Here is a 229,828-nt window from a genome sequence, read left to right as displayed (position 1 = left end):
TGTCACAGGGGTTCAACGTCCGATGGGTGACCAGCACAGTCGACTCCGTGGGCCCATAGAGGTTGTGAAACTGGCACTGCTTCGCCAAATGTTCGATCACATGGGGCTCGCACACATCACCGCCGGTCAATAGATGCTTCAGGCCCAGTGGTTGTCCGGGTGGCAGGATGCTCAGCAGGGCTGGCGGTAGGAAGGCATGGGTGACGCGCTGCCGGTGGAGCAGACCCAGCAGTTGCCGAGGGTCTTGTCGTTGCTCGGCGTTAGGGACGATCAGTTCGGCGCCTGCTATCAGCGCGGGGAAGATGTCGACCAGTGACGAGTCAAAGCTCAACGGCGAAAATTGCAGGACGCGGCACTGCTCATCCAGCGCCATACAGGACCTGAACCAAGCCGCAAAATGTGCCAGGTTAGCCTGGCTGAGCAACACTCCCTTGGGGTGGCCAGTGGTGCCCGAGGTGTAGAACGTCATGCAGGGTGCATCAGCTGCGGGACAGTGGCGCATCAGTGGGCGCGTCAAGTCGACGCCGCGCAAGTCGACACTGCTCACATCCACGGCAATAAACCGCCCTCGCAAGCGATGCTGGCCGGCGTCAAGCAACACCTTTGCATCCGCGCTTTCAAGCATGGCCTGATGGCGCTGAGGCGGATGATCCGGCGCTAGCGGCAGATACACCGCTCCACAGCCCAGTACCGCGAGAATACTGGCGTACAACTCGATGGACTTTTCCAGGCATACGCCGACCACTGCTGACGTCTGCACAGTCTCCAGCAACGGTTGCAGCCGCTGCTGGATCGCCAAGGCGTGACGCTGTAATTGACGGTAGAGCACCCGGTTGCCGGCGATGTTCAAAGCCGGCCGATCGGCAAAGATCCGAAGGCTGGCCTGCAAGCGTTCGATCACGGGCACCTGGGCTTCCTGCATGACAGCCGGGTCTTCAGTTCGGTTGAAGCGATGCACAAAAGCCAGCGCGTCAAGCTCGCCCAACCCCCGCTCGGGCCATTCATTGGCGGTGGCGCTCATGCAGAAATATTCAGGATCCCGCGAAAACCCACTGACGTGCAGCGCGACCCACTCCACCAACGCATGTGTGACCTGCTGGCGCAGCCGCTGGCCATTGCCGTTGCGCTCGTCGGCAACGTCCAGTACCGCTAATAGCTTCCGTCCATGCCCATACGCGCGCAGTTGCAGCGCGGGCAGCCCGCAGTCGGCTACCGGGCCGACACCCAGGCGCAGGCTTAGTCGTGGAATTGGGCCGGTGTGATCCAGCGCTCCGTGGCTGCCGTCATCGATACAAAGGTCGATGCCCTCGTCACCCGAGGCATGACCATACTGTTCCAGTTCCTGCCTGATGGCGCCCAAGGCGCTGCTGGCGCCGGCAAATCCGATGGTCAGCCGCCGCATGTCGCCCTCCGGGACACTGGCAGGTAAGCGTCCAGCGCTTGCACCACGCTCGGCGTTTGCAGCAAACCGCTGTGTTGCAGGAAGCTGAGGATATTGCCCATCAACGGGTGCTGCCGGGTGATGGGAAAGGCCAGCGCCGCGGCTTCATCGCGTAGTGCACCGCGCAGGCTGGCGCTGATGTCGAGGTGTTCGATCAAGTGCAGGTCGAAGCTTTTTTGCAGATCGTTCGTCAGGTAGTGGGCCAGGAAAATGGGCAGCACCTGGGCGATGCTATCGCGGTCGTCGTTGCTCGCGGCTTGCCAATACAAACGTACGAGCCGTGTCCAGAACCGGGCGTGGCGGCCTTCATCAAACAGGTGGTCGGCCATCAAGCCACGGATGGAGGCCTTGACGCTGGCATCCTTGGAAAACGCCGCCACATCGTGGGTCACGGTGTTTTCGGCAATGGCCACGCCAATCAGCGCTATTGCATCACGCAAGCGCGCTGGCGCCTGTGCCTGCGCCGCCGGCAGCGCGCGGCTCAATTCGATTTCCCGCGCCGGCTCCAACGGCTGTATGCCGGTTATGGCGACGGTTTGCTGCAGGAAATCCAGCGCAACCAGTGCGTGGTAGTCCTCGTCCACGACAACGGTCATCGCGTCAATGCGACAGGCAAGCGGGAAGGGTACCGAGAACTGATTCTTGGCAATACTGCGCGCGGTCTTGTCGACGATCTCGGTCTCGAATATCACGACGTCATTGATGAATTTGTAGAAGCTTTGCACCAGCACGAAATCGCGCCATTGCGGGCAGTGTTCCAGGAATGTCCCACAGAGCACCAAGGGTTGGCGGCACAACGGATAGATCAGCTTGTCATCGTCCTCCAGTAAGCGACGAGGACGTGTGCGGATGGTTGCGCGGCGCTCCCAGTCATCGGCGATGGCTTTGTAGTCGGCGGCGTTCATGGGTGCACCGCTTGCAACGAGGCCCGAACCTCATCCCAGAAAGCAATACGCCCCTCCACAGCCGCGAGGGCGGCGTCGTTGGCCTGTTGCGGGTACGCCGGGTCCGCGCTGGCGAGACGCTGCAGCAACTGTTCGGCCGCTGGCCCATGATCCTGGGCGTCCAATTCGATGTGCCGCTTGAGGTAAGCACACAAGGTAGGCGCCTGGCGACGGACGCATTCATCAGCGTTCAGGAGGCGCGTGAACATCGCCGGGATGACATGCTCGCGACTGTGCAGGAAGGTTGCCGCCACGCAATGGGTCGGCGCGTTCAGCGCAAGGTGCAAGGTGCTGCTGACGAAGCAGGCCACGCCGGGAAGCACCTCGATCTCCTGTAAGGCGGCAATTGCTCCCGCGCCTTGGCGTTGTAGCGCGACAAAGCGGTTGATAGGCAATGTGCTGGCGCCCACTTCAGTCATGGCCTCCAGGTACAGTTCGAAGTGGCTGCAATAGCCCTGCCCAAGATGCTGGTCTGACTCCTCAGCCAGCACGATCTCGTTGATCAGGCGTGCGGCTTGCGGGTCGGCAGGTGGCAGCCAGGGCAGGCGAGTGCAGGTCAAGTCCTGCTGCAGGCGTTTGGCGAGGGTCATGAAGTCCCAGACGGCAAATATGTGGCTCTCCATAAAAAGTTGTAACTTGCGCAGTGAAGTTATTTCTGAAAATAACGGATGATTGCATAACTGCAGTTTTGCTGTTTCAAGTAACGGTTGATGCATGGTTGGTGCCTTAATTGTTGCGTCTGCTGTGAACACAGCGATAAGTGTTTTGTTGGCAAGAAGTGAGTGGGTATCAACCAGCCGCCGGCGCGCAGGGTCGCTCCATGAAAGGGCTGCAACGTCGAGTGAAGTGTCTGGTTCAGGAGTAAAAGATGATAAGCGGGTTAAACAAGTTGGCGAGCATACAAATGTGTTAGAAGTTTTTCTAAATAATATGTGCTGTAAGTTAGTTTCTTGGTTGTCGGTGGGAAGTTTCTACGGGGCGTGGCGCTAATACTTAGCCAGGCGGCCCCGCAACACAGAAGTTCGAAATAGCGGAGCCGTGTGTCTTATTGTATGCGTGTATTGTCGCTGACATCCAAGCCGTTGAGGTACACCGTGATCACCTCCATGCCTCGCATCAAGTGATTACGCAGCGTCAGGATGCTTTGCGCTGTTTTCTTTTGTGCCACCAGGCTTAGCAGTTCGCGGTGATCTTCCTGGGATGTCTCACCCAGGCCCATGGCTTCAAGGTTGTAACGCAGGAAACGTTCTTCCTCGTTCAAGCCGTGTTCCACCAACTTGAGCAGCCGCTGGTTCGGGGCCCTGCCATACAGCGCCATGTGGAACAGCCGGTTGAGGCGACCGATCTCGCGATAGTCTTTTTCCTGCTCCAGAGCGTCGATGATGGCGTCCGCCTCGATGATATCTGCCTCGGTGAGCAATGGAATCGACAGGCGCAGCGCTTCAGTTTCCAGCAGCATCCGCAGTTCATAGGTTTCGGCCGAGTTATCCTCGATCAACGGTGCAACGACGGCACCCTTGTGGGTCACCACATGCAGCAGTGACTGGGCTTCCAGCTGGCGCAAAGCTTCACGCACCGGCATCCGACTGACCCCGAACAAGCTGGCCAATTCCTGTTGGCGCATGGCGGTACCGCAGGGCAAGCGACCATCCAGGATGGCGTTGCGCAAAGTTTCTTCAATCACGGAGCGAGCGAGATGCGCGGGAATAGGTCCGCTGATCTTGATGCTGTTCAAAGGGGTCGGCTTATGCGTCACGGTTACGCTACGCTCCTTATTAGAATAGGGTGGCTAATTGGATCCAATGAACACTAGAGGCTGCCCATAAGCTTGTCAAACCCGCACGGTTTCGGCTTGTAAGCGGTTCAACATGGCGTTCCAGGCACCCACGGGCGGGTTCTATCGTGTCTTACGCAACACGTTCAACTTGCCTGCTGTCGACCCGGTTATAGCGCCAACACCCGACCACTGCGACAGCGCAGTATGAGCCCTCGGCGCCCAACGGCTGGCGGGATGTCAGGACATTTCTTATATATCGTTATTCTATATTGGTATTTAAAATGAAATTCTTATATCTATAAAGTCAACCTCCTGTCTGACCGGGAGTGACCTCATGTCCGCCATCTCTACTGTTCCAACAGCGATCGCCACCACCCAAACCTTTGATATCCGTCCGTTGCCCGGCAGTGTCGGCGCCGAGATCATTGGCCTGGATTTGTCGCAACCGGTCAACGACGAGGATTTCGCACGCATTCACCGTGCGCATCTGGAGCATCATGTCGTGGTGTTCCGAGACCAACGCATCACCCCCGAGCAACAGATCGCCTTCAGCCGCCGCTTCGGCGTGCTGCAGATCCACGTGCTCAAACAGTTTCTGTTGGCCCACCACCCGGAAATCCTGATCGTTTCCAACATCATTGAAAATGGCCAATCCATTGGGCTGGGTGATGCGGGCAAGTTCTGGCATTCGGACCTGTCCTATAAAGAGCTACCAAGCCTGGGCTCGATGCTGCACGCCCAGGAGCTGCCCAGCGAAGGCGGCGACACCTTGTTTGCCGATATGCATAAAGCCTGGGACCAATTGCCCGAGCACCTGCGCAAAGCTGTTGAGGGCCGCAGCGCCGCACATTCCTACACCGCGCGTTACAGCGAAACCAAATTCGAAGGCAACTGGCGGCCCACGTTGACGCCCGAGCAGCTTGCCCAGGTCGCTGAAGTGGTGCACCCCATTGTGCGCACCCACCCGGAAAGCGGCCGCAAGGCGCTGTTCGTCAGTGAGGGCTTCACCACCCGCATCGTCGGCCTGCCGGAAGACGAAAGCCGCGATCTATTGGCTCAGCTCTACGCCCACAGCGTGTTGCCACACAACATCTACCGACACCACTGGCAGCCCCACGACCTGGTGTTCTGGGACAACCGCTCGCTGATCCACTTGGCTGCCGGTTGCCCGAGCCATCTGCGCCGCAAGCTGTACCGCACCACCATCCAGGGCGACGCACCTTTCTGATTCGGAGCATGACCATGTCCAGGAAAATTCCATTTGCACGCCTTGCCGCGACCGTCGGCCTGGGTCTGAGCCTGCTGGCCGGCAGCCTTGTTGCGCCAGCGGCCGCGCAGGCAGAAGGCGAGATTCGCATCGCCGAACAGTTCGGCATCGTCTACCTGCTGCTCAATGTCGTGCGCGACCAGCACCTGATCGAAAAGTACGGCAAGCAGGCGGGCATCGACATCAAGGTCGACTGGACCCAACTGTCTGGCGGTGCCGCGGTCAATGATGCACTGCTTTCAGGCTCCATCGACATCGCCGGTGCCGGCGTCGGCCCGCTGTTGACCATCTGGGACCGCACTTATGGCAAGCAGAACGTCAAGGCCGTGGCATCACTGGGCAACTTCCCGTACTACCTGGTGAGCAACAATCCCAAGGTCAAGACCATCGCCGATTTCACCGAGAACGATCGCATCGCGGTACCGGCGGTGGGCGTGTCTGTGCAGTCGCGCTTCCTGCAATATGCCGCGGCCAAACAGTGGGGCGACAACGCATTCAATCGCCTCGACAAACACCATTGCCGTCCCGCATCCGGATGCCACCGCCGCCCTGATTGCCGGCGGCACCGAGCTGACCGGGCACTTTTCCAACCCGCCGTTCCAGGATCAGGCCCTGGAGAATCCCAACGTGCATGTGGTGCTGAACACCTACGACCTGCTCGGTCCGAACTCACCCACGGTGCTGTTCGCCACCGAAAAATTCCGCAATGACAACCCGAAAACCTACAAGGCGTTCGTTGACGCATTGACCGAAGCGGCGCAGTTCGCCCAGAACGATAAAGGCGCCGCGGCCGACACTTACCTGCGCGTGACTAAGGCCAGGATCGACCGCGCCGCACTGTTGAAAATCATCGATAACCCGCAGTTCGAATTCAGCGTCACGCCCAAGAATACCTATCCGCTGGCGCAATTCCTCTACCGCGTCGGCGCCATCAAGCACAAGCCTGAATCCTGGAAGGACTACTTCTTCCAGGACGCCAGGCCCCTGCAAGGAAGTTGAGATGAACGCACCCTTGCAAGGCCACACGGCCAGCAACCTGCACACCGCCGCGCCGTTGCTGGCGGTGGATAACGTCAGCCTGGAATACCGCACCCCCGAGCGCGTGGTGCGGGCCACGCACCAGGTGAGTTTCGAGATCGACCCGGCCGACCGCTACGTACTGCTCGGCCCGTCGGGCTGCGGCAAGTCCACCTTGCTCAAATCCATCGCCGGGTTTATCAAACCCTGCGAAGGCGAGATCCGCTTGCTGGGGCAAAAGGTCGAACAACCGGGTCCGGACCGCATCGTGGTGTTCCAGGAATTCGACCAATTGCCGCCGTGGAAAACCGTCAAACAGAATGTGATGTTCCCGCTGCTGGCTTCGAAGACCTTAAAGCGTGTCGACGCCGAAGAACGCGCGCTGCATTACCTCGACAAAGTCGGCCTCAGCGCTTTCGCCGACGCCTACCCGCACACGCTTTCCGGCGGCATGAAAGCCCGCGTAGCGATTGCGCGGGCGTTGGCCATGCAGCCGAAAATCCTGTTGATGGACGAACCCTTCGCCGCCCTCGACGCGCTGACTCGGCGCAAGATGCAGGAAGAACTGCTGCTGCTCTGGGAAGAGGTGCGTTTTACCCTGTTGTTCGTCACCCACTCCATCGAAGAGGCGCTGGTGGTCGGCAACCGTATCCTGCTGTTGTCGCCCCATCCCGGACGGGTGCGCGCGGAAATCCACAGCCATCAATATGACCTGCACAGCCTCGGAGGCGTGGCGTTCCAGGCGTCGGCGCGGCGGATTCATCGCCTGCTGTTCGATGAAGTACCCCAGGTCGAACGTGAGTTGGGTTTTGCCGACATCCGCATCGCTTATTGAAGGGCTGACCCCATGCGCCAGGAATACGAAATCACCCTCGAGCCGCTGCTCAGCGTTCCCGTGGAGCGCGAGCTGCCCCTGCGCCAGCGCCTGTGGCAACAAGGCTGGCTGCGCAAGGGCCTGATCCTGATCGTGCTCGCGATCCTCTGGGAAGCCATCGCGCGCTACCAGAACAATGACTTGTTGCTGCCCAGTTTTCTCCAGACCGCCCACGCCCTTTACGACGGCTTGCTCAGCGGCGAACTGTTGAGCAAGGTGAGTATCTCGCTGGTCGTACTGATCAAGGGCTACCTGATCGGCATCGTGCTGGCGTTCGCCCTGACCACCTTGGCGGTCTCGACCCAACTGGGCCGCGACCTGCTGAGTACCCTGACGTCCATGTTCAACCCGCTGCCGGCCATCGCGCTGTTGCCGCTGGCGCTGTTGTGGTTTGGCCTGGGGCAGAACAGCCTGATCTTCGTGCTGGTGCATTCGGTGCTCTGGGCACTGGCACTCAACACCTACTCGGGGTTTCTGGGGGTGTCCGAAACCCTGCGCATGGCTGGCCGCAACTATGGCCTCAAGGGCATGCGTTTCGTGCTGTTCATCCTGATTCCGGCGGCGCTGCCGTCGATCCTTGCCGGCCTCAAGATCGGCTGGGCATTTGCCTGGCGTACGCTGATCGCCGCCGAGCTGGTGTTCGGCGCCACCAGCGGCAAGGGGGGCCTTGGGTGGTACATCTTCCAGAACCGCAACGAGCTGTATACCGACAAAGTGTTCGCCGGGCTGGCCGTGGTGATCCTGATCGGCCTGCTGGTGGAGAACCTGGTGTTTGACACGTTTGAGCGGCTGACAGTGAAACGCTGGGGCATGCAGCGCTGAATACGCTACGATTGCGCTGAGTTCACTCCCCACCGAACACGAGTGCCTGGCATGCAATTACCGGACATGAACCTGCTGGTCGCCCTCGACGCCTTGCTGGATGAGGGCAGCGTAGTCGGCGCGGCGCGTCGCATGAACCTCAGCCCGGCGGCCATGAGCCGCACCCTCACGCGCATCCGCGAAGCCGTGGGCGATCCGATCCTGGTGCGCGCCGGTCGCGGCCTGGTGCCAACGCCCAAGGCGCTGCAGTTGCAGGGCCAGGTGCGCAACGTGGTTGAGCAGGCAGCGTTGCTGTTTCGCTCGGCGGATCAGGTGGACCTGAGCACGTTGCGCCGCCGCTTCAGCGTGCGCGCCAATGACTTTTTCATTGGCGTTTATGGCGGTCGCCTGTTCGACACCATGGAGCGCATGGCGCCGCTGTGCGAGCTGTGCTTCGTGCCCGAAGGCGACACCGACGACGAAGCCCTGCGCGAAGGGCGGCTGGATTTGCGGGTGAGCAACACCCTGCCGGCAAGCCCTGAGGTGAAGGTGCAGAACCTGTTTTCCACTACCTTCGTCGGCCTGGCGCGGGAAGACCATCCGTTGTTCGATGAAGAAATTACCGCCGCCCGTTTTGCCAGCTATTCCCATATCAGTATCTCGCGGCGCGGCATTGCCCGTGGGCCGATCGACACCGCACTGAATGCCCAGGGCCTGGAGCGCCGCGTGGCGATGATCGCCCCAGGCTTTCACGGCGCCATGTTCATGCTGCCCGATTCCGACCTGCTCCTGCCGGTGCCCAAGGAAGCGCTCCTGAGCGCCAAACGCCTCAAACTGCCGCTGCGCGCGTTTGCCTTGCCGATCTCCCTGCCGACGCTGGTATTGGCCCAGTTCTGGCACCCGCGTTTCGACAAAGACCCCGCCCATAAATGGCTGCGTGAAACCATGCGCGAGAGCTGTCACGCCACCTGGCTGGAAGCACAACCCGCTTAAAGTGAATGCGGTCTATGTGGGAGCTGGCTTGCCTGCGATAGCGGTGGGCCAATTAACCAATCTGTATCAGACAGTCCGCCATCGCAGCATAGGTATCTACACAACTTTCAAAGGCTAAAAAATCTCCCTGTAGTGAGCGGGCTTGTCCCGCGCTGGGTGGCGAAGCCGCCCCAAACCAGACGATCTGGTTTCATCTGGAACACTACGTGTCCTTATTGGGGCCGCTTCGCAGCCCAGCGCGGGACAAGCCCGCTCACTACCATGATATGTAGATACCTATGGCCATCGCAGGCAAGCCAGCTCCCACAGGAATCAGTACTGGATTTTAGGATTGCGTCTGGCGCACTTATAACCTGCCAATAAGTAACTTTTTGTCATGGATTTACCTGATTAAACTGCTCGGGTATTGACCATTCCGAGTTACCTGTTCATGACTTCCCTCGCTGCTCCCGCCCTTGAGGCCGCAGCCAAGCCCGTCGCTATCACTCCTCCCGTCTTCGGCCCGCGCATCATCATCGGCCTGGTCGGCGTGTTGTTGGCCGTGCTGGTTTCGGGCCTCAACGAGATGGTCACCAAGGTAGCGCTCGCGGATATTCGCGGTGCGCTGTCCATCGGTTTTGATGAAGGCACCTGGCTGGTTGCGGCCTACACCGCCACCTCGGTGTCGGCCATGGCCTTTGCGCCCTGGTGCTCGGTGACCTTTTCGCTGCGCCGCTTCACCTTGTGCGCCATCGGCCTGTTCACGCTGCTCGGCATCCTGTGCCCGTTCGCGCCGAACTACGAAAGTCTGCTGGTGCTGCGCACCGTGCAAGGCCTGGCGGGTGGCGCGTTGCCGCCGATGCTGATGACCGTCGCGCTGCGCTTCTTGCCGGCCAGCGTCAAGCTCTACGGCCTGGCCGGCTATGCACTCACTGCCACCTTCGGCCCAAGCCTGGGCACACCGCTGGCGGCACTGTGGACCGAGTACGTCGGTTGGCAGTGGGCCTTCTGGCAAATCGTCGCGCCGTGCCTGCTGGCGATGGCCGCCGTAGCCTATGGACTGCCCCAGGACCCGCTGCGCCTGGAGCGCTTCAAGCAGTTCAACTGGTGTGGCCTGCTGCTGGGCTTTCCGGCGATCTGCATGCTGGTGATCGGCATCCTGCAAGGCAATCGCCTGGACTGGTTCGAGTCGGGACTGATCACCTGTCTGCTGTTGGGCGGCAGCGCGTTGCTGGTGCTGTTCATGCTCAATGAGTGGGCGCACCCCATGCCGTTTTTCAAGCTGCAGATGCTCGGCCTGCGCAACCTCTCGTTTGCCTTGATTGTCCTGGCGGGCGTGCTGATGGTGCTGACCTCGGTGATCATCATCCCGTCCAGTTTCCTGGCCCAGGTCCAGGGTTATCGTCCGCTGCAAACCGCGCCAGTGATGTTGCTGATGGCGCTGCCGCAATTGATCGCGCTGCCGCTGGTGGCGGCGCTGTGCAACCTGCGCTGGGTCGATTGCCGCTGGGTGCTGGGGATCGGGCTGGGCATGCTGGTGCTGTGTTGCGTTGGCAGTTCGCAGCTGACCTCGGCGTGGATTCGCGACGATTTCTACGGGCTGTACCTGCTGCAGATTCTGGGGCAGCCGATGGCCGTGCTGCCGCTGCTGATGCTGTCTACCGGCAGCATCCAGCCAACGGACGGCCCGTTCGCCTCGGCCTGGTTCAACACCGTCAAGGGCTTTGCCGCCGTGATCGCCACGGGCGTGCTCGATACCTTGACCACCCAGCGCCTGCACTTTCACTCGACCCGGTTGGTGGACCGCCTGGGCAACTCACCCCTGGCCGACGGCGACGCGCCGGGCTTGGCGCACCGTCTGCACGAGCAGGCGGTGGTGCTGACTTCTTCGGATCTCTACTACGTCATGGCCGCCGTCGCGGCGGCGTTGATCCTGCTGATTTTCTGGATGCCCACGCGGATCTTCCCGCCTCGCGCACCGACTTGATTGAAAGGATTGTTCATGAAACGCAAAGATAAAATTGCCGTCTCCGTTATCGCCGTATTGGCGGTTGGCGTAATCGTGTACCTGGCTGCGCCGGGTCTGCTGGGCAGCAAGCGCCAGACCACCAACGACGCGTTCGTCGCCGCTGACTTCACCCTGGTGGCGCCGCGTGTGGCGGGCTTCATCAAGGAAGTGCTGGTGGAGGACAACCAGCGCGTCAAGGCCGGCCAGTTGCTGGCGCTGATCGATGACCGCGATTTGCGTGCCGCCGCCCAGGCAGCCGACGCCGATACCCTGGTTGCCCGGGCCCAACTGAAAAACGCTGCCGCGACCCTTGAGCGGCAAAGCTCGGTGATCGCCCAGGCGCAGGCCACTGTGGCGGCGGATCGTGCCGAAGTGGCCTTCGCCGAACACGAGTTGAACCGCTACAACCACCTCGCCGGTGTGGGCGCGGGCACCGTGCAGAACGCTCAGCAAGCCAAGACCCGCATCGATCAGGCCACTGCGCGCCTGGCCAACGCCACGGCGGTGCTGGCGGCCGAACGCAAGCAAGTGGAGATCCTCACCGCCCAGCGCGATGCCGCCGAAGGTGGGCTCAAGCGTGCCCAGGCCGCGCTGGAGCTGGCCAGTTATCAGCTGTCGTACACGCGCATCGTCGCCCCGGTGGACGGCATGGTCGGCGAGCGTGCGGTGCGGGTCGGCGCCTATGTGACGCCGGGCAGCAAGATCCTCGCCGTAGTGCCACTGGAGCAGGCTTATGTGGTGGCCAACTTCCAGGAAACCCAGCTCTCCCATATGCGTGCCGGCCAGGCTGTGCAGGTGCGCGTCGATAGCCTGGACGGTGAGCTGCTCAACGGGCATCTGGAAAGCCTGGCACCCGCCACCGGGGTGACCTTCGCTTCGATCAAGCCGGATAACGCCACCGGCAACTTCACCAAGGTCGTGCAGCGCATTCCGGTGAAAATCGTCCTCGAACCCAACCAGGCGCTGACCGAACGCCTGCGGGTCGGCATGTCGGTGGAAGCCACTGTCGACACCCAGCCGACCGCGCAGCAGCATGAGGTGGCCCAGCAATGAAACACATTGCCTGGCTTACCTTGAGCCTCATCAGCCTGAGCGCCTGCACCGTTGGCCCGGACTTCCACAAACCCGACAGCCCACAACTGACGCAATGGAGCCAACCCCAGGGGCGCCAGGCGGCCAGCCGCGCCGTCAGCGACCCGTTGCAGGAGCGCTGGTGGGACGTGTTCCACGACGAGCAGCTCTCGGCGCTCACGCGTCGTGCGCTCACCGGCAACCTCGACTTGAAACTGGCCGGCAGCCGCCTGGAACAGAGCCGCGCCGTACGCCAGGTGACCACCGCCGAGCGCTACCCTGATGCCGACGCCACGGGGGCCTACCAGCGCAAGCGCAACAGCGGCAAAGGTTTGAACGATCCGTCCGGTGAAAACGGCCGTTCGGCGTTCAACCAGTGGGACACGGGCTTCTCGGCATCCTGGGAGCTGGACTTCTGGGGCCGCGTCAAACGCGAAACCGAAGCCGCCGACGCCACCCTGCACGTCGCCGAGAACGACCGCCGCGCGGTGCTGCTGTCAGTCCTGGCCGAGACCGCCCAGGACTACATCCAACTGCGCGGCGTACAGAACACTCGCGCCGTCACCGAGCAAAACCTCGACGTTGCCCGCCATAGCCTCAAGCTGTCGCAGTTGCGTTTGGCCGACGGCGTGGCGACCGACCTGGACGTCGCCGAGGCCGCCGCTCAAGTCGCCGCCATCGAGGCACGGCTACCGGATCTGCAACAACGCCAGGACCAATTGATCAACGCCCTCAGCCTGTTGATGGGCGAGCCGCCCCAGGCCTTGCACGCGCAGTTGTCCAAGGACGCCGCCGTGCCGCAAACCCAGCGCCAGGTTGCCATCGGCCTGCCGTCGGAACTGGCCGAGCGCCGCCCGGATATCCGCCAGGCCGAAGCCCGGCTGCACGCCGCCACTGCGAACATTGGCGTGGCCAAAGGTGACTTCTACCCGCGCATTACCCTGTCGGGCAATCTTGGCTCCCAGGCCATGCAACTCTCGGATTTCGGTTCCTGGGGCTCGCGCGCCTTTGCCTTCGGCCCGCAGTTCAGCGTGCCGCTGTTCAACGGCGGACGACTGCAGGGCATGTTGAATCTGCGTGAAGCCCAGCAACAGGAAGCGGCGCTGGCTTACCAGCAAACCGTGCTGCGGGCCTGGCATGAAATCGACGACCAACTGACCCGCTACAACGCCAGCCAACTGCGCCGCGACAGCCTCGCCGAAGCCGTGCGCCAGAACCGGATCGCCCTGCGCACCGCGCAGCAGCAGTACGTGGAAGGCGTGGTGGATTTCGTCAACGTACTCACCGTGCAAAGCGCGCTGCTGGCGACGCAGGAACAGTGGGTGGAAAGCTCGACGGGCGTGTCCCTGGCGATGGTTGGGTTATACAAAGCGCTGGGCGGAGGGTGGGAATCGGTGTATCCGCTGCAAACCGCCAGCGATCTGGGTGCTATTACGGCGAAGGGCGCACGGTAGTGTCGAGCCTGACCTACGACTGGTAGGCAATCGGTTGTAGGACGCGTCCTGATTGAGTCGGGGGTGAACCCTAAACGTCTCGCGAGCGCTAGCTTTCCATTGGCTAACCTCGCGAGAACTGCCTATGTCCATCGCCGAAAATCCTTACGCCACGCCGCAGTCTCGTCTGAGCTGGATGCCGGTTCGCCAACCCATGTTTTTGGTCGTGGCTCCGCGCAAATTTCTCGCCATGGTGTTGCTGACGCTGGGCGGCTACTTTGCCTACTGGCTCTACCGGCAATGGACGCTTTATCAGCAAGCTACCGGCAAGCGGCTGTGGCCCTGGGTTCGGGTGCTGTTCCCGGCGTGCTATTTCTGCTCGCTCATTCTTCGCGTGATGCAGGAACTGGAACAGGGTGAATCCGCCTATTACTGGTGGCCGCGTTGCCTGGCGGTGATGATCTTTGTGTGTGGGTGTTTGCCCCTCACGGTGTTGTGGCTGCTCTCACCGTTTGCGGCACTTGCTGTAGCGGCCTGCATTGCCGTGTTGCAAGTGGCGCTCGCGTTGCAGCTGCAGTGTGCGATCAATCACTTGGAACGCGATCCGGAGGGAGAGGGAAACGCGGGCCTGACGCGCGCCAATTGGTTTGGAATAGCGGGTGGGCTACTGGCCTGGGGGTTGCTCGTTACAGGTGGGGTCTGGGGCGCCGGATAAGAGGCCAGCGTTTCAAGGGTTCTGCAAAAACACCACATACCCTCGAAACCACTCACTCCCTTGCAGATACTTGGGTTCCTCCCACGCCCCACCCTGAATCAAGCCGATCTTGAACGCCAGCCCCAAGCGATTCATGCGTGGCAGGTACGCCGCGTAATCCGGGATGCTGTGGCGCCCCTGATAGGTCTGCACCACCACTTCATCCACCACGCCTTTGAGTTGGGCGACGGCGGCGGGGTCGGCGTTGCTGCTCCAGTCCATCAGGCCGGTGATGCTCAGGCGCAGGTCGCTGGGCAGGCGCTGGCGCAGGTCGCGCAGGAAGTGGGCGTATTCGTGCAGGTACTGGGTGCGGGCGTCGAAATCGATCTGAATGCCGACCACCGGGTTGCCTGCGTCGCGCCAGCGTTTCACCTGGCCGAACAATTGGCGGTAGACCTGCTCGGGCCAGTGCAGGGTGTGGGCGCGATAGACGATCCAGATGTCGCCCTGGGTCAGGCGCGGCACGCTGATGCCTTGGGCGATCATCCGCACGCCTTGCTGGGGCGCGCGGCGGGTGGAGTTGATCTGGCCTTGGAGGATATACAGGGTTTTGGCCTGCTTGAGCACCGGTTGTGGCGTGACGCCGCTCCACAGCCAGAAGGCATCATAGTCGCGGGCGTCGACGGCGCCAAAAGCCGGGCTTGCCAGCAACAGCAAGCCAAGCCAGAGGTGCTTCACCAGTAGTACTGCAGCGATTTGCCCCACTGGGTGTCGGCGAAGCTGCTTTTGAGCTGGCGGAACCAGGCCTTGCGCACCGCCGGCGTGACGTCCTGGCCGCCGCAGCTGTTGTAGCCGGACGGCGCATAGCAGTTGATGGCGCGAAACAGCGCATAGGCCCTGTCATTCTTCGGTGCCTTGGCGTTACCGATCACCTGTTTGTAGCCGTCCAGGCGCGAGAACGTTTCACCCTTGAAGTCCGACGCGCTGCTGCCCAGGCTGCCGGCGGCGCGTGCCTGTTCCAACGGCATGCCGTCCAGGCCGTTGCGCAGGATGAACTCACCCATGCAATTGAGGCCTTGTGGGTTTTTGGCATCGCCCTGCAAGGTTGCGGCGATTTGCGCGATGCTTGGGCAGGCATAACCGGACTCGGCCTTATCGCCGTTCCACTGGAACAGCTTTAACGTTTGGCTGGCGCTGTAGACGTAGCCCAGGCTGGTGCCCAGTTTGTCTTCCGGAGCAGCGGCCGGCAGTTGCTTGAGGTCGTCGGCGAAGGTGGCGAACTGGCCACGCAGCAGGTCTTTGTAGAGCAGCACGAACTGCGCGGTCTGGCGCTCCATGGGGTCGCTAGCCTGGGCGATCTGCTGGCGCAGCAGCTCGGGGCCCGCCACGTTGCGCAACAGGATATAGCGCACTTGCCTGGCGCTGATCGGTGAGTCGGCGGCGAAGACCTTGGCCAGCTGGCCGCTGCGCTCATAGTTCATGGCCAGGGCCAATTCCAACTGGTCGCGTTGCAACGGCAGTTTTGCCAGGGGCAGCAGTTGCAGCCAGAGCGCCTCAGCCCCTTTCCAGTCTTGCTTGGCTTCCAGGGCCAGGGCGCGCAGGGTCTGCTGGCTGAAGGCGAAGTAGTCCAGGCTCGTCGGCACGCTCTGCGGCAAGTGTTTCAACGCGGCGTCCGGCTGATGTTCGGTATACAACGCATGCGTCGCCAGCAGGTAGTCGTACAGTTGCGGCGCGCCGACGAACGCGGCTTTTTGCTTCTCCAGGTCGGCGCGGGAAAGGGCGGGTTGGTTGCCACCGCGCATCACCATCAGGTCGCTGACGAGTTGGATCATTGGCGTAGTGACGGTCTGGCTATTGACCATCAACAGCTTGAGGTCAGCTTCTTCCACCAGTTCATCCACGGACACATTGCGCTGCGCGTTCGTTGCCTCGGTCATCGCCCAGGCGTAGGCCTCGGCGAGTTTGGTGTTGTCCCCCGCCAGCCAATACACGCGGCGCAACAGGCCACGGGCAGAGGCCACGTAGTCGCCTTGTGGATACTGTTTCAGGTAATTGAGAAAGCCCTGTTCGGCATCGCTCAGCGCCGCCTTGTCCACCTGTTCCAGGCGCGGCATACCGTACTCGTCGAAGGCTTCAGCCTGGGCCTGGTTCAAGGAGGTGCGCGCGGTCATGTACAGCGCAGTCTGCTGCAGCCAAGGCAGGTTGCTCGTGCTGGCGGCGGCAAAACCGCGTACGGCGTAACCAAAGCGACCGCTGTAGAAGTCGGCGGCGGCTTGCAGGTAAGTGCGCAACCGCTGGCCTTCGCTGGACTGGATCTGCTGGGCGTCAGCCACCTGGCCGTCCCAGGAACAGGCGGTAAGCAGCTTCAGGCGTGCCTTTACCAGCAACTCGCGTTCGGCCGCCGGTATATCGGCCTTGATCACCTGGCTGATAAACGCAGTGGCGCTGTCATCGTCGTTGCTGCGACAGCGGCTGCCTTCACCGTTGAGGAACGCTTCGCCTGCGGTTTTGTAGTCGTCGCGCTTGATGCCCAGGGGTTGGAGCAACGTGTCGAGTTCAGCGGTGCGCGAATCATCCGGCGCGCTGTCGGGTTCGTCGTCAGTCGCGCGCACAGGCGCCAGGCGATAGACCGGGAAGGGCACCGGGCCAAAGCCCTGGGCCAGGTCATCTTCGCTCAAGGCGTTGGGCGTCAGGGGCGCAGCATTTTTGTCCGCCAGCAACAGGCGCAGGTTGACGCGGCTGTCGTTGCCCGGGCTGAGGAAGGGTTGGTTGCTGCATGAGTCGAGACTGTCACGCGCGACCCGCCAATCGGGGTAGCACGAGTCATCGGAACTGGCCTGGGCCTGTTGGGAAATTCCGGCGAGCAGTGCCAGTGCCAGGGGTGACAGAAAACCGATGCGCATGACGTGTCCTTGATCCTGAGTCCGTGGAGGAGGGCAATAGTAGCGTGTTCCTACTACCGCTTCGGAGAAGCCCTGCACAAATTGTCGAATTATCGGTCTATGAAGGCGAATCAAGGGCTTTTGCCCTAGAGTGGCGGTGTTTGCATTCAGGCAATCAAGGGTTGGGGAATCAAGGTGCGTCGGTTTGTGGTAGAGCGAAACGAAAAGGTCGGGACATTACCCGCACTCAACCGCCTCACTTGGGAAGGTGCCGGCTGGATCAGCCGACTCTGGTGGGTACCGATCCTGGCACTGGCTATCGCCCTGCGTTTTTACAACCTGACGGCAGCGGCCATTTGGGGCGACGAAGGCTCCAGCCTGTTGCTCAGCGAATACGCGTTGGCCGATTTGTGGTTCCACGCGGCGCACGACGTGCACCCTCCGCTGTACTTTTTCCTGCTGCGCGGCTGGATCGAGCTGTTCGGCGACAGTATCTGGTCGATTCGCGCCATGAGCGCCATTCCCGGCGTGATTGCCGTAGGGCTGGGCGTCTGGCTGACACGGCAACTGTCCACTCGGCGTGCGGCGGTGCTGGCGGGGATCCTGCTGGCGCTGCTGCCGACGGCGGTGCGCTACAGCCAGGAAGTGCGCATGTATTCGCTGCTGGCCGTGTGGTTGCTGGGCGCCACGCTGGCGCTGGTGTACTGGGTACGGCAACCCGAGCGCACACGCCATCTGGCGGCGTATGCCGTATTGATGAGCGCTGGTTTCTATACCCATTACTTCACCGCGCTGTGCGTGCTGGTGCATTGGAGCTACCTGGGTGTGCTGGGTCTTACGACGGCGCATAACAGGCGCCTGATCACGCGCCCGGCATGGTGGGTGGCCAACGCCACGATTGTGCTGTTGTTCCTGCCGTGGCTACCGAACCTGCTGGATCTGGTGCAGCACGTCGAACAACTCAAGGTGGGTGGCGACATCGGCTGGGAAGAGCCGGTCAACCTGTTCTCGCTGCCGTCGATGATCTGGCAGTTCATGCTGCAGGATGAAGGCATTGGGTTCTGGGCACCGTTGTTCTGGCTGTTCCCATTGCTGCTGGTGACGGTCGTCATGATCACCGCTTGGCGTGACCGCGAACGCTACCGTCCGGCCAGCCTGTTGGCGCTGTTTTTCCTGTTGCCGCTGTTGTCGGTGTACGGGGCGTCTTTTATTTCCCCGGTATTTATCGAGCGTTACCTGACGGTGTACGCCTTGGGTTTGCCGATCCTTTTCGCGATCGCAATTGACCGCTTGCCTTCGCGCTTTTCTCTGTTGGGGGCGGCGCTGTGTGTGCTGTTCGTTGGCGTGGAACTGGTCGGGTTGAAAAATAATTTTGCGGTGGATGAGCATGATCAATTCAACGTGCCGGTGGAGTTCGTCAACCGTAATTACCAGGAAGGCGATCGCATCGTCCTCAGCGACATGATGTGGTACTTGAGCTATGTGTATTACGACCAGACCGACGCTCAATTGCAGTTGTATACCCCGCCCAAACCCGACGGCACGCCCACCCGGCCCAACGCTTATGGTTTCGGCACCCTGGTGGACCAGGACGGCGGCCGCATCTACCTCGACCACCTGTCGGCGCTGCCCGAGGGCACCCGTCGCGTGTGGCTGATCAGCAGCGTTGAGATGCCAGATGAATTCGCCCCATTGCCCCAGGGCTGGCGCGAACTCAGTCGCCAGGAGGGCGGTGGCGCCAGGGCGCGATTGTTCGTGTTGTGCAATGTTGCGTCGGCGCAACCCGAAGGCTGCCGCTAGACTGAAAGAATTCTCTGCGCTCAGGAGTCCCATTATGGAATCAAGCATGCATAGCTTGCCGTCACTGTTCAAACAGCTTGGGCTACCGGATGACCCGGTGAGCATCGAGAAATTCGTGACGGTTCACTCGCCGCTCAAGCCTGAGCTGAAACTGGCGGATGCGTTCTTCTGGACAGACAGCCAAAGAGCGTTTTTGCGCGAGGAGATTCTGGACGATGCGGATTGGGCGGTGGTGGTGGATGAGTTGAATCTGATGCTGCGGGGCGGGCGAGGGGTTTGAAGATGAATGGCGCCCATGGTGGACCGGTTGCCGTGCTCAGTCACAATCGTGTGATGAGCTATCGGGTTCCTGCCCACGTATTTGAAGCGATGATGGAGCGTCTGGATGACTTGGAATTGGCGGAACTTGTCCGCTCTCGCAGCCATGAGACGCCTGTACCGGTAAGTCTGGATGACCTTTGAAGCACTGCTGAGCTAAATGTGGGAGAGCCCTCCGAATCTCTGATTTGGCGCTGTCGGGCAGCAAACTGAGGTCTCTGTGGCAAGCCCGCTCGCCACAGGAATGTAGCCATCTGAAATTGCTTGTGTGAGGCTCAAATTTCAAAGCGAAATGTTAACCCTTTAAAATCAGTAATTTATTTTAAGTTTGATAAGAGCGGGCTTGCTCCCACACTGGATTCTGTGGTGTTGCGGCTATCGCTGAAAATGCAACACCCGCACTCAAATGCGCTTTACTTATCACACCTTCCACCACCCATCCGCTAAATTGTTTCAAAACTTGACGCATTTGGATCACTCCATCATATTGATAGTTAGCAAACTAACTGTATGCGAACGATCCAGTGCCTCAATCCCTCGAACAACTCCAGATGAACCTCAGCAGCAGCATGGTGGTGGGCGCCCGTAACTGGCGAAAAATCTGCCAGAGCACGCTGGTGAGCTATGGCATCTCCGAAGCCTGCGCCGTGCCGTTGTTGATGATCGGCCGCTTGGGCGACGGTGTGCACCAGGTAAAAGTCGCCCAGGCCTCGGGCATGGAAAGCCCGTCGCTGGTGCGCCTGCTCGACCGGCTGTGCTCTGACGGCTACGTGTGCCGCACCGAAGACATCCATGATCGCCGCGCCAAGTCATTGAGCCTTACCGAGCGTGGCCGCGAGCTGGTACACGCGGTGGAAGCGCAACTGGTGCGCCTGCGCAAGGACGTCCTGGCGAATATCGCGCCCGACGATCTGGAGGCCGCGCTGCGTGTGTTGCGCGCCTTCGAGGCGGCGACGCCGTGAACGGTTTTTTCACTGGCATGCCGCCTGCCAAAGACTGGTTCTACGGGGTTCGTACCTTCGCCGCGTCGATGATTGCCTTGTACATCGCCATGCTCATGCAGATGCCGCGTCCGTACTGGGCGATGGCCACGGTGTATATCGTGTCGAGCCCGTTTGTCGGCCCTACCAGTTCCAAAGCGCTGTACCGCGCCATCGGCACCTTTATGGGCGCGGCGGCGGCGGTGGTTTTCGTGCCGATGTTTGTGCAGTCGCCCTACCTGTTGGTGGTGGTGATTGCGCTGTGGACGGGCACGCTGTTGTTTTTGTCGATGCACCTGCGCACCGCCAACAATTACGCGCTGATGCTCGCTGGCTATACCTTGCCGCTGATCGCCCTGCCGGTGGTGGATAACCCGCTGGCGGTGTGGGACGTGGCCGAGGCGCGTACCGAAGAGATCTTCCTCGGCATCGCCGTGGCGGCGGTGGTGGGCGCAATGTTCTGGCCGCGCCGGCTGATGCCGGTGTTCGATGGCTCGGTGGCCAAGTGGTTTGCCGACGCGCAGGTCTATAGCCAGCGCTTCCTCACGCGCACGGTTGAGCCTGAAGAAATCAGCACGCTGCGCGGCGGCATGGTCGCCACGTTCAATACCCTTGAATTGATGATCGGCCAGTTGCCCCATGAAGGCGCCCGGCCGCAGACGGTGCGTAATACCAAGGAACTGCGTGGGCGGATGATCCACCTGCTGCCGGTGGTCGACGCCCTGGACGACGCGATCTACGCCATCGAACACCGTGCACCGGAGTTTCTCGATCAGTTCACGCCGCTGCTGGAAGCCGCCAGTGCCTGGCTGGCAAGCACTACAGAAAACGCCCCCGTCGAACGCTGGCGCGTGCTGCGCGACAAGATCGACGCCGCCCAACCCCAGGGCGAAGCGCTGGATGACCGCCACACGCTGCTCTTCTCCAACGCCCTCTACCGTCTGGCCGAATGGATCGACCTGTGGCAGGACTGCCGCAGCCTGCAAGCCGCCATCCAGTGCGAAAGCCAGGACACCTGGCGCGCCGTCTATCGCCACTGGCGCCTGGGCCGGCTTACGCCGTTCCTCGACCGTGGGCTGATGTTCTACTCGGCGTTTTCCACCGTCACCGCAATCATCGTCGCCTCGGTGCTTTGGATTTTGCTCGGCTGGACCGACGGCGGCAGCGCGGTGATCCTGGCCGCTGTCGCCTGCAGTTTCTTCGCCTCGATGGACGACCCGGCGCCGCAGATCTACCGGTTCTTTTTCTGGACGGCCATGTCGGTGCTGTTCGCCAGCCTCTATCTGTTCCTGGTACTGCCCAACCTGCACGATTTCCCGATGCTGGTGCTGGCGTTTGCCGTGCCGTTTATCTGCATCGGCACGCTCACCGTGCAGCCGCGCTTTTACCTGGGCATGTTGCTGACGCTGGTGAACACCTCGTCATTTATCAGCATCCAGGGCGCCTATGACGCCGACTTCCTCAACTTCGCCAACGTCAACCTGGCCGGTCCCGTGGGCCTGCTGTTCGCCTTTGTGTGGACGCTGATCGCGCGGCCCTTCGGCGCCGAGCTGGCGGCCAAGCGCCTGACCCGTTTCAGCTGGCGCGATATCGTCAGCCTTACGGAGCCGGCGACCCTCGCCGAACACCGGCACATGGCCGCGCAAATGCTCGACCGCCTGATGCAGCACCTGCCGCGCCTGGCGCTGATCAACCAGGACACCGGCACCGCCCTGCGCGATTTGCGCGTCGCGCTGAACCTGCTCGACCTGTTGGCCTACTCGCCGCGGGTCCTCGGTGTGCCACGGGTGCTGCTCAACCAGGTGGTGGAAGGCGTGGGCGGCTATTTCAAGGCCTGCCTCAAGGCCGGTGAACGCCTGCCGGCGCCGAGCGGTCTGCTGATGACGCTGGACCGCACGCGTCGCGCCCTCAACGGGCAAGGCCTGCAAGACGAAGACGACACCCGCCTGCACTTGCTGCATGCGCTGGCCGGTTTGCGCCTGGCGCTGTTGCCGGGCGTAGAATTCATTGGCGGCGCCGAGCTGCAAGCGCCGCTGCCTGATGGAGCGCCCTTATGATTGGTGATCTGGATATCAGTGGGGTGTTCCTGCCCACGCTGCTGGTGCTGATGGGCATTACGTACGTGTTGTTTCTGGTGGTGCACGGGCTGTTGACCCGCGTCCACTTCTATCGCCTGGTCTGGCACCGGGCATTGTTCAATGTGGGGCTCTACGCGCTGTTGCTGGGCGCGGTGGACTCACTCAGTCGATACCTGATGACATGAAAAAACCTTTTTTGACCATCGGCCGTGTGGTCCTCACGCTGTTGATCGTGACGTTTGCGGTCGTCGTTGTGTGGCGCATGGTCATGTACTACATGTTTGCGCCCTGGACCCGTGACGGGCACATCCGTGCCGACATCGTGCAGATCGCCCCGGACGTGTCCGGGCTGATCCAGCGCGTCGACGTCCACGACAACCAGTTGGTGACCAAAGGCCAGGTGCTGTTCGCCGTCGACCAGGACCGCTTCAAGCTGGCCCTGCGCCAGGCCCAGGCCGCCGTGGCCGACCGCCAGGAAACCCTGGCCCAGGCCCAGCGCGAGTACAAGCGTAACCGTGGCCTGGGCAACCTGGTGCCCAGCGAGCAGTTGGAAGAAAGCCAGTCCCGCGTCGCCCGTGCCCAATCGGCCCTGGCCGAGGCCCAGGTAACGGTGGATTCGGCCCAGCTCAATCTTGACCGCTCGGTAATCCGCAGCCCCGTGGACGGCTACGTCAACGACCGGGCGCCGCGCACCCAGGAATTCGTCACCGCCGGGCGTCCGGTGTTGTCGGTGGTGGACAGTAACTCGTTCCATATCGACGGCTATTTCGAAGAGACCAAGCTCGACGGCATCCATGTCGGCATGGACGTGGACATCCGCGTGATCGGCGACAACGCCCGCCTGCGCGGCCATGTGCAGAGCATCGTCGCCGGTATCGAAGACCGCGACCGCAGCAGCGGCTCCAACCTGTTGCCCAACGTCAACCCGGCGTTCAGCTGGGTGCGCCTGGCCCAGCGGATTCCGGTGCGCATCGCGTTTGACGAGGTGCCGCCGGACTTCCGCATGATCGCCGGGCGAACCGCGACCGTCTCGATCATTGGCGATAAGGTTAAAGACGGAGGCACGCCATGAAGCAGCTGCTGGCAAGCGCCGCGCTGGGTTTGCTGCTGACGGCCTGCCAAGCGGTGGGCCCGGACTACCAATTGCCGGACAAGGCCGCCATCAACCGGAGTGACCTGCAAGGAGAGTTGGCAGGCAAGGGCGGCAATGTGGTGTCGGCGCCGGTGCCAGCGGACTGGTGGAAGCTGTACAAGGACCCGCGCCTGGATGAGCTGGTGCGCCAGGCCATGGCGTCCAACACCGACCTGCGCGTGGCCGCCGCCAACCTGCAGCGGGCGCGCTTTCAGACCCAGCAAGCGCAATCGGCGGGTGGTTGGAGCGCCGGCGCCAAGGCCGAAGCCCAGCGCCTGCAGGAGTCCGGCGAAGCGTTTTTGCTGGCTGACAAAGTCCCGGTGGATAACATCGGCAGCGTCGGGATCACCACGTCGTATCAATTCGACCTGTTCGGCACCTTGCAACGCGGCATCGAAAGCGCCCAGGCCAGCGCCGATGCCGCGCAAGCCGCCGCCGATATCGCGCGCATCACGCTGGTGGCGGACGTTGTGCGGTCCTACACCCAAGTGTGCGCGGCGAACGAAGAGCTGGCGATCGCTAACGAATCCCTTGAGCTGCAAGCCCAGAGCACGAAACTGACCCAGCGCCTGCGGGACGCCGGGCGCGGCGATGAAACCCAAGTGACGCGCTCGCAAACCCAATACAAATCCCTGCGCGCCGATATGCCGCGCTACCAGGCGTTGCGCCAGGCCGGGCTGTTTCGCCTGTCGATGCTGCTGGCCAAGCCGGTGGACCAACTGCCGGCGGGCACCAACACCTGCGCTGAACTACCCCACATCGCCCAGCTGCTGCCGGTAGGTGACGGCGCGACCCTGCTCAAGCGCCGCCCGGATGTGCGCCAGGCCGAACGCCAACTCGCCGCGGCCACCGCGCGCATCGGCGTGGCCACCGGCGCGCTTTACCCGGACATCAGCATCGGCGCCACGGTGGGCACCGTGGGTCTGCTCGACAACCTTGGCCAACCGGCGACCAACCGCTGGGGCTTTGGCCCGATGATCAGCTGGACGGTGCCGACCAATGGCGCCCGCGCGCGCATCCACGAAGCCGAGGCCGCGACCCAGGGCGCCCTGGCGCACTTTGACGGCGTGGTGCTCAACGCCATCCGTGAAACCCAGACGGGCCTTGCGCAATACACCGCGCAACTGCAACGTCGCGACGCCCTCAGCGACGCCGGCGAGTCGGCCAAGGAAGCGGCGGCCCAGACCCATCGCTTCTTCCAGGCCGGCCGCGCATCGTTCCTGGCCGACCTGCAAGCCACCCGCACCTACACCGATGTGCGCGCCCAACTGGCAGCGGCCAACACCCAGGTTGCCATGAGCCAGATCGATCTGTTCCTGGCCCTGGGCGGCGGTTGGGAAAGCGGACGAACGCAAGCCTCACCGCCCGGCAAACCCTGAGCAGGTAGCTATGCTTTGACAGGTGGAGCGCCCCCTTGTTTTCAGGGCGCTTCGCCTGATATCGCTTGCGTTGCTCATGGGGATCGCGAAATGAAAAACCCTTATGCTCCCGCGTTCTGGTGCGTGCTGTTCGCACTGGTGCTGTTATCGGCCGCTTATTTCTACGGCGTCATGCTCGCCCATCAACTCGACAAGGCCATGGTGTTTCTCGACAGCGCCTGCCTGGTCATCGGCACCCTGTCCATCGGCGTGGTGGCCTGGGCCTCCTACCAGAACCAGCGGGTCAAGAAAAAACTCCTCGAACAAGGCAAGACCCGTGTGGTGATCTGGGACACCAAGGTCGCGCTGCGCCGGGTCGAAACCGTGTTCGACCGCTATTTCTGGGGCAGCTATTGGCAGCCGGGGCGGACCTTCCAGGAAGTCATGGGTGACCTCACCGGCACGCCGCTGGAAAAAAGCCTCGAAGTCCTGAAAAAACAGTGCGTGGCCCTCGACCGGCAAGTTGCCGAAGGTAGGCACTGGCTGAATAACGCGCGGGAATTGTCCGACGTTGCAACGCAAATGGCCCGCGAGCGCTACCAGCTGGACTTCTGCGACCCCAAGTCCGACACCCCCGCAAACGCCGTGATACACCGCGAGTTTGAGGTGCTGGTATACACCTGGACGGCGCGCCTGAAGAGCTTCGACCACCAGCTCGATGAAATTGAGCTGGAGTACTCCTGAACTCCTGCTGAATCGATCCCTCTGAAAAGCTGGGCCGTTCGCGCCCGCCAGTGCTAATCTTCCCCCGTTTTCGGCGGGCTTGAGCCAACCCCCTCAGGGTTCAAGGAAGACAGCCCACTTCTCACAGGATTTGATCAGGTCACTTCATGAATAAGCCAGCCGTTGTTCTTTTGGGTTTCGTTGTCGCCGTGGGCGTCGTCAGTGCAGGCGGTGCCTGGTATACCGGCAAGCAGTTGGAGCCGGTGCTGCAGACGGCCGTGCAGGACGCCAACAAGGAACTGCAACGTTCCATGGCCGGCGTCGACGGCACCGTTGCCCTGGAGCTGGTGTCCCTGGACCGTGGCCTGTTCAGCAGCACCGCGCACTATCGCCTCACGGGCCAGGGCTCGTTTTTCGGCGAGCAGAACCCGAACCCCGAGCTGTTGATCGTCGACCATATCGAACACGGCCCACTGCCATTCTCGCGCCTGGTCTCGCTCAAATGGCTACCGGTCATGGCCACCAGTCACTATGAACTGGAAAAGAACGCCACCACCGAGAAATGGTTCGCCGCCGCCAAAGACAAGTCGCCGCTCAAAGGCGTGGCCAATATCGGCTACAGCCGTTCGGTGAGCGGTAACCTCGAATTGCTGCCCCTTGACTTCAAGGACCCGACGTCCTCGGTGAGCTTCTCCGGCCTGAACCTGGATTTCGACAGCACCGCCGAAGGCAAGAAGGTCAAGGTTGATGGCTACATCAATAGCCTCAAGCTGGCGGTGGTTGACGCCAATGGCGCGCCGTTCGACGCCGAGTTCGCCGGCCTGACCGTGGCCAGCAACCTGGAGAAATCCACCTTTGGTTTCTACACCGGCCAGAACACCATCGAACTGACCGATACCAAGCTCACCTTCGGCCCGCAGAAAGCCGTACTGACCCTCAAGGGCTTCGAGCAGAAAGACAGCAGCGAAGTCAACGACAACATCATGGCCGGCCGCGTCGACTACAAGATCGACGAGATCGGTTACCAGGGCAAACCCGTCGGCTCCGCCGCCATGGCCCTGAGCCTGAAGAACATCGATGTGCCATCGAGCCTGCTGCTGACCAAGCTGTATCAGGACAAGATGCAGCCGGTGCAAGCCGCCGCCGCCGCCGGCCAGCCAGTGCCGGAGTTGCAACTGACCGAGGCCGAGCAAGCCCTGGCCGAAGCCAACGTCAACCAGTTGCTGGCCGCCAAGCCGCACCTGGCGCTGGAAAACCTGTCGCTGAAAACCACCCACGGTGAGAGCAAATTCAACCTGGTGCTGGACCTGGCCAAGCCAGCCTCCATGGAACTGCCGCCGGTTGAACTGGGCAAGCAGATCGTTGCGCTGCTGGACGCCAACCTGACCCTGTCCAAGCCGATGATCGCCGACGTTGCCGCCCTGCAGGCGCAGGCGGGCGGTGTGACCGACCCTAAAGCCATCGAGCAGCAATCCCAGATGGCCAGCGAAATGGTCAGCGGCATGGCCGTTGGCACGCAATTGGCGACCCTGGTAGGCAGCGACGTGGTGTCCAAGCTGCATTACGCCAACAATGAAGTGACCTTCAACGGCCAGAAGATGACCGTCGAGCAGTTCATCGGCTTTGTGATGTCCAAGGTCGGCTCGGTGAGCGGCGCTCAGTAAGACTTCATAAATCGGGCCGCCCAAAGCGGTTCGATTGGAATGCAGTAAACAATGTGGGAGCGGGCTTGCTCGCGAAAGCGGTGTACCAGTCACCTGAGAGGTTGGCTGACACACCGCTTTCGCGAGCAAGCCCGCTCCCACATTTGGTTTGTGGCACTGGTCGGGCAATTCTGAACAATTGTTCTGAATCTCCCTCCCCCTTTCTCCGCTAAGGGATAGTTCCCCCAGGAAAGCTAGGTCGGGTCACGAGACGCCGACACCCTGATGCGCACCGCTCAGGCTCACCCATCGTTACAGCTTTCCTTGTAAGGAAGCCGACGATATGTTGCCAAACCCACCACTCAGTGCCTCAGGCCGGTTGCGACTGCTCATCGGAGCAGCCTTGTGCAGCCAGTTGCTGATGCCCACCTTTGCGATGGCCGACCCGGCCTATGACGCCCTGATCATCCAGGCGCGCAACGGCAACTTCACGCCCGCCCTTACTCAACTGCGCCAACTGCCCGCCGAGCGCCAGACGCCAGGCCAGATCAGCGACCACCTGGTGATCGCCGGCTGGGCCGGCCAGGATGCCGAAGTGCTGAAGGTGTACGAAGCGCAAGGCCAGAATCGCAATTTGAGCGCCCAAGCGCTGGCCACCGTCGCGCGTGCCTACCGCGACCAACAAAAGTGGACGCAGGCCGAGACGGTCTACCGCAAGGCGCTGCTGCGTGAACCGAACAATCTCGACCTGCAACTGGGCCTGGCCCTTACCCAGGCCGATTCAGGCAAAGCCACTGAAGCCGTGCAGCGCACCCGCGCGCTGGTCGCCGCCAAGCCCGATGACCCGAACCGGCGCATGGCCCTGGGCTACGCCCTGACCCGCGCGGGTTCGAACTACGACGCCCTGTTTGAATTCGACCAGGCCTTTATCCGCGCCGGCGACAAGCCCGAAGTCGCCCGCGAATACCTCGTTGCTCTGCAAAAGGCCCGCCTGCCGGAAGCCGCCTTGCGCCTGTCGGCCCAGCGCCCGGGCCTGATCGACGCCGTCACCCAGCGCCGCCTCGAAGGCGACCTGGCCGCCGAGCGCGTGCGCATGGCCGAGTTCGCCACGCGTACCGAGAAGGAACGCTTTGTGATCGCTGACCGCGCGCTTGCGGACTACGACCGACTGCTCGCCCGCTGGACCCCGGACGCCAGCGCCCAGGGCGACGTGATGATCTGGCGCATCGACCGCCTCGGCGCGTTCAAGGCGCGGGCGCGCACCGCCGAAGTGATTCGTGAGTACGAAGCCCTCAAGGCTCAAGGCGTGCAATTGCCGACCTACGCCGTACGCTGGGTCGCTGCCGCCTACCTCGACCAGCGCCTGCCGGAAAAGGCCGCCCCGCTGTACCGCCAGGCGTTGACCGCTGCGGATGCCGACCCGGGCGATCATGTCAAAGACAGCTCCGCGCTGTTCTACGCCTTGCTGGAAAGCGACCAGGTGGCCGAGGCGCGCGTGGTCGCCGATAACCTGGCGCGCAGCGAGAAGCCGCGGCTTGAACTCAAGGGCCTGCCCATGGGCGACCCTAACGACGAGTGGGCGGACGCGCAACAATTGGCGGCCCAGGCCGGTACCTATGGCGATGACCTGGAAACCAGCGAAGAACGCCTGGAAGCCTTGGGTAACAAAGCCCCAGGCAACATCGGCGTGCGTTTGGCGCAGGCCGAGATGTACCGTGCCCGCGAATGGCCAAGACGCGCCGAAGAATCACTCAAGGAAACCGAAAACCAGAGCCCGCGCGACATCGGCGTGGAAATGTCCCAAGGCTTTACGGCATTGGACCTGCAGGAGTGGCGCCAACTCCATGTGCTCACCGATGACGTAGTCGCCCGCGCCCCGGAAAACCGCCAGGTCCAGCGCCTCGATCGCCTGCGCAAAGTGCACGATATGGCTGAAGTCCGCGTCGAGGCCTACACCGGCAAAAGCTACGGTGGCAGCAATAACGCAGACGCCGGTGCGATCAGGGGCAGCCGCGACTGGGGCATCGAGACCGTGGTCTACACGCCGCCCATCGACGAAGACTGGCGCCTGTTCACCGGTGCCGGCTACGGCACCGCCGACTTTACCGAAGGCACCGGCCATCACCGTTGGCAGCGCGTGGGTGTGGAGCGGCGCACCCGTGATATGACCCTTGAAGCCGAGGTCTCCAACCACTCCTACGGCTTTGGCTCCAAACAAGGCGCGCGCGTAGCGGTTGCCCGCGACATCAATGACCACTGGCAATACGGCGGTAGCCTCGACTACCTCACGGCAACCACGCCGTTGCGGGCGCTCAATACCGACGTCACGGCCAATGGCGGCAGCGGTTTCATCCGCTGGCGCGCCAATGAAAGCCGCGAATGGAAACTGACCGTCAGCCCGTCGCATTTCAGCGATGGCAACGACCGCCTCGAAGCCTTGCTCGCCGGCCGCGAGGGCATTTACAGCTCGCCCAAGGTGCAAGTGGAATTGGGTCTGGAAGTCAGTGCCAGCCGCAACAGCAAGGAAGACACGCTGTACTTCAACCCGAAATCGGACTTCGGTGTGATGCCCACCGTCAACGTCAACCATGTGCTTTATCACCGCTACGAGACCCAGTGGAGTCAGCAGTTCCAGGTCGGCGCGGGGACTTATCGCCAGCAGGATTATTCCAGCGGCGGTGTCGGCCTGATCGGTTACGGCCAGCGTATTCGCTGGAACGACGTACTCGAAGCCGGCGCCAACCTGAGCCTGGTCAGCCGCACGTATGACGGCGATCGCGAACGCGATCTGCGCCTGCTCGTCGACCTCACTTATCGTTTTTAAAAGAGCCTGATCATGACCCTCCTCAGCCGTTGTCTGCTGGTCCTGGGCGTATTGCTGGCCAGCGCCTGCGCCCAGCAACCCGCGCCATTCACGCCACCCGCCGAGCGCCCGATCCAGGCCAACGAAGCGCCGTGGCCGAAAAATCATTTTCTGGGCATTGCCTACCACGATGTCAATGACACCGACCCCGACCAGGCGGTGGTGGCGGTGCGCACCGAGCGTTTGATCGAGCAGTTGGCCTGGCTGCGCGAGAACGGCTACCAGGCGGTCAGCGTGGACCAGATCCTCGCCGCGCGCCGGGGTGGGCCGGCCTTGCCGCCCAAGGCCGTCATGCTCAGCTTCGACGACGGTTATTCCAGCTTCTACACCCGCGTGATGCCGATTCTGCGCGCCTATAACTGGCCGGCAGTGCTCGCGCCGGTCGGTTCCTGGATCGATACGCCGCTGAACCAGCCGGTGGACTTCGCCGGTCTGCCACGGCCACGCGGCGAGTTCCTGACCTGGCAGCAGATCCGTGAAGTGTCGCGCTCCGGCCTGGTGGAAATCGCCGCCCACACCGACGCCAATCACAAGGGCATCCTGGCCAACCCCCAGGGCAACCTGGAACCGGCCGCCACCACGCGCCGCTTCGATCCGGCGACCAATCGCTATGAAACCGAGGCGCAGTTCCAGGCGCGGATGCGGGCTGACGTGGTCGCGATCTCGAACAAGATTCGCGCCGTTACCGGCAAGGCGCCTCGGGTGTGGGTATGGCCCTATGGCGCCGCCGACGGCACCTCGCTCGCGGTTGTGGACGAGCAGGGTTACAAGATGGCGTTGACGCTGGACGACGGCCTCGACGACTCGAACAAGTTGATGAACAGCCCGCGCTTTCTGGTGGCCTCCGACCCGGACGGCGAGCACTTCGCCAGCAGCATCGTCTCGGTGCAGGCCAAGGCGCCGATGCGCGTCATCCATGTGGACCTCGACCACGTCTACGACCCCGACCCGGCGCAACAGGCGCGCAACCTCGATGTGCTGGTCCAGCGTGTGGTGGACATGGGTTCCCCGACGGTATTCCTGCAAGCCTATGCCGACCCCGCAGGTGACGGCCTGGTGCGTTCGCTGTACTTCCCCAACCGGCATCTGCCGATGCGCGCCGACCTGTTCAACCGGGTCGCCTGGCAGTTGCATACCCGTGCCCGTGCCAGCGTATTTGCGTGGATGCCGGTGCTGAGTTTCGACCTCGACCGCACATTGCCGCGCGTAACACGCTGGGACCCGAAAACCGGCAAGGTGGGCACCGATCCGGATGATTACAAGCGCCTGTCGCCGTTCGATCCGAAAGTGCGGCAGATGATCGGCGAGATCTACCAGGACCTGGCGAGCTCCAGTAACAGTGGTGTCGACGCCGTGCTGTACCACGACGATGCCAAGCTGAGCGACTTTGAAGACGCCAGCCCCGCTGCACTCAAGGCCTACGCCGCCCAGGGCCTGCCGGACAACATCGCGGCCCTGCGTGCCGACCCTGCCGTGATGCAGCGCTGGACTCGCTTCAAGAGCCGCTACCTGATCGACTTCACCAACGAGTTGACCGCCAAGTTCCGCGCCATCCGTGGCCCGCAGATACTGACGGCGCGCAATATCTTCGCCGAGCCGATGCTCAACCCCGGCAGCGAAGCCTGGTTCGCGCAGAACCTCGACGATTTTCTCCAGACCTACGACTGGACCGCGCCGATGGCCATGCCGCTGATGGAAGGTCAGACATTGGCCAATTCCAACGCCTGGCTGGAAAAGCTGGTGGCCACGGTCAAGCAGCGGCCCGGTGCGCTGGAACGCACGGTGTTCGAACTGCAAGCCAAAGACTGGCGCACCCAGGCCGCGCCGGATATCAGCGGTGCGCAGTTGGCTGAGTGGATGAGCGTGCTCAAGCGCCAGGGAGTCACGAGTTTTGGTTACTACCCGGACAACTTCCTGGAAAACTCCCCGGACCTGAAGACTGTGCGTCCGGCCCTTTCCAACCAATGGAACCCTTGACCATGTTCGACAGAATCCTGGCTATATGCGTACTGGCACTGGTATTGGGCGTGCCCCTGGGCCTGATCTTCCTGGTCACCGGGCAGTTCCTGATGGACTTCGTCTTCTTCTACCCGCTGTTCATGTCGGGGTTGTGGATCGCAGGCGGCTTGTACTTCTGGCTGCACTGGGAGCGCCACTGGCCCTGGGAAGAAGACACGCCGGCGCCGACCCTGGCCGGCAACCCGCTGATCTCGATCATCATCCCTTGCTACAACGAAGGGGATAACGTCGCCGACACCATGGAGGCCGCGCTGGCCCAGGTGTACCCGAACATCGAAGTGATCGCGGTCAACGACGGTTCCTCCGATAACACGGCGGCCGTCCTCGATGCCCTGGCGTTGCAGCACCCGCGCCTGCGCGTGCTGCACCTGGCGCAGAACCAGGGCAAGGCAGTGGCCTTGCGCATGGGCGCCGTGGCCGCGCGTAGCGAATACCTGGTATGCATTGACGGTGATGCGCTGCTGGATAAAAACGCCGCGGCTTATCTGGTTGCGCCGATGCTCGACAACCCGCGCCTGGGCGCCGTCACCGGCAACCCACGCATTCGCACGCGCTCGACCCTGATCGGTCGGGTGCAGGTCGGCGAGTTCTCGTCGATCATCGGCCTGATCAAGCGCACTCAGCGGGTCGTCGGTCGGATCTTCACGGTGTCCGGTGTGGTGGTGGCGTTCCGTAAAAAGGCGCTGGACCGCATCGACTACTGGAGCACCGACATGATCACCGAGGACATCGATGTCAGTTGGAAGCTGCAACTCGATCACTGGAGCATCTTCTACGAGCCGCGCGCGCTGTGCTGGATTCTCATGCCCGAAACCGTTGCAGGCCTGTGGAAGCAGCGCTTGCGCTGGGCACAGGGCGGCGCCGAAGTGCTGTTCAAGAACATCCGCGGTATCTGGCAATGGCGTCATCGCTACCTGTGGCCGCTCTTGTTCGAATACTGCCTGTCCACCGGCTGGGCCTTCACCTTCATGTTGTCGGTGATCTTCTGGGGCCTGGGCAAATTCGTCCCGCTGCCCCAAGCGATTGCCGTCGACTCGTTGATGCCGCCGGCGTTTACCGGGCTGGTATTGGCGATGGTCTGCCTGTTGCAGTTTGCGGTGAGCATCCTGATCGACCGCCGTTACGAGAAAGACCTGTGGAAAACCCTGTTCTGGACGGTGTGGTACCCCATGGTGTTCTGGCTGGTCAGCCTGTTTACCACGCTGGTCAGTTTTCCCAAGGTGTTGTTCAACCAACACCAGAAGCGCGCACGCTGGGTCAGCCCGGATCGCGGAATCAAACCGCTCAGTGAGGAGGCGTGATCATGAAACTGGTCAGAACCCGCCAACGTTCCGTGATGTGGGTCATCGATGTGCTGTTGACCCTGATGGCCTGGGCCGGCTTGATCTGGTTGCTGGCGCGCGGGATCAATTCGATATTGCAGACCCACGGTGGCCCTCGCCTCGAGGCGCCTATTTTCGCCGCGCTCAACACCCTGCAGATCTACCTGTGGATCGCGGTGTTCAACGCCATCATCCTGATCAGTTGGGCGCGCTACCAGCAACGTCGCGGTCGCCAGTTTGCCCAGCGCCGCGCGGAGGCCAAGGCGCTCAGCGACCAGCACCTGAGCGAGAGCTTCAGCCTTGCTGAAGGCGACCTTGAGCAGTTGCGCCGGCCGGGCGTGTTGGTGATCCATAACGACGATGAGGGCGGTGTGGCGCAAGTGACGTCCCATGTCTCGCGCGATGTGGAAAAACCGGGGCTCACCCTGGTGCCGGGCAACGTCCAGAACAAAGACGCCAGCTAAGGAACAGCACTGAAAGATCGTTCCCATGCAATGTGGGAATGATCTTGTTCAATCCCGATAAATGCGACCCCATTCACAAAACCCTCGCGAACTTTTCTGCCTTTTTCGGTACTAACTTATCTCAGCAAGAACTTGATGGCCAAATAATGGCAACTTATAAGTTCTATGATGAATACCGATCAACAGTGCTGCCGCTTGTCGGAAGAATACTTCCAGTGACAGGCCGAGTATCTTCTTGGTTGTTTTTATTCATTATTAATCAATGGGTTACACGAGTATCTAGTGCGAGCACCCAACTAACTCTGTTTTTTGAGTTATCGGAAGTTCGATGCTAGTTTGCCGGCCCCTGATCTTCGATGGATCGAATATGTCTTTTTTATTGCCACGGACCCGGTATCTGCTGTGCACTTTCATGCTCGCTTATATGAGCCTGAACAGCGCCACGGCCGCCCCTACGCCAGGGGATCAGGACCTGATTCGCGACCGCCAGAACCGCCTCCTGGAAGAGCAGCGGCGGCGTCTGGACGAACTTCAGGACTTGCCCGGCAAAGGCGATCAGTCCCAGGCCCCGGCCACACCCGCCGACCCCCGTTGCTTCCCGATCAAAGACATCGAGCTCAAGGGCGCCGACAGTCTGTCCGCCGGCGACCGCACCCTTCTGCTCAAACCTTATATCGGCCAGTGTCTGGGTGTTCCACAGCTCAATGAGCTGCTCAAGGTCATCACCGACTATTACATCGCCAAGGGCCATGTCACCAGTCGTGCCTATTTGCCGCAGCAAGACCTTTCCAGCGGTCACCTGCAGGTGCTGGTGGTGGAAGGCAAGCTCGAAGGCTTGAAGGGCGCGCAAGGCAGCAACCTGACCGACCGCGAGCTGGCCATGGCGTTTCCCGGCGACGTCGGCGGCGCGCTTAACCTGCGGGAAATCGAGCAACTGGTCGACCAGCTCAGCCGTTTGCCCTCCAAGCAGGCGCAAATGGAGCTGACCCCTGGCAGCCAGATCGGCGGCAGTGAAGTATTGGTCAAGAACGTGCCGCAAAAGCCCTGGCGCGCCAGCCTGTCGCGCAACAACGACGGCCAGAAGAGCACCGGCGAACAACAATGGGGCGCGGGGCTGGAATGGGACAGCCCACTGGGCCTGGCCGATCAGCTGATTTTGCGCGGTGGCCACGACGCTATCAGCGACCATCAGAAAACCTCCAACAGCAGCATGTTCTACTACAACGTGCCGTGGGGCTGGTGGAACTTCAGTTACACCTACAGCGAGAGCGAATACCGCACCTTCCTCATGCTGGATGACCTGAAGGTCAAGCAGAACGGCGACAGCCAGAACCATCAACTGCGGGCCGAGCGGGTGATCCATCGCGACGAGGTGAGCAAGACGTCGGTCAACGTCGGCCTGACTCACCTGCGCACCAACAACTACCTGCTCGACTCGCGCCTGGCGACCAGCAGCAACCGGCTCAGTGAATTTCAGGTCGGCATCACTCACGGGCGACGTATCGGCAATGCCTTCGTCAACCTGGATGTGGGCATGCAAAACGGCATTGGCGCCTTTGACGCGCAAAGCGATCAACAGGTGCGGGATGCCAACGGCAACCTCACGGCGACCCCGCGCTATCGCAAATACACCGCGACGATGAGCTACCTGCAGCCCTTCACGTTGTGGGGCGAGTCGCTGAGTTTTTCCAGCCTCGCCACCGGGCAGCGCAGTGAAGACGTGCTGTACCCCGCGCAACGCATGAGCCTGGGGGGCTCTTACTCGGTGCGCGGCTTCAAGGACCAGCAACTGAACGGCGACAGCGGTGGTTACTGGCGCAACGAAGTGCGCTGGGCGCGCCCGGTAACCCTCGACTGGATGCGCCCTGCCTTCGCCGAATACGGCGCCAGCGTCGGTTACGACCAGGGCGTGATCAGCAACGATCGCTACAACGATGACGAGCATGGTCGCGTGTCGAGTAACTCCCTGGAGTTGTTCGCGCGCGGTAAAAACGTCAGCACCAGCGTGACCTTTGCCCATTCCCTGGAGCGACCTGGCGTGGTGACCGAGCGCGAAGCGCCGATCTATTTCCGCCTGGATTTCTTCCTGTAATCAACACCGCTGCCTTGAGATTTTGAATATGGACGCTCGCCCTGCAACCGCCCTGAAAAGCCTGACCCAACGCGGCCTCGCGCTGATCCTGGCCAACGCGCTGTTCTGGCAGCCGCTGCTGGCCCAGGCCGACGGCATCGCGGTCAGTGGCCCGGGCACCACGCTCGGCCAGGCAGGCAACGGCGTGCCGGTGGTGAACATCGCCACGCCCAATGGCAGCGGCCTGTCCCATAACCAGTTCAAGGACTACAACGTCGGCCCCAATGGCGTGATCCTCAACAACGCCACGGGCGCGGTGCAGAGCACCCAGCTGGGCGGGATCATCGTTGGCAACCCGAACCTCAAGGGCGGCGCGGCGAACGTCATCCTCAACGAAGTCAACGGCGGCAGCCCCAGCCAGTTGCGCGGCTACACCGAAGTGGCGGGGCAGTCGGCCAAAGTCATCGTGGCCAACCCCTACGGCATCAGTTGCAACGGCTGCGGGTTCATCAATACGCCTAACGTCACCCTGACTACCGGTAAACCCGTGATCGACAAAGTCGGTCGCCTCGACCACTACCAAGTCGATGGCGGCGCGGTGACCATCGACGGCCAGGGTTTGAACGCCAGCAACGTCGACCGTTTCGAAATCATCACGCGCACCGCCAAGATCAACGCCAAGATCAACGCGCGTCAACTCACCGTGATTGCCGGGCGCAACGACGTCGATGCCCAAAGCCTGAAAACCACCGTGCGCGCCGATGACGGCAGCGCCAAGCCGGAACTGGCCATCGACTCCTCGGCCCTGGGCGGCATGTACGCCGGCGCGATCAAGCTGGTGGGCACCGAGGCCGGCGTGGGCGTGAAGCTCGACGGTACGTTGGCGGCCAGTGGCGGCGATATCCAGCTCGATGCCAACGGCCACTTGAGCATGGCCCAGGCCGCCGCCAGCGGCGCGGTGGATATCAAGGCCGCGAGCCTGGAAACCAAGGGCGCGGTTTACGCCGGCACCCGCCTCAAGGCGCAGACGACCAAGGGCACGCTGAAAAACAGCAAGACCCTCGCCGCGCGCGACGGCATCACCCTGGCCAGCAACGGCCAACTGACCAACACCGGCATCATCGAAGCCGGGGTCAACGCCGACAACACCCGCAACGCGATTGGCGACGTGCAACTGGACGGCCAGAGCATCAGCAACACCGGCACGGTGATCGCCAATCGCACCCTCACCGCCACCGCCGCCCACGTGGATAACCAGGGCGGCACACTGAGCGCCAGGCAGGCGCTGAATATCACCGCCGACAACGTCGACAACCGCAACAAAGGCCAACTGCTCAGCGACGGTGCGCAAACCCTCACGGTCAGCGGCCTGCTGGACAACAGCCAGGGCGGCATTATTGACAGCACCGGCGCGTTTACCCTGCACGGCAACCGCCTCGACAACAGCGCCGGCAACCTCACCGGTGGCGGCTCGATCACCCTGGATCTGCTCGGCGACCTGATCAACCGCAATGGCAAGCTGGCGAGTGTCGGGCCGCTGCTGGTGCAACGCGCCGCCCACATCGACAACCAGGGCGGCAAGCTCGCCAGCCAGGGCCTGCTGACACTGTTCGCCAACAGCATCGATAACCAGAACAAAGGCACCCTGGCCGCCAACGGTGGGCTGGCAATCACCACGACGGGCCTGCTGCAAAACGGCGCCGACGGCTTGATCCACAGCGAGCAGGGCGGCCTGAACATCACCGCCGGTACCCTCGATAACAACGGTGGGCGCATCGCCGCCAAAACCGGTAATGCAGTGGTTGACGCGATCAACTTCAATAACGGCAACGGCGCACTGTTCGCCGGCAGCGGTGTGAGCCTTACCGGGGTCAATGTCGACAACGGCGGCGAGATCGCCGGCAACCGGATCGACGTCAACCTGCGCGGCACCCTGACCAACCGTGGCCTGATCGAAAGCGCCACGACCCTCGATGTCGAGAGCGCCGGCCTGACCAACAGCGGCCAGATGCGCGCCCTGGGCACCACAGGCAAAACCCGCTACGCCATCGGCGGCCTGCTGAACAACAGCGGCAGCCTGGACACCGCCAACGACCAACTGAGCCTCGCCGCAAACACCTTCCAGAACACCGGCGGCAAGGTGTTGCATGTGGGCACCGGCGTGCTCGACCTGAGCGGTATCAGCCTGGATGACGTGGGCGGCAGCCTGGTCACCAACGGCGACCTGACCCTCGACAAAACCGACTGGACCAACAGCACCGCGATCCAGGCCGGGCGCCTGACTGTCAACGTCGACAACCTGAAACAGACCTCCACCGGCCAATTGCTCGGCACCCGGGTGCTGGTCGGCAAAGGCCTGGACTGGAGCGTTGGCGGTGCTGTCGCCAGCCAGGGCAGCCTCGACCTGACCGTGGACAACCTGCTCAACGACCACGGCCTGATTTTCAGCGGCGGCGACATGAACCTGCGCGTCGACCGTCTGAAAAACCTCGGCGCCACGATTTATGCGATGGGCAACCTGCGCGTCGATCGCGACGGGCAGGGCACGGCGGCCACCAGCATCATCAACAGCTCGGGCACGATCGAAAGCGAGCGCAACCTGATCCTGGCCGCCAGCACGATCCAGAATATCCGCACCGTGCTCGCCACCGAGTCCGGGATCTACAGCGCCTCCATCACCCCCACGGCCTGTATCGAGGGCGTGACCGGTGGCGACTGCGAAGGCGGCAAGCAGAACCGGCCATTCCAGATCACCCAGCGCGATCACTTGATCGTCAACCAAGCGTCAGCGGCGTCCAGCATCACCTCGGGCGCCGACATGGTGCTGACGGGCGGCGATTTGCTTAACAGCAGCAGTAGCATCGCTGCGGGCGGCAACCTCACCGCCATCGTCAACCAACTGACTAACGTGGGTGTGGTGACCCACGACACCCAGTACGACCGCGTCTTCACCTCCGAGCGCGAGCGCAAACCGGGCGGCTGGTACCGCGAGGCGGCCGCGTTCACCCAGCGCTATAAAGCGGGCCAGAACATGGACGGTGTCGAAGCCGGCCTGGCCTCGTTCATCGGCAAGATGCAAGACGAGCAACTCGCCCTGCGCAAGACCACTCAATTAAGTGCACCGGACCAAAGCTACGCCGCCGTTATCCAGGCCGGCGGCGCCGTCGATGTGAGGGCCCAGGCCGGCATCGACAACAACGTCGTGCAAGGCGGCTACACCTACGTCGGCAGCGGCGCCAACACCAACGCGCCGGGCTTCTCGACCCAGATCAAACTCAACGCGCAGCTGCCGCCGGACCTCGCCCAGCAACAGGTCAACCCACTGAGCCTGCCGGGCTTCGACCTGCCCACCGGGCCAAACGGCCTGTTCCACCTCAACGATGGCAAGGGTGCCACTGGCCTGCCCACCAGCCAGTTCGCGGCCAGCCCGCACAAGTACCTGATCGAAACCAACCCGCTGTTCACCGACATGCGCCAGTTCCTCGGCTCGGACTACATGCTGACCCGGCTCGGCTACGACCCCGAGACGGCCCAACGTCGCCTCGGCGATGGCTTCTACGAACAGCGCCTGATCCAGCAAGCCGTGCTCGCGCGCACCGGCCAGCGCTTCATCGACGGACAGACCAGCGACACCGACCTGTTCAAACACCTGATGGACAACGCCATCAGCAGCAAAACCGCACTCAACCTGTCGGTGGGCGTCAGCCTCACCGCCGAACAGGTCGCGGCCCTGACCCACGACATCGTGTGGCTGGAAAACGCCACCGTCGCCGGCCAACAAGTACTGGTGCCGGTGCTGTACCTGGCCCAGGCGAACAACCGCCTGGCACCGAATGGCGCGCTGATTACCGGCAGTGACGTCAACCTGATCACCGGCAGCAACCTCAATAACGCCGGCACCTTGCGCGCCACCGGCAGCCTATTGGCCAACGTCGGCGGCAACCTGGCCAACAGCGGTTTGATGCAAGCCGGCGGCCGCCTCGATGTGCTGGCCGGCAACAACCTGAGCAACCGCGCGGGCGGTGTGATCAGCGCGGGCAACGTCAACCTCGCCGCCGGCGCCGACCTGCTCAACGAACGCAGCGTCACCACCCACGAAAGCGCCAGCAGCTACCGCACCGAACGCAGCGACTTCGTCGACAGCGCCGCGCGCATCGAATCGGCCAACGACCTGGCGCTGAAAGCCGGCGGCAACTTCAACAACGTCGGCGGCGTGCTCAAGAGCGGCGCCGACATGGCCGTCCAAGCCAAAGGCGACGTCAGCATCACCGCCTCGAAGAGCCTCGACAGCGGCGCCATCGGCAACCGCTCGAACTTCACCACCATCGCCCAGCAAGGCTCCGTGGTGGAAGCCGGCCGCGACCTGCACGTGATTGGCGGGCGCGACATCAGCGCCGTGGCCAGCCAGGTTAATGCCAAGCGCGACGTCAACCTGATTGCCACCCGCGACCTCAACGCCATCGCGGCAGCCAACGAGCAGCATTCGACGTCCAACTCGAAAAAGGTCAAGAGCATCGAAGACCACGTGCAGCAAGTTTCCAGCGTGATCAAGGCCGGCGGCGACGCCACCCTGAGCGCCGGGCAGAACCTGCAACTGGTGGCCAGCCAGGTCAACGCCGGCAACGAGGCCTACCTGGTCTCCGGCAAGAACCTCGAGCTCAAGGCCGCTGCAAACCAGGACTACAGCTTCTACAGCAAGACCAAGAAAACCTCCCAAGGCAAGAAATTCCGCCTCGACGAAACCAGCGCCGTTAACAACGTCGGCAGCCTCGTCAGCGCCGGCACAAACAGCACCGTCGTGGCCGGTGAAAACCTGCTGCTGGCCGGCAGCGCCGTTACCGCCGAAAAAGGCGCGGCTCGATTAGTCGCGGCAAACGATGTACAGGTTCTTGCCGTCAGCGATTCTGAAAAATCCCGCCACGAACGTAAGGAAAGCAAAAGTAGTTGGGGTGGCTTCAAGTCCAGCAAGGTTCAGGACAAAGTGGATGAAGCCAGTACAACCGCAGTGGGCAGTATGGTGTCTGGCGACACGGTAAGTGTTGCCAGCGGACGAGACGTGAAAGTCACCGGCTCATCTCTTGTGAGCACCGGCGACCTCGCGGTGCAAGCCGGCCGCGACCTGACCATTGACGCGGCGCAAAACACCTTCGCCCGCGCTGACATGCACAAGGAAAAAAATCGCGACCTCACCGGCGTGTTGACGGGCAACAAGCTCGGTCTGGATGACATGACCGGCAACCAGAAGCTGTACATCAACAGCTCAAAACACAACGGCACTGCAAACGAGACAACTTTGCTGGGGAGTACGGTCGGGTCCAGCGCCGGCAATGTAAATCTGATCGCCGGACGCGAACTGAAGGTAGTCGCCAGTGATTTGGTAAGTACGAAGGACATGTCGCTAAGCGGTTCGAATATCACCATTGCTGCCGGCACAGAAACGGCCAACCAAACTAGTAAGGACAGCTCCAAGAGCTTGGCAGTAGGTCGGGTTATTGGTGGCGTAGCGGTGGATACCTATAAGAGCATTCGCAATGACGTTCGGGCCGCCCAACAGGCTGACGACAGTCGTCTGAAGGCCGTCAAAGGTGCCCAGGCGCTACTGTCGACCTACGATGCGCTAGGTGGCAGCAATGCCTCGGCCAATGAGTCAGATGGCAAGCCTGCCAACAGCGCTGGCTCGGTGTTCAAGATTGGGACCGAACTCGCGTCTACGCACAAAAAAAGCACCAGCGAATACAACGCCGAGACGGTGAAGCAATCGACGCTGAACAGCGGCGGCAGCTTGGCGATCGTCGCAAATGGGAATGCGCAGGGCACCGCAGGCGACTTGCATGTCATCGGCAGCAGTATCAAGGCCAAAGACACGCTGTTGCAGGCCAAGAATAACGTCATTCTGGAAAGCGCCCAAGATCGGAGAAACTGGGATAACCAGAACAAAAATAACAAGACCAGTGTCGGCGTCAGCCTCAGCTTTGGTGAGCAGAGCGGCTTTGTGCTCGATTTGGGCGCTCAGATGGCCAAGGGCATGGGGACCGGGCATGAAGTCACTCAGGTCAACAGCACGGTGGATACCGGTCTGCTCGTCCTTAAGACTGGCCAGGACGCTACCCTGGCAGGCGCGCAGGTACACGCAGACGCGATCAAAGCGCAGATCGGCGGCAATCTGAATATTGCCTCCCGTCAGGACGAAGCTAGTCAGAAGAACAAGCAAACCAGTGGCGGCGCGGGCGTGAGCATTTGCGTGCCACCTTTCTGCCTGGGGTCCATGGTTGCGGGCAGTGCCAATATCGCTGGCAGCAAAATGAACAGCGATTACAAGGCAGTTACCCAACAGTCTGGTCTGTATGCGGGGACGGGTGGATACGACATCACTGTCGGCAAAAACACCATGCTTCAAGGCGCAGTGATCGCCAGCGAAGCCAGCAATGACAAGAACTACTTGAGTACTGACCGACTGTTGGTCAGCGACATCAAAAACAAAAGTGACATCAAAAGCCAGTCCGCTAGCTTGAGCTATTCCGGTGCAACCGCCGGTTTCCAAGATGCACGATCTGGTGTTGGTGGCACGATTCCTCTATTGCTCAAGGAATCCGACAGCAGCAAAACTCGCAGTGCAGTAAGCCCTGGAACGATCATCGTACGGAACGTGGACGGGGCTAATGATCTGGTCGGCCTCAACCGCGATACCGCCAACGCCAACAAACTGTTAGACCGGCCTGATGAAAAAGCGATGCAGGAGCGCATCGACCTGATCCAAAGCTCGGCGCAGCTGTCGAGCAGCGTGATTAACAAGGTTGCCGAAGCGAAGGCGAGCAAAGCCGCAGCGTTGAGTAAGCAGGCAGATGAACAGGCAGAGGCTGGTTCCCCTGATGCTGAGAGGACGGCGCTGGCGGCGAATGCGGCGTATCTGGATGCCAAGAGCTGGCAGGTGGGTGGTGATAAACGTCTGATGGCAGACATCACTTCCGGTTTGATTGCCGCCGGATTGGGTGGCGCGACGGGGAGCACCGCTGTCGGGATCGTTGCGAACACATCGTCCAGTGATATTTTCAACAAAATCGGCAGTTTTGCCGATGCTCAAAAAAATCGTAAAGGTATTGATGACGCGACAAGAGCTGCATGGGCAGAAGGTGGCGCTGCGCGCGTTTTACTCCACGCACTGGCCGGTGCGGCGCTTGGCTTGTCCAGTGGGAATGTACAAAGTGCCGCGTTAGGCGTCGGCGCCTCCGCTGCGCTTATGCCGTCCATTGGTGAGGCTCTGAAAGGAGGCGAGCTGAGTGAGGCAGAGCAAGGCGCACTTTCGACCTTGATCGCTACGAGTTTGGGAGCTTCGATCGGGTCAGCCAACGGAGTTAGCGGCTCGGTTGTAGCCGGTAGCGGAGCAGCGGCAGTTGACCTCAATAACCGCCAGCTACACGCCATCGAAATCAATAGAATCAAGGCGCTGGCCGGAGCGTTCGCAAAAGAAAAGGGTATATCCCTAGAGGCTGCTGAAGCCAGGCTTCTCGCCCAGGCGCAGCAGAATGTCGATAAGGATTTTGCGACCGACCATGCGATGGTCGACCTCAGTGCCATGTCTTTTCTGCGCTCCCAGGCAGCTACGTTTGTAGACGAAAGTGGGCGCACGATGTTGATGTTCGCCCCCGGCGGTAAAGACGCCTATGAAAATGCTGGGATGTATGGTCATACCTGGAATCAGTTTACGACTGAGCAACAGGCGATGCTGGGTGCAGCCTCAAACAAGAACCAGTCCCAAAAAGACAGCGAAATATGGGATGCAACACGCAGCACTGCCCTTGGAGGCTTAGGCAAAGGCGTTGTGAACTATCCCAGCGATGCCTTGAATGGGATCATCGACTTCGGGAAGCAGTTTTTACACTTGGATGAAGTAGGTAAGGAGGTTGTTCCGGTACCTTTGGATTACGACAACCCGGTCGAGCGAGAGGTTGCCAGCGGTACGCAGCACCTGATAGATAACGCGATGATGGTGTTGGGGGCGGCATGGTCGTCGGCTAGAGGTGGTAAGACAATCCCGGTAGAGGACGAAACTGTCACTTACTTTAGGGTTGAAGGTGGTGGTAGTGGTAAAAAAACAAGCCAAAATAGAATGAGCGTTAATGAGGATGGCAGTGTAACTATTAACTCCGGATGCAGCGGCCAGTTGTGTATAAGCACGAATGGCCCGCATCACGCTAGTTACTATCTAACTAACAAACGTGCTGATGGAAATGTGGTTGTTTTTGAGGTTGATGCGGCACTGCATAAACAAATTATTGATTCCGCAATTACGCAAAAACCGACTAATAGCTTACCCAGAGATCCCAATGCCCCAAAAATTGTTGATCCAAGCAAAGGAGAACCAAGTATTTCTTTGGAACTTCCAAAGGTTTGGGATAGGCTGATAGAACAGAGTTCTTCAAAGGCTCGAGTGTTAACGAGCAAGGAGTTTTTTGATGAGTTTGGAAAATGATTTCAATGATGTGCTCCATGATATTTTTGAGGGGCGAAAAGATGTGGCGGTATTTGTGGTAGGGGGCAAATATTATTATGTGGTTGATGATAAAGAAAACTATTGCATCGATGTTGAGATAGAGTACAAAGCTTATTTGGCTGCTGGCGAAATTGATGAAAATTTTTATGATGAGGCAGTGGCCAATTTTAGAGGTGGTATCCCTGTGCTGGATATTAATACCTTTTCTCGGTATTTGGATACTGCAAGCGTGGCTAAATTTTCTGTTGAAAAAATGCGTGACTTTTTCTGCTTTGGACATTCTCCGGAACAACTTTTTAATATTTATCGACATATCGAAGCTATTTTATCTAATGAAGCAGAGGGACGGTTGAATGAACTTGATCAGTTGAGGATGAGGCTTCCGAAATTCTTCATTGATCTTGATAATAAAGTGCTGCGGCATACTGATTGGGATAGAGCTCATGAAGATTATGCTCCTCTAGATTGGGACGCGAAGGCATCAAGTGATTTTGATGAGTTAATCTCTACTGAAAACCAGTACTGGGTAGTCAATGGTATGAATTTCTGGATTCTTCACGCCTGAATTATTAGTAGTCTGCTCTGTCATATAGATAGCTAGAATCAGACCGTAAAAAGTTCATGATTTCTTACAGAAAACCAAGGTAATTGGTGGCGGATAATGGTTTTTGTTTAAATATCTGTGGTGCTGGCCTAGAAATATTACGTTCTTTGGGATAAAGGGGACGGATTTATTTAGGTGTTGCGCTTTGGCGGTAATCCATTAAATAGATCTTTCCCCTTCAATGCTTGCTCGCGGCGTGCATCGACAGCAGGTATCCTGTTGGATAAACTATAAAAAGACTTGGGAAGCTAGCGGTGAAGTATAGACTGATAGATGGCCAGCTCAATCCTCCAGCTGAACCGGAGGCAATCGACAGGCTGTCGAAGTCTTTAGGTTTTTCGCTGCCTAGAAGCTATATCGAATTTCTAAAAGTCCACAATGGTGGTGAAGGCTTCATAGGCGAAAACTACATAATTCTTTGGAGGGCTGAGGAGCTGACTGATTTCAATCGAGAATATGAAGTAACAACCTACGCCCCAGGTATTTTCTTGTTCGCATCCGATGGTGGTGGTGAAGGATATGGTTTCGATAGGGAGGATGCGGCCATGCCGATAGTGCATATCCCTTTCATAGGCATGGAGTGGCAATACGCTGAAACGGTCGCGCGTGATCTGCCTGAACTTTTTGCTCGGTTGGCTGAAATTAATGAATGATCAGAAAAGGCCGATGCGCCCCAAGGACATGGAGTTGTTTGAAGTCACTCCATTCATTTTGGGGGGAGAACCAGCCAGTCCCAAGAGCAAGACTTGGCTGACCCGGCAACAGCATTTTGAAGCGGTACGCTATTGGAATCGTGTGATCAGCGAGCCACGTAAAAAGCAGTAGTAATTGAGGTGATTAATGGCGAATACCGACGAAACGACCGATATGCTTCTGGCCCGACGCGCTGCTGAATTCCCTGCATTCAGATCTGAGCGCCTGCCGGTGCTGCATAAGTTTTGTGAAAGTCTCGGATTTGATCAGCCGCATGAGGTGTTGATTGAACCAAAAAAGTTTTTATTTCAGCTGGACAGTGGTTTTCAACACGCTGACATCAATGAGGAAGATCGGGTTTGGTTGGTTACCCGTATCGGCTACTACATTGGCGAATACCTGAACTCCTTGTTCGGTGGCTATTGGCTACTTGATGAGGATCTGTCGTCACCCTCTTTTGCCAGATATGTAGTCGGCGACTTTTCAACGGCAGGTGTTAAAACTAAAACCGTCGACCCGTTTGAAATAGCACAACGCTATGCAACCACGCCGGCTCCGCGCTTTTTAAGACAAGAGATCGAAACGGCTCTGGACTAAAAAGTAGATATCCCCGAGTGGTCGACGCCTCTAGCGCCAAAATGGAGATGGCATGACCGTTAAAACGGCCTTAGAAGCACTGGGCTTACCCGGCGCGCTGGTAGCATGCGCCGATGGAAGCATTGGCACGCCCATCTGCACGCTGCGAGCCCCTGCCGAGTGGTATGGGTTTCCACCTGCGTTGATCCCGATATGGAGTGACGGATCTTGGCCTACCTATATCGGGTACTGGAAGCACTGGTTTGTTGATCGTGAACCCACCTTCGTGAAAATGTATGTTGGCAGCGACCGAATGACCGTAGAGATCGCCCGCACACCTGCGCAACTGATGGGCGTGCTCGCAATGATGTCGATGAGTCTTGAGGAGGGTGTCACGCCCGAACTTGAGCAGTTCGCCAAGGCGGTGGGGCTTGATTGCCTGGACGCATTGGATGCGCAGTCGTTGAAAAGTGGCGACGACTCCAAAGGCTTCGCCAACGTTGAACCGTTCAAGACGTTGACGCCGCTGGCCAGTATTTCTGACGGTGCAAAGCGTTATACCGGAAACTTTCCGAACCCGTTTGACCCAATCCCTAATTGGTGGGAAAGCAGTTGCTATTTTGAAGTTGTCGACCAGCACATCCCAGTGCCGAAAGGCGTGGAATTGCCCGCTTGGTTTGATCCTGAACGCGAGAAAAAGCCGTTGTTCGAGGATTTCATGCAAGCGGGACGCCTTGACTGCGCATGGCTAACCTTGAACTCCACCGGCTGGTCCATCGCCGATGCACGACAGGCACTGGTTGCGTTGCAGGAACGTGCCGATGATAAGGCGTTTGACGCGGTTGTCGCATACTGGTTGTCCATTGCGGATTCGGATGCTGGGGCATATTAAAAAATGAAGGGAAATCGGGGTTAAGGGATCGGATAAAGGTGACCGGATAAAGGGGACTGATTTATTTAGGTGTAGCGTTGGTCGGCAAGCTATTAAATAAATCTGTCCCCTTTAGTTGATGGCTTTGCCAGGTCTCGGGCCAGCGAGTGAGGCTCGCCAGTTGGCTAAAGCGGCGGATGCAGCCAAAACTGCAGAAGCGGCCAAGCTTGCTTTTGCAGATGGCAAGCTTCTCGAGGAGCTTGCGGATGTACCCGTGACGGGTAAAGGCGCACTTAGTGGGCCGGCTTTGGCGGGTGATAAAGGTTCTATTGTTGTCTCAACACCAGCAGGCGAGGTGAAATTACCTGAGTGGTACCGCGTCGATGGAGCCGCAGGCGCTGATTTTGTCTCGTTTGATAATGCGCTAGCTGACGGCGCGAAGCGTATTATCAATACGCGCACGGGTAACTTTGAAGTCTTGGGCGCAGATCGCCAAGTGTACTTCAATGGTCCGAATGGACTCGTGCCCAAGGCGGGGGGTACTCTTGCGGTACTGGCTGAGGCTGAGGGGAGGATTGCTGGGGCAAAAGGTCAAGGCTCCCAAGCTCCTTACAACTCGCAAACCAGCAGAGCGGAGCTTGAGTCCACTTATGGCCGTGACAATGTCGTTTCCACTACGGTTCCTCCCGTTGATGGTCGCAATGTACATCTTGCAGGGCAGCGGCATCCGGTGACGGGCGTCGTGTTCGATAATAAAGGCTTTCCTATATTTGATGATGTGACTGCGTTTGACACGCGTATATCGATTGGCACGTTTAAGTCAGCGAGTTACGAAGGACAGATGAAGCTCGCAAGCAAGGATTTGTCGAGTGCCATACAGCAAGGCCAGGTTAACCTTTCAACCTTTACTGCTAAGCAATTAGAGCAGATTAATGCGGGGGCAAAAAAAATTGATGGGTACACGTGGCATCACCATCAGGACAGCGGGCGAATGCAACTAGTGCCTGAATTGATTCATAAAAAAACAGGACATATTGGTGGCGAAGCTATGGGGGGTGGAATGTGAGTGCTATTGAGCTTGATAGTTTCAATGATGAACTGATGGCTTTTGTCATTACGTGTTTATTTTGCGGTGCTATCAGCAAAAATGAGCTCAGTACGTGGTGCGCTCAAGCCTTGTCACTAAATAACGCCCCAGCTTTTTTATATGATTTGATGGATTTTCAAGATGAGATTTTCAAGGTGTATAAGATAATTGGTTACGTCCCCCATTGGGAGCATGCGGAGGGCGACGAATACGCATTGTATGGTATCGCCCTCCGTAGAGGTTTTAAGCCTTATGACATGCCTGTATCCACGACCGAAGCGCTCATTCACCTTGAAGCGTCACCACATATTGAAAATTTATTCAAAGAGGTCTTTACCTTTATCAGGCTGTAAGTCGGTGCAAAAGCTACTGTTAACAGTGCTGCCGAAGGTTCTACGCCTGGGATAAAGGGGACGGATTTATTTAGGTGGTGCTCTTTGGCGGTAATCCATTAAATAGATCTTTCCCCTTCAATGCTTGCTCGCGGCGTGCATCGACAGCAGGTAAATCCTGTTGGATAAACTATAAAAAGACTTGGGAAGCTAGCGGTGAAGTATAGACTGATAGATGGCCAGCTCAATCCTCCAGCTGAACCGGAGGCAATCGACAGGCTGTCGAAGTCTTTAGGTTTTTCGCTGCCTAGAAGCTATATCGAATTTCTAAAAGTCCACAATGGTGGTGAAGGCTTCATAGGCGAAAACTACATAATTCTTTGGAGGGCTGAGGAGCTGACTGATTTCAATCGAGAATATGAAGTAACAACCTACGCCCCAGGTATTTTCTTGTTCGCCTCCGATGGTGGTGGTGAAGGATATGGTTTCGATAGGGCGCAAAAAAGGGGACAGATTTATTTTTCACCCATCTGCTAGGCTGTAAGCTCTTACGGAAGGAGATTGCTTATGCCCCGGATGGGTCGTGTTGTTCTGCCAAACTATCCCCACCATATTGTGCAACGTGGCCATAATCGTCAGGTTGTGTTTGCAGCAGCGGAAGATTATCTGCGCTATATAAAAGATCTCCGGGAATTGAAGGAGGCATTGGGTGTAAAGGTATACGCTTATTGTTTAATGACCAATCATGTTCATTTGCTAGTCGCACCAAGTGAATCGGTAGCTGGGTTGGGACAATTAATGAAGGCGCTTGCAGCGCGGGCTACGCGCTATCGGAACCGGTTAGAAGGGCGAACAGGTACGTTATGGGAAAGTCGCTACAAGTCTAGCATCGTACAGTCTGAAAGTTATCTTCTGGCGTGCTGTCGGTATATCGAGCTGAATCCTGTTCGTGCCTGTATGGTGACGAGTGCAGCCGACTATCTATGGTCAAGTTATAACGCTCGCGTGGGCGTTTCTCCTGAAAGCGATTGGTTGGATCTTGATGCGTGCTTTGAGATGCTAGGTGACACTGCGGAAAGCCGTCAGGAGAGTTACAAAAAATTTATAAGTCAGGCTGTTTCAAACGAAGAGTTGAAAACGATACGCTTAGCGCTACAGCGCGGACAACTTACTGGAACTACTCGATTCATTGATGAGGTCGAGCGTATCGCAGGCATCCGAATCGAGCATCGAGGGCAGGGTCGGCCGCGGAGTGATAGATGAAAATAAATCTGTCCCCTTTTCCACATGCGGTTTATAGCGAGTTGGGTAGCGGCACCGGAAAAAAGCGGAAAAAAGGAGGCGGATTTATTTACATAAGTTTGAGGTTAAATAAATCTGTGTCGAGTGGCATTAGATGTCGACACAAGATTAGAATCGAATGGGACGGATCTATTGCATAGAGCCGTTTCGGTGAAGAGTCGAGTGTAGGATATATTTTTGTTTTAGAGTTTATAAGGCTGGTATGAAATAGCTCTTTAAAAATTCAGTTTTATTTTCTGCTTGGTATTTGTTAGGTAGGCGGTTATCGATTAACCACCCCCGTTTTTTACAGAGTTTGCATATTCAGCTTCCGTCCGATAATATCCTCAGAGAAGTCAACTCCGTCGAGCCTGGAACCTTAATTTAAATTTGTAGAAAGCAGAGAAGAGGGGGCAAATTTATTTAAATTAGAGTTGAAAGATCTGTCCATTTTACTGAGGGGCTGAAATGAGATACTACTTGATGCGACAAGATGTAGCTGTCTGCGATAGGTGGGTGCTCGGAGATGTACATCATGTAAATAACTGGCATTTCAGTGATCCTCCAGTTAATTTTATGGAGTCAGGTACATATACTCTCGATGTAAGATTCGACGGTAAAGAAGTTGATTATTCCCTCGCTGGATACGCCAGTGTTCCTGTTTTAAGCGAGAAGGCAAAAAATTCGCTCGCCGGTTTGCCAGAGATAGACGAACCTTATCAACATGTCGTTTTTGAGCCGGTTAAGATAAACAATAAAGTGGTTTGCCAGAGCTATTTTTTGATGATTATAGAAACGCAAATCGATTGCGTGGATGAAAATCGCTCTCGGTATAAAAAGTTTGAGGTAGATGATCCTGTTAGGCCAGATATGGCCGGAAACTATCGTGCTTTCTACAATTTGGTGGTTGACCCGGGCAGGGTCGGATCAAGTCATGTATTTAGACTTAAAAAATATTTGGGTGCGGTCATAGTAAGTGAAGAAGTGAAGCGGCGATTTATGGTGGCTGGTGTTGTCGGCGTACTGTTTGATTCTGTTAATGGTGATCAAGAAACCGTTACCTAATTAGTCAGATAGTTGGGGAAGGGCGGCGAATTTATTTAATTCGTGGTGCTAGTACAAAGACTATTGATTAAATCTGCCCCCTTTTGCTGTGTTTAATTACATGGGGGGCGATTTGTGTCGGACAAAAAAATATATGAGCTAACGATTGATGATCTTGATCGCTATAGCGTTTGGTTTTTTCCGATGGACGACACCGTGGAGGATGAATTAACTGTACGCCCCCTCGCCGAACAGGAAGCGTGCTCAGACTTTCAGATTGTCGTTAGAGCTGATTTTTTTGGTGAAAGTGGCGCTGTGTATCGCGGTTATTTGTATTGGGACTCTAATGCCGCAATTGAATACTTAAAGCCTGTTGTATTGTCTGATAAGGGAGACGCCGTAAGTTTTTGGAGCGGTATAGTAACTCCAGCGTGGGAAAGTTCGGAGTTTGCCGATTCGATTAGATCCGAGCTGCCTATTTCTTATGCCTCAGAACCGGTTTTTGGTCTTCCTTCCATTTGCGGAAAGCTGGATGGACTTTATTATCTTTCTGATGATCAGGTGTGCTGCGTTAAATGACGCGAAAAAAGGGGGGTTTATTTAAATTTGCGCTGGGAGCTATTAAATAAATCTGTCCAATTTTGTTCTAATCCTGGCGGTCCAAGATCGGCTCTCTCGGCATACCCACCAAAAAAGGAGCTGAATAATGCATTCCGTACCGCTAGAACATGAGAAGCAAAAGTTGATTTTCTACGTGGCTCAAGACTTAGATCAGTCTATTAGATCTAATGTGCAGCAGCTTGTTAATGAGGTCGCTGCGTCAAGAATATGGAGTATTGCCCCGCCAATCTTTATTGACGCGATAGACGAAGGGGGCGCGGAAGTGGTGGGTGGAATGTTGGAAATTAATTCAGCGCTGCAACCGAATATACTCTCTGTTGATATGGATTCGAAAAATCTAGATGAAGTAGAAGAAATAGTCTGCGCTGTAAAAAAGTTATCTGAAAAAGAAAATATTTCTTTTGAATTTCAATTGGATACGACTTTTGTTGGCGCCATTGATGATGGTGTTATTGATCGAGTCTTGCTGGAGGGACTGCTCGTGCCGTGGCGAAATCATATCAAAGGAAAAGTTGAGTTGGTGCAAAGAGAAGAAAAAGGTGGCGGATTTATTTTAATTCGAGATGGCAGTAAAAAGCCTACTAAATAAATCTGTTCCCTTTATTCAGTTGGTGCTCAATACCGTCATTCGTCATCACGTGGAGGAGGTCGCCGAAAACCAGGCGTACAACGTGTGCCGGCCCCAATGACCGGGCGGCGCCAGGGCCGCCCGGTTTAACTCACGACGGGTTGGTATTCAGCCGGCGGCTGATGGCATCCAACAAATCGCAGCCATCACGCAATGGAATCGCCAGCAGATGGGCGAAGTCCTGCAGCACTACGGCATCGCTGCTGAGTTGTTCGCGGAAGGCCAGGTTTTCCAGGAGTTGGGTGACGGCTTGGATGCGGTGCACGGCGGCGTCGTGGAGGACGTCGAGGGGCGCCTGGGTGTCGATGAGCAGGGCGGGGATGGTGCAGTCGTGGCCGGTTAGGGGCATGTAGCGGTTCATAATCAAAAGCTCTCTATTAATGGTTGAGGGCTCGTTCTTCGGGTCGCCAAACCCGGTCGCCTGTTGGACGACGGCCGGACTATAAGCCCCCCATCCAAAACCATGCAAGGCGTCCGTCCAGGCTGTAACAATTCTGCGTGTCACCGCCGATCAATGTGGGAGCGGGCTTGCCCGCGAAAGCGGTGTGTCAGAGACAGATTGGCTGACTGACACTCCGCATTCGCGAGCAAGCCCGCTCCCACATTTTTGATCGAGGTGCATCAGCTGGATATCCGTCGGTTCTCTGATCGTTCCCACGCTCTGCGTGGTAATGCATCCCGTGACGCTCCGCGTCACCTGCACACATTGAGTTGTCTGGCGGGACGCGGAGCGTCCCAGGCGGCATTACCACGCGGAGCGTGGGAACGATCAACTTACAGGCTTCACGGGAGCAAGCTCCCTCGCCACAGAGCCGTTACAGCAACTTGCGCTGCACCGCCTCATCCAGCGTGCTGCGCGTCAGCGCCTCGACCACTTCCTTCGTATCCGCCTGGAACGGGATGCCCACGATCAGCACCAACTGCACCCAGGTGCGCACCGATTCGCTCTTTTTCACGCGGCCCAGTTCCTTGCCGTCTTTATCCTTGAACACCGTTTCCAGCGTGAAGATGTTCTTCGCGGTGGTCGGGATGATGAAGAACGTAAAGCCGGTGATGAACGCCGACACTGGGCTGTACTCTTCGTTGTTGTGCAGCGTGGCGTCCACGTAGAGGTCCGAGTCGACCTTGTCGGTGCTCACCCGCGAAAAACGGTTGGAGGCGCGATACGAGTCGGCCACGGCTTTTTCCCACAACACCACCGGGGCGCCGACTGCCGCGTTGCCCGGGCCGCCGTTGACGTGGTTCTGCGCGGTGGTGCGCACGTACACCGTGGGCTTTTGCGCGGGCGCGTTGGCGGTCGGCGGCCAGGGTTGTACGGCCGGCAGTTCGTGCTGCGAGTAAGACACGCAACCGGTCAGCAAGACGGCGGCAAGTACCAGGCTGTGTTTGATCAATCCTTTCATGCAGTGCTCCTTGAGCATTACGGTTTGGCCAGGTTGGCGGTGGCGGTGTCGAGCAGTTGCCCGACCAGTTTGGTCAGCTGTTGGCCGCCCATCGAAGGCGCCCAGTATTGGCCGCTGTACAGGCCCACGTTGTGTTCGAACGTGATCGAGTCCCTGGCCTTGGCCAGTTCCTTACCGTTACGGTCGACGATCACCAGGTCGCCGGCCACGTTGAAGCTGTCGACGTAGATCGGGCCGTTGACCCAGATCCAAATGGTCAGCGTCAGCAGCGCGCCGGGTACGTACGCCGGGTGCGGCGCGCGGTGGCCCTTAAGGGAGGTCATGTTGAATTTGAGCGTGACGTCCTGCTCGCCCAGGCGCACCGGGTATTCGGTGACTTGCTTGAAGTAGCCTGCGCTGCGCACGTATTGGTTGATCTGGGCCGTGAGCGACTGGCTGATGGCCGTCTTGTTGGCCTCGTTGACGTCGGCGGCGCTCACCGTCACATCGGCGATTTGCGCACTGCGCGGGCTGCTGACAGACACCTGGTGGAGCGGGGCGGCGATAGGGCCGGTGACGGTGTAGGACACGCAGCCGGTCATCGACAGCGCGGCGAGCAAGGCAGTAGCCCGAAGCAAAGTGTTAAACATGCAATATCCCTATTAGTGAACAAGCCAAGTTACTGTCTCGACCTGCACCAGCACAACTTGAGGGCAGATGTTTATTAGGCGTGCATGCCCTTCAGTGTTTTGGCTTACCGGGCAAGCGCTTAGAGAAAACCACCCACTCCCTGGGTGGCGTCGCCAATAAAACGACGCTGCCTCGGCGTCAAAACAGCTTGAGAACGTTTTTCAACTCCGTAAAATGCCGCGATTGTTTAAAGCTCGATACTTTTCAGGGACGAATTCACACATGCGCGTTTTTGCCGCCTTCCTTGCGGTCTGCCTACTGGCGGGCTGCGCCTCCAAGCCGGATTACTACATCTCGCCGGCACCGGTCACGATTCCAAAGACCGCTACTTACTGGCTCGACACCTTTGACGTCGAGGTGGTAGGCAAAAACGAACGTTTCTTGCCCGATGACAAGGTGCGCCAGCAATTGGGCGTCGACCTGGTCGACCGCCTGCTCAAGGCCAAGCGCTACGCCACCAGCAAGGACAAGGCCGATTACTTGCTGGATATAAGCATCGTCTACACGCGCCACATCCCGGACTCCAAAGGCGGCCTCGCCACGTTGATCGTTGATGACAACACCATCCTGGCCGCTGTCGACTTCAGCTATCAGGTCAAGGTCAAGAAGGGCGGCGCCGAGGTGCTGCATTTCGCAAAGACGCGTAACAACCTCGTACCTGGCGGTGTGATGGGTGAAGCGCAACAATGGAAAACCATGGGCGGCATCCTCACCAACTCCGGCAACTCCAGCGTCGAGCGTTTTTATACCGGTGTGTTGAGCCGCGACATCGTTGATGACCTGCGCAACATTCCGTCTCGCTAATGCTGCCTACTACCGATTTATCACCCCTGGAGCACCCTGTGAACATACTGTCCAAAATCCTGCTGTCCGGCCTCACCGCCGCAGCGCTGCTGACCGTGGCCGGTTGCGCCACCGAGAGCAACCGCGCGATGCCGGTGGAGCAAGTCGCCAGCGCCAACGTGGCCTACTCCGGTGTGCGCGTACCGATTGCCGTGGGCAAGTTCGACAACCGCTCCAGCTACATGCGCGGCATTTTCTCCGACGGCGTCGACCGCCTCGGTGGCCAGGCCAAGACCATCCTCATCACCCACCTGCAGCAGACCAACCGCTTCAGCGTGCTGGACCGCGACAACATGGGCGAAATTTCCCAGGAAGCCAAAATCAAAGGCACCGCGCAGAAGCTCAAGGGCGCTGACTACGTGGTGACCGGCGATGTGACCGAGTTCGGCCGCAAAGAAACCGGCGACCGCCAGTTGTTCGGCATCCTCGGCCGTGGCAAGACCCAAGTGGCCTACGCCAAAGTCGCGCTGAATATCGTCAACATCAACACCTCCGAAGTGGTGTATTCCACCCAGGGCGCCGGTGAATACGCGCTGTCCAACCGTGAAGTAATCGGCTTTGGCGGCACCGCCAGCTACGACTCCACCCTCAATGGCAAGGTCCTCGACCTGGCCATGCGCGAAGCCATCAACCGCCTCGTCGACGGCATCAACGCCGGCGCCTGGAACCCGCGCAACTGATCAGCAGCACCTCAAGGAGCAGTACACGGATGAGCAAGGCAGTTAAGTTGGCGCTGATGCTGACAGCAATCGCGGTAGTCACGGGGTGCCAGACGGCGCCCCAGCCCCTGTATCAATGGGAAAGCTACCAGCCGCAGGTTTACGAGTACTTCAAGGGCGAGCCCAAGGAAGCGCAGGTCGAGGCGTTGGAACGCGACCTGCAGAAGATCAACGCCAGCGGCCGCAAGGCCCCGCCGGGTTACCACGCCCACCTGGGCATGCTGTACCTGAGCATGGGCAAGGATGACCAGATGGTGCAGGAGTTCCGCACCGAGAAGGCACTGTTCCCCGAGTCCGCCGCCTACATGGACTTTCTGCTGAAAAACGCCAAGACCGGAGTCGCCACTAAATGAGCCTGTTAAAACTCACTGGCGCCCTGCTGGCCCTGGCCTTGCTCGGCGGTTGCGCGGCACCCAAGACGATTGATTACACGGCGTACAAACAGGCGCGGCCCAAGTCGATCCTGGTGCTGCCGCCGATCAATGAATCGCCGGAAGTGCAGGCGTCCTACAGCCTGGTCTCGCAAGTGACCTACCCGTTGGCCGAAGCCGGCTACTACGTGTTGCCGATTGCCCTGGTGGACGAAACCTTCCGCCAGAACGGCCTGACCACCGCCAACGATATCCAGGGCGTGGCACCGGCCAAACTGCATGACATCTTCGGCGCGGACGCGGCGTTGTACATCACGGTCACCGAGTACGGTACCAAGTACATGCTGATCTCCAGCGACACCTCGGTGACGGCCTCGGCCAAACTGGTAGACCTGCGCACCGGCACCACCCTGTGGACCGGCTCGGCGCATGCGTCCAGCGAGGAAGGCAACAACAACAGCGGCGGCCTGGTCGGCATGCTGATCACCGCGGCGGTCAAGCAAGTGATCAACAGCTCCACCGACGCGGCACACCCGATCGCAGGCATCACCAGTGCGCGGTTGTTGTCGCCGGGCCAGCGCGCGGGGATTTTGTACGGGCCGCGTAACCCCAAGTACGGCACGGACTAATCCCAGGTTCTGAACACACCACACATCCAATGTGGGCACCGGCCCATGTGGGAGCTGGCTTGCCTGCGATAGCATCACCTCGGTCTAACTGAAAAACCGAGGCGCTTGCATCGCAGGCAAGCCAGCTCCCACACAAAGCCTGCTCCCACAGTAGATGGGTGATGTTATTGCGAATCAGGTTTAACCCGAACCCTCCACACCCTGCGTCTGACCTTGTGAACGGATCATTCATTCACGAGGTTCAGCCCATGTCCCGTCCTCTGCTCTTCCTGCGTCCTGCTGCCCAGGGCTTCGCCGTTACCCTGCTGGTAACGCTGGCCGGCTGCGGGCTGTCTTCATCCCCTGAACTGGCCAAGCCGGCTGAACCCGTCGGCGAACTGCAACGCGTGCAAGTCCAAGGCGCGGCGGTCAAAAAGATGGCAATGCCTGCGCCCATGCTGATGCGTGAGACGGCCAACCTGGGTTACCTCAGCGAGCCCCGCGAGCAATACGCCAACCTGCCGGACAACCCGGTGCACCGCGTGGCTGAAACCCCGGTCTCCACCTTCAGCGTTGACGTCGACACCGGCAGCTACGCCAACGTACGACGTTTCCTCAACCAAGGCAGCCTGCCGCCCGAAGGCGCTGTGCGATTGGAGGAAATGGTCAACTACTTCCCCTACAACTACGCGCTGCCCACCGATGGCTCGACCTTCGGCGTAACCACCGAAGTCGCCGCCACGCCATGGAACCCGCACACCCGATTGCTGCGCATCGGCATCAAGGCGTCCGACCATGCCGTAGCAGAACTGGCGCCGGCCAACCTGGTGTTCCTGGTCGACGTATCCGGCTCCATGGACCGTCGCGAAGGCTTGCCGCTGGTGCAAAGCACCCTGAAATTGCTGGTGGATCAGCTACGTGACCAAGACCGTGTGTCATTGGTGGTCTACGCCGGCGAGTCCCGCGTGGTGCTCAAGCCCACCTCGGGCCGCGACAAGGTGACGATCCGCAACGCCATCGACCAACTCACCGCCGGTGGCGCCACGGCGGGCGCATCGGGCATCGAACTGGCCTACCAGATGGCCCGCGAAGGCTTTATCGACAACGGCATCAACCGCATCCTGCTGGCCACCGACGGTGACTTCAACGTCGGCATCAGCGACTTCGAAAGCCTCAAGCAAATGGCCGCCCGGCAGCGCAAAAGCGGCGTGTCGCTCACCACCTTGGGTTTCGGTGTGAATAACTACAACGAACACCTGATGGAGCAACTGGCCGACGCCGGCGATGGCAATTACGCCTACATCGACAACCTGCGCGAGGCGCGTAAGGTGCTGGTCGACCAACTCAGCTCAACCTTGGCGATAGTCGCTCGGGATGTGAAGTTGCAAGTGGAATTCAACCCGGCGCAGGTCAGCGAATATCGCCTGCTCGGCTATGAAAACCGCGCCCTCAAGCGTGAGGATTTCAACAACGACAAGGTCGACGCAGGTGAAATCGGCGCAGGGCATACGGTAACCGCGCTGTACGAAATCGTGCCGAAGGGCGAGAAGGGCTGGCTGGAGCCATTGCGCTACGCCACCGCGCCGACAACCGAGGATAAATCCGCCGAACTGGCGATACTGCGCGTGCGCTACAAGCCGGCGGCGGGCGGCAACAGCCAGTTGATCGAGCGACCCATCAGTAATGCTTCGAGCAAGCCCAGCGATGACCTGCGTTTTGCGGCTGCCGTGGCCGCCTTCGCCCAACAGCTCAAGGGCGATGGCCGCTACACTGGCAACATGAGTCTGCAGGACACCGTCACACTGGCCCGCTCCGCCCGAGGCGATGACCCCTTCGGCCTGCGCAACGAATTCGTGCAACTGGTAGAACTGGCCCAAAGCCTCAAGCACTGACCCCAAACACACCAATAATCCAATGTGGAAAGCTGGCTTATGTGGGAGCTGGCTTGCCTGCGATAGCGGTATAACAGGCACTATCCATGCCCCAGGCCCACCGCCATCCCAGGCAAGCCAGCTCCCACCCAAACAGCGTCAACCTTACGAAAGGAGTCCGCCCCCCACATGGCCGTACCCGACGACCCACCCAGCGACGAATCCCTGCTGGCCCGCTACCGCACCGGCGACGCCGCCGCGTTCGAAACCCTGTACGCGCGCCATCGCCAGGGCCTGCACCGCTTCCTCGTGTCCTTAAGCAACAAAGCCGAACTGGCCGAGGAAATCTACCAGGACACCTGGCTCAGCCTGATCCGCAGCAACACCCAGCCACAAGGCCGGGCGAGTTTTCGCACATGGCTGTTCCAGATTGCCCGCAACCGCCTCATCGACCACTGGCGCAAACACGGCGTCCACACCCCGCTGCACGACAGCTACGACGAACAACTGCACGCCCAGGCCGACGACAGCGCCGGCCCCGAACAGCAACTGAGCCTGAGCCGCGACCAGGCCCGCCTCGACGCTGCGCTGCAAGGCTTGCCCGAAGACCAGCGCGAAGTCTTCCTGCTGCGCCTGCACGGCGACCTCGAGGTGCCGCAGATCGCCGCCCTCACCAACGCCCCGCTGGAAACCGTAAAAAGCCGCCTGCGTTACGCCCAGCAGAAACTGCGCCGCCTGCTGGCCGAGGAGATACCCGCATGACCGACTCCCGACACACTCCGGACCCCGACGACCTGCTGCTCCAGCATTACCGTCAACACAGCACCGGCGAACCGTCCGCGTCCCTCGACGCCTTCATCCTCGCCACCGCCCGCCGCGAAGCGCCTACGCCGCAACCGAACCTGTGGCAACGCTGGCTGCAAGCCTGCCAACGTCCGCGCTGGCAAATGGCATTCGCCACCGTGGCCGGCCTGGCGCTGATGGTCGGCGTGGTGATGCGCGAACCCGTACCGCAAGCCGAAATCTCCACCGCAACCTTCTCCGCCTTGCACGAAGACGCCGCCCGCCCAGCCCCTCAAGCGGCTCCCGCGCCTGCGCCGATGGCACGAATCGCTGCCGCGCCCAAAGCCGAACGTGCCCCCGTCCAGGCTGAAATCGCCGGCGCGATGGCGGCTCAATCCACGGCAAAACTGAGCAAGCGCGCGCCGGTTGCATTGCCTTCGTTGGATGAAGGGTTGCAAGAGATTGTGCGGCTGCGTGAGGCGGGTCAGAGCAAGGCAGCGGATGAAAAACTACTGGCCTTGCACGAGCGCTTTCCCGACGAAGATTTACCCGCACGCCTCGAAGCGCTGCAACAGCGATAACGCCGGTCATTGCAGACCCATGTCGTGACAGGCCGTGAGACGCAACGTCTCACGGTCTCGACGCGATCTCCTCCGGCCCGGCACCGCGCGTCTCACGGGCGCGCGATACCGAGCACCTCCAGGCGTTGAGCGCAGCGCTCTAAAAAAGGCGTGTCCGGGTGTTATGGCGAACCTGGCACCGGCCTTGCTCCAGCACTGACAGCCAGCCCGACTGGCGGCCCAATAATAAAAAGTGCTGCCCGATATCCCGCCCCGCGATTGGGCCCGGACATCGCGCAACTGTACCGACGCCCCTGGCGCCCGTACCCACCGTTCAAGGAGATTTCGCCATGACCCTCCCGATCAATCCACAAGGCAGCATGCGTGCCGCCGTCTGGCACGGCCGTAACGATATCCGCGTCGAAGACGTCCCGTTGCCGGTGTCGCCACCCGCAGGTTGGGTGCAGATCCGCGTGCAGTGGTGCGGTATCTGCGGGTCCGATCTGCATGAATACGTGGCCGGCCCGGTGTTCATCCCGGTCGACGCCCCCCACCCGCTCACCGGCATCAAGGGCCAGTGCATCCTCGGTCATGAATTTTGCGGCGAGATCGTCGAACTCGGCGCCGGCGTGCAAGGCTTCAGCGTCGGCGAACCCGTGGCGGCCGATGCCTGCCAGCATTGCGGCACCTGCTACTACTGCACCCACGGCCTGTACAACATTTGCGAAAACCTGGCCTTCACCGGCCTGATGAACAACGGCGCCTTTGCCGAACTCGTCAACGTACCGGCCAACCTGCTGTACAAACTGCCGGCAAACTTCCCGGCCGAAGCCGGCGCACTCATCGAACCGCTCGCAGTGGGCATGCACGCCGTGAAAAAAGCCGGAAGCCTGCTCGGGCAAAACGTCGTGGTGGTCGGCGCCGGCACCATCGGCCTGTGCACCATCATGTGCGCCAAAGCCGCGGGCGCCGCGCAAGTCATCGCCCTCGAAATGTCCAGCGCACGCAAGGCCAAAGCGCTCGAAGTCGGCGCCACCCACGTACTCGACCCCAACCAATGCGACGCCCTCGCCGAAGTGCGCCGCCTCACCGCCGGCCTCGGCGCAGACGTCAGCTTCGAATGCATCGGCAACAAACACACCGCCAAACTCGCCATCGACCTGATCCGCAAGGCCGGCAAATGCGTATTGGTGGGCATCTTCGAAGAGCCCAGCGAATTCAACTTTTTCGAATTGGTGGCTACGGAAAAACAGGTGCTGGGTGCGCTGGCGTATAACGGTGAGTTCGCGGATGTGATCGCGTTTATAGCGGATGGACGGCTGGATATCACGCCGCTGGTGACGGGGCGGATTCAGTTGGAGCAGATCGTGGGGCAGGGGTTTGAGGAGTTGGTGAAGAACAAGGAGCATAACGTGAAGATTATTGTGTCGCCGGCTCGGGTTTGAGGTGAGGGGGTGGCCGGGTGATGTCTGTTCCATACCGCGCTTACAAAAAAGCCCTAGGTCTCTTGGCCTGGGGCTTTTTCTATCTGTATCTGGTGCCCCGGCGTCGTTTGAACTGGGCCGGAAGGGGCCTGTATTTACTGGGTCTTGTAGGTACTGGCTGGGTTAGGCATACACGTGGGCATACAAGCCAATGGTTACTGACTTTCAAAGCATCGTCAGATAACTCTTAAAGAGTGTGCCCCACTGCCTGCATCAACGAGTCGTTCAGGGCTTCTCTGTCCATCGAAAAATGCGCATCCCTGTGGCAATTAGGGCATAGCGCGATGCAGTTCCATACTCGATCACTGACCTCAACGCCCAAAATGTGGTGTACGTCTAGGAAGCCAGCGTACGAGCGGCTGGCCCCACACCCAGGACGTTCACAGTGCCCACCGCAACGATCTATGACAGCTTTTCGGACTTTTTGGTCTCGAGCAACCTTAGACACAGTCGACGAAAACGTGCGGAACTTGTTGAGAAAGACGAAAAGCACCGGATCGAACACGGCCACTTTTATATCCAGCTCGACCAACGCAGCGAGGCCGTCGATAGATTTTCGAAAGTCCACCGGCTTGGTGTAGAGGTACACTTTTTCGACTTTCGCGTCGGATCGCATCATGGCGGGGCTGGCTCCAGAAAGAGATCGGGAGCGCAGCATCGGGGATCAAATGCAGGCTTGGAATTTGGGGGTCATGGATCACTTACCAGTGTTTGGCAGGTAGATATCACCCAACGGAAGTAAGCCAACGTCACTATGCGTTTGGCCAATCAAGCGCTGGTCTCTGGCGATGTTGCCGTCCTATCCGTTTATATTCTGGGTGATTTTTTGCTTATAAACTGCCGCTCAGAGAGATGAATCCCCCGGCGGCAGGCTAAAGCAGAGTTGGGCGAAAATTATAAGTCGACTCTAGTTGTTATATTGTTTGATTTTGGACCCCACCTCGGCGATGGTGGTGTGTAATGTGGTGTTAGATATATTTGTACTTGTGGTCAGGCAGGCTTCAGCAATCACCTGCAGTCTTTTTTCTATTTGCTTCATTCGCGCAAAATGCATTTTGGCTAGTTTGTTGAATGTGGAAAGCTGAGGTGCTTGTGGGAGGAACTGCTTTAACTGCAATTCCGCATTTTCAAATACATGTTTATTGATCTGTACCTCTTGGAGAACCACATCAACAGGATCGCTGGCCGTCAGCAGTACTTTAGAAAATTCAGCAGCTTTATATCTGTGAGGATTGGCGATTTTGTCCAGATCGTAATCTCTTAAATAAGGGGTTGCTTTGATTTTTTTTAGTACGTCATGATCAATCTCTGGGAACGCAGTTACATATTCCAGGGCGCTTGCTATGGAGAATACTTTGTGGTCGTGTCGTTTGGCTTTGGCCAGTTTTTGAACTTCCTTCAGCCATGCAAAAGTATGAGCCTGATGAATCTTCGTGGTGTCTGGCTTGTTAAAAATTGCAATTTCTTCAGGCCTAGCCTCTCTGACTGCGTTGTCTACGACGAAGAACTCACTGGATCGCAGGATGTCCGCTGGTGTGCAATAGTCAGAATTGTTGACTATTTTAACGTTTTGGCTTTCATAGGACTGCGCCACGAGCCTAGAGCAATACTGATGCTGGCTCGTGGTTTTTTTCTGTGAATTCGAAAGGCTTTTAGCGAGAAGCGCTTCTGATACCGAGTACAATGATCCAGAGAGATTTAGCGCATGATTACAGATTTCCAGAAGTTGGTTTGGAGTGCCATGCTTATGTCGCAATACAATCGACTGCCCTTTACTAAACATTCTGCGTTGAGGGTTCGTAGTAAAAACTCCGCCCCCGTCTGCATGAATAATCGTATTTCTTACATAAATCATGGCGTGTGAATAGTCGCAGTGTGTGGCAAGTCGAATAGTGCGACTAACTTCGGAGTCAGTAGTGGACAGAATAATATCCCCAGCTAAAAGGGTGGGGATATCGTAGGTAAATAAAGGTTTTTGTTCTTTGGTGCTTTTCCGTTCTGCTAACATTTTTTTTCCTTTGGTAATAGGGGCTTCCTGCTTTGCCGATATCCTGTAATGGCGCAGTGCTACCACTTTATCTGTGTATGGCGCTGAGTGGAAGCAGGTAAACGGCATGACGTGGAAGGACGATGACGGAATCGAGCAGGGAGCTTCTGTATAGGTTTCGATCTTGTTTAGTAACAGGTGGTTTGAGCAGTGTTTAGCTGTTGTGGTACCTACGCACTGTATGATCAGCGATGCGTAGGGTCGGGACATGACCTCGTTTACACTGGAGCCGAAAGTGGAAATCGAAAATAAGCCGTGGCACATCGCGTTGTTCTTGACGATCACCATGTCCATAGCCACAGGCATAGGCACCGTGTGCTCGTCATATCTTCTTTTGTCCGTGAAAAACGAGGAAGAGGCTAATCGAGCGCAGACTGCCAGGAAAGCGAGGGGCGCGGAAATGCATTGCGACAAGCTGCGCGAGGCAGCTTCTTTAGCGGCTGAAATCGAGTTCAGTGCCGACAGGGGGTATCCCAACATCGTTAGGCTCGACGATCTTCTAGCTGGTGAAACCTTCGAGCAGCATCAAAAGGTTCCACGTGAAGTGATCATCGCTGAGCAATTAGGCTACGAGAAAAGGGCATCCGCGCTTGTTCCAATGCTCACCGAGGATGAGGCGAAGATCCTCAATAGGGTGACGCTGCACCATTATGTCGTTACGCGCTTGCGTACCAGTAAAGTACCGGCAGATTTGCGCGCATCTTCGCGAGAGGGGGGCTTCAATGCAAATCAGGAGCTGCAAGGTATTCGAAACGGAGGAGCCTCGCTTGCGGCAACCTATAGGCAACGCTGTGCTCAGATGTAATAAGTTTGCAGAGTTTCTCTGTTGACGCGGCGGAAAAGCGTCACGCCAGCTTCGCCGCTAACTCCTCCGCAGCAATGTTGTAATACCGCTTCAGCATGTTCACCTCTTGATGCCCTGTCACGCCAGCGAGTTTGATCAAATTCGGCAGTTTGGTCGCAAGGCGACAGGTCGCTTCATGCCGCAAATCGTGAAAGCGCAGACTGATCAGGAAGTCTTCCTGAGGTATTACCTGCGCCACTGCGCAATCTCCGTGGTATTTCAGCCTCGCACGCTCCAGGCCTCGCACGGTGGCCTTTTTGAGGGCATCGGAAAAATGGGGACAGATTTATTTATGTCAAACTAAACCCTCATCCATTGAGTGATACCCCACCTCAAGCAAGATTTCGGGAGCAGGGCCATCGTCGTCCTGAGATCACAAGAGCCCATATAAGATGCAACTATTCAGAAATTCCGGGACAGTTGAGCCCAAGGCATAAAAACCACCCACAAAAAAGCCCCAGCTCTTCCGACCTGGGGCTTTTTCATCTCTATCTGGTGCACCCGGCGGGATTCGAACCCACGACCCCTGCCTTCGGAGGGCAGTACTCTATCCAGCTGAGCTACGGATGCTTGTGCGGGCGACATCATACCCATGTCGACCTTGGGCGTCCATGCCGGTCTTCGGGCCTTTGCGCGTAGGAATCTGCCGCCCGGAGGCCCTGACCCAGGCGCCACCGATCAGTGCGCTTAAACCAAGGGCAACTACGCTGATCAGAAAGTTCAGGCAAACGCGGCGGTTTCGTTCTTTTTTTCGAACAGGCTATTGCCCTGTACCCCCATTGCTCCTAGGATTCGTTTGAGATTTCAAACGCTCTGCCTCTTGTGCGCTATCTATTCACTGTGGCGCGTTGAGGCCGATTTCCCTGACGGCAGCCCACAAGGCGCCTTTCAACAACTCTAATTCGCTCCGCGTGCGCGCGGTGCTGTTAAGGAAAGCCGACATGCAGCTCAAAGACACCCAGTTGTTCCGCCAGCAAGCGTTCATTGATGGCGCTTGGGTCGATGCGGACAACGGTCAGACGATCAAGGTCAACAACCCTGCCACGGGCGAGATTCTCGGTACCGTGCCGAAGATGGGCGCCGCGGAAACCCGCCGGGCCATCGAGGCCGCCGACAAGGCCTTGCCGGCCTGGCGTGCGCTCACCGCCAAGGAGCGCGCCAATAAGCTGCGCCGTTGGTTCGAGTTGTTGATCGAGAACCAGGATGACCTCGGTCGCCTGATGACCCTCGAGCAAGGCAAGCCGCTGGCGGAAGCCAAGGGCGAAATCGTCTATGCCGCGTCCTTTATCGAGTGGTTCGCCGAAGAAGCCAAGCGCATCTATGGCGACGTGATCCCCGGCCACCAGCCCGACAAGCGTCTGATCGTAATCAAGCAGCCCATCGGCGTGACCGCTGCGATCACGCCGTGGAACTTCCCGGCCGCGATGATCACCCGTAAAGCCGGCCCGGCTCTGGCCGCTGGTTGCACCATGGTGATCAAGCCGGCGTCGCAAACGCCGTTCTCGGCTCTGGCGCTGGTTGAGCTGGCGCACCGTGCCGGTATCCCGAAAGGTGTGCTGAGCGTGGTTACCGGCAGCGCCGGTGACATTGGCGGCGAGCTGACCAGTAACCCGATCGTGCGTAAGTTGTCCTTCACCGGCTCGACTGAAATCGGTCGCCAGTTGATGGCCGAATGCGCCAAGGACATCAAGAAGGTTTCCCTGGAGCTGGGCGGTAACGCGCCGTTCATCGTGTTCGACGACGCCGACCTGGATAAGGCCGTCGAAGGCGCGATCATTTCCAAATACCGCAACAACGGCCAGACCTGCGTCTGTGCCAACCGCCTGTATATCCAGGACTCGGTCTACGATGCATTCGCGGAAAAACTCAAGGTGGCCGTGGCCAAGCTCAAGATCGGCAACGGTCTGGAAGAAGGCACCACCACGGGTCCGCTGATTGATGAAAAAGCCGTGGCCAAGGTCCAGGAACACATTGCCGATGCCCTGAGCAAAGGCGCGACGCTGCTGGCCGGTGGCAAGGCGATGGAAGGTAACTTCTTCGAGCCGACCATCCTCACCAACGTGTCGAAAGACGCGGCCGTGGCCAAGGAAGAAACCTTCGGTCCGCTGGCGCCGCTGTTCCGCTTCAAAGACGAAGCCGAAGTGATCGCGATGGCCAACGACACCGAGTTCGGCCTGGCTTCTTACTTCTATGCGCGTGACCTGAGCCGTGTGTTCCGTGTGGCTGAAGCCCTGGAATACGGCATGGTTGGCGTCAACACCGGGTTGATCTCCAACGAAGTGGCGCCGTTTGGCGGCATCAAGGCTTCGGGCCTGGGCCGTGAGGGTTCCAAGTACGGGATCGAGGATTACCTGGAAATCAAATACCTCTGTCTGGGCATCTAAGCTCGGTAAGGGATTGCAGTAAACGCAGAGGGCACGAGAGCGCTGACCCTTTGCGTGTTTCACCCCGTTATTCGCAGTGGCCGGGAAAGCTGTGGCAGTCGATCATCGCATGCTGCCGTAGTTGCCTCCCCGCCACCTATCCTTGAGCCACGCCGCCCGATGAGCGGCGAATGAGGACTTTATGAGCAAGACCAACGCTTCCCTGATGAAACGCCGCGAAGCCGCTGTACCGCGCGGTGTTGGCCAGATTCACCCGATCTTCGCCGAATCCGCGAAGAACGCCACCGTGACCGACGTTGAAGGTCGCGAGTTCATCGACTTCGCCGGCGGTATCGCCGTGCTGAACACCGGCCACGTGCACCCGAAAATCATCGCCGCCGTGACCGAACAGCTGAACAAGCTGACTCACACCTGCTTCCAGGTCCTGGCCTACGAGCCATACGTGGAGCTGTGCGAAAAAATCAACGCCAAGGTCCCAGGTGATTTCGCCAAGAAAACCCTGCTGGTCACCACCGGTTCCGAAGCGGTGGAAAACGCCGTGAAGATCGCGCGTGCCGCCACCGGCCGTGCCGGCGTGATCGCGTTCACCGGTGCCTACCATGGCCGCACCATGATGACCCTGGGCCTCACCGGTAAAGTCGTGCCGTACTCGGCCGGCATGGGCTTGATGCCTGGCGGCGTGTTCCGTGCGCTGTTCCCGAATGAACTGCACGGTGTGAGCGACGACGACGCCATCGCCAGCATCGAGCGCATTTTCAAGAACGACGCCGAGCCGCGTGATATCGCTGCGATCATTATCGAGCCGGTGCAGGGCGAAGGCGGTTTCTACGTCGCGCCCAAGTCCTTCATGAAGCGCCTGCGCGAGCTGTGCGACAAGCACGGCATCCTGCTGATCGCCGACGAAGTGCAAACCGGTGCCGGCCGTACCGGTACCTTCTTCGCCATGGAGCAGATGGGCGTTGCCGCCGACCTGACCACCTTCGCCAAATCCATCGCCGGCGGTTTCCCGCTGGCCGGTGTGTGCGGCAAGGCCGAATACATGGACGCCATCGCCCCAGGCGGCCTGGGCGGCACCTACGCCGGTAGCCCGATCGCTTGCGCGGCCGCGCTGGCGGTGATGGAGGTGTTTGAAGAAGAGCACCTGCTGGACCGCTGCAAGGCGGTGGGCGAGCGCTTGGTCACTGGCCTCAAGGCGATCCAGGCCAAGTACCCGGTCATCGGCGAAGTGCGTGCCCTGGGCGCGATGATCGCGGTCGAGCTGTTCGAGAATGGCGACAGCCACAAGCCAAACGCGGCGGCGGTTGCCTCGGTGGTGGCCAAGGCGCGTGACAAGGGGCTGATCCTGTTGTCCTGCGGTACGTATGGCAACGTGCTGCGCGTACTGGTGCCGCTGACCTCGCCGGACGAGCAGTTGGACAAAGGCTTGGCGATCATTGAAGAGTGCTTCTCCGAGCTGTAAGCGCAGGCTTGCCTGATCGACATAAAAAACCCGCTTCGGCGGGTTTTTTATGTCTGGGAGAAATCTTGAACGCTACACAACATTCCAAAGCTCTTGTAGTGAGCGGGCTCGCCCCGCGCTGGCCTGCGAAGCGGTCCCAATTAAAGACACCGCCGAACTCCAGATAAAATTAGGTCGCCTGGTTTGGGGCCGCTTCGCAGCCCAGCGCGGGGCAAGCCCGCTCACTACAACGTCAAACAGTTGCTTAGCCCGCCACCACGCGGTTCTTGCCCAAACGCTTGGCCTCGTACATGGCGGTGTCGGCCCGGGCGAATAAATTGTCCAGCGTCGAGTCTTGTTCGGTGAGGCTGGCAAGGCCCTGGCTGATGGTCACGCTGAAGGCCTGGCCCGCATAACTGAAGCTCAGCGCCTGGATCTCCTTGCCCAGCCGCTCGGCGACTTGCAGGGCCATTTCCGGCGAGCAACCGGGTAGCACGGCTGCAAATTCTTCGCCGCCAATGCGCCCGAACAGGTCGCCACGGCGCAATACGCTGCGACCGCTCTCGGCGATACGGCGCAAGACCTGGTCGCCTTCGAGGTGGCCGTAGGTGTCGTTGACGTCCTTGAAGTCATCGATGTCCAGCAGCAGGAAGGCCAGCGGCGCGCCTTGGGCGCAGGCGCTGTCGAAGGCCTGGTTGGCGCATTCGAAGAAGTGCCGGCGGTTGCTGCTCTGGGTCAGCACGTCGGTGGTGGCCAGACGGTGCAACTCCAGCTCCATCTGCTTCTTTTCGGTGATGTCTTCGGCCATGCCCACCACCACCAGCGGTTCGTCGGGGTCGGCCTGCTGGTTGATGTAACACTTGTCGCTCAACCAGCGGATCTGCCCGTCGGCGGTGATGATGCGGTACTCGCGGTCCTCCACGGTGCCGGTTTCCAGCACGCGGGCCAGGCTGTGTTCGGCGTAGTCGAGGTCTTCGGGGTGGATGCTGTTGCGCCATTCCCGATAGTCGGCAAGCAGCAGGCCGGCGGAGCGTCCGAATATCCGCTCATAGGCGGGACTCACGTAGAGTACGCGGCGGGTCTCCCAGTCGATGGCCCACAGCACCGCATTGACGCTGACCAGCAGCGAACTCAGCAGTTGTTCGCGTTCACTCAAGCGCTCGACCTCACCCTGTGCATGCACCAGCGCCAGCAGGGTTGAAGCCGCAGCCGGACGCGGGTGTTCAGCGACGGGTGGATCAGGCAAACAAGGCTTTTCGTGAACCATCGGCACAACTCTCTCTGGGCGCGCCGCAAGGTGGAGCAGCGGTCACAACAAGGGGCCACCATGATGGCGAAGTGTTCATTGAGAGAGGCGAATTGCAGTGAAGTTCCGTCAACAGGACCGATTGCCGGTGACCGAGAAATGACGCCAAAAAGCTGCGGGGTGGGAGGGAATGCCCTCCCACCTTACCCTCATACGGTTACAGGGCGCAGCGAATAGGTTTTCAATTGATGGGCGAAGTCCCGCAGGGACTGGATGCCGCTGGCCTCGGCTTCGTGCACCCATTCCTTGATGGCGGCGAGCATATCGTGGCCATTCGAACTGGTCTTCAGCCAGATCTGCTGCAGCGCCAGGCGCTTTTCGTAGATCACCTTCAGGGCCTGGCTGTGTTCGAGCATGCCCTGGATGCGCAGGTGATGGCGGTCGTCCAGCAAGCTGGTTTCTCGCGACAGCAGGCGCTTGGCGCGGTGGAACTGGTGGCGCACCGAGTGATCGACCTTTTCCAGCTCCTGTTTGACCAGCGGGCCGATCACCAGCTTGCGGTACTGGGCCATGATCTGGAAGCGGTTGTTGAGGATCGCCATGGCGGTGTCCATGTCCAGGTGGCCCTTGCCTTCCACGCGATGGGCGATAGGGGCGACGCGTTGCACCTTGGCCAGGCGCAGGAAGCTGAATACCTTGATCCACGCCCAGCCCAGGTCGAACTCCCATTTTTTCACCGACAGCTTGGCGGAGTTGGGGTAGGTGTGATGGTTGTTATGCAGCTCTTCGCCACCCACGATAATGCCCCATGGCACCAGATTGGTCGCCGCGTCACGGCATTCGAAGTTGCGATAACCCACGGCATGGCCCAGGCCATTGATCACGCCGGCGGCCCAGAACGGAATCCACATCATCTGGATCGCCCAGATCGTGATGCCGATGGTGCCGAACAGCAGCAGGTCGATCACGCCCATGATCGCCACGCCCAGCAGTGGATAGGGGGTGTAGACCTTGCGCTCGAGCCAGTCGTCCGGGCAGTTCTTGCCGTAGATACGCAGGGTCTCGGGGTTCTCGGCCTCGCTGCGGTACAGCTCGGCGCCTTTGCGCAGTACGGTGGACAGGCCTTTGATCACCGGGCTGTGCGGGTCGTCGACGGTTTCGCACTTGGCGTGATGCTTGCGGTGGATGGCGGTCCACTCGCGGGTGTTCTGCGCCGTGGTCAACCACAGCCAGAAGCGGAAGAAGTGTTTCAGGCCGGCATTGAGCTCCAGGGAGCGATGGGCTGAATAACGATGCAGATAGACCGTGACCGCAATAATGGTCACGTGGGTCATCAACAGAGTGACCGCCACCAGTTGCCAGGCTGACAGGTCAAGAAAACCGTTGTACCACATAGGCTGTATGGCCCTCAGATAAAGAAAAAAACAGCTCACGCATTATCACTAAGCCTACACAGAAAACCAGCCGCCCTTTCAGATAGAAGTGACTGGATGTTTCTTATTCTATAATCCGCAGCCTTTGTAGGGCGATTCTGTTTTTTTGGTAAGGATTACTGACCATATGCTGTTTTCATACCGAGGTGCCCTGCGTGCGGGGCTGGTCTACCTGCTGGTTTCCGTGTTGTGGATAAGCCTCACGCCCCCGATATTGATCGAATTTCTCGATAACCCGAGTGAGCTGACCGATTGGCTGCAGGTTCGCGGCTATGTGTGGGTGGCCCTCAGTGCCGTGGCGATTTCCCTGCTTTGCGCCCGGTTTGCCCGTGCCAGCCAGTTGCTGCAACCCCTCAAGGAAAACCGCGAGCGCCTGCGCCAGGCCGCCGCGGTGTTCGACTGCACCCGCGAAGGCGTGCTGGTGACCGACGCGCAGGGGCTGATTGTCCACGTTAATCGGGCCTTTATGGCGATCACCGGCTACCAGCGCGAAGACGTCATGGGCCAGCAGCCGAGCCTGTTCAAGTCCGGGCGCCATTCGTCGAATTTTTATCAGGAGATGTTCCAGAGCCTGGCGCGCACCGGCGAATGGAGCGGGGAAATCTGGAATCGACGCAAAAGCGGGGAGATTTATCCACAGTGGCAAACCATTCGGGTGATCTTCGATGACCAAGGCCAGGTCTCGCATTACGTCGCGGTGTTTTCCGACATCAGCGCCATCAAGGACTCCGAGCACGAACTGGCCCACCTTGCGCACCACGACCCGCTGACCGACCTGCCCAACCGCCTGCTGTTCACCGACCGCGCCGAGCAGGCGCTGGCCTCGGCGCAACTGCACAAGCGCGGGTGCGCCCTGCTGTTGCTGGACCTGGACCACTTCAAGATCATCAACGACAGCCTTGGCCATAACGTCGGTGACCAGTTGCTCAAACTGGTGGGCGAACGGCTCACGGCATTGCTCGGCCCGGGTGTGACCCTGGCGCGCCTGGGCGGCGATGAGTTCGCCGTGCTGGCGGAAAGTTGTCCACAGCTGGCCCAGGCCGGCGGCCTGGCGCAACGTATTTTGGAGACGATGAAACAACCGTTCATCTTTGATGGCCACCAACTGTTTATCAGCGCCAGTATCGGTATCAGCCTCTTCCCCAACGACGCCCTGAGCGCCGAACAACTGCTGCGTAACGCCGATTCCGCGCTGTTCAAGGCCAAGAGCGCTGGTCGCGAAGGCTATGCGTTGTACACCGAAGAGCTCACCGCTCACGCGCAGAACCGTGTGGAAATCGCCAGCGAATTGCGCCGCGCCCTTGAGTGGCAGGAGCTCTGCGTCTATTACCAACCGGTGCATGAGCTGCACGGCGGTCGCTTGATCGGCGTCGAGGCGTTGGTGCGCTGGCAGCACCCGGAGCGCGGCCTGGTGCCACCGGTCGAGTTCATCCCCATTGCCGAACGCACCGGGTTGATCGCCGAGATCGATGCCTGGGTCATGCACCAAGCCTGCCGGCAAATGTGCCAATGGTTGTCCCAGGGCGCGCCCTTGAGTTTCATCGCCGTCAACGTGTCCAGCCGCCTGTTTGCGCGGCGCGAGCTGTATGCGCAGGTCGCCCAGGTGCTACATGAAACCGGCCTGGACCCGGCGTTTCTTGAACTGGAGGTCACCGAAAGCGCCGTGATGCAAGACCCGGAGGTCGCCCTGGAGCAGATGCACCGCCTGCGCGAACTGGGCCTGCGCCTGGCCATCGATGACTTTGGCACCGGCTATTCCTCATTGCTGCGCCTCAAGCGCCTGCCGGTACAGAAACTCAAGATCGACCAGGGTTTCGTCGCCGGGCTGCCGTGGGACGAAGATGACGCGGCGATTGTGCGCGTGGTGATCGCCCTGGCCAAAAGCATGGGCATGCAGGTGCATGCCGAGGGGATCGAGCAGGTAGAGCAGGCGCGGTTTCTGCTCGACCAGCAATGCGATATGGGCCAGGGATATTGGTTCGGCCGGCCGGTGCCGGCAGAAGAGATAGATTGGTCGACAACACCCGTCATTAGAACTTGAAATGCGGTCAAAAAAATGTGGGAGCGGGCTTGCTCGCGAATGCGGTAGCTCAGTCGACATCTTCAGTGACTGACACTCCGCTTTCGCGAGCAAGCCCGCTCCCACATTGGAATCTCTTCAGGTTTGACGCCTGCATCTCAAAACGAAACCTGCATCTAACCCCACGTCCAAACAAAAAATTCTTTTTTGTTATATAAACATTCTTAAATAGTATTTTTAAGAATATCCGCGCTTATCTACTATCGCCCTCACGCCGCAAGCAGTGCCACCACTGTGCAGGCATCTTCATTTCAGGAGCGAGACCATGAGCGCATCTCTACGTAGCGTTGACGGCCAGGACGAAGCAGCCATTTTGCGCGAGATCCAGAGCGCCCTGCGCGATCTGCGGTTTGGCGCGGTGGAAATCACGGTGCACAACGCGCAAGTCGTGCAGATTGAACGCAAAGAAAAATTCCGCCTGCAGAACCCGGGTAACAAGCCCGCCTAAGCAACAACTATAAGAATAAGCCCCTGTAGGAGCGAGCTTGCTCGCGAAAACCTTTAACGATGACGCAGCGCTATCAGGTAACTCGCGTTGGCCTCAGGTTTTTTCGCGAGCAAGCTCGCTCCTACAAGGGCGGCCAACACCCCAGAATTTCAGGAGCTTCTATGTCGTCGATTCGCCGTTATGCCCTGGCCGCCCTGGCCAGCGCCGTGTTTGCAGGTTCCGCGGTTGCCAAGGACTACGAGTTGCTCAACGTCTCGTACGACCCTACCCGTGAGCTGTACCAGGACTACAACGCTGAGTTCACCAGCTTCTGGAAACAGTCCCACCCCGGCGACACCGTCAAGATCCAGCAATCCCACGGTGGTTCGGGCAAGCAGGCCCGGGCTGTGATCGATGGCCTGCGCGCCGACGTGGTCACCCTGGCGCTGGCGGGTGACATCGACGAAGTTGCCAAGCTGGGCAAGACGCTCCCGGAAAATTGGCAGACTCGCCTGCCGGATGCCAGCACCCCGTACACCTCGACCATCGTGTTCCTGGTGCGCAAGGGCAACCCCAAAGGCATCAAGGATTGGGGCGACCTGATCAAGAAAGACGTGTCGGTGATCACGCCGAACCCGAAGACCTCCGGCGGCGCCCGCTGGAACTTCCTTGCCGCCTGGGCCTACGGCCTGAAAGCCGGTGGCAGCGAAGCCAAGGCCCAGGAATACGTCAAGGAGCTGTTCAAGCACGTGCCGGTGCTGGACACCGGTGCCCGCGGTTCAACCATCACCTTCGTCAACAACGGTCAGGGCGACGTGTTGCTGGCCTGGGAAAACGAAGCCTTCCTGGCCCTGAAAGAAGACGGCGGCGCCGACAAGTTCGACATCGTCGTGCCTTCGCTGTCGATCCTCGCGGAGCCGCCAGTGGCCGTGGTCGACAAGAACGCCGAGAAAAAGGGCAACACCGCAATCGCGACCGAATACCTCAAGCACCTGTACAGCCCGGCCGGCCAGGAAATTGCGGCGAAAAACTTCTACCGCCCACGCGATGAGAAAGTCGCCGCCAAATACGCCCCGCAGTTCCCGAAACTGGACCTGGTGACTATCGACAAAGACTTCGGCGGCTGGAAAACTGCCCAACCGAAATTCTTTAACGACGGTGGCGTGTTCGACCAGATCTACACGGCGCAGTAAGCCAAAGTATCTATAGGGATCCGCTTTTCTGTGGGAGCTGGCTTGCCTGCGATGGCATCACCGAGGTGTGACTGATACACCGAGGTGCCTGCATCGCGGGCAAGCCCGGCTCCCACACAAGCCAGTGTCCACAGAAACGTGCAGTGGTGTTTACCCTTTAACCAAGGACTCTTATGTCGCGTCGTACCTCCCCCGTCATACCCGGCTTCGGGCTGACGCTGGGCTACACCGTCGTGTACCTCAGCCTGATCGTACTCATCCCGCTGGCGGCGATGTTTGTCCACGCCGCCCAACTCACCTGGGATCAGTTCTGGGCCATCATTTCCGCACCGCGCGTGCTGGCGGCATTGAAACTGAGCTTCAGCACCGCGTTGTACGCAGCGCTGATCAACGGCGTGATCGGCACGCTGCTGGCCTGGGTGCTGGTGCGCTACACCTTCCCCGGCCGCAAGATCATCGACGCGATGATCGACCTGCCGTTCGCCCTGCCCACCGCCGTGGCCGGTATCGCCCTGACGGCCTTGTACGCGCCGAACGGCTTTGTCGGCCAGTTCGCTGCCGACCTGGGCTTTAAGATCGCCTACACCCCCTTGGGCATCACCCTGGCGCTGACCTTTGTCACGTTGCCGTTCGTGGTGCGCACGGTGCAGCCGGTACTGGCCGACATCCCCCGGGAAGTCGAAGAAGCCGCCGCCTGCCTGGGCGCCAAGCCGCTGCAGGTGTTCCGCTACATCCTGGTGCCTGCGTTGCTGCCGGCCTGGTTGACCGGTTTCGCCCTGGCGTTTGCCCGTGGCGTCGGTGAGTACGGTTCGGTGATCTTCATCGCCGGCAACATGCCGATGAAAACCGAGATCCTGCCGCTGCTGATCATGGTCAAGCTCGACCAATACGACTATCGCGGCGCCACGTCCATCGGCGTGCTGATGCTGGTGGTTTCCTTTGTATTGCTGCTGCTGATCAACTTGTTGCAGCGGCGCATCGAACGTCCATAAGGAGGCGCGGAACATGTCCCAATCGTCTATTTCCGCCGCGTCCTCGGCCAACGCCGCCCGCCGTGGCAGCGCGGTGTCGCGACGTATCCTGATCGGCCTTGGCTGGCTGGTGTTCGTCCTGTTTCTGCTGTTGCCGCTGCTGATCGTGGTGACCCAGGGCCTGAAAAACGGCCTTGGCGCGTTCTTTACCGCCATCCTCGAACCCGACGCGTTGTCGGCGCTGAAACTCACGGTGATCGCCGTGCTGATTTCGGTGCCGCTCAATGTGGTATTCGGCGTCAGCGCCGCCTGGTGCGTGAGCAAGTACTCGTTCCGTGGCAAAAGCATCCTGGTGACGCTGATCGACCTGCCGTTCTCGGTGTCGCCGGTGATCGCGGGCCTGGTCTACGTACTGATGTTCGGCGCCCAGGGCTTCTTCGGCCCGTGGTTGCAGGACCACGACATCCAGATCGTATTCGCCTTGCCCGGTATCGTGCTGGCGACCATCTTCGTCACCGTGCCCTTTGTGGCCCGTGAGCTGATCCCGCTGATGCAGGAACAGGGCACCCAGGAAGAAGAGGCCGCGCGCCTGCTGGGCGCCAATGGCTGGCAGATGTTCTGGCATGTCACCGTGCCGAATATCAAGTGGGGCCTGATCTACGGCGTGGTGCTGTGTACCGCGCGGGCCATGGGTGAGTTCGGCGCGGTGTCGGTGGTGTCCGGCCACATTCGCGGCGTCACCAACACCCTGCCGCTGCATGTCGAGATTCTCTACAACGAATACAACCACGTCGCCGCGTTTGCGGTGGCCAGCCTGTTGCTGATCCTGGCGCTCTTCATCCTGCTGCTCAAGCAGTGGAGCGAGAACCGTATCAACCGCCTGCGCAACAGCGCCGGTGAGGAATAAGTCATGTCGATCGAAGTCCGTAATGTCAGCAAGAATTTCAACGCCTTCAAGGCCCTCAACAGCATCAATCTGGACATCCAGAGTGGCGAGCTGGTGGCGTTGCTGGGCCCGTCCGGCTGTGGCAAGACCACCTTGCTGCGCATCATTGCAGGCCTGGAAACCCCGGATGACGGCAGCATCGTGTTCCACGGCGAAGACGTCTCCGGCCATGATGTGCGTGATCGCAACGTCGGGTTTGTGTTCCAGCACTATGCGTTGTTCCGCCACATGAGCGTGTTCGACAACGTGGCGTTCGGCCTGCGCATGAAACCGAAAAACCAGCGCCCGAGCGAAAGCCAGATCGCGGTCAAGGTGCATGAACTGCTGAACATGGTGCAGTTGGATTGGCTGTCGGACCGCTACCCGGAACAACTCTCCGGTGGCCAGCGCCAGCGTATCGCCCTGGCCCGCGCCCTGGCGGTTGAACCCAAAGTGCTGCTGCTGGACGAGCCGTTCGGCGCTCTAGACGCCAAGGTGCGCAAGGAACTGCGCCGCTGGCTGGCGCGCCTGCACGAAGACATCAACCTGACCTCGGTGTTCGTGACCCACGACCAGGAAGAGGCCATGGAGGTTGCCGACCGCATCGTGGTGATGAACAAGGGCGTGATCGAGCAGATCGGCTCACCGGGTGAAGTCTACGAAAACCCGGCCAGCGATTTCGTCTACCACTTCCTCGGCGACTCCAACCGTCTGCACCTGGGTGAAGACAAACACCTGCTGTTCCGTCCGCACGAAGTGTCGCTGTCGCGGCATGAACTGGAGGATCACCATGCGGCCGAAGTGCGTGATATTCGCCCACTGGGCGCGACCACGCGAGTGACGCTCAAGGTGGAAGGCCAGCCCGAGCTGATCGAAGCTGAAGTGGTGAAAGACCATGACAGCCTGACCGGCCTGGCCCGTGGCGAGACCTTGTTCTTCAAGCCCAAGGTCTGGCAAAAAGCCTAGCCACACCGCAACACCCAATGTGGGAGCGGGCTTGCTCGCGAAGGCGGAGTGTCAGTCACCAGATAGATCGACTGGCCCACCGCTTTCGCGAGCAAGCCCGCTCCCACATTTTTAGACCGAGCGCAGCAGGACCGGCCCGGAGCGCTGCTCGATCTGCTGCTTGAGCCCCTGCCGCAACCCCAGTAAAAACGCCAACTCCGCCACCACAAACAACGGCCCCACAATCAGCCCCGACACATCATCGACAAACGCCGGCTTCTTGCCCTCGTAGTAGTGCCCGACAAACTGAATCACCCAGCCCACCACAAACATCCCCACCCCACTGCTCAGCCATACCGTGGTGCTCTGCGCCGCCAATACATGCCCGGCCCATACCGACAATCCCATCAGCAACGTCATCAGCAGGCCCAACGCCAGTTCCAGGCGCAGGTAAAACCACGTCGACAACAGCGCGACAATCACCGCCGGTGAAATCCACAGGCCAGCCACTGCCCATTCGGGGCGCGACAGCAGCACGGCGACGGCGACCACGATCAGCGGAATGCCAATAAAGTGGCTGGCGATATTGCGCGGGTCGCGGTGGTAGGCGGCGTATTGGCTGAGGTGGTCGACGAGGCTTTTCATTGTTATTCCTCCTGTAGGATGCTTGATCATGCCCTGTCAGCCTGTGGTGAACTGTCAGCTGGGCGACAATCTTCGGAGTTCCCATGGATGCAGAGAAATGGCACGCCCGTCTGGCCAGCGGGCACTGGTTCAGCCATCTGCCTGTCGATCTACAGCGTAGCCTGCTGGTGGCCGCGCGGTTGCGCTCGCTGACGGCGGGGCAGTCGCTGTTCAAGCGCGGCGATCCGCCGTGTGGGTTGTATGCAGTGCTGGACGGCGCGGTGCGCATCAGCGCGGTGAATGCCCAGGGTAAGGAGGCGGTATTGAGTCTGGTGGAAACGCCTTACTGGTTCGGCGAAATCTGCCTGTTCGATAACCTGCCGCGCACCCACGATGCCCTGGCCATGGGGCCGTGCACACTTTTACAGGTACCGCAGGCGTCGATGCTCGACATCCTCGCCAAGCAGCCGGTGTACTGGCGCGACGTGGCCCTGTTGATGAGCCACAAATTGCGCCTGTCGTTGATCAACATCGAGCAGATGAGCCTGATGCCCGCGTCGGCGCGCCTGGCCCACCGGCTGCTGATGATCGCCGAAGGCTACGGCGAGATCGACCCGGCGCGCCGCACACTGCAACTGCCTCAGGAGGATCTGGCAGCGATGCTGGGCCTGTCGCGCCAGACCACCAACAGCCTGCTCAAGGCGCTGGAGCAACAGGGCATCATCGGCCTGAGTTATGGTGCGATTGAGGTGCTGGATTTGCAGGGCCTGCGGCAGGCCGCAGGCCTATGAACTACGAGCCGCGATAGGTGGAAAAGCCGTACGGGCTGAGCAATAGCGGAATGTGGTAATGCTGGTCGGCCTGCTTGACCTGGAAGATCACCGGCACTTCGGGGAAGAACGTCTCGCGATTGGCTTTTTTGTAGTAATCGCCGGTCTTGAATACCACGCGGTACTCGCCCGGCTTCATGCTGTGATCGGCGGGGAACAGCTCGGCGATGCGCCCCTGTTGGTTGGTCACGCCTTGGGACAGCGACTGCCATTGGTCGCCCACGTGTTCTTCCAGGGTGACGCTGACGCCGGCGCTTGGCAGGCCATTTTCCAGGTTGAGCACATGCACGCTCAGCGGGTTGCCAGCGGCCAGGGCCAGGTTACACAAGCCGCTCAGGCTGAGGGCGGCGAGGGTCATGCTTAGGGTTTTCATCGAGAAGTCCTTTTTGGCAGGGGGAATCAAGGGGTGATTTTCAAGCCCAGTTGCTCGGCGGCCTGTACGGCGCAGGCTTCGTCCTGCGCTGCGCCGCCGGCACCGGCGATGCCCAGCGCGCCGACCAGTTCGGCCTCGGCGAACAGCGGCACGCCACCGCCGAGCAACAGCAATTCAGGCAAGCTGTTAAGGTTGGCGGCCTCGGGGTTGTTGCGCGCACGCTCGGCAAACAGCCGGGTCGGGGTTTTGGTCGACAACGCCGTGTAGGCCTTGCGCTGGCTGGCGAGGCTGTTGTGTGGGCCGACGCCGTCAGCGCGCAAACTCAGCAACAAGTTGCCGCCGCGGTCGAGGACGGTCAGCGCGGCGTTGCAGTGAGCCAGGCTGGCATCGGCCAATTGGCGGGCGGTGCGTAAATCCAGCTCGGCGTGGCGTGGCAGTTGTGGCGTCGCTTGAGCGGCAGTCGCCACGGCGAGGCTCAGGAACAAGGCAGTGCGAAACATGGTGAACGCTCCAAAAGACAGGCCGTCACGGTAGCCAGTGGACGTGGTCAAAAGCCGCACAATTTGATGACAGGTTTGTAATCAAACCCAGAGGTAAGGCATGCAGGTGTTGTTAGTGGAAGACCAGCCGCAACTGGCGCAACGCATGGCCCAGGGCCTGAGCGAAGCCGGTTTCGGCGTGGAGGTGGCGGCCAACGGCATGGCCGCCCAGCGGTTTGTGGAAAGCACCGAATACGACTTGGTGATCCTGGACGTGATGTTGCCGGGGCTCAATGCCTGGAAGCTGCAGCAGGCGATTCGGCAGAAGGGCCAGACGCCGGTGCTGTTCCTGACCACGCCGGGCGGAATTGAAGATCGCCTGCGTGGGCTGGAATTGCATGAGGATGATTACTTGCTCAAGCCGTTCGACGCCAAGGCGTTGGTGGCGCGGGTGAGGAAATTGTTGCGTCGAGGGCGCTGATTCATCTGGAGACTGCAGTGCCTGTTCCGGCGCTTTCGCGAGCAAGCCCGCTCCCACAGGTGACCGAGTTCCAGCGTTGGAATGCGGTCAACTGTGGGAGCGGGCTTGCTCGCGAAGAGGCCCTTAAAAACACTACAAGCCTATCTACCGCAACCCCTCCCTGAACTGCCCCGGCGTCATCCCCGTCCAGCGCTTGAACGCCCGGTTGAAGCTGCTGGTGTCGGCAAACCCCAATAAATGACTCACCTCGGCCAATGAGCACTGCGGATCGCGCAAATGCAGCAACGCCAGGTTCTCCCGGCATTCATTGAGCAATGCATCAAACCGGCAGCCTTCATCGGCGAGATGCCGCTGCAAGCTGCGCAGGCTCAGGTGCAAGGCCTGGGCGATGCGCTCGGCAGCTGGCTCGCCCTCCGGCAGTTGCGCCTCGATGGCCGCGCGCACCTTGCGTTCCCAGGTCAGCGGTTGCAGTTGGGCGAGGGTGCGCTTGAGCACGGTTTCGTTGTGCTCGGCCAGCTCGGGGTTGGCATCGTCCAGGTGGCTGTCGAAATCCTGGGCGGCGAACTCCAATCGGTCCTCCTCGGCGCCGAAGAATACCGGCGCGCGAAACACCCTGTGCCACGGCTGGGGATCGGCCGGCTGCGGCCGTCGCAGGTATACCGCCAGCGGCGCGTAGTCGCGGCCCAGGCGGTTGCGGCAGGTGCGCACATAAATCGCCGCGAACGCATCAATGGCTTCAAGTGCCGGTGCCGGGCTGCCCGATGGCTGCAACAGGCGAAAGCGGTAACGCTCACCTTCACGGCTAAGTTCCAGGGTCAGGGCATCGCTGACCACCTGGTGATAACGCACGATGCGCTCGAACACTTCACGCAAGCTGCCACTGGCGACCAAGGCATACCCCAACGCGTGAAACGTGGTGGGGCTGACAAACCGCGACACCCGCAAGCCGATGGCCGGATCGCCGCTGGCCTGCACCGCCAAAGCCCACAGGCGCGTGGTGGCCGACAGCGGATAACGTGCGTTGGGGTCGTCCATGCGCTGCGGGTCGAGCCCGGCCTGCGTGCACAGCGCGGCACTGTCGAGGCCCAGGGCGTCGAGCTGCTTGCGCAGGGCGCGGGTCCAGCTGGCGAGGGAGGTGGGTTCGGTCATGGCGATTGGCGCTTGCGGTCAACAGGTTGGCGTGCGGGGCTAGCGTCCTGCCTGATCGCTTGGGGCAGGATGTGAGCATCAACAGACCAGAGGATGGAAGCATGGACGGTACTTCTGCAAGTCCCCAGCGGATGAATGCACAGCAACGCGCGGCGCATATCCGTGAAGTGGTGCTGGCCGAGGGCGTGCGACTGCGTCGGCAACATCCCTGGCTGCTGCATCAGGATGCGCTGGGGGCGGGGATCCTGGCGTTTGCGCTGGTCGGCATGATCGGCTCGGCGGCCCTCTACATCTCCGGGCATATGGCCTGGTGGGCGTGCCTGCTGCTCAATGCGTTCTTCGCCTCACTGACCCATGAGCTGGAACATGACTTGATCCATAGCATGTATTTTCGCAAGCAGCGCGTGGCACACAACCTGATGATGGGTCTGGTGTGGCTGGCGCGGCCAAGCACGATCAACCCGTGGATTCGCCGGCACTTGCACCTCAACCATCACAAGGTCTCCGGTACCGAGGCCGATATGGAGGAACGCGCGATCACCAACGGCGAGCCCTGGGGCATCCCGCGGTTGCTGATGGTGGGCGACAACATGATGTCGGCCCTGATCCGCCTGCTGCGCGCCAAGACCTGGCGGCACAGGTTCAGCATTCTCAAGCGTGTGTTGCTGGTGTATGCACCGCTGGCGCTGCTGCATTGGGGCGCGTGGTATGTGTTCCTCGGCTTTCATGCCGCCAACGGCATCGCCAACCTGCTGGGCGCGCCCATCGAATGGTCAGCGGGCACTTTGCAGATGATGCAGGTGATCGACATCGCCGCCGTGGTGATCATCGGCCCCAATGTGCTGCGCACGTTTTGCCTGCACTTCGTCAGCTCCAACATGCACTACTACGGCGATGTGGAGCTGGGCAATGTGATCCAGCAGACCCAAGTGCTGAACCCCTGGTGGATGTGGCCGCTGCAAGCGTTCTGCTTCAATTTCGGCAGCACCCATGGCATCCACCATTTTGTGGTGAAGGAGCCGTTCTACATCCGCCAGCTCACCGCCGGGGTGGCGCATAAAGTCATGGCTGAGATGGGGGTGCGTTTCAATGACTTCGGAACGTTTGCGCGGGCAAATCGGCTTGAACCACTGGCGCGGGCGCAGGACGGTACGTCGCCGGGTTGAATACCCGCGTTACCACCAGCATCGCGACCGCCGTCACGGTCAGCACGATCCAGGCGCTGACAAAGCTGCCGGTGACTTCGCGCAGCCAGCCGGTCAACCACGGCGAAACCGCATTGATCAAAAAGCCCACGCCCTGCACGAACGCCGCCAGTTGCCCGGCTTGTCGCGGGTCGCGGTGATGGTCCAGGGTCAGCAACAGGCTGAGGGCGAAACACGCTCCCAGGCCGAAACCGCACAGCGCCACCCACACATGGGGAAACTGCAACGGTGCAATCAACAGGCCGAGGTAGCCAAGGGTCTGGGCCAGCAGGCTGATCCACAGCAGGGGCCGACGGTCGACCCCGCGTTGCGCCAGCACAGGCATCAATAGCGCCGCGATCACTTGGAAGATCGTCATGAAGGCCAGCAGCGATCCACTGGGCAATACGTCCCAGCCCAGTTGTTGATAGTAGGCGGGCAGCCACGCCACCAGGCTCATATAACCACAGTTCACCAAGCCGAAATACAGCGCCAGCAGCCAGGCGCGACGATTGCGCAGGCCTTGGAATGCCGGGGCTACCCATGGGTTTTTCGCAGCGCCCAGCGGCAACCAGGCCCACAACAGCAATGCCGCCAGTGCTGGCAACAACCACACGCCGAGCCCGGCCTGCCAGTGCTGGAAATGACTGGCCACCACCGGGCTGAGCAGCGCCGCCAACCCGCCACCCGCCATCAACGACGCGGAGTACACCCCCATCGCCACCGGCACGCGGTAATGGAACTCGCGCTTGATCATCGCCGGCACCAACGCCTGGATCAGCGCCACGCCGGCACCGCCAAGCAAGGCCGTGACCAGCAGCGCCGAGCCCTGGCCCATCAACCAGCGGGCCAGGCACGCCAGCAGAATCATCATCAGGCCCAAGGCGATGCCGCGCCGCTCACCCAGCTTTGCTTCAACGCGCACACCCACCAGTGCCACCAGGCCCATGCACACCACCGGCAGGCTGGTAAGCAGGGCGCTGCTCTGGAAACTCAGGCCGGTGGCCTGGCGAATCTCGCCGAGCAATGGGCTGATGGAGCTGAGGATGGGCCGCAGGTTCAGGCCGAGCACTACCAGCAAGGCCCAGCCGGCGAAGGATTTATTGAGGGTCATGCATGCTCTTGCATTCGGTGAATGAGGCGTGAGTATGGCCAGCGCCCAAGGTATTCTGAAATTAAATATAACCATGCCATCCAGTGGCAAAGGGAATTGACCCTGTTCGGCCCCGTGTTGCTACGCCGCCTGGAAGAGGCGTTACGGGTGACATTCCCCGCCAGCGGCCTACCTTTACTGTCTTTGCGTGAAAGCATTCAAGAACACGCTTGGGCGCAAGGCTCCGACAACCGTTGGGCTGTCTCCTTGGCAGAGTGCGGCGTTTTTTGGACGCGAATCAGGTATCCAGGTATGTGGTTCTAAAGTGATTTGATTGTAAGATTTGCTATTGTTTTTTGATGTTTCCGGGCGTGTGGTTTTTTTGATAGTTAATTATCTTGGCGAGGTGAAGTAATTATTGAATTAAAGGAGCAGTTTGATGGCCATACGTTTTCCTGTTCATCTTGCTAGTCTAATAAGCCAGCCACGGCCCGACCTAAAAAAGTCAACGAGCTCAACATCCATCCAGGGTGAAAAGGTGGCCTTTTTTCCTGAATCGTCAAACGATGCCTCGAGTGTAGACAGCAAAAAAAACCTGCCCACAAGCCATGCGGTTATCGACCGGTCGGTGTTGGAAAAGAATGATCGTATAAACGCCTACTTGAATACGCATGCTTCAGACTTCATGACACCTGAAAAAGAAATGTCAGAAATCTTGTCGGGTGAGCTGAAACATCGCTGGAATGCGAATGTCGACCCAGATAATACATACCTGGTTACTTTCAAGGGCAGCGGTCGAACCGAGAGTGATGTTGTTGAGAAGGTGACGTTGACTCAGGCCACTTTGAAAAATAGGCAGGACGTCCCTATAGAGGATAATAAAAACTGGTTTCAGAAAGTGGGGCAGTATTTTTCACCGATGGTGTTTACTTATAATAAAGTCGAAGAGGCCGTTGAGTCGTCTCACACCGAGCAAGGTATTTATCGAGCGCCCACAACCTCCACCGGTTTACCCTATAGTGCTTCCACGCGGCTCGACATACCGGTGGCAGACTTCAAGGCGCTCATATGGGACACGGATCGAACCCGGTTATATAAAAATACACTCTCCGCTTTTTGGGAGAAGCACACCGATTCGTATACGGCCTTGAGCAAGCTGTCTTATGTCAAGGCCGTCAAGTTGCAGAGCCTGAATGGGTCACTTGGCCCAGAGGAGACAAAACTGGCACTGCGTGTAATGGGGCCTTTTGCGCAAAAGCCATGGACCGAGTTGGATGTTGAGGACTTTACCAATCGTACCTTGCAGGATCCGAGTCTGGACATCGGTTTGGTCAGCGTAAACGGCATGAAGTCGACAGATTTGCTCTGTGTGACCGACAAGAAAACACGGCTGACGTTGTTATACATTCCCGGTAACTCTTCCCCCCTGCATCGTTTTGATAACCCTGAGCAAATGGGGCTGTGGTTGGCGAAGCAGGCCGCCGATCCGCTGAAACGCGCAGCACTCATGACGCACTTTTCCCTTGGCGACCAGGCAGACAAGGTTTTTTCCGACGGTGTGCATCAATCCCTGCAAGGGCTGGGAGCCTGGTCCGAGGCGCAGGAAAGCGAAGGTTTCAGCTTTTCCAATGTTAATGATTGGTCGCCTGAGCGGTATATCAAGGTCGATCCGCTGAGCGGCGACCCTTTTCAAAAAATCATGACCCGGCAAATGTCGCGTTCCTTCTCGGACGCCGATAATGCGATTGTCAGTGACAGTGACTATACAAAGACCAAAATAACCCAGGGCGTCGAAGAGGCCGCGAAAGTCGCGTTGTTCATGACGCCCCTGGCGCTTGTCATGCCGGAAGTTGCCTTGGCGCTTGATGCGTTCTACCTGGCGGCGGGTTCCGTACAAGCGGGCATTGGCATTGACGATGTGGTGAAGGGGAAATCCACGGGAGCTGATCGCATTGTGTTTGGCGTATTGAATGCCATGCCACCGTTGGTGACCCATGGGGGCGGTTCGCTTGCGAAAGCGTTGAAACCTGAAAGCGAGGGCGCCGCACAATCAAGCCAACTCACAAACCCGACGCGCCCATTTTTCAAGCCGCCTCAACGAGTCAATGGTCAAATCGGATACCCCATGGGGCCTGTTTCACCCCCTGCAGTGTTCAAAGAATTTAGTGTTCCCCTGGATGGAGTAAGGGTGTCGAGAGCGCAGACATATTCCATCGATGTGAACGGCTATTCATGTCCGGTTGTTTATGATTTGCAAGCTGAAGCCTGGCGGGGGCTCGATTCTAGCGGTCAAGCCAGTGATGTGTTTCATTGGCGCGAGCATGAGGAGCAGTGGCTGTCAGGCACAAGAGAGCAACTGCTGGCCAGTGCTGACAAGCGGCTGGCCTCGGTAAGTAACAAAGTTGTAAAGTTGCCTGGGTTGCCGTTACTGCCATTGAATCCGACGGAAGTACCAAAAGTTATACATTATTTCTGGGCCGGAAATGAAATGCCGGAGCATCTGATAAAAAATATCATCGAAAACGCCCGGAAAAGTCCAGGTTACCAATCAATTGTGCATGTTGATGCTAACGATCAAAGTGTCTTTCTGAAAGTGAAACAAGCACTGGACCACAAAGTCGGTGGCCTGGAAGTTCGGGACCTTAAGGCAGATGAAAGTTTTCGCGACTTTAATACAGGTGAGTATGGCGAGATGTATCAGTACTTTCGTTCCGGGCAAAGGCGGAACCTCGCAGCGTCTTCGGATGTGATGCGTGCCGCGTTAATGAAACGGTACGGTGGCATTTATATGGACACTGATGATGTTCTGACCATCCCGGTGGGAGACGTCTCATTAAAAGCTGCGCCGAATGAGGTGTTAATGAGCTCCCCAGTCACCTACGAGCCGGCGGATTTTTCCGGGTTTAATAACAGCAATTTTGCGAGCCACGCGGAAAACCCGGTATTCGACAAAGTCCTGGAGGAAACGTATCGACGCTTTAAAGCCAGCAAGGAGTGGCTGGATGCCAATCGACCCTTTATTGGAGAAAACCCCACAGCCTCCGAACGGGAAGCGTACAAGGCCTACGAAAAGAAAATATTCGAGGTGACAGGTCCTCACGTTTTCAACGCTGTGATGAAACAAGAAAAAATGGGGCTTTTCCCTGTTTTTGACGATTTGTCCGATGTAACGAGCGGAAGGTTGGTAGTCCCTCAAACCTACCTCCAGCAATTGCAGCGGTTACAGGAACACTATTGGGCGATGGACAGGAAATTTGGTGTCGATATCGGCGGCGAGCACTCCATGCGCCACTCCCGCTGAGGCTGGCGCATAACCGGTCAGGTAACCACCCGGCACGAATGTGTCGGGACTTGATGTGTTCACCTCGGCACATGCGAAAGCGAGACGAAAAAGTTTTTGGTTATTAACAAATAGCTTCTTATTCCTTAACGAGTATAACTCCCGCCCCTATACTGATCAGCAACGTTTAACGCTGCAGGAGGGCACCCATGCACAGCGAGTCGATTCGTTACCTGATCGTGCCGGGCTGGCAAGGATCGCCAGAAGATCATTGGCAAACCCATTGGCAGCACAGCCTGCCCAACAGCGCCCGCGTGGAGCAGGTCGATTGGGTGGCGCCGCGTCGCGAAGACTGGGTTGCGGCGCTGGCCGAGGCCATCGCGGCCGACAGCACGCCGGTGATCCTGATCGCTCATAGCCTGGGCTGCATTACGGTGGCGCATTGGGCGGCCACCGCACCGGTGCATTACCTGCGGCAGGTACGCGGTGCCCTGCTGGTGGCCCCGGCTGACGTCGAACGCCCCGCGTGTGCACCGGCCTTGCGAAACTTCGCGCCCATCCCCACTGACCTGCTGCCGTTTCCCAGCCAAGTGGTCAGCTCCGACAACGACAGTGCCGTCAGCGCCCCTCGAGCAGTGGAGCTGGCGCGCAACTGGGGTGCCGAAGCCGGCATTTTGTCCGGTGCCGGCCATATCAATGTGAAGTCCGGCCACCAGCGTTGGGAACAGGGTTTCGCCTACCTTTATCGCCTGCAGAGCCGCCTCGAGCATCACGCCCGGCGCACTGCCTGAACATTTTTCAACGCCCTGTCCCTGAGTGGAATGGGGGCGGGAGTCTGCCATGAGTCTGCATGAAACCTACGGCCAGCCCTTGCTGACCTTCCCCGACGCCGAAAAAAGCCCGCTGAGTATCCGCGCCAAGGCGTTGGTGTTTGTCGATCCCCGTTCACGGCAACTGCGCGAAGAACTGGAAAGCCTCGCGCCGCGCGCCTTGCCCGTGTTGATTCGCGGCGAGACGGGCAGCGGTAAAGAGCTGCTGGCGCGGCATATTCACCGTGGCAGCGATCGTGCTGGGTTGTTTGTCTCGGTCAATTGCGGCGCGATCAGCCCCACCTACGCCGACGCGGAATTGTTCGGTTATGCCGCCGGCGCCCACAGCGGTGCGGCCAGCAGCCGGGCGGGTTGGTTCGGGTCGGCCAATGGCGGCACCTTGTACCTGGACGAGATCGGCGACTTGCCGCTGCCGATCCAGGTGAAACTGCTGGCGGCCCTGGAAAACCATGAAGTCACCCGTGTCGGCGCTCACCACCCGAGCCCGGTGGACGTTCGCCTCGTCGCCGCCACCAGCATCGATCTGGCGCAGGCCGTGGCAGCCGGCAAGTTCCATGAGCGCCTGTTCCATTACCTGAGCGAAGGCCGGCTGGACTTGCCGGCGCTGCGCGAGCGGGTCGGCGATATCCTGTCCCTGGCTGAATACTTTCTGGGTATTTACAGCCAGCGCCTGGGCCTTCCGGTACCGTTGATCAGCGATGCCGCCCAGCGTGTGCTGGAGCATCACAGCTGGCCGGGCAATACCCGCGAGCTGGAAAATGTTATCCACTTTGCATTGCTGGTAAGCAGCGGCGATGAGATTTTGCCCGAGCATCTGAATTTGCCCGTCGTCGGTTCGCCGTTGGAACAAGTGAGGCGGATTTTCGCGAGCGCCGGTCCCGCAGAGCAGGAAACGTTGCGTAAATTCCTATATGAGCAAAATGGAATATCAAAGTGAATAAAAGATATTGTTCGGGAATAAAAAATATAGGTATTGTCCGTTCCACACCGCGATAGCACTTCGCTGGCACCTCACATAGAAAACGGTCGTTAGAAGGACATTGCATGAAAAAGGTTCTGTTGTTTACCGCACTGGCGGCTGCCCTGACAGCTGGCTTCGCCCAGGCCAACGAGAAACTGGTGGTGGCCGCCACCCCGGTGCCGCACGCCGAGATCCTGGAGCTGATCAAGCCGACCCTGGCCAAAGAAGGCGTGGACCTGCAGATCAAAGTCTTCACCGACTACGTGCAGCCGAACGTGCAAGTCGCTGAGAAACGCCTGGACGCCAACTACTTCCAGACCCTGCCGTACCTGGAAAACTTCAACAAGGGCAAGGGCACCAACTTGGTCACCGTGATCGGCGTGCACGTCGAGCCGTTCGGTGGCTACTCGAAAAAGATCAAGAATATTTCCGAGCTCAAGGACGGCGCCACCGTTGCCATCCCGAACGAAGGCTCCAACAGCGGCCGTGCCCTGTTGCTGCTGCAGAAAGCCGGTGTGATCACCCTGAAAGACCCGACCAATGCCCTGTCCACGCCGAAAGACATTGCCAGCAACCCGAAAAACCTGAAATTCAAAGAACTGGAATCCGCCCTGCTGCCACGCGTGCTGGACCAGGTTGACCTGGACATGATCAATACAAACTACGCATTGGAAGCCGGCCTCAACCCGGCCAAGGATGCGTTGATCATCGAAGACGCCAAGTCGCCGTACGTTAACTTCCTGGTCGCGCGCCCGGACAACAAGGACAGCGACGCGATCCAGAAGCTGGCCAAGGCCCTGACCAGCCCGGAAGTCAAAGCCTTCATCGAGAAGAAGTACAACGGCGCGGTGTTGCCGGCGTTCTGATGTAAGCCAAAACCCCCTTCAAGGTTTAAACGCCGACGGCTACTGCAGCGTCGGCGTTTTTTTATGGTGTTTTGAAATGCGATCAAAAACTGTGGGAGCGGGCTTGCTCGCGAAAGCGGTGGTTCAGTCAAAGATTTATTCACTGACACACCGCATTCGCGAGCAAGCCCGCTCCCACATTGGATCTTCACTGTTTCAGACGGGGCGGCTATTGATGGCCCTGCGCAACGCTACCAACCACTTCACCAACTCCTGCGGATCCAGGGGCTTCGCTTCCTTTTTCATGTTCATTCCCTCGAAATACAGACCCATCAACCATAGCCCCCCCCGCCAAACCCGCGAACCCGGCGGTTATCTTTTTGGGTGATATCAATATGCTATTTTGGTATTTAAATTTTGCTTTTTATACCTTTAAAGTTTGCGCTACCCGGCGTTACCCACACCGGATCGGATTGCGCTCGCTGCATTACCCATGCGGCGTCATGGACTGGAAATGACCTTCGATTTCGCTTTTATCCTCAGCACCCTGCCGGCGTTTCTAAAGGCCGTAGGCGTGACGCTGCAAGTGGGCCTGATTGCCATTGCCACCTCGTTGCTGGTGGCGCTGGTCAACGCGGCGTTGCTGGTGTTTCGCACGCCGTACCTGTCGCGCCTGGTCGGGCTCTATGTGGAATTGGCGCGTAACACGCCGCTGCTGATCCAACTGTTCTTTGTGTATTTCGCGCTGCCGGCCCTGGGCTTGAATATCTCCGGGTTCTGGGCGGCGATCATCACCATGACCTTCCTCGGCGGCGCCTACCTCACTGAAGTGCTGCGCGCCGGCGTCGAAGCGGTGCCGCTGGCGCAGATCGAGTCGGGCAAGTCCATCGGCCTGTCCGACTGGCAATTGCTGCGTCACGTGATCCTGCCTCAGGCCGGTATCCTCAGCCTGCCGGCGCTGTTCGCCAATTTCATCTTTCTGCTCAAGGAGACCACCGTGGTCTCCGCCGTGGCGGTGCCGGAGATTCTCTACACCACCAAGAGCTACATCGCCCTTTACTACAAGACGTACGAAATGCTCGCGGTGCTGACGCTGATTTGCGTGCTGCTGTTCCTGCCGCTGTCGCTGCTGCTCAGCCGCCTGGAAAGGAGGCTCCAGCATGGCCAGTTCGGGTCTTGAGTTGCTGTGGGTGTCGTTGCCGCAACTGGGCAAGGGCGCGGCGCAAACCTTGTCGATTTCGTTTTTGGGCATCGCGTTCAGCACGGTTGGTGGCGTGCTGTACGGCGTGCTGCGCACCTTGAACAACAGGCTGATCAACGCCGTGCTGCGGGTTTACCTGGAGCTGTTTCGCGCGATCCCGGTGCTGGTGTGGTTGTACCTGTTGTTTTTTGGCCTGCCGATTTTCTTCGGCCTGAGCATCCCGAGTTTCTGGTGCGCGGTGCTGGTGCTGTCGCTGTGGGGTGCCAGCGAAGTGGGCGAAGTGGTGCGCGGCGCCTTGCATTCGCTGCCCCGCGGCCAGCGTGAAGCGGGGTTGTCGATTGGTCTCTCCGATCCGCAGCTCTACGGCTACGTGCTGCTGCCTCAGGCCCTCAAGCGCATGACGCCGCCGACCATCAACGTTTACACGCGCATCATCAAGACCAGTTCCCTGGCGGTACTGATCGGCGTGGTGGACGTGATCAAGGTCGGCCAGCAAATCATCGAACGCACCTATGAGTCAGTGTTGATCTATGGCGTGCTGTTCCTGTTTTTCTTCTTTATCTGCTACCCGTTATCGGCTGCCTCCAAGGTGCTGGAACGGCGCTGGGCCCAAGCATGAGCGCATTGATCGAGTTCCAGGGTTTCAATAAATATTTCGGCGACACGCACGTGCTCAAGGGCATCGACCTGAGCGTGCAAAGCGGCGAAGTGGTGGTGATCCTCGGCCCCAGTGGCTGCGGCAAAAGTACCTTGCTGCGTTGCCTCAACGGCCTGGAAGTGGCACACAGTGGCAGCCTGCGTTTTGCCGGCCGAGAGCTTCTGGACAAAAGCACCGACTGGCGCCAGGTGCGCCAGGACATCGGCATGGTGTTCCAGAGTTACCACCTATTCCCGCACATGAGCGTGCTCGACAACATCCTGCTCGGCCCGTTGAAGGTGCAAAAACGCGACCCCCGCGAAGCCCGCGAACAGGCCGAGCAATTGCTGGCGCGTGTGGGCCTGGCCGACAAGCGCGACGCTTACCCGCGCCAGCTCTCCGGCGGTCAACAGCAACGCATCGCCATCGTCCGCTCGCTGTGCATGAACCCTCAGGTCATGCTGTTTGACGAGGTCACCGCGGCCCTTGACCCGGAAATGGTCAAAGAAGTACTGGAAGTGATCCAGGGCCTGGCGCGCGATGGCATGACCCTGCTGATCGTCACCCACGAAATGGCCTTCGCCCGCGCCGTCGCTGACCGCGTGGTGTTTATGGAGGCCGGTCGCATCCTCGAACACAACACCCCCGAGGCATTCTTTACGAACCCGCAAACCGCACGCGCGCAGCAGTTCCTGGAGAAGTTCTCCTTTGTTTCAACACTGCCCAAAAAGATCAAGGAACTGGAACTGATATGAAAAAGTTACTGCTGCCACTGTTTGCCGTCGCCTTGCTGGCCGGTTGCGATAAAAAGGCCGAAGAGCCTGCAAAACCGGGCGCCGCCGTGAGCTACATCGACAAGATCAAGGCGCGCGACAAGCTGATCGTCGGGGTCTTTACCGACAAACCTCCCTTCGGCTTTGTCAACGAAGCCGGCCGCTACGTGGGCTTCGATACCGATATCGGTCGCCAATTCGCCAAGGACCTGCTGGGCGACGAGAACAAAGTCGAATTTGTTGCCGTCGAGCCGGCCAGCCGTATTCCGTTCCTGCAAAGCGACAAGGTCGACCTGATCCTCGCCAACATGACCGTGACGCCGGAGCGCAAGGAAGCGGTGGACTTCACCAACCCCAACCTGAAAGTTGCGGTGCAGGCCCTGGTGCCCAAGGACAGCGCAGTGAAGAACCTGAATGACCTGGCCACCCGTACCACTATCGTGACCACCGGCACCACCGCCGATATCTGGCTGACCAAAAACCACCCGGACTGGAAACTGCTCAAGTTCGAAAAGAACTCCGAGTCTCTGCAAGCCCTGTCGGCCGGACGTGGCGATGCGTATGCGCAAGACAACCTGGTGCTGTTCAGCTGGGCCAAGCAGAACCCGGGTTACCGCGTGCTGGAAGAAAAACTCGGTGATGAAGCGCCGATTGCGCCAGCGGTGAAGAAGGGCAATATCGAACTGCGTGACTGGGTAAATGCCGAGTTGGCGAAGTTGGGTGAAGAGAAGTTCTTGCTCAAGCTGTATGACCAGTATGTGCGTAAAGAGCTGAGCGATGACACCAAGCCTGAGAGTGTGATTGTGGAAGGTGGGAAGTGGCAGGGCTGATCCCGTGCTTTTGCGGTGACTGATCTACCGCTTTCGCGAGCAAGCCCGCTCCCACATTCGACCGAGTTCCACCTTTGGAATGCGGCCACCTGTGGGAGCGGGCTTGCTCGCGAAGAGGCCATCACAGGCGCCGCCTGCTCCACTCATCCATGCAGATAAGGAACCCTGAACTAAGCTCACAGTCGCATGCACACTGGCAAGTCGGCATCACGCAAAAGGAGCCTGCATGGGCGGTCGTATTTCCACCTGTATTTTTGGCCTTGGCCTACTGACGCTGCTGAGCGGCTGTGGCGAGGAAAAGGCTGAACCCAAGGCGCATTCACGGGTGTTTGTACAGACCGTGCAGCCGGCGGATTTCGCCGCGACGGTGACCCTCACGGGCGATATCCAGGCGCGGGTGCAGACGGACCTGTCCTTTCGTGTCGGCGGCAAGATCATTCAGCGCATGGTGGATGTCGGCGATCGCGTGAGCGCCAGGCAAGTCTTGGCCAAGCTCGATCCCAAGGATCTGCAGACCAACGTCGACTCCGCCCAGGCCCAGGTCGTGGCCGAACAGGCGCGGGTCAAGCAGACTGCAGCCGCCTTCGTGCGCCAGGAAAAACTCCTGCCCAAGGGCTACACCAGCCGTAGCGAATATGATTCCGCCCAGGCCGCCCTGCGCAGCAGCCAGAGCGCCCTGGCCGCGGCCCAGGCCCAACTGGCCAACGCCCGTGAACAACTGGGCTACACCGCGCTGGTCGCCGATGCGCCTGGCGTGATTACCGCGCGCCAGGCCGAAGTCGGCCAGGTGGTGCAGGCCACGGTGCCGATTTTCAGCCTGGCGCGCGATGGCGAGCGCGATGCCGTGTTCAACGTGTATGAATCACTGCTGGTGGAGCCGGCGCCGGACGCGCCCATCACCATCAGCTTATTGGATAACCCCAGCATCAAGGCCGTGGGCAAGGTCCGTGAAGTCACCCCGGCCGTGGCCGCCAATACGGGCACCGTGCAGGTGAAAATCGCCCTGCAGGCGCTGCCCAAGGGCATGGAACTGGGCTCGGTGGTGAGCGCCACCGCCAATGGCCCGACCAAAGCGAGCATCGAACTGCCGTGGGCCGCATTGACCAAAGACCTCAGCGAACCCGCTGTATGGTTGGTCGACGGCGACGGCAAGGCGCAACTGCATAAGGTCAGCGTGGCGCGTTACCTCACCGGCAAAGTCATCATTGGCGACGGCCTCAAAGGCGGCGAGAAGGTCGTGGTGGCCGGCGGGCAATTGCTGCACCCCGGCATGACCGTCGAGATCGCCCAGCCAGGAGCCCAGCCATGAAGCACCTGACGCTGCTGCTCGGTGCCAGCCTGTTGCTGGTCGCCTGTTCGAAGCAAGAACCGCCACCCGAGCCCGTGCGCCCGGTGCTGTCCATGGAAGTGAAGGCCGAAGACCAGCAAAGCCTCGGTCGTTTCGCCGGTACCGTCCAGGCCCGCTATGAAAGCAACCTGGGCTTTCGCGTGCCTGGCCGTATCGCTCGCCGCACGGTGGACGTGGGCGCCGAGGTGGACAAAGGCGCCTTGCTCGCCGTCCTTGACCCCACCGACCAGCAGAACCAACTGCGCGCGGCCCAGGGCGACCTCGCGCGGGTGCAGGCCCAGTTCATCAATGCCCAGGCCAATGCCCGTCGCCAGCAGGAGCTGTTCAACCGTGGCGTCGGCGCCCAGGCTCAACTGGACGTGGCCCAGACTGATCTGAAAACCACCCAGGCTACCCTCGACCAGGCCCGCGCGTCGGTCGATCAAGCCAAGGACCAGCTCAACTACGCCGAACTGCGCACTGACCACCCTGGCATTGTCACCGCCTGGAACGCCGAGGCCGGCCAGGTTGTCACCGCCGGCCAGCAAGTGGTGACCCTGGCGCGCCCGGACATCAAGGAAGCGGTGATCGACCTGCCCGCCGGCCTGGCCGAGCGCCTGCCGCCGGATGTGGTGTTTCTGGTCGCCGCGCAACTCGACCCGAGCGTGCAGACCACCGCCATCGTGCGCGAGATCGAACCCCAGGCGCAAAGCGCCACGCGCACCCGTCGCGCACGGCTGAGCCTGACCGAAACACCGCCTGCATTTCGCCTCGGCACGGCGATCAGCGTGACCTTGAGCACCGCCATCGCGCCACGCATCGAGCTGCCCTTGAGCGCCCTGCAGGAGGTCGACGGCAAGACCCGCATCTGGCTGCTCGACACCCAGAACCAGACCGTGCAACCGCGCGATATCACCGTGCTCAGCCGTGACGCCGACAGCGCCTTGATCAATGGCGGCGTCACACCCGGCGAGCGCATCGTCACCGCCGGCGTGAACAGCCTGAAGCCTGGGCAAAAAGTCAAAATCGACGAGGACAGCCCGCGATGAAAGGGAGCTTCAACTTATCCGACTGGGCGCTCAAGCATCAGTCCTTCGTCTGGTACCTGATGTTCGTCGCGCTGTTGATGGGCGTATTTTCCTACATGAACCTGGGGCGCGAGGAAGACCCTTCGTTCACCATCAAGACCATGGTGATACAGACCCGCTGGCCGGGTGCGACCCAGGAAGAAACCCTCAAGCAGGTCACCGACCGCATCGAGAAAAAACTCGAAGAACTCGACTCACTCGACTACGTGAAAAGCTACACCCGGCCGGGCGAGTCCACGATATTAGTGTTCCTCAAGGACACCACCAGCGCCAAGGCCATCCCGGAGATCTGGTACCAGGTGCGCAAGAAGATCGACGATATTCGCGGCAGCTTCCCCCAAGGCTTGCAGGGGCCGTCGTTCAACGACGAGTTCGGTGATGTGTTCGGCTCGGTGTATGCGTTTACCGGCGACGGCCTGTCGATGCGCCAGTTGCGCGACTACGTTGAGCAGGTGCGCGCCGAGATCCGTTCGGTGCCAGGGCTGGGCAAGGTCGAGATGATCGGCCAGCAGGACGAAGTGATTTACCTGAATTTCTCCACGCGCAAACTGGCGGCGCTGGGGGTTGACCAGCGCCAGGTGGTGCAAAGCCTGCAATCGCAGAACGCGGTGACGCCGGCCGGGGTGATCGAGGCCGGGCCGGAGCGGATTTCGGTGCGCACTTCCGGACAGTTCGCCTCGGAAAAGGACCTGGCCAACGTCAACCTGCGGCTCAACGACCGTTTCTATCGCCTGGCGGATATCGCTGAAATCACACGCGGCTATGTCGACCCGGCGCGGCCGATGTTTCGTTTCAACGGCAAGCCGGCGATCGGCTTGGCCATCGCCATGCAGAAGGGCGGCAATATCCAGTCGTTCGGCAAGGCGTTGCACGGGCGCATGGACGAGCTGACCGCCGACCTGCCGGTGGGCGTCGGCGTGCACAAGGTTTCTGACCAGGCGGAAGTGGTGGAGGAGGCCGTCGGCGGCTTTACCAGCGCGCTGTTCGAAGCGGTGATCATCGTGCTGGTGGTGAGCTTTATCAGCCTTGGCATGCGCGCGGGGCTGGTGGTGGCGTGCTCAATTCCGCTGGTGCTGGCGCTGGTGTTTGTGTTCATGGAATACAGCGGCATCACCATGCAGCGCGTCTCGTTGGGCGCGTTGATTATCGCGCTCGGCCTGCTGGTGGACGACGCGATGATCACCGTCGAGATGATGATCACGCGCCTGGAAAAAGGCGAAACTAAGGAGCAGGCGGCGACCTACGCCTACACCTCCACGGCGTTCCCGATGCTGACCGGTACGTTGGTGACGGTCGCAGGTTTTGTCCCGATTGGCCTCAACGCCAGTTCGGCGGGCGAGTACACCTTCACCCTGTTCGCGGTGATTGCCGTGGCGATGCTGGTGTCGTGGGTGGTGGCGGTGCTGTTTGCGCCGGTGATTGGCGTGCATATCCTCAGCGCCAACGTGAAACCCCACAATGCCGAACCGGGGCGGATCGGCCGCGCGTTCAACGGCGGCATGCTCTGGGCCATGCGCAACCGCTGGTGGGCAATCGGCATCACCTTGGCGCTGTTCGTCGCCTCGGTGTTTTCCATGCAGTTCGTGCAGAACCAGTTCTTCCCGTCGTCGGACCGCCCGGAAATCCTGGTCGACCTGAACCTGCCGCAAAACGCGTCGATCAACGAAACGCGCAAGGCCGTCGACCGTCTGGAAGCGATCATCAAGGACGACCCGGACATTGCGCGCTGGAGCACTTATATCGGCCAGGGCGCGATCCGTTTCTACCTGCCCCTCGACCAGCAACTGGAAAACCCTTATTACGCACAGTTGGTAATTGTGAGCAAAGGTCTGGAAGAGCGCGGCGAGTTGATCACACGCCTGCAAAAGCGCTTGAGAGATGACTTCGTGGGCATCGGCAGCTTCGTGCAGCCGCTGGAAATGGGCCCGCCGGTGGGCAGGCCGATTCAGTATCGCGTGTCCGGCAAAGACACCGACCAGGTGCGCAAACACGCCATCGAATTGGCGACCCTGCTGGATAAAAACACCCACCTGGGCGAGATCATCTACGACTGGAACGAGCCGGGCAAAGTGCTGCGCATCGACATCGCCCAGGATAAGGCGCGGCAACTGGGGCTGTCCTCGGAAGACGTGGCGCAGTTGCTCAACAGCGTGGTCAGCGGCGCCTCGGTGACCCAGGTGAACGACGATATCTACCTGATCAACGTGGTCGGCCGTGCCGAAGACGCCGAACGCGGCACGCCGGAAACCTTGCAGAACCTGCAGATCGTCACGCCCAACGGCACCTCGATTCCGCTGCTGGCCTTCGCCACCGTGCGCTATGAGTTGGAACAGCCGCTGGTATGGCGCCGCGACCGCAAGCCGACCATCACCATCAAGGCGGCGGTGCGCGATGAGATGCAGCCAACGGACCTGGTGAAGCAACTCAAGCCGGAAATCGACAAGTTCAGCGCCGGCTTGCCGGTGGGCTATAAGGTCGCCACTGGCGGCACCGTGGAAGAAAGCGGCAAGGCCCAGGGCCCGATTGCCAGCGTGGTGCCGTTGATGCTGTTTCTGATGGCGACCTTTCTGATGATCCAACTGCACAGCGTGCAGAAGATGTTCCTGGTCGCCAGTGTCGCGCCGCTGGGCCTGATCGGCGTAGTGCTGGCGCTGATCCCAACAGGCACCCCCATGGGCTTCGTGGCGATCCTCGGGATTCTGGCGCTGATCGGCATCATCATCCGCAACTCGGTGATCCTGGTGACGCAGATTCATGAATATGAGCTGGCCGGCTATACGCCGTGGGATGCGGTGGTGGAGGCCACCGAACACCGGCGCCGACCGATCCTGTTGACGGCGGCGGCAGCGAGCCTGGGCATGATCCCGATTGCGCGGGAAGTGTTCTGGGGGCCAATGGCGTACGCCATGATCGGCGGGATCATCATCGCCACGTTGCTGACGCTGCTGTTTTTGCCGGCACTGTATGTGGCCTGGTACAAGATCCGCGAGCCGAAACAGGAAACTCAGGAGGAACGCGGTTAAAAAATGTGGGAGACCTCTAGGTATCGATACAACTTGTAGTGAGCGGGCTTGCCCCGCGCTGGGTGGCGAAGCCGCCCCAAAACCAAGCGACTCGGGTCAATCAGATATGCCCCAGTGGCCCTACCGGGGCGGCTTCGCCACCCAGCGCGGGGCAAGCCCGCTCACTACGGGTTGTTTCTGTGTCCTTATATATCTTTAGATTTCTTATGCCCAGTGGACTTTGAACTGTGGGAAGCTTCTGTAAATGACGGGCGTTGCCCCGGCGAACCATTGAGTGCCTTACCCTCCGGCTTCCTCTTCTTGACGGTCGCCCGCCATGCGCTATCTGCGTCAAACCTTGCTGATCTGCTGCTTGTTCATGTCGCCCCTGGTCCTTGCCGACACCGTGCTGGAAAACCCCCTGTGGCGAGTCGAAATCGACCCCGCCACGCTGGCGCTACGCGTCACTCCGGCAGGCGAAGCCTCGGTGCAGGCGTCCAGCGGGGTTCCCGTGCACACCGTCAGCAATGTACAGGGCGATGCCGAGCAAGCCTCCTGGCAATGGGACAACGGCGCCTACAGCCTGAAGGCGCGTCTCCAGCAACGTGACCTGACCCTGACCATCACCGCCCGCGCAGCCAGCGAGCTGGCGCTGCTGAACCAACCCGCCGAAGCCATCGGCCAAGGCTTGATCTGGCCGCTGGCCGAAGGGCATTACGTCCCCGCCGGCAATGCCGTATGGAACGCGTTTCTGCTGGAACAAGGCGACATCAACACCACCCAGGATCTGAGCCTGCCGCTGTGGGGTGTCGATCACGGCACGTTTACTCTCAACTGGTTGCTGACCAACCCCTACAACAACCGCCTGCGCTGGCAGGCGGACCAGGCCCTGTCCCTGGCCCATGAGTTCACCGCGCTCGATCCTGGCGCGCCCATGACCCTGCTGCTGCATCTGGGCGATGCCGACCCGTTGGCCGGTGCCAAGCGATATCGCCAGTGGCGGGTGGAGCAGGGCCTATATGAACCCTTGGCCGACAAGCTGCGCCAGACCCCCGAGGCTGAGAAACTGCTGGGTGCCAGTCACGTCTATCTGTGGGGCAATGACCTGCTGGCGCCGAAGGATGTGCGGGACTGGCCGCTGTTGCTCAAACGCTTACGCGGCCATGAAATCCAACGCCTGTTGGACACGGAGGCCAGCAAGATCCTGGCGCAGCGCTCCCCCTTGAATCGCTATGAGCAGACAATGTTGCTGCGCGGCCTTAACGCGGCGATCAACACCAAGGCTCGACAGAGCTGGCAACGTCAAGAACCGGATATGACCCGGCTCGCGGCGCGCTACGGCGAATTGCGCAGCGAGTTGGCCGTGGACTTTGCCGGTGCCTTGAGCGATTCCCCGGCAACCTGGGGCAGCCAGACGATCCAATCGTTGCGCGACTCAGGCCTGCCGCGCCTGCTGCTGACCCTGGGCGAGGGCTGGGAAGGCGGCCTCTGGCATCCCGAGGCGATTCGCGCCGGTGTCGAGGCGGGTTACCTGATGGCGCCCTACGATTCCTACGAAACCGCGTTGTCCGCCACGGAAAACCCTGACTGGACCACCGCCCACCTCGGCGCCAAGGCCTACCGCGACTGCGCGATTGTGCTCAAGGGCGGCAAGCTCAAGACCGGTTTCCAGCAGTCGGGCCACTACACCGACCCACGCTGCGTGCGGCCCTTGCTGGAGGCACGGGTGAAGGCTGTGCAGGCCAAGGCCGGTTTCAACGCCTGGTTCCTTGACGCCTACGCCACCAGCATGGTGTTCGACAGCTACCGCGACGGCGCCCGCATGACCCAGGCGCAGAACGCCGAGGGCAACATCGATGCCTGCCGCTGGCTGAATACCGTACGCCAGTTGCCCACCGGTTCCGAAGACGGCAATGCCGTCACTGCCCAGGGCATCCTGTTCGCCCACGGCATGCAGACGCCCGTGATTGGCTGGGGTGATCAAGCGATGACCAAGGACAGGCAATCGCCCTACTACGTCGGTAACTGGTACCCACCCGAGCAACCCGCAGTGTTTTTCAAGCCGGTGCCGTTGAAGGAGCCGTTTCGCACGGTGCATGTCGAGCCGAGCATGCGCCTGCCGCTGTATCAGGCGGTGTTCCACGACTCGGTGATCACCACTCATCACTGGCTGTTCGACAGCCTCAAGTTGAGCAATGTGCAGGCTGAAAATGAGCTGATGCAGCTGCTCTACAACGTGCCGCCGCTGTATCACTTGAGTGCTGCAACCTTGAAGCAGCGACTCCCGTTGATCCAGCGCCAGGACGCCTTTTTCCGCCCGCTTCACCAACGTCTGGCCACGCAGGAAATGACCGGCTTCAGGTGGCTGACGGCGGATCGGTTGGTACAGGAAACCACGTTTGCCGATGGGACGCGGCTGGTGGCGAATTTCACCGCTGAAGAGAAACAAGGGTATGCCGGGCGTAGCGTGACAGCGTTGGTGGTGGGGGAGGAACCTGTGGTGTATCAAGTGCAGCAGCGGAGCCCTTGAGCCCGCCATCGCGGGCAAGCCCGGTTCCCACAGGGGCATGCATTTTCCTGTGGGAGCTGGCTTGCCTACGATGAGGCCGGCCCAGGCGATGAAGCTCTAGAATTTGCGCCACACGCTGGCCAACCAAGGCTGCTGCTCCCGAGGCAACCCGGTCGGTCGATAGTAATGCTCCAACTCCACAAACCCCGCCTCCGTCAACAGCGCCTGCCACGCCGCGAGGTCGTGATACGAGCCATACCTCGGCCCGTTCCAGCCTTCCTGGTTGTCCCCGCGCGGGTTGGAACTGAACAATACGCCTCCAGGCTTCAACGCCTCATTGAGCTGCTTGAGCACACGCGGCAGTTCCTGTTTGGGAATATGAAACAGCACCGCATTGGCAAAGATTCCGTCAAAGCGTTCGGCGGGCAGAGCGAGCTTGAGGAAATCCTGCTGCAACACCTCACAACCACTGTCTTCGCGCGCCATCTGCGCAAAGCGCTCCGAGCCGTCCAGGCCCACGGCGATATGCCCCATGCGCGTGAATGTCTGTAAATCGCGGCCTGGCCCGCAACCGAAATCCAGCAGCGTAAACGGCGCCTTGCCCTGGATATGCCGCAGCAGTGCGTCGATGTTCTGGCTCACATCGTGATCGCGAGTGCCTTCACGGAAGTCTTCGGCCACTTTGTTGTAGTGGCCGAGGGTGGTGGTGGTGATTTGGTTCAGGTCGTCGGGCTTGAGGGTCATGACAGGTGATACCGGGATTCTTCGATCGTCCGACTATACCCCACCGATCGTTCCCACGCTCTGCGTGGGAATGCAGCCTGGACGCTCTGCGTCTGCTTTGAAAGTCGTGACGCGGAGCATCACATGAGGCATTCCCACGCGGAGCGTGGGAACGATCCTGGCGTCAGCGTTTATTGAGCGCCCGCGCCAGTTGGTCGCCGCCCAACTGAATCACCGCCACCAGCACCACCAGCAGCACGATCACCGTGAGCATGATCTGGGTATCAAAGCGCTGGTAGCCGTAGCGGTAGGCGATGTCGCCCAAGCCGCCCGCGCCAATGGCCCCGGCCATGGCGGACGAATTGATCATGGTCACCAGGGTGATGGTGAATCCGCCGACGATCCCCGGCAGCGCTTCGGGCAACAGCACATGCCAAACGATGTGCCAGCGCCGGCAGCCCATGGCCTGCGCGGCTTCGATCAGGCCGTGGTCGACTTCGCGCAAGCTCACTTCGGCGATGCGCGCGAAAAACGGCGTGGCGGCAATGGTCAGGGGGACCACGGCGGCCCAGACGCCATACGTTGTGCCGACGATCAGCCGGGTAAACGGGATCAGTGCGACCATCAGGATCAGGAACGGAATCGAGCGGAACAGATTGACGAAGGCCCCCAGCACACGGTTCAACGCCGGTGCCTGGTAAATACCGCCCTTATCGCTGGTGACCAGAAACACCGCCAGCGGAATGCCCACCAGCAACGCGATCAGCGACGACACGCCGACCATCAACAAGGTGTCGATGGCGCCCTGCACTAAACGATCAAACCACATAGCCCAGCACCTCCGACTGTTGCGCCCAGTTGCCCGCACGGCTGCGCAGTTCTTCGGCGCCGTGAGGCGAGCCACTCACCGCCAGCAGCAGTTGTCCCAAGGCATGCCCCTGGATGCGTTCCACGCCGCCTTGCAGCAAGCGTACGCGGCCGCCGAGCGCACCGAACAGTGCCGCCAGGTCCGGCTCTTCGGTATCGCTGCCAGTAAATTGCAGGCGCAACACCAGCGCCGCCTCGGGCGACAACGGTGTGGCCTGCAACCGGCTTTGCAGCTCATCGGGCAACCCATGCTGCAATGGTGCCAGCAGGGTTTTGCTGACCTCGTGCCGGGGGTTGCCGAACACCTGCCACACCGGGCCTTGCTCGACGATGCGCCCGTGTTCCAGCACCACCACGCGGTCGCAGATTTCGCGAATCACCGCCATCTCGTGGGTGATCAGCACGATGGTCAGGCCCAGGCGTTTGTTGATCTCGCGCAGCAGTCCGAGGATCGACTGCGTGGTCTCAGGGTCCAGCGCCGAAGTGGCCTCGTCGCAGAGCAAGATCTGTGGGTCGTGCACCAGCGAACGCGCGATACCCACGCGTTGTTTCTGGCCGCCGGAAAGCTGCGCCGGGTAGGCCTTGTGCTTGTCCTGCAGCCCGACCAGTTCCAGCAGTTCACGCACCTTTTGCTCACGCTGCGGCTTGGGCACGCCAGCGACCTTGAGCGGCAACTCGACGTTCTGCCACACGGTCTTGGCCGACATCAGGTTGAAGTGCTGGAAGATCATGCCGATGCGCCGTCGCAGCGCCACCAGGTGGTCCTCGTCGTACTCGCCGATGTCCACCTGATCGATCAGCACCCGGCCGCTGCTGGGGTGTTCCAGGCGGTTGATGGTGCGGATCAGCGACGACTTGCCGGCGCCGCTGCGGCCGATGATGCCGAACACTTCGCCGCGCTGGATCGCCAGGTCGATGCCTTGCAGGGCGTGCACACGGCCGTCGTAGGTCTTGCCCAGGTTGATAAAACGCACATGGGCGCGGTTCAAGTCAGGGTGCAGCTCAGTCTGGTCGGCGTCCCTGGGCGGTGAGCCCAGGTCGCGCACTTGGGCATTGGTGGCGCTCATTGTTTAGCTTCCCAGCCGACTTGGTAGAGCTTGCCGAGGGACTTATCCAGCGCGGCGCGCACCACGGGCGAGTGCTGGTAGATATCGACGAACTTGATCACCCGTGGGTCGGTTTTGCTTTTCGGCTGGATCACGAACTGGATCACGTATTCCGGGTGATCGAGGCCGTCGAACAGCAGCGCCGACTCGGCGTCGAAGGTCTTGGACAGGCGGATATACGCCGGGTAGCCCTGCACCAGGTCGGCATCGTCATAGGCACGCACCAGCTGCACGGCCTCGACCTGCAGGATCTTGATCTTCTTCGGGTTGCTGACGATGTCTTCTTCGGTGGCCTTGTAGCCCACCCCCGGCTTGAGCGTGATCAGCCCGGCCTTGGCCAGCAACTGCAGGCCGCGACCGCTGTTGATCGGGTCATTGGCAATCGCCACGCTGGCGCCCTGGGGCAGGTCTTCGATGCGCTTGTACCGCTTGGAGTACAGGCCCACATTGTTGATGATGCCTGGCGCGTACGGCACCAGGTCAAAGCCGGCGGCGGCCTTGGCGTTTTCCAGGAACGGGATGTGCTGGAAGTAGTTCAGGTCGATATCACCGGCGGCCAGGCTGACGTTGGGCGCGATCCAGTCGGAGAACTCCACCAGTTCGACCTTCAGGCCTTGTTTGCCGGCTTCTTCCACGGCGGCCTCCAAAGGAATGGCGAAGGCGGCGGTGGTGCCGATTTTGAGCGGTGCATCGGCGGCGAATATCGCCGAGCTGAACAACCCGAAGGCCAGGACCAGTGCTTTGACTGGGTGAGTGAGCAGTGTTTTTTTCATAAGAGATTTCCAGTCATAAGGTGTCGGTAGGTAGAGCCGGTGTGTTGTTCGGGCAGGCGAGCGGAGCCATGAAAGACTTTTTCGCGCAGCGTTCCCTGTGCATATTCAGTCTTGTAGGAACCCCGTCGCTGCAGCTCCGGCACCACCAGCTCAATGAAATCCACATAACTTTCCGGCGTAACGATCCGCGTCAGGTTGAAACCATCCAGCCCCGTTTCGCTGATCCACGCTTCCAGCTCATCGGCCACCTGCTCGGGCGAGCCGACCAGGGTGATGTAGCGCCCGCCCAAAGCGTGTTGCTCAAGCAATTTGCGCCGGGTCCAATCGTTGTTCTGCAGGTTCCTGGTGGCCGACTGTATGGCGTTGCTTTTCACGTACTGGATCGGTTCGTCCAGTTCGTACTGGGCAAAATCGATCGCCGTGGACGCCGAAAAATGCGCCACGCCGGCTTCCGCGCTGGCGTAACTCAGGTACTCGGCATGCTTGGCCCAGGCCAGTGCTTCGGTGGCGCCAACGATTACGTTGAGGCCCATGAACACCTTGATGTCATCCGGATTGCGCCCGGCCTCGACCGCACTGGCGCGCACCTTGTCCACTTGCACCTTGGTCGCGGCCTTGTTCTGCCCGCTGATAAACACGCATTCGGCGTGGCGTCCGGCAAACAGCAGGCCACGGTCCGAACTGCCGGCCTGGAACAGCACCGGCGTACGCTGCGGCGACGGCTCGCACAGGTGATAACCCTCCACCTGATAGAACTCGCCACGGTGCTCGACCTTGTGCACCTTGCCCGGCTGCGCGTAGACCCGCGCCTGCGGATCGTTGAGCACCGCGTCGTCTTCCCAACTGCCTTCCCAGAGTTTGTAGAGCACCTCCAGGTATTCGTCGGCCTGGTCGTAGCGGCGGTCATGCTCGACCTGTTCGGTGAGGCCCATGGCCTTGGCGGCGCTGTCGAGGTAGCCGGTGACGATGTTCCAACCCACCCGGCCACGGCTCAGATGGTCCAGCGTGGACATGCGCCGGGCGAACAGATACGGCGGCTCATAGGTGAGGTTGGCGGTGAGGCCGAAGCCGAGGTGCCGGGTAACGGCGGCCATGGCCGAGACCAGCAGCAACGGGTCGTTGACCGGCAGTTGGATCGACTCTTTGAGCGGCACGTCGATGGAGTGTTGATACACGTCATACACGCCGACGATATCGGCGATGAACAGGCCATCGAACAGCCCGCGTTCAAGGGTTTGCGCCAAGTCGGTCCAGTACTCCAAAGTCTTGTACTGGGTGGAGGTGTCCCGTGGATGAGTCCACAGGCCGTGGTTGATATGCCCGATGCAGTTCATGTTGAAGGCGTTGAGCAGGATTTTCTTTTTGCTCATCAGATCGTCCCCCGCAGCGGCGGGTTTGCGTCGTTGAGGTAGTAATTGCCCACCGCGTGGTACTTCCAGCGCACCGGGTCGTGCAGCGTATGCACGCGGGCGTTGCGCCAGTGGCGGTCCAGGCCATGCTCGGCCAGGGTCGCCTGGCTGCCGGCGAGTTCAAACAGGGTGCTGCCGGCGGCCAGGGAAATCTCGGTACTCAGGGCGCGCACTTCTGCCACGGCGATTGAAGCGGCGGCGACGGTTTCGGCGTTGCTGTCGGCCTGGGCACGGTCCAGGAAAACGCCGGCACGCTCAAGCAAGGCTTCGGCGGCGTGCAGGCGGATGCTCAGGTGGCCGAAGCTTTTCAGGGTGAGCGGGTCTTCGGTGGCCTTGTCGCTGCCGGCATCGATCCACGGGCGGGTCCTGGTGCGCACGAAGTGCAGCGCATCTTCAAAGGCGGCGCGGGCGATACCGGTGTCGATGGCGGCGTGAAGGATCTGCGCCAGCGGGCCGACGGTGGTCGGGCGCTCGAAGGCGCTCTGGAACGGGATCACGTCCTGCGCGGCGACCCATACGTTGTCGAATACCACCGAGCCGCTGCCCGTGGTGCGCTGGCCGAAGCCGCTCCAATCATCAATGACCTTCAGGCCTTGGCTGTCGCGCGGGACGAAGGCCAACTGCTGTACGCCGTATTCATCCACCACAGAAGTCGGGATGCGCTGGGCGTAGAGCGCGCCGGTCGAGTAGAACTTGCGGCCATTGATACGCAAGCCGTCACCGTCGCGGGTGAGGGACGTCACGCGGTCATGGGCGGTCTTGGTGCCCAGTTCAGCCAGGGCGTTGCCGAAGCGTTGGCCGGCCAGGACTTCGGCGTAGAGGCGCGCTTGCTGCGCCGGGTTGCCGTTCACGCGCAGCACTTCAAGGGCGTAGAAATGGTTCTGCGGAATCTGTCCCAGGGACGCGTCGGCCTGGGCGATCAGCGCGATGACCTTGGCCAGGGTGACGTTGGACACGCCAGCGCCACCGTAGGCTTTCGGCACGCTGATGCCCCACAGGCCGGAGCGCGAGAACGCGTCCAGCTCGGGTAGGGGCAGGCGGCGCTCGCGGTCGCGGTGGGCGCTGTCGCGGCGAAAGTCTTCGGCCAGGTCGCTGGCGACAATCAGGGCGTGTTCGTCACTGGTGATAACCGCGACGGGGTGAGAAAGGGCCATACGTGTTTCTCCAAAAGCGCTTGGGCGTGTGCTGGTCGGTCAGATCCAGGAATGGCGAGCCGGCAGCGTGCCGTTCAAGCGATACGCGCCCACGGCGTGATATTTCCAGCGCACCGGGTCGTGCAGGGTGTGTACCCGCGCGTTGCGCCAATGCCGGTCGAGGTTGAACTCGGCGAGGGTCGCGCGGCTGCCGGCCAGTTCCAGCAGCTTTTCGCTGGCCAGCAGCGCCACTTCGGTGGTCAACACCTTGGCCTCGGCCACCGCGATCGATGCACGGGCAGCGGACTGCGCAGTGATCGGCGCGGCGCTGACCTGGTCCAGCACTTGGCCGGCCTTGCGCAGCAGGGCTTCGGCGGCGTGCAGTTCGATCTTGAGTTTGCCGATGTCGGCGATCACGTACAGGTCATCACTCGCCCGCTCGACTTTGGCGTCGATCCAGGGGCGCGAACGCTCACGCACGAAGGCGATGGTGTCATCGAGTGCACCGCGCGCAATGCCGGCGTCGATAGCCGCCTGGATCAGTTGCGAGACAGCGCCCTGGAGGGTCGGGCTTTCGCCGATGCGCCAGTTGTCGACGACCAGCTCGGCGTCCACCGCCACCTGGTCCAGCAGCACCGTGCCGCTGGCGGTGGTGCGTTGGCCGAAGCCCGACCAGTCATCGACAATGCGCAGCCCTTCGGTGCCACGGCGCACGAACGCCATGACTTGCTTGCCCTCGTCGTTCAGTGCCTTGATCGCCACCCAATGGGCAAACAGCGCGCCGGTGGAGTAGAACTTCTGGCCGCTGATGACGTAACCGTCGCCCTGGGCGGTGATGCGCGCCTTGAGCTCCAGCGTGTTGCGCGTGCCGCGTTCCGGGCCGCCATTGCCGATGCGCCAGCCGTCGAGCACGCTCTGGAACAGCTGCTTTTTCTGACGCTCGGTGCCCGCGCCCTGCACCAGGTGCAGGATGCCGAAGTGGTTCTGCGGGATCTGCCCGAGGGCCGGGTCTGCCGCGCTGATGATTGCGAACACGTCGGCCAGGGTCACGAAAGACACCTGCGGGCCGCCGTACTCGCGGGGGACGGATATGCTGCCCAGTCCACTGCGGGTGAACTGCTCGATCTGCGCCCACGGCAACTCGCGATCCCTGTCGCGCCTGGCGGCTTGCAGGCGCGCGGCCTGGGCCAGCTCATGGGCAGCGTTAAGCGCCTGCGCATCGTTGCGCAGCACAGCGGCCGGCAACAGCAGGGGGGCTAAATCCCGTTCACGCTGGGGGGGTGTTAGAGCCAAGTTAGACATCAGCGCCGCTCCTTGGCTGCACGTAATGCCCTGGCGTTGTGCACCGGGGTAATCCTGACCATACCGACCTCGCATTCAATGAAATAAAAACAGAAGATTCAAAGATGTCCGGTGGTCCGGTGCATATACCCTAAGCGTGTTAAATATTTAAATAAACTAACTTTTGGGAATATGCATAGAAGGGCTGTCACCCTGGTTCGCACGGTGATCCTGATGGGCGAGGCTGGTAGATCAGTGCAGCCCCCGCCGCGCGGCACTGGGCTTGGGCGGCGATGCGCAAGGTACGGGTGGGCGCCCAGCGGGAATTGTTGCCGACGCGGTCGAGAATGCAGTAGGTCACCTCCAGTCGGCAGTCGTCGCCGGCTTCGATGATCACCGTCGAAGGCACCCACAGGTGCATTGCTCGGCCGACGTCCTGGGCCTGGACCTTCGGCAGATCCAGACGCACATCGCCCCAGCGCAAGGTAATTGCATCGCCGCGGGTCATGTTCAGGTAGGGCTCGATGGTCAGGGGAATACCGCGCCGTACCTGGCGGGCGTTAACGCCGTAGCGGCGAATAGTCTCGGGCAGGCTCACGGGAGCGAGGTTCAGGTTTTCATCGCAGTACAGGGGCGAGGGCTCGCCGCCCGGGTAGAGGGTTTTTACCTGTACTCGCGTTACGGCTGAGCGGGCAGGGGCGTGACCGACTTGCATGACTTGGTAATGCACCTGGGTCGAGCCATCCAGCACGAAACTTTCCGGCACGCGCAGGTGGGTAAACGCGCCGACCTTGCACGCGGTTACCCGGCGGGAAGCGGCAAAACAGTTGTTCCAGAACAGCTCGATCAGGTCGCCTTCATCCATGCCGGGATACGGCGCGATGTCGACCTGCAAATGGGTGGCGGCCAGGGCGTTGATGCCATTGCCAATGGCCTGGGGCAGCGTCGGGGCGGTGAGCAGGGGGCGCGTCATAAATAATCTCCTTGATGCAGCCAGCAGCAATCGTTCCGGACCTTTGGGCGCGGGTGCGCGGGGGGACCGAAATGAACGATTCAATGAGTAGCCGGGATAGGATCCAATCCTCTGGACGCTAGATAAGAGGGTTGGCCGAGGGGCGTCAATGGAGGCAAAGGGCTAAACGGCGGGTTTGAAGATATTCAGAAGGGTCTGACTGACGCGGGGATTTTAAGAGGGCCGAGTTGGCCTGTTTTACGCAGAGATACGGGGATTTCCTGTAGGAGCGAGCTTGCTCGCGAAAAACGTCAACGCTAACGCAGCGCATCTGGTTTACCGCGGCGTACTCAAGTTTTTCGCGAACAAGCTCGCTCCTACAGGGGGGGCTTAGTGGGCGAGGAATTTGCTCAGGAACTGCCTCGTGCGTTCTTCCTTGGGGTTGGCGAACAGCGCCTTGGCTTCGCCTTGTTCCACTATCACGCCCTTGTCGAAGAAGATCACCCGGTTGGCTACATCCCGCGCAAAGCTCATTTCGTGGGTGACGATGACCATGGTGCGGTTTTCTTCGGCGAGGCTGCGGATGGTCGCCAGCACTTCACCCACCAGTTCCGGGTCCAGCGCCGAGGTGGGTTCGTCGAACAGAATCACTTCCGGCTCCATGGCCAACGCGCGCGCAATCGCCACGCGCTGTTGCTGGCCGCCGGACAGGCGCCGTGGGTAGGCGTCTTCCTTGCCTTCCAGGCCCACCCTGGCGAGCAACTTGCGCCCCAGGGCGACAGCGGCGTCGTGTGGCATCTTCTTGACCACCGTGGGGCCTTCGATGACGTTTTCCAGCGCGGTGCGGTGGGGGAACAGGTTGAAACTCTGGAACACAAACCCCACGTGCTGTCGCAAGCGCCGTACCAGGTTTTGCTGCTGGTTGGCGGGCTTGCTGGTGTCGATCTCGATATCGCCTACCTTGATGCGGCCGCTGGTGGGCTGTTCGAGGAAATTCAGGCAGCGCAGAAAGGTGGTCTTGCCGGAACCGCTGGGACCGATGATGGCGATGACTTCGCCCGCCTTGACCTCAAGGTCGATGCCGTTGAGCACCACCTGATCCTTGAATTGTTTGGTCAGTTTTTCAACCACGATCATGCTTCAAGACTCCAGGTCATGCCGGTTGACCCGGTCTTCCAGACGATTCTGCAAATGCGCCAGGATGCTCGCCAGGATCCAGTAGATCAGGGCGGCGGACAGGTACATGGTGAAGATTTCGAAGGTCCGCGCAGACACCAATTGCGCCTGGCGGAACAGCTCGGGCACCTGGATGGTGGCGGCCAGCGCCGTGTCCTTGACCAGCGAAATAAAGCTGTTGCCCAGCGGCGGCAAAGCCGTGCGCATGGCCTGCGGCAGGATGGCCCGGCGCAGGGTCTGCGCACGGGTCATGCCGATGCTGGCTGCCGCTTCCCACTGGCCGCGCTCGATCGAGCCGATGGCGGCGCGCAGGATTTCACAGGCATACGCGGCCATGTTCAGCGAAAAGCCGATCATGGCCGCCGGAATCGGATCCAGCTCGATGCCCACCTGGGGCAGGCCGTAATAGATCAGAAACAGCTGTACCAGCAACGGCGTGCCGCGAAAGAACGACACATAGACCCGGGCGAGCCAACTCACCAGCTTGAAGCGCGACAAGCGCATCAAGGCCAGGCCGAAGCCCAGCAGCAAGCCGAAAAACATCCCGCCGAGGCTGAGAATCACCGTGTAATACGCGCCCTTGAGCAGAAAGGGCGCGGAGTCCAGCGCGAGTTGGAAACCTGCTTCCATTATTGAGTGACGTCAGCGTTGAAGTACTTCTCGGACAGCTTCTTCAGGGTGCCGTCGGCGCGCAGTTTGTCCAGGGCCTTGTTCACGGCGTCGAGCAGTTCAGGTTCGCCTTTGCGCAGGGCGATACCGGATTCCTGGCGGGAGAACGCATCGCCCGCAGCGGCGGTGTCAGGTGCTTTCTTGGCGTATTCCAACGCGGCCAGACGGTCGATCAGGATGGCGTCGATACGGCCGATGCGCAGGTCTTGGAACTTGGTCGGGTCGTCGTTGTAAGTCTTGATTATGGCTTTAGGCTGGTTGTCCTTGAGCCATTGTTCGTAGTTGGTGCCCAGGCCCACCCCGACTTTCTTGCCGGCCAGGTCGTTGGCGGTCTTGATGTTGTCGACGTTCTTCTTCAGCACCAGCGCTTGAATACCGGAGACGGTGTAAGGCTTTGAGAAATCGTATTTCTTCTTGCGCTCGTCGGAGATGGTCACTTGGTTGACCACGGCGTCCAGTCGCTTGGATTCCAGCGCGGCGAGGATGCCATCCCATGGCGTGGCTTGCAGCTTGACCTTGACCCCCAGCTCCTTGGCCAGCGCTTCGGACAGCTCCACTTCGAAGCCTGTGAGCTTGCCGCTTTCATCGACGAAACTGAACGGCGGGTAGGTGCCTTCCAGGCCGATCTTGATCTCGCCCGCTTTCTTGATGTTGCTCAATTGCTCGCCGGCGATTGCCTGGCCCATCAGGCCAGCCCCGAGTGCCAAGCCCAAAGTGCCAACCAGCAACGTACGACGCAATACGGAAATAGTCATGAAGAGCCCCTGTGTTTTTATGTTGAGCGAAGCAGGTGACGCGATAGTCGTATCCTGCCTTAAAGCGCGTAGCGCGTCTTCGCCTACGGCGCGACTATAAAGCCGGTTTCTAAGACTTGAAAATAATATAAATCAAAATTTATATTCTATTTTTGAATATGTATTCATTTTTATATGGGAGCTGGCAAGCCAGCTCCCACATTCTTTATCCGTGTTGATTCAGTTGAACACTGAGTCATAGGCGAACAGTGCCGGCGCGCCACCGGTATGCAGGAAAATGATCGGCCCGTCTTCAAACCGGTTACGCCCGATACCGTCCAGCAAGCCGGCCATGGCCTTGCCCGTGTAGACCGGGTCCAGCAGCAGGCCTTCCTGGCTCGCCAATAACTTGACCGCCGAAAGGGTGCCGGCGTTCGGTTCGCCGTAGCGCGGGCCGAAATATTCGTCCCACAGGATCACTTTGAAGGCTTCGGGAATCTGCACACCCAGCAACTCGGCGGTGCGCTCGGCCAGGCCCTGTACTTTCGGGCGCTGGGCTTCGTCGGTGCGGGAGACAGTCACGCCGATCACGGGCAGGTGCGGCAGCGCTTCGCTCAAGGCCAGGGCGAGGCCGCTGTGGGTCCCCGCGCTGCCGGACGCCAGCACCACGGCGGCAAACTCGAGGCCGCTGGCTTCGATCTGTCCCGCCAGTTCCAGCCCGGCGCGTACGTAGCCCAGGGCGCCAAGGGCGTTGGAGCCGCCGATAGGCACAAGGTAGGGCTTCTTGCCGTTGCTGCGCAGGCGGTCGGCAAGGGCATTGAGTTGGTCGTCGGCATTGTCGAGGTTCTCGACCAATTCCACCTTGGCGTCAAACAGGTCCAGCAGCAAGCGGTTGCCGTTGCCCAGGTAGTTGGGGTCTTCGGTGCCGGTGGGGTTTTCCAGCAGGGCGACGCAGCCCAGGCCGAGCTTGGCGGCCAGTGCGGCGGTCTGGCGCACATGGTTGGACTGCAGGGCGCCGGCGGTCACCAGGGTGTCCGCGCCCTGGGCGATGGCGTCGGCGGCGAGGTATTCGAGTTTGCGCAGCTTGTTGCCGCCCATCGCCAGCGGCGTGGTGTCGTCGCGCTTGACGTAGACGTCCCTGCCCAACCAGGCCGACAGCCGCTCGAGTTTTTCCAGGGCAGTGGCGCCGCCCAGCAGATCCAGGCGGTTAAAACGGTCGAGCTGTTGTTTGATCATGGCTGCGCACGGTTGAGGAATACAGGGCGACTATAGGCAGGCACTTTTCATCGGGCAACCGTCAATCGCTTATTCCGGCGAGTGCTTGCGGTCGCACCATTGGTTCTTAAGGGCAGCCGGGGTGCATGCCGTAAAGTGATGGTCATTTCGTCAGGAGTGAATACCGTGAGTGAACGTTCCAGCCATTGGCAATTGCAGACCATCGTCAGCCAGCTGCGCGGCGCCCGGGACCAGTGGCGAGCGCGCAATGGGCGCTTGAGTGGCGAGCATGGCGGCCGCGAGTTGCCGTCCCGCGAGGCCGTGGCGCAGATTCTCGAAGCGCTGTGCGGTGCGCTGTTCCCCATGCGCCTGGGGCCGGTGGACTTGCGTGAGGAAAGCGAAGATTTCTACGTGGGCCACACCCTGGATGTCGCCTTGAATGCCTTGCTGGCCCAGGCCCGCCTGGAGCTGCGTTACGCCGCGCGCCAGGGCGCCAAGGATGACAGCGAAGTCGATGCGCTGGCCATCCGGCTGATCCAGGATTTCGCCCTGGCCCTGCCGTCCCTGCGCACGGTGTTGGACACCGACGTACTTGCCGCCTACCACGGCGACCCGGCGGCGCGCAGCGTGGACGAAGTGCTGCTGTGCTACCCAGGCATCCTGGCGGTGATTCACCACCGCCTGGCCCATCACCTGTATCGCGCGGGCTTGCCGCTGTTGGCGCGGATCTGCGCCGAAATCGCTCACTCCGCCACTGGCATCGATATCCACCCCGGCGCGCAGATCGGCCCGAGCTTCTTCATCGACCACGGGACCGGCGTGGTGATCGGCGAAACCGCGATCATCGGCGAGCGCGTGCGCATCTACCAGGCTGTGACGCTGGGCGCCAAGCGGTTCCCGGCGGATGAAGACGGGCAATTGCAAAAGGGCCATCCTCGCCATCCGATTGTCGAGGATGATGTGGTGATCTATGCCGGCGCCACGATCCTGGGACGCATCACCATCGGCAAAGGGTCAACCATAGGCGGTAACGTCTGGCTGACCCGCAGCGTGCCGGCGGGCGCGAATATCAGCCAGGCAAACGTGCAGCTTGGCGATGGCGCGCAGTGAGCGTTTCAGTCATCAAGCCTGCCCAGTGAAAGGCGGGTTTGTTCGCGCAACCATTCGTTGCGCCGGGCTGCCAGATCGTTGTAGACCTGCTCGTACAGCGTGTCGGACATGACTTGGTCGGGGACGACCCGGTCTTCTATCTGCAGCTGCTCCACGATGCTTCTCAACGCTTGGCGCTTTTCGGCTTTTTGCGCTTCATTGAGACCCTGGGCTTGGGCAAATGCTTTTTGCTCGCTGTTCAGGTCGTCGAAAAGCATCAGCTGTTGCCCGATGTTTTCTTCATTCGCCGCGTAATCCTGCGCATAGTGTTCCTTGAGGAAGGCCTCCCAGTACGGTTCCTTCAGCATCCGGTCTACCAGCCCGTCGCCTTCACTCAGGGTCTGCACGGCGGTGAGCGCGTGGGTGATACTGGCTTGCGGCACATTGGCGGTGTTGCGGTACACCATGTTGTCGCTGATCCAAGGCAATTCGAGCTGTCGGGACAGGCGCGTCTGGTAGGCCAGGTAGACGCCTACTTCGTCGACAGTGCCGGGTTCGCCATCGACCACCTCGCTGGTCAGTCGCAAACCTTGCCCGCCTTGGTCGAGGGGTTTGAGGCGGTCGGCGATGTCCGCGCGAATCACGTGGTTCAACAGTTTGAGCCTGGCGCTGCCCCTGGCCAGCCTGGCGAGCCCTTCTTCGCGTTCGGCGGGCGTTTTGCTGTAAAGCTCAAGCCCACGGCTTGTGACCATGATTCCCATTTCGGTGAATATCTGGCTGCCGGCATCCGGACACAATCCTGGAAAGCTGGACATTCGGAACAGCGTCTCGCGCAGCTCGGGATCGGCGTGCATGCTCGACAGCATGTACCGCACTTGGGAGGTCAGAATGGGCGTGTTGTGGGCGTAGCGCAGTTCATCTTCGATGTCCTCAAAGAACTCGGGTGGCTCCAGCTTTTTGAGGACTTCGAAAAAGCCTTGTGAGCCGTGCTCCTCTTCCAGATCGTCCCAAATGGATTCGAATTTGAGCCTGTTATAATCGTCCAGTTCGTCGACCCAGAATTCGTAGTCGCCCTGAGGTTCGTAGGTGCGATGAGGGTCATACCCCACAGAGCGTCTATGCTCCTCCCAGAGGGTTTTGGCGTCGGCGCTCAGGGTCGAGTAATCCAGCCGAGTGGTGGCGATAATAAAAGACTCGTCACCACCGGTGGCGACATCCGGAACCGTGGTAACAGGGTTGCCCTGAAGCTTCAGCAGAAACAGCGCGTCTCGCTCCTGCGCGAACAAGCCGGTCGGCCATTCGCTGATGCCTGTTCGTGAGAGATCAAGCTCCATCAAGTTGGGCATTCTGCTGATATCCGGCACTTGGCCCAGCGGATTATTGGAAAGGTACAAGCCTTGTAGAGACGTCAGGTTGCGCAACTGCGCGACGCCATTGGCGTCCAGGGCAATCTGGTTTTTGCTCAGGTTGAGCGCGGTCAGCGAGCGCATCTGCGCGATGGCCGGGGGTAGCCGATCCAGGCTGTTGTCTGACAGGTCCAGCACGAGCAGATCGGGAAAATGCCGCAAGAATCCGGCGTGGTTCGTAGAAAAATTACAGTCGTTGAGTATTAGGCGTTTGACCAGCCTGAAATCGTTCGGCAACAACGGCACATCATCGGGCCACGGGTTTTCGCTGAGGTCCAGTGTGACCAGCCGGCCTTGTGGGTAGTTCGGGTCATGCAATTGGGTGTAGCCCTCGCGCCAGGCGTCTTTCAATTGCGAGGCAAAGCGGGCTCTTGAGCGTCGTGTGACGGCTTCCAAGCGGCTGCCCGCCGGGCCTTGGGTGGGGGACTGAATGTAAGCGTCCAACGCAGCCTCAAGGGCTTTTCCCTCGTGCTCCATTTGCTCCAGTTCAGCGATGCCTTCAGCGCTTTCTGCGAGTTGGGCAAGCTGTTTTACCCCTTGTTCGGACATCTCCGGCAGCCACTGCTTGATACGTCCTTGCACGGTCACTGGCCTGGCCTGTACCTCAACGCCGCGCAGCGTGCTGGAGTTGCCGCCCCCGAGCAACGTGAGCGTCTCGCGCTCCGCCCGTGCGCGGATTGGCGGCTCCGTCAGCGTCAAGCGCCGCTCGACGGGGGAGGTGGTGGTCTTGACCAGCCATGACCGCAGGTGATCACCGTCGATGAAGCGCGTGTCGGCGGGCATGGCCTGGAACACCGCGCTGTAAAAATCAGTGGCACCGTGGACCAATTTGTCTTGTGCATCGAAAACCCGGTACTGGCCTTTTCGATTGCGCACCAGGATGCGAACGTGTTCAGCGTCCTCTGCGCCGACCTGGCTTCGCAGCTCGCCGGTAGTTGTTCTTTCACGGATTTGAATGCGCAGGTTCGCCACCCCATCGGAATGAATCCTGAGGGTATTGAGCACCAGGTTTTCGGTCTGCACCGTCGGTGCCTCGGCTTGAAGGATCTGCTCGAACATGCGTGAACTGCAGGTTTCGAAATCCAGCTCGCGCGCCTGGTTTTTGATGTCCAGCGGCAGCCGGTTTTGCTCCTCCATCACACGCAGGTGGCGGCGACGGGTATGGCTGACCAACCGTTGGGCAACGCTCAGTGGCAACTCGGGGTACTGTTCGCGAAGCAATTGGATATGCGGGTCGCTGCTGGTTTCCTGGCGGGCGTAGAGGTCCTGGGCAAGTGTTTCGCTCATGGTCTCGACATAGGCGGCCAGTCGCTCGCGCAGTGCTTGTGCCCGTTCCTCCTCGGGGATTACCTCGCCGAGCACGGCAGCGAGTTGTTGTTCATCCAGGAACGCCACGACTTTTTCCGCCAACTTGCCTGACATCACCTCGGCGATACTGACGGACAGGGCATTTTGGCCTTGCGCTGTCGCATCGCCATAGCGACGCGGTACGCCTGACATATCCGCGTGCGGGTACACCAACAGGGCTTTGTCCTGAGGCCAGCCTTCAAGCTCGGTGACCATTTGTTCGAACCAGTCGGCGGACGGGTCCAGCGCGCGTCCCTCGCGAATGTTATTCATGCTCAGGCTGAGCTGCCGCTCATTGTTAAAGCGTTTGAGGGTGTCAGCCAGCAACGGCGGGGTGGGCTCATTGTGGACGTACATATGGCGCAGTGCCCCAAAGTCGACGCCGCTGATAAGGCGAACCTGCTCCAGCTCGCCGGCGCTCAGGCCGTGGGTTTGCGGCCCCAGGCGCCGCAGCAGGCGTGCGTTGTTCCAGGCTCTGGGCTGTTCACCCTCGAACACGCAGGCGCCGCTGCCATTGAGTCGCGCCGGTGGCCGATAAGCGTCGGCGCGCTTGGGGTGTGCCAGATAGAAGGCTTCGGTGATTGGGTCTTGGCGGACCTCATAGCGCTGGTTTTCAACCTGGGCGATCCGCTTGCCTTGATGATGGTGCAGGCCGCTTTCGTCCGGCACGTGGCCGCTGGGCAGGCGCAGATTGACGTGTTGGTAAGGCGCCAGGTCCGGGTTCCATAAACGCTTTTCGCCGCGAGAGGTTCGCACCGGTTTTAGCGTGTCGACAAACGACGACAACTTAACCTTGGCAAGCTCACCGATTGTGGCGCCCGCGTGGAACAGCGCCAGTTGTACGGCGTTGTCGGCGATCGACACTAAATGCTCCCAGGCTTCACGTTGCAGGCCTTCGGCCCAGTCAACGATGCCTTCGAACACATCGTCAAGCATCTGGTAGGCGGTATAGGCCAGCATCAGCTCTCCTAGAAACGGCACGAACGGCGTCGCCACCAGCAGCGCGGCGTTGAAGATGTCCGAGAGCATTTTTTCCAGGTTGTCCCACCAGGCCAGCCGCGCAATACGGTCGGCGGACTCGGTGGAGATCGCGATGGTGCGTGCATCGTTGAGCAATTTGCTCAGCTTGCCCTCGTAAAGGTAATGCCAGAGGTTGTTTTGGCTGGAGCCCTGTACGCGCCGTTGGCTGTCGTCCCGAATGGCCAGGGTTTTAAATTGCAGGTTAGGCGCCTGCATCGGCTCCGGGCGCCAACTCGGTCGGCTGTCTCCTGGTTTCTTGTCGTGCCAGCGCACGTTGGCGAGCAGGTCGTTGAGCTGATAAAAGAAACGACCGCGATCTTCATGGGCCACAAATTGGCTGAAAAACTGCTGGTAGCTGGGGCGCGATAGGTCAGGGGGCGGCGTTCGGTCACGCAATTGCCCCGTCAGTTCTTTGATGAAGGCTTCGGAGGAAGGGTATTCCTTGAGCGGGTGGGCGGGGTCTTGAGGGATATACACCAGTATCCTGCGCAGGCCGGCATCCAGGCGAATGGGCGAAATGACCAGAATACCGGTCAGGCGAGTGTCCAGCAGGTTCAGGGTGTACAGGTCGGCAGCCTGCCCATCCAGCTGCAAGGGGCCTTCTGTGAGAAGTAAGGTCTGGATGAGGGCATGGCTCTGCTCTGTGATGTCGCGCCGGGCAAGCGCCAAGTGCGCGGCGCTGTTCAAGCCGGCCTGCAAATTGGCGATCACGGTTTGCCGCAACGTGGCATCGTGCAGCGGATTGTCCAGGCCCAGTACGGCGGTGATGTGCTGCTGGTAGCGGGCCCCGATGTCCAGGCTACGGCACAGGGCCTTGAACGTATCGGCGGTGAGGCGCTGGCCGGTCACGGCGTGTACGAAGGTCAACTGTTCACGCTGGCCCCTGGCATCGGCCGGCGACAGGAACGCGTAGTCGGCGAAAGTTTCGCCGGCGGAAAAATTATGCAGTGCGGCTTCGAGCAAAGACGTCGTTCGGGCGCTGACGCCTGGCTGCACATTGATTGCCCACCAGGCCAACTTGGCCGGTGCGTATAGACGAATTGAAGTACGCAGTACGTCGATATCGCCGTATTCGCGCAGGGCGTCTTTAAGCAAGGGTTCAGCGAAAGCCTTGATATCGCGTAACTGCGCGAAGCGCTTGTCCACGGCATTCTGGCTTGCCCAATGACCGTCGAGCGACCGTTTGAACGCCTGGCGGCGGGGGGCGGTGGGTGCAGAGTGATGAACCGTGGCGATCTGCGGCGAATGTTGCTTCAACGCCATTAGACGTCGCGCAGAAGTGCGGGGCAGCCAAGGCGGCAGTTGTTGCTGGATGAAGTCTAAGTGAATCGGTATGTCAGACATGGCGCGATGACCTTTAGAAAGAGCCTGGGTCATCCGATTGTGTTAAGCCTGCCTGCGCAAAAAACCGCAAATATTGCTCGGTATTGTATGACCGCTCTGAAAAGTCTGTGCTGAACGTTTTGCCGTCTGCGCCCCTCATACCATTCCCTGACCTGGCGTAGGAATTGTCTACCGCTCGGCCCTGCGATTAGCCCCGCACCGCCTGTCCATGTTTAAATTGAATGCTCGTTCAAGTTAAACCCGGTGGTTCGCTGCCCGCTCACAACAGGAGGCTTACCTTTGCTGAGTCCGTTATTTACAGCCACATCTCATACTCCCGGGGTGCATCGTTCATGAGTGCATCGTCTACCCCATCCAGCGGCCTGGTGCGCATGAATGCACCGGTGTTCTACTTTGCCGCCACATTCATTCTGCTGTTCGGCATCACGGTCATCGCTATCCCGCAACAGGCCGGCGCCTGGCTGCTGGCGGCGCAAAACTGGGCGGCCAATACGGTCGGCTGGTACTACATGCTGGCGATGACGCTGTATCTGGTCTTCGTGGTGGTCACCGCGCTATCGGGCTACGGCAAGATAAAACTCGGTGCCGACCACGACGAGCCCGAATTCAGCTACCTGTCCTGGGCCGGCATGCTGTTCGCCGCGGGCATCAGCATCACGCTGTTCTTCTTCTGCGTGTCCGAGCCGCTGACGCACCTGGTGCAACCGCCCCAGGGCGCGCCGATGAACGCCGATGCCGCGCGCCAGGCCATGCAGATCCTGTTTCTGCACTGGGGCTTGCACGGCTGGGGGGTGTTTGCGTTTGTGGGCATGGCCCTGGCGTACTTCGCCTACCGGCACAACCTACCGCTGGCGCTGCGTTCGGCGCTGTACCCGCTGATCGGCAAGCGCATCAACGGCCCCATCGGTTACGCGGTGGATGGCTTCGGCATCATTGCCACGGTGTTCGGCCTCGGCGCCGACATGGGCTTTGGCGTACTGCACCTCAATGCCGGTCTCGACTACCTGTTTGGCATTGCCCATACCCAGTGGATCCAGGTCGGCTTGATCACCCTGATGATGGGCGCGGCGATCCTGGTCGCCGTGGCAGGCGTCGACAAAGGCGTGCGGGTGATGTCCGACATCAACATGCTGCTGGCCTGTGCGCTGCTGCTGTTCGTCTTGTTCGCCGGGCCCACCCAGCACTTGCTCAACACCTTGATCCAGAACATCGGCGACTACCTGGGCGCCTTGCCGACCAAGAGTTTCGACGTGTACGCCTACGACAAACCCAGCGACTGGCTGGGCGGTTGGACAGTGTTCTACTGGGCCTGGTGGATCGCATGGTCGCCGTTCGTGGGCCTGTTCATCGCACGTATTTCCCGTGGCCGTACCATTCGCGAATTCGTGTTCGGCGTGCTGCTGATCCCGCTGGGTTTCACCCTGGCGTGGATGTCGATCTTCGGCAACAGCGCCATCGATCAGGTGCTCAACCACGGCATGACCGCGCTCGGTCAGTCGGCGATCGATGACCCGTCGATGAGCCTCTACCTGTTGCTGGAAACCTACCCGTGGAGCAAGACGGTCATCGCGGTCACGGTATTTATCAGCTTTGTGTTCTTCGTCACCTCGGCTGACTCCGGCACGGTGGTGCTGTCGACCTTGTCGTCCAAGGGCGGCAACGCCGACGAAGACGGACCGAAATGGCTGCGGGTGTTCTGGGGCGCGATGACGGCGCTGGTCACCAGTGCCTTGCTGTTCGCTGGCAGTATCGATTCGCTCAAATCGGCGGTGGTGCTGACGTCGTTGCCGTTCTCGATGATTTTGCTGCTGATGATGTGGGGGCTGCACAAGGCTTTCTACCTCGAGTCGCAGAAGCAGATCGCCCAACTGCACTCGCTGGCACCCATCTCGGCATCACGCAAGGGGCGCGGCGGTTGGCGTCAGCGCTTGAGCCAGGCGGTGCATTTTCCGTCGCGCGATGAGGTGTATCGCTTCCTTGAGTCGACGGTGCGCCCGGCAATCGAAGAAGTGACGGCGGTGTTCGTCGAGAAGGGCCTGAGCGTGGTCACCCAGCCCGACCCGTCCAACGACAGCGTCAGCCTGGAAATCGGCCACGGCGAAGAGCATCCCTTCATCTACCAGGTGCAAATGCGCGGTTACTTCACGCCGTCGTTCGCACGGGGTGGCATGGGCTCCAAGGAAATCAACAATCGTCGCTACTACCGGGCGGAAGTGCACTTGAGCGAAGGCAGCCAGGACTACGACCTGGTGGGCTACACCAAGGAGCAGATCATCAACGACATCCTCGACCAGTACGAGCGGCATTTGCAGTTCCTGCATTTGGTTCGCTGAAACTTGACGCCATGCCATTCCACCCCGGCAGGAAATTGCTGTAAAACGCAAAGGGCAGACTTAAGCGATTCAGCTGGTTAAAACGCCAGGGAATAAGTTTATTCCCTGGCCTTATAGCCAACGTCCAAGAGAGGATTCGATGACTTACATTGCTGCCGAAAACCGCTATGAATCTATCCCGTATCGCCGCGTAGGCCGCAGTGGGCTGGTGCTGCCGGCACTGTCCCTGGGCCTGTGGCACAACTTTGGCGATAGCACCCCGATCGACACCCAGCGCGCGCTGTTGCGCACCGCGTTCGACTTGGGCATCAACCACTTCGACCTGGCCAACAACTACGGCCCGCCCTACGGCAGCGCCGAAATCAACTTTGGCCGTTTGCTGCGCGAAGACTTCAAGCAGTACCGCGACGAACTGATCATCTCCAGCAAGGCCGGTTGGGACATGTGGCCCGGTCCGTATGGCCAGGGCGGCGGCTCGCGCAAATATATACTGGCGAGCCTCGACCAGAGCCTGCAACGCCTGGGCGTCGACTACGTGGATATCTTCTATTCCCACCGTTTTGACGCCGACACCCCACTGGAAGAAACCGCCAGCGCCCTGGCCACCGCCGTGCAACAGGGCAAGGCCTTGTACATCGGCATCTCGTCCTACTCCGGCGTGAAAACCCGTGAAATGGCGGCGCTGCTCAAAGAGTGGAAAGTGCCGTTGCTGATCCACCAGCCGGCCTACAACCTGCTCAACCGCTGGGTGGAAAAAGACCTGCTCGACACCACTGAAGAACTCGGCGCCGGGGTGATTGCTTTCACACCGCTGGCCCAAGGGCTGCTGACCGACAAATACCTCAATGGCGTGCCGGCTGATGCGCGCGTGAATCGCCCAGGTGGTGGTTCGTTGCAGGCCAAGCACCTGTCCGAAACCAACATCGCCCACGTGCGTGCCCTGAATGAAATCGCCCAGCGCCGTGGCCAGAGCCTCGCGCAGCTCGCCCTGGCGTGGACGCTGCGTGATCCCCGGGTGACCAGCGCGCTGATCGGCGCGAGCCGGCCGGAGCAGATTATCGAGAACGTCGGCGCGTTGAAGAACTTGAGTTTCAGCGTGGAAGAACTGGCGGAGATCGATCGGTTTGCGCAGGAAGGTGGGATTAACCTGTGGGAAAAGCCCTCCACCGCCGAATAACCTGACACCCGACAATTAAATTGTGGGAGCGGCGGTGCGACGATTCAACTTGCTTGCGAAAGCGGAGTGTCAGTCACTGATGTGTTTCTGATACAACGCTTTCGCGAGCAAGCCCGCTCCCACATTGGATTTCCACTGTGCTCTAGAAAGGCACATCCCCCAAAATTGTCGCCCGATGCATCACCCGCCGCTGCGGCCGGTAGTCATCTACCGCGTAATGCTGGGTCACGCGGTTATCCCAGAACGCCACATCATTTTCCTGCCAGCGCCAGCGAATGGTGAACTCCGGGCGGGTCGCGTGGGCGAACAGCAGTTTGAGAATCGCCTCGCTTTCCGCCGGTTCCAGTTCGTTGATCCGAGTGGTGAAGCCATCACTGACAAACAGCGATTTACGCCCGCTTACAGGATGTGTGCGCACCACCGGGTGTGACAGCGGTGGGTTCTTCTTGCGCGCCTCTTCCCAGCGCGCCAGGTCTTCGGCGCTGGTGCCGAAGCGCTCGAGCGGGAAGGATTTGGTGAAGTCATGGGTAGCGGTCAGTCCGTCGAGCAACCGCTTCAACGGCTCGGAGAACGCTTCATACGCCGCAATCCCGCTGGCCCACAGCGTATCGCCACCAAACGCCGGCAGCAGCTTGGCACTGAGTACCGCACCGAGCGCCGGGGTGGGCAGGAAGGTCACGTCGGTGTGCCACACGGCGTTGTCACGCACGTCGGTGACGGCCGTATCGAGGATCAGCACTTCGGGCTGTTCCGGCACGTTGGGGTAGATCGGGTGAATGTGCAGATCGCCGAAGTTCGCCGCAAACCGAGCCTGTTGCCGCGGGTTGATCGGCTGGTCGCGGAAGAACAGCACCGAATGCCTGAGCAATGCCTGTTCGATGGCGTCGCGCTGTTCAGGGGCCAGCGGCTGGGTGATGTCGACGCCGCTGATCTGGGCGCCCAAGGCAATGCTTAATGGCGTAACGGTCAGGCTGTTCATGCGGTTCTCACTTAATGTGCCTGGCCATGCCATGGCACCAGTTTGCGTTGCAGGGCACGCAGGCCCATTTCCATGGCGAAGGCGATCAGGGCGATGACCAGGATCCCCAGCACCACCACATCGGTGACCAGGAACTGCGCCGCCGACTGCACCATGAAACCCAGGCCGCTGGTGGCCGCGATCAATTCAGCGGCGACCAGGGTGGACCAACCTACGCCCAGCCCGATGCGCACACCGGTAAGGATGTCGGGCAAGGCGCTTGGCAGGATCACATGGCGAATCAGCTGCGCGCGGGTGGCGCCCAAAGACTGCGCCGCGCGCACTTTGGCCGGGTCGACCGTGCGCACGCCGGTCGCGGTGGCGATGGCGATGGGGGCGAAGATCGCCAGGTAAATCAGCAACACCTTGGACAGCTCACCGATGCCGCACCAGATCACGATCAACGGCAGATAGGCCAGCGGCGGGATCGGCCGATAGAACTCGATCAGCGGGTCGAGAATGCCGCGCGCGATACGGTTGGAGCCGATGGCAATGCCCACCGGCACGGCGGTCAATACCGCGAAGCCCAGGCCCAGACCGATACGGCTGAGGCTCGCGCCCAAGTGCTGCCACAGGGTTGAGTCCATGTAGCCGGTTGTTGCAAGCAGCCAGCCCTTTTGCAGCACGGCCGCTGGCGGCGGCAGGAACAAGGGTTCGATCAGGCCGGTAGCGGTCACAGCCCACCATATCGCCAGCAGTACGACCAGCGTCAACAGGCTGATCCAGCGTGTGCTCAGGTTGCGACGTAGCGGGATGACCGCATGCGCCACCGGCTGGGTGGCGGTGGCGGGGAGTTCGTAGCTGCTCATGCGGACACCTGACGTTGGGAGAACACTTTGCCCAGTACGTGTTCGCGGGTTTCGATAAAGCGCGGGTCGGACTTGATCGCCCGCGCCGATTCACCGGCGGCGTAGCGTTGGCCAAAGTCCAGGCTCAGGCGCTCGACGATCTGGCCGGGGTTGGGTGCCAGCAGGATCAAGTCGGTGGCGAGGAACACGGCTTCCTCGATGTCGTGGGTAATCAGGAACACGGGTTTGGCCGTGCGCCGCCAGACTTGCAGCAGCAGTTCCTGCATCTGCTCGCGGGTAAAGGCGTCGAGGGCGCCGAAGGGTTCATCCATCAGCAATACGCGAGGGTCGGCAGCCAGGGCGCGGGCCAGGCCGACGCGTTGCTTCTGGCCTCCGGAGAGCTGCCAGACGCGACGGCTGTCGAAACCTGTCAGGTCCACCAGGGCGAGCATTTCACGGGCGCGCGCTTCACGTTGCGCCTTGGGCACGCCGGCCAGCTCCAGGCCGAAGCCGACGTTGGCCAGCACGTCCTGCCAGGGCAGCAGGGCATCGTCCTGGAACACCACGCCGCGCTCGGCGCTCGGGCCCCTCACCGGCACGCCGTCGAGGGTGATACGCCCGCCGGAGGGTTCGACAAACCCGGCAATCAAGTTCAGCAGCGACGTCTTGCCACTGCCGGACGGGCCGAGGGCCACCAGCAATTGCCGGGGGCCCAGCTCCAGTGAAATGTCCGACAGTACCGGTGCTGTGGCGCCTGGGTACTGTGCGCTGATGCGCTCCAGCTGTAGCAAGGCCATCGCCATGAACTCCTGAATCAGTGGGTAATGAATTGGGCGCTGACGTAAGGGGCGTAGTCCGGCAGCACGGCGTCGACCTTGCCTTGCTCCTTGAGGAACGCAGCGGTGTCGGTCACGGCCTTGGTGGTGGGCGCGCCCAGCAGGGTGACCTGGTCAGCGGCCAGCGGGTAGACATTGCCTTGCAGCAGCAAGGGGATGTCGCTGGCCTTGGCGCCGGAGAGTTTCACCAGCTTGTCGACGTTGGTTTTGTCGGCAAGCCAGGCTTGTGGGTCTTTGCGGTAGGCGGCGTAGGCATCCAGGGTGACTTTGGCGAAAGCCGTGACGATTTCCGGGTGCTTCTGGGCAAAATCCTTACGCACAATCCACGCATCGAAGGTCGGCGCGCCGAACTTGGCCAGCTCGCCGGAGGTGATCAGCACCTTGCCGTTTTCCTTGGCCACCCCCAAGGCAGGGTCCCACACGTAAGTGGCATCGATATCACCGCGCTTCCAGGCGGCAATGATCGCCGGCGGCGCGAGGTTGAGGATGGTCACTTTGGACGGGTCGATGTTCCAGTGCTTCAGCGCGGCGAGCAGGCTGTAATGCCCCGTGGACACAAACGGCACAGCGATCTTTTTACCGATCAGGTCCTGGGGGCCGTTGATCCCGGACCCATCGCGCGCTACCAAGGCTTCGGCGCCGCCGATCTGGGTGGCGACGAGGAACGTTTCCACCGGCACTTTGCGTGTGATCGCCGCGGTCAGCGGGCTGGAACCGAGGTAGCCGATCTGCACGTCGCCGGACGCGATGGCCGCAATGATGTCGGCGCCATTATCGAACTTGCGCCAGTCGATTTTGGCGTTGGTGGCTTTTTCATACGCGCCGTCGGCCTGGGCGACTTTGGCCGGGTCCACGGTGGTCTGGTAAGCGATGGTCACATCCGCCGCCTGGGCAAACAGGCTGGCACCGGCCAGGGACAATGCGGCCAAAAGGCGCAGAGGGGTAAGCAGTTTCAAGGGGAAGCTCCTCAATCAGGCGGCCGAGGGTCGGCGTGTGAGGAGACTAAATGATCTAAGAATTCGAAAATAAATAACGTTTTCGAATTAGCTTAGTCGGAGACGGCGCAAATCAATCTTCGGGGGTGAACAGAACAATGTGGGAGCTGGCTTGCCTGCGATGGCCATAGGTATCTACACATTTCTGTAGTGAGCGGGCTTGTCCCGCGCTGGGCTGCGAAGCGGCCCCAAACCAGGCGAATTGCGTTTATCTGAAACTGCGCGGTGTCTTTATTGGGGCGGCTTCGCCACCCAGCGCGGGACAAGCCCGCTCACTACAAGGAGATTTGTCAGCCTTTGAAAGTTGTGTAGATACCTATGCTGCGATGGCATCACCGGGGTTTCACTGATACACCGAGTCGTTTGCATCGCAGGCAAGCCAGCTCCCACATAAGCCAGCTTCCCCAAAAGGCGGCGTACGGCTTTAGTTGCTGATGGCGAGAATACTGGCTTGGTACGACCCGACAAACACATCGAAATCGCCCACTTCGTTCTGCTCCAGCTCCGCCTGCTGCGCCAGCGACGAACGCGCCAGTTCTTCAAAGCGTGCCTGCTCTTCGGCCGGCAATGGTTCCTTGCGGAAGTACTCGGCGTGAACCTCACTCTGGTGCAGGGAGAACTGCGCAAAACTCTCTTTGCGCTCGGCCATTGCCGCCAGCACTTGGGCCGACGGCGTCAGGGACGGGTCCTGGACCTTGGCCAGTTGAGCGTCCAGCGCCTGGCCATGCTCGGTGATGCCATGGCTCTCATCGAGCAAGGCAGCCAAGGGTGCGATCTTCTCCAACAGCTCGGCAGCCCACGCCTTCATGTCCACGGCTTGGCCGTTGCGCTGCAATTGCAGGCCCGGACGGCGACCTTCCTTGACCACGCTGAGGAAGTTGGAAGTGGCGTTGCCACATTCGTTATTGGCGAACAACGGGCTGTCGTTCAGCGCGCAATACAGCAGGAACGCATCGAGAAAGCGCGATTCCTGAAGGTCGATACCCAGCGGCAGGAACGGATTGATGTCCAGGCAGCGCACTTCGATGTATTGGATGCCACGGGCCATCAGCGCCTGGATCGGCCGCTCGCCGGTGTAAGTCACGCGCTTGGGACGAATGTTGGAGTAGTACTCGTTTTCGATCTGCAGGATGTTGGTGTTGAGCTGAACCCACTCACCGTCCTTGTGCGTGCCGATTTCGACGTACGGCGCGTAGGGCGTTGCGACCGCTTCGCGCAGGCTGTCGGTGTAGCTGACCAGGTCGTTGTAGCACGGCGTGAGGCCGGCCTGGGCGTTGCTCTGGTAACCCAGGTCGCTCATGCGCAGGCTCGTGGCATACGGCAGGTACAGGGTATCGGCGTCGAGCACTTCCAACTGGTGCGAACGACCGCGCAGGAAGCCGGCGTCCAGGGCCGGGGACGCACCGAACAGGTACATCAGCAGCCAGCTATAGCGACGGAAATTGCGGATCAGCGCGATATAGGCGTTGGACTGGTAGTCGCGGTCGGTGCCGACGAACCCTTCAGTCTCCTTGAGCAGCGGCCACAACTGTTCCGGCAGCGAAAAATTGTAGTGGATGCCGGCGATGCACTGCATGGTCTTGCCGTAACGCAGGGCCAGGCCCTTGCGGTACACGTACTTGAGCTGGCCGATATTGGAGGTGCCGTAGTAGGCAATCGGAATATCTTCCTCGGCCGGCAACGGGCACGGCATCGAGGGGCTCCACAGGTATTCGCTGCCGAGCTTGGTGTAGGCAAAGCGGTGGATCTTGTCCAGGCTGCTCAGGGTATCGGCCGGGTTAGGCAGGGCCGGGGTGATGAACTCCAGCAGCGATTCCGAGTAGTCGGTGGTGATCAATTCGTTGGTCAACGCGGCGCCCAGGGCTTCGGGGTGCGGCGTTTGCGCCAGGCGACCCTCGCTGGTGACGCGCAGGCATTCACGCTCGATGCCGTGCAAGCACTGCTCTAGCAGGGAGAGGTGTTCGCGCTTGCCGAGCAGGGCCAGGCGGCGGTTGAGAAGTTCGCTCAAGTTGGATTCCTTCACGCGTCAGTCGCCCCAATATGGGGGTGGGCAGGACGGTCTACAAGGGTGAAGTTAAAACTGGCGTGATCGCCTGGTTTAGAGTCGACGGGACCCGTTCTGAAAATGCCGGCTTCACTCCATGAATTTGGCTACAGCGCAGCGAGAAAATTCCGACGCCGCTATCGCAGCGTCGAAATTACCTCATATCGGGTGTGGGGAGCTATAGGACAGCGAAGGTGCCCTGTGCTTTTGCGACAAGTCTTTCGCCCTGATACACATCCGCCTCGACCACCAATGTGCGTCGACCGGCATGGACCACCCGGCTGGTGCACAGCACGTCGCCGTCTTCCACCGCGCGGATATAGTTGATCTTGCATTCGATGGTCGCGCTCTGCTGGTCGAAACCGTGGGTGCTGGAACACGCCAGCCCCATCGTAATGTCCACCAGGCTGAAGATTGCCCCGCCATGGAGCTTGCCCGCGCGGTTGCGCAAGTGCGGCTCCAGGGTCAGGGCCACCTCGGCAACGCCTTCCTCAAGGCGTTGCAGGCGGCAGCCGATCAGTTCGCTGAACGCGCTCTGGGTCAAGCCGGCCGGGATTTGCATCAGCGCTTCTTCAACTGTTTGGCATTGGCGAACAGCGAGGCCATGGCGTTATTGCTCGGCGCTGTGGTGGCGGTCTCCTTGCGCGGTGCAGCGTTTTCGGAGCGGTTCTGCGACGAACGAGGTGCGGAGCCAGGACGCGCGCCCCGGGCACCGTCGATTTTCTCGCCGGGCGTGTCGCTCATGCGCATCGACAAACCGACACGTTTGCGCGGGATGTCGACTTCCATGACCTTGACCTTGACCACATCACCGGCTTTCACCGCTTCGCGCGGATCCTTGATGAACTTCTCCGACAGCGCGGAGATATGCACCAAGCCGTCCTGATGCACGCCGATGTCCACGAAGGCACCGAAATTGGTCACGTTGGTCACCACACCTTCCAGGATCATGCCCAGTTGCAGGTCCTTGAGGTCTTCGACGCCGTCCTGGAACTCGGCGGTCTTGAACTCCGGGCGCGGGTCGCGGCCAGGCTTTTCCAGCTCTTGCAGGATGTCGGTGATGGTTGGCACACCGAAGGTTTCATCGGTGTACTTCTTTGGGTCAAGGCGCTTGAGGAACGCAGCGTCACCGATCAGCGAGCGGATATCGCGGTCGGTTTCGGCGGCGATGCGTTGCACCAGCGGGTAGGCTTCCGGGTGCACCGCAGAGGAATCCAGCGGGTTGTCGCCATTCATTACGCGTAGGAAACCAGCAGCCTGTTCAAAGGTTTTTTCACCCAGGCGCGCGACTTTTTTCAGCGCGGCGCGGGTTTTGAAGGCGCCGTTTTCGTCACGGTGAGTCACGATATTCTGCGCCAGGGTAGCGTTGAGGCCCGAGATACGCGCCAGCAGCGCCACGGAAGCGGTGTTCACATCCACGCCCACGGCGTTTACGCAGTCTTCCACCACCGCATCCAGGCCGCGCGCCAGTTTCAACTGCGACACGTCGTGCTGGTACTGGCCGACACCGATGGATTTAGGGTCGATCTTCACCAGTTCGGCCAGCGGGTCCTGCAGGCGGCGGGCAATGGAGACGGCGCCACGGATCGACACGTCGAGGTCCGGGAATTCCTTGGAGGCCAGTTCCGATGCCGAGTACACCGAAGCGCCGGCCTCGGAGACCATGACCTTGGTCATCTTCATCGCTGGGTATTTCTTGATCAGCTCGGCAGCCAGCTTGTCGGTCTCGCGGCTGGCGGTGCCGTTGCCGATGGCGATCAGGTCCACCGAGTGCTTGGCGCACAGGGCGGCAAGAATCGCCAGCGTCTGGTCCCATTTGTTGTGCGGCACGTGCGGATACACCGTGGCGTGGTCGAGCAGCTTGCCGGTGGCGTCGACCACGGCGACCTTGCAGCCGGTGCGCAGGCCCGGGTCGAGGCCCAGGGTTGCGCGCGGGCCGGCCGGTGCGGCCAGCAGCAGGTCGTGCAGGTTATGGGCGAAGACGTTGATCGCCTCGGTTTCGGCGCTGTCGCGCAACTCGCCGAGCAGGTCGGTTTCGAGGTGGGTGTAGAGCTTGACCTTCCAGGTCCAGCGCACGACTTCACCGAGCCACTTGTCTGCGGGACGGTTCTGATTCTGGATGCCGAATTGTTGACCGATCATGCCTTCGCACGGGTGCATGGTGCCCGGCAACTCATCGCCAACCTTCAGCGCAGAACTGAGGATGCCTTCGTTGCGGCCCCGGAAAATGGCGAGTGCACGGTGAGACGGCATGCTCTTGAGCGGTTCGTCGTGTTCGAAGTAATCGCGGAACTTGGCGCCTTCTTCCTCTTTGCCGGCGATGACGCGGGCACTGAGGATGGCTTCCTGCTTGAGGTAAGTGCGCAGTTTTTCCAGCAGGCTGGCGTCTTCGGCGAAGCGCTCCATGAGGATGTACTTGGCGCCTTCGAGGGCCGCCTTGACGTCGGCGACACCTTTTTCGCTGTCGACGAAACGTGCGGCTTCGGCCTCCGGGTTCAGCGTCGGGTCGTTGAACAGGCCGTCCGCCAGCTCGCCCAGGCCGGCTTCGAGGGCGATCTGGCCCTTGGTGCGACGCTTCTGCTTGTACGGCAAGTAGAGGTCTTCGAGGCGGGTCTTGGTGTCGGCGAGCTTGATGTCGCGCTCCAGTTGTGGGGTCAACTTGCCCTGTTCCCCGATGCTGGCGAGGATGCTGATACGCCGTTCGTCGAGTTCTCGCAGGTAGCGCAGGCGCTCTTCCAGGTGACGCAGTTGGATATCGTCGAGGCTGCCGGTCACTTCTTTACGGTAACGGGCAATGAAGGGCACCGTGGAGCCTTCATCCAGTAGAGCGACGGCCGCTTCGACCTGTTGTGGGCGTACGCCGAGTTCCTCGGCGATGCGGCTGTTGATGCTGTCCATAAAACCACCTGAAATTCTGAAAAGCAGCTCGCAGGCCCGGAAAACAAGGCCTTGGAAGACTGGTTGAGCGGCCCGACCGGCGCCGCTGCCTGGGTCAAGAGGCAGCCTATTGACCCTCGAAATTGAAAAAATCACGACACGCGGGTGAAAAAAGCCGAGGCATTAAACGGTAACGATCTGACGTTGCCCAGCACGACGGCGCCGCATTATAACCAGCGTTCCGCGCTTGGGGGTGATTGCTCCAACGGTTGTGGGGCGCGGGTTCGCTGGCAGTAGAGGAAAAATCTGCTAACAATGCACACGGTGCGTATAACGGCAGCTAGGCCATAATGCGCGCCGAGATAAGAGGAGCATCCAATGAGCAGCACTGCACAAACTGCTGAAGGCGAAAAAATTCTCATCGTTGATGACGATCCGGGGCTGAGCAGCCTGCTGGAGCGTTTTTTCAACTCCAAGGGCTACCGTGCCCGTGCGGTGCCGAACACCGAGCAGATGGACCGTCTGCTGGGGCGTGAGGTCTTCAACCTGGTCGTCCTCGACCTGATGCTGCCCGGCGAAGACGGCCTCACCGCCTGCAAGCGCCTGCGCGGCGCAAATAACCAGATCCCAATCATCATGCTGACCGCCAAGGGCGATGAGCTGAGCCGTATCAAGGGCCTTGAACTGGGCGCGGATGACTACCTGGCCAAGCCATTCAACCCTGACGAGCTGATGGCGCGGGTCAAGGCGGTACTGCGGCGCCAGGCCGCACCGGTGCCGGGCGCACCGGGCAGCGAAGACGAAAGCGTCACCTTTGGCGACTACGAACTGTCGCTGGCGACCCGTGAGCTCAAGCGTGGCGATGAAGTGCACATGTTGACCACCGGCGAATTCGCCGTGCTCAAGGCCCTGGTGATGAACGCGCGCCAGCCGTTGACGCGCGACAAGCTGATGAACCTGGCCCGTGGCCGGGAGTGGGACGCCCTGGAGCGCTCCATCGACGTGCAGATATCCCGTCTGCGCCGGATGATCGAGCCCGACCCGTCCAAGCCACGGTACATCCAGACAGTATGGGGCGTGGGTTATGTGTTCGTGCCGGATGGCAATAAAACCAGTTGACCGGTGATTTGCACGGCGGGCATCCCGGCGTCTGACTCCATAAGGGTCGACGGGATGTCCGGCGTCTGCAATTGTGCGAGCGCCGCTCGTTTCTCAAGGTATTTAGCTGTCCTCATGAAAACCCCGCTGTGGTTCCCGCAAAGTTTCTTCTCCCGCACCCTTTGGCTGGTGCTGATCGTCGTTCTGTTTTCCAAGGCACTCACGCTGGTTTATCTGTTAATGAACGAAGACGTGCTGGTGGATCGACAGTACAGCCACGGTGTTGCCCTGACACTGCGTGCCTACTGGGCCGTTGACGAGGAAAATCGCGAGAAGGTGGCGAAGGCCTCCACCCTGATTCGGGTCGACGGCGCCGGAGTGCCCGAGGGTGAGCAGCACTGGCCCTACAGCGAGATCTACCAGCGCCAGATGCAGGCAGAGCTCGGAGAGGACACCGAAGTCCGCTTGCGCATGCATGTTTCGCCTGCGTTGTGGGTGAGGGCGCCGAGCCTGGGCGATGCCTGGATCAAGGTGCCGCTGTATCCCCACCCGTTGCGTGGGCAGAAGATCTGGAACGTGCTGGGCTGGTTCCTGGCCATCGGCTTGCTTTCCACCGCTTCCGCCTGGATTTTCGTGCGTCAACTCAACCAGCCGCTTAAACGTCTGGTCTTTGCCGCCCGCCAGTTAGGCCAGGGCCGCAGCGTGCGCCTGCCGGTCAGTGATACGCCCAGCGAGATGACCGAGGTGTACGGTGCGTTCAACCAGATGGCGGAGGATGTCGAACAGGCCGGTCGCGAACGCGAGCTGATGCTGGCGGGGGTCTCCCACGACTTGCGCACACCCTTGACGCGACTGCGTCTGTCACTGGAGTTGATGGGCAACCATACCGACCTCACCGATGACATGGTCCGCGACATCGAGGACATGGACGCTATCCTCGACCAGTTCCTGGCGTTCATCCGCGATGGCCGTGATGAAGTGGTGGAAGAGGTCGACCTGACGGACCTGGTACGTGAGGTGGTGGCGCCCTACAACCAGAACGGTGAGCAGGTGCGCATGCGCCTGGAGCCGATCCAACCGTTTGCGTTGCGTCGGGTGTCGATGAAGCGCCTGTTGAACAACCTGATTGGTAACGCCTTGCACCACGCGGGGTCCGATGTGGAAGTGGCGGCGTATGTGTCCGGCGACAGTGCCGCGCCCTATGTGGTGCTGAGCGTGATGGACCGTGGCGCGGGTATCGACCCGGACGAGCTGGAAGGCATCTTCAACCCCTTCACCCGTGGCGACCGTGCCCGGGGAGGCAAGGGCACTGGCCTGGGCCTGGCCATCGTGCGGCGGATTGCTTCGATGCATGGCGGCAATGTCGAGCTGCGCAACCGCGAGGAAGGCGGCCTGGAGGCTAGGGTGAGGTTGCCGCTGGGCTTGATGTTGCCTAGAGACGCGGTCTAATCAACAACAGATATCAAATGTGGGAGCGGGCTGCCCGCGAATACTGAGTGTCAGTCACTAGAAATATCGACTGACCCACCGCTTTCGCGAGCAAGCCCGCTCCCACATTGGTTTTGCAGTGTGCCAAAGCTTGCCGCGTATCAGCCCTTGCCCTTGGTCCGCGTCATATTCGGCCCGCCATTCTTTTCCAGATGCTGGATGATGATCCCCGCGACATCCTTCCCTGTGGTGGTCTCGATCCCTTCCAGACCCGGCGACGAATTTACTTCCATCACCAGCGGCCCATGATTGGAGCGCAGGATATCCACACCCGCCACCGCCAGGCCCATCACCTTGGCCGCCCGCAGCGCGGTCATGCGTTCTTCCGGGGTGATCTTGATCAGGCTGGCGCTGCCGCCGCGGTGCAGGTTGGAGCGGAACTCCCCTGGCTTGGCCTGGCGCTTCATCGCTGCGATCACCTTGTCCCCCACCACGAAGCAGCGAATATCCGCACCGCCGGCTTCCTTGATGTATTCCTGCACCATGATGTTCTGCTTGAGGCCCATGAACGCCTCGATCACGGATTCCGCGGCCGTCGCGGTTTCACACAGCACCACGCCGATGCCCTGGGTGCCTTCCAGCACCTTGATCACCAGCGGCGCGCCGTTGACCATCTCGATCAGGTCGGGTATGTCATCGGGGGAGTGGGCGAAGCCGGTCACCGGCAGGCCGATACCCCGACGCGACAGCAACTGCAGCGAGCGCAGCTTGTCCCGTGAGCGGGCAATCGCCACCGACTCATTGAGGGGGAATACCCCCATCATTTCAAACTGGCGTAACACCGCGCAGCCATAAAATGTCACCGAAGCGCCGATGCGCGGGATCACGGCATCAAACCCCTCCAGCGGCTTGCCCCGGTAGTGAATCTGCGGCTTGTGGCTGGCAATGTTCATATAGGCACGCAACGTGTCGATCACCACCATTTCGTGGCCACGTTCAGTGCCGGCCTCAACCAGGCGGCGGGTGGAATACAGACGCGGGTTTCGCGACAGCACAGCAATCTTCATGCAGCACCTGGGGCAGAAATAGTAGAGACCGGGAACACCGGCTTGTCTTGAACGTACTTGATGCCGGGATTGACTACCAGTTGGCCGTCAATCAATGCCTTGGAACCCAGCAACAGGCGGTAGCGCATGGCCTTGCGGCAGGCCAGGGTGAACTCCACCCGCCATACCCGGTCGCCCAAGGCCAGCGTGGTGCTGATGACATAGCGCACCTGCGCATGGCCGTTGGAGCTCTTGATGGTTTTCATCGTCACCAGGGGCGCTTCGCAGCGGCGATGACGCAACTGCACGATGCTGCCCAGGTGCGCGGTGAAGCGCACCCACTTTTCGCCATCGCGCTCAAAGGGCTCGATGTCGGTAGCGTGCAGGCTTGAGGTGCTGGCACCCGTGTCGATCTTTGCGCGCAGGCCCGCGACTCCCAAGTCGGGAAGTGCCACCCACTCACGCAGACCCACGACGGTCAAATGGTCAAATGTCTTCAATATGGATAACCGGTCAGTTCGCCCAAGCCGTTGGTGTCACGTCGGCCAGGGCTTTGAATGCAGGCTTGGCGAACCAGTAGCCCTGCATCAGAAATATTCCGCAGTCGGAGAGGAAGTCGCGCTCGCCGGCACTTTCGATGCCTTCGGCGATGACAGTAACCCCCAACTGCTCACAGATTGTGACAATCCCCCGAACGATGACCTGACGGACACGATCCTGATCGACATCGCGTATCAGCGCCATGTCGAGCTTGATCAAGTCAGGTTGGAAATCGGCCAGCAGGTTCAGCCCCGAATAGCCCGCGCCGAAATCGTCGATGGCGGTCTTGAAGCCGAATTCGCGGTATTCACGCAGAATATTCGTCAAATGGCGATAGTTATCTACATGCTCGGTTTCAAGCGTCTCGAAAATCAGCCGGTCCAGCGGAAAGTTATGCGCACGCGCCGCCTCCAGGGTGCTGCGGATACACAGCTCCGGGCGGTACACCGCATTGGGCATGAAGTTGATGGACAGATGGGTTTGCATCCCAAGGGCCGCGGCGCCGGCAATCGCCTGGGTGCGACAGCGCTGGTCGAAGCGGTAACGATTGCTTGAATTCACCTGCTGCAGCACCGACATTGCGCCTTCGCCGCCGACGCCGCGCACCAAGGCTTCATTGGCAAAGATCGACCGGTCCCGAAGGTCTACGATAGGCTGGTACGCGAATGCAAAATCGAACCCCAGGGGCTCGCTTTGCTGGCAACCCACGCAACGCCCGTCAGGCGAGGTGAGTGAAACGGGAAAGTCGGTCACAGCGTATCCTCGCGAAAAACAGGGTGCTACCTGGCGTATCTTAGGTGAGCCTTGGGGTTTATGCGTCGAAGGGGTTCAACGGTAAAGTTGCGACATTTTTCAGAGCGAGGAATTCAAGTGGTTCAAAAGCAGCAAGAGGAAGAAAAGGTCCGTCTGGACAAGTGGCTGTGGGCGGCGCGTTTCTATAAAACCCGTGCCCTGGCGAAGGCCGCGATCGAGAGTGGCAAGGTGCATCATCGTGGCGAGCGCTGCAAGCCGGGCAAAGAGCCACGTGTCGGCGATGAGTTTCAGATTCGTACAGGTTTTGACGAAAAGACCATTGTGGTCCAGGCACTTTCCATTGTTCGTCGGGGCGCGCCCGAGGCGCAGGCGCTCTATACAGAGACCGAGGCCAGTATCGCCAAGCGCGAAAACGCGGCCGCCATGCGCAAGGCGGGCGCCACGGGCATGACCACTGACGGCAAGCCGAGCAAGAAACAACGCCGCGATTTGTTCAAGTTTCGTGGCAGCGGCAATGATGAATGAGTGCCACCAATCTCCAGCCAAAAGCAGATCAAATGTGGGAGTGGGCTTGCTCGCGAAGGCGGTGTATCAGTCAACACATGTGCTGACTGACACACCGCCTTCGCGAGCAAGTCGAATCGTCGCACCGCCGCTCCCACATTGAACCTTCGGCGTTAGGTGCTAATGCGCACGATACTCAAACGCCCAACCACCGGCAACTTCCCCAGCAACCCAAACACCGGCGCCGTCACCCGCAATAACCCCTGCGACACCTTCGCCGCAAACGGCGTGTAGTACCCCCACCCCAGCGCCAACAGCGCCAGCAACACACCGCCGATATAATCGTCCTGCCCCCAGTGAGCCCCAGCCACCAGGCGCGGCATCATGAACAACAGTGCCAGCCCCCAGATCACCAGTACCTGGCCGATGCGTTTGGCGAACACCGACATGAACATACCCCAGATCAGCAATACCGAAGCGTGATCGCCAGGAAAGCTCTGGCTCGAGCGGTCCTTCAACTCCCAGGTTTTCTCCAGCCCGGGGAAGTAGTCGCTCATCTGGACCGCGCCACTGATCATCATCGATGGGCTACTGTGTTGCCAGCCCATATGCGCCGCGAATTTGGAAAACAGCATGCGGATAAACAGCAGCAGCAACAGAATGCCGACAAAACCTAACAGCGCCTGGCGCACTTGAACGGCCTGGAATACCCAGTCGCCGCGGATCAACAGCGCCAGCAGAATCACACCGACCGCCGCGTCAAACGGTCGCAAACTGGCCACAGCCCACACATTCAGCCATGTGGAGTTGCTCGCCAGCGGGTCATTGAGCAGGTGGAACAGCCATTCGTCGAAAGTCACACAGAGCATCTGGCCCGTGGGCCACAGCCAAAAACACAGCAGCCCGATAGCGAGTAGATTGCAACAGGCCCATCCCCCGAGGTTCCACTTGGCTTGGAACAAACCCGGATTGTTCATAAACTGTCTCCACTGCTTTAGAAAGCCGCACCAAAAAGGTGCTAAAGCGTTTAATTCTATAAACCTTGTAATCATTTTGTCATCAATTCAGATACCCAGACCTATGACTGATCTACCGGACACCGACTTCACCCAACGCTTCATCTTCGACGAGAACGACGCCCGCGGCGAACTCGTCTCCCTGGAGCGCAGCTATGCCGAAGTCCTCGCCAAGCACGCCTATCCGGAGCCGGTCGCGCAACTGCTCGGTGAGCTGATGGCCGCGGCTGCGTTGCTGGTAGGCACGATGAAATTCGACGGTTTGCTGATCCTGCAGGCGCGGTCCGAAGGCCCGGTGCCGATGCTGATGATCGAGTGCTCCAGCGAGCGTGAAATCCGTGGCCTGGCCCGTTACGACGCCGAGCGGATCGCACCTGACGCTACTCTGGCCGACCTGATGGCCGACGGTGTGCTGGCAATCACGGTCGACCCGACGGAAGGCCAGCGCTACCAGGGCATCGTCGACCTCGACGGCGAGACCCTGTCGGACTGCTTCACCAACTATTTTGTGATGTCCCAGCAAGTCGGCACCAAGTTCTGGCTCAACGCCGACGGCAAGCGCGCCCGCGGCCTGCTGCTGCAACAATTGCCGGCCGACCGCATCAAGGACGACGATGAGCGCACCGATAGCTGGCGCAAGCTGACCGCCCTGGCCGGTACCCTGACCGCCGAAGAACTGCTGGGCCTGGACAACGAAACCATTCTGCATCGCCTGTATCACGAGGAGGCTGTGCGCCTGTTTGACGAGCAGGGTCTGCGCTTCAATTGCAGCTGCTCGCGCGAGCGTTCTGCCAATGCCCTGGTCAGCCTGGGCCTGGAAGATGCGCAGGAGTTGGTCATTGAACACGGTGGTCACATCGAGATCGACTGCCAGTTCTGCAACCAGCGCTACCTGTTCGACGCGGCCGATGTAGCCCAATTGTTCGCTGGCGCAGGCATCGACACCCCTTCCGACACCCGCCACTAAAACGTTTAAGCACAGGTAAATCACCTGCCAAATGCCGGATTAGAGGCGTTCTGACGGGAGGGCCCTACTCTTTTTGGGCTTTTCTGGCATAATCCGGCCCACTTTTTTCGCGGTAGTAGTGTGCAACTTTCTACTACAAAACGTTTGGAGCACTCGGCCACAGGCCGACGGGGAACCTCATGACGCAAGCCAATAACGCCGTATACACCGATCTGAGTGTTGACGATCTGGTCAAAGAAGCCCTGCAGCGCGGTGAAGGCGTGCTTGCCGATACTGGCGCGCTGGTCGTAGAAACCGGTCACCGCACCGGTCGTTCGCCGGTCGACCGCTTCATCGTCGAAGAGCCGACTACCCAGGACGCAATCGCATGGGGCCCGATCAACCGCAAGTTCCCGGCCGACAAGTTCGATGCCCTGTGGAGCCGTGTAGAAGCGTTCAACAATGCGCAAGAGCACTTCGTTTCCCATGTTCACGTAGGGGCTTCCGAAGACCACTACCTGGCCGTGAAAATGACCACCCAGACCGCCTGGCAGAACCTGTTCGGTCGCTGCCTGTTCATCAACCCGGCCCAGTACAACCCGGCCGGTCGTGAAGAGTGGCAAGTGCTCAACGTCGCCAACTTCGAGTGCGTGCCAGAGCGTGACGGCACCAACTCCGACGGTTGCGTGATTCTCAACTTCGCCCAGAAAAAAGTGCTGATCGCCGGCATGCGTTACGCCGGTGAAATGAAAAAAGCCATGTTCTCGGTGCAGAACTTCCTGCTGCCGGCCTCCGACGTACTGCCGATGCACTGCGCCGCCAACATCGGCGAAGCCGGCGACGTGACCCTGTTCTTCGGCCTGTCGGGCACCGGCAAAACCACCCTGTCCGCTGATGAAAGCCGTTACCTGATCGGTGACGATGAACACGGCTGGGGCGAAGGCGTGGTGTTCAACATTGAAGGCGGTTGCTATGCCAAGTGCATCGACCTGTCCGAGAAGAACGAACCCGTCATCTGGAAAGCCATCAAGCACGGCGCCGTGCTGGAAAACGTCGTCATCGACGAGGCCGGGCACGCCGACTACACCAATGTCAGCCTGACCCAGAACAGCCGCGCCGCCTACCCGCTGGAGCACGTTGCCAAGCGTTCCGAGAAGAACCTGGGCGGCGAGCCAAACGCGGTGATCTTCCTGACCTGCGACCTGACTGGCGTACTGCCGCCCGTGTCGATCCTCAGCGAAGAACAAGCGGCCTACCACTTCCTGTCCGGCTACACCGCACTGGTGGGCTCGACCGAAATGGGTTCCGGCGGCGGCATCAAGTCGACCTTCTCCACCTGCTTCGGCGCACCGTTCTTCCCACGCCCGGCCGGCGAATACGCCGAGCTGCTGATCAAGCGCATCCGCGGCTTCGGCTCCAAGGTCTACCTGGTCAACACCGGCTGGACCGGCGGCGGCTACGGCGTTGGCAAACGCTTCAACATCCCGACTACCCGCGGCGTGATCGCAGCGATCCAGAGCGGCGCGTTGATCGGTGCCGAGACCGAGCACCTTGATACCATCAATCTGGACGTACCATTGGCTGTGCCGGGCGTTGAGACGGGTCTGTTGAACCCACGTAACACCTGGGCCGACAAGGCTGCCTACGATGAAGCGGCGAAGGCGCTGGCCGGGTTGTTCATCGAGAACTTCAAGAAGTTTGAAGTGAGTGAGGCGATCAAGGCTGCTGGGCCTAAGTTGTAAGGTTCGAGCGTTGTGAGAAAGCCGCCTCTTGCAGGCGGCTTTTTTGTGCTCGGCAACTTAATTGGCGACGTGTAAGACCACGGCGCCGAGCAGCACCAGCACGACTCCCAGCACTTGCACCGCCGACAGGCGCTCCTTGAAAAATACAAACCCCATAATCGCTGCAATTCCACCCGACAGCGTACTGATCACTGTCACCACTGCCACCGACCCTGTCATCGCCCCCCACGAAAAGGCCGAAAAACCGCCCAGGTTCATCAAGCTGGCGCTCGTCAATGTTGCGCAGTTTTTCAGCGGCGGGATCTTCAGGCCGTCCTTGATCTTCAACACCATCACCACCAGCACGCACAGGCCCACCAGGTAACCCAACCACAACATAGTGATCGGCCCCAGCGCCGGCAGGGTGTAGCGCCCTTGCAGCCAGAAGCTGGTGCCATAAAGCAGCGAGGCGAGCATGGCGTAGGCGATGGACAGGCGTGGGTTGTTGTGAGGTACGCCGTTGTCCTTGTGGAGGCTGGAGAGGATTACGCCGATCATGCACAGGGCGATGCAGCCCAGTTGGGTCAAACCGATGTGTTCGCCGCTGGCCCAGGACAGCAATGTGGTGACTACGCCGTAGGACGTTACCAGCGGCGCGACAATGGCGGCTTTGCCGAGGGCGAAGGCCTTGGACAGGGCGAGGGCGCCGGAGACGGTGAGCAGGGCGGCAGCGATGCCCAGCAGCCATACGCTCAGCGGCGCATCGAGGGATTTGAACAGGAAGCTGGGGAGGATGACCAGCAGCAGGGTCATGATCAGAAAGCCGAGCGCCTGTCCGAAATAAACCGCGCGTTTAACGCCCACGGCGCGGGCGTTGAGGCCCACCAGAAAGTCCGTGCCGCCCCAGAGCAGGGCGGCCAGCAGGCCCATTGTTACGTCCATGTCAGTCCTTATTGTGTACGCGGCTGGCCAGGTTAGCGCAGCTTCAAAATGTGGGAGCGGGCTCGCGAATGCGGTGCGTCAGCCAACCTTTTCGGCGACTGATACTCCGCATTCGCGAGCAAGCCCGCTCCCACATTTGGCCTTTAGTGAGTTCGAAATCTGTATTCGCTCAGCTCAGGTTTTCCAGCGTCTGCGTATCCCAGCTGTGCGTCTTGATCGCCAGGTAGAGCATTCCAATGGTCAGCGGCACTTTTTCGCCGCGCCCCTTGGCCCTACGTTTGAGAAACACATCAAACACCGGTGGGTTGAAGTAACGATAGGTGTCGAAGTCCCCCAGGTCGAGTGCAAATTCCTGCTCCAGCGCTTCCATCATTTGCTTGGCCTCAGCGCCATCGCACCCGAGGTCGAAGTTCAGCGAGGTCTGCAGGCGAAGGGTCTTGTGTTTCGGCAGGCCGATTTCTTCGTGCAACAGTTGCAGGAGTTGCTGCATGACGGGGTCTTGGGGGAAGTCGGGGGTGAGGTTCATGGTGGGGGCACGCAGGAGTGGGTGGGGGGGGCTGTTGCGCTTTAGGCGGTATTTGTTTCGGCTGATGAAGAGTGCCAAGCCTATCAAGAACAGGGCCAAGGGAAGGAGCTGGATGTTCAGGATAATGGCGACGTAGGGCAGCCAGACCAACAGAGCCAGTCCCGTTACGATGAAGGTAATTGCGAAACGCCTTCTTAACGTGCAGTCAGTGATTTTGTAATACAGCAGTAGATGGAGAGCGAATAACAGCGCAGCTTGTAGGTAAAGCCATTGATTAAGGTTCATCTGAGTACACATGCATTGAGACGCTTGAGCGCTGCGGGCCTATGCCACCACTGACCTGAGCATCCAGGCCAATGATGATGTCTGCGCTATGAAAGTTTCGAAGCGCGCGAGAAATCAAATCGCTGACAGCATTCTCGACTATCGATTCTGCTTTGCTGGATATGGTCCCGACAGGGGCTGCAACTGCACCAGAAATGATTTCTTTGATGAGGTTGTTTCGATTGTTCAAGCTATCTGCCTGCTTCCTGGTCAATGGCTTTGAAACGACCACTGTCATGACGCAAGGTAGGTCTCGGGCGAGCATCTTTTCGTACAACCTCTGAAGTCGCAAGCGGACCTCTATCGCTGATGCTTTTGCTTCCAGTAAGCAAAGAGTGGCTAGCTCTTGTCGATTGTTTGGCATCACGGTGAGTCGAAGCACCGTGAAAGTGATGCCATAGTGGGCGATATATTGAGTCCTTTCGATATTCACGGTTTTTTGTCGGGGCAGTTGAAGGGGGTCTAGTCTCGGCCAGGAAAACTGGTATTTGTAGAGGGCTAGACGAGTGTTTTAGGCTGTTTCAGAAATGGACGACGCGCCGTTTGGCGGCTTCTTACAGTTTTACGGCTTGATGCTGATTTGGAAGGCTGAACTGGCAAATGTGGGAGCCTGGCTTGCCCACGATGACGGAGGATCAGGTATGAACATGTCGCCTGATGCTCCGCTATCGCAGGCAAGCCAGCTCCCACAGGGTTAGCTGTGTGTCTGGTTAGTTTGTGTTGGATTGTCGGGCGCCGGTTGCAGCTGAACGTGTTGCGCGGCTTCCAGCAAATCACAGCCGTCCTGAACGAGCATGTACAAGGCATTGATAATGTGGGAAATGTCTTTGAGGTCGGCGTGTTCGAAGGTCAGGCAGGAGAATGTTTCGAGCAAGTCCGTGGCTGCGCGGATGCGTTGGTGGGCGGCAGACTGGATGTCTTCGGCTTTGGCTTCGGTGTCGATGAGAAGTGGGTGGGTGTCGGTGAAGTTGGTGCGTAGCTGACGATAGCGGTCCATCGTTTCAGGTATTTGCATGTGAAGGTACTCGGTTTGCTGTTAAGTAACCGACATCACCGTGGCCAAACGGTGGGTGGCGGACTGTGCGCGGGTTGGCCAACCGGAAACAGCACCGGCACGTCCGAAGACGTCCCCCACACAGCCGCCATAGCACTGCAATGCGAGACGATAGACGTTCGCAGAACAAACAATGGCACTTATGTGTGCTGTTTTCTGGGTGACCAAACCCGGCCGCTGATTTGGCAGCGACGGAACGAACCTTAGAAGTGAGTGTGTTCTTGGGCAATAAACAGATGGTTTAACTGCGGGTGATCAGTGCTCGCTACTCCGATCATTCCCACGCTCCTGCGTGGGAATGCATCCCGTGACGCTCTGCGTCACCAATCCCTGGGGTTCAAGCCGCGCGCTGATGGAGGTTTCGAGTCCGCAACGCAGGTACCTGGCAAGGACCGTGGCTCGGGTTGGCAGCGCACTGTCGACATCGGACGGTTTGGTGTCGAAGCCTGCCAGACGCAAGCTGGCGAGATAGTTGGAGCGTTGTATCTGCTTGTAGTAAGCCTGTTTCTGCTTAAACGTCATCTCTTCCACGGCGCAGGTCTCCAAAACAAAGGCTGGTTTCATCGTGCAGCCAGTGTTCGCTATAACCACGTCACATTCTTTATAAAAAAACCGCCAGAGCTCCGAATTCAGCGTATGTTTCACCGCAAAATCTTGTAGGGCGATTCCGCCCACTACTTAAAGGGAGTTGAGCATGGGTTTGCTGCGTATCGCTTCAGCGATGTCATTGTGTGCGGTGGCTTTTTCGGTCCAGGCCGAGCAATTGCCGATCGAGGTGCTCAGTGCGGTGGTCAAGGACCAGAAAATCGCCGACGCCGAAGTGCTGTTGCAACGTAACGGCGCACAGAACGTAGTGGGCCGCACCAATGCCCAGGGTCAGGTGACCCTCACCAGCGAAGCCGCAGATGATGCAACCAGCCTGCTGATCATCAAGAAGCCCGGCTACTCCAACCTGGTGGTGAAGTGCCCGTGCAAAGGCATGACCTACGCCATCAGCCCGGTGATGGAAAACCTCGACGGCCTGCGCGTGGTGCTGAGCTGGGGCAAAACCCCGGCAGACCTCGACTCCCATATGATTTTCCCCGGTAACAACATCTACTTCGATAGTCAAAAGGGCGACGACGCCGAACTGGACGTGGATGACACCGACAGCTACGGCCCGGAAACCATCACCCTGCAGAAGAAGCACTACGGCGAAAGCTACGTCTACGCCGTGCATGACTACAGCAACGGTGACAATCCAGGTTCGCGCCAACTGTCCAACAGCGAAGCCAAGGTGTTCGTGTACATGGGCCAGTCCCTGGTGCGTACCTACTACGTGCCGAAAAACCGCAGCGGTAACCTGTGGACCGTGTTCCGCATGACCGGCAGTGGCGACTTCCAGGACATCAACACCTTCAACGGCGTGACGGTGGATGCCGCGAATGTGCTCAATGAAGTCAAACCGTTACTGGATGACAGTGTTGCGGTGACCGCTGTCGCGGTCAGCTCTTCGGCCCAAACCGATGCGAAACGTCTGAACGTTCAAGGCGAAGCGGCGTACCAGGCGGGGAACCTTGACCAGGCCATCGACCTGTTCCGCCAGGCCATCGAGCTGGACAATGGATTCGGCAAGGCCTACGGCAACCTGGGCCTGGCGTATCAGAAGGCGGGCAATACCGCCGAGTCGATCTGGGCCAACCGCAAGGCCATCGCCCTGGCGACCGGCGCGAATGCCGCGACCGTACGGGCTGGCGCCTACTACAACATCGCGCGCATCTACGAAGCGGCGGGGCAGTTCGCCGATGCGTTGCGTCACTACCAGTTGGCCAAGGAACAAAAGGCCAATCCGGTGTATGACACGGCAATTGAGCGAGTGCAGAACCGCTGATAGACAGTGGCAAACGTGCTACCGACAACGCGCGCCAGTGGCGCGTTGTCTGTTTGGTGAATGGCTACCGGCGCGAAGCCGCGTCCAGGTCCATCAAGCCTCGTCCGTAGGCTTCGCTGTCAGCATAGATCCCCGTTCGATTAGCCGTGCTGAGCAGGCGTTCACGCACTTGTTGCGGCGTCATTTCGGGAAAGCGACTCTGTAACGCAGCCAGGGCGCCACTGACCAAGGCGGCGGCTGGCGAGGTGCCCGCTGTTGGCCCGTAGCTGCCGTCCTTGTTGGTCGTCAACAACCCCGCCCCGCCGTCGCCGCCGGGTACCGCGATGCACCAACGTGCCGCGAGGCCGCAATAATTGGATTTGAGATTGATGGCGGTACCGTCGCTCTTGAGCGCCATGACGGCTATCCAGCCTTTCTCCAGTTCGGGCACCAGCGCCGGAAGACCAGGTTCGGCAAGGGGTTCACGCTTGACTTCATTGCCAGTGGAAAAGACGAATACGGAACCTGCGGCCACCAGGTTTTTGGCCACCTCCAATGAGTCGCCCATCAACCGTTCATAAATGGAAACTTCGTTGGTATTGGCTTCTATGGGGTTGGCCCATGAGTTGCTGAAGATGCGTGCGCCTTTGGCGTACGCAAGGTTCCATGCCTGAGCGATTTCACTGTCGAAATAAAAGGGTTCCTTGTCGTCCCCGAACCGCATGGGAATGAGTTGCGCGTTGAAGGCAATGCCGTGGATGCCCTGATCGTTTTTGTTCGCGGCGAGGATACCGGCCATCTGGGTGCCATGACCTTTGATATCAACGGTGCCCTGCTGTTGTCTCACAAAGTCGTACCCCGGATCGGCCACACGCCCGTAAAACTCTGGCAGGCTGTGGTTGAGACCCGAGTCGATGAGCGCCACGCTCACTCCCTGGCCGGTGCCTCCCCGTGCGTATACAGACGACGCGTTGACGATGGGCAGGGCTTTTTGCGCGAGGTATTCAGGGGTTTCAAACCGGCGTGTGTCTGGCTCGGTAGAGGTAGGGACCGGGGCGGTGGCACAGCCCAGTAATAACCACGGCAATGAGAAAACCATGAGGCGTTGCAGTGAAAACAGCGAGCAGCGAGGCATGTACGACTCCTTGTCGGGGTAAGTGATCAAGCGTGCTACTGTCTTCGTTTTTGCGCGGACGTGCTGGTTTTCTCTGTATCAGTTTGTAGCGTTTATCCAAGACCTTTTTTCGATTGCTGATCTATGTTTTTGATTCCTTCAGCGGTCAACGGAGTGACAGCCCATGCACGACACCCTCCAGCAGGTCTTTGGTTATCCACAGTTTCGTTTGGGCCAGGAACAAACGGTCAGCGCCGTGCTGGCCGGTCGTTCGGCGGCGGCCATTTTTCCGACCGGGTCGGGTAAATCCCTGTGTTATCAACTTTCCGCCGTACTGCTGCCGCACCTGACACTGGTAGTGTCGCCGCTGTTGGCGTTGATGCAGGACCAGCTTGGCTTTTTGCAGCGTCACGGTATTTGCGCAGGCAGTATCGATTCGGCCCAGAGCCGAGAGGACGCCAATGACGTGATGGCGCTCGCGCGTTCCGGTGAGCTGAAGATCCTTATGATTTCGGTGGAGCGCTTGAAGAACGAGCGCTTTCGAAACTTCCTGCAAAGCGTGCAGATCTCGTTGCTGGTGGTGGACGAGGCGCACTGTATTTCCGAGTGGGGCCACAACTTCCGCCCGGACTATCTGAAGCTGCCGGACTACCAACGCCAGTTCAATATCCCGCAGGCGTTGCTGTTGACGGCTACGGCGACACCCAAGGTGATTGCCGACATGCAGGCGAAGTTCGCCATTGCGCCGGACGATGTCGTCACCACGGGCTTCTACCGGCCCAACCTGAACCTGCTGGTCGAACCGGTCAGTGGGGCGGACAAGCGACGGCGCCTGGTGCAATGGATGAACGAGCGGGCCAACCAGCCCAGCATCGTCTACGTCACCCTGCAAAAAACCGCCGAGCAGATTGCCGAGCACTTGAACCGCAATGGCATCCAGGCCGAGGCCTATCACGCCGGGCTGCCCCACAACAAACGCGAGGGTATCCAGCAGCGCTTCATGAGTGGGCGCTCCAATTGCATCGTGGCCACCATCGCGTTTGGCATGGGCATCGATAAAAGTGACATCCGCAATGTGGTGCACTTCGACCTGCCCAAATCCATCGAAAACTACAGCCAGGAAATCGGTCGTGCGGGACGGGATGGGCAGCCGTCTGACTGTCTGGTGCTGGCCAACCGCGACAGCCTCAATGTGCTGGAAAACTTTGTCTACGGCGACACGCCTGAGCAGGAAGGTATTCGCCGTGTGCTGGAGGAGTTGCAAGCTGCGCGGAGCGAGGGCCAGTGGGAGTTTTTGCTCAGGTCTTTGTCGGACCACAGCAATATTCGCGAACTGCCCTTGAAAACGCTGCTGGTGCAGTTGGAGCTCAAGGGCGTGATCGCGCCGCGCTACGCGTTTTATGCCGAATACCGCTTCAAGTACCTTGTGGAACCCGAGGCCTTGCTCGCCCGTTTCTCCGGCGAGCGGCAGCAATTTGTCGCGGCGATCATCCAAGTGTGCAAGCGCGCAAAAACCTGGGCAACGGTGGATTTCGATGCGCTATATCAGCAGCACAATGCCGAGCGCAACCGAGTGGTAAAAGCGCTGGATTACTTTCAGGAGCAGGGCCTGATCGAACTGGAAAGCAAGCAGATGACTGAGGTTTACAGCCTGCTGAATACCGACTTCGATGCACAGGTGTTAAGCACCGAGTTATACACAGGCTTCAAGCAACACGAGGTGACGGAAGTGGCGCGCATTCACGCGATGCTTGATCTGTTCGCCACCGAGCACTGCCTGGGGCAACGTCTTGCGCAATATTTTGGCGATGAAAATGCCCCCAAGCGTTGCGGGCATTGCTCGGTGTGCCATGGGCAAGTGGCGCGCTTGCCGCCGCCGCCGAGCCTGCCGCCGCTTGTGGATAAAAACTTTATGGCACTGTGCGGTGATTTTATCCACAGGCATCATGAGCACAACGGCGAGTTGCCCGGCGCCGAACGCCTGACGCGATTTCTGGGCGGTATCAGCGTGCCGTTGTTCACCAAGTTGAAGGCGCGCGGCATTCCCGGTTTCGCCGTGCTGGAAGACTACCCCTACGCCGAGGTACGCGAATGGGCCGAGGCCCATCTGAATGATCTGTAAACCCACTTTCATCCGAGGTGCCCATGCCTGACTCAGTGCCACAACGTGCCGATTACCCTCACTTCCAGCCGATCATCACGCGCTGGCACGATAACGACGTGTATGGCCATGTGAACAACGTGACCTACTACAGCTTCTTCGACACGGCGGTGAATACCTACCTGATCGAACAAGGCGGGCTGGATATCCATGACGGTGAAGTAGTGGGGTTTGTGGTGAGTTCGGCGTGCGATTATTTCGCGTCGATCGCTTTCCCCGAGCGCATCGAAATCGGCCTGCGGGTGGGCAAGTTGGGCAACAGTTCAGTGCAGTATGAATTGGCGGTGTTCAAGGCCGGCGAGGAAGAGGCCTGCGCGGCGGGACGTTTTGTGCATGTGTTTGTGGATCGAGGGTCGAACCGGCCGGTGGCGATTGCGGGCCAGTTGCGCGAGGCGTTGCAGCGGTTGGTGGTGTGACCCGATCCCACAAACACCTCGGACCGAATGTGGGAGCGGGCTTGCTCGCGAAAGCGGTGGGCCAGCCAGCTTATCCAGCGACTGGCACTCCGCTTTCGCGAGCAAGCCCGCTCCCACAGGGGTCATGCAGTGTTCGTTAAGTCGTGAGCTTACCGGTGACGGTAGTGATGCTTGTTCTTGCGATGCCCATAGGCATGCCCGCGGCCTGGGTGATCATCGCGGTAGTAGCGGCGGTCGTCACGCCCACGATAACGGCGATCGTCGTCATCGCTCTTGTTGCCCATGTAATTGCCCAGCGCACCACCCGCACCACCGCCGGCGGCCGCGCCGATCAGGCTGCCGGTGTTACCGCCCATGCTGCGGCCTACCACGTTGCCGCCCGCCGCGCCCAATGCGCCGCCAATGGCGGCTTCGCCACGGCTACGTTTGTCCGCACCCACCGCACTGCCGCCCGCGCCGCCCAGGGCTGCGCCGATGGCCGAGCCGGTGTTGCCGCCGATCTGCTGGCCGACAACCGAGCCAATTACCCCGCCCAATGCGCCGCCTACACCGGCTTCGGTGGTGCCACCGGCCATGGCTGCGCCACTGACCAGGCCAAGGGACAACAAGAGAATCGAGGAGAACTTCATTAAGGGAAACCTCAAGGGGATGACGGCGCGATCCTGAGGCTGTGTCGAGATTGTGACAATAGAAATCCGACCAGTAGCACGACTTGTACACAATTCGCTAACTTACTGTTTTGGCTAAGGAACTTAAGTCGATTTGGCCAGTCTTTATCTACTTCGGAACGGCCGCTTTTATGCAAAAGCGGCCTTTTTTGTGCCCGGATTTCCGTCAGGCCGAACGGGCCATGATCAAGCCATTGTCACTCGCCGCTTCCAGGCGAATTGCCACGAACTTCGACGTCGGCGTATGGCTGCCATCCCCGGTGCTTTCCAGCGGCACCAATGGGTTCACCTCCGGGTAATAAGCCGCCGCCTGCCCCGCCGGGATATCAAATGCCAGCAAGGTGAAGCCCTTCACCCGGCGCTCACGACCGTCTTCCCACAGCGACACGATGTCGGCCTTCTGCCCCGGCTTGAAGCCCAGGCGGATAATGTCCGCTTCGTTGACGAACAGCACGTCACGCTGGCCCTTGACCCCACGGTAGCGGTCGTCCAGGCCATAAATGGTGGTGTTGTACTGATCGTGGGAGCGCATCGATTGCATGATCAGGTCCGGCACGCGGCCCGTGGCGTGGGTGCGTTCGTGGATCAAATCCTTGGGCAGGATATTGGGGCGGAAGTTGGCGCGGCCCGACGGCGTGTTCCAGCGGCGCGCACCCGCGGAGTTGCCCAGGTAGAAGCCGCCTGGGTTTTTGATTTTCTCGTTGAAGTCCTTGAAGCCCGGAATGGTGTCGGCGATCAGGTCGCGAATGCGGCTGTAATCGGCAACCAGCCAGTTCCAATCCACCGGTTTGCTGCCCAAAGTCGCGGCGGCGATGCCGGCCAGGATCGCAGGCTCGGATTTCATCAGCTTCGACAGCGGCTGCAGTTGGCCGTTGGAGCCGTGGACCATGCTGAACGAGTCTTCCACCGTCACCGCTTGCGGGCCGTCGGCCTGGATATCAATGTCGGTACGGCCCAGGCACGGCAGGATCAGCGCGTCTTTGCCGTGCATCAGGTGGCTGCGGTTGAGCTTGGTGCTGATCTGCACGGTCAGGTCGCAGTTGCGCAGCGCTTCGAAGGTGCGCGTGCTGTCCGGCGTGGCTTGGGCGAAGTTGCCGCCCAGGCCGATAAACACCTTGGAGCGACCCTCGAGCATGGCGTGAATCGCTTCCACCACGTTGTGACCGTTGGTGCGCGGCACCTGGAACTGGAAGCGGCGCTCCAGGGAATCAAGGAAGGCCACCGGTGGGCGTTCGTTGATGCCCATGGTGCGGTCGCCCTGCACGTTACTGTGGCCACGCACCGGGCACAGGCCGGCGCCTGGGCGGCCGATGTTGCCGCGCAGCAGCATCAGGTTGGCGATTTCCTGGATGGTCGGCACCGAGTGACGATGCTGGGTGATGCCCATCGCCCAACACATGATTACGTTCTTGCCTTTGGCGTACATGCGCGCCGCTTGCTCGATCTCGACCAGGGTCAGGCCGGACTGCGCGACGATTTCATCCCACGAGGTGTCGTCGATCTGGCCCAGGTAGTCGAGGACGTTGACGGTGTGTTCATTGAGGAAGTCGTGGTCGAACACGGCCTCTTTGCCTTCGGCCTGGGCCTGGCGTTCCCACAGCAGCAGGAACTTGGCCATACCGCGCAGGATGGCCATGTCGCCACCCAATGCTGGGCGGAAGTACGCGGTGTTGGTCGGCTTGTCACCGTTAGTGAGCATTTCCAGCGGATGCTGCGGATGCTGGAAGCGTTCCAGGCCGCGCTCTTTCAGCGGGTTGATGCACACCACCTGGGCACCACGCTTGACGGCTTCGCGCAGCGGTTCGAGCATGCGTGGGTGGTTGGTGCCGGGGTTCTGGCCCCAGACGAAAATCGCGTCGGCGTGTTCGAAGTCATCAAAGGTCACGGTGCCTTTGCCGACGCCCACGCTTTGCGCCAGGGCCACGCCGCTGGCCTCGTGGCACATGTTCGAGCAGTCCGGGAAATTGTTGGTGCCGAAGGCACGCACGAACAGCTGATACAGGTACGCCGCTTCGTTGCTGGCGCGGCCCGAGGTGTAGAACTCGGCCATGTCCGGGCTGGGCAGGGCGTTGAGGTGCTTGCCGATCAGGTCGAACGCCGCATCCCAGCTGATGGGCGTGTAGTGGTCGGTTTCGGCGTCGTAGCGCATTGGCTCGGTCAGGCGACCCTGGTATTCCAACCAATAGTCGCTCTGTGCAATCAGGGCGGTGACGCTGTGTTTGGCGAAGAACGCCGCATCCACGCGGCGCTTGGTGGCTTCCCAGTTCACCGCCTTCGCGCCGTTTTCGCAGAACTTGACCATGCCGCTTTCCGGCGAGTCGCCCCAGGCGCAGCCCGGGCAGTCGAAGCCGCCGTTCTGGTTGGTCTTGAGCATCATGCGCAGGTTTTTCAGCGCGTTGTCACTGGTCAGCCAGGCTTGCGCCACGCTGATCAGCGCGCCCCAGCCGCCAGCCGGGCCTTTGTAGGGCTTGTAGCGCGGGGTCGGGGTTTGGTCGGCTTGATGATGATTGCTCACGGCTGGTTCTCCATCGCGGGGCTGTAGACCCGCGGCGCACTTTTCTGCGGCAGGTGGATGAGATTGAGGTTATGCCGGCGCGCCCATTGCAGGGCCAGGCCGGTGGGCGACGACAGGCTGACCAGGGTCTGGATGCCCGCGCGCAGGACTTTCTGGATCAATTCGAGGCTGCAACGGCTGGTGACAATCGCCAGGCCGCCTTCGGTCGGGATCTGTTGGCGGATCAGTGCGCCGATCAATTTATCCAGGGCGTTGTGCCGACCGATGTCTTCGCGGCCCAGTAATAATTCCCCCTGACCGTTCATAAAGACGGCCGCATGCACGGCGCCGCTGTGCTGGCCAAGGGGTTGGAACGCGCTGATGCGCTGGCGCAGGCCGTCCAGCCACTGCGCCGGAGGCAACGGAGCGCCGGGCAATACCTCAAGGTCTGGCAATGCTTGCTGCACCGCTTCCACGCCGCACAGGCCACAGCCGCTGGTGCCGGCCAGTTGGCGGCGTTGCTGCTTTAGGTTCCAGAACGCACGGCTGGAAATCTGCACCTGGGCGTACTGGGCAGAGCCCGCGCCACTGAGTTGGAGATCATAGATGTCGCTGACGTCGGCAATAATTCCGCTGCCGAGGCTGAAGCCGACAATAAAATCTTCAAGGTCCGTCGGCGTCACCAACATCACCGCCTGGCTGATGTCGTTATAGGCAATTGCCAACGCCACTTCTTCCGCCAAGGCTGTGCTGGCGGATTCTGAGAGATCGAGACTGCAATATTGGTAGCTCTGGCTGGCGGCGGGCGCAGGCGTTTCAACAGCGGGCGCCGCGCAGGTTGGGCGCTTGGCGTTCATGGGGCAATACCACCGACGGATTGATCAGTGTTTAGACTAGGCGCGACAAAGCGTCGCGTCTAATTGCCAGTACTGATCTACCGATAGATGACGTCGATCAAGGCGCGCTTTGCAATTTCTCATACAGCGCAAAACAGGCTTCCGCCAGCGCCGAGCGCGGAGCGCTGCGACGCATGATCAGCCCCAGGCGGGCAAGGGTCTGGGCGTTTTCAATGGGTTGCAGGCGCAAGTGCTCGGTGAGGGCGTCCAGGCCTCCATCCAGCGGCATCACCGCGCAGCATAGGCCACCGTGAACCGCTTGCAGCAACTGATGGACGGCATCGGTCTGCAGCAGCGGCTGCGGGTGGAGGCCGCGGCTGTGGAAGTTATGGTCGATGGATTGGCGAAAGTGCATGCCGCTGGTGAGCATGCCCAGGGGCAATTCGATCAACGCTTCCCAGCTCAGCGGCTTGTCACCGAAGCTGAAGAAGCGCTGGTCGTAGAGCAGACCCATGCGCGTTTCGCCCAGGGCCAGCGAGTCGAAGCGCTCGCTGTCCAGGCGTTCCAGATAGGACACGCCCAGGTCCAGTCGATTGCTCGCCAGCTGCTCCAGAATCTGCTCGGAACTGAGGGCCGACAGCTCGAAACGCAGGCTGGGGTGCTCTTTATGCAACTGCTGCATCAGCGCCAAAGGATCGAAACTTGACAGCGGCACCACGCCCAGACGCAACGTACCTACCAGATTGCCACGACACGCCGCCGCCTCGGCCTGCAAGCCGTCATAGGCCGCCAGCACCGTTCGTGCCCACGCCAGTACCCGTTCGCCGGGGGCGGTAAAGCCCTCGAAGCGCTGGCCGCGATTGACCAAAGGGAGATCAAGTTCTTCTTCAAGGCTGCGCAGACGCATGGACAACGTGGGCTGGGTGATATGGCAGCGCGCCGCCGCCTGGCCGAAATGACGTGTTTCGTCGAGGGCGATGAGGAATTTCAGCTGTTTGATGTCCATCTTCGCTCCAGGGCTTATTCCAATGGCGGGGGGATTCTAGCGCGTTTGGGTCTTTGGCCGGGCTGGAACCCAAGTTGACAAGACTGGTCTAGTCTTGGGCAACTGGAAATCAACTACTAAGGAGAGCGCACCATGAGTCTTTTAAGCTTTGTTAAGGAAGCCGGCGAGAAATTGATCGACCTGCTGACGCCGGGCAATGCGAACGCCAGTGAGCAGTTGAAGGAACACGTGGCCAAAGTGGGTCTGGGTAATCCGAATGTGCAGACCACCGTAGAGGGCGACAAGGTCACCGTCACCGGTGAAGTCGCCACCCAGGAAGAGAAAGAGAAGATTCTGCTGGCGCTGGGCAATATCGCTGGTGTGGCCAGTGTGGATGATCAGATCACTGTAACGGGCCCGGCTGTGGAGGCTGCGACTTTTGTAGTAGTGAAAAAGGGCGATACGCTGAGTGCTATTTCTCTCTCGGTGTACGGTAACGCCAATCTGTATAACAAGATTTTCGAGGCGAACAAGCCGCTGTTGTCCCATCCGGACAAGATCTATCCAGGCCAGACGCTGCGTATTCCCAAGTAATACGAAGGCCTGAATGTGGGAGCGGGCTTGCTCGCGAAAGCGGTGGATCAGTCACCCAATATATTGACTGACACACTGCTTTCGCGAGCAAGCCCGCTCCCACATTGGGTTAGAGTCCGACAATGAGATCTCGGTAATCACCAACCGCTGCGAATTCAGCTGTGTCCTTCGGCCCCTTCTTGCTATCCGGTTCTTTCACCGCCAGCAAATGCCCCACACCAAAATCCCGAGCGCTGCGCAAAATCGGCAAGGTGTCGTCGATAAACAGGCTGCGCGCCGGATCGAAGCCGATGTCGGCTTGCAGGGCGTCCCAGAACTGCGGGTTTTCCTTGGCAAAACCGTAATCGTGGGAGCTGATCAACCGTTCGAAATACGGCGCCAGTTCAATGCGTTCCAGTTTCAATGACAGCGAATCACGATGAGCGTTGGTGATCAGGATCACGCGCTTGCCGGCGCGTTTGATCGCCGCCAGAAACGTATCGGCGTCGGGGCGCAGGGCGATCAGGTGGGCGGTCTCCAGCTTGAGTTCGCGCACCGGGATGTTCAGTTCCGTGCTCCAGAAGTCCAGGCAATACCATTGCAACTGTCCGGCGTTACGCTCGAACAGCGGTTGCAACTCCAGCTCGGCCATGGCGCGGCTTACCCCGTGCAACTCGGCGTAACGCTGGGGCAGGTGTTCCATCCAGAAATGGTTGTCGTAATGCAGGTCGAGCAGGGTGCCGTCCATGTCCAGCAGGACGGTATCGATGGCGTGCCAGGGCAAAGAGGGCATGGGGTGTTCTCATGTAAGTAAAGATATCCGACACAGACAATCGGAAAAGCCACGGTATAGTAACCCGATCACGCCAAGGAGCCGCTTATGCGCCAGAAACCCACCGTCCTCGCCCGCGAAATAGTCGCCAGTAGCCGTTTGTTCCGCGTGGAGCAAGTGCAACTGCGCTTTTCCAATGGCGTTGAACGGACCTACGAGCGCCTGGTGGGCCGCGGTGCAGGCTACGGCGCGGTGATGATCGTGGCGATGATCGATGCGGACCATGCATTGCTGGTGGAAGAGTACTGCGGCGGTACCGACGAATATGAAGTGTCCCTGCCAAAAGGCCTGATCGAACCTGGCGAGGATGTGCTGGCGGCGGCGAACCGCGAGCTCAAGGAAGAAGCCGGCTACGGCGCGCGGCAGTTGGAGCACCTCACTGAGCTTTCGCTGTCGCCTGGCTACATGAGCCAGAAAATCCAGGTGGTACTGGCCACCGACCTCTACGAAGAACGCCTTGAAGGCGATGAGCCTGAGCCGATGCGTGTGGAGCGGGTGAACCTGCGCGAGCTGTCGATGCTCGCGCAAAACGCGCAATTCAGCGAAGGCCGTGCCCTGGCCGCGCTGTACCTGGTACGAGACCTGTTGATCCAGCGAGGAGCGTTTAGCGCATGAGCGAATTGTTTCTGGGCCACCCGTTTATAGCCCCTGTGATCGAACTGGCACGCCAGGCCGGCGAAGCAATATTGCCTTACTGGCGCGCCGATGTGGCCGTGACCTCCAAGGCGGACGATTCGCCGGTGACGGCGGCCGACCTGGCCGCGCATCACCTGATCCTGGCGGGCCTGACCGCGCTGGACCCGAGCATTCCGGTGCTGTCCGAGGAAGACGCCGACATTGATCAGAGCGTGCGCGCCGGCTGGCAACGCTGGTGGCTGGTGGACCCGTTGGACGGCACCAAGGAATTTATCGCCGGCAGCGAAGAATTTACCGTCAACATCGCCCTGATCGAGCAGGGCCGCGTGGTGTTCGGCGTGGTCTCGATGCCCACCAGTGGTCGCTGCTACTTTGGTGGCGCGGGCTTGGGTGCCTGGCGCTCCGATGTGAATCAAGCGCCCCAGCAGATTCAAGTGCGCGAAGCACCCGCCGCCGGCGAGTCGTTTACCGTGGTGGCCAGTCGTCGGCATACCAGCCCTGAGCAGGAACGTTTGCTCGATGGCCTGAGCGAGAGCCTGGGCGCGTTGAAACTGGCCAATATCGGCAGTTCCTTGAAGTTCTGCCTGTTGGCCGAGGGCAGTGCGGATTGTTATCCGCGTCTGGCGCCGACTTCACAATGGGACACTGCGGCAGCTCAGGGCGTGCTGGAAGGGGCAGGCGGCGAAGTGTTGGAGCTGAGCGGCGAGCCGTTCAGCTACCCGGCGCGGGAATCGTTGTTGAACCCGTTCTTTTTGGCGTTGCCGGCGAAGGCGGTGTGGCGTGAAAGGTTGCTGAGCCTGGCGCGATCCTGAGACCGACATAAACTTCCTGTGGGAGCTGGCTTGCCTGCGATAGCGGTGGATCAGTCGCTGAAATGGTGACTGTCAGACCGCTATCGCAGGCAAGCCAGCTCCCACAATGTTTTTTGTGTGGTGGCGGCTAGCGGTGCAGGACGTACTGGCCGGTAAACGTCACCGCTCGTTGCTCACTGTCCTCATTCACGACCCACGTCTCCAGCATCAATCGCGCACGGCCATAGCGTTTGTAGGTCGCCACGAACCGCTTCCACACCTTTTCTTCCGGCGCCTGGCATACCACCGTGGCATCCCGCGTCACCGGCAGTGGATAACTGATCTGCCCCTCCTGAATCACGATATGTCCGTCTTCAATACCCTCTTCGCGCAGCTGCAAATGCAGCCAGCCCCAACCCGCCAGCACCGCGCCGCAATACAGGCTGCCGCCGAACATGGTGCTCTTGTGGTTGATATTGGCGTGCAAGGGCAGGTGCAACTGCAATTGGCCGTGGTGCCAGCCAAGTACCTTGAGGCCCATTTCCCGGGTGAGGGGGATGTCGTGGTGCAGGATGGATTCCAGGTAACGGCTGTCGCGGCTCATGGTGGCCTCTTGGGTGGGAGCGGTCATTCGTCGTCGCTTTGGTTGGCGAAGTTCAGGCCATGCTTGCGCAGTTTGTCATGCAGCGTCTTGCGCGGTACGCCCAAGGCTTCGGCCAGGCTGCGCATGGAACTGTGGGGGCGGGTCAGCTCGGCGGCGATCAGGCTCTTTTCGAACTGTTCGACCTGTTCGCTCAGACCGCCCGGCGTGGACGTCAGCACACCAGCCAACGGATTATCCGGCGTAGCATCCAAGGCCAGTTCCAGGCCCAGGGCGAAGCGTTCGGCGGCGTTCTGCAATTCGCGCACATTACCCGGCCAGCTGTGGCGCAGCAGCAGCGCGCGCTGGCCCGGCTGCAGTTCATGCAGCGGCAGGCCGTGGCGGCTGCTGGCTTCATCGGCGAAGTGCTGAAACAGCATGAGCGCATCCTCGCCGCGCTCGCGCAGCGGTGGAATGCGCAACGGTGCGACGTTTAGGCGGTAATACAAGTCGGCGCGGAAGCGGCCCTGGTCGGCGGCCTGGCGCAAGTCTTCCTTTGTCGCGGCGATGATGCGGATATCCAGGGGGATCAACTGATTGCCGCCCAGGCGCTCCACCACCCGCTCCTGCAGCAGGCGCAACAGCTTGACCTGTACATCCAGGCTCATGCTTTCGATTTCATCCAGGAACAGCGTGCCACCGTTGGCGAACTCGAATTTGCCGATACGGCGTTTCTGCGCACCGGTAAACGCGCCCGGCTCATGGCCGAACAGCTCGCTTTCGACCACGGATTCGGCCAAGGCCCCGGCGTTGATCGCCACGAAAGGCCCGCTGCGTCGGCTTGACAGGTCATGCAGGGCGCGGGCGACGACTTCTTTGCCGGCGCCGGTTTCACCGAGGATCAGCACATCGGCGCGGGTTGCGGCCAGGGCACCGATCTGTTCGCGCAGGCGCAGCATCTGTGGCGAGTGGCCCACCAGCCGCGTACTCAGTTGCTGGCGGTCGCTGAGCGCCAGGCGCAGGCTGCGGTTGTCCAGTACCAGGCGGCGCAGGGCCAGGGCGCGGCGCACGCTGTCGAGCAGGGCGTCGCTGGCGAACGGTTTTTCCAGGAAGTCATAGGCCCCGGCGCGCATGGCCTGCACCGCCAGTGGCACGTCCCCGTGGCCGGTGATCAGCAGCACCGGCAGGTCCGGGTCCTGGCCATGCAGTTCGGCCAGCAGCTCCAGGCCGTCCATGCCGGGCATGCGAATGTCGCTGACCACCACGCCCGGCCAATCCCGCGACAGGCGCGCGGTCAGGCCGCTGGCTTCGCCCAGGGTGAGGACTTTCAGGCCGGCCAGGTCCAGGGTCTGGCACAGGGCCTGACGCAAGTGCGGATCGTCGTCGATCAACACCACCTGGATCTGGTTATCGATACTCATACACTGCGGTCCTCGGACGGTTGCAGACTGACGCCCGGCGAGCCGGCACGCAATTTCAAGGTTAACAGCGCGCCACCTTCCTTGTGGTTGGCAAACAGCAATTCGCCGCCAAACGCGCGCATCAGGGTGTCACAAATCGCCAGCCCCAACCCCAGGCCCTGGGTGCGGGTCTTGGTGGTGTAGAACGGCTCGCTGGCGCGGCCCAGGGCTTCCATGCAAAAGCCCGGGCCGTTGTCGCGAATGTACAGGTTGACGCCCTGCTCGGTGGTTTGGGCACTCAGCCAGAGTTTACGCGGCGGGCCTTTTTCGGTCAGAGCGTCGAGGGCGTTGGCCAGCAGGTTGCCGAGTACCTGGCGCAAGCGGGTTTCGCCGGCCTGCACCCAAAGGGTCGCCTCGGGCAAGTCGCGGATCAGCTCCACCTCCATTGACCGGCGTCGCTTGGCCAGCAACGCCAGCGCATCGTCCAGCGCCGGTTGCAGGGCCACGCTCTCCGGCGCATGCCGATCGCGGCGAGCGAAGGCGCGCAGGTGAGCGATGATCGAGGCCATGCGTCCCGTCAGTTCGCTGATCAGCTTGAGGTTGCCCCGGGCATCCGTGGTGCGCTCGTGGTCGAGCAGGATCTCGGCGTTTTCCGCATAGCTGCGAATCGCCGCCAACGGCTGGTTGAGTTCGTGGCTGATACTCGCCGACATGGTGCCCAGCGCCGATAATTTGCCCGCCTGCACCAAGTCGTCCTGGGCGCGTACCAGTTCCTGCTGAGCGTGTTCGCGCTCCAGCACCTCCTGTTTCAGGCGGCGGTTGAGGCCTTCCAGGTCACTGGTTCGCTCGGCCACCCGGGCTTCCAGCTCGCGGCGCGCCTTGGCTTCGAAGGCGATACGCTCCAGGTAATGACGGCGGCGTTGCATCATCAGTCCCAGCAACAGCATCACCACCAGCAGCGTGGCGCCGCCCACGGCCACCACCGTGCGAACCGGACGGTTGATCAGCGAGCGCGGCGCAAGGATCTCCACGTTCCAGCCGGTCTCGGCGATGGCCGTGGATTGACGTAGCCAGGCGCTGCTGCTCAGGCTCAATGGTTGCGGGTCGCGCGTCGGGTAGGGCTGGATGGCGATGATGGCGCGGCGTTCTTCGGCGGTCAGCGGCCGGGTGGCGCGGAATCGCCATTGCGGGCGCGAGGTGAGAATCACGACGCCGTTATGGTCGGTGACCAGCAATTGTTCCGGGGTGTTGCCCCACAGGCTTTCGGTATGGTCCAGGTCGACCTTGACCACCAGCACGCCGATGATCGTATCGCCATCGCGCACGGCGGCGGCGAAGAAATAGCCACGCTTGGCCGAGGTGGTGCCCAACCCGAAAAACCGCCCCAAGCGCCCGGCCATGGCTTCGCTGAAATAAGGTCGGAACGAGAAATTGCGCCCGACGAAGCTGTCTTGTTTATCCCAATTGGACGCGGCGAGAGTCTTGCCATGGGTGTCCATCAGGTACATCACCTCAACCCCGGCCTGGGCGGCGACGTCCTTGAGCAGCAGGTTGGCGTTGACCAGGTTTGTGCTGACCTGAGGCGCATCCAGTGCGGTGCGCAGGGCCGGCAAGTCGCCGAGAATTTGCGGCAACACTTCATAGCGGTGCAGGGTGCCGAGCAGGTTGGCGACGTACAGATCGAGGGTCTGGCGGTTCTGGCCGGCCAGTTCGCTGCGGTAATAGCGCTCGGCCAGGTGCTCCAGCGGCCACAGCAGCGGTGCCAGGCACAACGCCAACAGGGCGAGGCTGCGCCAGCGGGGTCTACGTGGGAGGGGTGGAGTCATGGGAATCGGGCGCCTGTGGGTACAGGCGCATTATGCCTAGTGCTGCCCTGCAAGACACTCGCGCAATGCGTCTTGCCACTGCGGTTGGCTGACGTGCCATTGCTGCTGCAGACGACTGCAATCGAGGCGCGAGTTTAGTGGGCGCTGGGCGGGCGTCGGGTAGGCGCTGGAGGGGATCGGCTCCAACTCGGCGCAGGCTTTGCCCTGCTGGCGCAGATGCTCGCCGATGGCCGTGGCAAACCCGAACCACGAGGTTTCGCCTTGGGCGGTCAGGTGATAGACACCCCATGGCCCCGGTTCGCCGGCGCGCCAGCGCTCGATCAACCCACGCGTGCTGTCAGCGATGCTGCCGGCCCAGGTCGGCGCGCCGATCTGGTCGGCGACGATGCGCATCTGCGGCTTCTCCTGCAGCAGACGTTGCATGGTCAGCAGGAAGTTCTTGCCGTGGCTGGCGTAGACCCAACTGGTGCGCAGGATCAGGTACGCGCCGCCCACGGCCGCAATCGCTTGTTCGCCCGCCAGTTTGCTCTGGCCATAGACGCCCAGCGGGTTCGGCGCGTCGGCTTCGGTGTAGGGCGCCGGCTTGCTGCCGTCGAACACGTAGTCGGTGGAGTAGTGGATCAGCGGGATACCCAGGGCTTTGGCTTCTTCGGCGAGCACGCCGGGGCCAATGGCATTGATCGCAAACGCCAGGTCAGGCTCGCTTTCGGCTTGATCGACAGCAGTATGAGCGGCAGCGTTGATGATCAGGTCGGGGCGGTGGGAGCGAATCTGCTGGCGGATCTGGTCGGGGTCGGCCAGGTCGAGTCGGTCACGGCCCAGCACGATGAGTTCGCCCAGGCCTTGGAGGCGTTGTTGCAGTTCCCGGGAGAGTTGGCCGTGTTGGCCGATGATGAGGACTTTCAAGTGTGCCGTCATGGAAACAGATCCGCGTCTCTGAGGCTTTTACCGTGTTGATCCTTGGCGGATAAGGTAGGGACACCGTTGAGCTGCCAATCAATATTGAGCTCCGGATCGTCCCAGCGAATACAGCGTTCGGCAGCAGGTGTGTAGTAATCGGTCGTTTTGTAGAGAAACTCGGCGTACTCGCTGAGCACTACAAAACCATGGGCGAACCCAGGGGGGATCCACAGCTGGCGACTATTGTTCGCCGACAGCCGCACTCCGGCCCATTTGCCAAATGCCGGTGAGCTGCGACGGATATCCACAGCTACATCCAGCACTTCACCAGCGGTAACACGCACCAGCTTGCCCTGGGCGTGCTCGACTTGATAATGCAGGCCTCTCAACACGCCTTGTTGCGAGCGTGAGTGATTGTCCTGCACAAATTGCTGTTGCAGCCCGGTGGCTTTGGCAAAGTCCCGGGCATTGAAACTCTCATAGAAAAAACCGCGTTCATCGCCAAAAACCTTCGGCTCGATGATCAATACACCGGGCAACTCAGTGGCGGATACATTCATATGGATTATCCCCTGCGAGGGTGAACAAGTATTGACCATAGCCGGTCTTGCCAAAATATTTGGCGCGCTCCAGCAAATACTTACGGTCAATCCAGCGGTTCTGGTAGGCAATTTCCTCCAGGCACGCCACTTTCAGGCCTTGGCGATGTTCGATGGTTTGCACATAAAGCGAGGCCTCCAGCAAGCTATCGTGGGTGCCTGTATCGAGCCAGGCGAAGCCCCGGCCGAACCGCTCCACATGGAGATCGCCGCGCTTGAGGTAGGCATTGTTAATGTCTGTAATCTCCAGCTCGCCCCGGTGCGAAGGTTTGACTGCTTTGGCGATATCGATTACGTCGTTGTCGTAGAAGTACAGACCGGTTACTGCATAAGGTGACTTCGGATTGAGAGGCTTCTCTTCGATGGAGAGAGCCCGTCCCTCTTGGTCGAAGTCAATCACGCCAAAACGCTCCGGGTCCTTGACCCAGTAACCGAATACCGTCGCGCCGGACGGGCGTTTCGCAGCCTCACGCAGTTGTTCGCCAAAGTGCTGACCATGAAAAATGTTATCGCCCAGGATCAGACACACCGGATCATTGCCGATAAATTTCTCACCAATTATGAATGCTTGGGCCAGGCCATCCGGAGTCGGCTGCTCCGCATAGCTGAATCGGACGCCAAACTGGCTCCCATCCCCAAGCAAGTTGCGGTACTGCGGCAAATCCACCGGGGTGGAAATGACCAGAATGTCCTTGATCCCCGCCAGCATCAGCACCGAAATCGGGTAGTAGATCATCGGCTTGTCATACACCGGCAGCAATTGCTTGGACACGCCCAGGGTAATAGGGTGCAAGCGCGTGCCTGAGCCGCCCGCCAATACGATTCCTTTCATGCAATCAGATCCTTCATGTCGGTGTTGCCCAATCGTTCACCTTGATAACTGCCGTCCTGGACCCTGCGGCACCATTCCAGGTTATCGAGGTACCACTGCACAGTCTTGCGCAGCCCGGTTTCGAAAGTTTCCTCAGGAACCCAGCCTAGCTCACGTTCAATCTTGCTGGCGTCGATCGCATAGCGCTGATCATGCCCCGGCCGATCCTTGACGAAGGTGATCAGGTCGGTAAATTTTTCGACACCGGACGGACGTTGTGGTGCCAATTCTTCCAGCAGGCCGCAGATGCCATGTACAACGTCGATGTTTTTCTGCTCATTGTGGCCGCCGATATTATAGGTTTCGCCGACTACACCCTCGGTTACAACTTTAAGCAGTGCGCGGGCATGGTCTTCCACGAACAGCCAGTCACGGACTTGCAAACCATCACCATAGACCGGTAACGGCTTGCCCGCGAGAGCGTTCAGGATCACCAGCGGAATCAACTTCTCGGGGAAGTGGAACGGCCCGTAGTTGTTTGAACAGTTGGTCAGCAATATCGGCAAGCCGTAAGTGCGCTGCCATGCGCGCACCAAGTGGTCGGACGCAGCCTTGCTGGCTGAATAGGGTGAGCTGGGCGCGTATGGCGTGGTTTCAGTGAACAGGTCGTCCACGCCATGCAGGTCGCCATACACTTCGTCGGTCGATATGTGATGGAAGCGAAATGCGCTCTTGGCAGGCTCTGCCAGCTTATGCCAATAGGCCCGGGCGGCTTCCAGCAGGCTGTAGGTGCCGACGATATTGGTTTGGATAAAATCCGACGGACCGTCAATCGAGCGGTCGACATGGGACTCTGCCGCCAGATGCATGATCGCCTGGGGCTCGAAGCGCGCCATTACGGCGCTGACGGTAGCCTGGTCGATGATATCGGCCTGGACGAACTCATACCGGCTGTTGGTCGCGATGCTGGCCAGCGATTCCAAGTTGCCCGCATAAGTGAGCTTGTCCAGGTTGAGCACTTCGTGCTCGGTGTGTTGAATCAGGTGACGGATCAGGGCGGAGCCGATAAAACCGGCGCCACCGGTGATGAGAATGCGCATGTCGGAGGGCCTTTTCCTAAGACGAAGATCAAGCGAGTGGAGCATAGCTTGAGTTGTGCGACAGAGCCGCGCAAGCGCGGTATGCCAGGGGGTTGCGTAAACCCCCTGAATAGTGGCGATATACACCCCTAAAAAACCGAGGCCACCTTCCATGTTGCTCGCCACTCTGATCCACCGCGCCAGTTTACCCTGCCCGCAATTAGGTCCCGATCAGGCGGCTCAGTTGCTTGAGCAGCATTACGGCCTCACTGGCCCCTTGCAATCGTTGGGCAGCCAGCAAGACCTCAATTACAAAGTCGACAATTCGCGCGGCAGCTTTGTCCTGAAAATCTGCCGGGGCGACTACGCCGCCGTCGAACTGCAGGCCCAGCATGCGGCGCTCAATGACTTGCAGGCCCACGCCGGGGTGCGCGTGCCGCGGGTGATCAAGGCCTTGACCGGTGAGGAGCTGCTGACCCTGACCGTCGGAGGTCAAACCCTGCACGTGCGGCTGCTGGACTATATCGACGGTCAGCCGTTGACCCATTTGCCTCACTTGAGCCGCGAGGTGATCGCAGGGTTTGGCGACCTGTGCGGGCGGATGAGCCAGGCGCTGGCGCGGTTCGAGCATCCGGGGCTTGCGCGCACCCTGCAATGGGACCCGCGCCATGCCGGGGAACTGATTACCCATCTGCTGGCAAACCTGGAAAACCTGCCCCATCGCGAGGCGCTGGAACACGCGGCCGAGCAGGTCGACAAGCGTATTCGCCCCCTGGCCGAACGCCTGCCGTGGCAGGCGGTGCACATGGACATCACCGATGACAACGTCGTGTGGCAGCGCGATGCGCAGCGTCACTGGCAAATTCAGGGTGTGATCGATTTTGGCGATCTGGTGCACACCTGGCGCATTGCCGACCTCTCGGTGACCTGCGCCGCGTTGCTGCACCATGCCGAGGGCGATCCGTTTGCCATCTTGCCTGCGATTCAGGCCTGTCACTCGGTGACACCGTTGCAACACGAAGAATTGCTGGCGCTGTGGCCTCTGATCGTCGCCCGTGCAGCGGTGCTGGTGTTGAGCAGCGAGCAGCAGCAACGCCTGGACCCGGATAACAGCTACCTGCTGAAAAACGCCAAACATGAGTGGGAAATCTTCCATGTAGCGATGTCAATGCCGTTCGATTTGATGGAGGCTGCGATTCTAGGCTGCGTCGGGCTGGCGCCGGCAACGGTGGCCGGTCACGGCTTCGCGCCATTGATGCCGGGGCTGGTGGGCCGTGAGTTCGCGCTGATCGACTTGGGTGTGCTCAGCCCGCATTTCGAGGCGGGTAACTGGGAGCAACCGGGTATCGACCAGCGTTTGTTGCAGGAGGCCGCTGCGGTGCACGGCCTGGCGGCCAGTCGCTATGGACAGTACCGGTTATCGCGGACCCGGCCCGACAGCTTCGATGAACCTGAGACTTTCCCGTTGCATGTCGAACTGCGTGTGCCGTTGGGTACAGCCGTCGAAGCTCCGTTCGCGGGCACCCTATGTGCGGGCGTGGACGGTGAACTGCGTCTGCACGGCAGCGATTCCGACGTGCGGTTGTGGGGCGCCAAAGCGCTGCTGCAGCCAGGCGCCGCCGTGCTCAAGCACCAGGTGATCGCTACGGTTGAAGGCCCGCTGACGGTGCAACTGTGCCGAACCGATCTGCCGGCCCCCCTGTTCTGCACGCCTTCGCGAGCCCAGGCATGGCAGGCGCTATGCCCCTCCCCGGCGGCGCTGCTGGGGCTGGCCTGCGATGCCGAACCCGAGCTGGACCCCAAGGCGCTGCTGGCCCGCCGCGACGCCAGTTTCGCGCGTTCGCAAAAGCACTATTACGTCGACCCGCCGCGCATCGAGCGCGGCTGGCGCAACCACCTGATCGACATGCAGGGCCGCTCGTACCTGGACATGCTCAACAACGTCGCGGTGCTGGGTCATGGCCACCCGCGCATGGCGTCCGAGGCGGCGAGGCAGTGGTCGCTGCTCAATACCAACTCGCGCTTTCACTACGCCGCGATTGCCGAATTTTCCGAGCGCCTCTTGGCGCTGGCGCCGCAGGGCATGGACCGGGTGTTCCTGGTCAACAGCGGCACCGAAGCCAATGACTTGGCGATCCGCCTGGCCTGGGCCTACAGCGGCGGGCGCGACATGCTCAGTGTGCTGGAGGCGTACCACGGCTGGTCGGTGGCGGCGGATGCGGTGTCCACGTCGATCGCCGACAACCCCCAGGCATTGAGCAGCCGCCCGGACTGGGTGCACCCGGTAACGGCGCCCAATACCTATCGAGGCGAATTCCGTGGGCAGGACAGTGCGCCTGACTACGTACGAAGCGTGGAACACAACCTGGCGAAAATTGCCGCGAGCAAACGCCAGCTGGCAGGCTTCATTTGCGAGCCGGTGTACGGCAACGCCGGTGGGATCTCGTTGCCGCCGGGCTATTTGCAGCAGGTGTATGCGCTTGTGCGCGCCCGCGGCGGCGTGTGCATCGCCGATGAAGTGCAGGTGGGATACGGCCGTATGGGGCATTTCTTCTGGGGCTTCGAAGAGCAGGGCGTGGTGCCCGATATCATCACCATGGCCAAGGGCATGGGCAACGGGCAACCGCTGGGCGCGGTGATCACCCGGCGTGAAATCGCCGAAGCGCTGGAGGCTGAGGGGTATTTCTTCTCATCGTCGGGAGGCAGTCCGGTGAGTTGCCGGATCGGCATGGCGGTGCTGGATGTCATGGAAGAAGAAAAGCTGTGGGAAAACGCCCAGGTGGTTGGCGGGCATTTCAAGGCCAGGTTGCAAGCCCTGATCCACCGTCATCCGCTGGTGGGTGCCGTGCATGGTTCCGGTTTTTACCTGGGCCTGGAATTGGTCCGCAACCGGCAAACCCTGGAGCCGGCCACCGAAGAAACCACCTTGCTGTGTGATCGCCTGCGGGAGTTGGGGATTTTCATGCAGCCCACGGGGGACTATTTGAACATCCTCAAGATCAAGCCGCCGATGGTCACGTCCAGACGCAGCGTGGACTTCTTCGTCGACATGCTGTCGAAGGTGTTGGATGAACAACTGTAGTTGACCGATTATTATCGATTAATCACTGTAATATTCGTCATCTATGACTTTTTTACGCTATTAATGCCGATTTTTATCCGTTATAAAGTCGGCCATACCCTCATCGGAGCCTTAATCGCCATGACCACCCTGCACAGCACCCCTCGCGCCGATGGTTTCCACATGCCCGCCGAATGGGCGCCACAGACTCAAACCTGGATGATCTGGCCCGAGCGTCCCGATAACTGGCGCCTGGGTGGCAAGCCGGCGCAGGCCGCTCATGTAGCGGTGGCCAAGGCCATTGCACGTTTCGAACCGGTGACCGTGGCGGTATCCGCCGGCCAGTACGAAAATGCCCGTGCGCGCCTGGATGTGCCGAACATCCGCGTGGTGGAAATGTCCAGCGACGACGCCTGGGTGCGAGACACCGGCCCGACTTTCGTGATCAACAACAGCGGCGAAGTGCGCGGCGTGAACTGGGACTTCAACGCCTGGGGCGGTTTTGACGGCGGCCTGTATTCGCCGTGGAACCGCGACGCGCAGGTGGGCGGCAAGATCCTCGAAATCGAACGCGCCCAGCGGTACCGCACCGAAGGCTTTGTGCTGGAAGGCGGTTCGATTCACGTCGATGGCGAAGGCACTCTGATCACCACCGAAGAGTGCCTGCTCAACCGCAATCGCAACCCGCACTTGGATCGCGCCGCGATTGAGGCCGTGCTGAGTGCCAACCTGGCGGTGGATAAGATCATCTGGTTGCCGGATGGCCTGTTCAACGATGAGACCGACGGCCATGTGGATAACTTCTGTTGCTACGTGCGCCCTGGCGAAGTCCTGCTGGCCTGGACCGACGACCCGCAAGACCCTAACTACGCGCGCTGCCACGCGGCCATGGACGTGCTGAAAAACAGCACCGACGCCCAGGGCCGCTCCTTCATAGTGCATAAAATGCCGATTCCGGGGCCGCTGTATGCCACCGAAGAGGAGTGCGCCGGTGTCGACCCGGTTGACGGCACCCAGGAACGCAATCCTGCCGCGCGGTTGGCGGGTTCCTACGTCAACTTTCTGATCGTCAACGGCGGCATCATCGCGCCGAGCTTCGACGATCCGCTGGACAGCCAGGCCAAGGCGATCCTGCAGGACCTGTTCCCGCAGCACGAAGTGGTGATGGTGCCAGGCCGCGAACTGTTACTGGGTGGCGGTAACATCCACTGTCTGACCCAACAGCAGCCAGCACCGCACAAAAACTGAGTGCAGTTGTAACAGCGTCGTGACGGTAGCCGGGTGTCACCTGGTTTCACCTGCGGCGATAAGCCAGCAGCCAGCCCGCAGCCCAGCAAGGCCGCGGGCTTTTTTGTGCGCGCAGGCCTATGAAGGCAAGACATTGGCATAGCTCTTGTATCGGTGTTGGCACAGTGGCCCGAGGGTGATGACTGCGCGGTTCTGTCATAAACCTTGAGTAAGTTAGCCGCTCACGCAGTAGGAGAGAGCGCTGAAATGAACGCCGATATCAACCCGATGTACACGCGCACGTTCCACCCTTTGCGGGTCAACGCCAACGAGATCCATGCGCTGGCGCTCTGGTTGAAGGAAAACGGCTCGCGACAACTCCGGCAGCAGCCGGACCTGCGCAGCGTGATGACCGAACGTTACCCGGTGGGGTTGTTCAGTGAGGACGAAGTGCACGCGTTGTGCGATCTGTTGAAGAACTAACAGAATACTGAGATTAAAAGTGTGGGAGCGGGCTTGCTCCCACATTTAATTGCATTGAACGCTAGAAGCTGTACGTGCCGGTCATCACCACGCTACGCGGCTCTCCCGGCTGAATCTGCGCCACACTGGTCGCCGACGCGTAGTAGGTTTTATCCGCAATATTGTTCAACGCCGCGCTGACGGTCCACGTCTGCTGGCGGAACCCGGCCAGTGCGTCCCAACGGCCATAGCCCGGCAGCACCACGGTGTTGAGGCTGTCGGCATAACGGTCGCCCACCAGGGTCAAACCGGTTTCAGCGTACCAGCCCATCTCCGGTTTCCAGGTGATGAACAGGCTGGCATTGCGCTTGGCCACGTCGCTGACGCGTTTGCCTTTGAAGCCGTTGTTGTCCTTCTCTACCTTGGCATCCTGCAGGCCGACGCCGCCGCGTACGTACCAGTTGCCGACAATCTTGCCGGTGGCGGTCAGCTCCACGCCGCGTGAGCGCTGCAGGCCGCTGAGCAGGGTGATAGTGCGGTCCAGCGGGTCGCTGGTGCGACGGTTGTAGAGCTCCAGTTCGTACACCGCCAGGGTGGTGCTCAGGCGGTCGTCGAACCAGTCGCTCTTGACCCCGATTTCTTTCTGTTTGGTCAGCTCGGGGCTCAGGTCGTTGACGCTGCCGGCAGCGTTCGGGGTGATGCCGATCAAGCCGCCACCGGCCGGGGAGAAGGTCTTGCTCCACGATGCATAGAACGAATGATGCTCCAGCGGCGTCCATACCAGGCCCAAGCGCGGGCTGGTGCTGTGGCTTTTGACGGCCTGGCGGGTGTCGAGCAGGTTGTTCGTGGTGTCGACCTCGAAGCGGTCGTAACGCAGGCCGGCGAGCACTTGCCACTGATCATTCAGGCGCAATTGGTCCTGCGCATAAAGCGCACGGCTTTCGACTTCGGTGTGGTTATCGCTCGACACACTCATCCGCCCTGTGTGGCTCAGATGGCGGTTGGGTTGGTTGAGGTCCAGGCTCGGCACGGCCTGGCCGCCACGGTTGACCGCAGTGGCGGTGTACAGCTTCGGATCGCGGCGCTGGCTGCCCAGCTCAAGGCCGGTGAGCAGGCGGTGTTCCAGGCCGAAGGTGCTGAAGCCACCTTCCAGCTCGACATTATTGAAGATATTGAGGGTGGTCAGGTCCTGCTGCCAGCGTTGACGCGTGACGCGGTTGGTCGCCGGGGTGTAGCCGGTGAGGTAGGTGTTGTCGAAATCGCTGTCCAGCTTGAACACGCCCAGGGTTTGGCGCAGTTGCCAGTTGTCGTTGAGTTCGTAGGCCAGCTTGGAGCGCAGCGACTGGGTTTTGTCGTCGATGTAATCGCGGCTGTCGCCATAGGTGGTGCTGCGGCTCACATCGGCCGGGCTGCCGTTGACGCCGGGAATGCCACGGTCCGGCGTGCGGTTGTAACGGCTGTATTCGTATTGCACCAGCCAGTTAAGGTCGGGCGTGAGCTGCCAGCTCATGGACGGTGCAAACAGTTGGCGATTGCCGCTGACGCCATCACGAAAGCTGTTGTTGTCCTGGTTACCCATGTTCAGGCGCAGGCTGATGTCATCGCTGGGGTCGCTGCTGAGGTCGGCATACAGGCTGCGCAAATCGTTGCTGCCGCCCTGGGCTTCGATGCTGGATTTGCGACCGGCGGCCGGCAGTTTGCTTACACGGTTGACGATCCCTCCCTGGCCGCCTCGCCCGTAAAGTACGGCTGCTGGCCCTTTGAGCACTTCAATGCGCTCGATGTTATGCAGGTCGCGAATGTACTGGCTGTCGTCGCGAATGCCGTCGAGGTAAAAGTCATTGCTCGCGTCGAAACCACGGATGCGCAAGCTGTCGAAGCGCGTGTCGGCGCCGCTGCTTACGTTTGGAATGCCGCTTAACGCCTGGCCCAGGTCATTGGTGCCATAGGCGCGCAGGCTTTCGGTCTTCACTGAGTCGATGGCCTGCGGCACATAACGCACAGGTGTGGCGGTGCGGGTGGCCGTGTTGGTTTCCTTGACGCGCGGGTCGTCTTCGTCAGCTTCGGCGCTGATCGACGTTTCGGGCAGCGTCGTGGCGCCACAAGCAAAACCGGCAGACAGCAGAACGCAAAGCCCAAGGTTGATGGGCGTCAGGCGAAAGGCAGGCATGGATAAATGTGTCCGAATTGATAGGAGGGAAAATGCGCGCGAATAGTAATGCTTTGCATTTGCGTGCGTTATCTATTCCCAAACGTATCAAGACGTAAATATGTAACCGGATGTGTTTTTTGTACTTTTGCCTGCGGTTTATTGTCGCTTTCAGAACAGCCATAAGCCGTTCCTTAGAATTATTTCGCCTAAATACAGACGATTCACGAAATTGACACATAGTTCAACGCGCGACTAGGATTGCCCCCAACGCCTGTGGCTAACCGCCATGACTCATCCAATAAAAAGAAGGCCCGCGGCCTGTTAAGTCATCCGCGGGCCTTCTTTTTTCCGGAACCAGTCGACACCAGAAACGACATGGAGCCTGGTGTCACAGGGCGTACTCAACCAGAAATAAGGAATACAAAAAAATGTTGAAGCAACGGATGAGTCTGATCGCTCTGGGGATTTTGAGCGCATCGACAGCCATGGCAAACGACCAGGATCAATCCAAGGGTTTTGTCGAAGACAGTCACCTGAACATCGCCGCCCGTAACGCCTACATCAGCCGTGACTACAAGAACGGCCAGCGAGACAAAGCCGAATGGGGCCAGGGCTTCATCGGCAAGCTGGAGTCCGGTTTCACCCAAGGCACCGTCGGTGTGGGTGTGGACGTGATCGGTCAGTACGCTATCCGTCTGGACGGCGGTAAAGGTCGCGCCGGCGCCGGCGGTATCGACTTCTTCAAGCAGGGCAACGGCACCCCCAATAACCCTGGCTCGGCGCCACACGACCTGGCCAAAGGCGGCGCGGCCGTGAAGTTTCGTGTTTCCAACACGGTGCTCAAGTACGGCGATCAGTTCCCTGCCGTGCCTGTGCTGCAGTACGACAACTCCCGGCTGTTGTCCGAAACTTACACCGGTACGTCGATCGTCTCCAAAGAGATTGCCGGCCTGCAACTGGACGCGGGTCACTTCACCAAAGAAGCGCGCAAGAGCATGGAAGGCACCGACAGCGGTGGCCTGAAAAGCATCGACTACATCGGCGGCAGCTACAAATTCACCGAGAGCCTGTCGGCAGCCTTGTACGCCTCCGACATGGAAGACGTGCTGAAGAAGCAATACGTCAACATCAACTACGTGCTGGCCCTGCCAGAGAAGCAGTCGCTGACGTTTGACTTCAACGGCTACAAAACCAAGTTGGACAAAAGCTTCGCCCTGGAAAACCAGAAGAACGAAGACGCACGCGACAACAAAATCTGGAGCCTGGGCGCCACGTGGGCCGTTGGCCCGCACAGCTTCACCGTCGCTCATCAGCGCAGCACCGGTGACACCGGCTACCTGTACGGCGGCTACCGCAACGCCGGCGGCATTGGCGACGGTGGCAACACCATCCTACTGGCCAACTCCTACTGGTCCGACTTCAACGGCAAGGACGAGCGTTCGTGGCAGCTTGGCTACGGCATCGATTTCGCCACCTTCGGCGTGCCGGGCCTGACCTACAACGTGGCCTACGTGCGCGGTACCAACATCGACGACGGTACCAACCGGGGCGATGGCACCGAGCGTGAAATCTGGAACCAGTTCAAGTACGTGGTCCAGAGCGGCCCTGCCAAAGACCTGAGCCTGCGTGCACGAGCCTCGTGGCTGCGCGTTTCCAGCAATGCTGACCAGTACAACGTCGGCGGTAACGAAATCCGTCTGTTCGCCGACTACCCGATCAATGTGTTCTGATTGATTGCAGGTCTCGCCTGATGCCAGGCGATAAGAAACCCCGACTGGTTCGGGGTTTTTTATGCGTGGTTATCAGCTCTTTTGCTCCTGCAGGATTTTACGGGCGAGGGACGCGTTCACGTACTCGCTCATCAGCATCAACCCCTCGTAGGGTTGAATCTTTTTGTCATTGATGCACAGCTGCGCCATCTGCAGCAACACCTGGCGTTTCTTCTTGTTGACCCGCGCGCCCGGCACGCCAAAGGCGCTCTTGCGCATCTGCGGCAACGGCGCTTGCGGGGCCAGCTCCACCGTTATCCAAATGCCCTGCATGAACTGCAGCGAGACGTCGGCGATGTGCTCGATCGGCAACGGTTGATCCAGATTGGCGAACACGAAATGCTCAGGCGTCAGGCGCAAGGCCGTTTGCGGTGCGCGTTTGAAGCGGCGCACGCCCAGCCATAAAAAAATCAGCGCGATGCTGCCGATTGCCGCCCCCGCGCCAAGAGCAGACCAGGGCGTGCCCTTCAAGCGTTCGGGAGCGAGCCAGGGCCGGCTCATGGCCCAGATCGCCAGCAGCACGAACGGCACCGCCATGGCAGCCATCAGCACGCCGCGCCATTGCCCGCCTTCATGCAATGCGTGTTCGCCCTGCGCGCCCGCGGCCATGGCTTCCAGCAACTGGGTTTGCGCGGTGTTTTCTGACTCGGCCACCTCGATCAGCGCGCGGGAGAGCTGTTCCCGAACCGCCTGCGGCGCGCTGAAATAAGCGTCGATTTGCTGGTTCGCGGCGTGGGCGTCCAAGGCGCGAGTGGCGCTGTGCCGAGCGAACTCCAACGGCACTTGAAGTGCTTGCAGGCGTTCGCCGTTAGACGGATGGGAATCGGTCGGGTGAGGTTGGTGGAACTCCAGTGCCTGCGGCGGTAATTGCAGCTCTCGGGTTTGCAGCGCGACGAGGACAGCGCCGATCAGCTCGTTACCCTCGTTTTTTTCGCAATGCGCGATCAATGCCTCTTCAACATGCGGTTGCAGGACCGACACCCGCAACAACGCCGACGCCGCCGCTGCATTACCCACCAGCCGAGCCCCTGCGGCGTCCGCCAACAGCTCGCGTTCACGGCTCCAGCGGTTCACCGCGTGGTCAAAGCGCTGCATGAAAAACACACCGAACATGAACGAGGGGCGCATCAGCCGGCCCTGGATGAAATCACTGGCAGCCATGGTTTCCAGCAGCGCCTCCAGGCTGCGATTGACTCCATCGTAGATCGGTAAAAAGCGCAGGCTGTAATCGGTGTCTTCGCCCGCGAAGTGCGCCAGTTCATGACCGATGACCGCGCCGATCTCGTCTCGGTTCAGCAGGCCCAGGTGCAGCAGGGGTAGATGCAGCGTGCGCCCACGTAGCGGTATTTGCGCCGGCAGCACATTGGCCTCGCTTGAGGTCACGTAAAAACCTTCGGCCAGGCTCACCACGATATGGTCCGGTGGCAGCGCACCGAGGTTGCCCGCCAGTTCGGTTACATGGCTCCACAAGACTGGCGCCTGTTCGGGCGTGACCTCCAGGCCGAACATCTCAACCGGTTCGGGCTTGAACATGACCAACATGCGCCGCAGTTGCTTGAGCAGCAGCCAGATCGAATACACGCAAAACGCCGCGATAACCCCCAGCACCGCCATCAGCTTGATTTCTCCGCTGCCCAGCCGGCCGATGTGCCACATCGCCAGGCCTTCATAACTCAGCATCAGCGCCACGGCGGCAGCCATCGCCACCCCATGACCCACCAACACGTAGGGCAATAAACGGCTGCCAAGGGCGAATGCGTGCAACAACCTGTCCCGCGACTGCCGCGCCCGCAGGCCTGCCCAGTGTGTGCCGAGCATTGCTGTTGTGCCGATAAGCGCCGCCAACAGCCCCAGGCCGATCACCCACAGCGCCAGCGTTTGCAATGCACGGTTTATAGGGTGAGCAGTGGGCAGTTCGGCTTCAATCTTCGCCAGGCGTGTAAGGGCTAACTGCACGCTGATTTTTTCGGCGTTGATAGTGATGACGGCAGCGGGATCTTGCGCAGCCAGCGCCTGCAATTGGCGTTTGGCAATGACCACGTTGGCGGCGTAGTCGACCATTTGCGTAGTCGCCTCTTGCGCGCGCTGGCGCTCCCACCCACCCAGGGCGGCCAACAAAAGCGGGAAAACCACCAGCAGAAAGATCAGTTTCAGGGCGTTCATGGGAGTCCGTTCACGACGCAAGGTTTCGGGTATGAAAGTCAATTAAATGGCGATAATTTCCAGTCGCCTACCGTCCGGCGGCACAAAAGACAATACGTTGACAGTTTCTCCCGAATCTAACATGATCGGCGGCGTTTTGATGGCTTCAAGCCATTAAAATGACATCATTGACCGCACGGATTCGGAATTTTTCCAGTCGGTGCAGGGCCTTAATCGTGCCACCGTTAGCGGACTGACCACATGAAACCTCCGCTTGAGTCCTCAGGAAGAAACTTCATGGATGTTAAGCGAGTTTTGGTTACCGGTGGTGCAGGCTTTATCGGCTCGCATCTGGTAGATGCCTTGCTGGCCGAGGGATACAGCATTCGTGTGCTGGATAACCTGTCGACCGGCAAGATGGCCAATTTACCGGTCGGCAAGCCGAATCTGGATGTCGTCGTGGGTGACGTCGCCGACAAAGCGGTGGTCGAGCAGGCCATGCTGGGTTGTGACGCGGTGGTCCACCTGGCGGCAGTGGCATCTGTGCAGGCGTCGGTGGATGACCCTGTCGCGACCCACCAAAGCAATTTTGTCGGCACGCTCAATGTGTGCCAGGCCATGCTCAAGGCCGGTGTGAAGCGTGTGGTATTCGCTTCCAGTGCTGCCGTCTACGGCAACAATGGCGAAGGCACGGCCATTGAAGAAGACACCCCCAAGTCGCCCCTGACGCCTTATGCGTGCGACAAGCTGGCCAGTGAGTACTACCTGGACTTCTACCGTCGCGAGCATGGCCTGGAGCCGGTGATCTTTCGCTTCTTCAACATCTTTGGCCCGCGCCAGGACCCGTCCTCCCCGTACTCGGGTGTGATCAGCATCTTCAGCCAGCGGGCAATCGCCAAGCAGCCGATCACCGTATTCGGTGACGGTGGGCAGACCCGCGATTTCGTCTACGTGCAGGATCTTGTGAGCATTCTCGTGCAGGCCGTGCGAGCCCCCGATGCCGCCCTAGGTGCGGTCAACGTCGGGTTCAGCCGCGCGACCAGCTTGAACGACCTGATCGGCGAACTGGGCGGCGCGACCGGCACTGCGCTGACGGTGACGCATCAGGCGCAGCGCCAGGGCGATATTCGCCATTCCCGCGCTGACAACACACGCCTGCTGCAACGCTTTGAACTCTCGACGCCGACATCCGTCGGCCAGGGGTTGGCGCAGCTACTTCGCAGTTTGTAAACCCGTCGGTCACCCGGTTCGACCTTAGCGCCGTCTCAGTTTCAGTCATTTCAAGAGTGCATTATGGAAATCGTTTTTCGCGGGACGCGTGTCCGTGCAATAGCCGAGCGGCTGCTGGCCGCTTTTGCGTTGTTCGTTGGCGGGTCCACGGTGCAGGCCGCGACGTTGCCGCAGCCGGCCAGCGTGGCCTTTTGGTATGCCGACCAACCACCCCTGGCGGAGTTGGCGCAGTTCGACTGGGCTGTGGTCGAGCCGGGCCACATGACGCCTGCCGACGTCAAAACCCTGCGTACGCTGGGCAGCGAACCCTTTGCCTATCTGTCGGTGGGCGAATTTGACGGTAATAAAGCGGAACTCGCAAAAGCCGGCTTGAGCAAAGCGGTGTCCCCGGTGCGTAACGATGCCTGGAACAGCCAGGTCATGGACCTCACCACACAAGCCTGGCGCGAGCACTTGTTCGCTCGCGCCAAAGACTTGGAAGCCCAAGGTTATGGCGGCGTGTTTCTCGACACCCTCGACAGTTTCCAGTTGTTGCCCCAAGCCCAGCGTGAGTCGCAGCGGGTAGGCCTGGCCAACTTGCTGCGCGACCTGCACAAGCGCCAGCCAAAATTGAAGCTGTTCTTCAATCGCGGTTTCGAAGTACTGCCCGAGCTGGACGGCGTCGCCGCCGCCGTGGCGGTCGAGTCGATTCACGCCGGCTGGGACGCCTCCGCCAAGCGTTATCGCCCGGTGTCGGAGTCCGATCGCCAGTGGCTTGAAACCCATCTGCAACCGTTGCGTGCCAAAGGCATTCCGCTGGTAGCGATCGATTACTTGCCGCCCGAGCGCCGCGAAGAAGCGCGCAAGCTGGCCAAGCGTCTGCGCGACGAAGGCTTCATCCCGTACATCAGCACGCCTGATCTGAACACGATGGGCATCAGCAGCATCGAGGTTCAGCCACGCCGTATCGCGCTGCTTTTCGACCCGCGCGAAGGCGCGCTGGAAGATGCCGCTGGCCATACCGAACTTGGCGGCTTGCTGGAATACCTGGGCTATCGCGTCGACTACTTCCCGGCTGACAGCGACCTTCCGCGCTACAGCTTCGGCGGCCTGTACGCTGGCGTCGTGACCTGGATGACCAGCGGCCCGCCGCAGGACCCTGCCGCTTTTAACCGCTTCATCAATGCGCGGCTGGACGAACAAGTGCCCGTCGCGTTTTTCAGCGGTTTGCCGATTGAAGACAAATTGCTGCTCAAACGCCTGGGCCTCAAGCGCGATGTGCCGCCTGCCACACAAGTGGTGACCGTGACTCACCAGGACAAAGCCCTGGTAGGCGCATTCGAAGCGCCGGTGGTGCCGCGCTCGCGTGACCTCACCGCTGTGTCGGTCATGCCCAACGGCCCGACTGCCGCGCTGTCGCTGACCGGCGCCGGCGGTGACGTGTTCACCCCGGTGGTCGTAGGCAAGTGGGGCGGCCTGGCGCTCGCCCCTTATCTGCTGGAAACCAACAACGAACGCAGCCGCTGGATCCTTGATCCCTTTGCGTTCCTGCAGGCCAGCCTGCACCTGCCAAGCCAGCCGCGCCCGGACAGCACCACCGAAAACGGCCGACGCATCGCCACTGTGCACATCGACGGCGACGGTTTCCCTTCTCGCGCTGAAGTGCGCGGCACGCCTTACGCCGGGCGTCACACCCTGGAAGACTACATCAAGCCCAACCCGTTCCTGACTTCGGTATCGATCATCGAGGCCGAGATTTCGCCGCGCGGCGCGTTCCCGTTTCTTGCCCGTGAACTGGAGCCGATTGCGCGCGAAATCTTCGCCAACCCGAAGGTTGAAGTCGCCACGCACACCTTCAGCCACCCGTTTTTCATGCAGCCGGACAAAGCCAAGAAACGCGAAAACTTCAGCCCGGAATACGGCATGAACATGAAGGTGCCGGGCTACGAAAAAATCGATTTTCGCCGCGAAATCTTCGGTTCGCGCGACTACATCAACCAGAACCTGACCACCCCGCAAAAGCCGGTGAAGCTGGTGTTCTGGCCCGGTGACGCGCTGCCGTCGTCCGACACCATCAAGTTGGCCTACGACGCCGGCCTGAAAAACGTCAACGGCGCCGAAACCATCATGACCAAGGCCAATCCGTCGCTGACCGGCCTCAACCCACTGCTGCGCCCAACCCCGGGCGGCTTGCAGTACTACGCGCCGATCATCAACGAGAACCTCTACACCAACCTGTGGAAGGGCCCGTATTACGGCTTCCGCGAGTTGATCGAGACCTTCGAGCTTACCGATAGCCCGCGCCGTCTGCGCGGCCTGCACCTTTATTACCACTTCTATTCCAGCACCAAGCAGGCATCGATCAAGGCCATGCACGAGATCTACGGGTACATGCGCGAGCAGCAGCCGATGTCGTTGTGGATGAGCGACTACCTCGACCGTCTGCATGGCCTGTACCAGGCGAGCCTGGCCCGCACCGCCGATGGTGCCTGGCAGATCCGCGGCATGGACGCGCTGCGTACCGTGCGCCTGGACGCGCAGATGGGCTGGCCGGACCTGCTGCAATCGCAGGGCATCGCCGGTGTACGCGATTTACCGCAAGGGCGCTACGTGGCCCTGAGCAGCGACAAAGCCTTGCTGGTGCTGCGCCCGGATCGAGACCCCAGACCTGCGCTGGAAGAAGCCAATGTGCCTTTGCTGGACTGGCGTTACCTGGATGAGCGGCGCGTGAGTTTTGCCTTTGCCGGTCAGTTCGACCTGACCTTTTCCGTGCGCTCGGCCAGTGCCTGCCGCGTGGAAGTGGATGGACAACGCTTTGCAGGCAAGGCTTCGGCCGGCCTGTGGACTTTTCAATTACCTATGAAGCAGGTGAGTAATGGTCAGCTCCTCTGCAACTAAGAACAGCCGTCTGCTCAATCCCTGGGCATTGGCGGTGGTGGCGGTGGCGGTGGGTGGCCTGTTGTGGGCGACCTTCCAGCGTGAAGAAGTGTTCCAGCCCGATGGTCGCCAGCCTGATGCGGTATCGGCCAACTATGCCGAGCTGCTGCTGACGGCGCACCCGGACGACGATCACTTGCGCCTGCAACTGGTCGACCTGTTGATTCGCCTGGGCGACTACACCAAGGCGCGTCAGCACCTGGAGGCCTGGCCCAAGCCACAGCCTGAAACCCAGGCTTACTACCGCCTGGAACTGGACGCCCTGGTCGCCGACAGCAGCAACGACCTGATCGCGCAACGGGCCCTGGCCGAGCGCCTGGGCAGCTTCGATTACCGCAAATTGCCGATGCCGCAGTTGCAAAACCTGGCCAAGCGCGCGTTGACGTTGCAGGCGCCTGAGTTCGCGGCCAACGTGTATGAAGAGATCGCCGCGCGCGATCCGGCGCAACGTGCCGAGGCCCTCAAGTCAGCCGCGCAGTGGTACATGGCCAGCGGCCAACCGCAGCATGCCGCGGATATCTACCTGCAACTGCGCCGCGACGCCCAGCTGCCGGCCGAGCGCCGTGATTACGCGCTGTTGGCGTTTAACAGCTTGCTGTCGGCGGGCCACGACGAACAGGCGGCGCAGGTGCTGGCCGACGAATTGCCCCAGCTCACCAATTCCCCGGCCGATGTGGCGTGGTTGGAGCAGGGCGTCGACGTGGCTGTGGCGACCAAGCGTTTTGACCTGGCGCAGCGCGTGCTCAAGCAGTGGCGCGAAGTGCAGCCAGAGAATCCGAAAATTGCGCTGAAGGAATTCCATGTACGCCTGGCCATCAACGACCTGGCGGGCGCGTGGGAAACCGGTCAGCAATTGACGGTCGACTATCCGGATGACCCCATGTTGCTTGAGCAAATGGCGCTCCTGGGTGAATGGCGCGGCGATAACGCAGCGGCAGTCGGTTATTGGATTCGCTTGCTCAAGCTCAAGGAAGACCCGAAAACCCGCGAACACGCCTGGCGCCTGGCCAGCCAACTGTTCGATTTCGACCGTTCGATCCCGTTGCTCGCCGAAATCATGCAGCAGCGCGCGCTCACCGATATCGAGCTGGACGCCTTGGTCTACGGCCACGAATCGCGCGGCACGCCCGCCGAGGCCGAAGCCTGGTTGCGCACCTATCTGCGCAAATACCCAGGGCACCGCCTGGCGTGGACACGTTTGCTGCAGAACCTGGATAACACCGGGCAGTTCGCCGCACGCAGCAAGGTCTACAACGACTATGCCAAACGCTTCACGCTGACCCCGACCGAGCGGGTGGACTGGGTTGGCACCGAGATGAAGCTGTTTAACGAGCAGGCTGCCTGGGACGTGGTGAAAGAGGATGACCCCTCGATCCAGGATGCCGAGTATTGGCACGCCCGCGCCGGCCTGGCCTGGGACCTGGAGCGTGACGAAGACCTGCGCGTTTCGCTGGAACGACTGCTGGCCATCAACGGCAAGCTGGTCAGCGGCGATGAAAGCCAGTTGATTACCCTGTACCGCACCCGCGACCCTGAACGGGCTCTGGCCTTGATGGTCGCCAGTTGGCGCCGCGCCCAGGACCCGCAACGCTTGGTCGAGGCGCTGCAGCTCGCCCAGGAATTGCAGAATTGGGACCTGGTGGCCGACTTGCTGGAAGACGCCAAACAGTACCCGGATGCCTACGAGCAAGCCCAGGTCCTGGCGGTACGTGGCGCACTGGCGATCGAACAGGGCGACAGCGCCGAAGCCGAGCGTTTGTACTTGCTGGGCCTGTCGCGCTTCCCGAATGACAACCTGTTTCGCGAACGCATGATCTGGATGTATGTCGACCAGGGCAACACCGAGAAACTCAAGCCACTGCTGGCCCAATGGCGTGCCAATGCGCGTGAAGACCGCCTGCTGTGGCTGCCGTTTGCCAGCGCCAGTCAGTTGTTGAACCGCGATACCGAGGCGTTGGCCTGGTACCGCATGTACCTCAGGCTCACCCCGAACGACTGGCTGGTGCAGGCCGCCTACGCCGATGCACTGGACACCGCCGGTTACCAGGACGCCGCGCAACGCCTGCGCCTGAAGCTGCTGCGCAACCCTGAGGCCGACGGCTTGCAGCCTTCGTCGCAGCGTTACGGGATCTGGTTGCGCTTGATGTCCAGCAGCTACTCGCCACGCAAGGCGCAGCAGGAACTGCTGAAGTGGAAGGACGGTTCGCCGTCGATGAAACAGATGTGGTTCGAACGCTTGCTGGCGCGGCTGGATGCGACCAATCAGGAATCGCAGAAAGACCAATGGCTGGAATGGGCGCGTGGCCAAGGCCTCAAGGTCGACCGCTACGAGCAGATCCAGGAAGCCCTGCGCAGCCGCAACAAGGCCCAGGTTGAAACCTTGCTGGCCAGCAGCGACCTGAACCCGGCGCAACGTGCGCAGGCCCTCAGCCGCCTGGGGCGCGACAACGAAGCGCTGGAAACCAGCCTGAGTGCATTGGGTGACGACCAGCCGGAATCGGTGCGCGAACAACTGCGCCGCCAGGCCGTGGAAATCCACGAAAGCACCCCGCAAGGCGCGCTGCTGTCGTACCAGAAGCAGGATTTCGGTGGCCTCTCGTTTGATGCGCCGCGCCTGGAAATCGCGCATAACATCGGTGACAAGTGGTACGCCGACCTTGAGGTGGAACACGGTAAATACCAGGGCGATGACGTTATCTCCTCAAGAATCGGTGACGAGAGCAACGCCGCCCTGACTCTGGTTCGCTCGGTGGAAAACGGCAGTTGGAAACTGTTCGCCGACACCAGCCAGCGCAAGGACGACGACCGCAATGGCCTGGGCCTGTCGCGCATGTGGCAGTTGGGTAACAGCCATCAGCTGGAAACCGGCCTGGACTGGCATCGCAAGAGCGACGACAGCGGCTTGATGCGCGCGTTCGGTCAGCAGGACCGGGCCTGGGTCGGCGGGCGTCACGGCCTGACCGCACGGGACCAGTTGAGCTGGGAAGTGGCGCAGCGTTCATTCTCGACCCGTGCCGGCGACTCGCTGGGCACCGGGCACGCGTTGAAGATGGAGCTTAACCACACGCTGGAATTCGCCGGGCCCAACTGGACGGTGCGCAGTGGTGTGGATTACCAGAAGAACAGCGTGAAAGATCGGCAACTGGACTATCTGTCGAGCCGCAACGGCGGTGCCGTCAAGGTGACGCCGCAGTCGATAGATACCGATACCGGGCTGCCTGATCCGCTCGATCTGGACCCAGTCACCAGCGACAACCTACTGCAAAGCCGCTACGGCCAACTCTACGTCGGCACCACCTGGCGTCGCGGCATCCCTGGGGCGCTGGTGCGCACCAAGCCGCAATACACCTGGCTGGTCGACATGACAGCCGGCTGGCAGTGGACAGACCAGACTTTCAACTACGGCATGAACACCGGCATCGGCTTCGAAGTGCTGGGTGACGACGAACTGGCCCTGACCGTCGGTTACCAATCCGCGCCACAAGGCGGGGATGGCAAATCCGGCGGAACACTGGGTATGAGCTACGGCGTGCGTTTCGGGCGCTGATTACAGAATCTCTACGGGAGAAAACCTATGCAAGTAATTCGTAACCTGAGCCTGGCGCTGACAGTACTGTTCGTTGCCGGCTGCTCGAGCTTCACCAGTGAAACCAGCCCGAACCTGCCGCGCACTGCGCAGTGGGGCATCGTGCCGATGGTCAACTATTCCCAGACCCCGCAAGCCGGTGAGCGCAGCGAGCAGATCCTGCTCAGTGTGCTCAGCAGCCACGGCCTGCAACCACGGGTTTACCCGGTCAGCACCCAGGGCGAACAAGCCTTGATGGATGACAATGAGCGCCTGGCCGGTGCCCTCGATTGGGCACGCGAGCAGAAGCTCGATTACGTGGTCGCCGGCAGTGTGGAAGAGTGGCAGTACAAGAACGGCCTGGACGGTGAACCGGCGGTGGGCATCAGCCTGCGCGTGCTGGAAGCCAACAGCGGTCGCGTGCTGTGGAGCAAAAGTGGCGCGCGCGCCGGCTGGTCCCGTGAAAGCCTGGCGGGTAACGCTCAAAAGGTGATCGACAACCTTGTTGGCGCCCTTCGGTTCGAGTGATCGCAATGAATTCTCCACACATGGATTACAGCCTGGCGCCTCGCGCCAGCGGCCCGGTGTCTTGGCTGGAAACGTTATTGGTGACGGGCCTGGCAGTCGGGCTCGGCTTCTGGCTGACGCCTGAAGACCCGATGCAGATGCACGCGGGTTTCCCGTGGCCGATCCTGGCGCCGCTGCTGTTGGGTGTGCGGTACGGGTTTGTTCGCGGCCTGCTCAGTGCGGTGGTGCTGGTGGCGGTGCTGTTTGCCCTGCGCAGCAGCGGGCATGAGGGGTACAGCCAGATCGAGCCGTCGTTTATCGTCGGTGTGCTGGTGTGCGGGATGCTGGTCGGTGAGGTGCGTGACCTGTGGGTGCGTCGCCTGGAACGGCTGCAGATGGCTAACGAATACCGTCAGTATCGTCTTGATGAGTTCACCCGTGCCCATCAGATCCTGCGGGTTTCCCATGACCTGCTCGAACAGCGCGTGGCCGGCAGTGACCAAAGCCTGCGCAGTTCCTTGCTGGGCCTGCGTGAAAAACTGCGCGGCATGCCGGTCGAAGGCGATGCGCTGAGCGCGCTGGCCGAACCCATCGTGGCGATGCTCGGCCAGTACGGCGCATTGCGCGTGGCCGGCCTGTACCGCGTCGACGACAGCGAAAAACATGTGGTGCCGCACGCCTTGGCCATGATTGGTGTGATGGGCCCGCTGGACCCTGAAGATGACCTGATCAAACTGTGCCTTGAGCGCGGTGAGCTGGTCAGCGTGCGTCAGGAACTGATTGATTCCGGCAACTCGGCGCAGTTTTCCTCGTTGCAGGCCTGCATTCCGCTGATCGACGCCGAAGGCCGCCTGTTGGCGATCCTGGCGGTTCGGCAGATGCCGTTCTTCGCGTTCCAGGACCGCACCCTGAGCCTGCTGTCGCTGCTCGCCGGCCACATCGCCGACCTGCTGCGCCGCGACCCGCACGTGCTGCAACTGGCCGATGCCGACGCGCAGCAGTTCACCCTGCAACTCAAGCGCTCGCTGGTGGACGTGGAGCAACACACCTTGCCGGCCGGGCTGTTCGCATTCGAAATGACGCGCACCAACGACGAGCTGACGCGCCTGATGGAGCGCAGCCAGCGCGGCCTGGACCTGCACTTGCCGGTGCGCAACAGCCGCGACCACCACGTGCTGCTGGTGCTGTTGCCGTTGACCGGCCCGCAAGGCACCGAAGGTTACCTGGCACGCATCAGCCTGCTGTTGCATGAGCATTTCGGCATCGACAGCGACTTCGACAGCCTGGGCGTACGGGTCATGCCTTTCAACCTGGAGCCTGGCTGTGATCGCAACGGGCTGCGTAACTTCCTTTACAACGAGTGTGGCTTGAATGATCAGCAAGTGGCTGTTTAGCGGAGCCTTGTTGTTAGAGGCGGGCAGTTGGGCCAGTTTGTGGCTCGATGCGCCTCAAGTGCACCAATTGCTGGTCTTCTCCTTCAGCCACGGGTTCGCCTGCCTGATGCTGTGCGCGGCGGTGTGGCTGTTGCTGCCGGAGCGCTACCGCAAGCCGTTGCCGTGGAGCCCGTTGTTCATCTTCAGCCTGGCGTTTTTCGTGCCGGTCATTGGCACCCTGGGCGTGGTGATGGCGATTTTCCCAGCGCTGTACTTGCCGCGCAAACGCGATAAACAGGCTTGGCAGGCCGTGGGCATACCGGGCTTGCCTTACCGCGCGCAGTTGCAACTGCACAAGCCGATCTTCGCTGACGGCGGCCTGCAGGATGTGCTGCGCCACGCGCCGGACCCGGATCAGCGCCTGGCTGCCTTGCTGGCTACGCGGCGCATGCCGGGCAAGGAAGCGGTGCCGATCCTCAAGCTGGCGCTCGCCGACCCCAGCGACGATGTACGCCTGCTCGCCTATTCAATGCTCGATAAGCAGGAAAGCGACATCAACCTGCATATCCAGATGGCTCTTGAGCAACTGGTGAATGTCAGTACGCGCACCGCCGGCCCGGTCCATAGCATGCTCGCGCGCTGGTACTGGGAACTGGCTTACCTGGGCCTGGCGCAAGGCAGCGTGCTGGACCACGTGCTCAATCAAGCCAGCGAGCACGCCGAGCAAGGCCTGGCGGCGGGCGAGGGCGGTGAGCTGTTCCTGCTGGCCGGCCGCATCGCACTGGAGCGCGGCGAGAACGAGCGCGCCGAAGAGCTGCTGCGCCTGGCCGAAGAAAACGGCATGGGCTCGGCCCAGGTCTTACCGTTTCGCGCGGAACTGGCGTTCGAAGCCGGTCGTTATCAAGAAATCCCCGGGTTGCTCTCCAGCCTTCCCGAGAAAACCCGCCAGCGGCCACCGTTCGCTGAGTTGGTGAGGAGCTGGGAATGATTCGCAAGCAAGAAGCACCCACTGCAGACATCTGCCTGCTGCTCGAAGGCACCTGGCCTTACGTGCGCGGCGGCGTGTCGAGCTGGATCCATCAGATGATCCTCGGTTTGCCAGAGCTGACCTTTTCGGTGATGTTCATCGGCGGCCAGCGCTCGGCGTATACCACGCGCCGCTACGACGTGCCGGCCAACGTGCTGCACATCGAAGAGGTGTTCCTGGAGGATGCGACCCATCCCACGAACCTGCGCGGTACACCGCGCGAAGCCAACCCGCAGCAGTTGGCTGACCTCTATCGTTTCCTGCATCATCCCGACCTGCCTGAGCGTGAGCTGGGCGAGAAGCTGCTCGACTGCATCGCCAATGGCGACATCACCCTCGACGATGTACTGCGCAGCCGCGCCAGTTGGGAGACCCTCAGCGAAGGCTATCGCCAGCACTGCGCCGACCCGTCCTTCGTCAACTATTTCTGGACCCTGCGTTCGCTGCAGTCGCCCTTGCTGATGCTGGCCGAGGCCTCGCGCAAGATGCCGCGGGCGCGGGTGCTGCATTCGATTTCCACCGGTTACGCCGGACTCCTGGGCTGCATCCTCAAGCAGCGCTGGAACTGCGCCTACCTGCTCAGCGAACACGGTATCTACACCAAGGAACGCAAGATCGACCTGGCCCAGGCCTCGTGGATCGCCGAAAGCTCCGGCCAGGCGCTGAACCGCAGCCTCGACGGCGGTTCGGGTTACATCCGGACCTTGTGGGTGCGCTACTTCGAGCGCATCGGCCAGTTGGCCTACAACAGCGCCGACAACATCATTGCCTTGTATGACGGCAACCGTCAGCGCCAGATCAAGGACGGCGCCGACCCTGCACGCACGCAGCTGATTGCCAACGGCATCGACCTGACGCAGTGGAACCGCGTTTTCGAAAACCGCGAGCCCGGCATTGCCCCGCGCGTGGGCCTGATTGGGCGTGTGGTGCCGATCAAGGACGTGAAAACCTTCCTGCGGGCCATGCGCGGCGTGATCAGCGCCATGCCTGAGGTCGAAGGCTGGATCGTCGGGCCTGAAGAAGAAGACCCGGAGTACGTCAGCGAATGCCGCAGCCTGATGGCCAGCCTGGGCCTGGAAGGCAAGGTGCACTTCCTCGGCTTCCAGCGCATCCAGGACATCCTGCCGCAGCTCGGCCTGATGGTGCTGACCTCGATCAGCGAGGCGCAACCGCTGGTGATCCTCGAAGCCTGGGCCGCCGGCACGCCGGTGGTCAGCAGCGACGTCGGCTCGTGCCGCGAGCTGATCGAGGGCGGCAGCGCCGAAGACCGTGACCTGGGCATCGCCGGCAAAGTCGTCGCGATTGCCGACCCACAGGCCACCTCCACCGCCATCCTCGAACTGCTGCGCAGCCCGCAACGCTGGCAGGCCGCACAGGCCGCCGGCCTGGCGCGAGTCAACCGTTACTACACCGAAGCCTTGATGCTGCAGCGCTACCGCGACCTGTACCAGGCAGCCATGGAGAACAGCTAAATGGCCGGTATTGGCTTTGAACTGCGCAAGATCCTGTCGCGCGACTCGTACACCGCCACCCTGCATGCCTACGTCTATGCCGGGTTGATCAGCTCCGGGCCGTGGGTGCTGTCGATCATCAGCGTGATGCTGGTGGGTATCATCAGCCTCGGCTTGATGCTGCCCAACTCACTGGTCGGGCAGTTTCTGGTGACGGTGACGTACCTCATGGCCAGCTCGTTGATCCTGACGGGCGGCCTGCAACTGTTCTTCACCCGGTTTGTGTCCGACCAGCTGTTCCAGCGCAACTACGAGCAAATCCTGCCCAACCTGCTGGGCATATTGCTGCTGGTCACCATCGGCGCCGGGGTCCTGGGAATCATCCTGCTCGCGGTGCTGTTCGATCAGCCACTGATCTACCGCGTGCTGGTGCTCTCCAACTTCGTGGTGCTGTGCAACCTGTGGCTGGTGATCATCTTCCTGTCGGGGATGAAAAAATATAACCGCATCCTCCTGGTGATGCTGGTGGGCTACTCGCTGATGGTCGCCAGCGCCTACCTGCTGAGCTTCCTGCAAATGCCCGGCCTGCTGCTGGCGCTGCTGATCGGGCACAGCACGCTGCTGTTCCTGTACCTCTACGACATCCTTCGGGAATACCGCGCCGAAAAGCTCATCGCGTTTGACTTCCTCGACCGTCGCAACGTGTTCCTGAGCCTGCTGGTCACCGGGTTCTTCTACAACTTCGGCATCTGGGTCGATAAGATCCTGTTCTGGTTCAACCCCGCCACCTCCAGCAGCGTCATCGGCCCGCTGCGCGCGTCGCTGCTGTACGACATGCCGATCTTCATCGCCTACCTGGCGATCATCCCCGGCATGGCCGTGTTCCTGGTACGCATCGAAACCGACTTCGCCGAATGGTACGACCGCCTCTTCCGCGCCATCCGCGACGGCGAAACCTTGCAGCACATCGGCTCGCTGAAAACCGAAATGACCCTGTCCATCCGCCAGGGCCTGCTGGAAATTTGCAAAGTCCAGGGCCTCACCGTGGTGCTGCTGTTCCTCTTCGCGCCGCGGCTACTGGACTGGCTGGGCATCTCGAGCTACTACCTGCCGCTGTTCTACATTGACTTGATCGGCGTGAGTATTCAGGTGGTGTTTATGGCGCTGCTCAACGTATTTTTCTACCTCGACAAACGCCGCGTGGTGCTGGAGTTGTGCGTGCTGTTTGCTGTGCTTAACGCCGGGCTGACGTTGCTCAGCATGCACTTGGGGCCTAGCTTCTTTGGGTATGGGTTTACGCTGTCGCTGCTGGTGTGCGTATTGCTGGGGCTGGCGCGGTTATCGACGGCGCTGGAGGATTTGGAGTACGAGACATTTATGTTGTCGCGTTGATTGCGGTTTTTGAAGTGAAAAAAAGGCACTTGTCGGCTGGCGGCAAGTGCCTTTTTTTGCGGCTGTTATTGCTGGGTGTTGCAGGGGGATTCCAATACCTTCACTACATCGTCGATTACCGCTTTGCTCATTTCTTGCAGGTAGTGGGAGGCCCAGGCGTAGCGGTCGGTCTGTTTGGTCATCGCCGCGTCTTCTGCGAGGAGCTTGGCGACGTGGAGAAGATCAGACACGTGGTGCAAGGCTTCGTGCAGGGAAACACCGCTGTTGACGCGGAACAGGGGTTGGTAGGAGTGGAAAGAGAAGGGGGTGACGCCGAGGGTGGTTAGGGTGGACGGGGTTGGAGCGGTCATAGATAAAACTCCCATATCAAGTGAGAGCTACCACGTTCGTTCTCAGGCGAATGGGTGGCAGCTGTGCGCAGGCTGAGAAACCGGAGATACAGGAACCCGGCAGACCCGAAGGTCTCCCACGCACAGCCGCCATTGCACGAATTACCAGACGAAAAAAAACGCCTGCAAATCGGGTTTTGGGGGCGCTTGGTGCGCCTGCATCTTGCCGGGTTCTCAGGCCCGATCGCTGAATTGGCAGCGACGGGGGGAGAGTAGCGTGGTGGGGCGTGGGGAGCAATCGGGAAAGTTGATCTGTTGTTGTGCGAGCTGTTCAGAGCGCTAAGAATGTGCCGTTGATTATTCTTTTATGAGTTAGCCTTAATTATGGGCTACCCATAATCTCAGCCGGCCGTGAGAAAGCGGATCCTCTATTTTATCGATTGAGCAGTCCATTTGTTTTTCACCGCTTCAAGGCTCGTCACGTTTCCCGCTTTCGCATCTTGAATCCCTTCCTGTACTGCTTGGACATGAGCTAATTCGGAACTGACATAGCGATCCACGGCCCTTCGCAAATGGTATTCACGATCTCGCCCGGTCATGAGGATGAGTTGGTTCAGTTCGCTGAGAAGCTCAGAGTCAGCAGAAAAAGATAAGTCTGGCAAGGCCATGTCGGTTCTCCGATGCATCAGCGGTATGCGAGTATGCTGATAGCTTAAACCTAGACGAAAAAACCGCCTCATAAGATGGCCTCTTGGTGCCCTGAAGGCTTTACAAGAACAGTTCATTCTCTCGGTCGGTAAAGAAAGTCCATATCGTCAGCGCGGAAATTCCATTTTTCCGCGATTTCTCGTATTTCACCCGCATGAAACAACACGTTCTTGGCCGGGGGAAACAAGCTCGCATAGTGATGTGCGAAGTGCCCCGCTAGCATGAGAATAACCTGTAGGTTACCCGAGCCAAGCATGTACTGATCTTCCAGCGTGATCGCTTGGCCGTTTTGAAGCGCACCGATGAAATCGCTGTGTACATGGCCGCTTAAGAAGGGATAGATCGAGGTGAAGAAGGTTTTGTGCAAGCCCGCGTCTACTGCCAGATCGTTCCAGTGCCAGCCTACACCCCAGTCACCCTTACGCACGCGTTCTCGCTGGGGCTCAGCGTAGTTTTGGAAGTGCAGAGAGTTCTGGATCAGCGGCCACAAAGCAGCTGCATCTTCCTCGGCTGTCTCTCGGGCTGCCCGAGCGTCATCGGTGGTGGCTGCCATCTTGCTTCGCTTTTTCCACCCGCAGTATTCCCAGACATTATGTCGGAACTCTTGTAGCGATTTATTTCCACCGCTGAGAAGCCACGTCATTACTAGATAGTTCTCAAGCGATGAGCGCGTTAGAACGGCTACTGAAGAGTGGTCAATGAAGCTGCGGGGCGGGATGTTTTGATTTTGAAATGGAGAGGGTTCCAGTAAAGATCGCGCGGAACACATCTGACGGAAGAGTTTTTTTGCCAGGTTATGCTGACTGAACATCCATCCGGGGATAGGGGCTGTCGGATCATGCTGCATCGCCTGCGCAGTGATCATTTCTGCCATGAGTGAAATCAGAAGACCGAACTCCCTCTCAAGTTCTTCCATGCGTTCATACGGCATACACGCACCTTCTCGCTATCGTCATGTTCATACAGTGTATCGGTTGGGCTGACGCGGCGCGTTTCTCATATGGGACAAAAGAGAGGGGAGATCAAGCCATTTGTATGGGGTGCCTGCCAGTAGGCCGTAAAATAGGTTGTAACCGTCTACAAAGCAGTCTGTACGCAAGATGCCATCCTTAGAAACGAAAAAACCGGCCCAGAGGCCGGTTTTTTCACCCCAACGGCCAGCGAACTGAATCGCTGCGTACGGGGCTGAGTAGTGCGCTGATAATGCCATAGCTATCATCGCTGTCAACGACTAAGCAGTCTCTAAGCTCTGTGATCGTGCGAGCCGCCGGACACGAATCACGCGTTGGGATCCGCCCTAACTCCCCTCAATCAACGCCCGTTCCTCCAGCCAAATCTCTTGAACAAACTGATCCGTAATCGCATAAATCCCATGCCCGCGGCGCATGATGATGTTCTCTGCGACCAGCGCAATCACCACCGGTTGAATCTCTTCAACCCGCACCTCTCTCCCTACTGATTTCGAATACTCTGCCGCTGCGTCGGTGGAGAAAATTCCGCGAGCATCGCCTTCGGTAGACGCAATTTTGTTGAAAATCGCTTGTGCCAGGCTGCCCATCTGTTCGACTTTTTCAAGTTCAATGCTCGCCGCTGCCGAGCGTAAGGTGCTGGCGATGACGGGGAGGAATAGATCGGGATCGCCTTCCTGCTGAAGGAGTTGGCGCAACGCTTTCAACATTTCCTCGGGTCTGTTCCCCAGTGTATTAAAGGCTTCAACGGCCACTTCGAAGGAGGGGAGTTTTTCCTTTTTTACCGTCATGGCAAGCCGGTTGAGCAGGAACTTGACGTAGGCACCGTTCAGCAACGGATAGGCTGCCGATGTGGCGCCAGAAAATGCCTGGTTGCGTTTAGCGGTCAGTTCGCTGACTTGCGCCCTGTGAGAGCCGGTTCCAATAAATAAAAAGTGGCCCGGTGTATCTGGACGCGGGTTGATAGCATCACGGGCAGCTTTCAGGGCCAGGAGCAATTGGTTGCCATCGTCGGAGGAAATGGCGTGTTGCACTTCGTCGATGATCAGTACGAGGTTGGTCTTGGCTTGGTCCACGACTTCGGTCAGCGCTTGCGCCAAGGTCGGGCCGTCGCTGGTGCCAATACTGTCGAGTTTGAAGCCGAACTTGAATCCTGCTGCGCCAACGTCGACATTGCTGACTCGTTTCAGTACTTCCAGCACCGAGGAGTCCGGTGTCTGCAGGTCTTTCAACGTTTTGTGTATGGCGTTGTGCACGAGCGTTGCCGGATTGGCCAGCGTGTCGCTCCAGAGGTCGACGTAGATCACCAATGCACCTGCTGCTTCCAGGGCTGGGATAAGGTCGTTTCTCAGAAATGTTGTTTTACCTGTACGGCGCAGGCCAGACAGAAAAAGGCCTGAGCGTAGACCTTCATCGAGGACGCCTGGATTGAGGAGCTGGTTCGCCATTGTTTCAGCCAATTCAGGGCGCTGAAATATGCTGCTCATGCAATTACCCCTTTTTATGGATACGCCATAATTATTGCCAGTTCATAATTTAGCATAAAGCTCAAAAATTGAATCATTGGTACAGAAGTCGGCAACTGCTCAGGTTTTGCAGGTGCGGACAGGCTGAGGGAACCAAGCCAGGAGGGCAGTTGGGACTATGAACATCCCAGAAACAACAAAGCCCTCGTATTTCTACGAGGGCTTCGTTTTATATGGTGCCGGCACCAGGAGTCGAACCCGGGACCTACTGATTACAAGTCAGTTGCTCTACCAACTGAGCTATACCGGCGTGTTAGGGCGACGATTATAGCGATTGGCAAGCTTCTGTAAACCCCTGAATTCTGACTATTTTTGCAGAAGCCGAGGTTTTTTCGCATTGATCCGTTTTTCCTCGCCACGCGGTAGGATTTACACTCTGTCAGCCCGCCGTCTACACGGCGTGTTCAAGGCATTCTCATCCCGCCACTGCAACTAAAGGAAGCTTCCTATGAAACGGACTCTGTCCCTCATCCTCATGGTCACCGCCCTCAGCGCGTGTTCCACCCACAAGCCCGCCAACGACCCGGCTCTGGTCGGTACCTGGAAGGGCTTGCGCACGGAGACCGGCAAGTGTCAGTTCCTGTCGTGGACCAATAACCTGAAGCCGGACGGCCGCTTCACCATCACGTTCTTCCGCGATGCGCAGCAGACTCAGGTGATCCAGACTGAGCAGGGCACGTGGGCGGCGGCCAATGGCAAGAATGAATTGCGCACCGATGGCGTGGCGTCGCCGGATATCTATACCTACAAACTGGTGGACCCGGACACCGTGCATTACGTGAGCGTAGCGTCCGATCCGACCAGCGATTGCCAGGGCGATTATGAGTTCACCGAGTACCGCATTCGCGGTTAGGCCGTTTCGGGGGCTGGAATCGGGCTCAAGCGCCCGATTTACAGGCTTAAAACGCCATCATTATGGCATTAGATCAAGTCATTAATTTGACTGTTTTCCGCCGGTCTAAAAATGCTGCGGTAACGTCATCAAATTAATGACACTTTGTTTTCGCTGTCACAAAATGCGGACACAGAGACGCCAGAAAACCAAAAGACCTGCGGCAAGCCTTTCCCTTGCCGACCCTTCACGTCTTTACGCTGCGTCGTGTTGGAGTCTGGATCATGAGCCTTACTGACGAACTGCTTGCGTTGTTCGGCAAGCGTGTCACTCGAGATGCCCGTGGGCTGGATGCGCGGTTGCATTTCTTTGGCAGTGTTCCGGTAAATGATGGCGCTGTGTTTCCCCCGCCAAGCGCCAGCACTGATGAGCAATCCCAGCCATTAGAAGGCGCTGCGGTGCGCGCTAAAGTCGTGGCGTTGGTATCGATCAATGGCGGTGTGGGGCGCAGTTCTCTGGTCATGGCATTGAGCAGCGCTATGCAGCGCCAAGGCGAGTCGGTGCTGGCGCTGGATCTGGATCCGCAGAACGCTTTGTGTCACCACCTCGGCCTCGACTCGAGTGTGCCCGGCATCGGCCGCGCCAGCTTGCAGAATACGCAGTGGGCGCATTGTCGGCAGGCGGGTTTTGCCGGGGCCCAGGTGATTCCGTTCGGCGATACCGATACCCAGCAGCAGGAAACCCTGCAGGGCTGGCTCAAGCGCGAGCCGGATTGGCTGGCGCAACAATTGGCAGGGTTGCGCCTGGGTGAGCACCAAACGGTGATCATCGATACACCTGCCGGTAATAACGTCTACTTCCATCAGGCGTTGAACCTGGCCGACGGTGTGCTGGTTATTGCGCGGGCCGATGCCGCGTCCCTGGCCACGCTGGGTCAACTGGACGGCCTGCTGGCGCCCTACCTTGAGCGCGAGCGCGCACCTGCTGTGCATTTTGTGATCAACCATTTGGATGAGGGCAATGCTATCCAACTGGAGATGGTCGAAGCGTTCAAGCAGCGTCTGGGGACCGTGCCGCTGGAAGTGCACGGCGATACGGCCATCAGCGAAGCCCAGGCTTGCCGCGCAGACCCGCTGGATGTTCGCGCGATCAGTCTGGCAGTGGACGATATCAACTACCTAAGCCGTGTCGTCAAAGCGTTGAAAAAACGCTTCTGAGGCGCGGTTTAAACGCTTATTGCCAGATGCTTATGCACAATTGGTTGGATGGAGATGTTACGAAACAACCATTTTGTGGAGCTGTTCTCATCACCTTGCAACTGACTGTTTTACGTGCCTTTTATTTTATGAACAAAAAATGACCAGCCTGGCTTTCGGCCTGGAATGCACGTAACTTCAGGTTCCTTAGAGATTCCATCAACAGAGTTATCCACAGGCTGCGGTGCGACAATTTCGCCCTTTAATCGCGCTCGGCAAGCACCATCAAGTTGCGCGGCGTCAATGCGCAATCGCAGAAGCTGCCTACTTCAACCCTGTAGCCGTTTTCGCCAAGAAACAACGCCCGATCCAGTACCAGCCACACCTCCAGCGGGCGCCGAAACAGCCCACGCACCAATTCCAGATTCCTGACCTCGGCCAGGCGCTGCCAGCCGTATGCCTCCAGCGTTGACCAATTCTGCTCGCCTGTGGATAAGCCGTTGAGGTTCGCCAGTTCACGGCAGTAGTCGGCGAAGGGCATGCCCAGCCAACTGGCGGGCAGGGACGGCGTGGGCAGGTACTCGTCGAGGCCGCGCAGTTCGCGTTGCAGGTGGTCGAAGCCGAGGCGCCTGGCCATGGAGATGTCCCGCTGTTGGCGCACCCGCTTGCCGGCGGTGACGGTTTCGCTCAGCGGCAGGCCCAGGTCATCGATCGACAACTGCAAGTGCGATGCGCGGCCGGCGTTGGACAGGGGTTGGTAAGTGTCGGCGTTGATGCGGTTATAGCAGCAGGGCGCCAGCGCCAACTGTTTGCAGCCAACCGCGCTGGCCAGTTGCAGCAGGCGCACGTGCAGGTCGCCGCAGGCATGCAGCGCTACGGGCGTATGTTCGGCGGTCATAGCCACGTCGGCCATCACGTCTTGCAGGCGATGGGTGACGGGCAGGCCGTGGTGTTCGCTCAAGGCTTGGCCTGTGGCGATCAGCGCGGCGTCATATTCCAGGCAGGTCAGCGCTTGACCGGCTTGCAGCAGGCGGCGACCCAGGTGGCCCTTGCCGGCGCACCAGTCCAGCCAATGCGTGGGAGTTTGCGCAAATTGCAGCGCGGCACCGAAGGCTTCGATCTGCTGCCATTTGCGGCCGGGCACATCGACGTTCAGGCGATGGCGCGCGGGTGCCAGCGGTTGCGTCGGCAATTTATCCACAGCGCTGAGTTGTCTGGCTTGGGCGGCAAGTTGTGGAAAAGGAGCGGGTGCCGGCAGGTCATGGGGTTGGTTGTGACTGGTTTCTGCATCGGCCAACGAACGTTGGCGCAGCCAGACGGCGAGATCGGGATGTTCGGTTTCCCAGGGTAGATGCCGATGCGTAAAGGGCCGTGGTTTCCACAGCCCCTGATGCTCGATCAGAAACGCATCCAGCGCCTGGAAGCGTGCCTCAACGTCCCTGGCATTCATCGACGCGCAGCCAACGTTCCAGCAGTTTGAAGCCGCGCACCAAAATGTAGGCCATCAACAGGTAGAACAGGCCGGCCGCGAAGAAGATCTCCACGGGCAAGTAGGTACGCGCGATGATCGTGCGCGCCATCCCGGTCAGTTCCAGCAGGGTGACGGTACTGGCCAGGGCGCTGGCCTTGAGCATCAGGATCACTTCGTTGCTGTACGCCGGCAGGCCGATGCGCGAGGCGCGCGGCAGGATGATGTAGAACAGCGTCTTGGGCTTGGACATACCCAGGGCGCGCGCCGCTTCGATCTCGCCGGGCGGAATGGCCTGGATCGCGCCGCGCAGGATCTCGGCGATGTAAGCGGCGGTGTGCAGGGTCATGGTGGCGGTCGCGCACCAGAACGGATTGCGCAGGTATGGCCACAGGAAGCTCTCGCGTACGGCATCGAATTGCGCCAGCCCGTAATACACCAGGAACAGCTGCACCAGTAGCGGCGTGCCACGGAAGAAGAAGATATAGGCGTAGGGCAAGGCGCTGACGTACCAGCGGCGCGAGGAGCGGGCGATGCCCAGGGGAATCGCCAGCAGCAGACCGGCGATCACTGCGATGGCCACCAGCTCCAGGGTCAACGTCGCGCCCTGGGCCAGCTTGGGCAGCCACTTGATGATCACGGCCCAGTTCAAGCCCAGGTCGAAATGCGCCAGCCAGCTGTAGTCACCGCTCATTGGGTGCTCCTTGCAAAGCCGCGGGCGGCGCGTTTTTCCAGAAAGTGCATGCCGGTCATGGCCAGGACCGTGAGCCCCAGGTACATGAACGCGGCGACCATGAAGAAGGTGAACGGCTGCTTGGTCACGGTCACGCCGATCTGCGCGTGGCGCATGATTTCTTCCAGGCCGATCACCGACACCAGCGCGGTGTCCTTCATCAGGATCATGAACAGGTTGCCCAGGCCGGGCAGGGCGATGCGCCACATCTGCGGCATGATCAGACGGGTAAAAATCCGCACCTTCGACAGCCCCAGCGCCACGCCGGCCTCGCGGTGGCCCTTGGGAATGGCGAGGATCGCACCACGAAACACTTCCGTGGCGTAGGCGCCAAAGCACAGGCCCAGGGCGATCACCCCGGCGGCGAAGGCGCTGAGGGAAAGGTCGGGGTAGCCGAAGAACTCACCGAGGGCGCGCATCAGGTTGACGGTGCCGAAGTAAATCAGCAGCACCCACAGCAATTCGGGAATGCCGCGAACAAGGGTCGAGTAAGCTCCGCCAAGCCATTGCAACGGCTTGTAAGGCGACGTCTTGGCCAAGGCCCCGGCCAGGCCGAGCACCAGCCCCAGGCACAAAGCCGTGAGCGCCAGTTTGACGGTCATCAGCGCACCAGCGGCAAGCGCCGGGCCGAATCCGTAGAGATCGAAATTCATGGTGGTTTCATATCGCGGCAGGCAGTGCAAAAAGCCGGCGCGCCCCAAGGAGCGCGCCGGGCATGCCGTTCAGGTCATTCGATGCTGAACGGGAAGTACTTGTCGTTGATCTTTTTGTAGGTGCCGTCCGCCTTGATCTCTGCCAGGGCTTTGTTCAGGCGCTCGCGCAGTGGGTCGCCCTTGCGCACGGCGATACCGATCTTGTCGCTTTCTACAACCGGGTCGCCCTTGAACTCATAGGCCGAACCGTCTTTGCTCTTGAGCCATTCGTACTGCACGTATTTGTCGGCCAGGATGCCGTCGAGGCGACCGGAGGTCAGGTCGAGGTAGGCGTTTTCCTGGGTGTCGTACAGCTTGGCTTCGGTGTCGGGCAGCTTGTCTTCCAGGTAGCTACCGGCCAGGGTCGCACGTTGTGCGCCGATGACTTTGCCCTTCAGGTAATCCGCGTCGGGTTTGAAGTCGGCGGTGGCCTTGGGCGCGATGAACTGCAGCTTGTTGGAGTAGTACGGGTCGGTGAAGTCGACGGCCTGCTTGCGCTCATCGGTGATCGACAGCGAGGAAATCAGGAAGTCGAACTTCTTGGCATTCAGGGCCGGGATGATGCCGTCCCAGTCGGACACGTACACTTCGCACTTCTCGACTTTCATCTTGGCGCACAGGGCGTCGCCGATGTCTTTGTCGAAGCCGACCACGTTGCCGCTGGCGTCTTTGTTGTTGAAGGGCGGGTAGGCCGCTTCAATCCCCATTTTCAAGGTTTCTGCCATGGCCGTGGCGCTGAACGCCATCGAGACGGCCGCGGCCAGAAGGAATTTTTTATAGTTCTGCATGCATGTTGCTCCGTTAGCGGTTGCTGGACATGAATTGTTTGCAGCGCGCCGAAAGCGGGTTTTCAAACACCTGCTGTGGCGATCCTTGCTCTTCGACCAGGCCCTGGTGCAGGAACACCACTTCGCTGGACACCTGACGGGCGAAGCCCATTTCGTGGGTGACCAGCAGCATGGTGCGGCCTTCTTCGGCCAGCGCGCGGATCACATTAAGTACTTCCTGGACCATTTCCGGGTCAAGCGCCGAAGTGGGTTCGTCGAACAGGATGACCTTGGGCTGCATCGCCAGGGTGCGCGCGATGGCCGCCCGTTGTTGCTGGCCGCCAGACAATTGCGCGGGGTAGGCGTGGCGCTTGTCGCCGATGCCGACCTTGGCCAGCAAGGCTTCGGCCACTTCGATGGCTTCGGCTTTACTCTGGCCGAGCACGCGGCGCGGGGCCTCGATGATGTTGTCGAGGATGCTCATGTGCGGCCACAGGTTAAAGTTTTGAAACACAAAACCGATTTCGCTGCGCAGGCGGTTGATCTGCTTGCCGTCGGCGGCCATCAGCTCGCCGTTTTTCGCGGCCTTGAGCTTGAGTTCTTCGCCGGCCACCAGGATCTGGCCCTGGTGCGGGTTTTCCAGCAGGTTGATGCAGCGCAAAAAGGTGGACTTGCCGGAACCGGAGGAACCCAGGATCGAGATCACGTCGCCGTCGCGAGCGGTCAGCGAGATACCTTTGAGTACCTCCAGCTCACCGTAGCGTTTATGCAAGTTGCGGATTTCAAGCGCGGGCGTGGCCTGGGCCATGTGCGGTCCTCATTGTGTTCGTTGCGATCGTCGCTGTTGGTCCGCCTTCCTGGCGAGGCGCCAAGCTAGCATAGCGTCCGGATGGCAGCCAACAGCGCGGCCGGCGGTAAACAGGTGGTGTGCGGCGGGGTGTCGCATCGGCACAGCAGCGTGTCGCGCCATCAACAACCGAACAACCGTTTGAACCTGGAAAACCGCCGGCTTCGCGTAAAAAAGGGCGCGATGGTGCCAGCTTTGGCCGGGTGTTGGAAGGGTTAACCGGGCAAACGGTGCGTATCAGCCCTTTTATGAAGCGTCACGTACTTTTTGTGTGTGTTTATGGTGCGTTTATTCGTCTTGAAAGTGGGGAGGACGGTAACGCTATAGCGGAATGCCATTATTATCAACGAGTTGCGATGTGTGCCGAAACGTCCTACAGCCCACGCCCATTGGGGCTTTGAAACATTTTGGCGCAAATCTTGCGTAAAAAATAAAGAACGCCCTGTTGGTTTCTTTTCACGAGAAAGCTACCAAGCCGGGCGAACCGTTTTCGCAATTCCTCGTAAAGGTGTGTCAATGAGTAGTACGCAAAGCTCCAATGACCTCGAACAGGGGCTCAAACCGCGTCATGTCACCATGCTGTCGATTGCCGGCGTTATCGGTGCCGGTTTGTTCGTCGGCTCCGGCCACGCGATTGCTGCCGCTGGCCCGGCCGTGCTGCTGGCGTATGCCGCTGCGGGCACGCTGGTGGTATTGGTGATGCGCATGCTGGCCGAAATGGCCGTGGCGTCGCCGGACACCGGTTCGTTCTCCACCTACGCCGACCGTGCGATCGGTCACTGGGCCGGTTTCACCATCGGCTGGTTATACTGGTGGTTCTGGGTCCTGGTGATCCCGTTGGAAGCCAACGCCGCCGCGACCATCCTGCATGCCTGGTTCCCGGATGTGGCCATCTGGGCCTTTACCCTGATCATCACGTTGCTGCTGACGGCGACCAACCTGTTCAGCGTGAAGAACTACGGCGAGTTCGAGTTCTGGTTCGCGCTGATCAAGGTCGTGGCGATCGTAGGGTTCGTGATCCTGGGCCTGGCTGCGATTTTCGGCTTCCTGCCGACCAGCCAGGTCAGCGGCGTTTCGCACCTGTTCGACACCCAAGGCTTCATGCCGAATGGCATGGGCGCGGTACTGGCTGCGATCTTGACCACCATGTTCTCCTTCATGGGCACCGAGATCGTCACCATCGCCGCCGCCGAATCGAAGAACCCCGGCCAGCAGATCACCAAGGCCACCAACTCGGTGATCTGGCGGATTGGTTTGTTCTACCTGCTGTCGATCTTCATCGTCGTATCCCTGGTGCCGTGGAACGATCCGACCCTGGCGGCCGTAGGTTCCTACCAGACCGTGCTGGAACGCATGGGCATTCCGAATGCCAAGCTGATCGTCGACCTGGTGGTGTTGGTTGCCGTGACCAGTTGCCTGAACTCGGCGTTGTACACCGCTTCGCGCATGCTGTTCTCCCTGGGCCGTCGCGGTGATGCACCGGCCGTGGCCAAGCGCACCAACAAGAGCGGCACGCCTTACTGGGCGGTGTTGCTGTCTACCGGCGCGGCATTCCTGGCGGTGTTTGCCAACTACGTGGCGCCGGCGGCGGTGTTCGAATTCCTGCTGGCCAGCTCCGGCGCTATCGCGTTGCTCGTGTACCTGGTCATCGCGGTTTCGCAACTGCGCATGCGCCAGAAGCGTGTGGCGGCGGGCGAGAAGATCGTCTTCAAGATGTGGCTGTTCCCCGGCCTGACCTATGCGGTGATGGTGTTCATCGTGGGGACGTTGACGATCATGCTGTTCCAGGAAGCGCACCGGGTCGAGATTATCGCGACTGGGGTACTGAGCTTGCTGGTGGTGCTGGCGGGGTTGTTTGTATCCAGTCGGCGCAAGGCCCAGAGGGTGGGCGCTGCAGTACTGAACTGAAGTAATGAAATGCGGTGCTTGCTGCGCCGCAGTTCAAATGTGGGAGCGGGCTTGCTCGCGAAGGCTGTGTATCAGTCAGTATGTCTGGCGACTGACACTCCGTATTCGCGAGCAAGTCGAATCGTCGCACCGCCGCTCCCACATTTGGTTTCGCGTCAATCTTGAACGCTTGCCAGCGCCTGAGACGCCGCAACGTAGTCCGCTTGAAACTCCGGCGATTCAATCCACGCCAGCGCGGCGGCTTCATCATCGGTATCCGTGGCCCACTGCCGATACTCGATCAACGCCGCCAGGATAAAGTCGGTGGCTTCCTCTTCGCCTTCCTGCTCCAGCACCAGCGCCAGCAACGGGTGGGCCAGGAACACGGCGCACAGGGCCTGCTGGCTGATCTCGCCTGCGCTGCGCATCTGTAAGAACAGCTCGGTCAAATCCACTGACTCAAGGTCAATGCGGCTGTCGTCGCCGGCAAACGCATCCGGTTTGGCCGCCACGGTGCGCTGGGTACGGTTCTGCTTGGCCTTGGCCTTTGCCCGGTGGGCACGTTTTTGCTGCTTGTTCGGCGAAGCCATGGGCTTGAGGTCCTGGGTCTGGATCTGGATGGGGTATTGAAGCGCAGGTTGGGGGAAATCCCAAGGGAATCTGTGCAAGGGCCCATTCGCCAAGCGTCACCGCGATTCATCATTATTGAGTCTGCGCCGTATGTTTTTCTTGGTAACACTTCGCTAATTTGCCAGTACTTGTAGCGGCTTCAACTGGCGATCTAATCTTCGGCGCCATACATCCGAGAGAAACGACAGCGACCCATGGACAGATTAAACTGGCAGGCACCTATTACGGAGGTCTCTATGAGTATCCCCCTTTCTCCCATCGTTTCAGAGTTTGAAACAGAAGAGCAGGCTGCCAGCTACGACCGTTGGTTTCGCGCCAAGGTGCAGGCTTCAATTGATGATCCTCGGCCCAGTATTCCGCATGATGAAGCCATGGCCGAAGTCGAGAGAATGCTAGAAGAGAGGCGTCAAGCTCGTCGTGCTGCTCGTTAAATGGCGACCTGAGGCTATCATCGCCCTGACCGAAATTATTGACTACATCGAGCAGTACAACCCAGCTTCCGCCACTTCTTTGTACTGTACCATTGTGACGGCCACCGAAGGTTTGTCTTCGATGCCTTACGGATTCAAGCAAGGCAGGTTGTCAGGCACTCGGGAGATGGTTGTTCATCCGAACTATTTGGTGGTCTATCGAGTGATTGAGCAGGTTGAAATCCTGACGGTGTTGCATACGCGCCAGGAATTTCCCTCGACTTTGACCGCACCGTTCCACTCGACCTCCTGCCAGTAGATACATAGGCTTGCACCTTTGCTGCCCACTAGAGTGTCTTCATGACCCGCGACACCCTCGAGCACAACCAGATTCCCCTCTATTTCTGCGCCGTCATCCTGGCTGCCGCCTTGGGCCTGCTCGCGCCTTTCTTTGCTCACCACCTCAGCGCATTGATCACGCCCTCCATCGCGGTGCTGATGTATGCCATGTTCCTGCAAATTCCGTTTCTGCACTTGCGCCAGGGCTTGAGCAACAAGCGCTTTGTATCAGCGTTGCTGCTGGCCAATTTCATCCTGGTGCCGTTGCTGGTGTGGGTCTTGACCCGCGGCCTTGCGGAGCGGCCTGCGTTGCTGGTGGGGGCCTTGCTGGTATTGCTGACCCCGTGCATCGACTACGTGGTGGTGTTTACCCATATCGGCAAGGGTGATTCGCGATTGATGTTGGCGGCGACGCCCGTGCTATTGCTGCTGCAGTTGGCGCTGTTGCCGGTCTATCTGAGCGTTATGCTCGGTGCGCAATCTGAAGTGGTGGTGGCGGCGGGGCCTTTTGTCGAGGCGTTCCTTTTGTTGATCGTGATACCGATGATCCTGGCGGTGGTCACGACTGCCATGGCGCGGCGGTCATCGCTCGTCAGTGTTTGGAATGACGCTTGGGCGTGGCTGCCGGTGCCGGCGATGGCGCTGGTGTTGTTCGTGGTAATCGGCTCGCAAATTACTTCGGTGGTACGGGATATCAACTTGCTGCTGCCGGTGATCCCGGTGTACGTCGGTTTCCTTTTGCTGGCGCCGCTGATGGGGGTGCTGGCTTCGCGGTTGTTCGCGCTCCCGGCGGTAACGGCGCGGGCGGTGACGTTCAGCGCGTCCACACGCAATTCACTGGTGGTGCTGCCTCTGGCATTGGCGCTGCCCGAGGATGTGCGTGGGGTGGCGGCCGCGGCGGTGATCCTGCAAACCCTGGTCGAACTGGTGGGCGAGTTGATTTACGTTCGGTTGATCCCACGGTGGATATGGCCCGCAGATCGCTGAGCCTGTGAATCTTCAGTTCCGTTCAGGCGCTATACAGGAGGGCGGTTGGCACCATATGCCGGCGTCCTCTACCTGGCAGGTCAACCGATGGATCATCGCAACCGTTTTCGCCTGGAATCCCTCGGGATTTTTCTGTTTGCCCTGTTGCTGTTCACGCTGGGGATCTGGAATCAGCAGCCCCAAGGGTTTGACGGACGCTGGGCGCTGTTCCTGCAGGAAATGTTTCGCCACGGTGCGAGCTTTTTTCCTACCACTTACGGCGAGCCCTATGCCGACTATCCGGGCACCGCGACGTCTCTGAGTTACCTATTTGCCCGGCTGTTCGGCGCGCCCAACCACCTGGCGAATGTGCTGCCCACCGCCCTGGCCTCCGCCGGGGTTGTTGCCCTGATCTATCGCTTGCTGGTTCCCGCAAATCGCCAGTGGGCGTTGCTCACCGTGCTGCTGACCTTGCTCACCACTCAACTGCTGGAAAAATCTCGCTCGGTGTGCCTGGACCAGATGGTGGCGTTGCTGTGTATCGGCAGTTTTTACCTGCTGCACAGCGGCGGGGGCTTGAGGCGGCTTGCGGTGTTCCCGTTGTTCGTCCTGGGCTTTGCGATACGCGGGCCATTGGGGCTGATCGAGGTTTGCGGGGTGGTGTGCGTGTATTGGGCGCTGGGCAAGCCTGGAGAGCGGGTCAAGCAAGTGTTGACTCACGGCATCATCGGTCTGGTGTTACTGGCGGCTTGTTGGTGGCTGCTGGTGAAACTGGCGCGTATCAGTGGGGGTGATGCATTCGCCGATGAGGTGTTCAAGATGCAGGTGGGCGGGCGCCTCGATGAAACCGGCGAGCCGTTCTATTTCTATTTCCAATTAAGTTTGTACCGCTACTTTCCTGTGGTGCCATTGGCCCTGGTCACGATGGTTGCGCTACGTCATCGCTGGTCCCAGCGGTTCGAGGGCGATGTGCAATTGGTGGCGCGCCTCGGTGCCTGCGGCTTGATGATTTTGCTCGGGCTGTCGGTGCCGCACTTCAAGCGCGCCTATTACATCCTGCCGATGGTGCCGATGTTTGCGGCTGTCGCGGCCTACGGGCTGCTTCAGGTGCAAGGCTGGTTCGCGGGCGTACGCCGTTGCTACGAAATGCTTGTCGCTGCGCTGCCGGCGTTGTGTGCGGTTGCACTGCTGGTCTGTCGGCACGGTTGGCAGAAGCACGGTTACTGGCCTGACGTTTCGCTGCCGTTGCTGATGGGCGTGCTGCTGGTGCTGCAAGTGGCTGCGCTGTTCGCCTGGCGTCAGGCGGCGCGGTTGGTGTGGCTCAGCCTGATCGCCTTGTTGGCCCAATGGTTACTGCTGGTGACGGTTGTGGAGCCGGCCAAGGATCTGCAGTTCGATACCCGGCAGTTTGTCGGCCAGGTAGAAGCACTGCGTTGCGCCACGCCTGGGCCGCTGGTGTTTGTCGACTTGGGCCGGGATACCTGGGCGGTGCGCTACATGATGAACCTGGATCATGATGAGCAACCGGTGTTTATCGGGGGCAATGCGCTTGAGCGGTTGAAGACACTGCCACGACCGTCATGGGTGATTGTGGCGAGCAAGCAAGCCGCACTTTTGAAGGGTGCGCCGTTGGAGCATCTGACGCCCACGTTCAAAGGGCGATTGAATGACAACCCTTTGTGGGTGTTTCTGCTTGAGTAGATGAGGGGGGATGCTGGGCTTCTCTAACCGAGCAAAGTGTTATCTCGAAAAGCCTGCGCTGCAGCCCTTGCGCAATAAGCCTCAAGGGTTTGGGAGGCGGAGCGATTATCTCGAAATCACCACACGGATAAGTCAAATTTCGGGCAACAAAAAACCCGCACCAGGCGGGTTTCTTGTTTGGTTCAGGCGGCATTCGCACCACCTGAAACTAATTAGTGGTGCCCAGAGACGGAATCGAACCGCCGACACGGGCATCAGTGCCGTAAACCCAGTAAAATCAGGCCTTTGCGGGGTCTGACAAGATCGAAGTGTACCCATGCTGTGTACCTCTGGCAATCGAGAGATACCAACCCTTCCTTCCGAAAGTCGCCGCAAGACTGGTGGGACAGTTCATAGAGGCTGACTGGCAGAAACTCAGTGCGATCATTAATGAGAAAGAAGTCAGACCCGTCTCCCTTGATTCGCTGACTTCACATCAGTTTTTAACCCAACGAAGTGCGTCTGGTGACTCCTTGGCGTCGAGAATGCTGGGAGCGGGCAACGGCTTGTTCTTGGATACGCTCGCACCGGTTGCATGGAAAGACTATGAGGCTTGTCTTCGTCGTCAGCGAGATGGCACCGAAAAGGCTCAAGAGTAAGTTGCCTATAAAGGCGGTGCTAACAGCAAAGAGAAAGCCAAGCGAATTCAACGGTGCCTTACCAAAGGTATGGACGTTTGCAGTCGGCAGGTCCATCGGAGTGACCGCAGGAGAAGAACGAGTAATCATTGTGACGCTCTGGATTGGGGTGACTGACGATCTAATCGCAGGGTTTGGCAGTCTGGCCCAATTCGAGTGCTCTTGAGATTCGGTGGTGCCGCCGAACAGCTTGCGTTGGGCTTAGTGCTGTTCAGCGGGCTATGAGAAGAGCATCTGCTCGGAAAAGTTAGACCTCTGGTGGAGTTGTATTTGGGGGAGTATTTGTTAGCCTACTTATCCCTAAGAAAAGCTTATCCGAATCAAGATAAGGTTTTAGTTTTCGCAGTCTGCGATAGTAGGCCAATAGTGCTCGAAGCTGGTGTAGAGAGTCTATTTGAAGCTCCCCGAACTGCGATCTATAGTCGCCCCAGTGCATCAGTCTAAAGAAAAAAGTAACGAGCTCATCAAGTCTCTGGATGACTTGTGGCGGTAGCGTGTGGCTAATGCTGTCGCCCTCGTCATCGAAGCCGTTTATGTTGTTTTCTTTGAAGTATCTGTAGGTCGAGGCGTAGAACTCTTCCAAGGCTATAAATGCGTCGTTATCGCTAAGCTGTCGAGCGGATATCTCGATTTGTTGTGCAAGTCTCGGTAGTAGATCGAGCTTAATATGACCCGGCGAGTTGTAGCGCATTTCTACAACTTGTGCTCGATGGATCGAAGGTGTTACTTGATTAAGCCCTGAGAAAAGATGAACCGCACTGAACCCGCCAGTCCAGTTGCCTGCGAGCCGGCCCAATGTACTTTGGATTGCCGGGCGGTGCAGGTGCTCGAGGCCGTAATGAAACGAATACAGCTGTTGATATATGCGAGGTATTGCGGCTATGTCGTCAATGTACATATCGCCGTCCAAGCCAAGAAAATACTCTTCGCTCACCTCTTCGGCGAGCTTGGACGCAGCTACGGTGGCGATCTCTGGTGTTAGGAAGGAGTCCGCGTCAGGTAGGTACACCTCGGGGAGCTGTGCGTAAGTGGTCTTTTTGGCGGAGTTTCGGCGTTTGGTCGAACTTCCAGTGCTGAAGACGGCAATCCATGAGGAGCTAATGAATATCTCTCGAAGGGTAACCTCAAGTTCAAGATAGCCCCTCAAATTTCCCCGGGATATGGGAATAACGCCCCAACGGTTGGTGTTTTCTGTGCAGTCCAGCCATGCGTAAAGCAAATCTTGCCCTTGCTCGTCCCGATAGAGACTCAGCATTGGACCTTCAAATTCTATGAGATCGGCGTTCCAAGTGTGCTTTGAGAAGAACTTTGGCTCGAGTTTCTCTCCGATGATGGATGGTAGCTTCATGGGATTGGGCCCACGCTTGTCACACTGGCGTTAAGGTTCGCCATAGCGTACGGGTGGAGATCGAAATGACCATGATTATCAACCGGAGAGCAAACGCCGTGAGCAGGGGTAATCGAGATGCAGGCGACGTGATCCCCCAGCTTTTTGCGCGCCATCTTGAAGCTTCTCTCTACGTGCTTAAATGCTACTACGCTTTGGTCGTATGTCAGGTACATCGATAGCCCCCAGCAGGAGCACACCTTGGACGGGGTATCCTCCCTTAAAAGCCGAGGGGGGTTCCTGAGCGCAACGGGGTGAAAGCATTGTGCGGTAATCGGGTGTGCAACCCATCTCCAAGCAGTCAGGGTAAGTGCCGATGCTCCAAAGGGTGGGCATTGAACGCCGTTATCGGTTAGCTCGGCCAGCGGTGCGGTATATGCGAAAGACGTAGCGTCCATGTAAACCCTCTCAGCTCCCCATGTTGGTGTCATTTCGCTATCATTTCATAGTCCTGCCGCTTGCGAAAGGGTGGCTGCCAGTGCTGGCTGCGCTCGTGGTGATAATTCGATGAACACGATGGAGGCGTTCTCTTTTCGCGAAGAGTTTAGATCGCCCCGAGCGAGATGGTGGTTTATTTTTTCTCTCCAAGACGATATTCCTGCGAGGTGCATGGTCTTGGGACGTTTCGCGAATTGCTCATGCTGGGTTTTCAATAGGTGTCGTTCGCTATCCTGTACGGTTGTAAGTGCAAATAGCATTTAGCGTCGGCACGCTATTTTCAAAATTTCAGAGATGACTGGAGCAATAGAGATGGCTGGTTATTTTTCGCCGCTCAAGTTTAATGTGCTATGAAACTGTCTGGGCTGAGCAATACATAAAGCGTAAAGTATAAAGTTTGTAGCTTGAAGTTGAATCGCAAGAAAATATGAATTAGCGAATAATGCCTATTAGTATTACCCCGGCGCTGCTACGTATTTGTTTCTGCTGACTTGAATCGTCAAGTAGTTGCCAGTGATGGCACCTTCCGGGTCATCTGCAAAAAAACACCCACTATAACCGGAACGACACCTCGTCGAGCCGACTGCCAATGGGGGTTATGCAGTGGATCATTACACGCACCGCTCTACCAGTTTCTGCCGATCACTATCACGGATGCTGCAAATACCCTCACTAAAGACGGAAAGGACATCGCGTCCGTTTCGCTTACTGAATGGGGGACCACAATTATGCTGACACCTACCGAGCTTGCCGAATTAGACAGACGTATCGGCGAACATACAGATCTTCTAATTGCAGCCAGCGACCAACGCAACCGCAGCGCTACCCGGAAGGCAACCAAGAAAGTTGCTTCCAAGACAAGCAATCGGGGTCGACCTTCCAAGGTCATCGTCAGTCCTTTTGAGGGTTTCATCGGGCCCTCTACTGAATACGGCCAGTATCCATACTTCGCATCGGACATCATCGAGGGTATCGCCAGACTTGACTGGCATGACCGACCAATCGGTCAAGGTGGGTCGTCCAAACCACTTTCTGTTAAGCGTCTTTTTAGGATACTTGCGCAACTTTCCAAGGTCACTACTGAATCAGTCGGGGATTTCTTGCACGTCAATACTCGGCAGGCTCAGCGATACGTGAAGGCCATCGAACTGGCAATGCCGTATCTCATGAAATCACGACCGCAATGTTTGGTCTTTGAGATGGACTACGGAGAAATACCAGCAATGCGTCCCAGCGACTGGACTGACGAACTGGAGACCCCAAGCGCTGAAGTCCTCGCAAAGTTGCACGGCGACATGCGAGACCTCGGGGAGCGAGCATGATTAAACGCCGCATACTTTAAGACCTTAAAGGACTCTGCGGGGAAGCATCGACCGGCTTATCGAATGCTGATTGTCCAGTTCGTACACGAGGGAGCATTGGCAATAGCCATCCTCGCCACAAAGACACCTTACAAGCTCGACTGCCTGCTATAGGGCTTCCTCTCAAGACACATTCAGGCTTTGCCCATCGTTAATGCAGCTCGCACTGCTGGGCAACCAATCCATCCAGTTCTTCTGATAGCGCCTTTCATGCCAAGCCGGGTCCCTTTGTCGGGGGCTGGATGCTCGGCTGTGGGTGCGACTTGAAGGGCGCTACCAAAAGGAAATCGACAAATGAATTCTATCGACGTTACCAATGCTACAAACACCTTGCTACCTATCGCTATTAATGGGCACTCCTTCAAGCCAAACGACGACGGACTTTGGAGTCTCAACGAGATTCATCAAGCGCTAAACCTTGACCCCGCAAAGCAGCCTTCAGAATGGCGCAATGATATTCAAGCCGAGCTTTCTAACTCCGGAAATTTGCGGAGTAAGGCCGGTCGGTATGGGGGAACCTCGGCAACTGAGTCAGGGGCAATTGCGTACGCCATGTGGGTCTCAACCGACTTTTACTTGATGGTCGTCAGCGCCTTCGTGGCTATGCGCAATGACTCCATCTTAAGCGCACGTCTGTCCCTGCTGGCAGCCGCTGAAGCAGATAGCAAGCTCGCGAAGGCGATTCCGAAAGCTGACCTCATTGATAGCCGTTTGACCGGTGCCGGAATCCCTTGGACACAAGCCTGTAGGTTGGCCGGGATTAACCAGCCTCAACTGGCTGCGCGATATCTGGTCCATATCCAGAAGTTCGTTTCGACACATCACCCCTTTGAATCGCGCGAGGCTCTCCGACCGTCGTTGCAAGGTTTTTCCGGTGGGTACTTCAAGTCCTGTTCAATGCGTTTCGGGAACGAAGATGGCTATCGCGTCACGGCCAAGGGACTCGTATGGCTTCAGGAACGCGCTCAAGAAATTAATGCTGCCATCGCTGAGAGAAACCGCAAGAAAGCCGCTGAACGCCGGAAAGCAGCGAAGACCCAGGCAGTGTAAGTGATCAAAATTTGGAGCAAATTTCTGAGAGCCCATCCTCATTCAAATCCCGTCCTGTGCGTCCCCCGTGCCGCCATTGGGGGCCACCTGATGAATCAAGTATTGACCCGGTCTTCGATGATCTTTTCGTGGTAGTTCTGAAGACCAAGAGCGAGTGTCGAAAAGGGCACCTCAAGCGTGGTCTATGGGGTATGCCTAATCGACCACGGGCGGGCAACTGGACGATTGTGGTTGTTTAGCGGGTGTTGACCATTACAACGACCACGTATATGGTTACCACACCTAAACGACTACATGGCGCTTCTCGATGTTCATCCGTGCTTACCTTCGGGCTTCCACCACTGACCAAGACGCCCACCGAGCCAAGGACCAGCTCACAGCCTTCGCACAGGATCATAGGCAGCGGGTCGCGGCTTACTACACCGAGAACGAAAGCGGGGCCACCCTCAAGCGCCCTGAGTTGTTCCGTCTGCTGTCTGATGCGCATCCCGGTGATGTTCTCTTGGTCGAACAGGTAGACAGGCTGTCGCGCCTCACAGAGGCCGACTGGCAGAAGCTCCGGGGGATTATTAAGGACAAGGAGGTCCGAGTGGTATCGCTCGATCTGCCGACCTCACACCAATTCATGGCGCAGGGGAGTGGAGCTTTGGACAATTTCACATCGCGGATGCTTGGGGCTATCAACGATATGCTCTTGGACATGCTCGCAGCGGTCGCCCGGAAGGACTATGAGGATCGTCGCCGTCGCCAGATGGATGGCATTAAGAAGGCGAAGGACCAAGGTGCATATAAGGGGCGCGGGGTCGATCAGGACAAGCACCAGCGCATTCTGGAATGTCTGAGCAAGGGTATGGGTGTACGGGAAACCTCAAGGGCTACGGGAGTCAGCACGGCCACCGTTCAGCGCGCCATAAAGCTTCAAAGTGGGCGCCCGCTGACGGCTTAGGCCGGGAGCGTTTGAGGAGGGCTGTTACCACGGCTAAGGACGAGGGTTTGCTACCTTTCTTCCTATCTGTATGGCTGAGAGCGTTCAGGCAGAAGCTTCGCGACCCTCTGAGTGAAGCTCCGAGAGAAGCCTTACCCCAAGCATCCTGCGTCGAGCAGGGCCGTTTGCTCTCGCAAAGAGCTTCCCTTTTTCTGCTTCGTACAGGGCCAGCTGATTTGAGATGTAATCGTCCAAGCTCTGTATCCAATGACCAGTGCTGCAAAATGAAAAAGCCTTCCCCCAGCCAAGGATCACTCGGTCAAGATTCTGTAGCGCGCCCGAATAGGTAGCTTTTGGGGAAATCGATCCGACTTCAATGCTGGCTCTCATTACGCGGAGCGATACTTCCAAGTCAGATGCTATTCGTTTCTTGAATCTTTCTCTCGTGCCTTTCGATGGCTGCACTAACCCCGGCGTGACATAGCAACCCAAGAAATCAAATCCATCTGAGGTAGAACCGCTTGAAGCTTTGTCGCTTGTTGCGGAGGGTAAATATGCCGTAAGCGAAAGCTTCGCGAGTTCTTTCTGTGCTTTGTTGAACGCTCGGGTTACACAACTCCTGTCCTTCCCAAGAATCAGGAAGTCGTCGATGTAGCGGAGGCAAGTTACATCTCCAGCGTTCATGCTCTTGTCGAAGTCGTGCAGATACAAATTGGCTATGAGCGGCGAAAGGGGCGAGCCTTGAGCCACACCTTCTACCCCAAGGGGGAAAATCTCATCAAGACCCTGACGTCGCAATACGTCAATGTTTGCAAGGTCTGTGGTGATCGCAGCTTGGAACAAAGCAACTGTGTCAGGACATTTAATGTGAGGTGCCACCAACTCCATCACTCGGTCCTTGTCGATTTTCGTGAAGAACTCCGCAATGTCAGACCGGATATGGAAGGCGGCCCCCTTGGAGATAGCCAATTTGGCATCGCTTATCGCCATGGCGACACGTTTGGTTGGAATACCGCCATAGCTTGTAGGGGTCGCGAGGGCTTCCTTTACGAACTTAATGCGAGTCTGCAAGGCGTCGAGTAGCGCTCTCTGAACGATTCTGTTCGGTACAGGTGAAAGCACTATGGGGCGAGAGTTACCGTTGGCTTTGGTTTTTGCCACGCCGGTCTGCTGTTTGAAGGTAAAGGTCTTTTTGGATAGCGCGCGCTGGATTTCGAAAAGCGACTTTGGGAGTCGGCTCTCGAAGTCTTTGGCTTCATTTTGGATGGTTACAGACGTAGACGACAGCGCGTTGCTTTTAACCTTTGTCCAGGCCGAATGCAGCGACTCCATGCTGTAGATCCGACGGTATAGCGGCGTTGCCAATGAAAACTCCTTGTTTGTTGGGAGCACCAGCGAACTCTCACCCAACTGCTACAGAGGACCTTCAACCATCGGGAGACCTCGAAGCCTTAACGGCGATCTTGGTCGCGACCCGCACAGCAAGCTCCGAAGAGAGATGGCTGGCGTCTGTAATACTTGGTTCAGTGCTGTGAGGCGGCTGGACCAGCAAGCAGGCGAGGCTGAGCGCAGTCACGAATAATCGCGATGCGGCGTGCGCCAAGTTGGCACGTTTTTGCATGAAAGCATGATTTCCCCCAGAGATTCTGCCAAGGCACGATAAATCGCAGCTTTATTAGATCTCGCGGTCAATCCCGCCCCATGCGCCAGGTTGGCACGTTTTTGCATGAGCGCATGATATCCCTCGAAGACGCCGCTGAGGTACAAATCGTACCTTTTTGGGTCTCGCGGTCAAGCGCGCGCCATGCGGCTGAACATCGAGCCCCACCCTGAAAATAAAGCTGCTAACCGTCTGGTGACCCCAACGTGCAGACAGAGTTACGGTTATTGACGCAGCAGTCGAGTGGCGCTCTTTACCATCGGGAGACCTCGAAGCCTTAACGGCGATCTTGGTCGCGACCCGCACAGCAAGCTCCGAAGAGAGATGGCTGGCGTCTGTAATACTTGGTTCAGTGCTGTGAGGCGGCTGGACCAGCAAGCAGGCGAGGCAGGCTGATGTTAACAAACGGTGCGCCGAAAGCTACTGCAATCGGACGGCTACTTCTTCCCGTCCAAGCGCGCCTTTCTGCAATAGTTAAGAGCGTACCGGCAGAAGTCCAGCGAGGATCGCAATGCGTGGCAAGCGGGCCAACTGTTCGTGCTGGGTCTTTAGCAAATGACGTTCGCCATAGCTGCGACTCACCGAGCCATCATCGTGACCGGTGATTGCGTCATGTATTTCCTCTGGGATACCCACTTCGCGGCACATCGTTTTGAAACTGTGGCGGAAACCATGGGAGGGGCTCACAGGTGTCTCAAGCTCGGCGACCTCTCGAAGGTACACGCCCCATCGCTTTCCGAAGTTATGTCCGTACCAGCCTGTAGGGTTGGGCTTAAGGGCCGGAAAGAGCTGTCCTGAGGTAGGTAGATCATCGACGTATTTCAAGAACCCAAGGTCAATGAGGTCCTGATGGATCGCAACCAAGCGGTGACTGCCTTTGGTCTTCAAGGTTCTGTCGTCATCTGACCCGTCCTCAGAGATTCCAAGGAGGTCCAAGTGCCAGATGCCGTCCTCAGACTTCCGAACTTCATCGGCTTTCATCTGGGCGATCTCTTCCCGGCGAGCGCCTGTGTAGCAGAGCAGTAGAGGCAGCCATTTCCAAGCTTCACCAAACGATGCCCGAGGGGCGGACCACTCACCTTTGAATAGCGGGCTGGAGAAAACCTTAATGAGCTCTGCTTGGGTGTAGCCTTTCCGAGTGGCAGTGCGCGATTGCTTGGCGCTCGCTTTTCGTAATGACTTCGTGATGCCTGACCCGATAACTGGATTCTCGGTTATGTATTCCATCTTCACTGCGTAGGCCAGGACTGAAGAAAGCCCCATGAGCTTGTTCTTGATGGTGGCGCTACTCAGCAAAGGCAAATCAAGCTGTTTTGCTCGGGCAATCTGCTCGTGAGCGTTGAGCGCTTTAAGGCCTTCACCCTTGGAGGGCATCTGGCGAAGCAGGCCGTAAAACTCTTCGATGGTCTTGCGCTTGATCTGCTTAACAGGGAGGTCACCTGAACTGGCCTAATGATTTTGGACACTTCATTCGGGCGCTATGATAGCGCCCAAATTTGAGGTGTTTGGATATGCGTAAATCTTATTCGAGTGAGTTCAAGCTCAAGGCCGCCAGCATGGTGTTGGATGAAGGTCAGCCAGTTACCGAAGTCTGTGCCAGCCTGGATATCGGCCCCACAGCGCTGCGTCGCTGGGTCGATCAAGTGCAAAAAGAACGCTTGGGCTCGACTCCCGTAGGGGCCAAGGCGATTACCGCTGATCAACGAGAAATCCAGAGGCTCAAAGCTCTGCTCAGAGAGAAAGACCTGGATATCGAAATCCTAAAAAAGGCCAGTGCTCTCCTGCTTTTGGACGCCAAAGATCATTCACGTTGATCGATGAGCTGGACGAGCAGTACGGCGTTAAAAGGTGTTGCCGGGCGTTCGGGGTCAACCGCAGTAGTTTCTACGCTTGGCGCCAGCGCCAGGGCAGAGCAAATCCTGAACGGGACAAGCTCAAGGCCGCGCTGGTCAGGCACCACAAGGCGTCCAGAGAGTCGGCCGGCGCACGTACATTGTCCAAGGAGCTACAAGCCAAAGGGCATCGTATCGGACGTTATATGGCTCGCAGTTTGATGCGCGAAGCTGGCATCGCTAGTCGTCAGCGCAGGCGCCATAAGTACAAGTCGCCGGGCGCGGAGGCCTTGGTGGCGCCACACGTGCTCAAGCGGAAATTTGATGTGACGGCGGTTAATCAGGTGTGGTGTGGCGACGTGACTTACATCAAGGTCGGCAAGCGGTGGATGTACTTCGCCGCCGTTCTGGATTTGTACGCTCGCAGGATCGTAGGCTGGTCGTTCTCGATGATTTCTGATGCCAACCTGACCTGCGAAGCGCTACGCATGGCGGTTGAGCTACGCGGCCATCCCCAGAATGTGTTGTTTCATTCTGACCAAGGTTGTCAGTACACCAGTCATAAGTTTCGAAACGAGCTGCTCAAACAGGGTTTTAGGCAAAGCATGAGCCGTAAAGGCGAGTGCTGGGATAACGCCCCGATGGAGCGTTTCTTTGGCAGTTTGAAATCAGAGTGGGTGCCTGAAACGGGCTACAAACTGGAACATGAGGCCCGAGCAGACGTGCAGCGCTATGTCTCTCGCTACAACATCAGCAGGCCTCACAGCTACAACGACTACCGGTCGCCGGTCATGAAGGAAAGGTTGGCGGCGTGAACCGTAATCAGTGTCCAAGATTACTTGACCAGTTCAACCCAACAGCTCCACGAATCGAACGATTGTGGTCTGGTATTCCCCAGCGGTCTTTTCAACGTCGCGTTTTCCATCACCCATGTGACGGTGATTACGAGACCAATGCTCGAAGACTGTCGATAACGTCTCTTCTGGGCTCTCAGGTTTCGCCCTATCGATGCTCAATGGGGCTTCGTGAGGAAGCTCAAGGATTGCGGAGTAATTGCCGTAGTGGCGCTTATGGGCGATCTCAGACAATTCCAGATACTGCGTCAGGAATGCCTCGTAAACATATCGATGGAAAGGCGTATCGGGCAAGGGCATCGGCAACGAAACCTTCGCCAGTTCCTCGGCTATCGTTTGGTCAAGGTGCTGTCGGTCGCGCGCGGTCATGCCATCGGGGCTAAGCAAGGCCCTCGGACTTCTATGACTCAGAAGGTCGCGCAGCGTCTCGTAGTTGTCATTACCCAGATCCACAAGGAACCCCTGAAATCTTCCGGTCGATTCCATATGACCAAGCTCAGCCTTCGCCCATCTCGCAGCGAGCTGAATAGCATCTTGAAGGGTCGGGGTGTGGGTGCCGGAAAGCTGGAGGCGGATGTTCAGGAAGAACTCTTCCGAGTGACCCCATGCAGCTGCAAAACGGGTCTTTGCCTCGCGGGCGTCTTTAGTGCCCAAGGTGCGCTTGTAGGTCTCGCCTGCCTCAGGAAGGAGCGGCTTGATGTCCTTCGGGATACGGCGGCGAATGTAGTAGGTCCCGGTGCGGGGATCTTTCCAAGGTTGTGCCATAAATCCCATCGTGTACCCGCCATGTGTACTCATGCGTGACGGGTTACAGCAACTCCAAAAAGTAAAAACCCCCGAGACCTTGCGGAATCAGGGGTTTTCGGTATTTGGTGCCCAGAGACGGAATCGAACCGCCGACACGGGGATTTTCAATCCCCTGCTCTACCGACTGAGCTATCTGGGCAACGGGGCGCATTAAACGGGTTTTTCAGGGGGTCGTCAAGCAAGTTTTCAAAAAATATTTAATTATTACCGTCGCTTACGTGCCGACCCTGGTTTTTGATCAATTATTGAGCAGGCGGCACGTAGCCGTCGGCCTTGGCGTAATCTTCGCCGGAAAAGAACTTGTCCATCTCGCCCTGCAGGTATTTGCGGTCTTCGGCGTTCATCATATTCAGGCGTTTTTCGTTGATCAGCAGGGTCTGGTGTTTCTGCCAGTCGCCCCACGCCTTGGCGGAAACATTGTCGTAAATGTCCTGGCCCTTGGCGCCCGGAAACGGCGCTTTTTCCAATCCGGACAGTTCTTCTTTGTACTTGCGGCACATTACGGTGCGGGTCATGACGACACTCCTGCATTCAATACGTCGGCCGCGCGCTTGAGCAGTTTCTTGACCGGGGCGGCAAGGCCCAGGCGCGGCGGGGTGGCGAGGTTATACCAGAGCCAGTCGGCCTCGGCCACGTGATGGGCCGATTCCTCGACCTGGACCAGCCAGGGTTCGATGGCCAACTGAAAGTGGCTGAAAGTGTGGATCAGCCCCGGCAGCTCCTGTTGCTTGCCCAGTGCCAGCGCGTGCTGGTGAGCCAAGTGTTCGAGGTCTGTCAGGTCGTCCAGTTCCGGCAAGCTCCACAGGCCGCCCCACAGGCCCGTCGAGGGGCGGCGATAAAGCAGAATCGCGCCTTCGGCGTTGGCCAGCAGCGGCATCAGCGTGCGCTTCTGTGGAATGGTCTTGCGTGGCTTGGGGATCGGGTAACGAGTCTCCAGGCCGAGCATGTGGGCTTCGCAGCCTTTTTCCAGCGGGCACAGCAGGCAGCTGGGTTTGCTGCGGGTGCAGAGGGTGGCGCCCATGTCCATCATTGCCTGGGTGTAGGCGTTGACGCGATCATGTGGCGTGAAGCGCTCCGCGGTGGCCCAAAGCTGCTTGGCCACCTTGGGTTCGCCCGGGTAGCCCTCCTGTGCGGTAAAGCGTGCCAGTACGCGCTTGACGTTGCCGTCGAGAATCGGCGCGCGCAGGCCCATGCTCAGGCTGGCGATCGCACCGGCGGTGGACAGGCCTATGCCGGGCAACTCGGTGAGTTTCTCGACATCCTTGGGAAACTCGCCGCCGTACTCGGCCACGATAATCTTCGCGGTCTTTTGCAGGTTGCGTGCCCGGGTGTAGTAACCCAGTCCGGTCCACAAATGCAGCACTTCATCTTCCGGCGCGGCGGCCAGGGCTTCGACCGTCGGCAGCGAGGCCATGAACCGGTCGAAGTAATTGAGCACGGTGCTCACCTGGGTCTGTTGCAACATGATTTCCGAGACCCACACGCGGTAAGGCGTGATGCCCTGTTGCCAGGGCAGGTCGTGGCGGCCGTGGCGGTCATACCAGGTGAGTACCGCTTCTGAAAATTGCTCGTTTCTCATCGGTTGAACAGGCCTTTGAGTGCGTCTTTGAGCTTCGGATTGACCTTGTCGAGTTTCTCTTCCAGCTTCTCGTTGAGGCGGTTGCCCGCCGCCTTGATCGCGACCTGGCCCAGGCCGTCCTTGTCCAGGCGGCACGCCTTGGCGCCCAGTTCCAGCGGGCCACGGCAGCGCAGCGGCACTTCGATGCCCTGGAAATTGGAGCCTACTTCACAGGCCGGATCCGGCACTTCGCGCTGATCGCCTTCGACGATGATGCCGACGCGATAATCCATGCCCAGTACACGCAAGTCGATGTCGCCGTTGCCGTTGACCGCGAGGCCCGGAATGCGCACTTTCAGGTCCGGGTTGCTGGCCACGCCGTTACGGAAAGTCAGGTTGCCCTTGAGTTCCTGGAAGGGGGTGTCCTTGCCCCGTGGCTCGCTGGCCAGGGTCTTGCGGTTGAGCATGGCGATGCCGGTGCACAGTTGCTGTTCAAGGTTGGCGTTGAGCAGCACACCGTTATTGATCACGAAACTGGCTGTGCCGTTGAGGCTATCGATCAAGGCTTTCTGGCTATTGCCGCGGCCGGTGAGGTTGCTGTCGAGGGTGACCTGGCCTTTCACCGGAGGGTTCTGCCCCTGGGCTTGCAGGATGCGTTCGGCCGGTACTTGCTTGATCCGGCTTTGCAATGCCAGCAGCGGAATATCCTGGCGCACGTCAAGGCTGCCGCTGGCCTGGAACGTGCCGTTGTAGAGCCCGCCACTGAGGGTTTCGAGCTTGAGTTGGCCGTCGATGCCGGAAGCCTTGAGCGCGGCATTCTGGATCGGCAGTTGGCTCAGGGTCAATTGGCCGAACGCGAGGTCGGCGTCCACATCCAGCGTGCGCAGGCGGGTCAATGGCAACAGTTTGTCGGTGCTCCAGGCGCCTTTGGTGGGAGCGTCGGGCAGCGGTGTGGTGCCGCCGGCAGCCATGGCCCCGGCTTCGCTGTTCTGCACTTCGGCCTGGCGCGCCGCGGTTGCGCCTTTGGCTGATTCGGACTTGGCCGGCAGATAATTGTCGGCGTTGAAGGTATCGCCCTTGAGCTGAACGCGCAGCGATTGCTTGGCGAAGTCGTCGACGGCCACGCGGCCGGTGAAGGTGCTGCCGTCGAGTTTCAGGTTCAGGTCTTCCAGCGCCACGCTGCTCGGTGTGCCCTTGAGACGGCTGACCAGTTCGACCTTGCTCAGGCTGCCTTCGGCCATAGGCGGCAAGGGATGGCCGACACTGTCGAGGAACTTGGCCAGGTCAAACTGGGCGATGGACAGGGCGCCGCTCAGTTGCGGGGTCTTGTCCAGGTCGTTGACCTTCAGTTCGCCCAAGGCGCGCAGTTGGTTGGCCGACAGCTTCATGTTGGTCCATTCGGCGATGTTGGCCGCCTGGTCGACGAGTAGTTGGCCCTGGGTGGAAAAGGTCACGGTCTTGCCTTGCAGCGGCTCGCCAGTGGCTTCGCCGGTGACTTTCAGGTCTTCAAGCTGGTAGCGCTTGAGCGCACGCTGGATGCGCAGGTTGCCGTTGAGCTCGGTCTTGACCCGCATTACCGGCTGGTTGCTGCCGAAGAAAGCGGTGAGTTTCAGCGGAATGCTCGCGCCTTCGTGCACGGCACCGGCGCTGAGCTGGATGCTCTCGGCGCTGAACTGCTTGCCGGTCTGCTCATCGTTGTATTCGATGCGGGCGTTGTTGACCGTCAGGCTGTCGATGTCCAGGCGGATCGGCTGGGTCGGCTTCTCCGGTTTGGCCTCGGGCGCAGGTGTAGACGGGGCAGGGGCGTCGGCGCCGGCCACCGGGGCGTTCTTGCCGATGTCTTCCCAATTGCCATGGCCCTGCTTGTCGCGGTTGAGGCGCAGGTTCAGGCCCTCGACACGCACATCGCTCATCTGCACTTCGCGGCGCAGCAGCGGCAGCACGCGCACCGACAGGCCGAGCATCTGCAAGTCAGCGAAAGGTTGAGTCGGGTTGGTCAGGGTTGCCACGCTGGCTTCGTGCAGTTCAAGGCCGAGCCAGGGGAACAGGCTCCAGCCGATATCGCCATTGAGCGTCAGCTCGATGTGGGCCTTGTCGCGGGCAATCTGGCGAATCTCGTCTTTATAGTCGTTGGGATCGAAGAGATGGGTCAGGGCAAAGCCTAGAGCCACAATGATCAGCAACAGCCCGAGGAGTACCAGACCCAGGATTTTGCCGAACGCTTTCATGGGCGAGTCCTTGTATGTCGATTTGAAAATTCAGCCGCAGAGTATAACGCCCGACGGCCTGCGTCAGTTCACCGATCGTTACATTGTATCCGCGGCCGTGATGGGCGGTAATTTGACGTCAAGAAAAACAAAAAAGTGATGTCATTTTGGTTTTCTGTCATCGGCAGATGCTAATCTCGCGCCGTTCGTTCGCCTTATGCGACCTATCGTCGCGCCAAAATGGAGCTTCACTCAACAAAACGGCCACGCTTTGCGTGCAAGGCCGAGGGAGAGAGCGCCTGACGGACACATACTAACAACTGGGGGAAACATCAATGAGCACTAGCACTGCGGCAGCTTCAACTGCCGCGAAGCCTGCGTTCCTGTCCAAGGAACGCATTATCGCCAAGCCCGGCTTCAACCGCTGGCTGGTTCCACCGGCCGCCCTGGCGATCCACCTGTGCATCGGCATGGCCTACGGCTTCTCGGTATTTTGGCTGCCGCTGTCCAAGGCGCTGGGTATCACCAAACCGGTTGCCTGCGCACCGGACATGAGTTTTATCGCCCAAGTCTTCTCGTCCCAATGTGACTGGCCCATCTCCATGCTGGGCTGGATTTACACCCTGTTCTTCATCTTCCTGGGCTGCTCGGCAGCGATCTGGGGCGGCTGGCTGGAACATGCCGGGCCACGCAAGGCCGGCGTTGTATCGGCGCTGTGCTGGTGTGGTGGCCTGCTGATCTCGTCGCTGGGTATCTATACCCACCAGATCTGGCTGATGTGGATCGGCTCCGGGGTCATCGGCGGTATCGGCCTGGGCCTGGGTTATATCTCGCCCGTGTCGACCCTGATCAAATGGTTCCCGGACAAGCGCGGCATGGCCACCGGCATGGCGATCATGGGCTTCGGCGGCGGCGCGATGGTAGGGGCACCCCTTGCCGCAGCACTGATGGGCCACTTTGCGTCGCCGACCAGTGTTGGCGTCTGGCAGAGCTTCCTGGTGATGGCCGCGATCTACTTCGTGTTCATGATCGGCGGCGCGCTGTCCTATCGCGTTCCACCGACCGGCTGGAAGCCTGAGGGCTGGACCGCGCCGGCGAAAAAAGCCAGCAATGCGATGATCACCCACCGCCACGTACATGTGAACGTGGCCTGGAAAACCCCGCAGTTCCGCCTGGTGTGGCTGGTGCTGTGCCTGAACGTATCCGCCGGCATCGGTATCCTCGGCATGGCGTCGCCACTGCTGCAGGAAGTGTTCGGCGGCAAGCTGCTGGGCGTGGACGTGCCATTCGGCCAACTGGACGCGGGGCAATTGGCGTCCATTGCGGCCATTGCGGCAGGTTTCACCGGTCTGTTGAGCTTGTTCAACATCGGTGGCCGGTTCTTCTGGGCATCGTTCTCCGACTACCTGGGCCGTAAAAACACCTACTTCGTGTTCTTTGCCCTGGGCTTTGCGCTGTACGCGCTGATCCCGAACCTGGGCCACCTGGGTAACGTAGCGCTGTTCGTGGCGGCGTTCTGCATCATCCTGTCGATGTACGGCGGTGGGTTTGCGACCGTTCCGGCCTACCTGGCGGATCTGTTCGGTACACAGATGGTCGGCGCGATCCACGGTCGCCTGCTGACAGCATGGGCTGCCGCAGGCGTATTGGGCCCGGTGTTGGTGAACTACCTGCGTGAGTATCAGCTGAGCATCGGCGTTGAACGCGCCGCCGCTTACGACATCACGTTGTACATCCTCGCCGGTTTGCTGGTGCTGGGTTTCATCTGCAACCTGCTGGTTCGTCCAGTGGCCGACAAGTACTTCATGACCGACGCGGAACTTGCCGCCGAACAGGCGCTGGGCCATGACAAAGGTGCGGATGCCACCACTTCCCTGGAGTGGAAAGCAGCCTCCGGCACCGTGCCTTTGGCGATCGCAGCCTGGCTGGTGGTGGGTATTCCGTTGGCGTGGGGTGTGTGGGTGACCCTGCAGAAGACCGCAGTACTGTTCCACTGATATCAACTGTGGGAGGGGGCTTGCCAGTCAGTTAAGGTTTTTTGTAGGAGCGAGGGTGAACTGGTCAAGTAATCTTGGACACTGATTACGGTTCACGCCGCCAACCTTTCCTTCATGACCGGCGACCGGTAGTCGTTATAGCTGTGAGGCCTGCTGATGTTGTAGCGAGAGACATAGCGCTGTACGTCTGCTCGGGCCTCATGTTCCAGTTTGTAGCCCGTCTCAGGCACCCACTCTGATTTCAAACTGCCAAAGAAACGCTCCATCGGGGCGTTATCCCAGCACTCGCCTTTACGGCTCATGCTTTGCCTAAAACCCTGTTTGAGCAGCTCGTTTCGAAACTTATGACTGGTGTACTGACAACCTTGGTCAGAATGAAACAACACATTCTGGGGATGGCCGCGTAGCTCAACCGCCATGCGTAGCGCTTCGCAGGTCAGGTTGGCATCAGAAATCATCGAGAACGACCAGCCTACGATCCTGCGAGCGTACAAATCCAGAACGGCGGCGAAGTACATCCACCGCTTGCCGACCTTGATGTAAGTCACGTCGCCACACCACACCTGATTAACCGCCGTCACATCAAATTTCCGCTTGAGCACGTGTGGCGCCACCAAGGCCTCCGCGCCCGGCGACTTGTACTTATGGCGCCTGCGCTGACGACTAGCGATGCCAGCTTCGCGCATCAAACTGCGAGCCATATAACGTCCGATACGATGCCCTTTGGCTTGTAGCTCCTTGGACAATGTACGTGCGCCGGCCGACTCTCTGGACGCCTTGTGGTGCCTGACCAGCGCGGCCTTGAGCTTGTCCCGTTCAGGATTTGCTCTGCCCTGGCGCTGGCGCCAAGCGTAGAAACTACTGCGGTTGACCCCGAACGCCCGGCAACACCTTTTAACGCCGTACTGCTCGTCCAGCTCATCGATCAACGTGAATGATCTTTGGCGTCCAAAAGCAGGAGAGCACTGGCCTTTTTTAGGATTTCGATATCCAGGTCTTTCTCTCTGAGCAGAGCTTTGAGCCTCTGGATTTCTCGTTGATCAGCGGTAATCGCCTTGGCCCCTACGGGAGTCGAGCCCAAGCGTTCTTTTTGCACTTGATCGACCCAGCGACGCAGCGCTGTGGGGCCGATATCCAGGCTGGCACAGACTTCGGTAACTGGCTGACCTTCATCCAACACCATGCTGGCGGCCTTGAGCTTGAACTCACTCGAATAAGATTTACGCATATCCAAACACCTCAAATTTGGGCGCTATCATAGCGCCCGATTGAAGTGTCCAAAATCATTAGGCCAGTTCAGGGGGACGCCTAGTTCTTGCTCGCGAAGAACTCACAGCCGCCGCGTTCATTCAGGTAACACGCGTTATCGTTGACGTTTTTCGCGAGCAAGCTCGCTCCTACAGAGGGCGATGTACGCTTAACTGACTGGCATTAGGGCAAGCCCCCTCCCACATTGGTTATGCAGTGTTTCGGGGATGGGCTCCACATGTATGCACATGTCTATCCCCGACACTCCATCAGTCTTATCCCCTCCGATGTTTCTGTTTAGCGCCCGCGCCCCTATAATGGCTGCCTTTTTCGCCCAATGATTTGCGGAGCTGGTGATGGTCGAACGTATGGCGTCCGTCGAGCGCGACACTCTGGAAACCCAGATCAAAGCCTCGATCAACCTGGATGGCACCGGAAAGGCCCGATTCGATATCGGTGTACCTTTTCTTGAGCACATGCTGGACCAGATCGCCCGTCACGGGCTGATCGACCTGGATATCGTCAGCAAGGGCGACCTGCATATCGACGACCACCACACGGTGGAAGACGTAGGCATCACCCTCGGCCAGGCATTTGCCAAGGCCATCGGCGACAAAAAAGGCATCCGTCGCTACGGCCATGCCTATGTCCCGCTGGACGAAGCGCTGTCGCGCGTAGTCATCGACTTCTCCGGCCGCCCTGGCCTGCAGATGCACGTGCCCTACACCCGCGCCACCGTCGGCGGCTTCGATGTCGACCTGTTCCAGGAATTCTTCCAGGGTTTCGTCAACCACGCCCTGGTCAGCCTGCACATCGACAACCTGCGCGGCACCAACACCCACCACCAGATCGAAACCGTGTTCAAGGCATTCGGCCGCGCGCTGCGCATGGCCGTCGAGCTGGATGACCGCATGGCCGGGCAAATGCCGTCGACCAAGGGCGTCCTGTAATGCAGACGGTCGCGGTTATCGATTACGGCATGGGTAACCTGCACTCGGTGGCCAAGGCCCTCGAGCACGTAGGCGCCGGCAAGGTGCTGATCACCAGCGATGCCAACGTAATTCGCGAAGCCGACCGGGTCGTGTTTCCCGGCGTGGGTGCGATTCGCGATTGCATGGCCGAGATCCGCCGTCTGGGCTTTGACAGCCTGGTACGCGAGGTCAGCCAGGACCGCCCGTTCCTCGGCATCTGCGTGGGCATGCAAGCCTTGCTCGACAGCAGTGAAGAGAACGACGGCGTTGACTGCATCGGCCTGTTTCCGGGCCAGGTGAAGTTCTTCGGCAAGGACCTGCATGAAGACGGCGCTCACTTGAAGGTCCCGCATATGGGCTGGAACGAAGTGAGCCAGCGCGTGGATCACCCGCTGTGGCACGAAGTGCCGGACATGGCGCGTTTCTATTTTGTGCACAGCTACTACATCGCCGCAGGTTTACCGGAGCAGGTGGTGGGGGGCGGTCACTACGGCGTCGACTTCGCCGCGGCATTGGCCGACGGTTCGCGGTTTGCGGTGCAGTTCCACCCGGAGAAGAGCCATACCCATGGCCTGCAATTGCTGCAGAATTTCGCCGCGTGGAATGGTCATTGGTAATGGCCAAGAAGCCGAAGCCGCCGATTTTGAACCTCACGCCCGACCAGGAACGTGAGGCCACCCACAAGATCAAGCTGTTCATGGAAGACCGCTTCGAGCTCAAGCTGGGCTCGTTCGAGGTCGCCGAGATTCTCGAGCTGTTCACCACCGAGGTGGCGCCGCACTATTACAACAGGGCGATTTTCGATACGCAGACGCTCCTCAAAGAAAGGTTCGAAAGCATCGAAAGCGACCTGTGGTCGCTTGAGAAACCCTGATTTCCCAAGCATTGCTGAATATCGAATAAGGTTTGCCAGATGCTGATTATCCCCGCTATCGATCTCAAGGACGGCGCCTGCGTCCGTCTGCGCCAAGGCCGCATGGAAGATTCCACCGTGTTCTCCGATGACCCGGTGAGCATGGCTGCCAAATGGGTGGAAGGGGGCTGCCGTCGTCTGCATCTGGTGGACTTGAACGGCGCTTTCGAGGGCCAGCCGGTCAACGGCGAAGTGGTTACCGCCATTGCCAGGCGCTACCCGAACCTGCCGATCCAGATCGGTGGCGGCATTCGCTCCCTGGAAACCATCGAGCACTACGTCAAAGCGGGTGTGAGCTACGTGATCATCGGCACCAAGGCGGTAAAAGACCCGGCCTTCGTTGCCGAAGCCTGCCGCGCCTTCCCAGGCAAAGTGATCGTCGGCCTGGATGCCAAGGACGGCTTTGTCGCCACCGACGGCTGGGCCGAGATCAGCACCGTGCAAGTGATCGACCTGGCCAAGCAGTTCGAAGCCGACGGTGTGTCCGCCATCGTTTATACCGACATCGCCAAAGACGGCATGATGCAGGGCTGCAACGTACCGTTCACCGCCGCGCTGGCCGCTGCGACGAAGATCCCAGTGATCGCTTCCGGTGGTATCCATAACCTGGGTGACATCAAGTCGCTGCTGGACGCAAAGGCTCCCGGCATCATCGGCGCCATCACCGGCCGCGCGATCTACGAAGGTACCCTGGACGTCGCCGAAGCCCAGGCTTACTGCGATGCCTACAACGGCTGAGGACTGACCATGGCGCTGGCCAAACGCATCATCCCTTGCCTGGACGTCGACAACGGTCGTGTGGTCAAGGGCGTCAAGTTCGAGAACATTCGCGATGCCGGCGACCCGGTGGAAATCGCCCGTCGCTACGATGAGCAAGGTGCCGACGAGATTACCTTTCTCGACATCACCGCCAGCGTCGATGGCCGCGACACCACGCTGCATACCGTCGAGCGCATGGCCAGCCAGGTGTTTATCCCACTGACCGTGGGTGGTGGCGTGCGCACCGTGCAAGACATCCGCAACCTGCTCAATGCCGGTGCGGACAAGGTCTCGATCAACACCGCCGCCGTGTTCAACCCCGAGTTTGTTGGCGAAGCCGCACAACACTTCGGCTCGCAGTGCATCGTGGTCGCGATCGACGCCAAGAAGGTCTCCGGCCCCGGTGAAACCCCGCGCTGGGAGATCTTCACCCACGGCGGTCGCAAGCCGACCGGCCTGGACGCGGTGGAGTGGGCGATGAAGATGGAAGGCCTGGGCGCCGGTGAAATCCTGCTGACCAGCATGGACCAGGACGGCATGAAAAACGGCTTCGACCTGGGCGTAACCCGCGCCATCAGTGATGCGCTGGGCATTCCGGTGATTGCATCCGGCGGTGTCGGCAACCTGCAGCACTTGGCCGACGGCGTGATCGAAGGCCATGCCAGTGCGGTGCTGGCGGCGAGTATTTTTCACTTCGGCGAATACACCGTTCCCGAGGCCAAGGCGTACATGGCGGCGCGCGGTATTGTCGTGCGCTGAAGGGGCTGGACAGCATGGCAAGTGCGCGGCACTCTCTGCGCTTGCCATGGATTTCGGTAACTTTCATGTTCAAGCACCTGTTGCTCGCCCTCGCCAGTACGTCCGTCCTTCTGGCTGGCCCAAGTCACGCCGATGAGCCATCCGGTGGCTCCCTGGTGCTGCTGACCGAGAATTTCCCGCCCTACAACATGGCGAAAAACGGCAAGAACTTCGCCAAGGACGAGAACATCGAAGGCATTGCCGCAGACATCGTGCGCGAGACCTTCAAGCGTGCGGGTATTTCTTACAACCTGACCCTGCGTTTCCCTTGGGAACGAATCTATAAACTCGCCTTGGAAAAGCCTGGCTATGGTGTGTTCGTGATGGCCCGCCTGCCGGATCGCGAAGCGCTGTTCAAATGGGTCGGCCCCCTGGGGCCGGATGACTGGGTGCTGCTGGCCAAGGCCGACAGCAAGATCCAACTGGCCGACCTTGAGCACGCCCGCCGCTACAGAGTCGGCGCCTACAAGGGCGATGCCATTGCCGAGACCCTGGAGAAACAGGGGCTCAACCCGATTGTTGCGCTGCGCGACCAGGACAACGCGCAAAAGCTGGTGGATGGCCAGATAGACCTGTGGGCCACTGGTGATCCGGCGGGCCGTTACCTGGCCCGCCAGGTCGGGGTGACCCAACTCAGAACCGTGCTGCGCTTCAACAGTGCGCAGCTTTATCTGGCGCTGAACAAAGAGGTGCCGGACGAGGTGGTGGCCAGGCTGCAAGCGGCCCTCGATCAGTTACGGAGCGAGGGTGTCGTCGATCAAATCATGGCCCGTTACCTCTAGATTCGGCTCCGATTGAGGGGCTTCTACCGTTGGAACTGCCTCGTCCGGCAGCGGCTCGGTGTCGGGTGACTCGCTCATATAAACGTGATCGCCATTGATGTAGCTGACGGTAGTTGAAACCTGGCTGCCATCCTGACGCAGCAGGCAGTATTCACTGTGCAACAGGTAAGCCGCGACGGCCTTCTTCGGCGGCACATAAGTGATGATTTCCAAGGGCGAGGAATGACTCCAGCCTTTTGCGGAGCGTTGGGTATGCGTGAAGTCACGCTCCAGCTGCACAGAGAAACTCAACTCAAACGCCTGTGGATGCGCAGGCCACTCTTTGCTCAAGTCGACGCTGGTGTTGAATGCCAACGCTCTGGCATTCCCGCCCAGTTCGCCCTTGTCTGCCGTCCACATGAAAGGCTGGGGGGTCGCCCCGGTGTTATGCCCGAAGCCGCCGAGGCGGTGACGGTCCGTGCGTTCAAGTCGATAGGTGGGCGACGACTGAAGCTGTTCGACGGCGCTCAGTTCCGGGTCTTTTACGCAAAACCAAGGCAGCTCGCAGACTTGCAGCGTGGCGCTGCTTTCATCAGCGGGTGGGCTTTCGTGCCCTGTGAGCGCGGGCGGCGGCGGCAGGTCGCTCAGTTGCGCAGTCAACGCCAGGCGTAGCGAGTAGGTCTCGATGCCTGGCTTGGCATAACTGTCATGGCCAAGGAAGGTACCGGGCGCCAGGTAAACTTCGCCGGCGGGCGCATCGGGCGCAGTGACCGACCAGAGGCTTAAATCGTTGGCGGAGCCGCTGCCTTTATCGTTCCAGATCAGCTCACCCACTTGCGCTGTCACCACCAGGTCTTCTCGCACACAGCGCACGGCATGGCGCGAGGGTTTGTCGTAGCCTACACCACACACCAGCCCCATCGTGACGTAGCCCTGCGGGGCAAGCGGGCGCCAGATGGAAAGGTTGGCATGCGCCCCAGTCCCTTCATCGTGCCACACCAATTGATAGTCAACGGGTGGACGCAGCGCCGTGCCGTCGGCCTTGTTCGCGTCGCTCACGACTGCGACGATCTTGCCTTGATTGATATTGCGATAGTGACCGACCGCAATATCACCCAAGGCGTAAAACGGGCTCAGGACGTCGGACGTTGTGCTCGGCCGCCAGAAGCCGACAGCCTTGTCTGCGTTGGATCCTTTGTCATTCCACAGCGGCAGGAACTCGCTGGTAAAGCTGATAAGCAGGTCGTTGAATTGCAGAGGTTTCATGGAAATCGCTCCAGTTGATTGGAGCATCAACTGTCGAGCAGTAAGCGCATGGGCGGGCTGTATCTATCTACGCGCAGGAAGGTAGGTGCCGTTTTTGCCATGACCCGCCATCGCCTGGTTACTGCGCACGCTGATCATCAACCTGATATCGATCCACTCCACGCCCTGGGCCTTGAGTTTGGGCAACTCGCGCTCCAGGACCGCCAGGGTTTGCGGGTAAGGGTGGCCGATCATCACCGCTGAACCCTGTTTGTGGGCCAGCTTGATTGCGGTTTGCAGTTGAGTGGTGATCGCCGCTTCGGTCCGTTCGTCATCCAGGAATACATCCCGCGAGACATGGGCCAGACCGATCTTCTGTGCCTCTGCCGCCGCGACGGTTTGCGCGCTGGTGCGGCTGTCGACAAAGAATTTGTTGCGGCGTTGCAGCTCGCTCATCAGCCAGGCCATGGCTTGTGGTTGCGCGGTCATGCGGCTGCCCATGTGGTTGTTGATGCCGGCGGTAAAAGGCACAGCCTGGAATGCCGCGTCGAGGCGCTTGCCGAGTTCTTCGATGGAAAGCTCGGGATGCCAGGCGAACGGGCCGGTGGCCGGGTCCATGGGCATGTGCAGGATCACGATCTTGCCGGCCTTGTGCGCTTCGCGGGCAAACTCGGCGGCGTGGGGCGTGTCGGGCATGATCGCCGTGGTCACCGGCCCAGGGAGCGCCAGCACGCGACGATCCCGGGGCAGGTTTTGCCCGAGGTCGTCGATGATCAGGGTCAGGTAGGCTTTGTGCGGCTTGTCGGCCGGCTCCGCATGGGCGACGCCGGCCAGGCTGCACAGCAAGGCGATGATCAGGGCAACGCGCATATCAACGGCTACGCGTGATGCTCAGGCCCTTGAGCAGGCTCAGCGCCTGGGCCAGCTGGTAGTCATCGTCCTGGGGCATCGGCTTGGATTTCTTACCGCTGTCTGTCGGTTGGTCGGCGCCGCCATTGCCATTGCCCAGGTGACCTTGCAGGTCCGCCTCTTTGTAGTACTCGCTGTCGATCTCGTTGGTGATCTTGGCCTTGCGCACCTCGATATCCGGCACGATGCCCTGGGCCTGGATCGAGCGACCGTTCGGCGTGTAGTACAGGGCCGTGGTGATCTTCAGCGCACGCTCGTTGTTCAGCGGCAGCACGGTTTGCACCGAGCCTTTGCCGAAGCTGTTGGTGCCCATCAGCACACCGCGTTTCTGGTCTTGCAGGGCGCCGGCGACGATCTCCGAAGCCGAGGCACTGCCGCCGTTGATCAGCACCGCCAGCGGCACGTTCTCGCTCAGGTCGTTGCCGGTGGCCGAGAAGCGCAGCTCGGAGTTGGCGATGCGGCCTTTGGTGTAGACGATCAAGCCCTTGGTGATGAAGTGGTCTACCACTTCCACCGCCGACTGCAGCACGCCGCCCGGGTTGTTACGCAGGTCAAGCACGATGCCGTTGAGCTTCTTGCCGTTGTCCTTGCGCAGCTTGGCCAGGGCCTTGGCCACTTCGTCGCCGGTCTTGACCTGGAACTGGGTGATACGGATGTAACCGTAGCCCGCCTCCAACAACTGGCTCTTCACGCTCTTGACCACGATGGTCGCGCGGGTCAGCGTCACGTCGAACGGGTTGCCGCCGTCGCGCACCAGGGTCAGGGTGATCTTCTGGCCGATTTTGCCGCGCATCTTGTCGACGGCTTCGGTCATGGTTTGGCCACGGGTAGGCTGGCCGTTGATCTTGACGATAAAATCACCGGCCTGGATGCCGGCCTTGGACGCCGGCGTGTCGTCGATCGGCGACACCACCTTGATGTTGCCGTCTTCGGCGCCGACTTCGATGCCCAGCCCACCGAATTCACCGCTGGTGCTTTCCTGCAGCTCGGCGAAATCTTCCGGGCCCAGGTAGGCGGAGTGCGGGTCGAGGTTGCTGAGCATGCCCTTGATGGCATTTTCCAGCAGGGTCTTGTCGTCCACGGGTTCGACATAGGCTGCCTTGATCCGGTCCATGACCTCGGCAAAGGTGCGCAGCTCGTCCAGTGGCAACGGCGCCTTGGTGGTCGCGGCAGAGGTCGCGGCCGTGGCGGCGGGTGCAGCCTGATCGGCGAAAGCCAGGGGCGCGCCGATCACCAGCGCGATCGTCAGGGCCAGCGAAGTGAGGCGGGACAAATGCAGCATGTCGAACGAACTCCTAATCCTAATGTAGATGCGGCCCTATCCTTGGGAACGGCACCATTGTGCAGGATCGCTCGGGCGACCCTGCTGACGAATAGCGAAGTACAGCGCCGGAGTTTCCTGGCCACCACTGTTACCGACAGTGGAGATGGACTCACCGGCTTTTACAACATCACCTGCCGACTTGAGTAATGTCTGATTGTGGCCATAAAGGCTCAAATAGCCATTACCGTGGTCGA

General features: G+C 59.8%; 198 protein-coding genes, 3 tRNA genes and 3 pseudogenes (2 of these 204 running past the window's edge). 113 read left to right on the top strand and 91 right to left on the bottom strand.

Features of this window, described 5'->3' with window-relative positions; genetic code table 11:
• The 4 genes from ACLH0H_RS08320 to ACLH0H_RS08305 all read right to left on the bottom strand — a co-directional run.
• Nucleotides 1-1,402: the start of an amino acid adenylation domain-containing protein gene (locus tag ACLH0H_RS08320; RefSeq protein ID WP_411381667.1), read on the bottom strand. Its footprint begins 1,976 nt before the window's first position; 1,402 of the gene's 3,378 nt are visible here — the first part of the coding sequence; it begins with the start codon at nt 1,400-1,402; its stop codon lies beyond the left edge, outside the window.
• Nucleotides 1,390-2,346, bottom strand: coding sequence for a diiron oxygenase (locus ACLH0H_RS08315; protein WP_411381666.1), 957 nt, complete (start codon nt 2,344-2,346; stop codon nt 1,390-1,392). Before ACLH0H_RS08315 ends, ACLH0H_RS08320 begins: the two co-directional genes overlap by 13 nt.
• Entirely contained in the window at nt 2,343-3,101 is a 759-nt protein-coding gene (locus ACLH0H_RS08310) for a DUF3050 domain-containing protein (RefSeq protein ID WP_411381665.1), read from the bottom strand. The genes ACLH0H_RS08315 and ACLH0H_RS08310 overlap by 4 nt, the downstream gene beginning before the upstream one ends.
• Nucleotides 3,102-3,430: 329 nt before the next feature.
• Nucleotides 3,431-4,141, bottom strand: a complete 711-nt coding sequence (locus tag ACLH0H_RS08305) for a GntR family transcriptional regulator (protein WP_411381664.1) — start codon at nt 4,139-4,141, stop codon at nt 3,431-3,433.
• A 355-nt stretch (nt 4,142-4,496) separates the two neighbouring features.
• Here ACLH0H_RS08305 and ACLH0H_RS08300 point away from each other — a divergent pair, with 355 nt between their 5' ends.
• The 9 genes and pseudogenes from ACLH0H_RS08300 (at nt 4,497) to ACLH0H_RS08260 (ending at nt 14,320) form a co-directional block, all read left to right on the top strand.
• Nucleotides 4,497-5,390 (top strand): TauD/TfdA dioxygenase family protein, encoded by an 894-nt coding sequence (locus ACLH0H_RS08300; protein WP_411381663.1) that lies wholly within the window; start codon nt 4,497-4,499, stop codon nt 5,388-5,390.
• Nucleotides 5,391-5,404: 14 nt separating this feature from the next.
• A pseudogene (locus tag ACLH0H_RS08295) lies at nt 5,405-6,428 on the top strand (ABC transporter substrate-binding protein).
• A 1-nt stretch (nt 6,429) separates the two neighbouring features.
• Nucleotides 6,430-7,281 (top strand): ABC transporter ATP-binding protein, encoded by an 852-nt coding sequence (locus ACLH0H_RS08290; RefSeq protein ID WP_411381662.1) that lies wholly within the window; start codon nt 6,430-6,432, stop codon nt 7,279-7,281.
• A 12-nt stretch (nt 7,282-7,293) separates the two neighbouring features.
• Nucleotides 7,294-8,142 (top strand): ABC transporter permease, encoded by an 849-nt coding sequence (locus ACLH0H_RS08285; RefSeq protein ID WP_411381661.1) that lies wholly within the window; start codon nt 7,294-7,296, stop codon nt 8,140-8,142.
• Between the two features lie 51 nt (nt 8,143-8,193).
• Nucleotides 8,194-9,114, top strand: a complete 921-nt coding sequence (locus ACLH0H_RS08280; protein WP_076951481.1) for a LysR family transcriptional regulator — start codon at nt 8,194-8,196, stop codon at nt 9,112-9,114.
• A gap of 430 nt (nt 9,115-9,544) precedes the next feature.
• Nucleotides 9,545-11,080: an MFS transporter gene (locus tag ACLH0H_RS08275; RefSeq protein ID WP_411381660.1), complete on the top strand. Its 1,536-nt coding sequence runs from the start codon at nt 9,545-9,547 to the stop codon at nt 11,078-11,080.
• A 15-nt stretch (nt 11,081-11,095) separates the two neighbouring features.
• Nucleotides 11,096-12,154 (top strand): HlyD family secretion protein, encoded by a 1,059-nt coding sequence (locus ACLH0H_RS08270; RefSeq protein WP_411381659.1) that lies wholly within the window; start codon nt 11,096-11,098, stop codon nt 12,152-12,154.
• Nucleotides 12,151-13,626, top strand: a complete 1,476-nt coding sequence (locus tag ACLH0H_RS08265; RefSeq protein WP_411381658.1) for an efflux transporter outer membrane subunit — start codon at nt 12,151-12,153, stop codon at nt 13,624-13,626. The genes ACLH0H_RS08270 and ACLH0H_RS08265 overlap by 4 nt, the downstream gene beginning before the upstream one ends.
• A gap of 124 nt (nt 13,627-13,750) precedes the next feature.
• On the top strand, nt 13,751-14,320 hold the full coding sequence (locus tag ACLH0H_RS08260; RefSeq protein ID WP_411381657.1) for a hypothetical protein: 570 nt from the start codon (nt 13,751-13,753) through the stop codon (nt 14,318-14,320).
• A 12-nt stretch (nt 14,321-14,332) separates the two neighbouring features.
• Here ACLH0H_RS08260 and ACLH0H_RS08255 read toward each other — a convergent pair whose 3' ends face one another.
• Together ACLH0H_RS08255 and ACLH0H_RS08250 are read right to left on the bottom strand one after the other, a co-directional pair.
• Complete coding sequence (locus ACLH0H_RS08255; RefSeq protein ID WP_411381656.1) at nt 14,333-15,037, bottom strand: DUF3142 domain-containing protein; 705 nt, start codon at nt 15,035-15,037, stop codon at nt 14,333-14,335.
• Nucleotides 15,034-17,202 (bottom strand): outer membrane assembly lipoprotein YfiO, encoded by a 2,169-nt coding sequence (locus ACLH0H_RS08250; protein WP_411381655.1) that lies wholly within the window; start codon nt 17,200-17,202, stop codon nt 15,034-15,036. The genes ACLH0H_RS08255 and ACLH0H_RS08250 overlap by 4 nt, the downstream gene beginning before the upstream one ends.
• Before the next feature lie 174 nt (nt 17,203-17,376).
• Between ACLH0H_RS08250 and ACLH0H_RS08245 the strand changes: the two genes are divergently transcribed.
• The 3 genes and pseudogenes from ACLH0H_RS08245 to ACLH0H_RS08235 all read left to right on the top strand — a co-directional run.
• A complete protein-coding gene (locus ACLH0H_RS08245; RefSeq protein WP_411381654.1) occupies nt 17,377-18,981 on the top strand; it encodes a glycosyltransferase family 39 protein in 1,605 nt (534 codons plus the stop codon).
• Nucleotides 18,982-19,015: 34 nt separating this feature from the next.
• Entirely contained in the window at nt 19,016-19,261 is a 246-nt protein-coding gene (locus ACLH0H_RS08240; protein WP_076951488.1) for a DUF2789 domain-containing protein, read from the top strand.
• Between the two features lie 2 nt (nt 19,262-19,263).
• Nucleotides 19,264-19,443: pseudogene (locus ACLH0H_RS08235) on the top strand (antitoxin); the annotation flags it as partial.
• A 178-nt stretch (nt 19,444-19,621) separates the two neighbouring features.
• Here ACLH0H_RS08235 and ACLH0H_RS08230 read toward each other — a convergent pair.
• Nucleotides 19,622-19,768, bottom strand: coding sequence for a hypothetical protein (locus ACLH0H_RS08230; RefSeq protein WP_411381653.1), 147 nt, complete (start codon nt 19,766-19,768; stop codon nt 19,622-19,624).
• 82 nt (nt 19,769-19,850) lie between these two features.
• Here ACLH0H_RS08230 and ACLH0H_RS08225 point away from each other — a divergent pair, with 82 nt between their 5' ends.
• From ACLH0H_RS08225 to ACLH0H_RS08110, 24 genes are all read left to right on the top strand, one after another.
• Entirely contained in the window at nt 19,851-20,261 is a 411-nt protein-coding gene (locus ACLH0H_RS08225; RefSeq protein WP_411381652.1) for a MarR family winged helix-turn-helix transcriptional regulator, read from the top strand.
• Nucleotides 20,258-22,336: an FUSC family protein gene (locus tag ACLH0H_RS08220; RefSeq protein WP_411381651.1), complete on the top strand. Its 2,079-nt coding sequence runs from the start codon at nt 20,258-20,260 to the stop codon at nt 22,334-22,336. Before ACLH0H_RS08225 ends, ACLH0H_RS08220 begins: the two co-directional genes overlap by 4 nt.
• A complete protein-coding gene (locus tag ACLH0H_RS08215; protein WP_012721577.1) occupies nt 22,333-22,542 on the top strand; it encodes a DUF1656 domain-containing protein in 210 nt (69 codons plus the stop codon). The genes ACLH0H_RS08220 and ACLH0H_RS08215 overlap by 4 nt, the downstream gene beginning before the upstream one ends.
• Nucleotides 22,539-23,429, top strand: a complete 891-nt coding sequence (locus tag ACLH0H_RS08210) for an efflux RND transporter periplasmic adaptor subunit (RefSeq protein WP_411381650.1) — start codon at nt 22,539-22,541, stop codon at nt 23,427-23,429. The genes ACLH0H_RS08215 and ACLH0H_RS08210 overlap by 4 nt, the downstream gene beginning before the upstream one ends.
• Nucleotides 23,426-24,868, top strand: a complete 1,443-nt coding sequence (locus ACLH0H_RS08205) for an efflux transporter outer membrane subunit (protein WP_411381649.1) — start codon at nt 23,426-23,428, stop codon at nt 24,866-24,868. The genes ACLH0H_RS08210 and ACLH0H_RS08205 overlap by 4 nt, the downstream gene beginning before the upstream one ends.
• Before the next feature lie 90 nt (nt 24,869-24,958).
• The gene (locus ACLH0H_RS08200) at nt 24,959-25,591 is read left to right on the top strand and encodes an NADH:ubiquinone oxidoreductase subunit N (protein ID WP_076951497.1); all 633 of its coding nucleotides are present in this window, start codon (nt 24,959-24,961) and stop codon (nt 25,589-25,591) included.
• Nucleotides 25,592-25,737: 146 nt separating this feature from the next.
• The gene (locus tag ACLH0H_RS08195) at nt 25,738-27,234 is read left to right on the top strand and encodes a YdgA family protein (protein ID WP_411381648.1); all 1,497 of its coding nucleotides are present in this window, start codon (nt 25,738-25,740) and stop codon (nt 27,232-27,234) included.
• Nucleotides 27,235-27,556: 322 nt separating this feature from the next.
• On the top strand, nt 27,557-30,037 hold the full coding sequence (gene pgaA / locus ACLH0H_RS08190) for a poly-beta-1,6 N-acetyl-D-glucosamine export porin PgaA (protein ID WP_411381647.1): 2,481 nt from the start codon (nt 27,557-27,559) through the stop codon (nt 30,035-30,037).
• Between the two features lie 12 nt (nt 30,038-30,049).
• On the top strand, nt 30,050-32,053 hold the full coding sequence (gene pgaB, locus ACLH0H_RS08185; protein ID WP_411381646.1) for a poly-beta-1,6-N-acetyl-D-glucosamine N-deacetylase PgaB: 2,004 nt from the start codon (nt 30,050-30,052) through the stop codon (nt 32,051-32,053).
• Between the two features lie 2 nt (nt 32,054-32,055).
• Nucleotides 32,056-33,396, top strand: coding sequence for a poly-beta-1,6-N-acetyl-D-glucosamine synthase (gene pgaC / locus ACLH0H_RS08180; RefSeq protein ID WP_411381645.1), 1,341 nt, complete (start codon nt 32,056-32,058; stop codon nt 33,394-33,396).
• Between the two features lie 2 nt (nt 33,397-33,398).
• Nucleotides 33,399-33,881: a poly-beta-1,6-N-acetyl-D-glucosamine biosynthesis protein PgaD gene (gene pgaD, locus ACLH0H_RS08175; protein WP_411381644.1), complete on the top strand. Its 483-nt coding sequence runs from the start codon at nt 33,399-33,401 to the stop codon at nt 33,879-33,881.
• A 367-nt stretch (nt 33,882-34,248) separates the two neighbouring features.
• On the top strand, nt 34,249-35,973 hold the full coding sequence (locus tag ACLH0H_RS08170) for a ShlB/FhaC/HecB family hemolysin secretion/activation protein (protein WP_411381643.1): 1,725 nt from the start codon (nt 34,249-34,251) through the stop codon (nt 35,971-35,973).
• Nucleotides 35,974-36,001: 28 nt separating this feature from the next.
• A complete protein-coding gene (locus ACLH0H_RS08165; protein WP_411381642.1) occupies nt 36,002-44,422 on the top strand; it encodes a hemagglutinin repeat-containing protein in 8,421 nt (2,806 codons plus the stop codon).
• Nucleotides 44,406-45,008 carry a hypothetical protein gene (locus ACLH0H_RS08160; RefSeq protein WP_411381641.1) on the top strand — a complete coding sequence of 201 codons (603 nt, stop codon included), beginning with the start codon at nt 44,406-44,408 and terminating at the stop codon, nt 45,006-45,008. Before ACLH0H_RS08165 ends, ACLH0H_RS08160 begins: the two co-directional genes overlap by 17 nt.
• Before the next feature lie 293 nt (nt 45,009-45,301).
• Entirely contained in the window at nt 45,302-45,700 is a 399-nt protein-coding gene (locus ACLH0H_RS08155) for an SMI1/KNR4 family protein (RefSeq protein ID WP_411381640.1), read from the top strand.
• Nucleotides 45,701-45,887: 187 nt separating this feature from the next.
• A complete protein-coding gene (locus tag ACLH0H_RS08150; protein WP_411381639.1) occupies nt 45,888-46,337 on the top strand; it encodes a hypothetical protein in 450 nt (149 codons plus the stop codon).
• Nucleotides 46,338-46,389: 52 nt separating this feature from the next.
• Entirely contained in the window at nt 46,390-47,208 is an 819-nt protein-coding gene (locus tag ACLH0H_RS08145) for a hypothetical protein (RefSeq protein WP_411381638.1), read from the top strand.
• Nucleotides 47,209-47,368: 160 nt separating this feature from the next.
• Complete coding sequence (locus ACLH0H_RS08140) at nt 47,369-48,253, top strand: HNH endonuclease (RefSeq protein WP_411381637.1); 885 nt, start codon at nt 47,369-47,371, stop codon at nt 48,251-48,253.
• On the top strand, nt 48,250-48,627 hold the full coding sequence (locus ACLH0H_RS08135) for a hypothetical protein (RefSeq protein WP_346656774.1): 378 nt from the start codon (nt 48,250-48,252) through the stop codon (nt 48,625-48,627). The genes ACLH0H_RS08140 and ACLH0H_RS08135 overlap by 4 nt, the downstream gene beginning before the upstream one ends.
• Nucleotides 48,628-48,822: 195 nt before the next feature.
• Nucleotides 48,823-49,143, top strand: a complete 321-nt coding sequence (locus ACLH0H_RS08130) for an SMI1/KNR4 family protein (RefSeq protein WP_411381636.1) — start codon at nt 48,823-48,825, stop codon at nt 49,141-49,143.
• Nucleotides 49,144-49,173: 30 nt separating this feature from the next.
• Nucleotides 49,174-49,869, top strand: coding sequence for a transposase (locus ACLH0H_RS08125; RefSeq protein WP_411381635.1), 696 nt, complete (start codon nt 49,174-49,176; stop codon nt 49,867-49,869).
• A 501-nt stretch (nt 49,870-50,370) separates the two neighbouring features.
• The gene (locus ACLH0H_RS08120) at nt 50,371-50,952 is read left to right on the top strand and encodes an imm11 family protein (protein WP_411382388.1); all 582 of its coding nucleotides are present in this window, start codon (nt 50,371-50,373) and stop codon (nt 50,950-50,952) included.
• A 114-nt stretch (nt 50,953-51,066) separates the two neighbouring features.
• Nucleotides 51,067-51,510 carry a hypothetical protein gene (locus tag ACLH0H_RS08115; protein WP_411381634.1) on the top strand — a complete coding sequence of 148 codons (444 nt, stop codon included), beginning with the start codon at nt 51,067-51,069 and terminating at the stop codon, nt 51,508-51,510.
• A 127-nt stretch (nt 51,511-51,637) separates the two neighbouring features.
• Entirely contained in the window at nt 51,638-52,141 is a 504-nt protein-coding gene (locus ACLH0H_RS08110; protein ID WP_411381633.1) for a hypothetical protein, read from the top strand.
• Nucleotides 52,142-52,271: 130 nt separating this feature from the next.
• Here ACLH0H_RS08110 and ACLH0H_RS08105 read toward each other — a convergent pair whose 3' ends face one another.
• The 3 genes from ACLH0H_RS08105 to ACLH0H_RS08095 form a co-directional block, all read right to left on the bottom strand.
• Nucleotides 52,272-52,529, bottom strand: a complete 258-nt coding sequence (locus ACLH0H_RS08105) for a hypothetical protein (protein WP_186687922.1) — start codon at nt 52,527-52,529, stop codon at nt 52,272-52,274.
• A gap of 466 nt (nt 52,530-52,995) precedes the next feature.
• A complete protein-coding gene (locus ACLH0H_RS08100) occupies nt 52,996-53,583 on the bottom strand; it encodes a hypothetical protein (RefSeq protein WP_411381632.1) in 588 nt (195 codons plus the stop codon).
• A 17-nt stretch (nt 53,584-53,600) separates the two neighbouring features.
• Nucleotides 53,601-54,212 carry a hypothetical protein gene (locus ACLH0H_RS08095; RefSeq protein ID WP_411381631.1) on the bottom strand — a complete coding sequence of 204 codons (612 nt, stop codon included), beginning with the start codon at nt 54,210-54,212 and terminating at the stop codon, nt 53,601-53,603.
• A gap of 262 nt (nt 54,213-54,474) precedes the next feature.
• On the opposite strand from ACLH0H_RS08095, the gene ACLH0H_RS08090 reads away from it, so the two are divergent.
• The 8 genes from ACLH0H_RS08090 (at nt 54,475) to ACLH0H_RS08055 (ending at nt 61,452) form a co-directional block, all read left to right on the top strand.
• The gene (locus tag ACLH0H_RS08090) at nt 54,475-55,056 is read left to right on the top strand and encodes a hypothetical protein (RefSeq protein ID WP_169375453.1); all 582 of its coding nucleotides are present in this window, start codon (nt 54,475-54,477) and stop codon (nt 55,054-55,056) included.
• Between the two features lie 38 nt (nt 55,057-55,094).
• The gene (locus ACLH0H_RS08085) at nt 55,095-55,775 is read left to right on the top strand and encodes a CsgG/HfaB family protein (RefSeq protein WP_411381630.1); all 681 of its coding nucleotides are present in this window, start codon (nt 55,095-55,097) and stop codon (nt 55,773-55,775) included.
• 29 nt (nt 55,776-55,804) lie between these two features.
• The gene (locus tag ACLH0H_RS08080; protein ID WP_076951519.1) at nt 55,805-56,167 is read left to right on the top strand and encodes a DUF4810 domain-containing protein; all 363 of its coding nucleotides are present in this window, start codon (nt 55,805-55,807) and stop codon (nt 56,165-56,167) included.
• Nucleotides 56,164-56,814 carry a DUF799 domain-containing protein gene (locus ACLH0H_RS08075; RefSeq protein WP_076951520.1) on the top strand — a complete coding sequence of 217 codons (651 nt, stop codon included), beginning with the start codon at nt 56,164-56,166 and terminating at the stop codon, nt 56,812-56,814. Before ACLH0H_RS08080 ends, ACLH0H_RS08075 begins: the two co-directional genes overlap by 4 nt.
• A 248-nt stretch (nt 56,815-57,062) precedes the next feature.
• Nucleotides 57,063-58,685 (top strand): vWA domain-containing protein, encoded by a 1,623-nt coding sequence (locus tag ACLH0H_RS08070; protein WP_411381629.1) that lies wholly within the window; start codon nt 57,063-57,065, stop codon nt 58,683-58,685.
• Between the two features lie 168 nt (nt 58,686-58,853).
• Complete coding sequence (locus tag ACLH0H_RS08065; protein ID WP_411381628.1) at nt 58,854-59,426, top strand: RNA polymerase sigma factor; 573 nt, start codon at nt 58,854-58,856, stop codon at nt 59,424-59,426.
• Entirely contained in the window at nt 59,423-60,028 is a 606-nt protein-coding gene (locus tag ACLH0H_RS08060) for a hypothetical protein (protein ID WP_411381627.1), read from the top strand. The genes ACLH0H_RS08065 and ACLH0H_RS08060 overlap by 4 nt, the downstream gene beginning before the upstream one ends.
• 359 nt (nt 60,029-60,387) lie before the next feature.
• Nucleotides 60,388-61,452 carry a 2,3-butanediol dehydrogenase gene (locus ACLH0H_RS08055; RefSeq protein WP_231999015.1) on the top strand — a complete coding sequence of 355 codons (1,065 nt, stop codon included), beginning with the start codon at nt 60,388-60,390 and terminating at the stop codon, nt 61,450-61,452.
• 226 nt (nt 61,453-61,678) lie between these two features.
• Here ACLH0H_RS08055 and tnpB read toward each other — a convergent pair whose 3' ends face one another.
• Together tnpB and ACLH0H_RS08045 are read right to left on the bottom strand one after the other, a co-directional pair.
• A complete protein-coding gene (tnpB, locus tag ACLH0H_RS08050) occupies nt 61,679-62,110 on the bottom strand; it encodes an IS66 family insertion sequence element accessory protein TnpB (protein ID WP_411381626.1) in 432 nt (143 codons plus the stop codon).
• A 288-nt stretch (nt 62,111-62,398) separates the two neighbouring features.
• Nucleotides 62,399-63,748, bottom strand: a complete 1,350-nt coding sequence (locus tag ACLH0H_RS08045) for a YiiX/YebB-like N1pC/P60 family cysteine hydrolase (protein WP_411381625.1) — start codon at nt 63,746-63,748, stop codon at nt 62,399-62,401.
• A 25-nt stretch (nt 63,749-63,773) separates the two neighbouring features.
• On the opposite strand from ACLH0H_RS08045, the gene ACLH0H_RS08040 reads away from it, so the two are divergent.
• Complete coding sequence (locus ACLH0H_RS08040) at nt 63,774-64,343, top strand: hypothetical protein (RefSeq protein ID WP_411381624.1); 570 nt, start codon at nt 63,774-63,776, stop codon at nt 64,341-64,343.
• 40 nt (nt 64,344-64,383) lie between these two features.
• Here the strand turns inward: ACLH0H_RS08040 and ACLH0H_RS08035 are convergent, their stop codons facing one another.
• Nucleotides 64,384-64,581 carry a hypothetical protein gene (locus tag ACLH0H_RS08035; RefSeq protein ID WP_411381623.1) on the bottom strand — a complete coding sequence of 66 codons (198 nt, stop codon included), beginning with the start codon at nt 64,579-64,581 and terminating at the stop codon, nt 64,384-64,386.
• A gap of 294 nt (nt 64,582-64,875) precedes the next feature.
• A tRNA-Arg gene (locus ACLH0H_RS08030) sits at nt 64,876-64,952 on the bottom strand.
• 371 nt (nt 64,953-65,323) lie between these two features.
• On the opposite strand from ACLH0H_RS08030, the gene gabD reads away from it, so the two are divergent.
• Together gabD and gabT are read left to right on the top strand one after the other, a co-directional pair.
• A complete protein-coding gene (gabD, locus tag ACLH0H_RS08025) occupies nt 65,324-66,766 on the top strand; it encodes an NADP-dependent succinate-semialdehyde dehydrogenase (RefSeq protein WP_411381622.1) in 1,443 nt (480 codons plus the stop codon).
• Between the two features lie 181 nt (nt 66,767-66,947).
• Nucleotides 66,948-68,225, top strand: coding sequence for a 4-aminobutyrate--2-oxoglutarate transaminase (gabT, locus tag ACLH0H_RS08020; protein ID WP_186687185.1), 1,278 nt, complete (start codon nt 66,948-66,950; stop codon nt 68,223-68,225).
• A gap of 244 nt (nt 68,226-68,469) precedes the next feature.
• Here the strand turns inward: gabT and ACLH0H_RS08015 are convergent, their stop codons facing one another.
• Together ACLH0H_RS08015 and desA are read right to left on the bottom strand one after the other, a co-directional pair.
• Nucleotides 68,470-69,471 (bottom strand): sensor domain-containing diguanylate cyclase, encoded by a 1,002-nt coding sequence (locus ACLH0H_RS08015; RefSeq protein ID WP_076951530.1) that lies wholly within the window; start codon nt 69,469-69,471, stop codon nt 68,470-68,472.
• Nucleotides 69,472-69,659: 188 nt separating this feature from the next.
• On the bottom strand, nt 69,660-70,844 hold the full coding sequence (gene desA / locus ACLH0H_RS08010; protein ID WP_411381621.1) for a delta-9 fatty acid desaturase DesA: 1,185 nt from the start codon (nt 70,842-70,844) through the stop codon (nt 69,660-69,662).
• A 166-nt stretch (nt 70,845-71,010) separates the two neighbouring features.
• Between desA and dibA the strand changes: the two genes are divergently transcribed.
• The 6 genes from dibA to ACLH0H_RS07980 all read left to right on the top strand — a co-directional run bounded on the left by dibA (nt 71,011) and on the right by ACLH0H_RS07980 (nt 77,445).
• Nucleotides 71,011-72,924 carry a phosphodiesterase DibA gene (dibA, locus tag ACLH0H_RS08005; protein ID WP_411381620.1) on the top strand — a complete coding sequence of 638 codons (1,914 nt, stop codon included), beginning with the start codon at nt 71,011-71,013 and terminating at the stop codon, nt 72,922-72,924.
• A 304-nt stretch (nt 72,925-73,228) separates the two neighbouring features.
• Nucleotides 73,229-73,411: a sulfur starvation response protein OscA gene (gene oscA, locus ACLH0H_RS08000; protein ID WP_010565387.1), complete on the top strand. Its 183-nt coding sequence runs from the start codon at nt 73,229-73,231 to the stop codon at nt 73,409-73,411.
• Nucleotides 73,412-73,572: 161 nt separating this feature from the next.
• Nucleotides 73,573-74,583 (top strand): sulfate ABC transporter substrate-binding protein, encoded by a 1,011-nt coding sequence (locus ACLH0H_RS07995; RefSeq protein WP_411381619.1) that lies wholly within the window; start codon nt 73,573-73,575, stop codon nt 74,581-74,583.
• A gap of 173 nt (nt 74,584-74,756) precedes the next feature.
• Nucleotides 74,757-75,575 carry a sulfate ABC transporter permease subunit CysT gene (cysT, locus tag ACLH0H_RS07990; protein WP_076951534.1) on the top strand — a complete coding sequence of 273 codons (819 nt, stop codon included), beginning with the start codon at nt 74,757-74,759 and terminating at the stop codon, nt 75,573-75,575.
• A 13-nt stretch (nt 75,576-75,588) separates the two neighbouring features.
• Nucleotides 75,589-76,461: a sulfate ABC transporter permease subunit CysW gene (gene cysW, locus ACLH0H_RS07985; protein WP_076951535.1), complete on the top strand. Its 873-nt coding sequence runs from the start codon at nt 75,589-75,591 to the stop codon at nt 76,459-76,461.
• Nucleotides 76,462-76,464: 3 nt separating this feature from the next.
• Complete coding sequence (locus ACLH0H_RS07980) at nt 76,465-77,445, top strand: sulfate/molybdate ABC transporter ATP-binding protein (RefSeq protein WP_076951536.1); 981 nt, start codon at nt 76,465-76,467, stop codon at nt 77,443-77,445.
• A 111-nt stretch (nt 77,446-77,556) separates the two neighbouring features.
• On the opposite strand, the gene ACLH0H_RS07975 is transcribed toward ACLH0H_RS07980, so the two are convergent.
• A complete protein-coding gene (locus ACLH0H_RS07975) occupies nt 77,557-78,069 on the bottom strand; it encodes a DUF962 domain-containing protein (protein WP_411381618.1) in 513 nt (170 codons plus the stop codon).
• Nucleotides 78,070-78,152: 83 nt separating this feature from the next.
• Between ACLH0H_RS07975 and ACLH0H_RS07970 the strand changes: the two genes are divergently transcribed.
• Nucleotides 78,153-78,839 (top strand): Crp/Fnr family transcriptional regulator, encoded by a 687-nt coding sequence (locus tag ACLH0H_RS07970; protein WP_411381617.1) that lies wholly within the window; start codon nt 78,153-78,155, stop codon nt 78,837-78,839.
• A 1-nt stretch (nt 78,840) separates the two neighbouring features.
• On the opposite strand, the gene uraH is transcribed toward ACLH0H_RS07970, so the two are convergent.
• Nucleotides 78,841-79,251 (bottom strand): hydroxyisourate hydrolase, encoded by a 411-nt coding sequence (uraH, locus tag ACLH0H_RS07965; protein ID WP_411381616.1) that lies wholly within the window; start codon nt 79,249-79,251, stop codon nt 78,841-78,843.
• A gap of 26 nt (nt 79,252-79,277) precedes the next feature.
• On the bottom strand, nt 79,278-79,751 hold the full coding sequence (locus ACLH0H_RS07960; protein ID WP_300628560.1) for a GlcG/HbpS family heme-binding protein: 474 nt from the start codon (nt 79,749-79,751) through the stop codon (nt 79,278-79,280).
• A 100-nt stretch (nt 79,752-79,851) separates the two neighbouring features.
• On the opposite strand from ACLH0H_RS07960, the gene ACLH0H_RS07955 reads away from it, so the two are divergent.
• Entirely contained in the window at nt 79,852-80,211 is a 360-nt protein-coding gene (locus ACLH0H_RS07955) for a response regulator (RefSeq protein WP_411381615.1), read from the top strand.
• 144 nt (nt 80,212-80,355) lie between these two features.
• Here the strand turns inward: ACLH0H_RS07955 and ACLH0H_RS07950 are convergent, their stop codons facing one another.
• The gene (locus ACLH0H_RS07950; protein WP_411381614.1) at nt 80,356-81,360 is read right to left on the bottom strand and encodes an AraC family transcriptional regulator; all 1,005 of its coding nucleotides are present in this window, start codon (nt 81,358-81,360) and stop codon (nt 80,356-80,358) included.
• Nucleotides 81,361-81,461: 101 nt separating this feature from the next.
• Here ACLH0H_RS07950 and ACLH0H_RS07945 point away from each other — a divergent pair, with 101 nt between their 5' ends.
• Nucleotides 81,462-82,526, top strand: a complete 1,065-nt coding sequence (locus ACLH0H_RS07945) for a fatty acid desaturase (RefSeq protein ID WP_411381613.1) — start codon at nt 81,462-81,464, stop codon at nt 82,524-82,526.
• Here ACLH0H_RS07945 and ACLH0H_RS07940 read toward each other — a convergent pair.
• On the bottom strand, nt 82,447-83,658 hold the full coding sequence (locus ACLH0H_RS07940) for a CynX/NimT family MFS transporter (protein WP_411381612.1): 1,212 nt from the start codon (nt 83,656-83,658) through the stop codon (nt 82,447-82,449). The genes ACLH0H_RS07945 and ACLH0H_RS07940 overlap by 80 nt on opposite strands.
• Nucleotides 83,659-84,076: 418 nt before the next feature.
• Between ACLH0H_RS07940 and ACLH0H_RS07935 the strand changes: the two genes are divergently transcribed.
• The 12 genes from ACLH0H_RS07935 (at nt 84,077) to ACLH0H_RS07880 (ending at nt 100,941) form a co-directional block, all read left to right on the top strand.
• The gene (locus tag ACLH0H_RS07935; protein WP_411381611.1) at nt 84,077-86,938 is read left to right on the top strand and encodes a glycosyltransferase family 32 protein; all 2,862 of its coding nucleotides are present in this window, start codon (nt 84,077-84,079) and stop codon (nt 86,936-86,938) included.
• 188 nt (nt 86,939-87,126) lie between these two features.
• The gene (locus tag ACLH0H_RS07930; protein WP_411381610.1) at nt 87,127-87,708 is read left to right on the top strand and encodes an alpha/beta hydrolase; all 582 of its coding nucleotides are present in this window, start codon (nt 87,127-87,129) and stop codon (nt 87,706-87,708) included.
• A gap of 49 nt (nt 87,709-87,757) precedes the next feature.
• Nucleotides 87,758-88,684 carry a sigma 54-interacting transcriptional regulator gene (locus ACLH0H_RS07925; protein ID WP_411381609.1) on the top strand — a complete coding sequence of 309 codons (927 nt, stop codon included), beginning with the start codon at nt 87,758-87,760 and terminating at the stop codon, nt 88,682-88,684.
• Nucleotides 88,685-88,791: 107 nt separating this feature from the next.
• A complete protein-coding gene (locus tag ACLH0H_RS07920; protein WP_076951549.1) occupies nt 88,792-89,574 on the top strand; it encodes a MetQ/NlpA family ABC transporter substrate-binding protein in 783 nt (260 codons plus the stop codon).
• A gap of 493 nt (nt 89,575-90,067) precedes the next feature.
• Entirely contained in the window at nt 90,068-90,733 is a 666-nt protein-coding gene (locus ACLH0H_RS07915; protein ID WP_411381608.1) for an amino acid ABC transporter permease, read from the top strand.
• Nucleotides 90,714-91,373 (top strand): amino acid ABC transporter permease, encoded by a 660-nt coding sequence (locus ACLH0H_RS07910; RefSeq protein WP_411381607.1) that lies wholly within the window; start codon nt 90,714-90,716, stop codon nt 91,371-91,373. The genes ACLH0H_RS07915 and ACLH0H_RS07910 overlap by 20 nt, the downstream gene beginning before the upstream one ends.
• Nucleotides 91,370-92,146, top strand: a complete 777-nt coding sequence (locus ACLH0H_RS07905) for an amino acid ABC transporter ATP-binding protein (RefSeq protein ID WP_411381606.1) — start codon at nt 91,370-91,372, stop codon at nt 92,144-92,146. Before ACLH0H_RS07910 ends, ACLH0H_RS07905 begins: the two co-directional genes overlap by 4 nt.
• Nucleotides 92,143-92,994, top strand: coding sequence for a transporter substrate-binding domain-containing protein (locus tag ACLH0H_RS07900; RefSeq protein ID WP_411381605.1), 852 nt, complete (start codon nt 92,143-92,145; stop codon nt 92,992-92,994). The genes ACLH0H_RS07905 and ACLH0H_RS07900 overlap by 4 nt, the downstream gene beginning before the upstream one ends.
• Before the next feature lie 226 nt (nt 92,995-93,220).
• Nucleotides 93,221-94,303, top strand: coding sequence for an efflux RND transporter periplasmic adaptor subunit (locus ACLH0H_RS07895; protein ID WP_411381604.1), 1,083 nt, complete (start codon nt 93,221-93,223; stop codon nt 94,301-94,303).
• Entirely contained in the window at nt 94,300-95,370 is a 1,071-nt protein-coding gene (locus tag ACLH0H_RS07890; RefSeq protein WP_411381603.1) for an efflux RND transporter periplasmic adaptor subunit, read from the top strand. Before ACLH0H_RS07895 ends, ACLH0H_RS07890 begins: the two co-directional genes overlap by 4 nt.
• Complete coding sequence (locus ACLH0H_RS07885; protein ID WP_411381602.1) at nt 95,367-98,432, top strand: efflux RND transporter permease subunit; 3,066 nt, start codon at nt 95,367-95,369, stop codon at nt 98,430-98,432. The genes ACLH0H_RS07890 and ACLH0H_RS07885 overlap by 4 nt, the downstream gene beginning before the upstream one ends.
• Nucleotides 98,433-98,748: 316 nt before the next feature.
• Complete coding sequence (locus ACLH0H_RS07880) at nt 98,749-100,941, top strand: glycoside hydrolase (RefSeq protein WP_411381601.1); 2,193 nt, start codon at nt 98,749-98,751, stop codon at nt 100,939-100,941.
• A gap of 96 nt (nt 100,942-101,037) precedes the next feature.
• On the opposite strand, the gene ACLH0H_RS07875 is transcribed toward ACLH0H_RS07880, so the two are convergent.
• The 12 genes from ACLH0H_RS07875 to ACLH0H_RS07820 all read right to left on the bottom strand — a co-directional run bounded on the left by ACLH0H_RS07875 (nt 101,038) and on the right by ACLH0H_RS07820 (nt 112,979).
• A complete protein-coding gene (locus tag ACLH0H_RS07875) occupies nt 101,038-101,664 on the bottom strand; it encodes a class I SAM-dependent methyltransferase (RefSeq protein ID WP_411381600.1) in 627 nt (208 codons plus the stop codon).
• Nucleotides 101,665-101,827: 163 nt separating this feature from the next.
• Nucleotides 101,828-102,472 (bottom strand): methionine ABC transporter permease, encoded by a 645-nt coding sequence (locus tag ACLH0H_RS07870; protein WP_411381599.1) that lies wholly within the window; start codon nt 102,470-102,472, stop codon nt 101,828-101,830.
• Nucleotides 102,462-103,577 (bottom strand): methionine ABC transporter ATP-binding protein, encoded by a 1,116-nt coding sequence (locus tag ACLH0H_RS07865; protein WP_411381598.1) that lies wholly within the window; start codon nt 103,575-103,577, stop codon nt 102,462-102,464. The genes ACLH0H_RS07870 and ACLH0H_RS07865 overlap by 11 nt, the downstream gene beginning before the upstream one ends.
• Nucleotides 103,574-104,389, bottom strand: coding sequence for a MetQ/NlpA family ABC transporter substrate-binding protein (locus ACLH0H_RS07860; protein ID WP_411381597.1), 816 nt, complete (start codon nt 104,387-104,389; stop codon nt 103,574-103,576). Before ACLH0H_RS07860 ends, ACLH0H_RS07865 begins: the two co-directional genes overlap by 4 nt.
• Complete coding sequence (locus ACLH0H_RS07855) at nt 104,386-105,759, bottom strand: LLM class flavin-dependent oxidoreductase (protein WP_411381596.1); 1,374 nt, start codon at nt 105,757-105,759, stop codon at nt 104,386-104,388. The genes ACLH0H_RS07860 and ACLH0H_RS07855 overlap by 4 nt, the downstream gene beginning before the upstream one ends.
• Nucleotides 105,759-106,952 carry an SfnB family sulfur acquisition oxidoreductase gene (locus ACLH0H_RS07850; protein WP_411381595.1) on the bottom strand — a complete coding sequence of 398 codons (1,194 nt, stop codon included), beginning with the start codon at nt 106,950-106,952 and terminating at the stop codon, nt 105,759-105,761. The genes ACLH0H_RS07855 and ACLH0H_RS07850 overlap by 1 nt, the downstream gene beginning before the upstream one ends.
• Before the next feature lie 39 nt (nt 106,953-106,991).
• Nucleotides 106,992-108,233: an SfnB family sulfur acquisition oxidoreductase gene (locus tag ACLH0H_RS07845; RefSeq protein ID WP_411381594.1), complete on the bottom strand. Its 1,242-nt coding sequence runs from the start codon at nt 108,231-108,233 to the stop codon at nt 106,992-106,994.
• 187 nt (nt 108,234-108,420) lie between these two features.
• Nucleotides 108,421-109,185 (bottom strand): hypothetical protein, encoded by a 765-nt coding sequence (locus ACLH0H_RS07840; protein ID WP_411381593.1) that lies wholly within the window; start codon nt 109,183-109,185, stop codon nt 108,421-108,423.
• A gap of 369 nt (nt 109,186-109,554) precedes the next feature.
• Nucleotides 109,555-110,301 (bottom strand): L-cystine ABC transporter ATP-binding protein TcyN, encoded by a 747-nt coding sequence (tcyN, locus tag ACLH0H_RS07835; RefSeq protein ID WP_411381592.1) that lies wholly within the window; start codon nt 110,299-110,301, stop codon nt 109,555-109,557.
• 3 nt (nt 110,302-110,304) lie between these two features.
• The gene (tcyL, locus tag ACLH0H_RS07830; RefSeq protein WP_010214112.1) at nt 110,305-110,970 is read right to left on the bottom strand and encodes a cystine ABC transporter permease; all 666 of its coding nucleotides are present in this window, start codon (nt 110,968-110,970) and stop codon (nt 110,305-110,307) included.
• The gene (tcyJ, locus tag ACLH0H_RS07825; RefSeq protein WP_411381591.1) at nt 110,970-111,764 is read right to left on the bottom strand and encodes a cystine ABC transporter substrate-binding protein; all 795 of its coding nucleotides are present in this window, start codon (nt 111,762-111,764) and stop codon (nt 110,970-110,972) included. The genes tcyL and tcyJ overlap by 1 nt, the downstream gene beginning before the upstream one ends.
• 219 nt (nt 111,765-111,983) lie before the next feature.
• Nucleotides 111,984-112,979 (bottom strand): D-cysteine desulfhydrase, encoded by a 996-nt coding sequence (locus tag ACLH0H_RS07820; RefSeq protein WP_411381590.1) that lies wholly within the window; start codon nt 112,977-112,979, stop codon nt 111,984-111,986.
• Nucleotides 112,980-113,144: 165 nt separating this feature from the next.
• Here ACLH0H_RS07820 and epsC point away from each other — a divergent pair, with 165 nt between their 5' ends.
• Entirely contained in the window at nt 113,145-114,068 is a 924-nt protein-coding gene (gene epsC, locus ACLH0H_RS07815; RefSeq protein WP_411381589.1) for a serine O-acetyltransferase EpsC, read from the top strand.
• Between the two features lie 5 nt (nt 114,069-114,073).
• Here epsC and ACLH0H_RS07810 read toward each other — a convergent pair whose 3' ends face one another.
• Nucleotides 114,074-119,164, bottom strand: a complete 5,091-nt coding sequence (locus ACLH0H_RS07810; RefSeq protein WP_411381588.1) for a dermonecrotic toxin domain-containing protein — start codon at nt 119,162-119,164, stop codon at nt 114,074-114,076.
• Between the two features lie 371 nt (nt 119,165-119,535).
• On the opposite strand from ACLH0H_RS07810, the gene betT reads away from it, so the two are divergent.
• Both betT and mgrA read left to right on the top strand, forming a co-directional pair.
• The gene (betT, locus tag ACLH0H_RS07805; RefSeq protein ID WP_165448091.1) at nt 119,536-121,497 is read left to right on the top strand and encodes a choline transporter BetT; all 1,962 of its coding nucleotides are present in this window, start codon (nt 119,536-119,538) and stop codon (nt 121,495-121,497) included.
• Between the two features lie 139 nt (nt 121,498-121,636).
• Nucleotides 121,637-122,674 carry an L-glyceraldehyde 3-phosphate reductase gene (gene mgrA / locus ACLH0H_RS07800; protein WP_411381587.1) on the top strand — a complete coding sequence of 346 codons (1,038 nt, stop codon included), beginning with the start codon at nt 121,637-121,639 and terminating at the stop codon, nt 122,672-122,674.
• Between the two features lie 142 nt (nt 122,675-122,816).
• Here mgrA and tauD read toward each other — a convergent pair whose 3' ends face one another.
• The 7 genes from tauD to ACLH0H_RS07765 all read right to left on the bottom strand — a co-directional run bounded on the left by tauD (nt 122,817) and on the right by ACLH0H_RS07765 (nt 131,253).
• Entirely contained in the window at nt 122,817-123,653 is an 837-nt protein-coding gene (gene tauD / locus ACLH0H_RS07795) for a taurine dioxygenase (protein ID WP_411381586.1), read from the bottom strand.
• 11 nt (nt 123,654-123,664) lie between these two features.
• The gene (gene tauC / locus ACLH0H_RS07790) at nt 123,665-124,501 is read right to left on the bottom strand and encodes a taurine ABC transporter permease TauC (RefSeq protein WP_411381585.1); all 837 of its coding nucleotides are present in this window, start codon (nt 124,499-124,501) and stop codon (nt 123,665-123,667) included.
• On the bottom strand, nt 124,498-125,277 hold the full coding sequence (gene tauB / locus ACLH0H_RS07785; protein ID WP_411381584.1) for a taurine ABC transporter ATP-binding subunit: 780 nt from the start codon (nt 125,275-125,277) through the stop codon (nt 124,498-124,500). Before tauB ends, tauC begins: the two co-directional genes overlap by 4 nt.
• A gap of 17 nt (nt 125,278-125,294) precedes the next feature.
• Complete coding sequence (tauA, locus tag ACLH0H_RS07780) at nt 125,295-126,272, bottom strand: taurine ABC transporter substrate-binding protein (RefSeq protein ID WP_411381583.1); 978 nt, start codon at nt 126,270-126,272, stop codon at nt 125,295-125,297.
• Nucleotides 126,273-126,735: 463 nt separating this feature from the next.
• On the bottom strand, nt 126,736-128,319 hold the full coding sequence (gshA, locus tag ACLH0H_RS07775) for a glutamate--cysteine ligase (RefSeq protein ID WP_411381582.1): 1,584 nt from the start codon (nt 128,317-128,319) through the stop codon (nt 126,736-126,738).
• A 214-nt stretch (nt 128,320-128,533) separates the two neighbouring features.
• On the bottom strand, nt 128,534-128,917 hold the full coding sequence (locus ACLH0H_RS07770) for a PaaI family thioesterase (RefSeq protein WP_411381581.1): 384 nt from the start codon (nt 128,915-128,917) through the stop codon (nt 128,534-128,536).
• Nucleotides 128,917-131,253, bottom strand: coding sequence for a Tex family protein (locus tag ACLH0H_RS07765; protein WP_411381580.1), 2,337 nt, complete (start codon nt 131,251-131,253; stop codon nt 128,917-128,919). The genes ACLH0H_RS07770 and ACLH0H_RS07765 overlap by 1 nt, the downstream gene beginning before the upstream one ends.
• 357 nt (nt 131,254-131,610) lie before the next feature.
• Here ACLH0H_RS07765 and ompR point away from each other — a divergent pair, with 357 nt between their 5' ends.
• Together ompR and ACLH0H_RS07755 are read left to right on the top strand one after the other, a co-directional pair.
• Nucleotides 131,611-132,351 (top strand): two-component system response regulator OmpR, encoded by a 741-nt coding sequence (gene ompR / locus ACLH0H_RS07760; RefSeq protein WP_010214095.1) that lies wholly within the window; start codon nt 131,611-131,613, stop codon nt 132,349-132,351.
• 114 nt (nt 132,352-132,465) lie between these two features.
• Complete coding sequence (locus ACLH0H_RS07755) at nt 132,466-133,779, top strand: ATP-binding protein (RefSeq protein WP_076951587.1); 1,314 nt, start codon at nt 132,466-132,468, stop codon at nt 133,777-133,779.
• Nucleotides 133,780-133,919: 140 nt separating this feature from the next.
• On the opposite strand, the gene rimK is transcribed toward ACLH0H_RS07755, so the two are convergent.
• Genes rimK through ACLH0H_RS07740 form a run of 3 tightly spaced genes read right to left on the bottom strand, consistent with a single transcriptional unit; the run spans nt 133,920 to nt 136,097 of the window.
• The gene (rimK, locus tag ACLH0H_RS07750) at nt 133,920-134,825 is read right to left on the bottom strand and encodes a 30S ribosomal protein S6--L-glutamate ligase (protein ID WP_003171022.1); all 906 of its coding nucleotides are present in this window, start codon (nt 134,823-134,825) and stop codon (nt 133,920-133,922) included.
• Entirely contained in the window at nt 134,822-135,286 is a 465-nt protein-coding gene (locus tag ACLH0H_RS07745) for an ATP-dependent zinc protease (RefSeq protein WP_411382387.1), read from the bottom strand. The genes rimK and ACLH0H_RS07745 overlap by 4 nt, the downstream gene beginning before the upstream one ends.
• 31 nt (nt 135,287-135,317) lie before the next feature.
• On the bottom strand, nt 135,318-136,097 hold the full coding sequence (locus ACLH0H_RS07740) for an EAL domain-containing protein (protein WP_411381579.1): 780 nt from the start codon (nt 136,095-136,097) through the stop codon (nt 135,318-135,320).
• 117 nt (nt 136,098-136,214) lie between these two features.
• Between ACLH0H_RS07740 and ACLH0H_RS07735 the strand changes: the two genes are divergently transcribed.
• Nucleotides 136,215-136,622: an RNA-binding S4 domain-containing protein gene (locus tag ACLH0H_RS07735; RefSeq protein WP_411381578.1), complete on the top strand. Its 408-nt coding sequence runs from the start codon at nt 136,215-136,217 to the stop codon at nt 136,620-136,622.
• Between the two features lie 152 nt (nt 136,623-136,774).
• Here ACLH0H_RS07735 and ACLH0H_RS07730 read toward each other — a convergent pair whose 3' ends face one another.
• On the bottom strand, nt 136,775-137,578 hold the full coding sequence (locus tag ACLH0H_RS07730; RefSeq protein ID WP_411381577.1) for a phosphatase PAP2 family protein: 804 nt from the start codon (nt 137,576-137,578) through the stop codon (nt 136,775-136,777).
• A gap of 103 nt (nt 137,579-137,681) precedes the next feature.
• Between ACLH0H_RS07730 and hslO the strand changes: the two genes are divergently transcribed.
• Both hslO and ACLH0H_RS07720 read left to right on the top strand, forming a co-directional pair.
• On the top strand, nt 137,682-138,584 hold the full coding sequence (hslO, locus tag ACLH0H_RS07725; protein WP_411381576.1) for an Hsp33 family molecular chaperone HslO: 903 nt from the start codon (nt 137,682-137,684) through the stop codon (nt 138,582-138,584).
• Nucleotides 138,585-138,763: 179 nt separating this feature from the next.
• The gene (locus tag ACLH0H_RS07720; protein WP_169378992.1) at nt 138,764-140,305 is read left to right on the top strand and encodes a phosphoenolpyruvate carboxykinase; all 1,542 of its coding nucleotides are present in this window, start codon (nt 138,764-138,766) and stop codon (nt 140,303-140,305) included.
• A 57-nt stretch (nt 140,306-140,362) separates the two neighbouring features.
• Here the strand turns inward: ACLH0H_RS07720 and ACLH0H_RS07715 are convergent, their stop codons facing one another.
• The 5 genes from ACLH0H_RS07715 to ACLH0H_RS07695 all read right to left on the bottom strand — a co-directional run bounded on the left by ACLH0H_RS07715 (nt 140,363) and on the right by ACLH0H_RS07695 (nt 143,775).
• Nucleotides 140,363-141,226, bottom strand: coding sequence for an EamA family transporter (locus ACLH0H_RS07715; protein WP_411381575.1), 864 nt, complete (start codon nt 141,224-141,226; stop codon nt 140,363-140,365).
• 169 nt (nt 141,227-141,395) lie between these two features.
• Nucleotides 141,396-142,037, bottom strand: coding sequence for a DUF1493 family protein (locus tag ACLH0H_RS07710; protein ID WP_411381574.1), 642 nt, complete (start codon nt 142,035-142,037; stop codon nt 141,396-141,398).
• Nucleotides 142,027-142,509, bottom strand: coding sequence for a hypothetical protein (locus ACLH0H_RS07705; RefSeq protein ID WP_411381573.1), 483 nt, complete (start codon nt 142,507-142,509; stop codon nt 142,027-142,029). Before ACLH0H_RS07705 ends, ACLH0H_RS07710 begins: the two co-directional genes overlap by 11 nt.
• Before the next feature lie 261 nt (nt 142,510-142,770).
• The gene (locus ACLH0H_RS07700; protein ID WP_411381572.1) at nt 142,771-143,091 is read right to left on the bottom strand and encodes a hypothetical protein; all 321 of its coding nucleotides are present in this window, start codon (nt 143,089-143,091) and stop codon (nt 142,771-142,773) included.
• 294 nt (nt 143,092-143,385) lie between these two features.
• The gene (locus tag ACLH0H_RS07695) at nt 143,386-143,775 is read right to left on the bottom strand and encodes a YhfG family protein (RefSeq protein WP_411381571.1); all 390 of its coding nucleotides are present in this window, start codon (nt 143,773-143,775) and stop codon (nt 143,386-143,388) included.
• 49 nt (nt 143,776-143,824) lie between these two features.
• Between ACLH0H_RS07695 and ACLH0H_RS07690 the strand changes: the two genes are divergently transcribed.
• Nucleotides 143,825-145,000 (top strand): tetratricopeptide repeat protein, encoded by a 1,176-nt coding sequence (locus tag ACLH0H_RS07690; RefSeq protein ID WP_411381570.1) that lies wholly within the window; start codon nt 143,825-143,827, stop codon nt 144,998-145,000.
• A 64-nt stretch (nt 145,001-145,064) separates the two neighbouring features.
• Here the strand turns inward: ACLH0H_RS07690 and ACLH0H_RS07685 are convergent, their stop codons facing one another.
• Complete coding sequence (locus ACLH0H_RS07685; protein ID WP_411381569.1) at nt 145,065-146,114, bottom strand: S8 family peptidase; 1,050 nt, start codon at nt 146,112-146,114, stop codon at nt 145,065-145,067.
• Between the two features lie 163 nt (nt 146,115-146,277).
• Here ACLH0H_RS07685 and ACLH0H_RS07680 point away from each other — a divergent pair, with 163 nt between their 5' ends.
• The gene (locus tag ACLH0H_RS07680) at nt 146,278-148,215 is read left to right on the top strand and encodes an ATP-dependent DNA helicase RecQ (RefSeq protein WP_411381568.1); all 1,938 of its coding nucleotides are present in this window, start codon (nt 146,278-146,280) and stop codon (nt 148,213-148,215) included.
• A gap of 23 nt (nt 148,216-148,238) precedes the next feature.
• On the top strand, nt 148,239-148,670 hold the full coding sequence (locus tag ACLH0H_RS07675; protein ID WP_411381567.1) for an acyl-CoA thioesterase: 432 nt from the start codon (nt 148,239-148,241) through the stop codon (nt 148,668-148,670).
• A gap of 149 nt (nt 148,671-148,819) precedes the next feature.
• Here ACLH0H_RS07675 and ACLH0H_RS07670 read toward each other — a convergent pair whose 3' ends face one another.
• The 4 genes from ACLH0H_RS07670 to ACLH0H_RS07655 form a co-directional block, all read right to left on the bottom strand.
• On the bottom strand, nt 148,820-149,299 hold the full coding sequence (locus ACLH0H_RS07670) for a glycine zipper domain-containing protein (RefSeq protein WP_411381566.1): 480 nt from the start codon (nt 149,297-149,299) through the stop codon (nt 148,820-148,822).
• A gap of 205 nt (nt 149,300-149,504) precedes the next feature.
• A complete protein-coding gene (locus ACLH0H_RS07665) occupies nt 149,505-151,853 on the bottom strand; it encodes an FdhF/YdeP family oxidoreductase (protein ID WP_411381565.1) in 2,349 nt (782 codons plus the stop codon).
• Nucleotides 151,850-152,689: a formate dehydrogenase accessory sulfurtransferase FdhD gene (gene fdhD, locus ACLH0H_RS07660; protein WP_411381564.1), complete on the bottom strand. Its 840-nt coding sequence runs from the start codon at nt 152,687-152,689 to the stop codon at nt 151,850-151,852. The genes ACLH0H_RS07665 and fdhD overlap by 4 nt, the downstream gene beginning before the upstream one ends.
• A 97-nt stretch (nt 152,690-152,786) precedes the next feature.
• A complete protein-coding gene (locus tag ACLH0H_RS07655) occupies nt 152,787-153,674 on the bottom strand; it encodes a LysR family transcriptional regulator (RefSeq protein ID WP_411381563.1) in 888 nt (295 codons plus the stop codon).
• Between the two features lie 132 nt (nt 153,675-153,806).
• Here ACLH0H_RS07655 and lysM point away from each other — a divergent pair, with 132 nt between their 5' ends.
• Nucleotides 153,807-154,247 carry a peptidoglycan-binding protein LysM gene (gene lysM / locus ACLH0H_RS07650; protein WP_169378981.1) on the top strand — a complete coding sequence of 147 codons (441 nt, stop codon included), beginning with the start codon at nt 153,807-153,809 and terminating at the stop codon, nt 154,245-154,247.
• Nucleotides 154,248-154,356: 109 nt separating this feature from the next.
• On the opposite strand, the gene yrfG is transcribed toward lysM, so the two are convergent.
• Nucleotides 154,357-155,019, bottom strand: a complete 663-nt coding sequence (yrfG, locus tag ACLH0H_RS07645) for a GMP/IMP nucleotidase (protein WP_411381562.1) — start codon at nt 155,017-155,019, stop codon at nt 154,357-154,359.
• An 87-nt stretch (nt 155,020-155,106) separates the two neighbouring features.
• On the opposite strand from yrfG, the gene nudE reads away from it, so the two are divergent.
• Both nudE and cysQ read left to right on the top strand, forming a co-directional pair.
• On the top strand, nt 155,107-155,673 hold the full coding sequence (gene nudE / locus ACLH0H_RS07640) for an ADP compounds hydrolase NudE (RefSeq protein ID WP_076951606.1): 567 nt from the start codon (nt 155,107-155,109) through the stop codon (nt 155,671-155,673).
• Nucleotides 155,670-156,506, top strand: coding sequence for a 3'(2'),5'-bisphosphate nucleotidase CysQ (cysQ, locus tag ACLH0H_RS07635; RefSeq protein ID WP_411381561.1), 837 nt, complete (start codon nt 155,670-155,672; stop codon nt 156,504-156,506). Before nudE ends, cysQ begins: the two co-directional genes overlap by 4 nt.
• A gap of 127 nt (nt 156,507-156,633) precedes the next feature.
• Here the strand turns inward: cysQ and ACLH0H_RS07630 are convergent, their stop codons facing one another.
• From ACLH0H_RS07630 to rfbB, 7 genes are read right to left on the bottom strand one after another with little or no spacing between them, the layout of a single operon-like run.
• Nucleotides 156,634-157,089 carry a YiiD C-terminal domain-containing protein gene (locus ACLH0H_RS07630; RefSeq protein WP_411382386.1) on the bottom strand — a complete coding sequence of 152 codons (456 nt, stop codon included), beginning with the start codon at nt 157,087-157,089 and terminating at the stop codon, nt 156,634-156,636.
• A 23-nt stretch (nt 157,090-157,112) separates the two neighbouring features.
• A complete protein-coding gene (locus ACLH0H_RS07625; RefSeq protein WP_411381560.1) occupies nt 157,113-158,486 on the bottom strand; it encodes a sigma-54-dependent transcriptional regulator in 1,374 nt (457 codons plus the stop codon).
• Nucleotides 158,483-160,291 carry an ATP-binding protein gene (locus ACLH0H_RS07620; protein WP_411381559.1) on the bottom strand — a complete coding sequence of 603 codons (1,809 nt, stop codon included), beginning with the start codon at nt 160,289-160,291 and terminating at the stop codon, nt 158,483-158,485. The genes ACLH0H_RS07625 and ACLH0H_RS07620 overlap by 4 nt, the downstream gene beginning before the upstream one ends.
• A gap of 36 nt (nt 160,292-160,327) precedes the next feature.
• Nucleotides 160,328-161,209 (bottom strand): dTDP-4-dehydrorhamnose reductase, encoded by an 882-nt coding sequence (rfbD, locus tag ACLH0H_RS07615; protein WP_411381558.1) that lies wholly within the window; start codon nt 161,207-161,209, stop codon nt 160,328-160,330.
• Nucleotides 161,206-161,751: a dTDP-4-dehydrorhamnose 3,5-epimerase gene (rfbC, locus tag ACLH0H_RS07610; protein ID WP_411381557.1), complete on the bottom strand. Its 546-nt coding sequence runs from the start codon at nt 161,749-161,751 to the stop codon at nt 161,206-161,208. Before rfbC ends, rfbD begins: the two co-directional genes overlap by 4 nt.
• Nucleotides 161,732-162,622 carry a glucose-1-phosphate thymidylyltransferase RfbA gene (rfbA, locus tag ACLH0H_RS07605; RefSeq protein ID WP_411381556.1) on the bottom strand — a complete coding sequence of 297 codons (891 nt, stop codon included), beginning with the start codon at nt 162,620-162,622 and terminating at the stop codon, nt 161,732-161,734. Before rfbA ends, rfbC begins: the two co-directional genes overlap by 20 nt.
• The gene (gene rfbB, locus ACLH0H_RS07600) at nt 162,619-163,701 is read right to left on the bottom strand and encodes a dTDP-glucose 4,6-dehydratase (RefSeq protein ID WP_411382385.1); all 1,083 of its coding nucleotides are present in this window, start codon (nt 163,699-163,701) and stop codon (nt 162,619-162,621) included. The genes rfbA and rfbB overlap by 4 nt, the downstream gene beginning before the upstream one ends.
• 151 nt (nt 163,702-163,852) lie before the next feature.
• On the opposite strand from rfbB, the gene ACLH0H_RS07595 reads away from it, so the two are divergent.
• The 3 genes from ACLH0H_RS07595 to ACLH0H_RS07585 all read left to right on the top strand — a co-directional run bounded on the left by ACLH0H_RS07595 (nt 163,853) and on the right by ACLH0H_RS07585 (nt 168,451).
• Nucleotides 163,853-166,762, top strand: coding sequence for an aminotransferase (locus ACLH0H_RS07595; RefSeq protein WP_411381555.1), 2,910 nt, complete (start codon nt 163,853-163,855; stop codon nt 166,760-166,762).
• Between the two features lie 120 nt (nt 166,763-166,882).
• The gene (aguA, locus tag ACLH0H_RS07590; protein WP_411381554.1) at nt 166,883-167,989 is read left to right on the top strand and encodes an agmatine deiminase; all 1,107 of its coding nucleotides are present in this window, start codon (nt 166,883-166,885) and stop codon (nt 167,987-167,989) included.
• Between the two features lie 246 nt (nt 167,990-168,235).
• A complete protein-coding gene (locus tag ACLH0H_RS07585) occupies nt 168,236-168,451 on the top strand; it encodes a hypothetical protein (protein WP_411381553.1) in 216 nt (71 codons plus the stop codon).
• A gap of 61 nt (nt 168,452-168,512) precedes the next feature.
• Here ACLH0H_RS07585 and ACLH0H_RS07580 read toward each other — a convergent pair whose 3' ends face one another.
• Nucleotides 168,513-170,600 (bottom strand): TonB-dependent receptor, encoded by a 2,088-nt coding sequence (locus ACLH0H_RS07580; protein ID WP_411381552.1) that lies wholly within the window; start codon nt 170,598-170,600, stop codon nt 168,513-168,515.
• A 410-nt stretch (nt 170,601-171,010) separates the two neighbouring features.
• On the opposite strand from ACLH0H_RS07580, the gene ACLH0H_RS07575 reads away from it, so the two are divergent.
• The gene (locus ACLH0H_RS07575; RefSeq protein WP_411381551.1) at nt 171,011-172,312 is read left to right on the top strand and encodes an OprD family porin; all 1,302 of its coding nucleotides are present in this window, start codon (nt 171,011-171,013) and stop codon (nt 172,310-172,312) included.
• 72 nt (nt 172,313-172,384) lie between these two features.
• Here ACLH0H_RS07575 and ACLH0H_RS07570 read toward each other — a convergent pair whose 3' ends face one another.
• Nucleotides 172,385-174,514 carry a M48 family metalloprotease gene (locus ACLH0H_RS07570; RefSeq protein ID WP_411381550.1) on the bottom strand — a complete coding sequence of 710 codons (2,130 nt, stop codon included), beginning with the start codon at nt 174,512-174,514 and terminating at the stop codon, nt 172,385-172,387.
• Between the two features lie 276 nt (nt 174,515-174,790).
• Between ACLH0H_RS07570 and ACLH0H_RS07565 the strand changes: the two genes are divergently transcribed.
• From ACLH0H_RS07565 to pelG, 8 genes are all read left to right on the top strand, one after another.
• Nucleotides 174,791-175,723, top strand: coding sequence for an NAD-dependent epimerase/dehydratase family protein (locus tag ACLH0H_RS07565; protein WP_411381549.1), 933 nt, complete (start codon nt 174,791-174,793; stop codon nt 175,721-175,723).
• 63 nt (nt 175,724-175,786) lie between these two features.
• Nucleotides 175,787-178,600, top strand: a complete 2,814-nt coding sequence (locus ACLH0H_RS07560; protein WP_411381548.1) for a bifunctional glycoside hydrolase 114/ polysaccharide deacetylase family protein — start codon at nt 175,787-175,789, stop codon at nt 178,598-178,600.
• Nucleotides 178,578-182,186 carry a tetratricopeptide repeat protein gene (locus tag ACLH0H_RS07555; protein WP_411381547.1) on the top strand — a complete coding sequence of 1,203 codons (3,609 nt, stop codon included), beginning with the start codon at nt 178,578-178,580 and terminating at the stop codon, nt 182,184-182,186. The genes ACLH0H_RS07560 and ACLH0H_RS07555 overlap by 23 nt, the downstream gene beginning before the upstream one ends.
• Before the next feature lie 27 nt (nt 182,187-182,213).
• Nucleotides 182,214-182,732, top strand: coding sequence for a penicillin-binding protein activator LpoB (locus tag ACLH0H_RS07550; protein WP_186687434.1), 519 nt, complete (start codon nt 182,214-182,216; stop codon nt 182,730-182,732).
• 5 nt (nt 182,733-182,737) lie between these two features.
• Complete coding sequence (locus ACLH0H_RS07545; RefSeq protein ID WP_411381546.1) at nt 182,738-184,105, top strand: PelD GGDEF domain-containing protein; 1,368 nt, start codon at nt 182,738-182,740, stop codon at nt 184,103-184,105.
• Nucleotides 184,083-185,072 carry a HEAT repeat domain-containing protein gene (locus ACLH0H_RS07540; protein WP_411381545.1) on the top strand — a complete coding sequence of 330 codons (990 nt, stop codon included), beginning with the start codon at nt 184,083-184,085 and terminating at the stop codon, nt 185,070-185,072. Before ACLH0H_RS07545 ends, ACLH0H_RS07540 begins: the two co-directional genes overlap by 23 nt.
• Nucleotides 185,069-186,583 carry a GT4 family glycosyltransferase PelF gene (gene pelF / locus ACLH0H_RS07535; RefSeq protein ID WP_411381544.1) on the top strand — a complete coding sequence of 505 codons (1,515 nt, stop codon included), beginning with the start codon at nt 185,069-185,071 and terminating at the stop codon, nt 186,581-186,583. Before ACLH0H_RS07540 ends, pelF begins: the two co-directional genes overlap by 4 nt.
• Nucleotides 186,584-187,954 carry an exopolysaccharide Pel transporter PelG gene (gene pelG / locus ACLH0H_RS07530; RefSeq protein WP_411381543.1) on the top strand — a complete coding sequence of 457 codons (1,371 nt, stop codon included), beginning with the start codon at nt 186,584-186,586 and terminating at the stop codon, nt 187,952-187,954.
• A 65-nt stretch (nt 187,955-188,019) separates the two neighbouring features.
• Here the strand turns inward: pelG and ACLH0H_RS07525 are convergent, their stop codons facing one another.
• From ACLH0H_RS07525 to ACLH0H_RS07500, 6 genes and pseudogenes are all read right to left on the bottom strand, one after another.
• Complete coding sequence (locus tag ACLH0H_RS07525) at nt 188,020-188,304, bottom strand: DUF3077 domain-containing protein (RefSeq protein WP_411381542.1); 285 nt, start codon at nt 188,302-188,304, stop codon at nt 188,020-188,022.
• A 407-nt stretch (nt 188,305-188,711) separates the two neighbouring features.
• A complete protein-coding gene (locus ACLH0H_RS07520; protein WP_411381541.1) occupies nt 188,712-188,951 on the bottom strand; it encodes a CopG family ribbon-helix-helix protein in 240 nt (79 codons plus the stop codon).
• A gap of 113 nt (nt 188,952-189,064) precedes the next feature.
• On the bottom strand, nt 189,065-189,922 hold the full coding sequence (locus tag ACLH0H_RS07515; RefSeq protein ID WP_411381540.1) for a DUF5677 domain-containing protein: 858 nt from the start codon (nt 189,920-189,922) through the stop codon (nt 189,065-189,067).
• Nucleotides 189,923-189,988: 66 nt separating this feature from the next.
• Nucleotides 189,989-190,090: pseudogene (locus ACLH0H_RS07510) on the bottom strand (NYN domain-containing protein); the annotation flags it as partial.
• Between the two features lie 198 nt (nt 190,091-190,288).
• The gene (locus ACLH0H_RS07505) at nt 190,289-191,446 is read right to left on the bottom strand and encodes an ATP-binding protein (RefSeq protein ID WP_411381539.1); all 1,158 of its coding nucleotides are present in this window, start codon (nt 191,444-191,446) and stop codon (nt 190,289-190,291) included.
• A 213-nt stretch (nt 191,447-191,659) separates the two neighbouring features.
• Nucleotides 191,660-191,735 (bottom strand) — tRNA-Thr (locus ACLH0H_RS07500).
• A gap of 198 nt (nt 191,736-191,933) precedes the next feature.
• Between ACLH0H_RS07500 and ACLH0H_RS07495 the strand changes: the two genes are divergently transcribed.
• On the top strand, nt 191,934-192,338 hold the full coding sequence (locus ACLH0H_RS07495; protein ID WP_411381538.1) for a hypothetical protein: 405 nt from the start codon (nt 191,934-191,936) through the stop codon (nt 192,336-192,338).
• Nucleotides 192,339-192,601: 263 nt separating this feature from the next.
• Nucleotides 192,602-193,534, top strand: a complete 933-nt coding sequence (gene bcsQ, locus ACLH0H_RS07490) for a cellulose biosynthesis protein BcsQ (RefSeq protein ID WP_411381537.1) — start codon at nt 192,602-192,604, stop codon at nt 193,532-193,534.
• Between the two features lie 241 nt (nt 193,535-193,775).
• Here the strand turns inward: bcsQ and ACLH0H_RS07485 are convergent, their stop codons facing one another.
• From ACLH0H_RS07485 to ACLH0H_RS07465, 5 genes are all read right to left on the bottom strand, one after another.
• Nucleotides 193,776-194,963 (bottom strand): methyltransferase, encoded by a 1,188-nt coding sequence (locus tag ACLH0H_RS07485; protein ID WP_411381536.1) that lies wholly within the window; start codon nt 194,961-194,963, stop codon nt 193,776-193,778.
• Nucleotides 194,944-195,633 (bottom strand): ABC transporter permease, encoded by a 690-nt coding sequence (locus tag ACLH0H_RS07480; RefSeq protein WP_411382384.1) that lies wholly within the window; start codon nt 195,631-195,633, stop codon nt 194,944-194,946. The genes ACLH0H_RS07485 and ACLH0H_RS07480 overlap by 20 nt, the downstream gene beginning before the upstream one ends.
• A 38-nt stretch (nt 195,634-195,671) precedes the next feature.
• Nucleotides 195,672-196,367 (bottom strand): ABC transporter permease, encoded by a 696-nt coding sequence (locus ACLH0H_RS07475; RefSeq protein ID WP_076951635.1) that lies wholly within the window; start codon nt 196,365-196,367, stop codon nt 195,672-195,674.
• Between the two features lie 74 nt (nt 196,368-196,441).
• Nucleotides 196,442-197,194 (bottom strand): ABC transporter substrate-binding protein, encoded by a 753-nt coding sequence (locus ACLH0H_RS07470; RefSeq protein ID WP_076951636.1) that lies wholly within the window; start codon nt 197,192-197,194, stop codon nt 196,442-196,444.
• Between the two features lie 13 nt (nt 197,195-197,207).
• Complete coding sequence (locus tag ACLH0H_RS07465; protein ID WP_076951637.1) at nt 197,208-197,981, bottom strand: ABC transporter ATP-binding protein; 774 nt, start codon at nt 197,979-197,981, stop codon at nt 197,208-197,210.
• 555 nt (nt 197,982-198,536) lie between these two features.
• On the opposite strand from ACLH0H_RS07465, the gene gabP reads away from it, so the two are divergent.
• A complete protein-coding gene (gene gabP / locus ACLH0H_RS07460; RefSeq protein ID WP_307387697.1) occupies nt 198,537-199,928 on the top strand; it encodes a GABA permease in 1,392 nt (463 codons plus the stop codon).
• Between the two features lie 155 nt (nt 199,929-200,083).
• On the opposite strand, the gene ACLH0H_RS07455 is transcribed toward gabP, so the two are convergent.
• Entirely contained in the window at nt 200,084-200,497 is a 414-nt protein-coding gene (locus tag ACLH0H_RS07455) for a hypothetical protein (protein WP_411382383.1), read from the bottom strand.
• A gap of 276 nt (nt 200,498-200,773) precedes the next feature.
• Between ACLH0H_RS07455 and ACLH0H_RS07450 the strand changes: the two genes are divergently transcribed.
• The 4 genes from ACLH0H_RS07450 (at nt 200,774) to ACLH0H_RS07435 (ending at nt 203,953) form a co-directional block, all read left to right on the top strand.
• Entirely contained in the window at nt 200,774-200,968 is a 195-nt protein-coding gene (locus tag ACLH0H_RS07450) for a stability determinant (protein ID WP_076951640.1), read from the top strand.
• The gene (locus ACLH0H_RS07445; protein WP_411381535.1) at nt 200,955-201,266 is read left to right on the top strand and encodes a type II toxin-antitoxin system RelE/ParE family toxin; all 312 of its coding nucleotides are present in this window, start codon (nt 200,955-200,957) and stop codon (nt 201,264-201,266) included. The genes ACLH0H_RS07450 and ACLH0H_RS07445 overlap by 14 nt, the downstream gene beginning before the upstream one ends.
• Nucleotides 201,267-201,307: 41 nt before the next feature.
• Nucleotides 201,308-202,273, top strand: coding sequence for an arsenic resistance protein (locus tag ACLH0H_RS07440; protein ID WP_411381534.1), 966 nt, complete (start codon nt 201,308-201,310; stop codon nt 202,271-202,273).
• Between the two features lie 87 nt (nt 202,274-202,360).
• Nucleotides 202,361-203,953, top strand: coding sequence for a hypothetical protein (locus ACLH0H_RS07435; protein ID WP_411382382.1), 1,593 nt, complete (start codon nt 202,361-202,363; stop codon nt 203,951-203,953).
• Between the two features lie 924 nt (nt 203,954-204,877).
• On the opposite strand, the gene ACLH0H_RS07430 is transcribed toward ACLH0H_RS07435, so the two are convergent.
• Complete coding sequence (locus ACLH0H_RS07430; protein ID WP_323156804.1) at nt 204,878-205,978, bottom strand: DUF6575 domain-containing protein; 1,101 nt, start codon at nt 205,976-205,978, stop codon at nt 204,878-204,880.
• Between the two features lie 1,205 nt (nt 205,979-207,183).
• Here ACLH0H_RS07430 and ACLH0H_RS07425 point away from each other — a divergent pair.
• The 3 genes from ACLH0H_RS07425 (at nt 207,184) to ACLH0H_RS07415 (ending at nt 209,812) form a co-directional block, all read left to right on the top strand.
• The gene (locus ACLH0H_RS07425) at nt 207,184-207,777 is read left to right on the top strand and encodes a hypothetical protein (protein WP_411381533.1); all 594 of its coding nucleotides are present in this window, start codon (nt 207,184-207,186) and stop codon (nt 207,775-207,777) included.
• Between the two features lie 333 nt (nt 207,778-208,110).
• Nucleotides 208,111-208,866 carry a KilA-N domain-containing protein gene (locus tag ACLH0H_RS07420; RefSeq protein WP_411381532.1) on the top strand — a complete coding sequence of 252 codons (756 nt, stop codon included), beginning with the start codon at nt 208,111-208,113 and terminating at the stop codon, nt 208,864-208,866.
• Nucleotides 208,867-209,173: 307 nt separating this feature from the next.
• A complete protein-coding gene (locus tag ACLH0H_RS07415; protein WP_411381531.1) occupies nt 209,174-209,812 on the top strand; it encodes a recombinase family protein in 639 nt (212 codons plus the stop codon).
• An 84-nt stretch (nt 209,813-209,896) separates the two neighbouring features.
• Here ACLH0H_RS07415 and ACLH0H_RS07410 read toward each other — a convergent pair whose 3' ends face one another.
• A complete protein-coding gene (locus ACLH0H_RS07410; RefSeq protein ID WP_411381530.1) occupies nt 209,897-211,123 on the bottom strand; it encodes a reverse transcriptase domain-containing protein in 1,227 nt (408 codons plus the stop codon).
• Between the two features lie 802 nt (nt 211,124-211,925).
• Nucleotides 211,926-212,825 carry a site-specific integrase gene (locus ACLH0H_RS07405; RefSeq protein WP_411381529.1) on the bottom strand — a complete coding sequence of 300 codons (900 nt, stop codon included), beginning with the start codon at nt 212,823-212,825 and terminating at the stop codon, nt 211,926-211,928.
• A 137-nt stretch (nt 212,826-212,962) separates the two neighbouring features.
• Between ACLH0H_RS07405 and ACLH0H_RS07400 the strand changes: the two genes are divergently transcribed.
• A complete protein-coding gene (locus ACLH0H_RS07400; protein ID WP_014717988.1) occupies nt 212,963-213,265 on the top strand; it encodes a transposase in 303 nt (100 codons plus the stop codon).
• Nucleotides 213,262-214,098, top strand: coding sequence for an IS3 family transposase (locus ACLH0H_RS07395; protein WP_411378539.1), 837 nt, complete (start codon nt 213,262-213,264; stop codon nt 214,096-214,098). Before ACLH0H_RS07400 ends, ACLH0H_RS07395 begins: the two co-directional genes overlap by 4 nt.
• 33 nt (nt 214,099-214,131) lie before the next feature.
• Here the strand turns inward: ACLH0H_RS07395 and ACLH0H_RS07390 are convergent, their stop codons facing one another.
• From ACLH0H_RS07390 to ACLH0H_RS07370, 5 genes are all read right to left on the bottom strand, one after another.
• Complete coding sequence (locus ACLH0H_RS07390; protein ID WP_411381528.1) at nt 214,132-214,902, bottom strand: DUF6538 domain-containing protein; 771 nt, start codon at nt 214,900-214,902, stop codon at nt 214,132-214,134.
• A 105-nt stretch (nt 214,903-215,007) separates the two neighbouring features.
• Nucleotides 215,008-215,083: transfer RNA gene (locus ACLH0H_RS07385), tRNA-Phe, on the bottom strand.
• A gap of 103 nt (nt 215,084-215,186) precedes the next feature.
• Entirely contained in the window at nt 215,187-215,459 is a 273-nt protein-coding gene (locus ACLH0H_RS07380) for an oxidative damage protection protein (RefSeq protein ID WP_076951645.1), read from the bottom strand.
• Nucleotides 215,456-216,523, bottom strand: coding sequence for an A/G-specific adenine glycosylase (mutY, locus tag ACLH0H_RS07375; protein ID WP_411381527.1), 1,068 nt, complete (start codon nt 216,521-216,523; stop codon nt 215,456-215,458). Before mutY ends, ACLH0H_RS07380 begins: the two co-directional genes overlap by 4 nt.
• Complete coding sequence (locus tag ACLH0H_RS07370; protein ID WP_411381526.1) at nt 216,520-218,730, bottom strand: AsmA family protein; 2,211 nt, start codon at nt 218,728-218,730, stop codon at nt 216,520-216,522. Before ACLH0H_RS07370 ends, mutY begins: the two co-directional genes overlap by 4 nt.
• Nucleotides 218,731-219,044: 314 nt before the next feature.
• Here ACLH0H_RS07370 and ACLH0H_RS07365 point away from each other — a divergent pair, with 314 nt between their 5' ends.
• On the top strand, nt 219,045-220,706 hold the full coding sequence (locus ACLH0H_RS07365) for an OFA family MFS transporter (protein WP_076951649.1): 1,662 nt from the start codon (nt 219,045-219,047) through the stop codon (nt 220,704-220,706).
• 92 nt (nt 220,707-220,798) lie between these two features.
• Here ACLH0H_RS07365 and ACLH0H_RS07360 read toward each other — a convergent pair whose 3' ends face one another.
• Nucleotides 220,799-221,635, bottom strand: a complete 837-nt coding sequence (locus ACLH0H_RS07360; protein ID WP_411378539.1) for an IS3 family transposase — start codon at nt 221,633-221,635, stop codon at nt 220,799-220,801.
• The gene (locus tag ACLH0H_RS07355; RefSeq protein ID WP_014717988.1) at nt 221,632-221,934 is read right to left on the bottom strand and encodes a transposase; all 303 of its coding nucleotides are present in this window, start codon (nt 221,932-221,934) and stop codon (nt 221,632-221,634) included. Before ACLH0H_RS07355 ends, ACLH0H_RS07360 begins: the two co-directional genes overlap by 4 nt.
• A 376-nt stretch (nt 221,935-222,310) precedes the next feature.
• On the opposite strand from ACLH0H_RS07355, the gene hisB reads away from it, so the two are divergent.
• The 6 genes from hisB to ACLH0H_RS07325 all read left to right on the top strand — a co-directional run bounded on the left by hisB (nt 222,311) and on the right by ACLH0H_RS07325 (nt 226,177).
• Entirely contained in the window at nt 222,311-222,904 is a 594-nt protein-coding gene (gene hisB, locus ACLH0H_RS07350) for an imidazoleglycerol-phosphate dehydratase HisB (RefSeq protein ID WP_003237513.1), read from the top strand.
• Nucleotides 222,904-223,542: an imidazole glycerol phosphate synthase subunit HisH gene (gene hisH, locus ACLH0H_RS07345; protein WP_411381525.1), complete on the top strand. Its 639-nt coding sequence runs from the start codon at nt 222,904-222,906 to the stop codon at nt 223,540-223,542. Before hisB ends, hisH begins: the two co-directional genes overlap by 1 nt.
• Nucleotides 223,542-223,799 (top strand): DUF2164 domain-containing protein, encoded by a 258-nt coding sequence (locus ACLH0H_RS07340; RefSeq protein ID WP_186687483.1) that lies wholly within the window; start codon nt 223,542-223,544, stop codon nt 223,797-223,799. The genes hisH and ACLH0H_RS07340 overlap by 1 nt, the downstream gene beginning before the upstream one ends.
• 39 nt (nt 223,800-223,838) lie before the next feature.
• Nucleotides 223,839-224,576 carry a 1-(5-phosphoribosyl)-5-[(5-phosphoribosylamino)methylideneamino]imidazole-4-carboxamide isomerase gene (hisA, locus tag ACLH0H_RS07335; RefSeq protein ID WP_065885760.1) on the top strand — a complete coding sequence of 246 codons (738 nt, stop codon included), beginning with the start codon at nt 223,839-223,841 and terminating at the stop codon, nt 224,574-224,576.
• A 9-nt stretch (nt 224,577-224,585) separates the two neighbouring features.
• Nucleotides 224,586-225,356 carry an imidazole glycerol phosphate synthase subunit HisF gene (gene hisF, locus ACLH0H_RS07330; protein ID WP_003171107.1) on the top strand — a complete coding sequence of 257 codons (771 nt, stop codon included), beginning with the start codon at nt 224,586-224,588 and terminating at the stop codon, nt 225,354-225,356.
• Nucleotides 225,357-225,421: 65 nt separating this feature from the next.
• On the top strand, nt 225,422-226,177 hold the full coding sequence (locus ACLH0H_RS07325; protein ID WP_411381524.1) for a substrate-binding periplasmic protein: 756 nt from the start codon (nt 225,422-225,424) through the stop codon (nt 226,175-226,177).
• Here the strand turns inward: ACLH0H_RS07325 and ACLH0H_RS07320 are convergent.
• The 4 genes from ACLH0H_RS07320 to ACLH0H_RS07305 all read right to left on the bottom strand — a co-directional run.
• The gene (locus tag ACLH0H_RS07320; RefSeq protein WP_411381523.1) at nt 226,130-227,422 is read right to left on the bottom strand and encodes a Vps62-related protein; all 1,293 of its coding nucleotides are present in this window, start codon (nt 227,420-227,422) and stop codon (nt 226,130-226,132) included. The genes ACLH0H_RS07325 and ACLH0H_RS07320 overlap by 48 nt on opposite strands.
• Before the next feature lie 63 nt (nt 227,423-227,485).
• Nucleotides 227,486-228,271, bottom strand: a complete 786-nt coding sequence (locus ACLH0H_RS07315; RefSeq protein ID WP_411381522.1) for a divergent polysaccharide deacetylase family protein — start codon at nt 228,269-228,271, stop codon at nt 227,486-227,488.
• 1 nt (nt 228,272) lies between these two features.
• The gene (locus tag ACLH0H_RS07310) at nt 228,273-229,592 is read right to left on the bottom strand and encodes a S41 family peptidase (protein WP_411381521.1); all 1,320 of its coding nucleotides are present in this window, start codon (nt 229,590-229,592) and stop codon (nt 228,273-228,275) included.
• A 36-nt stretch (nt 229,593-229,628) separates the two neighbouring features.
• On the bottom strand, nt 229,629-229,828 hold the 3' end of the coding sequence (locus ACLH0H_RS07305) for a murein hydrolase activator EnvC family protein (protein ID WP_411381520.1). The gene runs 1,096 nt beyond the window's last position; 200 of the gene's 1,296 nt are visible here — the last part of the coding sequence; its start codon lies beyond the right edge, outside the window; the stop codon is at nt 229,629-229,631.

It is taken from the genome of Pseudomonas sp. MPB26 (assembly GCF_046605355.1).
Classification (GTDB): Bacteria; Pseudomonadota; Gammaproteobacteria; order Pseudomonadales; family Pseudomonadaceae; genus Aquipseudomonas; species Aquipseudomonas cedrina.
Note: the sequence above shows the minus strand (reverse complement) of the source record. Positions and strands in the feature narration are given on the sequence as shown.

Excerpts from the sequence above, each read along its gene's own strand:
- ACLH0H_RS08315 (WP_411381666.1), bottom strand. The coding sequence starts at position 2,346 with ATGAACGCCGCCGACTACAAAGCCATCGCCGATGACTGGGAGCGCCGC.
- ACLH0H_RS08310 (WP_411381665.1), bottom strand. The coding sequence starts at position 3,101 with ATGCATCAACCGTTACTTGAAACAGCAAAACTGCAGTTATGCAATCAT.
- ACLH0H_RS08300 (WP_411381663.1), top strand. The coding sequence starts at position 4,497 with ATGTCCGCCATCTCTACTGTTCCAACAGCGATCGCCACCACCCAAACC.
- ACLH0H_RS08290 (WP_411381662.1), top strand. The coding sequence starts at position 6,430 with ATGAACGCACCCTTGCAAGGCCACACGGCCAGCAACCTGCACACCGCC.
- ACLH0H_RS08285 (WP_411381661.1), top strand. The coding sequence starts at position 7,294 with ATGCGCCAGGAATACGAAATCACCCTCGAGCCGCTGCTCAGCGTTCCC.
- ACLH0H_RS08280 (WP_076951481.1), top strand. The coding sequence starts at position 8,194 with ATGCAATTACCGGACATGAACCTGCTGGTCGCCCTCGACGCCTTGCTG.
- ACLH0H_RS08275 (WP_411381660.1), top strand. The coding sequence starts at position 9,545 with ATGACTTCCCTCGCTGCTCCCGCCCTTGAGGCCGCAGCCAAGCCCGTC.
- ACLH0H_RS08270 (WP_411381659.1), top strand. The coding sequence starts at position 11,096 with ATGAAACGCAAAGATAAAATTGCCGTCTCCGTTATCGCCGTATTGGCG.
- ACLH0H_RS08265 (WP_411381658.1), top strand. The coding sequence starts at position 12,151 with ATGAAACACATTGCCTGGCTTACCTTGAGCCTCATCAGCCTGAGCGCC.
- ACLH0H_RS08260 (WP_411381657.1), top strand. The coding sequence starts at position 13,751 with ATGTCCATCGCCGAAAATCCTTACGCCACGCCGCAGTCTCGTCTGAGC.
- ACLH0H_RS08250 (WP_411381655.1), bottom strand. The coding sequence starts at position 17,202 with ATGCGCATCGGTTTTCTGTCACCCCTGGCACTGGCACTGCTCGCCGGA.
- ACLH0H_RS08240 (WP_076951488.1), top strand. The coding sequence starts at position 19,016 with ATGGAATCAAGCATGCATAGCTTGCCGTCACTGTTCAAACAGCTTGGG.
- ACLH0H_RS08230 (WP_411381653.1), bottom strand. The coding sequence starts at position 19,768 with ATGCGTCAAGTTTTGAAACAATTTAGCGGATGGGTGGTGGAAGGTGTG.
- ACLH0H_RS08225 (WP_411381652.1), top strand. The coding sequence starts at position 19,851 with ATGAACCTCAGCAGCAGCATGGTGGTGGGCGCCCGTAACTGGCGAAAA.
- ACLH0H_RS08215 (WP_012721577.1), top strand. The coding sequence starts at position 22,333 with ATGATTGGTGATCTGGATATCAGTGGGGTGTTCCTGCCCACGCTGCTG.
- ACLH0H_RS08210 (WP_411381650.1), top strand. The coding sequence starts at position 22,539 with ATGAAAAAACCTTTTTTGACCATCGGCCGTGTGGTCCTCACGCTGTTG.
- ACLH0H_RS08205 (WP_411381649.1), top strand. The coding sequence starts at position 23,426 with ATGAAGCAGCTGCTGGCAAGCGCCGCGCTGGGTTTGCTGCTGACGGCC.
- ACLH0H_RS08200 (WP_076951497.1), top strand. The coding sequence starts at position 24,959 with ATGAAAAACCCTTATGCTCCCGCGTTCTGGTGCGTGCTGTTCGCACTG.
- ACLH0H_RS08195 (WP_411381648.1), top strand. The coding sequence starts at position 25,738 with ATGAATAAGCCAGCCGTTGTTCTTTTGGGTTTCGTTGTCGCCGTGGGC.
- pgaA (WP_411381647.1), top strand. The coding sequence starts at position 27,557 with ATGTTGCCAAACCCACCACTCAGTGCCTCAGGCCGGTTGCGACTGCTC.
- pgaB (WP_411381646.1), top strand. The coding sequence starts at position 30,050 with ATGACCCTCCTCAGCCGTTGTCTGCTGGTCCTGGGCGTATTGCTGGCC.
- pgaC (WP_411381645.1), top strand. The coding sequence starts at position 32,056 with ATGTTCGACAGAATCCTGGCTATATGCGTACTGGCACTGGTATTGGGC.
- pgaD (WP_411381644.1), top strand. The coding sequence starts at position 33,399 with ATGAAACTGGTCAGAACCCGCCAACGTTCCGTGATGTGGGTCATCGAT.
- ACLH0H_RS08170 (WP_411381643.1), top strand. The coding sequence starts at position 34,249 with ATGTCTTTTTTATTGCCACGGACCCGGTATCTGCTGTGCACTTTCATG.
- ACLH0H_RS08165 (WP_411381642.1), top strand. The coding sequence starts at position 36,002 with ATGGACGCTCGCCCTGCAACCGCCCTGAAAAGCCTGACCCAACGCGGC.
- ACLH0H_RS08160 (WP_411381641.1), top strand. The coding sequence starts at position 44,406 with ATGAGTTTGGAAAATGATTTCAATGATGTGCTCCATGATATTTTTGAG.
- ACLH0H_RS08150 (WP_411381639.1), top strand. The coding sequence starts at position 45,888 with ATGGCGAATACCGACGAAACGACCGATATGCTTCTGGCCCGACGCGCT.
- ACLH0H_RS08145 (WP_411381638.1), top strand. The coding sequence starts at position 46,390 with ATGACCGTTAAAACGGCCTTAGAAGCACTGGGCTTACCCGGCGCGCTG.
- ACLH0H_RS08125 (WP_411381635.1), top strand. The coding sequence starts at position 49,174 with ATGCCCCGGATGGGTCGTGTTGTTCTGCCAAACTATCCCCACCATATT.
- ACLH0H_RS08120 (WP_411382388.1), top strand. The coding sequence starts at position 50,371 with ATGCGACAAGATGTAGCTGTCTGCGATAGGTGGGTGCTCGGAGATGTA.
- ACLH0H_RS08110 (WP_411381633.1), top strand. The coding sequence starts at position 51,638 with ATGCATTCCGTACCGCTAGAACATGAGAAGCAAAAGTTGATTTTCTAC.
- ACLH0H_RS08105 (WP_186687922.1), bottom strand. The coding sequence starts at position 52,529 with ATGCCCCTAACCGGCCACGACTGCACCATCCCCGCCCTGCTCATCGAC.
- ACLH0H_RS08100 (WP_411381632.1), bottom strand. The coding sequence starts at position 53,583 with ATGAAAGGATTGATCAAACACAGCCTGGTACTTGCCGCCGTCTTGCTG.
- ACLH0H_RS08095 (WP_411381631.1), bottom strand. The coding sequence starts at position 54,212 with ATGTTTAACACTTTGCTTCGGGCTACTGCCTTGCTCGCCGCGCTGTCG.
- ACLH0H_RS08090 (WP_169375453.1), top strand. The coding sequence starts at position 54,475 with ATGCGCGTTTTTGCCGCCTTCCTTGCGGTCTGCCTACTGGCGGGCTGC.
- ACLH0H_RS08080 (WP_076951519.1), top strand. The coding sequence starts at position 55,805 with ATGAGCAAGGCAGTTAAGTTGGCGCTGATGCTGACAGCAATCGCGGTA.
- ACLH0H_RS08075 (WP_076951520.1), top strand. The coding sequence starts at position 56,164 with ATGAGCCTGTTAAAACTCACTGGCGCCCTGCTGGCCCTGGCCTTGCTC.
- ACLH0H_RS08070 (WP_411381629.1), top strand. The coding sequence starts at position 57,063 with ATGTCCCGTCCTCTGCTCTTCCTGCGTCCTGCTGCCCAGGGCTTCGCC.
- ACLH0H_RS08065 (WP_411381628.1), top strand. The coding sequence starts at position 58,854 with ATGGCCGTACCCGACGACCCACCCAGCGACGAATCCCTGCTGGCCCGC.
- ACLH0H_RS08060 (WP_411381627.1), top strand. The coding sequence starts at position 59,423 with ATGACCGACTCCCGACACACTCCGGACCCCGACGACCTGCTGCTCCAG.
- ACLH0H_RS08055 (WP_231999015.1), top strand. The coding sequence starts at position 60,388 with ATGCGTGCCGCCGTCTGGCACGGCCGTAACGATATCCGCGTCGAAGAC.
- tnpB (WP_411381626.1), bottom strand. The coding sequence starts at position 62,110 with ATGATGCGATCCGACGCGAAAGTCGAAAAAGTGTACCTCTACACCAAG.
- ACLH0H_RS08045 (WP_411381625.1), bottom strand. The coding sequence starts at position 63,748 with ATGTCCCGACCCTACGCATCGCTGATCATACAGTGCGTAGGTACCACA.
- gabD (WP_411381622.1), top strand. The coding sequence starts at position 65,324 with ATGCAGCTCAAAGACACCCAGTTGTTCCGCCAGCAAGCGTTCATTGAT.
- gabT (WP_186687185.1), top strand. The coding sequence starts at position 66,948 with ATGAGCAAGACCAACGCTTCCCTGATGAAACGCCGCGAAGCCGCTGTA.
- ACLH0H_RS08015 (WP_076951530.1), bottom strand. The coding sequence starts at position 69,471 with ATGGTTCACGAAAAGCCTTGTTTGCCTGATCCACCCGTCGCTGAACAC.
- desA (WP_411381621.1), bottom strand. The coding sequence starts at position 70,844 with ATGTGGTACAACGGTTTTCTTGACCTGTCAGCCTGGCAACTGGTGGCG.
- dibA (WP_411381620.1), top strand. The coding sequence starts at position 71,011 with ATGCTGTTTTCATACCGAGGTGCCCTGCGTGCGGGGCTGGTCTACCTG.
- oscA (WP_010565387.1), top strand. The coding sequence starts at position 73,229 with ATGAGCGCATCTCTACGTAGCGTTGACGGCCAGGACGAAGCAGCCATT.
- ACLH0H_RS07995 (WP_411381619.1), top strand. The coding sequence starts at position 73,573 with ATGTCGTCGATTCGCCGTTATGCCCTGGCCGCCCTGGCCAGCGCCGTG.
- cysT (WP_076951534.1), top strand. The coding sequence starts at position 74,757 with ATGTCGCGTCGTACCTCCCCCGTCATACCCGGCTTCGGGCTGACGCTG.
- cysW (WP_076951535.1), top strand. The coding sequence starts at position 75,589 with ATGTCCCAATCGTCTATTTCCGCCGCGTCCTCGGCCAACGCCGCCCGC.
- ACLH0H_RS07980 (WP_076951536.1), top strand. The coding sequence starts at position 76,465 with ATGTCGATCGAAGTCCGTAATGTCAGCAAGAATTTCAACGCCTTCAAG.
- ACLH0H_RS07975 (WP_411381618.1), bottom strand. The coding sequence starts at position 78,069 with ATGAAAAGCCTCGTCGACCACCTCAGCCAATACGCCGCCTACCACCGC.
- ACLH0H_RS07970 (WP_411381617.1), top strand. The coding sequence starts at position 78,153 with ATGGATGCAGAGAAATGGCACGCCCGTCTGGCCAGCGGGCACTGGTTC.
- uraH (WP_411381616.1), bottom strand. The coding sequence starts at position 79,251 with ATGAAAACCCTAAGCATGACCCTCGCCGCCCTCAGCCTGAGCGGCTTG.
- ACLH0H_RS07960 (WP_300628560.1), bottom strand. The coding sequence starts at position 79,751 with ATGTTTCGCACTGCCTTGTTCCTGAGCCTCGCCGTGGCGACTGCCGCT.
- ACLH0H_RS07955 (WP_411381615.1), top strand. The coding sequence starts at position 79,852 with ATGCAGGTGTTGTTAGTGGAAGACCAGCCGCAACTGGCGCAACGCATG.
- ACLH0H_RS07950 (WP_411381614.1), bottom strand. The coding sequence starts at position 81,360 with ATGACCGAACCCACCTCCCTCGCCAGCTGGACCCGCGCCCTGCGCAAG.
- ACLH0H_RS07945 (WP_411381613.1), top strand. The coding sequence starts at position 81,462 with ATGGACGGTACTTCTGCAAGTCCCCAGCGGATGAATGCACAGCAACGC.
- ACLH0H_RS07940 (WP_411381612.1), bottom strand. The coding sequence starts at position 83,658 with ATGACCCTCAATAAATCCTTCGCCGGCTGGGCCTTGCTGGTAGTGCTC.
- ACLH0H_RS07935 (WP_411381611.1), top strand. The coding sequence starts at position 84,077 with ATGGCCATACGTTTTCCTGTTCATCTTGCTAGTCTAATAAGCCAGCCA.
- ACLH0H_RS07930 (WP_411381610.1), top strand. The coding sequence starts at position 87,127 with ATGCACAGCGAGTCGATTCGTTACCTGATCGTGCCGGGCTGGCAAGGA.
- ACLH0H_RS07925 (WP_411381609.1), top strand. The coding sequence starts at position 87,758 with ATGAGTCTGCATGAAACCTACGGCCAGCCCTTGCTGACCTTCCCCGAC.
- ACLH0H_RS07920 (WP_076951549.1), top strand. The coding sequence starts at position 88,792 with ATGAAAAAGGTTCTGTTGTTTACCGCACTGGCGGCTGCCCTGACAGCT.
- ACLH0H_RS07915 (WP_411381608.1), top strand. The coding sequence starts at position 90,068 with ATGACCTTCGATTTCGCTTTTATCCTCAGCACCCTGCCGGCGTTTCTA.
- ACLH0H_RS07910 (WP_411381607.1), top strand. The coding sequence starts at position 90,714 with ATGGCCAGTTCGGGTCTTGAGTTGCTGTGGGTGTCGTTGCCGCAACTG.
- ACLH0H_RS07905 (WP_411381606.1), top strand. The coding sequence starts at position 91,370 with ATGAGCGCATTGATCGAGTTCCAGGGTTTCAATAAATATTTCGGCGAC.
- ACLH0H_RS07900 (WP_411381605.1), top strand. The coding sequence starts at position 92,143 with ATGAAAAAGTTACTGCTGCCACTGTTTGCCGTCGCCTTGCTGGCCGGT.
- ACLH0H_RS07895 (WP_411381604.1), top strand. The coding sequence starts at position 93,221 with ATGGGCGGTCGTATTTCCACCTGTATTTTTGGCCTTGGCCTACTGACG.
- ACLH0H_RS07890 (WP_411381603.1), top strand. The coding sequence starts at position 94,300 with ATGAAGCACCTGACGCTGCTGCTCGGTGCCAGCCTGTTGCTGGTCGCC.
- ACLH0H_RS07885 (WP_411381602.1), top strand. The coding sequence starts at position 95,367 with ATGAAAGGGAGCTTCAACTTATCCGACTGGGCGCTCAAGCATCAGTCC.
- ACLH0H_RS07880 (WP_411381601.1), top strand. The coding sequence starts at position 98,749 with ATGCGCTATCTGCGTCAAACCTTGCTGATCTGCTGCTTGTTCATGTCG.
- ACLH0H_RS07875 (WP_411381600.1), bottom strand. The coding sequence starts at position 101,664 with ATGACCCTCAAGCCCGACGACCTGAACCAAATCACCACCACCACCCTC.
- ACLH0H_RS07870 (WP_411381599.1), bottom strand. The coding sequence starts at position 102,472 with ATGTGGTTTGATCGTTTAGTGCAGGGCGCCATCGACACCTTGTTGATG.
- ACLH0H_RS07865 (WP_411381598.1), bottom strand. The coding sequence starts at position 103,577 with ATGAGCGCCACCAATGCCCAAGTGCGCGACCTGGGCTCACCGCCCAGG.
- ACLH0H_RS07860 (WP_411381597.1), bottom strand. The coding sequence starts at position 104,389 with ATGAAAAAAACACTGCTCACTCACCCAGTCAAAGCACTGGTCCTGGCC.
- ACLH0H_RS07855 (WP_411381596.1), bottom strand. The coding sequence starts at position 105,759 with ATGAGCAAAAAGAAAATCCTGCTCAACGCCTTCAACATGAACTGCATC.
- ACLH0H_RS07850 (WP_411381595.1), bottom strand. The coding sequence starts at position 106,952 with ATGGCCCTTTCTCACCCCGTCGCGGTTATCACCAGTGACGAACACGCC.
- ACLH0H_RS07845 (WP_411381594.1), bottom strand. The coding sequence starts at position 108,233 with ATGTCTAACTTGGCTCTAACACCCCCCCAGCGTGAACGGGATTTAGCC.
- ACLH0H_RS07840 (WP_411381593.1), bottom strand. The coding sequence starts at position 109,185 with ATGACGCGCCCCCTGCTCACCGCCCCGACGCTGCCCCAGGCCATTGGC.
- tcyN (WP_411381592.1), bottom strand. The coding sequence starts at position 110,301 with ATGATCGTGGTTGAAAAACTGACCAAACAATTCAAGGATCAGGTGGTG.
- tcyL (WP_010214112.1), bottom strand. The coding sequence starts at position 110,970 with ATGGAAGCAGGTTTCCAACTCGCGCTGGACTCCGCGCCCTTTCTGCTC.
- tcyJ (WP_411381591.1), bottom strand. The coding sequence starts at position 111,764 with ATGACTATTTCCGTATTGCGTCGTACGTTGCTGGTTGGCACTTTGGGC.
- ACLH0H_RS07820 (WP_411381590.1), bottom strand. The coding sequence starts at position 112,979 with ATGATCAAACAACAGCTCGACCGTTTTAACCGCCTGGATCTGCTGGGC.
- ACLH0H_RS07810 (WP_411381588.1), bottom strand. The coding sequence starts at position 119,164 with ATGTCTGACATACCGATTCACTTAGACTTCATCCAGCAACAACTGCCG.
- betT (WP_165448091.1), top strand. The coding sequence starts at position 119,536 with ATGAATGCACCGGTGTTCTACTTTGCCGCCACATTCATTCTGCTGTTC.
- mgrA (WP_411381587.1), top strand. The coding sequence starts at position 121,637 with ATGACTTACATTGCTGCCGAAAACCGCTATGAATCTATCCCGTATCGC.
- tauD (WP_411381586.1), bottom strand. The coding sequence starts at position 123,653 with ATGAACAGCCTGACCGTTACGCCATTAAGCATTGCCTTGGGCGCCCAG.
- tauC (WP_411381585.1), bottom strand. The coding sequence starts at position 124,501 with ATGAGCAGCTACGAACTCCCCGCCACCGCCACCCAGCCGGTGGCGCAT.
- tauB (WP_411381584.1), bottom strand. The coding sequence starts at position 125,277 with ATGGCCTTGCTACAGCTGGAGCGCATCAGCGCACAGTACCCAGGCGCC.
- ACLH0H_RS07770 (WP_411381581.1), bottom strand. The coding sequence starts at position 128,917 with ATGCAAATCCCGGCCGGCTTGACCCAGAGCGCGTTCAGCGAACTGATC.
- ACLH0H_RS07765 (WP_411381580.1), bottom strand. The coding sequence starts at position 131,253 with ATGGACAGCATCAACAGCCGCATCGCCGAGGAACTCGGCGTACGCCCA.
- ompR (WP_010214095.1), top strand. The coding sequence starts at position 131,611 with ATGAGCAGCACTGCACAAACTGCTGAAGGCGAAAAAATTCTCATCGTT.
- ACLH0H_RS07755 (WP_076951587.1), top strand. The coding sequence starts at position 132,466 with ATGAAAACCCCGCTGTGGTTCCCGCAAAGTTTCTTCTCCCGCACCCTT.
- rimK (WP_003171022.1), bottom strand. The coding sequence starts at position 134,825 with ATGAAGATTGCTGTGCTGTCGCGAAACCCGCGTCTGTATTCCACCCGC.
- ACLH0H_RS07730 (WP_411381577.1), bottom strand. The coding sequence starts at position 137,578 with ATGAACAATCCGGGTTTGTTCCAAGCCAAGTGGAACCTCGGGGGATGG.
- hslO (WP_411381576.1), top strand. The coding sequence starts at position 137,682 with ATGACTGATCTACCGGACACCGACTTCACCCAACGCTTCATCTTCGAC.
- ACLH0H_RS07720 (WP_169378992.1), top strand. The coding sequence starts at position 138,764 with ATGACGCAAGCCAATAACGCCGTATACACCGATCTGAGTGTTGACGAT.
- ACLH0H_RS07715 (WP_411381575.1), bottom strand. The coding sequence starts at position 141,226 with ATGGACGTAACAATGGGCCTGCTGGCCGCCCTGCTCTGGGGCGGCACG.
- ACLH0H_RS07710 (WP_411381574.1), bottom strand. The coding sequence starts at position 142,037 with ATGAACCTTAATCAATGGCTTTACCTACAAGCTGCGCTGTTATTCGCT.
- ACLH0H_RS07700 (WP_411381572.1), bottom strand. The coding sequence starts at position 143,091 with ATGCAAATACCTGAAACGATGGACCGCTATCGTCAGCTACGCACCAAC.
- ACLH0H_RS07690 (WP_411381570.1), top strand. The coding sequence starts at position 143,825 with ATGGGTTTGCTGCGTATCGCTTCAGCGATGTCATTGTGTGCGGTGGCT.
- ACLH0H_RS07685 (WP_411381569.1), bottom strand. The coding sequence starts at position 146,114 with ATGCCTCGCTGCTCGCTGTTTTCACTGCAACGCCTCATGGTTTTCTCA.
- ACLH0H_RS07680 (WP_411381568.1), top strand. The coding sequence starts at position 146,278 with ATGCACGACACCCTCCAGCAGGTCTTTGGTTATCCACAGTTTCGTTTG.
- ACLH0H_RS07675 (WP_411381567.1), top strand. The coding sequence starts at position 148,239 with ATGCCTGACTCAGTGCCACAACGTGCCGATTACCCTCACTTCCAGCCG.
- ACLH0H_RS07670 (WP_411381566.1), bottom strand. The coding sequence starts at position 149,299 with ATGAAGTTCTCCTCGATTCTCTTGTTGTCCCTTGGCCTGGTCAGTGGC.
- fdhD (WP_411381564.1), bottom strand. The coding sequence starts at position 152,689 with ATGAACGCCAAGCGCCCAACCTGCGCGGCGCCCGCTGTTGAAACGCCT.
- ACLH0H_RS07655 (WP_411381563.1), bottom strand. The coding sequence starts at position 153,674 with ATGGACATCAAACAGCTGAAATTCCTCATCGCCCTCGACGAAACACGT.
- lysM (WP_169378981.1), top strand. The coding sequence starts at position 153,807 with ATGAGTCTTTTAAGCTTTGTTAAGGAAGCCGGCGAGAAATTGATCGAC.
- yrfG (WP_411381562.1), bottom strand. The coding sequence starts at position 155,019 with ATGCCCTCTTTGCCCTGGCACGCCATCGATACCGTCCTGCTGGACATG.
- nudE (WP_076951606.1), top strand. The coding sequence starts at position 155,107 with ATGCGCCAGAAACCCACCGTCCTCGCCCGCGAAATAGTCGCCAGTAGC.
- cysQ (WP_411381561.1), top strand. The coding sequence starts at position 155,670 with ATGAGCGAATTGTTTCTGGGCCACCCGTTTATAGCCCCTGTGATCGAA.
- ACLH0H_RS07630 (WP_411382386.1), bottom strand. The coding sequence starts at position 157,089 with ATGAGCCGCGACAGCCGTTACCTGGAATCCATCCTGCACCACGACATC.
- ACLH0H_RS07625 (WP_411381560.1), bottom strand. The coding sequence starts at position 158,486 with ATGAGTATCGATAACCAGATCCAGGTGGTGTTGATCGACGACGATCCG.
- ACLH0H_RS07620 (WP_411381559.1), bottom strand. The coding sequence starts at position 160,291 with ATGACTCCACCCCTCCCACGTAGACCCCGCTGGCGCAGCCTCGCCCTG.
- rfbD (WP_411381558.1), bottom strand. The coding sequence starts at position 161,209 with ATGACGGCACACTTGAAAGTCCTCATCATCGGCCAACACGGCCAACTC.
- rfbC (WP_411381557.1), bottom strand. The coding sequence starts at position 161,751 with ATGAATGTATCCGCCACTGAGTTGCCCGGTGTATTGATCATCGAGCCG.
- rfbA (WP_411381556.1), bottom strand. The coding sequence starts at position 162,622 with ATGAAAGGAATCGTATTGGCGGGCGGCTCAGGCACGCGCTTGCACCCT.
- rfbB (WP_411382385.1), bottom strand. The coding sequence starts at position 163,701 with ATGCGCATTCTCATCACCGGTGGCGCCGGTTTTATCGGCTCCGCCCTG.
- ACLH0H_RS07595 (WP_411381555.1), top strand. The coding sequence starts at position 163,853 with ATGTTGCTCGCCACTCTGATCCACCGCGCCAGTTTACCCTGCCCGCAA.
- aguA (WP_411381554.1), top strand. The coding sequence starts at position 166,883 with ATGACCACCCTGCACAGCACCCCTCGCGCCGATGGTTTCCACATGCCC.
- ACLH0H_RS07585 (WP_411381553.1), top strand. The coding sequence starts at position 168,236 with ATGAACGCCGATATCAACCCGATGTACACGCGCACGTTCCACCCTTTG.
- ACLH0H_RS07580 (WP_411381552.1), bottom strand. The coding sequence starts at position 170,600 with ATGCCTGCCTTTCGCCTGACGCCCATCAACCTTGGGCTTTGCGTTCTG.
- ACLH0H_RS07575 (WP_411381551.1), top strand. The coding sequence starts at position 171,011 with ATGTTGAAGCAACGGATGAGTCTGATCGCTCTGGGGATTTTGAGCGCA.
- ACLH0H_RS07570 (WP_411381550.1), bottom strand. The coding sequence starts at position 174,514 with ATGAACGCCCTGAAACTGATCTTTCTGCTGGTGGTTTTCCCGCTTTTG.
- ACLH0H_RS07565 (WP_411381549.1), top strand. The coding sequence starts at position 174,791 with ATGGATGTTAAGCGAGTTTTGGTTACCGGTGGTGCAGGCTTTATCGGC.
- ACLH0H_RS07560 (WP_411381548.1), top strand. The coding sequence starts at position 175,787 with ATGGAAATCGTTTTTCGCGGGACGCGTGTCCGTGCAATAGCCGAGCGG.
- ACLH0H_RS07555 (WP_411381547.1), top strand. The coding sequence starts at position 178,578 with ATGGTCAGCTCCTCTGCAACTAAGAACAGCCGTCTGCTCAATCCCTGG.
- ACLH0H_RS07550 (WP_186687434.1), top strand. The coding sequence starts at position 182,214 with ATGCAAGTAATTCGTAACCTGAGCCTGGCGCTGACAGTACTGTTCGTT.
- ACLH0H_RS07545 (WP_411381546.1), top strand. The coding sequence starts at position 182,738 with ATGAATTCTCCACACATGGATTACAGCCTGGCGCCTCGCGCCAGCGGC.
- ACLH0H_RS07540 (WP_411381545.1), top strand. The coding sequence starts at position 184,083 with ATGATCAGCAAGTGGCTGTTTAGCGGAGCCTTGTTGTTAGAGGCGGGC.
- pelF (WP_411381544.1), top strand. The coding sequence starts at position 185,069 with ATGATTCGCAAGCAAGAAGCACCCACTGCAGACATCTGCCTGCTGCTC.
- pelG (WP_411381543.1), top strand. The coding sequence starts at position 186,584 with ATGGCCGGTATTGGCTTTGAACTGCGCAAGATCCTGTCGCGCGACTCG.
- ACLH0H_RS07525 (WP_411381542.1), bottom strand. The coding sequence starts at position 188,304 with ATGACCGCTCCAACCCCGTCCACCCTAACCACCCTCGGCGTCACCCCC.
- ACLH0H_RS07520 (WP_411381541.1), bottom strand. The coding sequence starts at position 188,951 with ATGGCCTTGCCAGACTTATCTTTTTCTGCTGACTCTGAGCTTCTCAGC.
- ACLH0H_RS07515 (WP_411381540.1), bottom strand. The coding sequence starts at position 189,922 with ATGCCGTATGAACGCATGGAAGAACTTGAGAGGGAGTTCGGTCTTCTG.
- ACLH0H_RS07505 (WP_411381539.1), bottom strand. The coding sequence starts at position 191,446 with ATGAGCAGCATATTTCAGCGCCCTGAATTGGCTGAAACAATGGCGAAC.
- ACLH0H_RS07495 (WP_411381538.1), top strand. The coding sequence starts at position 191,934 with ATGAAACGGACTCTGTCCCTCATCCTCATGGTCACCGCCCTCAGCGCG.
- bcsQ (WP_411381537.1), top strand. The coding sequence starts at position 192,602 with ATGAGCCTTACTGACGAACTGCTTGCGTTGTTCGGCAAGCGTGTCACT.
- ACLH0H_RS07485 (WP_411381536.1), bottom strand. The coding sequence starts at position 194,963 with ATGAATGCCAGGGACGTTGAGGCACGCTTCCAGGCGCTGGATGCGTTT.
- ACLH0H_RS07475 (WP_076951635.1), bottom strand. The coding sequence starts at position 196,367 with ATGAATTTCGATCTCTACGGATTCGGCCCGGCGCTTGCCGCTGGTGCG.
- ACLH0H_RS07470 (WP_076951636.1), bottom strand. The coding sequence starts at position 197,194 with ATGCAGAACTATAAAAAATTCCTTCTGGCCGCGGCCGTCTCGATGGCG.
- ACLH0H_RS07465 (WP_076951637.1), bottom strand. The coding sequence starts at position 197,981 with ATGGCCCAGGCCACGCCCGCGCTTGAAATCCGCAACTTGCATAAACGC.
- gabP (WP_307387697.1), top strand. The coding sequence starts at position 198,537 with ATGAGTAGTACGCAAAGCTCCAATGACCTCGAACAGGGGCTCAAACCG.
- ACLH0H_RS07455 (WP_411382383.1), bottom strand. The coding sequence starts at position 200,497 with ATGGCTTCGCCGAACAAGCAGCAAAAACGTGCCCACCGGGCAAAGGCC.
- ACLH0H_RS07450 (WP_076951640.1), top strand. The coding sequence starts at position 200,774 with ATGAGTATCCCCCTTTCTCCCATCGTTTCAGAGTTTGAAACAGAAGAG.
- ACLH0H_RS07440 (WP_411381534.1), top strand. The coding sequence starts at position 201,308 with ATGACCCGCGACACCCTCGAGCACAACCAGATTCCCCTCTATTTCTGC.
- ACLH0H_RS07435 (WP_411382382.1), top strand. The coding sequence starts at position 202,361 with ATGGATCATCGCAACCGTTTTCGCCTGGAATCCCTCGGGATTTTTCTG.
- ACLH0H_RS07430 (WP_323156804.1), bottom strand. The coding sequence starts at position 205,978 with ATGAAGCTACCATCCATCATCGGAGAGAAACTCGAGCCAAAGTTCTTC.
- ACLH0H_RS07425 (WP_411381533.1), top strand. The coding sequence starts at position 207,184 with ATGCTGACACCTACCGAGCTTGCCGAATTAGACAGACGTATCGGCGAA.
- ACLH0H_RS07420 (WP_411381532.1), top strand. The coding sequence starts at position 208,111 with ATGAATTCTATCGACGTTACCAATGCTACAAACACCTTGCTACCTATC.
- ACLH0H_RS07415 (WP_411381531.1), top strand. The coding sequence starts at position 209,174 with ATGTTCATCCGTGCTTACCTTCGGGCTTCCACCACTGACCAAGACGCC.
- ACLH0H_RS07410 (WP_411381530.1), bottom strand. The coding sequence starts at position 211,123 with ATGGAGTCGCTGCATTCGGCCTGGACAAAGGTTAAAAGCAACGCGCTG.
- ACLH0H_RS07405 (WP_411381529.1), bottom strand. The coding sequence starts at position 212,825 with ATGCCCTCCAAGGGTGAAGGCCTTAAAGCGCTCAACGCTCACGAGCAG.
- ACLH0H_RS07400 (WP_014717988.1), top strand. The coding sequence starts at position 212,963 with ATGCGTAAATCTTATTCGAGTGAGTTCAAGCTCAAGGCCGCCAGCATG.
- ACLH0H_RS07390 (WP_411381528.1), bottom strand. The coding sequence starts at position 214,902 with ATGGCACAACCTTGGAAAGATCCCCGCACCGGGACCTACTACATTCGC.
- ACLH0H_RS07380 (WP_076951645.1), bottom strand. The coding sequence starts at position 215,459 with ATGACCCGCACCGTAATGTGCCGCAAGTACAAAGAAGAACTGTCCGGA.
- mutY (WP_411381527.1), bottom strand. The coding sequence starts at position 216,523 with ATGAGAAACGAGCAATTTTCAGAAGCGGTACTCACCTGGTATGACCGC.
- ACLH0H_RS07370 (WP_411381526.1), bottom strand. The coding sequence starts at position 218,730 with ATGAAAGCGTTCGGCAAAATCCTGGGTCTGGTACTCCTCGGGCTGTTG.
- ACLH0H_RS07365 (WP_076951649.1), top strand. The coding sequence starts at position 219,045 with ATGAGCACTAGCACTGCGGCAGCTTCAACTGCCGCGAAGCCTGCGTTC.
- ACLH0H_RS07355 (WP_014717988.1), bottom strand. The coding sequence starts at position 221,934 with ATGCGTAAATCTTATTCGAGTGAGTTCAAGCTCAAGGCCGCCAGCATG.
- hisB (WP_003237513.1), top strand. The coding sequence starts at position 222,311 with ATGGTCGAACGTATGGCGTCCGTCGAGCGCGACACTCTGGAAACCCAG.
- hisH (WP_411381525.1), top strand. The coding sequence starts at position 222,904 with ATGCAGACGGTCGCGGTTATCGATTACGGCATGGGTAACCTGCACTCG.
- ACLH0H_RS07340 (WP_186687483.1), top strand. The coding sequence starts at position 223,542 with ATGGCCAAGAAGCCGAAGCCGCCGATTTTGAACCTCACGCCCGACCAG.
- hisA (WP_065885760.1), top strand. The coding sequence starts at position 223,839 with ATGCTGATTATCCCCGCTATCGATCTCAAGGACGGCGCCTGCGTCCGT.
- hisF (WP_003171107.1), top strand. The coding sequence starts at position 224,586 with ATGGCGCTGGCCAAACGCATCATCCCTTGCCTGGACGTCGACAACGGT.
- ACLH0H_RS07325 (WP_411381524.1), top strand. The coding sequence starts at position 225,422 with ATGTTCAAGCACCTGTTGCTCGCCCTCGCCAGTACGTCCGTCCTTCTG.
- ACLH0H_RS07320 (WP_411381523.1), bottom strand. The coding sequence starts at position 227,422 with ATGAAACCTCTGCAATTCAACGACCTGCTTATCAGCTTTACCAGCGAG.
- ACLH0H_RS07315 (WP_411381522.1), bottom strand. The coding sequence starts at position 228,271 with ATGCGCGTTGCCCTGATCATCGCCTTGCTGTGCAGCCTGGCCGGCGTC.
- ACLH0H_RS07310 (WP_411381521.1), bottom strand. The coding sequence starts at position 229,592 with ATGCTGCATTTGTCCCGCCTCACTTCGCTGGCCCTGACGATCGCGCTG.